Here is a 219,545-nt window from a genome sequence, read left to right as displayed (position 1 = left end):
GAGATCCCCGCTCCCATGCTCGCCAAGGCGGCGGCATCCGTCCCCGACCCGGCGAAGACGACCGGTGGACTGCTGTTCGAGCCGAAGTGGGACGGGTTCCGCGGGCTCATCGCGTGGGATGGCGAGACCGTGGAGATCGAGTCGCGGGGCGCGAAGCCGCTCACCCGCTACTTCCCGGAGCTCGTCGAGGCGATCCCGGAACTCCTCCCCGGCCCGTGCCTGCTCGACGGCGAGATCGTCGTCGCCACCGGCCGCGAGGGCGCGCAGCGGCTCGACTGGGAGGCGCTGAGTCAGCGCATCCACCCCGCGGCGTCACGCGTCGCGAGACTGGCAGCGGAGACCCCCGCGATGTTCATCTCCTTCGATCTGCTCGCCGAGGGCGACGACGACCTGCTGCAGACGCCCTTCCGAGAGCGCCGCGAGCGCCTCGAAGCGCTGATGGCGACGGTCGAGCATCCGCTGCACATCACCCGCACCACCACCGACCGCGACGCGGCCGTCCGATGGCTCGCCGAGTTCGAGGGTGCCGGACTCGACGGCGTCGTCGCGAAGCCGCTGGACCAGCCCTACGCGCCGGGGAAGCGCACGCTCATCAAGGTCAAGCACGCGCGGACCGCCGATGTCGTGGCGCTCGGCTACCGCATCCACAAGTCGGGCAACGGGGTCGGATCGCTGCTGGTCGGGCTGTACGACGCCGACGGGGTGCTGCGCCAGGTCGGCGGGGTCGCCGCGTGGAGCGACAAGCGCCGCGCAGAACTCGTGGACGAGCTCGCTCCCCTCGTCGAGCGCGACGACGACGGCGCGGCCGTGACCGGCGAGAGCGAGCGGTCGCGGTTCAGCGGGTCGAAGGACGTCTCGTTCGTGCGGTTGCGGCCGGAACGCGTTCTCGAGGTGCGCTACGACCAGCTGGAGGGGGCCCGCTTCCGGCACACCGTGCAGTTCGAGCGCTGGCGCCCTGATCGCGACGCGCGCTCGTGCACGTACGACCAGCTCGACACGGTCGCCGGGTACGACCTCGCCGACGTGATCGGCTGACGCGCGGCATCCGGAGCCAGCGCCTCACTCCCCGGTCGGCTCGCCGTTCTCGTCCCAGTTCGCGGCGACCTTCTTGCTCGGCTGCACACGCGGCGGCTCGCCCGGCATCTTCGGGAACTCCGGAGGGAACGGCAGCTCCCCGAGCCCGTCGGCCTTGTCGCGCTCCCACCACTCCAGCAGGGTGTCGATGCGCCCCGGTGACGCCTGCTTGTCCGTCCACGGATCACCGATCTCGTCGAGCCGTTTCGGGATGCTGCGCACGGTGAACTGCGACGGATCCAGATCGTCCAGCTCGTCCCAGTGCACGGGCGTCGACACCGTCGCCTTCGGCAGGGCGCGCGGGCTGTAGGCGCCCGCCATCGTGCGGTCCCGGTTCGCCTGGTTGAAGTCCACGAAGATCCGCTGACCGCGCTCCTCCTTCCACCAGTTCGTGGTCACCTGCTCCGGCATCCGACGCTCGAGCTCACGTCCGGCCGCGATCACCGCGTGCCGCACGTCGAGGAACTCGTGCGTCGACTCGATGGGCGCGAAGACGTGGAGGCCGCGGTTGCCGCTCGTCTTCGCGAACGCCTCCAGACCGGCCTCGCGCAGCACCGTCCGCAGCTCGTGAGCGGCGGTCACGGCGTCCGCGAAGTCCGTGCCCGGCTGGGGATCGAGGTCGATGCGCAACTCGATCGGATTGTCGGGATCGGTCGCGAGCGACGCCCACGGGTGGAAGACGATCGTGTTCATCTGGGCGGCCCACACGATCGCGCTCGGTCGGTTCAGCACGATCTGCGGATGCCGTCGCCCGCTGTTGTACGTCAGCGTGACGGCGTCAACGAAGTCGGGCGTGCCCTTCGGCGGGTTCTTCGAGAAGAAGCCCTCGCTGCCGACGCCGTCGCGGAACCGCTCCAGCGAGACGGGACGGTTGCCGTTGGCCGCGAGGAACGGCACGCTCGCGAGCTGGAAGTACTCGGCCAGTTCCGCCTTGGTGATGCCGACCTCGGGCCACACGACGCGGTTGGGGCTCGACAGCGCGACCTCGCGCTCTCCGTCCGGATCGACGACGGTCAGGGTCACGCGTTCGGAGGCCATGCTCCGACCCTAGGGCGCGAGCGGGACGCGTGGAACCCCCGCGAACGGCGACGTGCGTCGAGCGTCATCCGCCGGATCGCGCGCCGGTCGCCGAGCGTCATCCGCCGGATCGCACGCCGGTCGCCGAGGTCGTGCGTCAGTCGCTCAGGACGTGCCTCAGTCGCCGAGGTCGTGCGTCAGTCGCCGAGGTCGACCGCGAGCACCAGCACCGGCGCGAGAGCCTCGCGGTCGACGGCCAGCGTCGGACCGGCGGGATCGAGGATCACGCCAGCCATCTCCGGGTGGCTGGCGAAGAGCTTGGCCAGCTGCTCGGGGTCGAAGGGCAGCGGGCGGTCGCCGCGTCCGAGTGCCAGCACCTCGAGCGGGTGCGAGAACAGCTGCAGGAACCGCTTGCCGTCGGGCGTCTGCGCCTCCGCGATGCCGGGCTGTCCCGTTCCGGTGCCGTCGTTCACGGCCACCCACATGCGCTTGGTCGCCAGCGCCTGACCGATCTTCGCCGCCGTGTCCTGCTCACGCGGCTGCGCGAGCAGAGACTTGACGGTCATCTCGACGTCTGCCTGCTCGAGCGTCTTCTCGAGGAGCTCGGTGGGGAAGACGACGCGGTGCGGTGCCGAGGCGTTGTCGACGATGAGTCCGGCGAAATCGCCCGCGACGACCTGCTGCAGCACCGAGGTGACCGGCTGGGCCACGGCCGAGGTCGCGGTGGGATCCTTCTCGAGCTGCACCGAGTCGCGCACGGCTCCTGCCGAGCTGAAGGCGAGCATGAACTGGCGGTCGCCATCGCGCACGACGGCGACAGAAAGCGGCTTGCCCTCGCTGATCTGCGCGCGCGCATCGCCGTTCACACGGATGTACAGGTGCGCCTGCAGCGCCTGACGCAGCACGCCGAGGAGCTGCTCGTTCGTGGCACCCTGCTCGACCTGCGCGAGGGCCTCGCGCAGCAGCACGTTGTCCTTCATGCCGGCGACCGTCTCGGTCTGCTCCGGCGGGAGGGCGGGAGCGAGCGGCAGCCGGCGTTCGGCCTGGGCGTCGATGAGGCGCGGGGCGGGTGCTCCCCCGAACGTCGGCTGGACGGGCGTCGTGGAGGCCGACGCCGGAGTCGAGGGAGCGGCTGCGGCGTTCGGATCGGGCAGCGACACCTCGGGCCCGGCCTGAGCGCCGACACCGCGGAAGGCCTGCACCGAGATCCCGACGGCCGGAGGCGCCTCCTCGACGGGAGTCTCCGTCGAGGAGGGAGCTGCCTCCTCGACGCCGGAAGCGGACGACTCGGATGCGGACGACTCGGCTGCGGACGACTCGGATGCGGCAGCCGAATCGGATGCCGCATCGGCGGGGTTCTGCGGATCGCTCGTCGCGGCGTCGCCCGACTGCGACGCGGTGCCGTCGATCTCGTCGGTGGACGCGGTCGCGTCTGCCTCGGTCTGGTCGGCGACGACGTCGTCAGCGGACTTCTTGCGGCGGGAGAACAGGGCCATATCAGCCAGCCTAACCCGCGATCCCGCTAGATCTTCTCGATCGGCGCGACCTTGATCAGCAGCTTCTTCTGCCCGGCGGAGTCGAACCGCACGTGCGCGATCCGCTTCGCACCTTCACCCGTCACGGCATCCACTCGCCCCTCGCCGAAGTCGGAGTGCCGGATGCGGTCGCCCGCCGCCAGTTCGAGGTCGCCGTTGTCGCGCATCTTCGCCGTGACGCGATTCGGGAACTTGTCCATCGCCGTCGACAGGGGCTTCAGCGAGTCGCTGCCGGGCAGCGGCTTCACACCGAAACGGTCGCCCGATCCGCCGAACCCGCCGCCTCCGCGGCGAGCGTTCAACGCCCGGGACTGAGTGCCTCCGCGCGAGTTGACGTCGCCCGGCGACTGCCGCCAGTCGATGAGCCCGGCCGGGATCTCCTGCAGGAACCGGCTCGGCATCGCGACCGACACCTCGCCGAACTGAGCCCGCGTCATGGCGAGCGACAGGTGCAGACGCTTCCGCGCCCTCGTGATGCCCACGTAGAAGAGTCGACGCTCCTCCTGGGGACCGCCCGGCTCACCGGCCGAGATGCGGTGCGGGATGAGGTCCTCCTCGACTCCCGTCACGAAGACCGCGTCGTACTCGAGTCCCTTCGCGGTGTGCATCGTCATGAGCGACACCGTGCCCGACTCGTCGTCGAGGTCGTCGGCATCCGACACGAGAGCCACCTCGGTGAGGAAGTCGACGATCGTGCCCTCCGGGTTGTTGCGCGCGAAGTCCCTCGCGACCGCGACGAACTCATCGAGGTTCTCGACCCGCGCCTCATCCTGGGGGTCGCGGCTCGCGCGCAGCGCGTCGAGGTACCCGCTCTTCGACAGCAGCACGCTGAGGCCGTCGGCGACAGACGTCGGCGGCGGCACCTCCCCCGACGCCGGGAGCATGATCTCGGTCGCTTCGGCGAGCGTCGCATCGAGCTGCGCGATGCCTGCCTGGATCTTCGGGCCCACCCCGAGCTGGCCCGGCACCGACAGCGCCTGCCGGAACGTGATGTCGTGATCCTCGGCGAACCGGGCGATCGCGGTCTCGGTCACGTCGCCGATGCCGCGGCGCGGCTTGTTGAGGATGCGGCGGACCGCCATCTCGTCGGCGGGGTTCGCGACCGCCACGAGATAGGCGAGCGCATCCTTGATCTCGGCGCGCTCGTAGAACTTCGTGCCGCCCATGATCTTGTACGGCACGGCCGAGCGGATGAAGATCTCCTCCAGCGCTCGCGACTGCGAGTTCGTGCGGTAGAACACCGCGATCTCGGAGTAGGGCATGCCGGCGCGGCGCAGCGCCTCGATCTCGTCGGCGACGAACTGGGCCTCGTCGTGCTGCGAGTAGCCCGTGAAGCCGATGATCTTGTCACCGTCGCCCTTGTCGCTCCAGAGCTTCTTGTCCTTGCGGTCGAAGTTGTTGCCGATGACCGAGTTCGCCGCGGAGAGGATGTTCTGCGTCGACCGGTAGTTCTGCTCGAGCAGCACCACCTTGGCTCCGGGGAAGTCGCGCTCGAACTCGCTGATGTTGCGGATGTCGGCGCCGCGGAAGGCGTAGATCGACTGGTCGGAGTCGCCGACCACCGTCAGCGATGCGCCCTCGAGCTCGGGGGTCGTCTCCGGCTCGAAGATCATCATGCCGTTCGAGGCATACGGGTCGGGAGCGTCTCCGGAGACGGGACGCGTCAGCTCGTGGATGAGCGCGTACTGCGCGTGGTTGGTGTCCTGGTACTCGTCGACGAGCACATGACGGAAGCGCCGGCGGTACGTGTCGGCCACCTGGGGGAAGGCGCGGAACAGGTACACGGTCTGGCCGATGAGGTCGTCGAAGTCGAACGCGTTCGCCTTCTGCAGCTGCCGCTGGTAATCGGTGAAGAGCTCGACGAAGATGCGTTCGGCGGGGTCGCTCATGTTCGCCTGGCGCGCGTACGCCTCGGCATCCGACAGCTCGTTCTTGAGCTTCGAGATGCGCCCCTGCACCGACGCGGGGGTCAGACCGTAGGCGTCGGCCTCGTGCTCCTTGACCAGGCGCTTGATGAGGGCGCGCGAGTCGCCCGAGTCGTAGATCGTGAACGACTTCGTGAAGCCGAACTGCTGCGCCTCTCGGCGGAGGATGCGCACGCACGCGGAGTGGAAGGTCGAGATCCACATGCCGCGGGCCGCCTCGCCGACGATCCCCTCGACGCGCTCGCGCATCTCGCCGGCGGCCTTGTTCGTGAACGTGATCGCGAGGATCTGGCTCGGCCACGCCTCGCGCGAGCGCAGCAGCGAGGCGATGCGTCGGGTGAGCACACTGGTCTTGCCCGACCCGGCGCCCGCGACGATGAGCAGCGCGGGGCCGCGGTAGGTGACGGCCTCGAGCTGCTGGGGGTTGAGTCCGGCGAGGAGGTCGTCTTGACCCGGCCCCCCGGTGGAGCGAGGGCCGACGGATCCGGGAACGATGAGGGGGGCTTCGGTCATGGCCTTATGAGTCTAGGCGTCACCACCGACACCGGGAGCCGGGGAGGGGCGGGGTGCCGGAGTGCCCCTCCCCTCCCGTCGCATGACGCTACGCGGAGTGCCGTCGGCGGCGCATGGCTGCCGCGCCGGCGACCAGCAGAGCGATCGCGAGCAGGATGCCGACCGTGGGCGCCTCGGCGCCCGTCGCGGCGAGCGCTCCCCCGGCCGTGATGCGGATGTCCGCCCAGCCCACGAGCTCGCCGGACGCGGTGTAGATCGCGATCCGGTGCGCGCCGAGCGGCGCGTCGGTCGGGATCGTCACGGTGAACGTGCCGGCCGCCGAGGCCGCGCCGCTGGCGAGCAGCACCGGGTCGGAGTACATCCACGCCGCGATGCCCTCGCCCGCGCGTTCGGCGCCGACCGACACCGTGACGCGATCGCCGCGGCTCGCGACGCTCGGGTTCACCGTGACGCCGTTGCGATTGCCATCCGTGAGCGCAGTGCCGGGAAGCGGCGGCGTCTGGCCGGGGTTCGCGCCGGGGTTCCCGCCTCCGGAGTTCCCGCCGCCGGGATTCCCGCCCACGTTCGCGGGGAGCGTGCCGGTGCGCAGAGCCTCGGAGGCGAATCCGTCGGCGAACCACCATACGGGGCGCTGCCCGTTCACGGCGAGCGAGGCCGGCGCGGTGGCGAAGCCCTCGTTGTTGATGTCGGGCATGCCTGCGGGGCGCGCGAAGTGGGCGATACCGGGCTGGGCCGTGCCGTTCAGCGTGATCTGCGCCGAGCGTCCCTGGCATCCGTCGTCGCACACGGCCCAGAGCACGCCGAGCACGCTGTCGTAGTCGAGCGCCATGACCCCGGCGAGCCCCGGCGCGATCTCCGAGACGAGGGTCGCCGACCCGTCGTCGTTCAGCGCGAAGGCATAGACGTGGCCGTTGTCCTCCACCGCGACGAAGAACAGGCCGTCACCTCGACCGGCGTAGTCGGTCGGGTCGTAGGCCGCACCGGTGTTCCGGTCGAAGAGCTTGCCGTCGAGCGCCGAGTCCGGCACCCACTGCACAGCCTCCATGCCGAGGTTCGCACCGACGGCAGGCAGCAGAGACGTGAGGTCCCATTCCTGCTGCGCGACGAGGTCGCCCTGGGCCGCCTCGGGATCGACCTCGAGGATCGTGTTGAGATTCACGCCCTTCGCGCTGTTGTCCCGCTCGGAGGCGACGTAGACAAGCCCGTCGCCGTCGACCGTGATCCCCTCGGTGTCCGGGCCGGCTGCGGCGGGGTTCGCGGCATCCTTCTGGAAGCGCACGCGCTTGCCCGCCTCCCAGCCGGGGATGGTGGCGAAGGAGCCGTCGGCCTGGACGGCGAGCTTGAAGATGCGCCCCTCGCCGTTGTCGACGGCCCAGAGGACGGCGCCGTCCGCCGTCTCCTGCACGTCGAGGCCCGAGCTGTCCTCGAGGAACGTCGGAGCGGAGTCGAGCACACGAACCTCGGGTGAGCCGGGCCACGCTGACACGGCGATCTCGCCGGCGCACGCATTCGCCGCGCCTTTCGTCGCGCGCTCCGTCACTCCGAAGACGCCGGTCGTATCAGGGCAGCGTCCCCACGTGGTCGCGGCGTGGCCCTCACCCCAGCTCGTCGAGTCGACGAGCAGGTCGCCGTCGAACACGCGCACCGCGTCGCCCGCTCCGAGTCCGAAGCCGAGGTCGGCGCCCTCGATCACGAGGTAGCCGCCGGCGACGATCGTCGTGCCGGTGGGGATCGCGTAGGCGTGCGCGTCGTCGTCGTCCTTCACCACGACTCCTGACACGTCGACCGCGGAATCGGTCGGGTTGACGAGCTCGACCCAGTCGCCGGGCGTTCCGCCGTCCGACTCGATCTCGTTGATGCGCACCGGGTTGCCGCACGCGTTGCGCAGACCCTTCGTGGAGGTCGCGATGTCGACGACATCGCCGGTGCCGTCGGGGCAGCGCGCGAGGACGCCTGCGGCGTGCGCGGTGTAGACGTGCTCATCGACCGTGTTGCCGTTCGCGTCGCGCAGGGTCACGGTATCGCCGTTGCCCAGCCCGAAGACGAAGTCCGTCGGCTGGTCGAACACGAGGTACCCCCCGGAGCGAGCACGGTGCCCGCGGCGAGGGGCGTCGCCTCCGCCGCGTGACCCACGGGGTCGTCGTCCATGACGGTCCAGCCCGACAGGTCGACGGGCGTGCTGCCCGTGTTGAGCACCTCGACCCAGTCGGTGGTGTCCCCGTTCGACTTGATCTCGTTGATCACCACGTCGGGGACCACGCAGGAGTTCGGTTCGCCCTGGGTCGCGTACGCGAGGGCGAACACGCCGGCCCCATCCGGGCACCGCGCGAAGGTGGCCGCGGCGGCGTCGCCGTCGATCGCGGCGTGGCCCGTCCACGGCAGAGTGTCGTCGATCATCGCGCCCGCAGCGTCGAACAGGCGGATGCGGTCGGCGCTGCCGATGCCGATCGGCTCGCGGAACGGCGCCTCGACGCCGCCGACCAGGCCGACGGACGCCTCGTCCACGACGAGGAATCCGCCGGCGGCGATCGACGTGCCAGGGAGGAACTGCCAGCGGTGATCGTCGGAGTTGTCGCGGATCTCGTAGCCCGAGATGTCGAGCGCCTCGTCGCCCGGGTTGTAGAACTCCACCCAGTCGGCCGGCTGCGAGTCCACCTCGTTGATCACGAGGGATCCGCCGACCGGCTCCGTCGACGGGAACACGTTCTCGGCGCCCTTGGTGGCCTCGGCCGTGACCGCCCACTCGACGGCGCCGTCGACATCGCGCACGCCCCGGGTCGTCACGGCGTGGCCGGTCCACGAGGTCTCGTCCACGAGCGCGCCGAGCGGGTCGAACAGGCGCACCTGGTCGTCCTTGCCGAGGCCGAAGTCGAACTGCCCGGCGCCCGACCCGGAATCCCGCTGGTCGATCACGAGATAGGCACCGGCCGCGACCACCGCGTCCTGCGGGAACGTGTAGGAGTTCCCGTCGCTGTTGTCCTTGACGACGAAGCCACTGAGATCGACTTCGGTCTCGGCCGTGTTGAAGAATTCGATCCAGTCGCCGGGGATTCCCCCGTCGGACTCGACCTCGTTGATGCGGATGCCGGTTTCGGCGCCCGAGGCGGACAGGGGGACGGCGAGCAGGGCGGCGGCGCCGAGCGCGCCGACCGTGATGATCGCCGCCGCAGAACGCAGGCGGGACATGGGTCTCCTGAAGGGATGCAGACGGGTGTCACCCCACACCACCGAATCCGCCTTGCCGCGCAGCATCCCTCGGGTGCACGGAGGGTGAACGCGGGGTTGCCATTGCGTCCGCGGGGACGGCCGCGCCCCGCGCCGCGTCAGGCGATGCGCGTACCGGGCGGCAGCGTCTTCGCGGGCGTGCGCGTGCGCGCCCACGCTCCCGCGAACAGCCCGCCGGCCAGCACGACCTGCACCCCGAGCCCCACGAACCAGCTGGGCACCGTCGAGTCGATGATCTGCTTCGGGGTCGGATACTGCGTGAACTCGGACTCGGAGTCGCACGGATTCCACCGCTGCTGCGGCGACTGCTGCGCGCTCCGCACGGCGTACTTGATCTGCCCGAACATGTCGATCGGGTACCCCTGGACCGTGTAGTCGGTCGGTGTCGCGTCGGCCAGCACGACGAACGGGTTGGCCGCGAGAGCACCCCACACGAGGTCGAAGCGGGGAACCTCGTAGGTGGCCGTCCCCGTGACCGTCTCGCACTGCGGCTGTCCCGACTCGTCGTAGGCGTACAGCTCCTCCTCCATCTGGGTCCGCACCGCCATCCCGCCGAGGCCGAACGCGATGACCGTTCCGAGCACCAGTCCCGCCACGACGAGGTACGTCGTCGCGACCGAGAACAGCGGGCGGGCGATGAGGCCGCTGAGCGCGACGCCGATCGTCGCGACGATGATGATCTCGGCGATGAGGACGAGCAGGGACACGAGCAGGGTGAGCGGGCTCGCGCCGCCGCCGAGCAGTCCGACGCCGAGGAACGGCACGGCCACGATGAGGAAGGCCCCGCCCGTCCCGACGGCGGCGAGCAGCTTGCCGAGCATGATGTCGCCGGTGGATGCCGCGGTGACCTGCACCGCGGCGAGTGTCGCTGCGTCGCGGTCTCCGTTGATGGCGTTGCCGCTCAGGGTCGGCGAGACGAGCACGACCAGGAGCAGCACCATGTTGACGACGATCGAGTACACGCCTGCACCGACGAAGTCGCCCCACGAGTACACGGCGAAGGCGAGGACGGTGACGCCGATCATGATGACGGCGAAGACGCCCAGCAGCACGTACCAGCCGACGCTGCGCAGCCGCTGGGTCAGCTCGAGGCGGGCGATGATGCCGATGTTCGTGAGGCTCATGCTCCGACCTCCCGGTCCTCGGTGCCGCGAGCGGTGGGCATCCCTGGCGCGTCGCTCGACGGGGACGCGGTCGGGGCGGGCGGGCGTGTCGTCCCCTGATGCAGCTGCAGGAACGTGTGCTCGAGGACACTCTGCGCCGGGGCGTACTCCGCGACCCGCAATCCCGCCGCGACGAGCGCGTGCAGGGCCGACGCCGCCTGATCCTCGTCGGCGAATGCGGTGAGCACGGCTCCCCGGTCGACCCCGACGGACTCGACGGGGATGCCGAGCGCGGACGCGACCTGCCAGGCATGCGACGACTGTCTCGCCGCATCGGACCCGACCAGGCGGATCCGCCACGCGCGTGCGGTGGCCTCGGCCGGGGCGGCGTCGACGACCGTACCCGCGACGAGGAACACCGCGTCGTCCACCACCTCCTCCAGCTCCGACAGGATGTGGCTGGAGATCAGCACGGTGCGGCCGTCGGCCGCAAGCCGCCGGAGCAGCAGGCGCAACTGGATGCGGGCTTCGGGGTCGAGACCCGAGGCCGGCTCGTCGAGCAGGAGCACCTGCGGATCGTGCACGAGAGCTCTGGCGAGGCCGAGCTTCTGCTTCTGGCCTCGCGACAGCACCTTCGCGGGGGAATCGGCGAGGCCGACGAGGTCGACGATCCCGAGCAGCTCCTGCGCTCTCGCGGCCGCGTCGGCGGCCGTCATCCCGTACAGGCGACCGGTCGTCGTGATCGTCTCGCGCGCCGTGAGCGAGGGCCAGGCGCCCAGCGAATCCGGCATCCATCCGAGCAGGCGACGGGCGGCGAGCGGATCGACCGAGGGATCGACCCCCGCGATCCGGATCGTGCCCGCGTCGGGGGCGAGCAGCGAGGCGAGCATGAGCAGCAGCGTCGTCTTGCCTGCACCGTTCGGCCCGACCAGGCCCGTGACCCGCCCTGGCGCCGCTTCGAGGCTCGCGCCGCGGACGGCATGGACGGACCCGAAGGATCGGCTGACGTTGTCGACGACGATTCCGGTCATCGGGCCAGTGTGCCATCGGAAGTGCGCCTCGGCGGGGACGGCCGCCCCCGCGTGTTCGGGTCGCCGGTGAACTTCGGCGACCTCTGTCATGTTCTGCGGCCATCCGGCGGGGCAATGGCCGCAGAGCCTGCCGCTGCCCGCGGAAACGGCGCCGTCGTCCAGGTCCGCGGCACGCGCTGAGCCCCCTCAGTCGCGGAAGAAGGCGACCCCCAGGTCGGGGTGGTCCACGAAGACGCCGTCGACACCGCTGCGGGCGATGACGCCCCACTCGGCCTCGTAGTCGCCGAAGGCGTCCTTTCCGCCCTGACCCCGGAACTCGGCAGCCAGGAAGCGGTTTTCGGGACGGCACGTCCAGGTGAAGACCCTCAGGCCCCTGGCGTGCGCGTCGGCGACGATCGTGTTGCCCCGCGCCAGCAGCATCTTCTTGTCGACGCTGATTCCGTCGACGGATCCGACCAGCTCGTCGAGCCCCTTCGGCTCGAGGGTCGCCTTGTACGTCCGCGCGCGGGTGCCGAGCGCGGCGAACTGGTCGTAGGGGCGTCCGCCCGCCTCGATCAGGTACACGTACGAGGCGGGGATGCCGAGGTCTCGCAGCTCGCCCAGCACAGTGGACTCGAACGACTCGACGATGAGCGGCAGCGCGCCCTCGCCCCAGCCTGCCGACCGCAGCTCCGCGGCGATGAGCGGCGCGAGCGGCATCCCGATGCTCGCGAAGTAGGTGGCGTGCTTCACCTCGAGCACCACGCCGATCTCGCGGCCGTGCTCGATCGAGCCCTCGCGCACGATGTCGAGCACGTCGACGAGCCGCAGGATCGCCTGCGCGCCGTCGAAGCTCGCGCTCGAGAGGCGCACGTCGGGGAGGCGTTCACGGCTGCGCAGCGTCGACAGCTCGTCCCACGTGAAGTCCTCGGTGAACCAACCGGTCAGCGCCTCGCCGTCGACCCGCTTGGTCATCTTGCGGTCGGCGAACTCCGGATGCTGCGCCACGTCCGTCGTGCCGGAGATCTCGTTCTCGTGGCGGACGACGAGCACGCCGTCCTTCGTGGCCACGACGTCGGGCTCGACCGCGTCCACCCCCATCGCGAGCGCGAGCTCGTACGAGGACCGCGTGTGCTCCGGTCGGTAGCCGGGGGCACCGCGATGCCCGATGACGAGGGGGGATTTCCTGGGCACGCTCTCAGCGTAGAACACGCGCGCGACACGCCAGGGCGGGTATCGTGGAGGAAAGCGACCTACAACCCCTTTGGAGTGAGGCCCACCATGAGCAATTTCGCTTTCAACAACCCGGCGTTCCAGCAGCAGGATCCGCGGAACGTCGCGACCTACCCCGGGGCTCCGCAGGGCGCTCAGGGTGCGCAGGCCGCCTCGTTCCAGCACGGGACGATGGATGCCGCCGCGAACGCGCAGCTGGAGGGCATGTACGCCGCTCCGCCGGCCGGCGCCATCGAGACCGACCGCATGTCTGTCGAGGACACGGTGTGGAAGACCGCCGGTCTCTTCGCGATCCTCCTCGTCACGGCGGCCGTCGGCTGGTTCGTGACTCTCGGCGGCGTCAGCGCACCGGTGCAGAACCCGTACGACCAGTTCCAGCCGAACATGCTGCCGTGGATCGTCGGCGCCCTCGGCGGCTTCGTTCTCGCCATGGTGATCTCGTTCACCTCGCGCAAGAAGGTCCGTCCTGCGCTGATCTTCGCGTACGCGGCCTTCGAGGGTCTCTTCATCGGAGGCATCTCGGCGTTCTTCGAGGTCCTGTACCCGGGAATCGTGTTCCAGGCCACGCTCGCCACGGTCTCGGTCGTCGGCGTGACCCTCGCGCTCTTCGCGAGCGGCAAGATCCGCGCGACGAAGAAGGCCACGAAGATCTTCATGATCGCGCTGGTCGGCTACCTCGTCTTCTCGCTCATCAACGTCATCCTGACCTGGACCGGCGTGCTCGGTGAAGGCGCAGCGTTCGGTCTGCTGAGCAAGGTCGAGATCCTCGGCATCCCGCTCGGTGTCATCATCGGCGTCCTCGTCGTGATCATGGCCGCGTACTCGCTGGTGCTCGACTTCGACCAGATCCAGCAGGGCGTGCGCAACGGCGCTCCCCGCAAGTACGGCTGGCTCGGCGCCTTCGGCATCATGGTCACGGTCGTCTGGCTCTACGTCGAGATCCTGCGCATCATCGCGATCGTCCGCGGCAACAACTGACCGCTGCGCTCCACGAAAGGCCCGCTTCCCCAGGGAGGCGGGCCTTTTGCCATATCCGAACCGGAGAGCGCAAGGGGTTGCAGGGATTTCCCAGCAAAGGCACGCTGGTTAACACGAAGCCCCGGCACCCCGGGGCTCCTGATTTATAGGAGCTGACCATGAGTTTTCTCGGCTTTCTTCTTCTCGGCCTCATCGCCGGAGCCATCGCCAAGCTGATCCTTCCGGGTAAGCAGGGTGGCGGCTGGTTCGTGACCCTTCTGCTCGGCGTCGTCGGAGCTCTGCTCGGCGGCTGGCTCGGTTCCGTGATCCTGAACCGCCCGCTCACGGAGTTCTGGGACCTCGGCACGTGGCTCCTCGCCATCGGCGGATCCATCATCGTTCTGCTGATCTACGGCCTCATCGCCGGACGCGGCAGCAAGTCGCGCGCCTGACACCCGCCGCGCACGCGGTGGCGCAGAGAACCCCTTCGGATCGCTCCGAGGGGGTTCTCTCGTGTTCAGGCCCCTGTCGCCTTGGCCTCGAGCAGCGCTCGTTCCCGGTCGTTGCCGGCGAGAGAGGCCGCGGTCGCGAACTCGCTGCGCGCCTCATCGACCCGTCCGAGCCGCAGCAGCAGCTCGGCACGTGTCGCCGGCAGCAGGTGGTAACCGCGCAGGGCTCCGGATGCCGCGAGCTCGTCGATGATGCGGAGGGCCGATGCCGGCCCCGTGGCCATCGCGACGGCCGCCGCCCGGTTGAGCTCGACGACGGGCGACGGCGCTATGCGCCCGAGCGCCTCGTAGAGCACCACGATGCGCTCCCAATCGGTCTCCTCGACCGAGGGCGCGACCGCGTGGCACTCCGCGATCGCGGCCTGCAGCCCGTACGCGCCGCGTCCGGTTCCCCGAGCGTCAGCCGTCGCCAGCGCGGCTCTGCCCCGCGCGATGCGGCCGCGGTCCCAGCGACGGCGATCCTGATCGGCCAGAAGCACGGGGTCGCCGTTCCTGTCGACGCGCGCAGGGAAGCGCGCTGCGGTGAGCTCCATGAGCGCCAGCAGGCTGTGCACCTCGCGCTCCGCGGGCATCAGGGCGGCGAGCACGCGGGTCAGCCGGATGGCCTCGGCGCTGAGCTCCGGACGCATCCAGTCCGCGCCGCTCGACGCCGAGTGCCCCTCGTTGAAGACGAGGTACAGCACGCCGAGGATCGCTCCGAGACGCGCGGCATGCTCTTCCCGAGGCGGCACCTCGAACGGCACGCCGGCTGCCGCGAGGGTCTTCTTCGCCCGCACGATGCGCTGCTGCACGGTGGCTGTCGGCACGAGGAACGCGCGGGCGATCTCCTCGCTCGACAGGCCGCCGACGACGCGCAGGGTGAGGGCCACCTGCGCCTCCCGCGACAGTACGGGGTGGCACGAGATGAAGATCAGCCGCAGCACGTCGTCGTCGACGGCATCCGGGTCCCACGGCGGGGCGTCCGCCGCCTCCGCCTGCTCGCGCTCGAGGTCGTGCGCGATGACCGCGATCCGGTCGTCGAGTCGTTCACGGCGCCGCCAGCCGTCGACCGCCTTGCGCTTCGCGACCGCCGTGAGCCAGGCCGCACCGTTGCGCGGCACCCCTTCACGCGGCCACTGCTGCAGCGCATCCACCACGGCCTCCTGGGCGAGGTCCTCGGCGAGACCGAAGTCGCCGACCAGACGGGTGAGCGTGGCGACGATCTTCACCGACTCGATGCGCCACACCGCGGCGACGGCGCGCTCTGCCGCGTCTCTGTCGTGGGCCGAGCGCGCCGTCTCGCTGTCGTCGGGGACGGTCATGTCACTGCTCGGCGCGCTGCGCCTGCTCCTGCCGCCAGCCCTCTTCCTTCTCGATCCACTCGTTGTCGGCCGGGAAGTCGGAGGCGTCGGTCACGCGACGCACCTCGAGGAACGAACCCTTGCCGAGAGGCGCGCGGCGAGCCCACTCGGCGGCCTCCTCTCGACTCGACACCTCGAGGATCCAGAAGCCGTTGAACAGCTCCTTGGTCTCGCCGTAGGGGCCGTCGGTCACGAGCGGCGTCTCGGTGCTGAAGTCGACGACGAAGCCCTCGGCGGCATCCGTCAGCCCCTCGCCCGCCGCGAGCACGCCCGCCTTCATCATGGACTCGTTGTAGGCGCCCATGGCCGCGATGACCTGCTCGAACGGCATCTCCTTGTACGCCTCGACGGCCTCGTCGGTCGCGCGCATGATCAGCATGTACTTCATGATGTTCTCCTGTTCGGTGGGGCCGGGATTCGACCCTCTCACTGAAGACGTCGAACGGGAACGACGCGGATCGACATCGCTCCGGGATTTTCTCGAACTTTCTCCGCGGCCGTCAGATCAGGGCGTCGACAGCCGTGCGGATGGCATCGGCGGAGGCCCGCAGCAGCCCGAGTTCGCGCTCGTCCATCGGCGTCTCGCCGAGCGGTATCGCCCCCTCTGCGCCCACGACGGACGGCACCGACAGGGCGACGCCCTCGATGCCGTACTCGCCGCCCAGCACGGTCGCGACAGGCAGCACGGCCCGTTCGTCGCGCAGCACCGCCTCGGCGATGCGCGCGCAGCTCACACCGATCGCGAGGTTCGTCGCGCCCTTGCCCTGGATGACCGTGTACGCCGCGTCGCGCACCTCGACGGCGATCCGGTCGAGCTCCTCGGCGGTGAACGGCTCATCGGCCGGCCAGTCGAGAATCGGCACCGAGCCGATGGTCGCGTTCGACCAGAGCGGGAACTCCGTGTCGCCGTGCTCGCCCACGATGTCGGCGTGCACGCTCGACGTGCTCACCTGCGCGCGGTGCGCGAGCCGCCACCGCAGCCGTGAGGTGTCGAGCACCGTGCCCGATCCGAACACGCGGTGCGGCGGGAGACCGGTGACCCGCTGCGCGACGACCGTCATGACGTCGGCAGGGTTCGTGACGATCAGGAACACCGCAGACGGCGCGCGCTCGACGAGCTGCGGCAGCAGGCGCTGGAGGAGGCGGGCGTTCGTGCTCGCGAGCTCCATCCGCGTCTGCCCCGGCTGCTGCTTCGCGCCGGCCGTCACCACGACCACGTCGCTGCCGTCCACCACCGAGAGATCCGACCCTCCGCTCACGGCCGCGGAGGTGAACTGCGTGCCGTGCGCGAGGTCGAGCACCTCGGCATCCACTTTCGCCGTGGCGATGTCGTACAGCGCGACCTCCGCCGCGCTCCCCCGGATCAGCGCCGCGTACGCCACGCTCACCCCCACGCTTCCCGCACCGATCACCGTGAGCTTCGTCCGCGCTGTCGTCATACGGCCATCCTGCCCGAAGACACGAGAACGGGCACGGACCGCATGGCCCGTGCCCGTTCGTCGTCGACGGTGGAGGAGCGTCCTACTCACTCCCACTCGCCCGCTGGCGCGGTCGAGTGCCACCAGCGCTCATCAGACGAGCGGGAGCTCCTTCGTCACTCCCACTCGATGGTCCCCGGCGGCTTCGACGTCACGTCGAGCACGACGCGGTTGACGTCGCGGACGCTGTTCGTGATCCGGTTCGAGATCTTCGACAGCACGTCGTAGGGCAGACGCGTCCAGTCCGCGGTCATGGCGTCCTCGCTGGAGACGGGACGCAGCACGATCGGGTGCCCGTAGGTGCGGCCGTCGCCCTGCACTCCCACGGAGCGCACATCGGCGAGCAGCACGACGGGGCACTGCCAGATGTCCTGGTCGAGCCCGGCCTTCGTGAGCTCCTCACGGGCGATCGCGTCCGCTTCGCGCAGGATCTCGAGGCGGTCCTTCGTGACCTCGCCGATGATGCGGATGCCGAGACCGGGCCCGGGGAAGGGCTGGCGTCCGACGATCGCCTCGGGGATGCCGAGCTCGCGGCCGATCGCGCGCACCTCGTCCTTGAACAGGGCACGCAGCGGCTCGATGAGCTCGAAGTCGAGGTCGTCGGGCAGACCGCCCACGTTGTGGTGCGACTTGATGTTCGCGGTGCCGGCGCCGCCGCCCGACTCGACCACGTCGGGGTACAGCGTGCCCTGCACGAGGAACTTCACCGGGGCGCCGCCCGAGGCCTTGGCCTCGGCGACCAGGTCGAGCTGCACCTTCTCGAACGCGCGGATGAACTCGCGGCCGATGGTCTTGCGCTTCTCCTCGGGGTCGGTCACACCCTCGAGGTGGCCGAGGAATGTGTCGGCCGCGTCGACCGTGATGAGCCGCACGCCGGTGGACTCGACGTAGTCCTTCTCGACCTGCTCCCGCTCGCCCTTGCGCAGCAGACCGTGGTCGACGAACACCGCAGTGAGCTGGTCGCCGATCGCCTTGTGCACGAGGGCCGTGGAGACCGCCGAGTCGACGCCGCCCGACAGGGCGGAGATGACGCGCGCGTCGCCGACCTGCTCGCGGATGCGCTCGACCTGCTCGGCGATGACGTTGTCGGGGTTCCAGTCGGACGCCAGCCCCGCTCCCTTGTGCAGGAAGTTCTCGAGCACGCGCTGGCCGTGGTCGGAGTGCTTGACCTCGGGGTGCCACTGCACGCCGTAGAAGCGGCGCTGCTCGTCGGCGAACGCCGCGACCTTCGTCGCCTCGGTGGTGGCGAGCACCTCGAAGCCCTCGGGGGCCGTGGCGACCTGGTCGCCGTGACTCATCCACACGTTCTGCTCGTTCGGCTGACCGCCGAGCAGCGTGCCGCCGTCACCCGAGATGAGGGCATCCGTGGCGCCGTACTCGCGGAGGCCGGTGTGCGCGACCTCGCCCCCGAGCGTCTGGGCCATGTACTGGAAGCCGTAGCAGATGCCGAGCGTCGGGACGCCGAGCTCGAACACCGCGGGGTCGAGGCGCGGAGCACCCTCCTCGTACACCGACGACGGGCCGCCCGACAGGATGATCGCGACGGGGTTCTTCTCGGCGATCTCGGCGGCGGTCGCGGTGTGCGGCACGATCTCGCTGTAGACACCGGCCTCGCGGACGCGGCGGGCGATCAGCTGCGCGTACTGCGCGCCGAAGTCGACGACGAGCGCTGGGCGCTGCTGGGTCTCGGTCTGTTCGGTCACCGGGCACCTTCCGTGGCAGGGGCGGAGGCCTCGGCGGCCTCCCGAGTGGCGAGGTAGGCCTTGACGTCGCGGGCGACGACGGCCTCCATGAAGAACGAGAGCAGCGGGATGACGCCGCCGAGCGCGAGGAGGATGAACCGCAGGAACGGCCACCGCATCAGGCTCCACATGCGGAAGCATGCGAAGAGGTAGACGACGTAGAACCAACCGTGAGCGACGAGGATGCCGAGCGAGAGGTTGAATCCGTCACCGGTCGACTCGAGGCCCTCAGGACCCTCGACGACCTGAGCGAACCACAGCGGCCCGCCGGAACCGCCCGCGAAGAGCTCGAGGTGGATCGGCGTGTACTTCAGCACCATCTCGGCGACCAGCAGGAGCAGCATGACTCCCGTGATGATCGATGCGATCTGGTAGAACTTCAGCGCACCACGGATCGCCGGAAAGCTGGCGACTTTCGGTTCGGGCATGGCTCCAGTCTAGTCGGCGGCGATCGGCGTCCGATCCGGGCTCAGGGCGCGGGCGGGCGCGCCACGAGCAGCTCTCCGCGACCCTGCACTCTCAGCGCTCCCGCGACGTGCGGCACCACCAGGGTGCTCCCCGCGCCGAGCTCGTCCGAGCCGACGGTGAGCGCACCGCTCGCCACCACCGCGATCGAGAACCCCTGGTCGATCACCGCCTCGCCGTCGACCGGCATCCGCTCGAGTCGGAAGTAGCGATCGGCGTCGGAGGGGAACACGGATCCGGATGCCGGGGCGGCGCCCACGAGCGTGCGCACCTCGTGCGGGGATCGCGCCCCGCGGTTCACCGCGGCGAGCGCGACCTCGAAACCCAGTCCGAGGTGTCCGAGGGCGGGGCCGTCGATCGCGAACCCCTGCCATTCGAGCAGGATCGACAGATCCTCCGGCTGCTGGAGCTCGAGCAGCAGCACGCCCTCCCCGATCGCGTGCAGCTCGCCCGGCGGCACCCAGACGACGTCGCCCGGCACCACGTCGACCGCGTGCAGGAGTGCGAGCAGGGCGTCCACGTCCTGCCTCTCCACGAGGTCGGCCAGCTCGGCGGACCCGACGTCGCGCCGCAGCCCGACGTGCACCGTGCCGCCCTGCAGGATGTACCAGCCCTCGGCCTTGCCGTGCACGCGACCCAGGTGCGAGGCGGCGAAGTCGTCGTGCGGATGCGCGTGCACGGGCAGCCGCTGCCCGGCGTCGAGCAGCTTCACGAGCAGGCGGGTGTCGGCCTCCCAGCGACGGACGTGCTCCTCGCCGAGCCAGCCGACCGGGTCGGCCTCGACGGCATCCCGCAGCAGTCGCCCGTCCGGCAGACGCGTGAGCCCGACCTCACTCTCACCGTTGACGGTGGTGGTCGATCCGATCCAGTCCTCCGGCTCGCGCGGGGCGCTGCCGCTCTCGCCCCGGAACGCGCTGATGCGCGCTCCCCCGAGATAGAAGCGCTCGGCGGGGCGGTTCGACGGGAGGACCATCGGTCGGGGGATCATGCTCTCTTCTGCTCCTGCGTCTGCTCGTGCTCGTGCTCGTGCTCGTGCTCGTGGTCGTGCTGCTGCTTCTGATCGGCGACGACCCCCGCCAGGAAGCCGCCGACGAACGTGTCGCCGAGTCCGATGGTGGTGGGGGTCGCGACATCGAGGTCGAAGGCGGCCACACCGACGGCCCCCGCAAGACGCTGTTCGACCGAGGCGACGACCGCTGCGCCGCCGCTGTGCTGCGGCATCCCGCGCGTCTCGTCGACGTCTCGCGCGGTCAGCGCGTCGCCGACCCGGTACCTCGTCGCGGCCACGACGACCGCGCTCACGAGGGCGGACCGATGACGGTGCGCCGCCTCCCCGACCGCGATGGCCCAGTACCTGGTGTGCACGACCAAGGCCGCCGCGGGGACGATCTCCCGCACGTCGGCGAGCGCCCGCGCGACATCGTCGGCGTCGAGCAGGTCGACGCCGCGTCCCAGATACTCCTGCAGCTCGTCCTCGTTCATGCCGTACACGTCGATGAGCGGCAGCAGCCGCGATCGGACGGTGGCGGCGAACTCACGCGTGTAGAAACCTGCGTCCTCGTAGTAGACGAGCGCCTCCGCCGGCAGCGATGCCATCGCCGTCCTCACCTCGTCGAGCCGCTGTTCGAGCAGGCCGTGGTCCTGCATCGTGTTGAATCCCGAGACGAGGAAGACGCGCGCCCGCGCGAGCTCGTCCGCCAGCGCCGGAGCGATCGCCATCGTGCGGTTCGGCGGATCGTTCGCGAAGATGAGACGGTTCGACGCCGGAGCGACGAGGACGGCGTCGTCGAGCTGCACGCGGGTTCCCGCCGGGTACTGCACGATCAGATGCGGATCCAGGGTGTCCTCCGCCGCGGACGACACGTACGTGATCGCGGGCGGGAGAAGACGGCGCACCGTGTCGTCGATGCTCACCAGATGCTGGATGCTGGGGATGCCGAGCGCGTCCAGCACGAGGCCGGCCCGCACCCCCGTGCCGCCCAGGGTCACGGCGAAGGCGAAGTGGGCGGCGAAGCGCTCGACGATCTCGGACGACGCGACGAACCGCTCAGCCCCCGCGCCCGAAGCGACGAACGCCAGGACCGTGACGAGCAGCGAGCGCTCGTCGACGATCGGCGCCGAGGTGGTGAGCTCGCCGCGTCGCACGCCGTGCTCGCGCGCGAGACGCTCGATCACCTCGGCATCCCACGCGAGCTCGTAGTCGACGGTGCCGCCGAGCCCCAGCACGAGCGTGCCGCCCGCGTCTCCGGCGGACCCGTCGCCCATGAGCAAAGCCGTTTCGTCCACGACGCCGATCCTCCCCCGTCCGCCGCTCAGTACAGCGACGCCTTGCCGTCGGCGCCGAAGAGCTCGATCTTCTCGGCGGCCGTCGCCTTCATGGCCTTGAGCGCCTCCGGCTGGATCGCGTTGGGCTCGCGCAGACGACGGTCGGTGCCGAGCACCTCGCGCATGCGGTCGTGGTACGAGACCTTGATGTCGCTCGAGATGTTGATCTTGTTGACGCCGAGCTCCACCGCGCGCCGCAGCTCGGCATCCGGGTTCGACGATCCGCCGTGCAGCACGAGCGGGATCTTCACGGCCGCCTTGATCTGCTCGAGCAGGTCGTGGCGCAGTTCCGGGTTCTTATCGCTCGGGTACAGGCCGTGCGAGGTGCCGATCGCGATCGCGAGGCTGTCGACGCCGGTCTCCTCGACGAAGCGCACCGCGTCATCCGGGTTGGTGTAGATGATCTCCGCCGCCCCCGACTCGCCGTAGCTGTCGTTCGCGCCGATGGTGCCCAGCTCGCCCTCGACCTGGATGCCGGCGGCGTGCGCGGCCTCGGCGACCTTACGCGTGATCGCCACGTTCCGATCGAACGGCTCGAGCGAGGCGTCGATCATCACCGACGTGAAGCCGGCGTGGATCGCCCGGATGATCTGCTCGTAGCTGCCGCCGTGGTCCCAGTGGATCGCCACCGGCACGCTCGACCGGTGGGCGCGGGAGTGCATCGCGGGGATCAGGTCGGTCGTGATGTGCGACACCTCGTCGGGGTGGATCGCGATGATGACCGGAGCGGCCTTCTCCTCGCTGATGTCCATGACGCCGGTGAACATCGCCCAGTCGCTGATGTTGAAGGCGGGGATGGCGAAGTCGTGCGCGTTCGCGACGTCGAGGATGGATTTGCCGGTGTAGAGCACTTGTGTTTCTCCTGTTTCGTGATGGTCGTGGACAATCGAGCGGGGATCAGCTCTTGACGGACCCGGCCGTGAGTCCGCTGATGAAGTACCGCTGGAAGAAGAGGAAGAGGATCAGCACCGGGATCGACCCGAGCACGCTCATCGCCATGATCTGGTTCCAGTCGTAGGAGTGCTGCCCCATCAGGAGCTGGATGCCGATCGGCACCGTGCGCATGTCGATCGACCGCGTGAGCGTGAGCGCGAAGAGGTACTCGTTCCACGCGATCATGAACGTGTAGATGCCGACCGAGACGATGCCGGGAACCGAGATCGGGACGAGGATGCGCCACAGCGCCGTCATGGATCCGGCGCCGTCGACGCGGACCGCCTCGTCGAGCTCCTTCGGGAGCGTGTTGAAGTACCCGGTCATCATGATGATCGCGTACGGCAGCGTGAACACCATGTAGGTGAGGATCAGGCCCGCGTACGAGTTGTACAGCCCGAGCGCCACCATGAGTCCGAAGTACGGGATGAGGAGCGTGATCGGAGGAACGGCCTGCACGCTGACGATGACCACGTTGAGGATGCGCTTGCCGCGGAACTCGAAGCGGCTGAAGGCATATGCCGCCTGGATCGCCACGAGCAGCGTGAGGATCGTGACGGAGCCGGCGACGACGTAGCTGTTCAGGAAGAACCGCATGGTCTCGGGGTTCGTGAAGATCGCGACGTACGCGTCGAACGAGAACGTGTCGGTGATGAGCCTGGGCGGGAGCTCGAAGATCTGCGTGTTCGACTTGAACGAGCTCGACAGCATCCACAGCACCGGACCGGCGGCGAACACCGCTCCGAGGATCAGCGCGACGATCAGACCGGACTTCGCGAGAAGGTGGGACCTGGTGCGCCGGCGCACGGTGTCGGCGGTGAGAGCCATGATCAGTCCCTCGCTTTCTGGTGACGGACGTAGAAGACGGCGAGCACCATCGACATCAGCAGCACGAGCACCGCGGAGGTGGCGGCGAGCGAGAAGTCGTACTTGGCGAACGCGAGCTTGTAGGTGAAGGTGCTGAGCACCTCGGTGACGTCGATCGGACCGCCGCCCGTCGTCATCCAGATCAGGGCGAACTGCTGCGAGGTCCAGATCAGGTCGAGCAGCACGAGGCTGATGATGATCGGACGCAGCTGCGGGATCGTGACGTTCCAGAAGCGCTGCACGGCATTGGCGCCGTCGACGCGGGCCGCCTCGTGCAGGTCGGCCGGCACGCCCTGGAGCCCCGCCAGCAGGCTGACCATGAAGAACGGATACCCGGCCCAGATGTTGATGAAGATGATGGTGCCGAGCGCGAGCTGCGGGGAGGCCAGCCACTCGATGTCGGTGTTGAGCAGGAAGTTCACGACGCCGTTGGGCGCGAGGAGCATGCGCCAGAGGACCGCGATGACCGCGACCGTGAACAGCCACGGAAGCACGTACAGCGCCCGGAAGATCGAGCGGGAGAACCGGCCGAGCAGCGGGCTGTTGAGCATCATCGCGAAGGCGAGGCCCAGCACGAGGTGCGCGGCGACGCTCGTCACCGTGAAGAGGATCGTGTTGCCCGTGGCCTTCCAGAACCCGGGGTCGGAGAGGATCTCCACGTAGTTCGCGATGCCGACGAACTCCGGCGACTTGTTCAGGATCACGTTGTCCTGGAACGAGTAGCCGATGACCATCACGATCGGGACGATCATGAGGACGAACAGCAGGATGATCGTCGGCGAGAGGAAGCCGTACGACTCGGTGGTCTTGCGCAGCTGCCGCCTGCGCCGCGACGGGGCGACGCCGGTGACGATCACCTCGGTGTCGTCGGACAGTTTCAGGCTCATGGGAACCGGTGCTCCTTGGTTGGTCGGGTGCCGCACCGCCGCAGCGGTGCGGCACCCCGTTCATGCGGGAGTCGGGAGGAGGGTCAGAACTCCTTCAGCCACGACTCCTGCGCCTTCTTCAAGGCGTCGTCGATCGACTGCTGGCCGTCGAAGGCCGACTGCAGCTGCTCGCCGAGCTGACGCATCAGGTCCTCCGCGACAGGCAGACCCGTGAACTCGTTGGCCGGGTAGCCGGCCTGGTAGATCTCGAACGCCTTCGCGAAGAGCTCGTCGTCGTTCACGAAGTCCGGCACCGACTCGGAGTTGCCGGGGAACGCCTTCGCCATGGTCGACAGCTCGGAGTTCGTGTCTTCGTTCATGAGGAACTCCACGAGCTTGAACGCGGCATCCTTGTGCTCGGAGTTCTCGGCGACGCCGATGCCCCAGGATGCGTAGGGGATGCCGCGCTCGCCGTCGTAGCCGTCCTCCGCGGGAATCGCGGAGATCGAGAACTTCAGGTCGGGGTTCGACTCGCGGATCAGGTTGATGTGGGCGAGGGAGTCGATCATCATGCCGACGCGGCCGTTGGTGAACTCCTCGACCTTGTCCTGCTCCTTCATGGTGAACGAGCCGGACGCGATGACCCCGTCGTCCCACAGGCCGCCGATGTAGTCGATCGCCGAGGTGACGTCGTCGTTCGTGAGATCGGGCTGGCCGTCCTTCAGCATGGAGCCGCCGGAGGCCCACACCCACGACATGACGTCGTTCTGCACGCCGTTGGGCGCCTCGAGCGAGAGCGGGAGCACCCACCCGGAGACGTCGCCGCCGAGAGCGGTGACCTTGGCCGCGGCATCCGCGAACTCCGTGCGCGTCGTGGGCGGCGCCGTGACACCGGCGTCGGCGAGGAGGGTGTCGTTCGTGAACATCGGGTAGACGAAGTTGACGACGGGGATCATGTACGTGCTGCCGTCGACCTGGATCTGGCTGGCCAGTTCGCTGTCGTCGTAGTCGTTCTCCTTCATGAGCTCCGTCAGATCGGCGATCACGCCCTGGGACGCGAAGTCGTTGACCCATGCGCCGTCGAGACCGACCACGTCCGGCATGGTGCCGGATGCCGCACCGGCGAAGAGCTGCTCCTTGGTGGAGGCGTACGGTCCACTGACCAGATCGACCGTGATGCCGGGGTTCTCGTCTTCGAACCTGTCGATGAGTGCTCGGAACTCGCCGTCGGGCAGCTCGGGCTCCCACCACTGGGCGAACTCGATCGTGACGTCGCCCCCGTCGGAGCCCTCGTCTCCGCCGCCCGTCGAGCATCCCGCAACGGCGAGAACGGTCACGGCTGCTGTCGCTGCGCCGGCGAGCTTCAGGGTGCGTCGCCCACGTCCTGCTGTGATCATCACTTCTCCTCTTCGAGATCGTGCCGCATCACGCGCGTCAATGCTTGTTCATGCGGTTTTGAGCAATGTTATGCCGTGCTTTGCTGTTGCGCAAGAGTTTCCATCGAGGTTGTACCTGCTTGTTCTTCCCTCACGTCCCGTGATAGCCCGAAATACAGGCGAAGTCGCGTGTGCGGCTTTCTGCCGAAATCTGCCGCTATTTCTGCCGAATGTGCTAGAGATGGGGGCATGGAAGCACGCGCATCCTCGAAACGACGCCTCCCCGCCGGCCGCAAGGCCGACCTCGCCGCCTACGTCGAGCACGAAGGCGAGGTCACGGTGGGCGGGCTCGCCGAGCACTTCGGCGTCTCGATCGACACGATCAGACGAGACCTGGATCAGCTCGACCGCGAGGGCGTCGTGATCCGCACCCATGGCGGCGCCGTGAGCACGGAGGGCCAGCTGAAGGACCGTGCGCTCGACGTGCGTCTGCGGATGCAGACGGAGGAGAAGGAGAAGATCGCACGGCTGGCAGCCGGGCTGATCGACGACGGCGCGGTGGTCATGCTCAACGCCGGCACGACGACCCTCGCGGTCGCCCGGGCGCTGCGGAACCACCGCGACCTGACGATCGCGACGAACAACCTCCGCATCCCGGCGGAGATCTCCCCCTCCGCGTTCCGCGACCTCTACGTCTTCGGCGGCGCAGTGCGGGCGATCACGCAGGCGACCACCGGACCCGTGGCGTTCACGATGACGCCGGGCGGGCCGGAGGTCGACATCCGCTGCGATCTCGCCCTCATCGCCGTCGGCGCGGTCGACGAGGAGGGGTTCTCGACCTCGAACATGGGCGATGCGACGATGATGGCCGAGATGATCCAGCGGGCCGAACGTACCGCGATCCTCGCCGACTCCTCGAAGTTCGGGCGGCGACTCTTCGCCCAGGTCACCACGCTCGACCGCGTCGACTACGTCGTGACCGACGCGCAGCCCGCCCCGGCGTTCGCCACCGCGCTCGCCCAGGCCGAGGTCGAGCTCCTCACCCCCTGATAACGCGGATAGACGACGGAGGCCGCCGGGATCGCTCCCGACGGCCCCCGCCTGCGTCATGCGCGCGCTGTGATCAGAACCACCCGGTGATGAGGTCCCAGATCCAGTCGATGATGCCGCCGATGATGCCGCCGATGCCGCCGGCACGGTTCACGGTGACGGTGGCCGTCGCTGCGTCCCCGTCGGCCTGCGAGACCACGACCGTGTACTTGCCCGGCTGCGTGTTCTTCGGCACCGTCACGGCGGTCGAGAAGGTCCCGTCGGCGGTGACCTGCACGGTGCCGACCTGGACCGGCTTGCCCTTCTTCGGCTCGAGCACGACCGTCAGGGTCTCCCCCGGCTCGAAGTCCGCACCGGTGATGCGCAGCTTCTTGCCCGCGGCGACCTTCGAATCGGTCGTGATCGTGCCGGCGAACTCCTCGGGCTCCTCACCCGAGATCGTGAACGGCACCTGCACGGTCGTGCCGGTCGACGGAACCGTCACGGTGAGCGGCTGCTCGCCGAACACACCGGACGGGACCGTGAACGTGAGCGACGCGCGTCCGGCCTCGTCGGTCGTGTCGACGATCGTCGGATCGATCGCTCCCGCGGCGACCTGGGCGCCGCCGAGCGACAGGGTCACCTCGCCGGGGGCCGCCTCGCCGCCGCTGAACGCCAGAGAGGAGAGCGCGACGGTGACCTGGTCGCCGGCGGTGTAGCCGTCGGCATCCGGAGCACTCACCGTGACACCGACCGCGCGCTGCGCGAGGTCGGGCGTCGCGGTCTTGTTCGCGTCGAACCAGTCGACCATCGACTGCAGGTCGACCTTGCCGGTGTCACGCTTGCCCGTGCCCTCGCGGAAGGTGAAGAAGTTGTCTCCCCCCGCGGCGAGGAACGAGTTCGCGGCGACCGTGTAGCTCGCCGACGGGTCGATCGGCGTGCCGTTCAGCGTGATCGAGGTGATGCGCGATCCCTGCGCCGCGGTCGGGTCGTACGTGTAGACGAGCCCCTCCGAGACGCCCAGCTTGAGGAACGGACGCGCTGCTCCCGCCGGCTGCCACTGCTCCTCGAGCACGCCCTTGAGCTGCGTGCCGGTGAGCGTCAGCGTGACCAGCGTGTTGGCGAACGGCTGCACCGTCGCCGCCTCACGGTACGTGACGTTGCCAGCCGGATCGTTCGCGTTGGACGACGCGTACGTGAGGTTGGCGCGGATCCCGCCCGGGTTCATGAGCGCGATGTCCGCGCCCGTCGACCACTTCTGCACGTCGGCGACGAAGTTGCCGATCGTCGACTCGCCACCGCGGTTCTCCGACCCGTTCGCCTGACGCGCCCGATTGAAGTCGGCGGTGATGTCGCCCACCTTGACGGCGCCGAGCACGTCGGCGTCGGCCTTCGCCTTGGCGACGATCTCGGCGACCTCCGGAACGGCCGGGTACAGCGGCTGCCCGTTGGCGGTGAGCGGCTTGATCTCGTTGGTGATCGAGAGCAGCTCCTTCGTCTTCGGGTCGACCTGGATGTTCATCAGTCCAAGGTTCTCGCCGTACTGACCGGCCGAGATCACGGGGCGACCGTCGATCACGTGGTTGTAGGCGAGGTGGGTGTGCGCCGACACGATCGCGTCCACGTCGCCGTCGACGCCGTAGACGATCTCGCCCAGCGGCGACTCCGGGGTGATGCTCGACAGCTCGACGCTGGCCGCGCCCTCGTGCACGAGCAGGATGACGACGTCCGCCTCACCGTTGGACTCGTCGCCGTCACGCAGGTCGTCGGCGACGGCGTTCACCGAGTCGACGATGCTGCGCACCTCGAGGTCGGCGATCCCTTCCGGCGAGACCAGCGAGTCGAGGTCTTCCGTGACGGCGCCGACGAATCCGACGCGCACGCCGTCGAGCTCCTTGACCCAGGCCGGCGCGAGAGCGGGCTCACCCGTCTCGGTGAGGAACACGTTCGACGAGATGTACTCCCAGTCCGCGCGGTCCTGCACGCGGTCGCGCAGGTCCTCCCAGCCCTGGTCGAACTCGTGGTTGCCCGCCGCGCTGACGTCGAGACCGGCCGCGTTGAGCGCATCGATCGTGGGGTTGTCGTCGTTGATGAAGGACGTGAACGTCGATGCGCCGATCAGGTCGCCGACTCCGGCGAAGATCGTGTTCGGGTTCGCCTCGCGGAACTGCTTGACGGCTCCCGCGACCACCGCGGCACCGGCGGCGGCGCCGTCGGCCTCGATGCGGCCGTGGAAGTCGTTCATCGTGACGACATCGATGCTCACCGGCGGGACCTCTGCGGAGACGCCGACGATGATCGGGTCGTGATCGCTCGACCGGAACGGGGTGCCGGCCTCGGTGGCGCCGAACGCGTAGCCGCGATCGCTCCACTCCGGCGAGTTGATGCTCCAGACACCCGCGCCCGTGATCGAGGCGGCCAGCGACGGCGACGCGAGCACGTGGTCGAGCGAGCCGAGCTCACCGTCGAACGAGTACGTGTGCTGCCCCGGCGCCTTCTCGGGTGCGACGTCGCTCCAGCCCGCGCCGGTGAAGACGTCGATCGGGTCTTCCTTGGCGTAGGCGTTGAAGTCGCCGATCAGCAGGATGTCGCTGCTGCCGGTCTTCTCCTCGATCGTCTCGGTGAAGCCCTTGAGAGAGTTCGCCTGGGCCACCCGGTCGGCGTTGAAGAAGCCCTGGCCGTCGGCCGGCTCCGCTCCGCCGCCCTCGGGGGCCGACTTCGACTTGAAGTGGTTCGCGACGACGGTCACGGTGCGACCGTCGACGTCGAACGCCTGGGCGATCGGCTCGCGGGCGTTGCCCCATACGGTCTCGTCGGTGACGGTGAGGCTGTCGCCGACGGTCGACACGTCATCCTTCTTGTAGATGATGGCGCTCGTGATGAAGTCGGTCGTCGCCGCGTCGTCCAGGGCCGCCGGGGTGCGGACGTAGTCCCACACGTCGTCGCCGAGGGCGTCGTTGAGTCCGTCGACGAGATCGGCGAGTGCGGAGTCGAGCGACCCGCCCAGCTTGATCGAGTTCTCGATCTCCATGAGCGAGACGATCTCGGCGTCGAGGCCGTTGATGGCCGCGACGATCTTCGACTTCTGGATCGCGAACTGCGCGGCGTTCGCCGCACCGCGCGCGTTCGAGTTCTGGCTCTTCAGCGTCGTGAAGTAGTTGAAGACGTTGAACGAGGCGACCTGCACGTCGCCGCCGACCGTCGGCGCCGACTCGACGCGCGGGTTGGTCGCCTCGAAGCCGACCTTGGCCGCCTCGGGCGAGGTGCTGTCGATCGGGACGACCGGCTGCAGACGCCAGTCGTCGAAGCCGTACGACAGCACGTAGCCGTTGTCGCGGAAGTCGACGGTGTCGCCGTTGCGCACCACGAGGTCCTTCGTGAAGTAGGGCTGGTCGTTCGGGTGGCCGTTGTTCGTGACCTGGATGGACCAGCCGTCGTCGAGCAGCAGGCGGTTCGCGCGGTTCGCCGCCGCGATGGCCGCGGCGTCGGCGCCTGGGCGTGCGAGCTCGGTGCTCTTCACGTTCAGGTCGGCGCCGGCGTTCAGCCACAGCGTGCCGAAGTTGTAGAGCTGGTGGCTCGACGCGACGCGGTAGGTGCCGGCGGGCGCGACGAGCATGCTCTCGTACTGCTCACGGTCGGCGCCGACCACGGTGTCGGGCAGCGGCGTGACGGCCGGTAGGCCGACGCCCGCCTGCACGACGGAGATGCCGGCGAGGGATGCCGGGTTGATCTGCGTCTGGCCGAAGTACTCGCTCACGGAGCCCGTGACCGAGACGAGGTCGCCGATCGCGAGCGTCGGGGCGAGAGCGTTCAGGAAGACGAAGACTCCGTCGGACGCCCCCGGCGTCGCGTCGGTCTCGCCGCCCGAGCCCTGCGTCTGGATGACGATGCCCTTGTAGCCGCCGGTGCGGTAGTCGGCCGTCACGACGCCCTCGACCGTCACGGTCTGGCCGTTCAGGGGCGACACGTCGGTCGTGCCCTGCACCTCGGCGATCGACACCTTCGCGGGGTCGGTGCCGGGGTCCTCCGGATCGGTGCCTGGATCGGTGCCACCGGAGTTCTGCGGGGTGATCGTGGCCGAGAGCGTGAAGTCCACGCTGTTGTCGTCGGTGTCGGCGCCGTTCGTGCGGTTCAGCGACTTCACGTCGGTGTTGCCGGCTGGCGCCGGGGCCGCGGCGGTCTCGAACGTGTTCGAGGTGCCGTAGCCGAGCACGTCGATCACGCCGTCGACACCGGTCACGGATCCCGGCGTGAGGGCGACGGCCGCCGTGCCCTTCACGAGCGCGAGGGTGCCGGCGCTTCCGCTCGGGTTGAGGGTGCCCGTCGCGTCGGGTGCGGGCAGTGCCGCGCCGTTCGCGCCGTTGCTGCCGCCCTGCACGAGGTAGTGCCCCCGGGCGGGGATGCTGCCGCTGAGCGGCGCGACGCCGTTGGCGTTGCCCGTGCCGGTGGCCGACCGGTACTGCAGCGAGAGCCCGTCGAGCGCGACCGGAGCGTCGGTCGGGTTGTAGAGCTCGACGAACTTGTTCGTGTACGCGGCCCCTGCGCTGCCGCCGGACAGGTACGCCTCGTTGATGACGACCCCCGTCCCCGCGACGTCGGCGGAGGCGGGCGTCGCGATGAGGGCGCTGGCGCCCAGAGCTGCGACGCAGGTGGCGGCGAGGACGCCGAGACGCCCCCGGCTTCTGCGATCGGACCCGGGAACCTCGCGGTTCGCGGCGTCGGAAGCGGACATCATCGGTGTTGTCTCCTCGGTTTCATCGGGCGACGGCTCTCGTGGAGCCATGACTGCGCACCCTCACAGCCGGCGCACATGATGCGAGCTTAGGAAGGCCCTCCGACATCATCAACGGAGTTTTCCCATTGGTCACCGAGCGCTAACCGAATGGGCGGAGGACACCCCTGACGAAGGTGGAATATCGGAGTGCCGGTCGCTCGGATGCGCGGTCGCGCCTGCGCGGATGCGCGGACCGTCAGTCGGTCTCGGATGCCGCGGAGTCCTCGAACTCCTCGACCTCGCGCTCCCACGCATCCTTCGCCAGGCGATACCAGAGGTAGAAGGCGAAGCCCGCGAAGATCGCCCACTCGGCGGCGTAGAACACGTTGAGCCAGTTGACCGGCGACTGCTCGGCCGGTGCGGGAGACGCGATGTCCGTGAGCCCGGCCGACGCCGTCGACGACGCCAGATAGGGCCGGTACATCTCGAGCCCCTCGACGTCGTGCCACACGCTCAGCAGGGCGGCCGGCGACATGCGGTCGATCCGATGGGGGTCGTCCTCCGGCGGCACAGACGGGCCCTCGTCGGAGATGATCCGCCCCGTGACCTCGACGACCGAGCCGTCGGCGTCCTCGTTCAGGGTGTCGACGGCATCCTCAGCGACATCGCGGTCGGCGCTCCAGCCGATCGCCACCGCGATCGACGTCCTGTCCGCGACGCGCAGCTGGCCGGTCACCCAGTAGCCCGAGACGTCGTCGTTGAACCGGCTCGACACGATCACGAAGTCGTCGGCGACCCAGGAGCCCGACGTCTCGACGCGCTGACCGACGAGCGGCTCCGCGAGGTACCCACCCGGCTCGACCACCTCGGCGAGCGGACGCACGTTCTCCGTCGCTCCCGCGGGCGGCGGATCCGTCTCGATCGCCCGCTCGAGCTGCCACTGGCCGAGCCACGCGAACACGCCGGCGACGATCAGGCACAGCACGAGCATCCCGATCCAGCGCCCGCGGAGCATGACCTCGCGGAGGGTGGGCGGGAACAGAGCGGGGGACGTCACGGTGATGCGCGGGACCTCAGGCCTCGTACGGGGCGAGCACGACCTCGACGCGCTGGAACTCCTTGAGGTCGGAGTACCCGGTGGTCGCCATCGACTTGCGCAGCGCGCCGATGAGGTTCGCGGTGCCGTCGGCGACCGGAGCAGGACCGTAGAGGATCTCCTCGAGCGTGCCGATGCCGCCGACCTCGACGCGGCGACCGCGCGGAAGCTGCGGGTGGTGCGCCTCGGGCCCCCAGTGGAAACCGTGGCCGGGCGCGTCGGTGGCTCGTGCGAGCGCGACGCCGAGCATGACGGCGTCCGCTCCCATGGCGAGCGCCTTCACGATGTCGCCCGACGTGCCGACGCCGCCGTCGGCGATCACGTGCACGTAGCGGCCGCCCGACTCGTCGAGGTAGTCGCGACGCGCGGCGGCGACATCGGAGACGGCCGTCGCCATCGGAGCGTGGATGCCGAGGGTCGCGCGCGTCGTCGACGCCGCTCCCCCGCCGAAGCCGACCAGCACGCCGGCGGCCCCCGTGCGCATGAGGTGCAGCGCGGCGGTGTACGTCGCCGCACCGCCGACGATGACGGGCACGTCGAGATCGTAGATGAACTTCTTCAGGTTCAGCGGCTCGTCGACGCTCGACACGTGCTCGGCCGACACGGTCGTGCCGCGGATGACGAACAGATCGACTCCGGCCGCGGCGACCGTGTCGTAGAACTGCTGGGTGCGCTGCGGTGTCAGCGAACCGGCGACGGTGACGCCGGCCTCGCGGATCTCGGCCAGGCGGCGGGTGATCAGCTCGGGCTTGATCGGCTCCGAGTAGAGCTGCTGCATGCGCACGGTCGCGGAGTCGCCCGCGAGTCCCGCGATCTCGGCGAGCAGCGGCTCGGGGTCCTCGTAGCGGGTCCAGAGCCCCTCGAGGTCGAGGACCCCGAGACCGCCCAGCTGTCCCAGCATGATGGCGGTGCGCGGGCTCACGACGGAGTCCATCGGCGCACCGAGCACGGGGATGTCGAAGCCGAACGCGTCGATCGTCCACGCGGTCGACACGTCCTCCGGGTTGCGTGTGCGCCGCGACGGCACCACCGCGATGTCGTCGAACGTGTATGCGCGGCGCGCGCGCTTGCCTCGGCCGAGCTCGATCTCCATGGTCACCCCACCACACTACCCGGCGCGCACGACGGCCGACGGCGGGGGGGGTGCCGGGGCCGTCACCGCGCTCGCACGACGCGGCGCTCGTCCCACACCGGCTCGTCGGCCTCGTACACCCGACCGTCGGATCCGAACACGAGGAACCGGTCGAACGATCTCGCGAACCACCGGTCGTGCGTCACGGCCAGCACCGTCCCCTCGAACCGGGTCAGGGCGTCTTCCAGCGCCTCGGCCGATTCCAGGTCGAGGTTGTCGGTGGGCTCGTCGAGCAGCAGCAGCGTCGCCCCCGAGAGCTCGAGCAGCAGCACCTGGAACCGTGCCTGCTGCCCGCCGGACAGCGACTCGAACGTCTGCTGCGCCTGCCGCACGAGGCCGTACCGGTCGAGCGCCGAGCTCGCGGCATCCCGCGGCATCCCCGCCCGTCGCTCGTCGCCGCGGTGCAGGATCTCCAGCAGGGTGCGCCCGACGAACTCGGGGTGGGCGTGCGTCTGCGCGAACAGGCCGGGCACGACGCGCGCGCCGAGGACCGCCGCTCCGGTGTGCGCGACCTCCGACAGCTGCTCGGCGGTCGAGGTGACGTGTCCGAGACTCGGGTCGGGGTCGCTGCCGCCGCGCGCGAGCAGCCGCAGGAAGTGCGACTTCCCCGAGCCGTTCGACCCGAGCACGGCGACCCGGTCGCCGTACCAGACCTCGACGTCGAAGGGCTGCATGAGCCCGGTCAGCTCGAGCCGGTCGGCGACGACCGCGCGCTTGCCCGTGCGCGAGCCGCGCAGCCGCATGTCGAAGTCCTGCGCGGGCGGGCGCTCCTGCGGCGGGCCCGCGTCCTCGAACCGGCGGAGACGCGTCTGCGCCGCCTGATACCGCGACGCGAAGCCGTCGTTCGCCGACGCTTTCACCTTCAGCGTCGCGACGAGAACGAGCAGCTTCTCGTGCTGCTCGTCCCATCGCCGCCGCAGCTCGTCGAGGCGATCCATCCGGTCGGTGCGCGCCTGGTGGTAGGTGGCGAACCCCCCGCCGTGCACCCACGCCGTCGCGCCGGCCCCACCCGGTTCGAGCGTGACCAGGCGGTCGACGGCTCGGGCGAGCAGCTCGCGGTCGTGCGACACGAGCAGCACGGTCTTCGGCGTCTGCCGCAGCTGTTCCTCCAGCCAGCGCTTGGTCGGCACGTCGAGGTAGTTGTCCGGCTCGTCGAGCAGCAGCACCTCGTCCGGGCCGCGCAGCAGCGCTTCCAGCGCGAGCCGCTTCTGCTCTCCGCCCGAGAGCGTGGTCAGCTCGCGGTAGCGCGCCCGGTCGTACGGCACGCCGAGAGCGGCCACCGTGCACTGATCCCAGACGGTCTCGTGCTCGTACCCGCCGGCGTCGGCGTACTCGGCGATCGCCGCCGCGTAGGCCATCTGCGTGTCGTGCTCGTCGCGCTCGATCAGCGCGTTCTCGGCCGCCTCGAGCGCCTGCGCTGCGTGCCGGATGCGGGCCGGCGCGACGCGCACGAGCAGGTCGTGCACGGTCTCCCCCGCCTCGCCGTGGCCCACGAACTGGTCCATGACGCCGAGGCCGCCGTCGATGGTCACCACTCCGGCATCCGCCGCCTGATCGCCTCGGATGATCCGCAGCAGCGTGGTCTTGCCCGCCCCGTTGGGCCCGATCAGCGCGCTCGTCGACCCGGAGCCGACGCGGAACGTCACCTCGTCGAGCAGCGGTCTTCCGTCGGGCAGGGTCAGCGAGACCCCTGCGATGTCGATGTATCCCACGGTGCGGGCCGTCCTTCCGCCCGCCTGGCGAGCCGACCAGAATATCAGGCGGCGACGACCCGATAGATCACACGGTGCTCGTGACCACCTGCACCGCCTCGGTGCGGGGCGAGGTCGGCAGGTACATCCGGAACTCCGTACCGACGCCCTCCTTGCTCGTGACGTCCATCGACCCGCCGTGGGCGAGCACGATAGCCCGGGTGATGGTGAGCCCCAGGCCCACACCGGGGACCGCGTTGCGCGTCGCCGTGGATGCGCGGAAGAACCGGGTGAACAGCATCCCCTGCTCGTCTTCGGGGATCCCGAGCCCTGTGTCGCGGACGGCGAGCTCGATGCCCCCCTCGCGCGGACGGACGGAGGCGGTGACCCGACCGCCCGACGGCGTGAACTTGATCGCGTTCGAGAGCAGGTTGTCGAGCGCCTGTCCGATGCGGCCGGGGTCGGCGACCACGCGGACCGGCGTCGAGGGGGTCTCCGCCACGAGCTCGACACCCTCGCGCTGGGCGTGCGGCCGCGAGGACGTCACCGCGGTGCGCACGATCTCGGTGAGGTCGATCTCGGAGCGATCCAACGGGAAGCGCCCGGACTCGACCTGAGCGGTGAAGAGCAGGTCGCCGACGAGCGTCAGCAGGCGCTGCGCGTTGCGTTCGATGATGCCGACGAACTCCTCCTGCTCCTCGGAGAGCGGCTGCCCGGGATCGTTGCGCAGCAGGTCGAGGAACCCGATGATCGCGCTCAACGGTGTCCGCAGCTCGTGCGAGATCATCCCGACGAACTCGTCCTTCATGCGCGCGACCTCGACGGCACGCGTCTCGTCGGTCATCACGAGCAGATACCCCTGGGTCTCGCCCGTGGCGTCCCGACGCGGGCTGACGGTGACGCGGGCGGGCACCACCGTGCCGCCCGCCGTCGTGACGTCGATGTCGCCCTCGATGCTGCGCTCGGCTTCGGCTCGCGCGAACAGTGCTTTGATGCCCGACGGGAGGTCGGCCCCCGCGGCCGCGCACGGGGCGTCACCGACCAGTTGGGTCAGCGCAGACACCGTGAAGAAGCGGTCGATCCGCACGTCGTCCTGCGCTTCCTGCACCGACAGGCCCAGCAGCCGCACCGCTCCGGGATTCCACTCGGTGATGCGTCCGGTCAAGTCGACCGCGACGACCGCCTGCACCGTGATCGACGCCCAGAGACTCTGGAACGAGTCGAGCAGCTGTCGGTACTCCCGCTCCTTCTCCTGCAGCCTCTCGAGCACCACCACGTTCTCGCTGAGGGCCGACGTGCGTTCGGCGACGAGCAGCTCCGCCTGCCGCACCCGGAGGCGCTGCTGGCGGGAGAGCTCGTTCACGACGGCGGCGAGCGCGGAGAAGACGAGCGGCCCGACGACGCCGCGCAGCCACTCGACCGAGCTGCCGGGCGGCTCCGTGATGTACGGCATGAGCAGGGCGAAGGAGGTCAGCGCACCCACCGCGAAGACGTAGCGGATGCCCGGGGCCGCGGCGATCCAGACCACCGGCAGCAGCACGAGGGAGGTGAACACAGAGGTCGGCCCGCCCGTGCCCGCACGGAACAGGCCGAGTCCGATGATGTCGATCATCGGGATGACGAGCACGATCCAGCCGTCGTAGACGCGGCGGACGCTGAGGATGCCGGCGTGCACGGTCGCGAACAGCACGAGCAGCAGCCCGGCGAGGGCGGCGTGGAAGTCGGAGAACGGAAGCTCGGGGTAGAGCCACGTGAACAGGGCGGCGAGCGCGGCCGCGATCGCCGTGGGCGCCTGCTTGATCAGGGGGCTCGGGTTGTCGAAGATGCCGTACCAGCTGTTCTCCGCGCGGCGGAGAGGCGTCGCGTTCACCGCGCGATCCCGCGGAGGATGCCGCGCAGATCGGCTCCGACGATCGGCTTCGGCAGCGCAGCATCCGCCTCCGGGTAGTCCGTCGCGTCGAGCACCGAGCTCACGATGAGGAAGCAGTCGGGGAACCGCGTGCGCACGAGTCGCGCGCACTCGGTGCCCGTGATGCCGGGAAGGAGCAGATCGACGACGGCGACGACGGGCGAGATGCCGTCGAACGCGCTGATCGCGCTCTCGGCATCCGCCGCGGCGAAGACGTCGAATCCCTCCCGGTCGAGGTGGCGGCGCAGGAGTTCCGTCTGGTCGGCGCTGTCCTCGACCACGAGCGCGAGCGGCCGCCCGCTCATCACAGGAGCAGCTCTCGCACGATCACGACGACCACGACGACGGCCAGCGAGAGGAGCGCCTGCCAGACGAGGCGTCGCTCGCGCCGGGCATCCGTCGCGATCTCCTGTTCCTCGTCCGCGCGCGGCAGTGCTTCGCTCATGACTCGACCCGTCCGACCTTCTCGGTCTTGATCCAGGCGGCGTCGGCGCGACGCCACTCCTTGATGTAGGAGTCCACGGTGATGGCGCACAGCAGGGAGCCGTACCCGCAGACGTAGAGCAGGAGGCCGGCGAAGAAGCGTCCGCCGGGAAGCTTCTCGACCACGCGGGCGAGCCAGATCCCGAGCATCGAGATCGGCCCCCACAGATAGAAGCCGATCGCCCAGAGGATGCGCGTCTCGTCGTTCAGCGGCAGTCCGAGGGCGGCGAGCCCGTCCTCGAAGAGGCGCGGGAACAGGGCGATCGCCATGAGGAGCAGGGCCCCGAGCCCGGGGAACATGAGCGCCTCGCGCCACGACTGGCGGCCGATCCGCGGATCGAGCTGCACGGCGAAGAGCATCGAGAACAGGTAGATGCACGCGGCGGAGATCCACATGAAGCGGAACACGAACTCCGCGATGTCGCTGTGCAGGAGCAGCAGGGCGAGCATCCCGGCCGCTGCGAGGATCATGAAGGCCGGCAGGAGCAGGATCGTGAACCAGGCGAGGCCGAACGCGAAGCTGCCGAGGTTGTGCTGATCGCTGGGACGGAACCAGAGCCTCTTGTAGATCGACGTGAGCTGCACGTTCCCTCGCGCCCACCGCAGGCGCTGCTTCCAGAGCGAGTCGATCGTGCGCGGTTCCTCCGCGAGCACGACGGCGTGCGGCTCGAACACCATGCGGCGTCCTTTGAGCTGCCCCTCGAACGTCGTCATGGTGTCTTCGGCGAGCGTGCCGGTGGGGATGCGCCCGCCGATGGCCTCGAGGTTCGCCCGAGAGTGCAGCTGCGCTCCCCCGGCGAGGCACGCGATCGCGCCCCCGACGTTCTGCGTGCGGCGTGCCGACAGCTGCCCGATGACGTACTCGATCGCGATGAACCGGGTGAGGTAGTTGCGGTCGCGACTGCCCTCGGCGATGTACGCGGTGACCGCGCCGACCTTCTCGTCGGCGAGGTGGCGGCTGAGCTTGCGCAGCGAGTCGCGTGCGAAGATCACGTCGGCGTCCATGATGAGCACGGCCTCGGTCCACTCGTCCGCGAGCACGACATCGAGCCCGTGGTTGAGCGTGTGCGCCTTGCCCTGCCCGCCCTGCTCGCGCCGCAGGTGCACCACACGTCCGGGGTGGGCCTCGATCTTGGCCGCCACGACCGCGGGGGTGTCGTCGGTCGAGGCGTCGTCGATCACGAAGACCCGGAGGCGGTCGGCGGGGTATTCGAGCTGCAGGAGCCTCTCGATCGCGGGGCCGAGCACGAGCGCCTCGTTCCACGCGGGGATCAGGACGGCGATGCGCGGATGGTGCGGGGCGGCCTTGCCGTAGTGGTTGCGGAACGCGTGCACGGGCAGCAGCAGGAACTGCAGCCCCGTGTTGATCACGGGCAGCGTCCCGACCAGGACGCACAGGATGAGCACGACGACCAGCGCGGTCTCGGCACCGGTGAGGGCGGGCATCAGAGGCTCCGACCGTCGAGGAGGGCGACGACGCGGTCGTAGCGACCGACGTCCGAGGCCTCGTGGCTGTCGGTCGATGCGACGACGACGGCTCCGGCATCCCGTAGCGCATCGAGCAGCGCGCCGCCCGGGCAGCCCCACTTCTCGTTGACCTCCACGAGCGTGTCCGTCTCGGCTGCGGTGCGGGCCCAGCTGGCGATCCGCTCGGGGCCGAGGTCGTCCTCGACCAGACCGATCTTCGGCAGGATCGAGAAGCAGTGCGCGAGCTGATTGCCCGGGTACCGCGTCATCGAGGCGTTCAGCGCGGTCACCAGCTGGTCGAGGACGTCGTCCGTCGCCCATCCGGCGGCGATCCGCTCGCGCACCGCGGTCGGTCCGAGCGGGCCGTCGTCTCCCGGGAACTGGTGGTCGGCGATGAGGATGCGGTCGATCCCTGGCGGGAGCACGGGGATGTCGAGCTCGCCCGAGACGTCGAGGATCTTCGCCTCCACGCCGGTGAGCACTGTGAGCCCGTCCGGCACCTGCAGCCCTCGCACGGCCGCGAGGTACTCGGGGACCCAGGCGGTGTCCCTGCGCACGTGGTCGACGAGCCGGAGCGTCGTGAGCCCCCGTTCGGCACCCGCCGCGACGTTCTCCTCGAGGGTCGACACGGCGTCGTCGGAGAACGTGGAGTGCACGTGGTGGTCGCCGCGCAGCAGGTCGTGGCTCACAGTTCGTCCTGATGACCGGCGTGCTCGGAGACGAGCACCTCGTCGGCCTCGACGATGATGTCTTCGAGGAAGCGCACCGAGGCGAGTTCGCGGAACGGCACGGATGCCGGGATGTCGACGCCGAGGAACAGATCGGCCACGAGCGAGGGGATGTCGACGCCCGCCGCGATCGTGAGCGGCAGGGCACCGGGGAACCGCGGGTTCACCTCGAGCAGCATCGCGCGCCCGGAACGGTCGCGCCGCAGCTGCACGTTCGCGACGCCGACGAGTCCGATCGCCGATGCGACGGCCGCGGCGGTCTGCTCCAGCTCCTCGTCGTGCACCGTGCGGCCGGCGATGGCGACACCCGAGTCCACGCGAGCGCGGGTGCGCGGTACAGCGGCCACCACGCGGCCCGAGGCATCGGCGATCACGTCGACCGAGTACTCCTCGCCGGGAAGGAACTCCTGCACGATCAGCCCCTCGTCGACCGGCAGCGCTTCGAGCGCCGCGCGGTCGGGGACGAGACGGATGCCGCGGCTCCCCGCCCCCTGACGAGGTTTGGCGAACACCGGGAACTCCCACTCTGCGGCCAGTGCCTCTGGCCCTGCGAGCAGCGTCCGAGGGCTGCGTCCGGTCGATGCGCACCGCTCCGCGAGGACGTACTTGTCGAGCGCGGCGTGCAGCGTGTCCTCCGAGGGCGCGGCGAGCACCGCCGGGGCGAGCTCGGCCCGGCGCCCGGCGAGCGCCACGAGCTCGACGTCCACCGTGGAGATCACGAGGTCGAGCCGATCGTCGCGCACCATCTGAGCGATCGCCGGGACGAAGTCGTCGGCCCGGCCCGGCGGCACGAGCCGTCGCTGCTCCCGTGGGACGAGATAGATGCCGCTGGCCCAGCCGTCCATGTCGGCGGCGAACACCGTGAGGTCGTCACGGCGGAGCAGCGAGCGGATCACGGCGACGCCGGCGGGACCGCCGGCGCCGGTGACGAGGATGCGGGCGGCCATCAGCCCTCCTGCCTGGTGAGCTCGTGGGCGCCGATGAACTCGGCGGTCTCGCGCACGACTTCGAGCGGCTCGACGGCCGCTCCCCCGCCGAAACGCGACCAGTACCGTGCCGTCGCGGTGACGAAGCCGGGGTCGAGGTAGTCGCGCGTCGCGGTCTGCGAGGCGAAGCACGCGAGCAGCTGCAGCTTCTCGCCGAGGTAGTCGTCGATGCGCACGAACCGTGTCGGGCGGAAGTCGATGGTGGCGGACGGGCTCTGGTAGCACGCGACCGTGCCGACCTTGCGGGTCGCGACGAGCGTCGCCTCGCTCACGGCACGGTGGTCCTGGTGACGGTCGTGCTCGGAGTGCGTGTAGACGATGGTCGGCTGGATCTCGTTGACCACTTCCTCGATCAGGCGCACGGTCGTCCCGCCGCCGGAGATCTCGGTGTCGATGAGGTCCTTGAGGAACAGACGGGCGCCGAGCCGATCGGCCGAGGCGAGCGACTCGTGCTGCCGACTGTCGGCGTCGCCTCCGCGCGAGCCGCGCGACAGCGTGAGGATCGTGACCGAGTCGCCGGCGCGGGAGTGCGCGGCGAGGATCCCGCCGACCCCGATCTCGACGTCGTCGGGGTGCGCGCCGATCGCGAGCACGACCTGCTTCGCACGGCTGGCGGTCCGTCGAGCGCGACCCTCCGCGGCGAGACGGGTGACAGCCTCCACGAGCCGCACGTTGTCGAGGGGCTTGGTGAGGAACTCGTCGGCCTGGGCGCGGAGCGCCGAGACGGCGTACTCGACCGAGACGTGGGCGGTCATCACGACGACGGGCACGACGGGGTCACGGCGACGCAGCTCCGCGACGAGTTCGAGGCCGTCGAGCCCCGGCATCTCGATGTCGGTGACGACCACGTCGGGTTCGAACTCGGCGATGCGCTCGACGGCGGTCAGCCCGTCGCCCGCGGTGAGCACGACGCATCCCGCCCGGCGTTCGAGGACGGTCTTGACCAGCAGGGCGACGTCGGGGTCGTCATCGACGACGAGGACGCGGGGTGCATCGTCAGACATATGCGGCTCTCCATGGGGATGTCCCCCTGCCGGCGGGGACCGGCGATGCGCCACCGGAGGCCTTCTCCACCGGAAGCCCGAGGGAAGTCGAGCGAGTACTTGTAAATAGTGGCATACGGCGGAGGTGGGAGCGCTACCGCGTCGCCGCGTCGAACTCCGCTCGCGGAGGGATCAGGATGCCGCTCGTGCAGCGCGCTTCTCCTGCTGGTAGACCCGGATCGCCTCGTACCGCTCCGCGGACCGCGCTCGGCGCTTGTCCGCCTCCTGTTCGCGGTTCTTGGGAGGGGCCGGAGTCACGAGACCGTCGATGAGCTCCCTCGTCGCGCGGGCGATCTCCTCGACCGCACGGTCGAACACCTCCCGGTTGGCCCGGGACGGGGCGTTCGACCCCGAGATCTTGCGCACGAACTGCAGCGCGGCGTCGTGGCACTCGTCGTCGGTGGCGGCCGGTTCGAGGTTGTTCAACGGGACGATGTTGCGGCACATACCGGCACGGTACGCCGCGCCGCGGACATGCGGAAGGGGCGGATGCCGCAGCATCCGCCCCTTCCGCTGAACCGTCGTAGGTGCGCCGCTCAGCGCTTGTAGTTCGGCGCCTCGACGACGATCTGCACGTCGTGCGGGTGCGACTCCTTGAGTCCGGCGGCGGTGATGCGCACGAAGCGTCCGCGCTGCTTGAGCTCCTCGATCGTGCGGGCGCCGACGTAGAACATCGACTGGCGCAGGCCGCCGACCAGCTGGTACGCCACGGCCGAGACCGGGCCGCGGTAGGGCACCTGGCCCTCGATGCCCTCGGGGATCAGCTTGTCGTCGCTCGGCACGTCGGCCTGGAAGTAGCGGTCCTTCGAATACGAGGTCTGCTTGCCGCGGGTCTGCATCGCGCCCAGCGACCCCATGCCGCGGTACTGCTTGAACTGCTTGCCCGACTGGAACACGATCTCACCCGGCGACTCGTCGGTGCCGGCCAGCAGAGAGCCGAGCATCACGGCGTCGGCGCCGGCGACGAGGGCCTTCGCGATGTCGCCCGAGTACTGCAGGCCGCCGTCGGCGATGACCGGGATTCCGGCGGGGCCGGCCGCCAGCGACGCCTCGTACACCGCAGTGACCTGCGGAACGCCGACGCCGGCGACGACGCGCGTGGTGCAGATCGAACCGGGGCCCACGCCGACCTTGACGGCATCCACGCCCGCGTCGACGAGCGCCTGAGCACCCTCGCGGGTCGCGACGTTGCCGCCGATCACGTCGATGTGGGCGAAGCTCTCGTCGGCCTTGAGGCGCTTCACGAGATCGATCACGCCCTGCGACTGGCCGTTGGCGGTGTCCACGACGAGCACGTCGACACCCGCGTCGCGCAGAGCTTCGGCGCGCTCCCACGCGTCGCCGAAGAATCCGATGGCCGCGCCGACGCGCAGACGACCCTGGTCGTCCTTGGTGGCGAGCGGGTACTTCTCACTCTTGTCGAAGTCCTTGATGGTGATGAGTCCGGCGAGCTTGCCGTCTTCGTCGATGAGGGGCAGCTTCTCGACGCGGTGCTTCGCGAACAGCGCGATGACCTCGCCCGCCGCGACGCCGACGCGGGCCGTCACGAGGCCCTCGGAGGTCATGACATCCTTCACGAACGTCGTCTGGCGCTCGAAGCCCGAGACGAAGCGCATGTCGCGGTTGGTGACGATGCCCACGAGACGGCCGTCCTCGTCGACCACGGGCAGGCCGGAGATGCGGTACTTGGCGCACAGCGCGTCGACCTCTTCGACCGTGGCGTCGGCGGTGGTCGTGATCGGGTCGGTGATCATGCCGGACTCGCTGCGCTTCACGCGGTCGACGTGCGCGGCCTGATCGGCGATCGAGAGGTTGCGGTGCAGGATGCCGATGCCGCCCTCGCGCGCCATCGCGATGGCCATGCGCGACTCGGTGACGGTGTCCATGGCGCTGGAGAGCAGCGGAGTGGCGACCGAGATCCGGCGCGTGATCCGCGACGAGGTGTCCGCCTCGCTGGGGATGACGTCGGTGTGCCCCGGGAGGAGCAGCACATCGTCGTAAGTGAGTCCGACGAATCCGAAGGGGTCGTGCTGATCCATGGATGCTCCTCCTGGGCGCTGACTGGCGAGAGTGGTACCAATTCTAAGCGTCGGACGGCTGGAGAAATTCCCGGTGCCGGCGGCGGCGCACGTGATCTCGCCCCCGCGCGGTGGCCATCGGGCGCGCACCTTCGTGATGAGATCGTGCTCACCGTGAGCAGATCGTGCCTTGGTTGAAACAGAGCCGACACATTACGCTCATACCGTCGTACATCAAGGCCGATGAACACCCTGTCTTGGTCTGTGTACTGGACTGGGAGGTTCTGTGAGTCCGACGATCTCGGCGAAGCGAAGCGGAACGCGATGGGTCATCCCCCTTCTCGCGTCGCTCCTCGCCCTTGCATTCCTGTGGCTGCAGCCACCCGCCTCGGCCTCCGCGGAGGAGACCGACGACGGTCAGGAGATCACCGATTTCTACTTCGCCGGCGTGATCACGTTCGATGACCAGCCCGTCGAGGGCGTGGTCATGACGATCGAGGGCAAGGGGTTCGAGGGCGAGACCGAGACCGACGCCGAGGGCAAGTGGCGCCTGTACGTCCCCGAGAAGGAGAAGTACACGCTCACGGTCGACGAGGACACGCTCCCCGACGGGGTGATCGTCGACGCGGCCCAGCTGCCGGAGGGCACGCAGCCCATCGCCGGCACGACCGCGTCGTTCGAAGTCGAGTTCGGCCTCACCGGCACGAAGATCACGAACCTCTTCCTCGGCGAGGGGCAGCGGGTCACCGTCACCTTCATCGACCAGCTCCTCTCCCGCCTCGTCGGCGGGCTCAACTTCGGCCTCCTGCTCGCACTCGCGTCAATGGGTGCGGCCCTGATCTACGGCACCACCCGCCTGTCGAACTTCGCGCACGCCGAGATGGTCACGTGGGGCGGCCTGGTCGCCCTGGTCACCACGAGCTTCTGGCACCTGCCGCTGTGGCTCGGCATCGCGGCGGCGGTGATCGGAGGAGGTCTCTTCGGCTGGGCGATGGATGCCGGGCTGTGGCGTCCGCTGCGACGACGCGGACTCGGCGTCGTGCAGCTCATGATCGTCAGCATCGGACTCTCGCTCGCCCTCCGCTACGTCTTCCAGTACTTCATCGGCGGCGGCACGCGGCAGCTGCCCGGTGCGAGCCCCACGCCGATCCAGTTCGGGCCGATCTCGCTGTCGTACATCGACATGATCGCCATGTCGGTGAGCATCGTGGTGATCCTCGGGGTCGCGTGGTTCCTCACCCGCACCCGCATCGGCAAGGCCACTCGCGCCATCTCAGACAACCCGCAGCTCGCCGCGGCATCCGGAATCGACGTCGACCGCGTGATCCGCATCGTGTGGATCCTCGCGGGCGTGCTCGCGGCGATCTCCGGCATCCTCTGGGCGTACTTCCGCCCCGGCGTGAAGTGGGACATGGGCATGCAGATGCTGCTGCTCATCTTCGCCGCCATCACACTCGGCGGTCTCGGCACCGCCTTCGGCGCCCTCGTCGGATCGCTCATCGTCGGGATCGCGGTCGAGGTCTCGACCCTGTGGATCCCGTCGGACCTCAAGTACGCCAGCGCGCTGGTCGTCCTCATCGTCATCCTCCTGGTGAGGCCGCAGGGTCTGCTCGGACGCAAGGAAAGGTTGGGTTGACGATGGACTTCGGAAGCATCTTCTCCAACACCGCTGTCTACCTGTTCAGCCCGGTCACGATCGCATACGCGCTCGCGGCGACCGGCCTCGCGGTGCACTTCGGCTACGCCGGTCTGCTGAACTTCGGCATGGCGGCGTTCATGGCGGTCGGCGGCTACGGCTACGCGATCTCCGTGCTCTCCTTCGGCCTCCCGTGGTGGGTCGGAATGCTCATCGGGCTCGGCGGCGGAGCGCTGTTCGCGGTGCTCCTCGGCATCCCGACGCTGCGACTGAGAGCCGACTACCTCGCCATCGCGACCATCGCGGCGGGTGAGATCGTGCGTCTGCTGTTCACGACGCAGCTGTTCGACGAGTTCACCAACTCGGCCGACGGCCTCGCCCAATACAACGGCGGGTTCCGCGACGCGAACCCCTTCCCCACCGGAACGTACGGCTTCGGACCGTGGACCTACACGGCGAACGACCTGTGGAACCGCGTGTTCGGCGTGATCGTGCTGGCTCTCGCCGTGCTCGTCGTCTGGGCGCTCATGCGCAGCCCATGGGGCCGCGTGCTCAAGGGCATCCGCGAGGACGAGGACGCCGTGCGGTCGCTCGGCAAGAACGTGTTCGCCTACAAGATGCAGGCCCTGGTGGTCGGCGGCATCATCGGCGCGGCGGGCGGCATCGTGTTCGTCCTCCCCTCCGCCGTGGTGCCGGGCAGCTACACGACCTCGCTCACCTTCTTCCTGTGGACGGTGCTCCTGCTCGGCGGTGCCGCGACGGTCTTCGGGCCGACGCTGGGCGCCATCCTGTTCTGGGTCGTGTTCGCCTTCCTCGCGAACCTGCTCCCGGCCATGGCCAAGGCGGACCTCCTGCCCATGTCCGACAGCCAGGCGTCGACGCTGGTGTTCATCTTCGTCGGCATCGCCCTCATGCTGCTCGTGATCTTCCGCCCGCAGGGCATCCTCGGAGACAAGAGGGAGATGACCTTTGTCAAATGAACTGACCCCCGACGCCGGCGCCGAATCGGCCCCCGCGACGGGAAGCGTCCGACGTCCGAAGACGACCGGCCTCACCAAGGGCCCGGCCGCCCCCGGCGTCGCCAAGGTCGACCCCATCCTCGTGGTGGATGCCGTGCAGCGCCGCTTCGGCGGCCTCACCGCGGTCGACGTCGATCACCTGGAGGTCCCGCGCGGAGCCATCACCGCGCTGATCGGCCCGAACGGCGCCGGCAAGACGACGCTGTTCAACCTGCTCTGCGGGTTCGACAAGCCCAACAGCGGATCGTGGTCGTTCGACGGCAAGAACCTGTCCGGCGTGCCGTCGTTCAAGGTCGCCCGCATGGGCCAGGTGCGCACGTTCCAGCTCACGAAGTCGCTGTCGCTGCTCACGGTGCTCGAGAACATGAAGCTCGGCGCCCCGGGCCAGCGCGGCGAGGGCTTCTGGTCGAGCCTCTTCCCGTTCCTGTGGCGCAAGCAGGACCAGGAGATCGAGCTCAAGGCGCGCGAGCTGCTCACGCGCTTCAAGCTCGACGCCAAGGAGAAGGACTTCGCGGCAGCGCTCTCGGGCGGTCAGCGCAAGCTCCTCGAGATGGCCAGGGCGCTCATGAGCGACCCGACGCTGGTGATGCTCGACGAGCCGATGGCCGGCGTGAACCCGGCGCTCACGCAGTCGCTGCTCGATCACATCCTCGACCTCAAGGAACAGGGCATGACCGTGCTGTTCGTCGAGCACGACATGCACATGGTGCGGCACATCGCCGACTGGGTGGTCGTGATGGCGGAGGGACGCGTCGTCGCCGAGGGGCCGCCCGAGGAGGTCATGGAGGATCCGGCTGTCGTCGACGCGTACCTCGGTGCGCATCAGGACGTCGATCTCGGCGCCGTGACCGGCCGCATCCCGGTACTGGCCGACACCGCCGCCGTGAAGCTGCGGGAACAGATCGAGGCGGAGGCCGATGCGGAACTGGCCGCCGAAGAGGCAGAGGAGGGACGCGCATGAGCGATGCGGCATCCGTGAACGGGAAGGCCCCGGCGCACGATGACGTGGTCGTCGAGCTGAAGGACGTGCACGCGGGCTACCTGCCCGGCGTGAACATCCTCAACGGCGCGAACCTCGTCGCCAGGCAGGGGGAGCTGATCGGCATCATCGGGCCGAACGGCGCCGGGAAGTCGACGCTGCTCAAGGCGATCTTCGGGCTCGTGAACGTGCGAGACGGCGACATCACCGTGAAGGGCGAGAGCATCGTCGGCCTCAAGGCCGACAAGCTCGTCAGACGCGGTGTGGCGTTCGTACCGCAGACGAACAACGTCTTCCCCTCGCTGTCGATCGAGGAGAACCTGCAGATGGGGCTCTACCAGAACCCCAAGGCCTACACCGAGCGGCTGGAGTTCGTCACGGGCATCTTCGCCGAACTCGGCAAGCGCCTCAAGCAGCGAGCCGGATCGCTGTCCGGCGGTGAGCGCCAGATGGTCGCGATGTCACGCGCGCTCATGATGGACCCGTCGGTGCTGCTGCTCGACGAGCCGTCGGCCGGCCTCTCCCCCGTACGTCAGGACGACGCGTTCATCCGCGTCTCCGACATCAACAAGGCAGGCGTCACGACCATCATGGTCGAGCAGAACGCCCGCCGCTGCCTGCAGATCTGCGACCGCGGCTACGTGCTCGACCAGGGCCGCGACGCGTACGAGGGCACCGGACGCGACCTGCTGAACGACCCGAAGGTGATCGGCCTGTACCTCGGCACCCTGGGCACGGACGCCGCCTGACGGCTCAGAGACGAGAGGGGCGGATGTTGCGGCATCCGCCCCTCTCTCGTGCGTGCGCGTCCCGTTCCCTGGTCGTCGAGCGAGCGAGCGGAGCGAAACGCCGCCCCACCCCACGACACGCATGACGAAGGCCCCGGATGCTTCATCCGGGGCCTTCGCGCGATCAGTCAGCGGGCGCTGGCGTGATCAGTTGGTGCGCTCGATGGTGTTCTCGGCGTTGTACTTGTAGATGCCGATCGTGGCGCCCTGCGGGTCGCCGTTCTCGTCGAACGTGACCTCGCCGGAGTAGCCGTCGTAGTCGGCCGTGCCGCCGTCGTTGATGATCTTGGCGCAGTCCGCGAACGTGGTGCACTTCTCACCGTCGCCAGAGCCGCCCGAGATCTCCTGCATCTTGGCCGCGATGTCCGCGCCCTCGGTGGAACCGGCCGCGAGCGAGGCGAGAGCCACGAGCACGACGGCGTCGTAGGCCTCTGCCGCGTAGGTGAAGTCCTTCACCTCGGAGTTGCCCTCACCGGTCCAGTACGTCTGGAGGCGGTCGGTGAAGTCGTCCTCGAGTGCGGGACCGGCCTTGGTGCCCTGAGCGCCCTCGAGCGAGACCGGGATCTCGTCGCCGTAGTCGGAGAGGTTGCCGTCGACCATGTAGAACTTGTCGGCGGAGATTCCGGCGTTCACCAGCAGCGGCGCGATCGTCTTGAACTGGTCGAACGACACGATCGCGACGGCGTCGGGGTTCTGGGCCTTGATCGTCTCGACCTGCGCGTCGAACTGCGCGTCGCCGACGTTGAAGGACGCCTCGGCGACGACCTCGCCACCTGTGCCCTCGAACGTCTCCTTGATCGCGGCGTCGAGGCCGGTGCCGTACGCGTCGTTCTGGTAGATGATGCCCAGCGACTTCGCACCGTCCTCGGCGATCAGGTTGCCGAGGACCTCACCCTGGAGCAGGTCACTCGGGGCGGTGCGGAAGTAGAGGCCGTCGTCGTCCCACGTGGTGAAGTCGGGCGACGTGTTCGAGGCCGAGATCTGCAGGATGCCGGCGCTGACGTTTCCGTCGAGGATGAGCTTCGAGACGCCCGAGGCCGCGGCGCCGACGATCGCGGAGACACCCGCGCTCTGGAGCTTGGTGATCGAGGTCTCGTACGCCTTGGTGTCGGTGTCGCCCTCGTCCTCGGCGGTGAGGTCGATCGTGATGCCGGCGTCTGCGTCGTTGATCTCCTTCACGGCCAGGCCGACGCCCGACTCCATGGGCGGACCGAGGAACGCGAGCGATCCGGTCTGCGGCAGCAGCGAGCCGAGCTTGAGGGTGAGGTCCTGTGCCGGCTTGTCGCCGCCGCCCGAGGACTCCTCCGACGGCGAGCTGCTGCAGCCCGAGATGACCAGCGCCGAGGCGCTGACGAGCGCGACCCCTGCGATGATCTTGGCGCTGCGCGAGCGCGTGAATACGGTCATGATGCTCCCTTGCGTGACTGGCCGTGGACTGTGGACCACGGTCGGATGATCTACACATTAGGTGCAGAACGCTTCCGGGAGGGGTCGGTAGTGTTTCGGTGCGTTAACGATCCGCTCGCGCGCTTCCGCGGCGGACAGCGGGGCCGGTCTGGCGGTCTCGGACCGGCCCGACGGCCGTGCGGCGTCCGCGCCGTGCGGCCAGCAGCAGGTCGATCACGAACACCGTGATCGCGACCCAGACGAGCACGAATCCGATCCAGCGTTCGATGGGCATCGGCTCGCCCAGCACGACGGCGCCGATGAGGAACTGCATCACCGGGGTGATGAACTGGATCATGCCGATCACCGCGAGGTCGATGCGCCGAGCTCCCGCGGCGAACAGCAACAGCGGCACGGCGGTCGCGACTCCGGCGAACGCGAGAAGGACGGCGTGCCAGGCTCCGTTCTGGCCGAAGGAGAGCCCCTCCGGCGTCGTCGCGACGACGACGAGCTGCACGACGGCGATCGGGATCAGCCAGAAAGACTCGAGGGTGAGGCCGCTCACGGCATCCACGGCCGGCCCGATCTTCTTCTTGATGAGGCCGTACAGCCCGAAGGAGGCGGTGAGCGAGAGCGCGATCCAGGGGAAGTGGCCGTACAAGACGATGATCGCGACGACCGCGACCGCCGCGATGCCGATCGCGGTCCACTGCAGGCGTCGGATGCGCTCCTTCAGCACGAACACCCCGAGCAGGACCGTCGTGATCGGGTTGATGAAGTAGCCGAGGCTCGTCTCGATGACATTGTCAGACAGCGTGCCGATGAGGAACACCTGCCAGTTGACGTAGATCAGGAGTCCGGCGAGCGCCGTCCAGCCGAGCAGTCGAGGCTGACGCAGGATCACTCCGAACGCCTGCCACCCGCGCGTCACCGTCAGCAGGATCACGCAGAAGACGAGCGACAGCAGTACCCGCCAGGCGACGACCTCCCACGGACCGGTCGGTGCCAGCAGCAGGAAGTACAGCGGCAGCACTCCCCAGAGGAGATACGCGCCGCCTGCGAACGCGATCCCCGCCGTCTGGCTGGATCGCGGGGCGGTGGTCGTCGAGGTCACCGCACAACCCTAGTCCCGGCCGAGCGGGCCGCCTGCTCGGTGCTCGACCGCCCTACGAGAATGGCAGGATTCGGACGCGCTGTGGCCGAATGCAGGAAGAGCCCGGATGCATGATGCATCCGGGCCCTTCCGAGAGACGCTGTCTCAGCGGACGACGACCGCGAGGACGTCGCGAGCCGACAGGACGAGGAACTCGTCTGCGCCGAACTTCACCTCGGTGCCGCCGTACTTGCTGTAGAGCACGCGGTCGCCGACGGCGACGTCGAGCGGAACGCGGTTGCCGTTGTCGTCGATGCGGCCGGGGCCGACCGCCACGACCTCGCCCTCCTGGGGCTTCTCCTTGGCGGTGTCGGGGATGACCAGGCCACTCGCGGTGGTCTGCTCGGCCTCGACCTGCTTGATGACGATGCGGTCCTCGAGCGGCTTGATGGAAACCGACACGGTCTACCTCTTCTTTCTTGACGCTGACACGAAAGACTTGTTCGCACTCTCAACCCGAGAGTGCTAACTGCAAGTGTAGGCGGTCGGCTGGCACTCATGCAATGCGAGTGCCAGCGACGGCCGCCTGCCCGTGTCGGTCGCCCGCCTAAGCTGAGGGCGTGGAGATGTCGGAGTTGCGTGCACTGCTCACCCCGGAAGGGCTCGGGCTCCTCGACGATCTGGGCGACGTCGACCAGGCGGCCGACGTCGCGCGGACGGTCTCGCGCCTGCGGGCGGCCGGCCACTCCCCCGATCTCGTCTCGGCCGTCGTCGGCCAGGCGCGGCTGCGCGCCAAGGCGCACGCCAAGTTCGGCGACTTCGCCGACCGGATGCTGTTCACGCGCGCCGGGCTGGAGCAGGCGACGCGCCTCGGCGTCGCCGCGCGGCACGCGCAGCGACTGCGTCGCGCGGCGATGACGTCCGTGGCCGACCTCGGCTGCGGCATCGGCGGCGACGCGCTCGCGTTCGCCGGCGCGGGCCTCGACGTCCAGGCCGTGGACGCCGACGAGGTCACCGCCGCGATCGCCGCCTACAATCTCGCCCCCTTCGGCGAGTCCGCGCGCGTGCAGCACGGAACAGCGGAGGCGAACCTGCCGCAGGCGGCCGACGGACTCGCCGTCTGGATGGATCCCGCCCGGCGCACCTCCGGCCACAGCGAGACCAGGCGGGTGACCGCCGACGACTACTCGCCCTCGCTCGACTGGGCGTTCGCGGTCGCGGCCGAGCGCCCCACCGGCATCAAGCTCGGCCCCGGCCACGACCGCGACGCGCTGCCCGCCGACGCCGAGGCGCAGTGGGTCAGCGCCGACGGCAGCGTGGTGGAGCTCGTGCTCTGGACCGGCGCCCTCGCTCGCGAGAGCGTGCGCCGCGCCGCGCTCGTCATCCGCGGCGAGCGCTCGCGCGAGCTGACCGCCGGAGCGGATGCCGAGGACGCCCCCGAACGCGAGCTCGGCGCGTTCCTGCACGAGCCGGACGGCGCCGTCATCCGCGCCCGCCTGATCGGCGACGTCGCGCGGAGCCTCGAGGCCGGGATGCTCGATCAGCGCATCGCCTACCTGACCTCCGACGCCGCCCTGACCAGCCCGTTCGTGCAGTCGTTCCGGGTGCGCGAGACGATGCCCGCGAATCCCAAGGCGATCAGCGCCGTCCTCCGCGCGCACGGCATCGGCACCGTCGAGATCAAGAAGCGCGGCATGGACGTCGACCCGGCCGCCTTCCGCAAGAAGCTCACGCTGCGCGGAGACGCCTCGGCGACGCTGATCCTCACGCGCATCGGCGACCACCGCCGCGCGATCCTCGCCGACCGCGTACCCCTTGCGGAGTAGTCAGCCGTCCCCCTCCGCGGGGATCTCGACGAGGATCGGATCCCCGTACTCGCCGCCGAGCTCGATCGACACGCCCTCCGCGTCGGCGGGCACCCCCTGCTCGATGGTCAGATACGGATTCATCCAGTTCGTGAACCGCACGTGCAGCGACCACGTCTCGGTGGTGCCGTCGGCGGCCGTCTCGACGCTCAGCACCCGGATGTCGGCGGCGCTGTCCTGCGACGCCTGACACGCGCCGGCCTCATCAGCGGCGTCGACGATCATGCAGCGCAGCATCCCGCCGCTCTGCGTGCCGTCGGCGGGCTTCTCGGCGATCCAGACCGGCCGGTCGTGGAAGTACCCCACGACCGACAGGCCGGGGAGGTACCCCTGGTCGACGAGCTCTTCCGCACGCTCGCGGTCCTGGCCGTCGAACTGGTCGAGCATCGAGTCCTGCGGCCGCCACCGCTGCACCCACGCCAGCGGCTCGCCCGTGGTGGCACGGGCGAGCACCGCCGACACCGACGCGCCGTACGCGTCCGCGGGATCGTCGGGATCGTCGACGGGTACCGACAGCGACACGCTCAGCGCCATGTCGTCGACGCCGTCGGTCGGCCGGCACTGCTCCGCAGAGGCCTCTCCGACGTCGAGGACCACGCACGTCTCGTCGGCGCCGTCGCGGGTCGCGTACCAGACGACCGCATCGTCGTCCTCGGTGACGAGGCGTACGGAGCCGTCGTCGTACTTCCCCTCGGCCTGCAGCTCGAGGCGTCGCTCCTGCTGTCCCGCGGTGAGCGCCGACTCCGCACCCCTGGCACCGAACAGGGCCCACCCTGCGGCCACCCCGATGAGAAGCAGTGCAGCGGATGCCGCGACCGCCGCCTTCGCATGGGAGCGCACAGCCGCGCCGAGACCCGAGAGCACGGGGGCATCCGTTCCGCGCGACTCCTCGGGGCGGTTCGAGGAGGGACTGGGGATGTCGCCCGCGGAGTCCCGGGTGTCGCGCGCGGCAGATGTCGTCTCGGGGGCGCGCGTGCCGGAGCCGGGCGTCTCGGATTCGCCGGTGTCTGAGGCGCTCGGTTCCGAGGCGCGCGTGCCGGAGCCGGCGGTCTCGGGGTCGGGCGTCGTCTGAGAGCGAGGACTCTCGGGTGCGAGCGCGGCTTTCCGCAGCGACTCCAGCTCGGCCAGTCGCCGCGCATCGGCATCCGTCAGCCCGCCTCCGCGGCGGTAGGCCCGCGCGAGAAGGGCTCGCCGCTCCGACTCGTCATCCGGACGCATCGTCGGCGCCTTTCGAGATCGTGAGGTACTGGCGGCCCATGCCGAGGTGGTACTCGTATCTGGTCGTGGATCCGTCGTCCGCGACGCGGTCCAGCACCAGCGCGAGTCCCTCCGGTGCGCTCCAGAGCCCGTCCACGCACGCCTGAAGCGGATCGGGCTGCGACCCGTCGTAGATCAGGCAGGCGCGCTGGGTGTTCTTCTCCGTGGCGAACCAGACGGGAACCTCGCCGTCGTACCCGACCACCGTGAGGGAGCGCTCATCGAATCCGGAGTCGCCGAGCCGCACGGCGATCTCCGCCTCGACCGGCGACGCGAACTGCACACCGCTGGACTGCGAGGAGGTGATGTAGTTGTAGGAGATGACGGCGGGGTCGCCGCCGGCGGCGAGGTACATCTGCGCGTCCACGACGTTCTGCAGCTCGCCCTCTCCGGGCGACGTGATCGACGCGTACAGCCCCTGTGCGCGCACCTGTTCCTCCGTCGAGCACACCGGCGCGGAGCTCTGCCCGTCGGCGAGCACGAGACAGAAGTTCTCGCCGCCCTTCTGCGTGGCGAACCAGATCACCACGCCCTCCTCCTCACGAAGAGCGCGCAGCGACCCGGGGTCGTAGACGCCGGTCGCCACGAGTTCGCTCTGCCACTGCTGCTGCTCCGCCGTGAGGGCGATCGGCTCGGGGCCCCCGTCGGCGAACACGAGCCAGCCGATGAGCACCCCGAGGCAGACGAGCGCCGCGACCGAGGCCGCGACGACCGGCCAGCGACGGCGCAGCGCGCTCCGGACGGTGTCGGGGCGCGTCGGACGGTCGGATGCCGGTGCGACGGCGTCGCGCGGCGGCGCCGTCCCGTCGGGCTCGGTGCGGAGATCGTCGGGCGGCGTGGTGCGCAGCGGCACCGCGTCGATGAGGGGCTCAGGGCCGACGTCCCGTTCGCTCGCTGCCTCCGCCTCGGGCTGAGCCACCGGGGCCCGCGTGTCCTCGAGATGTCGAAGGCGGTCGGCGTCGGCATCGGTGAGCCCGCCGCCGCGACCGTAGGCGCGTGCCTGCAGGGCGCGCAGCTCCTCGATCTCGTCGGCGTGCAGCATCCGCTATCCGAGCCGCTCGAACTGCATGCCCGCCCAGACCAGCCACGCGAGGCTGTAGACCGTGGCGGCGAGGCCCAGCACGAGCGCCCACCGGGCGATCGCGCGGCTCTCGACGGGACGACGCAGCGACATGATCGCGGCGATCACCGCGACCACGGCGATCGGGATGCCCCACCCCACGAAGAACGACGCCCCCAGCGCGACGATCGCCGCCGTGAGCGCCCACGGCGCGAGGCGGGTGTCGTCGGCAGGTGCGGTGCCCGTCGACGGCTGCCAGTCGTCGTGTCGGGGGTCATCGGCGATCGGACCCGTCGCGACCACAGGTTCCACGGTCACCGGTCCGGTGGGCAGCTTCGCGTAGCCGTCGCGGCGCGCTCCCGGCAGCCGGGCCGAACCCGCCGGACGCTCGACCTCGCCACTCGGCCCCTCGACCGTCGTGCGCGGGACGGGCCGTTCACCCGACGTCCCGTCCGAGGGCCCGCTGCGGGGCGGCAGGGAGGCGTCGGTCATGACGGCACCGGCACGCGCTCGGCCACCTGGATCTCGGTGACGGGCAGTGTCGAGTCCGCACCGAAGGCGAGCGTCGACGGACGACGACCCGACGAGATCAGCTCCGCGGCGAGCGCTGCGATCATGGCTCCGTTGTCGGTGCACAGCGACAGCGGGGGGATGCGCACCGTCACGCCTGCGGCCTCGGCGCGCGCCAGCGCGACCTCGCGCAGCCGTCGGTTGGCGATCACGCCGCCGCCGAGCAGCAGTCGCGGGACCCCGAGGTCGGCGCAGGCCGCGAGGGCCTTCGTGACGAGCACGTCGACGACTGCTTCCCGGAAGCTCGCCGCGACATCCGCGACGGGAACCGCGGTGCCCTCGGCCTCGCACCGTTCGACCCACCGCGCGACCGCGGTCTTCAGCCCGGAGAACGAGAAGTCGTAGCGGTGCTTCGCCATGTCGGACGCCCGCGAGAGCCCGCGCGGGAAGCGGATCGCGTCGGGGTCGCCGTCCACGGCCGCCCGGTCGATCTCCGGACCGCCGGGGTACGGGAGCGACAGGAGTCGGGCGACCTTGTCGAACGCCTCCCCCGCGGCGTCGTCCATGGTCTCGCCCAGCATCTCGACATCGGTCGTGAGGTCGCGCACGTGCAGGAGCGAGGTGTGCCCGCCCGAGACGAGCAGCGCGACGGTCGGGTACTCGAGCGGCTCGGACTCCGGGGTGAGGATGTCGGCGGCGATGTGCCCGACGAGGTGGTTCACGGCGTACAGCGGCTTGTCGAGCGACACCGCCAGCCCCTTGGCCGCGCCGACCCCGACCATCAGCGCACCCGCGAGCCCCGGACCGCTCGTCACAGCGACGGCGTCGAGGTCGTGCAGCGAGACCCCGGCCTCGGCGAGGGCCGCATCGATCGACGGCTGCAGCGCCTCGAGGTGCGCCCGCGCGGCGACCTCCGGCACGACGCCGCCGTAGCGGGCGTGCTCGTCCATGCTCGACGCGATCGTGTTCGACAGCAGCGACCGACCGCGGACGATCCCGATCCCGGTCTCATCGCAGCTGGTCTCGATGCCCAGCACCAGGGGCTCGGTCATGCGGTGGCCTCCTCTGCGGCATCCGTCGCCGCGCCTCGCGCGTGCTGCAGCACGAGACGCATCACGATCGCGTCCACGTCGTCCGGCTGGTAGTAGCGGGGACGCCGGCCGATCTCCTCGAACCCCTCGGAGCGGTAGAGACCCTCGGCACGGGGGTTGTCGGCGCGGACTTCGAGGAACACCTCGCGAGCTCCCCGTCCGGCCGCCGCGTCGAGCAGAGCCCGCAGCAGTGCCCGACCTCGGCCGGCGCCCCGGTGCTCGGCGTCGAACGCGATGGTCTGGATGTCGGCGTCGGCCGAGCCGCGCAGCGCCCGCACCCCGCCGTACCCGATCACCGAGCCCTCATGCTCGTCGACCAGATAGCGTCCGTTCGGACTCGACAGCTCGAGCGCCATGGCCTCCGAGCTCCACGCGTCGGTCGGGAACGAGCGGTGCTCTATCGCCATGATGGCGTCCAGGTCGTCGGCCGTCGCCGCGCGCAGGGTCACAGCCCGACCTTCTTCGGCGCGCCGGGCATCGTGACATCGGGATGGCGCATGTACAGCGGCTCGTCCCCCGCGAGAGCGCGTCCGGCGCGCAGAGCCCGCGCCCCGACCACGGCGAGGTCGGCGGCCGACAGCGTCGCGACCTCGATCGCGCGTAGCCCGTCGAGCACGGAGTCGAGTTCGACGCGCCGCACCAGAACGGTGTCGGCGACGATGTGCGGGATGCGGTCGGCATCCGTCCCGTCGAAGACCGTCACGGCCACCTCGCGGCGCCGCGCGTCGGTCACGATCGCGAAGGGGCCGGTCACGGCATCCGTCTCGATCGATCGCAGGGCGGGGGCGAAGTGACTCGGGATGGGTACGACCGGGATGCCGCGGCCGAGCGCGAACGTGCGCGCGGCGGCGATGCCGATGCGGAGACCCGTGAAGGGCCCTGGCCCCATGCCCGCGACGACGTGGGTGACCCGAGCGGCGCCCGCGTCGTCGATCGCGCGGTGCAGCAGGTCGCCGATGACCTCGGCGTGGCCGAGCGGATCGGCGGTCGCCGCCTCGCAGCGGACGCCGTCGTCGCCGACGATGGCGACGGTGGTGCCCAGGGAGGTGTCGACGGCGAGGATCACCCCTCCAGGGTAGTCGCCCCTCCGTCGACGGTCCCTGAGCGCGACGCACGGGTGATCGTCACGTGTCGCGGGGCGTCGGCATCGAGCTCCGACGGATCGAGATCGTCTTCGCCGTCAGCGCCGACCGGCCGCTGGAGCTCGATGTCCCACCAGACGTCCGCGAGTTCCTCGGCCATTCCCCGACCCCACTCGATGACGACGACGGAGCGGGCGAGGTCCAGGTCGAGGTCCTCCAGCTCCGCGGCCGAGCCGAGCCGGTAGGCGTCGACGTGCACGAGCGGCGTGCGACCGGCGAGGGACGGATGCGTGCGCGCGATGACGAAGGTCGGGCTCTGCACCGGCCCTCGCACCCCGAGACCCTCGGCGAGCCCCCGGGTGAACGTCGTCTTGCCCGCGCCCAGTGGGCCGGTGAGGATCAGCAGGTCACCGGCCTCGAGCTTCTCGCCGATGCGGTGGCCGAGCTGCTCCATCTCGTCGGAGGTCTCGATGTCATGGCGTCCGAGGAGCGCCCGATCGATGCTCACGACGACCTCCGCGCCACGCGCGCGCCGATGCGGGTGACGATCTCGTAGTTGATGGTGGATGCCGCGTTCGCCCACTCCGCAGCCGACGGCACCCCCAGGGTCGGATCGCCGAACAGCACGACCTCGTCGCCGATCGACACCGCCGCGTCGCCGACGTCGACGACGAACTGGTCCATCGCGATGCGGCCGACGTTCGTGTAGCGGCGTCCGTTGATCGACACCGGTAGGCGACCCGATGCGTGCCGCGGCACCCCGTCGGCGTACCCGAGGGGAACGAGCACGAGGGTCGTGTCGTGCGGGGCCCTGTGATCGTAGCCGTAGGAGACTCCGGCTCCCGCCGGTACCCGTCGGACGGCCGCGACCGCGCCGCGCAGCGTCATCGCGGGGCGGAGGCCGAGCTCCGCCGACGACCGGTCCTCGAAGGGCGAGAGCCCGTAGATGCCGACCCCGACGCGCACGGCATCGAGTCGCATCTCGGGCAGGTCGATGGCCGCCGCCGTCGCGGCGATGTGACGGATCTCGGGATGGATGCCGAACGACGCGGCGAGGGCGACGCCCTCCTCGAAGCGCGCGAGTGCTTCCCGGTCGTCCTGCGGGGAGGTGTTGGAGAGGTGGCTGAACAGCCCGACGATGCGCAGTCGCCCGATGCGCTCGAGCCGCGCGGCCTCGGCGAGCACGCGGCGCCAGTCGGCCGGGGCGATACCGTTGCGCGAGAGGCCCGTCTCGAACTTCAGGTGCACGCCGACCGGACGGTCGACGCTCGCCGCCGAGGCTGCGGCCTCGAGCTGGTCGAACGAGGAGATGCCGAGTTCGATGCCATGCTCGGCCGCGTGCTCGAACCGCTCCCCCGGCGCGTGCAGCCACGCCATGATGGGGGCCGTGATGCCCTGGCGCCGCAGTTCCAGCGCCTCGGGGATCTCGGCCACGCCGAGACGCGTCGCCCCGCCGGCGAGGGCGGCGACGGCGGCGGCCGCCGCACCGTGCCCGTAGGCGTTGGCCTTGACGACCGCGATGACGTGCACCCCCGTGAGGCGGCGGAAGTGCCGGACGTTGTCGCTGATGGCATCCAGGTCGATCCTGGCCTCGCGGAACGGTGCGCTCACAGGGGGTCTCCTTCCGCGACGACGAACGCCGCGGCGAGTCCCGCGTCGTGGCTGAGGGTCAGGTGCAGACGGCTGATGCCGCGCTCGGCGACGACCTCGGCCGTGGTACCGGAGAGCACGAAGTGAGGGCGCCCGGATTCCTCCGAGGCGATCTCGATCTCGATCCAGTGCACCCCGTCCGACCCGCCCAGCGTCTTGATCAGCGCCTCCTTCGCGGCGTAGCGCGCGGCCAGCGATGGCAGGCGCAGAGGGCGCTCGGCGGGGGCGAACAGCCGCTCGCGCAGCCGCGGAGTGCGCTCGAGAGTGCGCTCGAACCGCGGGATGTCGACGAGGTCGATGCCGGTCCCGATGATCACCTGTTCAGCCTAGTCGCGAGCCGCCGCGGCGCCGCCCGCCTGGCCGACGTTCTCCGTGCGGCCGGCCGGCCGGACGGGCAGGTCCAGCCGGCCGGATCAGAGGTCGTCAGCCGGTCGCGCGCTGCGGGCTACTCGACCGTGACGGACTTCGCGAGGTTGCGGGGCTGGTCGACGTCGAGCCCCTTCGCGGTGGCGAGAGCCATCGCGAAGATCTGCAGCGGCACGACGGCGAGCAGCGGCTCGAACATCGGACCGGCGAGCGGGATGCGGATGACCTCGTCGGCGAACGGCAGCACGGCGGCGTCGCCCTCTTCGGCCACCACGATGACCCGGGCACCGCGAGCGCGGATCTCCTGGATGTTCGACACGACCTTGGAGTGCACCAGGGCGGAGTGCCGCGGCGACGGCACGAGCACGAACACGGGCTGCCCCGGCTCGATCAGCGCGATCGGCCCGTGCTTGAGCTCGCCGGCGGCGAAGCCCTCGGCGTGGATGTAGGAGATCTCCTTGAGCTTGAGCGCACCCTCGAGCGCGATCGGGTAGCCGACGTGGCGACCGAGGAACAGCACCGAGCGGGTGTCGGCCATCCAGCCGGCCAGCTGCGAGACGTGGTCGTTCTCGGTCTCGAGCACCTTTGTGATCTTCTCCGGCAGGGCGGCGAGCTCCGCGACGTCGACCGACGCATCGGTGACCGAACCGCGGACACGACCCATGTGCAGCCCGAGCAGCAGCAGAGCGGTGATCTGCGCGGAGAACGCCTTGGTCGAGGCGACGGCCACCTCGGGACCGGCGTGCGTGTAGACCACCGCGTCCGACTCCCGAGGGATCGTCGCGCCCTGGGTGTTGCAGACCGACAGCGTGCGGGCGCCCCGCTCGCGCGCGTACTTCACGGCCATGAGCGTGTCCATGGTCTCGCCCGACTGGCTGATCGACACGACGAGCGTGTCGTCGCCGATCACCGGGTCGCGGTACCGGAACTCGTGCGCGAGCTCCACGTCGACCGGCACGCGCGCCCACTGCTCGATCGCGTACTTGCCGACAAGTGCGGCGTACGAGGCGGTGCCGCATGCGGTGATGATCACGCGGCTGACGCTCGTGAACAGGTCGTCGAGTCCGTCGAGCTCCGGGATGACCACCTGATCGCCCTGGATACGGCCGCGGATGGTGTTCGCGACGGCCTCGGGCTGCTCGGCGACCTCCTTGGCCATGAAGCTCGACCATCCGCCCTTCTCGGCGGCTGCGGCATCCCACGATACGTCGAAGGGCTCCGCCTCGACCGGCGTTCCGGCGAAGTCGGTGACGGTCACGGCATCCGGCGTGATCGAGACGATCTGGTCCTGGCCGATCGCGAGTGCCCTGCGGGTGTGCTCGACGAACGCGGCGACGTCGGAGCCGAGGAAGTTCTCGCCCTCGCCGAGGCCGATCACGAGCGGCGAGTTGCGCCGAGCGCCGACGACGAGTCCGGGGTGGTCCTGGTGCATCGCGAGGAGGGTGAACGCGCCCTCGAGGCGGTTCACCACGGCGCGGAAGGCGAGCTGCAGGTCGCCGCCGTTGCCGCGGTACTCGCGGCCGAGCAGGGCCGCGGCCACCTCGGTGTCTGTCTCGCTGCGGAACGACACCCCGTCGGCCGCGAGCTCGTCGCGTAGGGTCGCGAAGTTCTCGATGATCCCGTTGTGGATGAGGGCGAGGCGGTCGTCGTCCGCGAGGTGCGGGTGGGCGTTGACGTCGGTCGGGCCGCCGTGGGTCGCCCAGCGGGTGTGACCGATGCCGGTGCTGCCGTCGGGCAGGGCGGCGTCGGCGAGCGAGTCGCGCAGCGCCGACAGCTTGCCGGCCTTCTTGCGCATGCCCAGCGAACCGCCCTCATCGATGACGGCGACGCCGGCCGAGTCGTAGCCGCGGTACTCGAGGCGGGCGAGGCCGGCGAGAAGGATGTCCTGGCTGGGCCGCGGGCCCACGTATCCGACGATTCCACACATGAGGTACAGAGTAAGCGCCCCATTTTGCGAAGGTTCCGAACGAACCCGCGCCCCGCGGACGCCGACGCCGACGGCGACGCCGACGATCAGAGCTTGCGAAGGAGCACGCTCTCGACGCTGTGGTCCGCACCCTTGTTCAGCACGAGGCGCGCTCGGTGCTTGGTCGGCATGACGTTCTCGACGAGGTTCGGCATGTTGATCTCGTTCCAGTAGCCCAGAGCCGTCGTGATCGCCTCGTCATCGGTGAGGTGCGCGAAGACGTTGAAGTACGACGAGGGGTTCAAGAACGCTCCCTGGCGCAGGGCGAGGAAGCGGTCCACGTACCACTTCTCGATGTGCGAGGTGTCGGCGTCCACGAAGATCGAGAAGTCGAACAGGTCGCTCACGGCGACGTCGTTCGGGGCGGGCGGCGGCTGCAGCACGTTGAGCCCCTCCACGATGACGACGTCCGGGCGGCGCACGACGACGTGGGCGTCCGGCACGATGTCGTATCGCATGTGCGAGTAGAACGGCGCACGGACCTCCGCAGCGCCGCTCTTCACCTCGGTGAGGAACTCGATGAGCGAGCGGCGATCGTACGACTCCGGGAAGCCCTTGCGCTCCATGAGACCGCGCCGCTCGAGCTCGGCGTTGGGATAGAGGAAGCCGTCCGTGGTCACGAGTTCGACCCGCGGCGTCCCCGGCCATCGGCTCATGAGCTCGCGCAGCAGGCGCGCGATCGTCGATTTGCCCACCGCGACCGATCCCGCGACGCCGACGACGAACGGCGTGGTCGAGTCGTCCTCCTGCAGGAAGTCGCTCGTCGCGGCGCCCAGGCGCTTGGTGGCCGTGGCGTAGAGGCTGAGCAGGCGGCTCAGCGGCAGGTACACCTCGCTGACCTCGGTGAGGTCGAGACGGTCGCCGATGCCGCGGAGCTCGACGACTTCGGTCTCGGTGAGCGGCTGATCGAGGCCTGCGGCGAGTCTGGCCCACTCCTGGCGCCCGATCTCGCGGTACGGAGACAGCGGAAGCGCGGGGTCGACGGTGGTCACCGCACCATCGTATCGGGGCGCGGGTAGTCTCTTCCCGTGCGCCTGGGAGTCCTCGACATCGGATCCAACACCGTCCACATGCTGGCGGCCGACGTGCGCGCGGGCGGACGCCCGCTCGCGACGACCAGCGACCGGACGGCGCTGCGCCTCATGCGCTATCTCACCGACGACGGAGCGATCTCCGACGACGGTGTCCGAGCGCTCGTGGACGCGGTGCGCCGCGCCCGCCGCGTCGCCGAGGAGGAGCGCGTCGACGAACTGCTCGCGACCGCCACGAGCGCGGTGCGGGACGCGACGAACGGCGCCGAGGTGATCGCCCGCATCGAGGACGCGCTGGATCAGCCGCTGCAGGTCCTCGACGGCGAGACCGAGGCCGAGCTGACCTTCCTCGCCGTACGTCGCTGGTTCGGGTGGTCGGCCGGCCAGATCCTGCTGCTCGACATCGGCGGCGGGTCGCTCGAGATCGCCGCGGGCGGGGAGGAACTGCCGGATGCCGCGGCATCCGTCCCGCTGGGGGCGGGCCGCATGACCGTGCAGTTCCTGCCGAGCGATCCGCCGGGCGAGGACGATGTCGAACGTCTGCGCACGCATGCCGCAGCGACGGTGGATGCCGTGCTCCCCCGGTTCGCGGCGCTGCCCCGCCCCGACCACGTGGTCGGATCATCGAAGGCGATCCGCTCGCTCGCGAAGCTCGTCGGCTACCCGGTCCCCGGGTGGTCGGGGTCGGAGCGGATGCTGCTCCCCCGCGCCGCGCTCGGCTCGTGGATCCCCCGGCTCGCGCGCCTTCCCGCGTCCGCCCGCCAGGAACTGCCGGGCATCACCGCGGATCGCACCTTCCAGATCGTCGCGGCGGCCGTGGCGCTGCACGCGGCGATGTCGGCGCTCGACGTCGACGAGCTCGAGGTGTCGCCGTGGGCGCTCCGCGAAGGCGTGCTGCTGCGATACATCGAGCAGCTGGGCCAGGGCCGGCCCTGACCCAACTGCTCTGACCTGAGGTCAGAGTGCGAGGCGTTCGCGCACCACGTCAGCGAGACGATCGGCGTAGGACTGCGCCGATTCGGCGTCGGCTGCTTCGACCATGACGCGCACGAGAGGCTCGGTGCCCGACTTGCGCAGCAGGACGCGTCCGGTGTCGCCGAGCTCGGCCTCGACCTCGCGGATCGCCGCCTGCACGACGTCGTCGGATCCCACGGCGTCCTTGTCGACGTCGCGCACGTTGATGAGCACCTGCGGGTACACGGTCATGACGCTCGCCAGCTCCGCAATGGACTTGTTCTGGCGGGCCATCTCGGCCACGAGGTGCAGACCGGTGAGCAGCCCGTCGCCCGTCGTCGCGAACGCGCTCATGATGACGTGCCCGGACTGTTCGCCGCCGAGCGCGTAGCCGCCCTCGTTCATGTCCTCGAGCACATAGCGGTCACCCACCGCCGTCTGGCGGACGGTGATGCCGTGCTCGCGCATGGCGAGGTGCAGACCGAGGTTGCTCATGACCGTCGCGACGAGGGTGTCGTCGGTCAGGTGACCGCGCTCCTTCATCGACACGGCGAGGATCGCCATGATCTGATCGCCGTCGACGACGTTGCCCTGCGCGTCGACGGCGAGGCAGCGATCGGCGTCTCCGTCGTGCGCGATGCCGATGTCGGCTCCGAGCCGGACGACGGCCTCTGCCAGGTTGTCGAGGTGGGTCGAACCGACGCCGTCGTTGATGTTCCAGCCGTCGGGGTCGGCGCCGATGACGGTGACCTCGGCTCCGGCGTCGCGGAACGTCTCCGGCGAGACGCCGGAGGCCGCGCCGTGGGCGCAGTCGAGCACGACCTTGATCCCGTTCAGGCGGTTCGGCAGCGACCCGAGCAGGTGCACGACGTAACGGTCCTCGGCGTCGGAGAATCGGATGATCCGGCCGACGCCGGCGCCGGTCGGGCGCAGCATCTCGCCGGCCATCGCCGCCTCGATGCGCTGCTCGACCTCGTCGGGCAGCTTGCGTCCGCCGCGGGCGAAGATCTTGATGCCGTTGTCGGGCGCGGCGTTGTGCGACGCCGAGATCATCACACCGAAATCGGCGTCACGATCGGCGACGAGGAACGCGAGCGCGGGGGTCGGGATGACTCCGGCCTCGAGCACGTCGACACCGGAGGACGCGAGACCCGCGGACACCGCAGCCTCGAGGAAGTGACCGGAGACCCGAGGGTCGCGGGCGACCACCGCCGTGAGTCGCTTGCCTTCGGCTTTGCGAGCCTCCGCAGTACGGCCCTGGCCCAGGACGACAGCAGTCGCCTGGGCCAGGGTGAGCGCCAGGTCGGCGGTGAGGATGCCGTTGGCAAGTCCTCGCACGCCGTCCGTGCCAAAGATCGGCATCGGAGCAGTGGACCTTAACGCTTGGAGTACTGAGGCGCCTTACGGGCCTTCTTGAGTCCGGCCTTCTTGCGCTCCTTGACGCGAGCGTCGCGCGACAGGAAGCCGGCCTTCTTCAGGGTCGGACGGTTGTTCTCGACGTCGATGCCGTTGAGGGCACGAGCGATGCCGAGACGCAGCGCGCCGGCCTGCCCCGAGGGGCCACCACCGGAGATGCGCGCGATGACGTCGTAGCCGCCCGCGAGGTTGAGGACCGTGAACGGGTCGTTGATCAGCTGCTGGTGCAGCTTGTTCGGGAAGTAGTCCTCGAGCGTACGACCGTTGACCGTGATCGTTCCCGAACCGGGGACGAGGCGCACGCGGGCGATGGCCTGCTTGCGACGGCCGACAGCGGCACCCGGGACGCTGAGCACGGGGCGGGGGGCCGCCTCGACAGCGTCGCTCTCGGGGGTCGAGGTCGAGAAGTTCTGGAGGTTTTCGGTGGAGTCCTGGATGTCAGCCACGAGTATGTCCTTAGTCTGTACGGCGCTTACTGGGCGACCTGGTCGAGGGTGTACGGCTGGGGCTGCTGCGCGGCGTGCGGGTGCTCGCCACCCGTGTACACCTTGAGCTTCGACAGCTGCTGACGGCCGAGGCTGTTCTTGGGGAGCATGCCACGGATGGCCTTCTCCACAGCGCGGACCGGGTTCTTCTCGAGCAGCTCGGCGTAGTTGACGGCCTTGAGACCACCCGGGTAGCCCGAGTGACGGTAGGCGATCTTCTTCTGGAGCTTCTGACCGGTGAGCGCGACCTTGTCGGCGTTCACGATGATGACGAAGTCACCCGAGTCGATGTGGTTGGCGAAGGTCGGCTTGTGCTTGCCGCGCAGGAGCGCTGCGGCGTGCGAGGCCAGGCGGCCGAGAACGACGTCGGTGGCGTCGATGACGACCCAGTCGCGCTGGACTTCGCCAGCCTTGGGAGTGAAAGTGCGCGTCACGATAGTGCTGCTTTCTTGTTCGAACGGAGAGGTTCGTGAATCCCACTCCGGGGTGGTTCGACCTGTCGCGCGATGCGCAGGAGGGGGAACACGCCAGTGGAGGGCTCACGTTCGCGGCACCCGGCAGTCGAGTACCAAAGAGACAGCTTACGTCATCCGGGCCGTTCCCCCAAACCGAGCATCAGGCGATGACGGTGCGCTCCCCCGGCACGAGCACGCGCAGACGGTCGTCGCGTCCCGCATGCGCGAACATCCCGACGAGCCGCTCGGTGGTCTCGGAGAAGTGGAACCACCCCTCGGTGTGGACGGGGACCACGAGCGCATCGCCGAGCACCTCGGACGCCTCGAGCGCGGTCCTGGCGTTGAGGGTGAGGTCGGCGTCGCCGAAGCGTCCGACGTTCGCGGCTCCGGCGAACAGGACGGCCACGTCGATCAGGGGAAAGCGCGACACGACCTCGCGCACGACGTCGACCGAGGCGTTGTCGCCCGACACGTACACGGTCGGCCAGCCCTCGGATTCGAGCACGAAACCCGTCACGGTGCCCGATTGCGCCTCGGCTCCCTCCGGGCCGTGCAGCGCGGGGACGGCGGTGACGGCGACGGATGCCACGTCACGGCGCTCCCAGGGTGCGAGGCCGGTGACGTGCGGGATGCGGTCAGCGGACTCCGGCGTCCCCAGCACGAGGTCGGCGGTCGCCAGCACGTCACGCCCGGCGCCGTCGAGGTTGTCGGGATGTTGGTCGTGCGAGAGCAGGACGACGTCGATGTCTCCGAGCGCGGAGGCGGGGACGGCCGGACCCGTGAGCTTGTAGAGCGTGGTGCCGCCCGGGTACTCCCCCGGCGCGTCGAACGTGGGGTCCGTGAGGATCGAGAGCCCGGCGTAGGAGAAGTGCAGGGTCGGGCCGCCCACGAGCAGCGCGGAGATCGTCATCCGACCAGTCTCCGGTATCCGCTCGTCGGGGTCCAGGCGCGCGCCGGCACAGCGGGCGGTCAGTCGAGACGCGCCGTGACGAGGATCGGGCGGTGGTCGCTCGATCCCTGCGGGAGCGTGGTCACGCGCTCGATCTCGAAGCCGGCGGAGGTCGCGAAGTCGTAGTGCCCGCGGAACACGCGGTACCGGGTGTAGGTGTGGTCGTCGCTCAGGCTGAGCGCGTAGCCCTGCTCGCGCACCGCGTGGCCGAGGTTCTCCTTGAACACCGGGTAGTTGTAGTCCCCCACCATGAGCTGCGGCAGGCCCTCGCCGAGGGTCGCGAGCTCGGTGAGCGCGGCGCGGATCTGGTGCCGCCGCAGCGAGTTCAAGGCGGTCAGCGGCGCGGCGTGGAACGACGCGGCGATGAACTCGCGGCCCGCGTCGATGTCGCGCAGACGAGCGCCGAGCACCCGTTCGTGCGCGGGCTTCGCGATGCGGTCGTGCAGCGACTTCTTCAGCTCGATCGTGCGGATGCCCTGCAGCCGGAACGCGCTCTCGCGGTAGAACATCGCGAGTCCGAGCCGGTTGCCCTGCGTGGCGTCGGCGAGAGCCAGATCGCCGATCCGCTCCGGCAGGTGCACGACGTCGCACTCCTGCAGGCACAGGATGTCGGGGTCGTGGGCCGCGGCGATCGCCGCGAGCTCACCGGCAGCGCGGTGCTTGCGCAGGTTGTACGAGATGACCTTCATGACCCCGGCAACGTTACCGTCCGCGGCTGTGCCCCGGCTCCGTTCACTCGTCGTATCCCCAGCGGATGCCCAGCACGCCAGGGCCGAACCCGTGCTTCGCGACGTGGACCGCCCCGTGCGCGACCGACCGCATCGCCGTCACGTACTCGTCGGACGTCTCGCAGTACTCCTCACACCAGGTCGGAGGGGCATCCGGATGGAACCGCACCCAGATCAGCGTCTCGCGCGCCGAGCGCGAGGTCGCGTGCCAGACGGACTGGCGCGGCGGATAGCCCGCAGGGAACCTCTCGGTGAACTCGAAGAGCGTCGTCGCGCCGGTCGTGATCGGTTCATCGAGCGCGATGACGACACCGGAGAGCAGACCGCCGGGATGCAGGTACTCGCGGTCCACGCGACCGCCGGTCACCCCGGAGATCTCCGACATCACGTCGGTCTCGACGGGCGCGACGTCGATCACCGGGATCTCGGCGATGACCCCCTTGGTCGCCTGCACGAGTGAGCGCATCGTGACGCTCTCGACCGCACCGTCCCGGCCGACGAACGCCGTCACCTGCGTGGACAGGTCGCGGAGCTCGTCCTGCGCGGGCGCGCGCAGCGCGGCCAGAGTCTCAGCGGTCTCTCGCAACTCGCGCGCCTCGTCGAACGGCAGGCGCGGCGGCGCAAGCGGTCCCAGCCGCGCAGACGGGCGGAGGAGGCTCGTCAGCTGCCCGCGGTTCATGCCGAGGTGGTCCTCCAGTGCCTCGACGACGCTCAGCGACTGCGCACCCTCGGGCTGGCGCGCTCCCGACCGCCAGTAGCTGAGAGTGGCCATCGACACCGGATTGCCGTCGTCGACGAGTCGGCGCTGGAGACGCGCGAGTGTGACGCCGCGTTCTGAGATCGCTGACCGAAGGGCAGCCGCGAAAGCGCCAGCCTGGTCGACGTTGCGTTCTGTCACAGTCCCCTCGCCGCCGTGTGAAGAAGCGTCTCGTAGCCTCAGTGTACGGCTCCGCAGAATCCACCCCTCGGCTGCGGCAGTCGCCGTCGCGGACCCGGATGGGACGTGCGCTTCCGCGACGGCATCCGCGTCGTGGTCGCCCCCTGGGGTAGCGGGCGACCACGAAGCGGCCACCGCTCACGTCAGTCGGCGGGGCCGCGTGCGGCCGCTGCCCTCGCGGTCCTCCGAGGGGTCGGTCGGGGCACGGCTTCACCGGGATGCAGCGCCTCGCGCACGGCTTGACGCTCCCGCCGGGAGCGCGGCGAATCGATCAGGCCCAGAACGATCCCCACGAGGATGAGGACGAGCGCCGTCACGAGCACCGGATCGACATCGATGACAGTCCACTCCGCCCAGGCGGCGCCGGTCGCGAAGATCACCCCGCCCGCGCCCAGCGTGCTGAGGCCCAGCTGCAGACGCACCAGCGCGCGATTGCCCGAGAGCAGGGGCGCGACGAACTCGGGGGCGACCGCCCTGACCTCGCCTGTCGCGACCCATCGCGTCAGCGCGACCTCCCGCGCCGCCTGGAGCACCACACCGCCTGTCCAGGCCACGATGCCGAGGGCCGCGCAGAGCGCGATGGCCGCACCGCTGCCGAGGCTCAGCACGTCGATGCCGTTCTCGATCGGCTCGTCCCAGTACACGGGGTCGCAGGTGCGACACTGCTGTCGCATGTAGACGGAGAGCATGAAGGCGCCGAGCGACACGAGCGTCGCGACCGTGAGGACGGCGGCGATCCGAGCGATGATACGGGAGGACGGCACGACGAGCCAGCGAGGGAGCACGGCCCGTGGCGCGGCCTCCCGGCGGCGCCGGTCGGCGTCTTCCGCCCGCGGCACCTGCGCCTTCCACCGCGCCTGCAGGGCGGCGACCCGCGGCGCATCGCGGCGCATGAGGCGTCCGCCGACGCCGACCACGAGCGAGGCGGCGAGCGCGAGCACCGCGACGACTCCCAGAGCGCCCCACATCAGGGGGTCCTCGCGGAACTCGTCCGTGAACGCCACCATCAGCGCGAACAGACCTCCGATGCCGACGATCGACCAGAAGACCGCGAGCCCCGTGCGTCGCAGGTACTGCCCCGGCGAGGTCACGAGCTCCGCGCGGATGCGCTGCGGGGGCACGGCCGACGGGTTCTCCTCCCCGAGCCTCTCGACGAGCCGCAGCGCAGCCGCGCGCTCGGCGACGAGCACGAAGGGCACGCTCACCGCGAGGACGGCGGCGATGAGCAGGATCACGCCCATGCAGGCGCGGAGGAGCGGGTCGAGATCGATCTGCGAGTACAGCGTCGACAGGGCCTCCTCTCCCACGATCCCGCACACGAGGAGGGCGAGGAACGCGTACAGGAGACCGACGATCAGCCCGACGCCGGTGTCGAGCAGCGCCCGCCAGAAGGCCCACCCCGGAGAGCGCACCTCGACGAAGACGGCATCCGACTCCCTCATCATTCCTCCCCGACCCGACGCCGCGCCCTGGTCTGCTCGGCGCGTGTCGACAGCAGCTCATCGGCGGGATACCCGACCTCGGTGAGCGTGAGACCACGGGCCGCGAGCACCTTGAACTCGCTCGTGCGGGTGAGCGCGTCGCGGAGCACGACGAGATCGTCGATCCCGAGCCGCCCCTCGCCGACCGCCGCGCACGCACCCACGAGGGCACGGACCATGCTGTGGCAGAAGGCATCAGCCTTGACCTCAGCGACGAGCACCCCCTCGTCGTCTCTCGACCAGCGGTAGTCGAGCAGGGTGCGGATGGTCGTGGCCTCCTCGCGCGGCTTGCAGTAGGCCGCGAAGTCGTGGAGTCCGATGAGGGTGCGGGCCGCGGCATCCATCGCCCGGCCATCCAGCGCGCCGCGATGCGTCGTCGTGTCGAGCCGGCGGAGCGGGTCGTATCCCGAGGCCTCATCGGCGAGCCGGTAGCGGTATCGGCGCCAGACGGCCGAGAAGCGCGCGTCGAAGCCCTCGGGGGCGAGCGACGAGCGCGTGACCGTCACATCGGGGTAGGCGCCGAGGACCCCGCGCAGGCGACCGGCGAGGGAACCGGCAGGATCGAGCGCGGCGCGGCCGTGGCGCGATTCGACACGGGACCACTGCTCGTCGTCGAGGTCGACGTGCGCCACCTGTCCGGCGGCGTGCACCCCGGCATCCGTCCTCCCCGCCACGACGAACTGCACGTCCGAGCCGACGATGCGGGCCAGCGCCGCCTCGAGCGTGCCCTGCACGGTGCGGAGGGCGGGCTGTTTCGCCCACCCGCGGAAGTGGGTGCCGTCGTAGGCGATGTCGAGCCGGATGCGCACCCGTCAAGCCTACGGCCGTCGGGTCAGATGCCCCCGTCGATCGAGCGGATGAGGTCACCGGGCTCGTCTGGCACCATCACCTCGGTGTCACGGTTCAGGCTCTCGCCGCGGAAGAACCGCTTCGACCGCGGGAACAGGTACCAGAGGAACATCAGCACGAGTCCGAACGCCAGCGAGCCGATGCCGATCACGAACGTGCCGCCGATGCCGAAGAGGACCGTGTAGCCGTAGTCGACGTCCCACATGTCGATCGCCGACTGCACGAACGCGTAGGTGAGCATGAGTCCGCCGAGGAGCGGGAAGAGTCCCTTGAAGAAGAACTCGCGCGCGGAGTTCCGGAGCTCCTTCCGGAAGTACCAGACGCACGCGAACCCGGTGATCGCGTAGTAGAAGGCGATCGCGAGCCCGAGCGACAGGATCGAGTCCTGCAGGATGTTGTCGCTGATCAGCGTCATGCCGACGTAGTAGACCGAGGCGACGACACCCATCACGATGGTCGAGAACGAGGGCGTCTTGTACGTGGGGTGCACGTCCTTGAACTTCGCGGGAAGGGCGCGGTACACGCCCATCGCCAGAGTGCCGCGGGCGGTCGGCAGGATCGTCGTCTGCGTGGACGAGATCGCGGAGATGATCACCGAGACCACCAGCACCCAGCCGAACGGGCCGAGCAGGCCGTCCTTGATCGCGAGGAAGAAGTCGTCGGCGTTCGCCTCGTTGCCGAGGCCCGTGCCGTCCTCCCCCAGGCCCGCGTACATCATCGCGGCGATCGTGACGGCGACGTACGTGAACAGCAGGATGATCGTGGTCAGCAGGGCGGCGCGGCCGGGAATGCGCTTCGGGTCCTTCGTCTCCTCGTTCAGCGCCAGGCAGGTGTCCCATCCCCAGTAGATGAAGAGCGCGAGCAGGATCGCCTCGATGAACCCGGAGTAGTCCGTGAAGGCGAAGGGGTTCAACCAGGCGATGTCGAACGGCGTCGGATTCGGAGCGGTACCGGCGAAGAACTGCCAGAGCGCCGCGACGATGAAGATCGCGAGGGCGAGGTACTGGATCGCCAGCAGGATGTTCTGGATGCGCTCGCCGATCTCGACGCCTCGCCAGCTCACCCACGTCATGGACGCGATGAAGAACACGGCCACGAGGATGATGCGCCAGTCGTTGTTCTCGAGGTCGAAGCCGATCAGCGACCAGAAGTAGACAGAGGCGATCTGGGCGAGGTTGGCGAGCACGACCATGCCGGCGACCGCCACGCCCCAGCCGCCCATCCAGCCCACCCAGGGGCCGAACGCCTTGGTGCCCCACGTGAAGGTGGTGCCACAGTCGGGCACCGCGTTGTTCAGCTCGCGATACGCGAAGGCGATGAGCAGCATCGGGATGAACGCGATGATGAACGCGATCGGGGCCTGGGCGCCGACGGCGAGCACGACGAATCCGAGGGTCGCGACGAGCGAGTACACGGGGGCGGTGGAGGCCAGACCGATGACGGTCGATCCCCAGAGCCCCAGCGAGCCGCTGGCGAGCCCCTTGCCGTCGGGGCGTTCGAGGTGGATGGGCGTCGTTGCTGACATGTTCAGAAGATACGGCTTCAACGCATATCGCGTCAATCGTTTTCTTGCACCGAGGGATTTCGCGGCAGAGGCGGCGTGGAAACGACGGAATCCGTCGCGTCAGTCGCGGTCGAGCATTCCGTCCGCGTGGTCGGCGACCCACGCGACCAGGGGCAGCATGCGCTGCATGAGATCGCGTCCGAGCGGAGTGAGGCTGTACTCGACGTGGGGCGGCACCGTGGGGAACGATTCGCGATGCACGAGCCCGTCGTCGGCGAGAGTGCGCAGGGTCGACGCGAGCATCTTCTCGCTGATGCCGCCGACCTCGCGGCGCAGCTCTCCCCAGCGTCGGGTGCCGTCGGACAGGCTCGACAGCACGAGCACGCCCCACTTGCTCATGACGTGGTCGAGGATCACGCGCGTGCTGCATCCCGGTTCGAAGACCTGTGGGATGGACTCGCGGATCTGCGCATAACTCACCGTCATGTAGGTACCTTACTTCAAAGTGGGTACCCCCGATCCGGAATGTTCGAGGATGGGCGACGGGTTGAGCGAGATGTCAGCAACGAAAGGACACCCCATGACCATCCTCGTCACCGGCGCCACCGGCCAGCTCGGCCGCCTCGTCGTTCAGAGCCTGCTCGAGCGCGGCGCCGACCCGCAGTCGATCGTCGCGGGCGCACGCGACACCGCGAAGGCCGCCGACCTGGGCGTGCGCGTCGCCCAGCTCGACTACACGGACCCCCGCTCGATCGCCGCAGCACTCGACGGCGTCGACTCGGTGCTCCTCATCTCGGGCTCTGAGGTCGGCCAGCGCGTCCCGCAGCACCGGGCGGTCATCGACGCCGCGAAGGATGCCGGTGTGTCGAAGTTCGTCTACACGAGCGCTCCGAAGGCGACGACGAGCGACCTCGTCCTCGCACCCGAGCACAAGGCGACGGAGGAGGCGATCGCCGAAGCCGGCCTCCCGGCCGTGATCCTCCGCAACAACTGGTACACCGAGAACTACGCGGCCGATCTCGCACGCGCGGCCGACACGGGCGTCGTCGCCGCCGGCGCCGGCGACGGGCGCGTCGCGTCGGCGAGCCGCAAAGACTTCGCGGATGCCGCAGCGGCCGTGCTCCTCGAAGACGGTCACATCGGCCAGATCTACGAGCTCGGCGGAGACGTCGCGTGGACCTACGACGATCTCGCCGCGGCCATCGCGGAGATCTCCGGTCGCGAGGTCGAGTACCGACGCCTCACCCGGGACGAGCAGGCGGAGGCGCTGCGCGCGGCCGGCCTCGATGAGGGGACCGTCGGCTTCGTCGTCGCGCTGGACGCCGGCATCGCCGGGGGCGCCCTCGCCGACACCGACGGGACGCTGGCCCGGCTGATCGGCCGCCCGACGACGCCGCTCGTCGACGGTCTCCGCGCGACCGTCTGAGCGGGAGGGAGGGCGCCGGACGAGCCGGCGCCCTCCCCTCCGTCACAGCACCCGGGGTCTCAGGCGAGGTTCTCCCGCGAGTGCACGTAGGCGACCGTGAGGGCGATGGACGAGAGCGAGACCCCTTCCGCCTCCAGCACCTCGCCGACAGCGGCTCGCACTGCGTGCAGGGTCTCGTGCGCACCGGGCAGGAAGTCGATGCCGAGGGTGGCCTCGACACGCACGCCCGGCCCCTCGGAGGACACCGCGACGACCGGTTCGGCGCCGTCTCGCAGTCCCAACGCGGCAGCGCCCGCGCCGACGATGTTCGACACGAGGGATCCGGAACGGTAGAGGTCGCGGACGCCGGGGGTCGCGCGCACCGCGGCGTCGATGCGCTCCGCCAGCATCGGGGTGACGTCGGTCATGACCGCCCCTCCGTCCAGTTCTCGACCCTCTGGATGTCCCGGACGGTCACATCGATCGACGCCACATGCAGGTCGGTGTGTCTCCGCACGCGATCGGCGACCTCCGTCCGCAGCTGCGACACCGCCTCGGGGATGGGCTCGCCGTAGAGCATGCTCACCTCGATGCCGATGACCACGGGCGTGCCGACGGTCGTCACGTCGCCGTCGAGCGCTGTGCGCCCCACCAGGACGCCGGGGACCGCATTCTCCGCCGAGCGGATGAGCCCGCGCACGGCGCCCTCGGTGATGCCGAAGTCGACGCCGGGCTCCTGCCCGTCGAGAGGGACGCGGCGGCCGGCCCGAGCATCCAGAGCGATGCCGCTCAGGATGCGGTCGACCCAGCTGTCCTCGACCGGCGGCATCGCCGCAGCGTCCGCGTCGATGAGCTGCCCGCCGAGCCCCTGCAGCCGCGCGAGCGCGTCGAGGGCGAGCTGACAGCCGGGCGATCCCTCGATGGAGGGGTCGCGCGGAGTCCTGCCCGCCTCGAGATAATCGGCGAGCTCGTCGAGCGTGTGCCCGTCGAGGTCGCCCGGTTCGAGTCCGAGCCGGCGCACCTCGGGCGCTCCCTGATCGTCGCTCATCGCCACTCCTCCATTCGAACGATCATGTACTTCCTCGCGCGCGAGAGAAGGCCGCGCGCCGTCGACACCGGGATGTCGAGCTCCTCGGCGATCTCGTCGTACGAGTAGCCGCCCATCTCACGGAGCACCCAGCACTCCCGCTGCCCGGCCGGCAGCTCCTGCAGCGCCGCCCCCAGTGCGGCGATGCCGGCCCGGGCCTCGACCACGTGGTCGGGCCCGGCGTGGAACGGCGCCGGCTGCTCGATCTCGTCGACGTCGACCGTCGGACGGAGTGCGCGGATGCGGTCGACCGCCTTCCGGCTCACGATCCGCATCAGCCAGCTCTTGACCTTCCCGGGGTCCTCGAGCTCGGAGAACCGCTGCCACGCCGTGACGAAGGTCTCCTGCACGATGTCGTCGACATCGGCCGAGGCGTTCAGCATCCGCTGCGTGTACGCGCGCATCATCGGCGTGTACCGCCGGACGAGTACGGCGAAGGCAGCGACATCCCCGTCGATCGCTCGACCTGCGACGATCCGATCGTCGGCGAGTTCGAGAGCTCCGCGAAAAGGGCCCGTCGCCATGTGTCCATCCCCTCGTTCGTTCCCCCAGTGGGGATTCGGAGCAGAATGCGCAACGGATCGGCCTTCACCCGATCGCCTGCGCTGCCCATCGTGAATCCCTTCCCGCCTTTCGGCGGAGTCCCTGCCTCAGCACCGCGAACGCGCTGAGGGTCGTCGTCCCCACGACAACCCTCAGCACGGGTCGCAGTGTCGCGACATCTGTAAGACGCACCCCACCCCCGAAACGTCACAAAGTTCTCGAGAGTTCTCGAAAGTTGCACTTTCAGGGAGATGGTGCATACTTGCACTCTATGGATGAGAGTGCAGAATCGACCCGCGAGCAGCGCAAGCGCGAAACCGCTCGCGCCCTCACCGACGCCGCCCGACGACTGACCGTCGAGCACGGATTCGCCGGGTTCACGGTCGAGCAGCTCTGCACCGAGGCGGGGGTCTCGCGCCGCACGTTCTTCAACTACTTCGAGAGCAAGGAGAACGCGGTGTTCGGCGTCACCGCGGTCGATCCGCGTCAGGAGGCTCTCGAGAGAGCGTTCGTCGGCGCCGACGGCGATCTGCTCGACGACTTCCTCCGCCTCACGGTGGATCGTTTCGCACTGCTGAACCCCCTGGACGACGCACCGGCGATGTTCGCGGTGATCGAGCAGGAGCCGCGCCTGCTCAAGGCCGCGTTCGAGCAGCTCGCCAAGAACGAGCGGCGCGACATGGACCTCATCCTCGAGCGCACCGGCGACTCGGAGGGCGCCGCGCTGCAGGCCGAGGTCATGGTCCACACCGTCGGAGCCCTCGTGCGTCTGAGCATGGATCAGCTGCTGCACCATCAGTCCACCGAGCCGTTCGGCGACCTCATCGCCCGCCGTCTCGACACCGCCCGCACCGTCTTCGCACAGAAAGCCGACTGATGTCCGCCACCGCCACCGCCACCAAGGACGCGCCGTTCCTGCTCACCAAGCGGCGCATCTGGATCATCTTCAGCGCCCTCATCGCGGGCATGCTGCTCGCCAGCCTCGACCAGACGATCGTGTCCACGGCGATGCCGACGATCGTCGGGCAGCTGGGCGGCGTCGACCACCAGGTCTGGATCACGACCGCGTACCTGCTCGCCACCACGATCGTGATGCCGATATACGGCAAGTTCGGCGACGTGCTCGGGCGACGCAACCTCTTCCTCGTCGCCATCGCCCTCTTCACCCTCGCGTCGGTGGGGTGCGCGTTCGCCACGGACTTCTGGATGTTCGTCGTGTTCCGCGCGCTGCAGGGTCTCGGCGGCGGCGGCTTGATGATCCTCTCGCAGGCGATCATCGCGGACATCGTGCCCGCCAACGAGCGCGGCAAGTACATGGGACCGCTCGGCGCGGTGTTCGGGCTGTCGGCCGTCGCCGGCCCTCTGCTCGGCGGGTTCTTCGTGGACCACCTCACCTGGCAGTGGGCGTTCTACATCAACATCCCTGTGGGCGTCGCGGCGTTCATCATCGCCGTCGTCGCGCTACAGCTGCCGAGCAAGAAGGCGGAGAAGCCGATCGACGTCTTCGGCGTCATCTTCCTGTCGATCGCCACCACCTGCCTGATCTTCTTCACCGATTTCGGCGGCGACGCCGAGTTCGGCTGGGACTCCGCCGCGACCTGGGCCTGGGGTGCCGGGCTCGTGGTCGCCGCCGCGGCGTTCATCGTCACCGAGTCGCGCGTGCAGGACCCGATCATCCCGCTGAGCCTGTTCCGCAACCCGATCTTCGTGAACGCGACGGCGATCGGCCTCGTGCTCGGCATCGGCATGTTCGCGGCGATCGGCTTCGTCCCCACCTTCCTGCAGATGTCGTCCGGCACGTCGGCGGCGGCATCCGGGCTGCTGATGATCCCGATGATGGTCGGGCTCATGGGCACGTCGATCTTCTCGGGGATCGCGATCTCCAAGACCGGGAAGTACAAGGTCTACCCGATCGTCGGGACGATCATCACGGGACTCGCGATGGTGGCGTTCACGACGCTCTCGGCGTCGACCCCGATCTGGCTGATCTGCGTGTTCCTGTTCTTCTTCGGCGCAGGACTCGGTCTCATCATGCAGGTCGTGGTGCTCGTCGTGCAGAACGCCGTGCCCGCCGGCGAGATCGGCACGGCGACGAGCACGAACAACTACTTCCGCGAGGTGGGGGCGTCCCTCGGCACCGCGGTCTTCGGAACGCTCTTCACGACGCGGCTCACCGAGAATCTGCTGGGCGTCTTCGGCGGAGCCGGCGCCTCGCCCGAGGAGGCCGCGCAGGCCGCGTCGACCATCGACCCCGCGACCCTCAGCGCCCTCCCCGACGAGGTGCGCGACGGCATCGTCACGGCGTATGCGGATGCTCTCGCGCCGGTCTTCTGGTACCTCGTGCCGTTCATCGCGGTGGCGCTCCTGCTCTCGCTCCTCCTGAAGCAGATCCCGCTCTCCGATCAGGCCGGGCTCGTCGCGCGCGGCGAGGCGATCAGCGGCGAGGAGGCGGAACGCCTCGAGGCCGAGCAGCGAGGACTCTCCGGGTCATCCACCCGCACCGACGGCGGGGATACCAGCGGCCGGTGAGGACGCAGAAGGGCCCGGGACTCCTCGGAGCCCCGGGCCCTTCTGTCATCCGGTCGCCTGTCAGGGCAAGTCGGCCACGTCGACCTCGTCGTCGTCGCCGGAGGTCTGCCCCTCCCCGGGCGTCGCCTCGTCGGGCTCCGGATCACGGTCGTTCGTCACGAAGTCGGCGTCCACGCCGGTCGCGTCGATCTCGGCCTCGTCACCTGGTGGCATCTGAGGGTCTGACATGATCACTCCGATCTCTGCTGCGGACAGGAACTCCAGTCTCGTCCCGACAGAGGATCCGGGCGACCCCTTGACAGCCGGTCAGAGGATGCCGGTGAGCACGCCGCCGTCCGCTCGCAGCGCTGCACCGTTGGTGGCGGATGCGACGGGGCTCGCGAGGTACGTCACGAGGTTCGCGATCTCGCCGGGATCGATGAAGCGCTTCAGCAGGGTGGTGCGGTTCTGACCGATGATCGCCTCGCGCATCTCGCTCTCGGACGAGCCGCTGGCCTGGGCGATCGCCTCGACCGAGGCGGCGACGCCCTCGGAGTAGGTCGGGCCGCCGAGCACCGTGTTGACGGTGACGGCGGTGCCGCGCGTGAGCTTCGCAAGGCCGTTGGCGAGCGCGAGCATCGCCGCCTTCGTCACCCCGTAGTGCACCATGTCGGCCGGCACGTTCACGCCGGACTCGCTGCTGATGAACACGATGCGTCCCCACCCCCGCCGCAGCATCCCGTCCAGCAGCGCGCGCGACAGGCGGACGCCGCTCATCAGGTTCACCTCCAGGTACCGAAACCACTCCTCGTCGTCGATGGCTGCGAACTCGGCGAGGCCGAACAGTCCGACGTTGTTGACGAGGATGTCGACATCTCCGAGATCGTCGATCAGACGCGCGACCGCCTCCGCATCGGCGAAGTCCGCCGCGAGCCCCGACACCGTCGCACCGGGACACTCGTCCCGGAGACGCTGCACGGCCCCGTCGAGTCGTCCTGCGTCGCGCCCGTTGAGCACCACCTCCGCTCCCTCCGCCGCGAGGGCTGTCGCGACGGCGAAGCCGATCCCCTGGCTCGATCCGCTGATGAACGCCCTCTTGCCCTGCAGTCGCAGATCCATCTCATTCCCTTCCGGACGCGTTCGCGCCGTGATGACGTGCTTGAGCAAGTGACGCTACGCGCCTTTACTTGCTCAAGCAAGTCATCAGCGCCTACGCTGTCACCATGACCGACCCGCAGAGATCCGCGCTGACTCCCGACGAACTCGCGATCTGGGCGCCACTGGCATCGATGCTGGAGCGTCTGCCAGCCGCGCTCGACGCGCAGCTGCAGCGCGACAGCGGGCTGACGCACTTCGAGCAGGGCATCCTGCAGGCGCTCGATCTGGCACCCGAGCGCACTCTGCGCCTGAGCACGATCGCCGCCTATGCGAGCTGCACCCTGTCACGGCTGTCCCGTGCGGTCTCCCGTCTCGAGAAGAAGGGATGGGTGCAGCGCCGGGTCGATCCGACAGACGGACGCTTCACGCTCGGAGTGCTCACGGATGCCGGTCATCGCGCGGTCGTCGCCTCCACGCCCGGCCACCAGGCGCTCGTGCGCGAGCTCGTCTTCGATGCGCTGACGGCCGCGCAGACGCGTCAGCTCGGCGAGATCAGCCGCCGCATCGCGACCGCCGTCGGCCCCGGCGAGCCGTGGAGCCCACCGCCTGCCGCCTGACGTCCGCGGCCTGCCCTCCGAGCGTTCATTCGTGCTCGGGCAGCACGGGCGTCGACCATCCGGGATCCCGTCCGACCTGGGTCGCCCGCGAGAGCGACGCCGACCCGAAGCGCTCGTGCACCGCGTCGACCACCGTGTCGAGCCGCTGCCCTCCCTCGTCGTCGAACGGGAGTTCCGCCGGTGCGTGGTCTGCACTGGCGAGCTGAGAGAGCGAGATGCCGATGAGCGTGATGCCCCGCTGCGAGATCTCCGCGTGCGCCGCGACGAGGAGTCCGCGGGCCAATGCCAGCAGCACCGACGTCCGGCCCGTCGGCGTGCGCAGAGTCCTCGACCGCGTCGCCTTCGCGAAATCGCCGTACCGCAGGCGGAGCACCACTGTGCGGCAGACGCGATCCCGCTCGCGCAGCCGCCTCGCGAGACCGTCGACGATCTGCGTCAGGATGACGTCGAGCTCCTCCTCCGACCGGGGACGTGAACCCAGGGCCCGCTGGGAGCCGATCGATGCCCGCCGGCGTGCCGTGTCGACCGGCCTCGGGTCGCGCAGCCGCGCCAGTGCATGCAGGTGCGCCCCGCTCGCCTTTCCGAGCAGCCGCTCGGCCGTCGCCTCCTCGAGCTCGGCGAGCTCGCCGACCGTGTGGATGCCGAGACCGTGGAGCTTCTCGGCGGTCGCTGCTCCGACACCCCAGAGTCGCTCGACCGGGAGCGGGAGGAGGAACGCATGCTCCCGCTCCGGTTCCACGATCAGCAGACCGTCGGGTTTGCTCACGGCACTCGCGACCTTGGCGAGGAACTTCGTGCGGGCGACCCCGACCGAGATCGCGAGGCCCACCTCGGCTCGCACGCGCTCGCGCAGACGCACCGCGACCTGCTCCGGGCTGCCTGCGAGGCGGCGGAGACCGCCCACCTCGAGGAACGCCTCGTCGATCGAGATGCCCTCGACGAGAGGAGTGGTGTCGCGGAAGATCGCGAAGACGTCGCGGCTCGCCCGGGAGTAGACGTCCATCCGAGGCGGCACGACGACGGCCTCCGGGCACAGCTCGCGAGCCTGACGCCCGCCCATCGCCGTCCGGACACCGCGGGCCTTGGCCTCGTAGCTCGCCGCCAGCACGACCCCGCCGCCGACGATCACCGGTCGCCCGCGGAGCGCGGGCGCGTCACGCTGCTCGACCGAGGCGTAGAACGCGTCCAGGTCGGCGTGCAGCACCGTCGCCTCATCGCGCATCACGCCTCCCTTCGGCATCCGATCGGGAGAATCGTCGCACCGACCCCCGACATCCGCGCGCCGAGGAGATGCAGACGTGGCCGCCCCGATCGAGATCGGGGCGGCCACGACGACGGTCCTGCCGCTACTGCCGGCGCAGACGGCGTCGCACGAGCAGCACCGCGCCGAGCCCGAGAGCCGCGAGGGCGACCCAGATGGTCACGAGCGGCAGCTCACCACCGGTCTGCGCGAGGCCGTCGGTCGCTGCGCCCTGAGCGGCGGTCACCGTCACGGCCGCTTGCACCTGCGAGCCGTCGGGGAGGATCACGACGAGCGTATGCGCGCCCGCCGAGACGGATGCCGGGATCCGCACGGTGGTCGCGAACCCACCCGCAGCCGAGACGGTCACCGCGCCCAGGCTCACGGGCGTCGAGTGGAGCTCCAGCCGCAGCTGGGCGCCCGCGGCGAAGCCGGTGCCCGAGACACGGAGCGACCCGCCTGCCGCGACCGTCTGCGAGCCGAGCACGACCGTCGGATTCTCCGTCTCGGGCTCGCTCGCGGCGATCGTCACCGCGGCGCTCGTCGCCTGCGCCGGCAGGTGACCGTCGAGCGAGCCGCCGACCCGGACGGAGAGCGCGCGCCCGGCCAGCGCGGCCGGGATCGTGAACTCCGCGGACGTGGCGCCGTCGACGGCCTCGCCGTCGACCAGCCACTGGTAGGTGAACGCAGTGCCCGTCGTCCACTCCCCCGGCTGCGCGGTGACCGTCGCTCCGACCGTCGCGGCTCCGGCGATCGACGGCGTGCCGACGACGAGGTCACCCGGCTCAGCGGCGGCCAGGCAAGCCTCGCCGCAGACCAGGAACTCGGCCTGCAGTCCCTTGTGGTCGCTGGTCCACAGCGTCTGCGGGGTGAAGATCTCCTCGTCCGAGACCGGCAGCGCACGCGCGCCACGCACGATGTCGCCCTTCGGTCCGACGATCCTCGTGCTCTCCAGCGTCAGACGCTCGTCCGGCGCGAAGAAGATGTAGTCGATCCGGTCGCGCTCGTCGGCCTCGGGAGCCCAGGCCAGTTGGGAGACGCTGACGTTCGGCGTGTCAGCGGGCCATGTGAACCCGGGGTGGGTGACGGGATCGGGATACTGCGCCCGGTACGCGTCGACGAGACCGCCGTCGCGCAGGATGCTGGTGGTCTGCCACGGCGCGACGACGCCGTTGTGGTCATAGAGGTTCGCGGTCGCCTCGGTCCAATCGAGCGCCGACGGCTCGTTCATGTCGGCGCCCATCATGGTGAGGCGTCCTGCCGCACGCTCGCTCGCCATGTCCGCGGTCAGTGCGCTCGCGGCGGCGGGGCGGCCGGAGGCCTCGTTGGCTGCGAGGATCTGCGGAACGTCGGTCACCGGAGCGCTGAGCTTGTTCCAGCCGCGCCACTCGGCCGGGAAGCCGGCGGCGAGCACGTCGCCCGCGTAGCCGCGGGGCAGGTACGTCGCGTAGTACCGGTACTCGAGGTGGCCGCCGTAGGCGGCGATCTGCGTGTCGCCGACCTGGACGATCGCCTTCATCCATCCGCCCTGAGTGCCGGGTACGGTCACGACGCCCGCGTCGACGATCGGGTAGCGCGAGATGACTCCGGCGCTGCCGCCCGTCGAGTGATAGTCGAATCCGAGATCGCGCGCGATGGCCGCGGCGCCGCTCTGGGCCTCCTCCACGAAGATCAGGTCGGCGCCGATCTCGGTGAGCATCGTCGCGTCGGTGGTCTTGCCCCACAGGTTGAGCTGCACGACCGACAGCGCGATCGGCTTCGTCGGGTCGACGGCGGGACCCTCGTAGGGCGCCTCGGCGACCGTGAATGCGACGGGCTCGCTCACCCGCGTGTAGCCGTCGTCGTAGAGGTACTCGACGCGGTAGTCGCCCGCCGGGAGCGGGTTGCCCGATCGGTCCTTCGCCGGCAGCTGCACCGAGCCGGACGTGCCGGGCGCGTACGCCCACGCCATGCCGCAGGCGTCGCACGGCTCCGGCTTGGATACCGGGTAGATCGCGACCCAGTTCTTCGCACTCGGTCGGTCGGTCGTGAAGGCGACGGAGAGCGTGCCGCCCGGCGCCACCTCGGTCGTCGAGAGGGTCATCTCGGATGCCGCAGCGGCCGCGGCCGGAGCAGCGCCCATCATCGGTGAGGCCATGAGCACGCCTGCGGCGAGGACTGCCGCGAGCAAGAGGATGCGCCGGCCTCGGCGCGATCCGGGGGCGGGAGACGAGGACATGTCTGCGATGTTCCTTCCAGAGACGCGATCGGCATCCCATCGGGAGCCGGCGGAAGGCTCGGATGACCTCCCTCGACGCGAGAGAACCGTCGCGAGGTGACCGACCGGTGAACGCGAGGGGACCGGACGAGGACATGCGCGCAGGTGGAGCCGAAGTCGAGCGCCCACGATGCGCACCTGTTCAGAACCGGAAGGGGATGGTGCGGCCGGCGCTGCGCGCAACGCCCCGGATACGCCAAAAGCCCCGGATCATCCGGGGCTTTCGATCTGTAGCAGGAGCGGGGCTTGAACCCGCGACCTCACGATTATGAGTCCGATTCTGTGCGCCAGCAGGTGCTCGTTTGCCGCCGTTCGCCGCATGATTCCGCGGAGAACATGCTTCTTGGTCGCAGTTGGTCGGCACCGGTTTCAGCGGACCCACCGGCACCACACCGGCACCAATTCGAGCGAGCGTCAGCCGCATCCCTTCACTGCAGACACCATCGCTCGCGCGCGGGCACAACTCACGCACTCTTCTTGTATGTGCTCTGAAACACTGCGTCCGACAGCCACCGTCGGAAGCCCTCGTTGTCGCTGAACTGCTTGAACAGCTCGGTGTCATCCCGAAGGACGGCCATCATCACTCGACCCAGCGCCCGGTCGTGCTCAACGCGGGCGTTGGCTGGGTCGTTGTTCTTCTGGGCATTCTGGTAGGCCTCGTCCTCCGCAACCTTGCGCGGGATCTCCTCGGTGATAAGCCGCTGCACCCGGTCGGCGTCTGTCCACTCGATGTTGCCGAACTGGTCATTGAAGGTCTGCAGGATGTTGGAAAGTCGTTCCAACTCTGGGTCCGTCACATGCCCACCACCGGCGGCCGGCACCGGGGCGAGCTCGCCCTCGTCGTCGGTGAGCGCGATCCTCATCGACTCTCGCTTCTCGACTCGGTAGGACTCCATGTCGATCGTCTCGAGGATGCCTGCGGACAGGTCGTCCTCACGCGGCGCCGGCAGCTTCGGGATCAGGTGGTCGAGGAAGATCGATAGCTTCTCCCACCCCGGGTTGCCGAACGGTAGCACCGTGGAGAGGAAGTTGTACGTACGGGTGAACGCCTTGGCCAGGCCCTTGAAGGTGACCTGGTCGTCTTCATCGGGCATCTCGATGTACTCGGCGACGCAAGCGTCGAGCAGCGGGTCGAGTTGGTCGCGTTCAACACCGGCGAGGTAGAGCTCGGCGAACTTGTCGACGGTCTCCGGCAGGTAGATGCCGTAGCTGTTCAGCTCGTTGACCAGGTCGTGGAGCTTGTTCGGGTCGGTCTCCTGGCTGAGCACCGTGGTCCGGTAGTACGGCGCGAACGCGCGCTCGATGTCCTCAGCGGTGTTCGCGAAGTCGAGCACGAACGCGTCGTGCTTCGCAGGGTGCGCGCGGTTGAGGCGTGAGAGCGTCTGCACCGCTTTGACGCTCGAGAGGGTCTTGTCGACGTACATGGTGTGCAGCAGCGGCTCGTCGTAGCCGGTCTGGAATTTGTCGGCACAGACGAGGATCCGGTATGGGTCCGCTCGGATCTGGTCGGCGATGTCCTTGCTGGGGAAGCCGTTGAGGCTGGCCTCGGTGACCTCGATGCCCTTGTACTCGTGCTCGCCGGAGAACGCGACGATCGCCTTATAGGGGCTCTTGCGCTCGGCGAGGTAGGCGCTGATGGCGTGGAAGTACTCGATGCAGCGCGGGATCGTGCTGGTCACGACCATCGCCCGGGCTTGGCCGCCGATCTTGTGCTTGGCGATGACCTGGCTGTGGAAGTGGTCGACCATGATCTCGGCCTTGAGACGGATGGCGTGCTCGTTGCCCTCGACGAAGGCGCGGAGCTTCTTCGAGGCGCGCTTGGTGTCGAACTCGGGGTCGTCCTCGATGGTCTTCATCAACTTGTAGTAGCTGGGGACCGGAGTGAAGTTCTCCAGGACGTCGATGATGAACCGCTCTTGCGTGGCCTGCTTCATCGTGTAGCTGTGGAAGGGCCGGTAGCCGGTGCCACCCTCGTGCGGGAACGGTTCTCCGAACATCTGCAGCGTCTTGTTCTTCGGAGTTGCCGTGAACGCGAAGTAGCTCGCGTTCGGCAGCATCTTCTTGGACTCGATGATCCGGTTGATCGTGTCCTCGACGGTCTCGTCGTCCTCTGCCGCTCCGCCGGCGGCGAGCGCCATCGAGACCGCCGCCGCGGCCTTGCCGCCCTGGCTGGAGTGGGCCTCGTCGATGACGATGGCGAAGGTGCGGTCGCGGTGATCCTTGCCGATGTCGTCGAGGATGTAGGGGAACTTCTGCACCGTGGTGATGATGATCTTGCGCCCGGCCTCGATGGCCTTGCGGAGGTCCCCGGAGCGGTCGGCGTGGACGACTGTGGAGCCGACCTGCATGAAGGACTTGATGGTCTCCTTCAGCTGACTGTCGAGGATGACCCGGTCCGTCACGACGATGACGGACCCGAAGGCGTTGGCCCCGTCGTGCTTGGCCTCTGTGAGCTGATGCGCCAGCCAGGCGATCGAGTTCGACTTGCCGCTCCCCGCCGAGTGTTGGATCAGATAGCGCCGGCCCGCACCATGCCGTTTGACATCAGCGAGGAGCTTCCGCACGACGTCGAGCTGGTGGTAGCGCGGGAAGATCTGGCTGGACGACTTCTTGCCCGTCCGCGGGTTCTTCGTCGTGACGATCTGGGCGTAGTTCTCGACAATGTTGGCAAGGCTGCGCGGGGCGAGAATCTGCCGCCAGAGGTAATCGGTCTTGAGGCCGTCAGGGTTGGGCGGGTTGCCGGCTCCGTCGTTCCAGCCCTTGTCGAACGGCAGGAACCACGACTGTTTGCCCTTGAGGTGGGTGCAGAACCGAACCTGCTGGTCGTCGAGAGCGAAGTGGGCGATGCAGCGCCCGAACTGGAACAGCAACTCCCGCGGATCGCGATCGCGCTTGTACTGCTCGACGGCGTCGTCGAAGGTCTGCTTGGTGATGTTGTTCTTCAGCTCGAACGTGAAAACCGGCAGACCGTTGACGAACGCGACGAGATCCAGCGACAGACCGGTGTCGGTCACGCTGTAGTGCACCTGGCGAGTGACGGTGAAGCCGTTCGCCGCGAACAGCTCGGCCGCCTTGGCGTTGCCCGGCGTCGGAGTCGGATAGAACAAGTCGACGTGGTGCTGGCGATGATCGACACCCTTGCGCAGCACATGGACTACGCCGTTGCGCGTGATCTCGCCCTGCAGCCGGGAGAGGAACTCGTGCCGAGTTGCCGTCGCCTCACGCAGCGACAGCGCCTCGGCCAGATCCGGCTGCGTTGCCTGGATGAACGCAGTGAGTTGGCGCAGATCGATCGCGTACGCCGGCTCGTAGTCGGACGTCGAGCCCTGCTCCCAGCCGCCCTCGACCATCTGGCGGACGATCAACGCCTCAAGGCTCTCCTCGTTCAATCGCATCGCTCAGACCTCGCTCATCTCCGCTACCTCGTCGATGTCCAGTTCGTCCATGTCACCGCTGAGGTCGACGGCCTCCATGCCTGCTGAGGGCTCCGGCAGCGACGCCGCCAGCTCACGAACGTCGACCTGCCCGGTGACGACGTCGGAAACTAGTCGGGTGCGGAATTCCTGGAGCAGCTCGATCTCTCGGTTCACCCGAACGACGGTCTGCTCCGTCTCGCGCGCGCGAGCCGACAACTCTCGGAGAACAATCGCTTGTTCTTCAAGTGGGGGAAGCGGCACTCGGTAAGACTTCAGATCAGCGAGCGTCAGAGCGCCTTTCGTCCCGCCGGAACCATCACTGAGCCGCCGGAGCTCGTCGTAACCGGCAGCCAGCGCGAACGCCAGGTACTCGGCGCTGGCACGTCGCGGATCCGGCGTAAGGAACGCGAGATGCTGATTGATCGTGGCCCCGATCCGCAACACCGTCGCCATTCCCCGTGTCTTTCCCTGGCCAGTGATGCCGATGAGGACGCTGCCGGCCGGCACCATCGGTAGATGACACTCGGCAAGTGCGCGCGACGTCACGAACTGGTCCGCAGAATCGACTACAGAGCGATTGACAACGGAGCTGTTTAGCCAAGGCACGTCGCCGTTCCAATACGCCGGCTCGGAGCGAGAAGGCGTCGAGCCGTTGCCGAGGCGACCTAGTCGCCCCAGCGGCCATGGCTGCCACCTTGAGGCACCCAGGCACTCTCGGACGACAGCCCTTTGGCGCTCGCCGAGGAGGGCAATCAGGCGGCGCTTGGCGGCGATGGCCTTGTCGATGCGGGCGTTGGCGTGGGCGAGGTACTTGACGATGGCTGCCTGCTCGTCGACCGGCGGGACCAGACACGGCATGCGTTTCACATCTGCCCAGCCGAGCTGCTGCCGCAGCCCACTGCCCATCCCGTAGATGCGCTTCGTCGAGTCGATGGCCGCGAGGTAGTGGTAGGCGTAGTCAGTGGTCCACGGGTGCTTGGAACGGAGGCCGATATACGCGGAGGTGATGATGCCGCGGTCACGCACCCGTCCGACACGGATGCTTCTCTGGTCGTTCTGAAGGTCCGTCGGGCGGATGACGATGTCCCCCGGCTCGAGGATCTGATAGCCCTCGTAGGAGTCAGGGACGAGGCCACGCTGCTTCTCGACCGGCTTTACAATCACGCGCCCGTAGCTGAGGGACAGCACCTGAGATTCAGCGAGCCCCGTGTTGCGTGCCTTGTTCTCGGCGATGACCGCGATTCCAGGCACGGCCTGCCAGTGCGCTGGAACTGCCGTCGACCAGAACTCAACTGGTCGGGTCGCCTTGTACTTCGGAAGACCGGTGAACATCACGCCTCATCCTGCGCAACAGCAAGCAGGTCATCGGGGTTCCAGACCTGCTTGGCGAGCGCGCGGTAGAGGTTCCCGCGCTCGACCACGTCAGCTGCCTTGAACTCGTCGTACGCCTTGAACGGGAGCCCGCTCGACTTGGTGAAGGCGAGGAATCCGGGGTTCTTCTCGTAACTCAGCGAGTTGAGGCTGGCAGCGAGGAGGTTCTGGCTGAAGTAGTGCGGAAGCTTCTTGTCGTACGGGTCGTCGTTGTAGCTGGCGTTGAACTGCTTGGGCAGCAGGAGCAGGTCGCCGATCCGGTTGCGGTGGCGTGCGAAGTCGGCCTCGTGGCTGAACTCGTCGGTGTGACGCTCGGGGTGGTCGGCCCAGATGTGCTCGACCTCGTGCTTCACTCCGGTGCCGTTGGTGAGCTCAATGTAGTTCGACGCCTGGCCCGAGGCGACGGTGATGTAGTCGGTGATCCGAGCCAGGATCTTGTGGAGCTGACCGCGGTTCTGCTGGTGGACGTAGAGATCGTCGTTGCTGTCGAACGTCTCGGGAATGCTGCTGAGATGTTTGTGCAGGGCCTTGGCGAGGTCGGGCACCTCGAGGCCGCGGATGTCGCGCATGACGTTGAACATGGCGTACTGCATGGTCGAGTAGTCGGTGGCCCGGAAGTTCCAAATCCGCCAAGCCAGCAGGATGTCGGCGAAGCGCCCGACGAGCTCGAATTTGCGCTCGATCGTCGCCTGGTCGTCGGTGACGCGGAGGGGCGCGAGGAGCAGTTGGTCCTGGAGCGTGAACCGGTGATCCGCGTTGTAGCGGATGAACCGCAACGGGCTGGCCGGGTCGAAGGCGCCTTGCGTAGCATCGATGATTCGCTCGTACTGGCGGCTGTAGAAGTCGAAGTCGACCGTCACGAAGTCGTAGTAGGCCTGGCGGCTGGTCAGGCCGACGCGCTCGTGGTCGCCGCGCAACCATCGGTGGAACTCTGTGCCGATGCGGTCCCAGTCTTCGGGGCGGGCATCCTTCTTGCGCTCGCGGATCTTGGTGGAGTACTGGCTTCGCAGCCAGGTCTTGAGGAAGTCGGAGCTCGCTTCATCCGCCTTCTCCTCGAGCTCTCGCAGCCGCTTGCGCCACAGCTCATTCGCCTTGGTGCGGGGGGCGCCGTCGTCGATGTTGGCGAGCAGGTAGCCCTTGAGCATGTCGGCCGGAGTGAGCTTGAGCCCACGGTCGTTCATGGTCTCGAAGATCGCGTACGCGTCGTCATCGGCGTACGCGGTGATCTGGACGAGCTGGACGCGATCCTTGAGCCAGTCGATGAAGAACGGCAGCGCCGCCTCGCGAAGCTCGGCGGGGAAGAGCCCGTCCAGCTCCTCGTAGCGTGCGACGAGGGTATGGACGGACTCGGGGTCGTCGGGCTTGGGGTCGTAGTTGCCATCCTCGAAGAGAGCGCTCATGCAGTCGTTGCGGTCGGCGACGTCGAGGTTGAAGGACTTTTCGCCGAACTTCTCGGAGAAGATCAGCGGGTCGACGTCGACCTTGTCGGGTCGGTCCTGCTGCAGCCGGCGCAGGAACGTCAGCAGCAGGGTCAGGCTGGTCAGGCGTTGCTGGCCGTCGACCACGAACGGCTCGCTGCCCTTCTGCGAGATGATGATCGAGCCGAGGTAGTAACCCGGGTACTTGGCGACGTCCTTGCGCGCATGGTCCGGCTCGTAGAGGTCGAGGAACTTCGTGGTGAGGTCGGCGACGAGCTCCGCCATCTGCTTCGACTCCCACTTGTATTCACGCTGGTAGTAGTCGATGGAGTACTTCTGGTTCGCCAGGACCCCGGCCACGGTCTTGGCGACACCGTCGATGCTGCGCTCTACGTCGCTCACTGCGCTCCTCCCGCGATCTCGGAGATGAGGTCATCGGTCTCGGCTTCGAGAGCACGGATGTCGGCCTGGATCTCGGCGAGCGTCCGCATCGGCGCCGGCTTGTAGAAGTGACGTGTGAAGGAGATCTCGTAGCCGATCTTGGTCTTCGTCTCGTCGATCCAGGCGTCGGGTGCGTAGGGAAGCACCTCGCGGCGGAAGAAGGCCTCGATGCCGTCGGCGTACTCACCCGCCGGCTCGTTCAGAGGCACCTGCTCGGAGTCACGAAGCTCGGTGTCGGGTTCGTACTGGACGACGCGCGTCTTGCCGTCGATCACGGCCTCGAACAGGCCGTGGAGGGGATCTGGCTGGGCGGAGTACGGCAGGACCTTCTTGATGATGGCCGGCGCGTTCTTGTCGCGCTTTCCCTCCTCCTTCAACTTCTTGATCTCCGCGGCCTTGTACACACGGCCTTCGTCGGCGCCCACGACCCGCAGCGGCCGCTCGACCACGATCTTGGAATAGCCGAAGTCGCGATTGTCGAAGATCTTGGAGTGGTCCGGGTCGTCGGCCTGGTCGAAGGCAAGGAACGTCTTAAGCACGCGGTCGCTGTCGGCGGGACTGAGTTCGACGGCCTTCTCGCCGAGGTTCTTGCGCAACGGGGTGAACCACTCGGTGGCATCGATGAGCTGCACCTTGCCCTTGCGACGCTCCTCCTTGCGGTTGCTCAGCACCCACACGTACGTCGCGATGCCGGTGTTGTAGAACATCTTGAGCGGCAACGCGACGATCGCCTCGAGCCAGTCGTTCTCGATGACCCAGCGCCGGATGTTGCTCTCGCCTTGGCCAGCGTCACCGGTGAAGAGCGACGAGCCGTTATGGACTTCCGCGATGCGACTCCCGAGGGCGGTGTTGTGCTTCATCTTTGAGATGAGGTTGGCGAGGAACATCATCTGGCCGTCGCTGCTACGTGTCACGAGCGAGTACTCGGGGTCGCCGGCGTGCTCGACCACGAACCGCGGGTCTCGGATGTTCTTGGCGCCGCCCATGCGTTCCTGGTCGGTCTTCCAGCTCTTGCCGTAGGGCGGGTTGGAGAGCATGAAGTCGAACTCGCGGCTCGCGAAGGCATCGTTCGAGAGGGTTGACCATTCCGGCCCGCCGACGATGTTGTCAGCTGCCTCACCTTCTCCCTTGAGGATCAGGTCGGCCTTGGCGATGGCGTAGGTCTCGGCGTTGATCTCTTGACCGAACAGGTGGGTCTTGACTTTGTGGCCTCGTTGTGAGGTCAGCTGCTGGAGCGTCTCCTCCGCGACGGTCAGCATGCCGCCGGTGCCCATGGCGCCGTCGTAGAGCAGGTAGCTGCCGGACTGGATCTGGTCGGCGATCGGCTCGAACATCAGCCGCGTCATCAGCCGAACTGCGTCGCGAGGAGTCCAGTGCTCTCCGGCTTCTTCGTTGTTCTCCTCGTTGAAGCGGCGGACCAGTTCCTCGAAGACGGTGCCCATGCCGTGGTTGTCCAGCCCGCGGGGGGAGAGGTCGAGGCTGGGGTCGAGGAACTTCTCGATCAGGGTCCCGAGAGCGTCAGCCTTGGTCAGCCTCGGGATCTGGTGGCGGAACTCGAAGTTGTCGAGGATCTCCTGCACGTTCGGTGAGAAGCCGTCGAGGTAGGCCTCGAAGTCGAGCTTTAGCCGCGCGGCGCTACTGATCGAGCGCAGGTCCCGCAGCGTGAAGCCGGAAGTGTTGTAGAAGTCCTGGCCGGCGGCCTGGCGCAGCGCGGCGTCCTTGTTGACGATCCCCGCCGCGGTGAGCGCCTTGTTGGTCTCGACGATGTTGTCCCGGGTCGGCTCGAGCACGCTGTCGAGGCGGCGGAGCACAGTGAACGGGAGGATGACATCGCGATACTTGCCGCGCACGTAGAGATCGCGCAAGACATCGTCAGCAATAGCCCAAATGAGGGAAACGATACGGGCGTAGCTAGATTGATTCACTTCTCACCGGGCGATCTTGGAACGAGGACTTGGACGACCTGGCGCGGGTGCGGCCGCCCGCGAGGAGCGCGCGGACCGCAGCGCAGCGAGGACCGCACGCACCGCAGTGGGTTGCCGCACCCGCCGGCCGGAGGCCGGCCTTGAACGAGTAAAGAAAGTTCTCACAGCTCGCCGGTCACGTGTTGGATCGCTCGGCTGGTCGCGCGGGCCTTCTCCGTAGACGCGAGCCACGGGCGGAACTTCGGATCCGACTCCGCAGCAGCCATGGCACGGTCGAGAGCCTCGGTGATCCCGCGAAGATCTTCGAAGCCGAGCGCGCGAATCCCGTACCTCAGCGCATCGAGGTCGGGCTCCGGCGACAACAGCGCCTCGAGTGCGGCGACCGTCTTCGGGGTGTACCGCTTCGCGAACGACTGCGTGATGGCGCCCTGCGCGGCCGCGAGCTCGCCGATCGGCGGCTTCGGCTGGTGGAACTTGTGTGTGTACGCGTTGAACAAGCTCCGGTAGTCACGCGTTGCCCGATCGGCGGCCTCCGAGGCGGCAGACATCTCGAGGAACGACGCGTCGTGGTTGCGCGGCTCCGCTCCCCCGACCTTGGCCGTGTCCATCGCCTCAACCGCTGCGGCGGCTCGCTCCTGGAGCCGCTGCAGCACGCGGCGCACCGGCTCGGGCACGACCCCCCAGGCAGAGGGGAACGTCTGCTCCGCGCCCGATGCTCCGTCCATCCGTTCAGCTTACTCAGCACGACGATCTACTGGCCAGCGAGACATCTGGAAGGCATGTGAGAAAAAGGTTGACAATGTGAGCAGTACGCGTCATGCTGAATGAGTGAGCAAATAGCTCACCAATTGAGAGGAACTAGTCATGGCACTTCAGGCAGGGATCCCGGTCAGCTTCGAGGCGTACTTCCCGCGCGGGGCGTACATGGTGGGGGAGGTCGAGGCGGTCGTGAAGTGGTCGGACGACGGCCAGCGGCAGGGGCAGGACCTCGACAAGAACTCGGGCCACCCGCTCTGGCAGGTGCGCGTGATCGACGCCGACCCCGAGGCTCGCAAGGGCCAGAACGAGGTCACGGTCAAGATCGCGAGCGTCACGGAGCCGACGGCACCGCCGGAGGCCAACGGTCTCCCGTTCCGTCCGGTGTTCTTCGACGGGCTCACGGTCACGCCGTACGTCAAGGAGACCGGCGGGCGTCCGCGCGTCGCGTTCTCGCTCCGTGCGCGCGACATGAAGCCCGCGGGCAAGCCGCGCGGGGGTGAGTGATGACCTGGACTTGGCATCTTGAGCGCGAGTACTGGGCGAGCGAAATCCCACTGCTCCTTCGTCGCGGGTGGTGGTTCTTCGTGCTGCTCGTCATCCTGGCGAGCTTCGGCTCGATCCCGGGCACGGGGCATGTCATCGACTGGCTGCTACTCGGGGTGCTGGCACTGATCGTCGTCCGGCGCGTGCGAGCTGCTCGCGACCTCAGCTCACTCCCTCTTCGTAAGTGGCAGCGCCGCGTGGAGAAGTGGATGATCGCGGCTTGGCCCGCCCTCGCCAAGAACCTCGGGCTCGCGGTCAAGGATCTCCGGGGAACGCTCGTTCTTGCCGGCGTAGGACATGCCGCCTGGAACGGACAGGCATGCATGTTGCCAGTAGCGTTGCCCGCCGGTCTGGCCCGTGAGGATCTTGTCGCGGCGACGCCTCGGATCGCTCAGGCGTTCAACGCCGTGCGGGTGACCGTCGTCGGCCACCAGCTTGGAGCGCTTGCGCTCCGCATCGATTACGTCGACTCACTGGCGCAGCCGTTCAGCTTCCCGCTCGGCATCCCGTGGGACGGCGCGACGGTGCCGATGGGGATCGCCGACGGCGGGGCAGAGTGGCGACTCCCGCTCGGTCCGCACACGCTCGTGGCGGGCTCCTCGGGCAGCGGTAAGGCCTCCTTGGTCTGGGGCCTGCTGCTGGGGCTCGCTGAGCCGATCCACTCCGGCCTCGTTGAGGTGTGGGGCATCGACCGCAAGGGCGGCATGGAGCTGGCCATGGGTCGCGACCTGCTCACGCGGTTCGCCGCGGACGCGGCGCATTCGGTGCAGCTGCTCGAGGAAGCCATCGTGGCGATGCAGGAGCGTGCGCGATCACTCGCCGGCATCACCCGGCAGCAGCGCGCGACCGTCGAGAGCCCGACCGTGATCGTCCTGATCGACGAGCTGGCCGCGCTCACGGCATACGAGACGGATCGGGAGCTGCTGCGGCGGGCGAACGCGGCGATCGCCACGCTGGCCTCGCAGGGGCGGGCTGTCGGCTTCATCGTGTTCGCGTGCCTGCAGGACCCCCGCAAGGAGACGCTGCTTCCGCCCCCTCTACGAAGATGCCGGTTGGACTGTGCTCCCGGAAATCCTCGACGGGATCCGCCACGGCACGCGCCTTCTCGCGTGCCACTACCCCTACGCGGGCGACACCACTGGCGCAGAGCGACACAGTTCGCACCGCCCCGGCAACACCGGGATTCCGCTCATCCACGGCCACACGCACGAGCACGAATTCGGCCCGCATGGCTCGCACGAGTTTCACGTCGGCGTGGACGCATTCGGCTTCGCTCCGGTCGAGTTCGAACTGATCGACGCATGGCTCGAGGACCTCCGCCGCGAGGAGGAAGCGATCGCGGAACTCATCCGACGGCGCTCTGCCGTAGGCGACAGCACACCGCTCGATGAGCTGGCTCACAAGCTTGGCGTCCACCTCGACCAGGGTTGAGCGTCCCGCCTTCCACCATGGCGTCGCGCCTTGTCGGCTGGCGCAGGATGGAAAGCACGTCCAGGTGCATCGCTGAGGACGAAGTAGCCAAGCCCCGGGCTCGACCCGGCACAAAACCGGCACAACCTCCCGCTGACACGGACCCGAACGTCCCCGGATACGACAAAACCCCCGGAAAACCGGGGGTTTAGATCTGTAGCAGGAGCGGGGCTTGAACCCGCGACCTCACGATTATGAGTCGTGCGCTCTCACCAACTGAGCTACCCTGCCGCACGGCATCCGCACTGCAGATGCGAATACTGCGAGCCCCGAGTCAGGATTGAACTGACGACCCCTTCCTTACCATGGAAGTGCTCTGCCACTGAGCTATCGGGGCGTGCTGCCCCTCGCGGGGCAACCACACGAGAATACCATCACTGTGGCGTCCTCATGAAATCGAGGCGGGTCAGTACGAGTACCGACCCGCGTTCTCACGGAGCCACGGGAGCGGATCGATCGTGGAGCCGTTGATGATGATCTCGAAGTGCAGGTGGGCGCCGTAGGAGCGGCCGGTGTTGCCGGTGTGGCCGACGACGTCGCCGACCTTCACGGTCTGGCCGGGCTTGACCTGCAGCGAGCCGTACTGCATGTGCGAGTAGTGGCTCGTGACGACCTGACCGTCGATGACGTGGTCGATGTAGACAGTCACGCCGTAGGCGCCGCCCTGCTCGGTCGCGATGCGCACCACGCCGTCTGCGACGGCCTGGATCGGAGCACCCTCACCCGGCACGAAGTCGATGCCCTCGTGCAGTCGGCCCCAGCGCATGCCGTATCCGGAGCTCATGCCCACGCCGACCTTGAACGGCCACTGGATCGCAGCCTCGGGGTCGTTCGTGAAGACCTCGTTGGAGTAGTTGATGCCCTCTTCCGAGGCGACCTCGATCAGGGACATCGTGGAGAAGCTGTCGGAGCGGGCCAGCGTGTCGTTCTGCACATCGGAGGACGTGACGAACGCCTGGATCTCGTCGCTCTTGCCACCGGTGGCGCCAGCGCCCGATGCGGCGACGAGCGACGTGGCCGACAGCGGCTGGCCACCCTGCACGGCCGCGACAGCCTCTGCCGGAAGAGTCAGGCCGACGGCCAGGAGCCCAGCGAGGCTCATCACGCCGACGGTCGCACCGACGGCGAGGAACTTGCGAACGGGCGGACGGCGGCGAGCCACGTGGGTGGTAACCGGCGCCTCGTCGGCCGGAGCCGTCTCAGGCTCTGCTGCAACCGGCCCCTCGGCGGATGCCGTGGGAGTCGGGCCGGTCGCGACGGTGCGGAAGACACGGGACGCGGTCGTGAACGGGTCGGCGTCGGCGTCAACGTCAGCCGCGTCGGGAGCCTGCTCTGCGGCAGCCTGCTCTGCGATGACCTCGTCGGCGGGCGCCTGCTCTGCGGGCGCCTGCTCTGCGACGACGGGGGCGTCCTCGACCTCGCCGGTCTCGGCAGGGGCGGACGCGTCGGTCTCGGCGACCTCGAGGTCGCCGGACTCGGACGCCGCGGTCGCGGCGGCGACGGCGGTCGCGGCGACGAACACCTCGGCGGTCGTCAGTCGTTCACGGGCGGCGCGGCGGGACAGCGGTGCGGCGGAGACGGAGGAGGTGTCTTCGGAGTCGGCTGCCTGTACCTCTGCCGCGGTGGCCACGACGGGCTCGGTGCGGAGTCGGCTGGACCGGCGCGTGGGCGCAGAGGCAGCCTGGGGGTTCTCGAAGGGCAAAGCGAATTCTCTCGGGTTAGACGTCACGCAGGGGGGCGTTCGGGCTCTCATCGTTCGGGGCGACGAAAGTAACGATCGGATAAACCCTAGCCCGATGAGGCTGGGAATGCCATGAATCGCTCACGTTTCTTCTCCGATGATCTCATGAATGCGGTCGTGAACCGCAGTTCCCCCCGCGACGAGCAGGGGTCTCGGCGTGTCGGCGCCGGTGCGTGACACGCGACCGCCGGCCTCGGCGACGAGCAGTGCGCCCGCCGCGAGATCCCAAGGCTTGAGGCCGCGCTCGAAGTACCCGTCGAGACGCCCGGCCGCGACGTAGGAGAGGTCGAGCGCCGCGGACCCGGAGCGGCGCAGGTCGCGCGCCATGGTCATGACGCGCCGCACCGTCGCGAGGTCGCCGTCATGGGTCGAGGGGTCGTATCCGAAGCCTGTGCCGAGCAGCGCCCCCGCCGGGGTCGACTCGTTGACCGACAGCCGCTGGTCGCCGAGCCGCGCCCCGTCGCCGCGAGCCGCGGTGAAGAGCTCGTCGGCGGCGGGCGAGTAGACGGCCCCGGCGAGCGCCTCCCAAGAGTCCGGAAGGGTACTGCCCTGCACAGCGGCGATGCTCACCGCGTACATCGGGATGCCGTAGGCGTAGTTCACGGTTCCGTCGATGGGGTCCACGACCCAGGTGACGCCCGTCTCCCCCGGCGTCGGCTCCGTCTCCTCGCCGAGGAATCCGTCGCCGGGTCGCGCCGAGCGCAGCCGATCCCGGATGAGCGCCTCGACCTCGCGGTCGGCTTCGGTGACGATGTCGGCGATCGACGACTTCGTCGCCGCGAGACGAACACCCTCCGCACGGCGACGGCGAGCCAGGTCTCCCGCTTCCCGCGCGATCTCGGCCGCGAGGTCGCGCAGTTCGAGATCGACGCTCACTGCGGCGGCATCGGCGGAGCAGGCGGGTACGCACCGGGTGCGTCGGGCGCGGGCGGAACCGGCGGCACCCCGGGGGCCTGGGCGGTCGGCGCAGGCGGAACAGGCGAGGGCGGAGCAGGCGCGGGCGGCGGAGGCGTGGGCGAGTGCGTCGGTGCACCGGCCTCCGGCGCGGGCGGGTAGCTCGCGACCGGGAAGGGCTGCGGAGCCGCGACCGCGAGCGGAGCCTGCGGGGGCGGAGGCATCACCGACGGGTGCCCCGTGTAGTAGGCGTTCCAATCAGGCGAGCCGTCGGGCAGGACAGGAAGCGGCGTCACACCATCGGCGTAGGTCGGCCAGGCGGGCGCCGAGGTGAGCGGCTGCGGCGCACGCGCCTTCTTCGGTGCGAACAGCGCGTTGAGCAGCGGGATCAGCGTGGTGCCGACCGCCGCGAGGATCGTCAGCGCGACGACGATGCGCCAGTACAGCTCGCCGTAGTCGAACGTGTGCGGGAACGTGAGGAAGAACATCAGCATCCCGACGAGCGCCCCGAGGAACACCAGAGTCGCGATGTAGATGATGCGCGTGAAGGTCGTGCGGTGGCGCTGCGCCGCCGGCGTGAAGAGGCGGACGTGCAGCAGCGCGAGCTGCAGGATGCCGACCACCAGCAGCAGCTGGAAGAAGCGCTCCGCTCCGGTGAAGTAGGCGTCGTCTTCGGGGAGCCAGATCTTGACCGCCCCGACCAGGAGCGCGACGATCCAGGTCACCATGCTGGCCAGCGCGAGCCAGTCAGGGCGGTTCGGCGCGAGGCTCGCCTCGAGGATCGCGATGCCCGCGAACCCGGCGAGCAGCAGGATCGTGAGGAACGCGCGGCCGATCAGTCCGTCCTGGTCCCCGACCAGCACCCAGATGACGCACACGAGCGCGGCGGCGATCAGAGCGCCGATCGCGATCCAGATCGCTCCCCGGATGAGGAGGGACAGGTTCTTCTTCTCGGCCAGCGGCTGCGGCGGCTGGGCGATCTCCGGCTGGGACATCGCGTTCCTCTCGTTGTGCGGCGTTGCGTTCATCCTTGCACGTGGCCCGTCCGATCCGCGGCGGCGGAGCAGGGCGCGTGAGGAATCGCGCGGAACGCGGTTCCGTGCAGAAGAGGTCAGCGTGCGGAGCGCGACGACGCCGCGGCGAAAGCGGCGATGCGCGCCTGTGCATCGGGCGTGGCCATCGCGGCGCCGATCGACCGCGCCTCCTCGCTGAGCTGCTCGGCGAAGGTGCGCTCCGGCTGCGACCGGACCAGACGCTTGGCCTGCCCGTACGCCTCCGCTGCTCCGGCCAGCCAGAAGCGCGCGATCTCCTCGGCACGGGAGCGCACGAGCTCGGCTTCGCCCGCGGCATCCTCTGCCCGCACCACCTCGGCGGCGAGCCCCCAGTCGGCGGCCTCCTCGGCCGTGAGCAGGCGGTCCTGCAGCACGAGCTGCAGGGCTCGGCGCTGGCCGACGGCCCGCGCGAGCTGCGCCGACACCGACAGATCGGGGGTCAGCCCGATGTTCGCGTACAGGCTGCCGAGGCGCGACCGAGATCCGACCACGGCGTAATCGCTGCTGAGCAGGATGCCGAGGCCGCCGCCCGCCGTGGTGCCGTGCGCCGCGACCACCACGGGCACCGCGGACTCGGTGAGCGAGCGGATGCCGCTGTTGATGACCTCGGCGAGAGCCGTGATGTCGGTGCCGGCGCCCGACGTCGTCGCCATCTCGATGACGTCGCCGCCCGCGCAGAACGACGGTCCTGCCGCGTCGATGAGGATCGCCCTGACGTCGTCTCGCGCGACGGCCTCCGCTGTGGCGTCGCGCCAGGCGTGGGCCAGTTCGGCGTTGAAGGCGTTCAGCCGCTCCGGGCGGTTGAGGGTGAGCCGTGCCAGCCCCTCGTCGACGGTGGAAAGGATGACATCGCTCATGGCTTCTCCTTCGAGCACAGGACGTATGCCTCCAGGCTAACCGCGATCAGGAATCGGCCCACACGCGGGACGTGAACGCCTCCATGCGGCGACGGGTGCCGTCGAGGCGGAAGTCCACCTGGCCGGCGGCGCGGATCTCGTTCGGCGCGAGCGGGTGCGCGAGTCGCACGTTGTCGTGGCACGAGAGGTCGGCGCAGATGTACGTGCCGACGGAGTCGCCTCGAGCGCCGGCTTCACCCGTGCGTCGAGCAGAGAACAGGGCGACCTGGTTCCCCGGCTGCATCGTGTGGCAGATGTTGCACATGCCGGAGCGTGCGCGGCCGGGCTCGGAGACGCGCAGCACGATGCCGGCGATGGACCCTTCGTGCTGCACGAGCACGTATCCGCGGCGTCCCGCGCCCGGGTCGCGCCAGGCGAAGAAGTCGAGGTAGTCCCAGTCGATGAGGAGGAAGTCGTGCGGCATCTCCATGACGCGCAGTTCATCGGGATCGGCGTTGACGAAGGACGCACGGACGTCTGCCTCGGTGAGCGCTCGCATCCGCCCAGTCTAGGCAGACCGCCGGGTGGAGGCTCCGTGCACGCGGTCGAGTTCCGCCTGGCGGAGAAGGCGCAGCAGGGCCCTCGGCGGGTGCGGTCGCTCGAGGAGCGACGGCCGCTCGACTGCGGCGACCCCCGCGACCGTCGCCCGCACGGATCGCCCGTCGTGCCGCACGAGATTCATGGTGCACAGCGCCTCCACGTCGGCCCGTAGACGAGCGGTGCCGAACGGCCGGCGCGCCCTCCTTGCCTCGATCAACGCGCGCTCCCCCAGCGGCTCCGCGGCATGCAGCTCGGCATCCACGATCAGCGCGAGCAGCGCTCGCAGCCGAGGCGCGAGGTCGGCACCGCGGCGGTCGCCGCGGACGAGCTCCTCGTCGATGCTGAGGTCGAGCAGGGCGCGTCGCTGCAGGCGCGTCTCGCCCGAGGGCCAGTCGGCCGGACGTTCGTCGAGTGGGGGATGCATGATCGCGGTCATACCTCTGAGACGCCGTCCACGGCGATTCATTACGCCGGTGCGCGGAGAAGACGCGGGGAAGCGAGGAGAGGAAGCCGTCGGCATCCTCCCGATCAGCGCGATGCGCGCTGCATCGCCTGGTCTGCCTCCGAGACGATGTCCCTCATGGCGGCGGCCGCGCCGTCGGCGTCGCCGCTCGCGACCGCGAAGGCGACGTCGCGGTGCCACTGCACGGCGTTCTGATCGGCGACGTGCGGCATCAGGTCATGCTCGGTGCGCCCCCGGAGCACGGCCTCGACCGTGTCGCCGAGTGCGGCGAGCATCGCGTTTCCCGATGCTTCCAGCAGCAGTCGGTGGAAGCGCACGTCGGCCGCGAGGTAGCGCTCACGGTCGGCCTCGTGATCCTCCTGCCCCATCTCGACGACCAGAGAGACGAGGTCGACCTTCTGCGCTGCTGTCGCACCGCCGGCGGCGAGGCGCGCGGCGAGAGGTTCGATCGCCGCGCGGAGTTGGCTGAGCTCACGCAGCTGTTCATCGCGCCCCGGGCCGTCGAGACGCCACGCGATGACCTCGGGAGCGTAGACGTTCCAGTCGGCGCGCGGTCTCACCTCGACCCCCGACTTGCGACGCACCCACACGAGCCCGAACGACTCGAGTACGCGCACCGCCTCGCGCGCGGCCGACCGGGACACCCCACGCCGTTCGGCGATCTCGACCGTCAGCATCCGCGAGCCCGGCGCCTGCGCGCCGTCGACGATGGCTCGACCGAGCTCGTCGACGAGGGAATCGTGCAGCGGACTGCCGTTGCGCGGAGCGGTCATAGATCGAGTATGCCCGGCGATTCTGCGTCACGCAGCACATCAGACCCCGCGAACGCAAATCATGACCATCATGATCGGAAAACGTGCTTATTATGTACGACGTAAAGCCGTTCGCCCGGATCAAGGAAGCTCATGGCACCCACCCCGTACCTCAGCACGCTCGCGGCCGCCGTCTCCGACGCCGCCCCGGCGGATCGTCCAGCCGGTCAACTCATCGTCGCCGCCGTCCTCGGCATCGCGGTCATCGTCATCCTCATCACGTGGGTGAAGCTGCACCCGTTCCTCTCGCTCACCATCGGCGCCCTCGCCACCGGCGCGATCGCCGGCATGGACATCGGCGCCTCGGTGACGAGCTTCTCCACCGGCTTCGGCTCGACCATGGGCGGCGTCGGCATCCTCATCGCCCTCGGCGCGATCTACGGCAAGCTGCTCGCCGACTCCGGCGGCGCCGACCGCATCGTCGACACGCTCGTGTCCCGCGCGAGCGCCCGATCGCTGCCCTGGGTCATGGGCCTGATCGGCGCCGTGATCGGTCTGCCCATGTTCTTCGAGGTCGGCCTCGTGCTGCTGGTGCCCGTCATCATCCTCGTCGCCCGCCGCTCGGGTCAGTCCCTCATGCGCATCGCCATCCCCACGCTCGCGGGCCTCTCCGCGATGCACGGACTGGTGCCGCCGCACCCCGGCCCCCTCGCCGCCATCGACGCTCTCGGCGCGAACCTCGGTCTGACCCTCGCCTTCGGCGTGATCGTCGCGATCCCCGCCGTGATCATCTCCGGACCGCTGTTCGCGCGGTTCGCCGCCCGCTGGGTCGACGTCCCGGTCCCCGAGCTGTTCGTCTCGGCCGAGGACGCCGGCGACGAGCCGGCCCGCCGCCCGTCGTTCGGCGCCACGCTCACCAGCATCCTGCTTCCGGTGTTCCTCATGCTCGCCAAGGCGATCGCCGACATCACGGCCGCCGGCTCCGACGCACCCTGGAAGGTCGCCCTCGACTTCCTCGGCACCCCTGTCATCGCGCTTCTGATCGCGGTGATCGCCGGCTTCTTCATCCTCGGCCGCGGCGCAGGGTTCACCCGCGACAGGGTCAACGACATCGTCGGCTCGTCGCTGGGTCCGATCGCCGGCATCCTGCTCATCGTGGGCGCCGGCGGCGGATTCAAGCAGGTGCTGGTCGACACCGGCATCGGCGAGGTCATCGCCCAGTTCGTCTCCGGCTCCTCGGTGTCGGTGCTCGTCCTCGCGTGGCTCGTCGCCGTCGTGATCCGCATCGCGACGGGTTCGGCGACGGTCGCGACGATCACCGCGGCCGGCATCCTGCAGCCGCTCACCGAGACGCTCGACTCCCCGATGGTCGCGCTGCTCGTGCTGGCCATCGGCTCGGGCTCGGTGTTCCTCTCGCACGTCAACGACGCCGGGTTCTGGCTGATCAAGGAGTACTTCGGTCTCAGCATCCCGCAGACGCTCAAGTCGTGGACCGTGCTCGAGTGCCTCATCTCGGTGACCGGCCTCGCCGGCACCCTTCTGCTGAGCCTGGTGGTGTGACCGTGATGATGACCTCGCAGGCCCCCGTCCTCGTGTTCATGGGCGTCGCCGGCACCGGCAAGTCCACGGTCGCCGCCATGCTCTCCGGCCGCCTCGGCTGGACGTTCGAGGAGGGCGACGACCTGCACCCCGAAGCGAACGTGAAGAAGATGGCGTCCGGCCATCCGCTCACCGACGAAGACCGCTGGCCGTGGCTCGACCGCATCGCGGAGTGGATCGACGAGCGCATCGCCGCCGGTGAGCCGGGCATCATCACGTGCTCGGCGCTCAAGCGCAGCTATCGCGACGTGCTGCGTCGCGACGCGGTGACCTTCGTGCACTTCGCCGGCGACCGCGAGCTGATCCTGGAGCGAATGCTACGCCGTCAGGGTCACTTCATGCCGACGACGCTCCTCGACTCGCAGTTCGCCACACTGGAGCCGCTGGGCGCCGATGAGAAGGCGATCGAGGTGTCGATCGACGAGACGCCCCAGCAGCAGACCGCCGAGATCGCGACCCGTCTGCGGCTGCTCGCCGACTACTGACCCGGCCGGTCCGGCGGGCGCTCAGCGATAGAGCAGGTCGGATGCCACGGCATCCGACCACTCCGGCACGGCGAGGGCGTCGGGCGCATCCCAGGCACCGGAGACGATCTGCGCGAACGCGCCCCGGACGCCGAAGAGCTTCTCGAGCGGCGACCAGTCGGACTCGCCGGGCATCGGCACGAGCGAGCGCTCCTCCAGCGCTCCGGGGTGCAGCTCGGCGAGCAGCGACAGGAGCCGCACGCCGGTGCGCACCGGGCGCAGCGCATCGGGGTCGGTCACGTGCAGGATCACGCCCTCGCACGCCTCTCCTGCATGATCTCGCACGAGCGGCGTGAAGCCGTACGGCACCGCCGCGAGCCCAGGCAGACCGGCCGTCGCGATCGCCTTCGCGTACGCCTCGCCGTCGATGAACGGCGCCGCGATCACGCGGAACGGGACGGCGGTGCTCCGCCCCTCCGCGACGTTGACCCCCTCGGCCAGGCAGGTTCCGGGGTAGAGCAGAGCGGTCGCGGCCGAGGGCAGGTTCGGCGACGGCGGCATCCAGGTGAGCTCCTGCCGCCCGAGGGCAGACCGCGCGCGGTTCCAGCCCGCGGCCTCGACGACGTGCAGCTCGACGTCGATACCCCGCGTGCGCACCCAGTGCCTGGCGAGCTCGCCGATCGTCAGCCCGTGGCGGATGGGCATGGTCCAGCGTCCGACCAGCGACCGGGCGCCCTCATCGAGCATCGGCCCCTCGGCCTGGTCGAGACGCCCGCCGATCGGATTCGGTCGGTCGAGGACGACGACCGCGACCCCGCTGTCGGCGCACGCCTCGAGCACGTGACTGAGTGTCCAGATGTACGTGTAGAACCGGGCCCCGACGTCGGGGAGGTCGACGAGCAGCACGTCGATGCGGCCGAGGTCGTCGGCCGACGGACGCACCTGGTCGCCGTAGAGGCTGCGCACCGGCACGCCGATCACGGGGTCGGTGTCGTCGCCGACCAGCTCGCCCTCCCTCGCCCGCCCGCTGAGTCCGTGCTCCGGCCCGAAGAGCAGATCGAGCGTCCACCCCGCCTCGACCAGGGACTCGCGTCCCCGCCGGAGGTCGCTCGCCAGCGCGAGGTCGTTCGTCAGCATCCCGAGCCGACGGCCGGCGAGACGGGTGGTGAGGGCCGCGGGGAGGTCGCGCGCGATGAGGCGGTCGATGCCGAGGAGCATGATCAGTCGATTCTGTGGTCGGTGACGGCGTTGAAGGTGCGCTGCAGGTTGTCGGAGATCGTGTCGTACTCGGCCTGCGCGATGCGCGTGAAGAGGAAGTCGAGCACGGCGAGCTGCGCGATGCGACTCGCCATCGCACCGGAGCGGAAGGTCGACTCGGACACGGCGGTCACCAGCACGCGGTCGCAGACCTGTGCGAGCGGCGAGCGCGGATTGTTCGTGATGGCGATGGTGGCGGCTCCTGCGTGCGCGGCGGTCTGCGCCGACTGCACGATCTCGAGCGTCCGACCGGAGTGCGAGATCGCGATGGCGACGTCGCGCCCGTCGAGCAGGGCGGCCCCGGTGAGCGCGAGGTGCAGGTCGGTGCGGGCCTGAGCCCAGAACCCCGCGCGGTGCAGCTTCTGTTCGAGGTCGAGGGCGGCCAGGCCGCTGGACGCGGTGCCGTAGATGTCGATGCGTCGGGCGCCGCGGATCGCGGCGACGCAGCGTTCCAGCTCGTCGATGTCGAGCTGGCGGGCAGTGCGCTCGATGGCGGCGGCCTCGGAGAAGGCGATCTTGCGCACGGTGGTGACCGCGTCGTCGTCGCGGTCGACGTCTCCCCCGGAGACCTGGAAGCGTTCGCGCTCGGAGTCGCTGCGACTGAGCTCTGCGGCGAGCGCCATGCGCATCTCGGGGTAACCGGCGAAGCCGATGCTGTTCGTGAACCGCGCGACGCTGGCGACGGAGGTCGTGCACGCTCCGGCGAGCTGCGTGATGGACGCGTCGACGACGACCTGGGGTTGGGCGAGCACGTACTCGGCGACCCGGCGCTCGGTGGGGGTGAGCGCCGACAGGCGCTGGTGGATCGCGGTCACGACGCTGTTGGACACGTGAACATGATGACAGAGCCGTACCGGTTTTGGTAAAGATTTTCAGAAGGCTCTTGCATTCCTGAAAGTAATTCCCCAGAGTGTCTAGTGCGCGCCTCACTCCCCCGAGGCCGCAGCACGACAGAGCAGTCGCACGGCCCCCGCATCACCACCCCGACGCGGAGACGGACGCCTCTCCGTCGCACAGCAGAGCAAGCCGCCCCCATCGGCTCTCACCACCGAGAGGAACCCCATGCGACACCCATCGACACGCATCGCGCTCACCGCCGGCATCCTCGTCACAGGTCTCGCCGTGGCCGGCTGCGCACCGGCAGCCTCCAGCGGAGAGGCTGACGGCGGCGAGAACGTCACCCTGAAGATCTGGTCGTGGCAGGCGTCGTCCTCCCCGAAGTGGGAAGCCGTCTTCGACAAGTACGAGGAGTCGCACCCCGGTGTGACGATCGAGTTCGAGGGCTTCCAGCCGACCGAGTACAACCAGATCCTCGCCACCGGCCTGGAGGGCAGCGACGGACCCGACATCGCGATGCTCCGCGCCTACGGCGGCATCCAGTCGGCGATCCAGTCCGAGCAGCTCGTGCCGATCGACGACATCGTCGACGGGCTCGACCAGTTCGACCCCACCGTGCTCCGCGCGGCACAGGGCAAGGACGACGGCGCGACCTACGGCGTCCCGTTCGCCTACCAGACCATGCAGATGTTCTACAACAAGACCATGTTCGACGAGATGGGTCTCGAAGAGCCGAAGGACTGGGACGAGTTCATCGACCTGCAGGAGACGCTGCTCGAAGAGGGCGTCACCCCGATGGCCCTCGGCGCCCGCGAGGACTGGGTGCTGCCGATGTTCCACGACATCGTCGGATCGGCTCAGTACGGCGGAGCCGAGTTCGAGGAGAAGGTGCTCGCGGGCGACGTCGACTTCACCGACCCCGCCTACGTCTCGTCCCTGCAGACCGTGAAGGACATGCAGAAGTACCTCGACAAGAACGTCAATGCCATCGCGGTGGCGGATGCCGTGCTGCAGTTCACGTCGGGTCAGGCCGCGCAGTGGCCGGGCGGCTCGTTCGACCTCCCGACCTTCCAGAGCTCCGCACCCGACACCGAGTGGGGCGTGTACGAGGTGCCGCCGGCACCCGGCAGCGCGCTCGACCACGCGGTCACGCCCGGCTACGCCGACGGCAGCTTCGGCATCAACGCCGCCAGCGAGAAGCAGGATGCCGCGGCAGAGCTGCTGAACTGGATGACCACGACCGAGTTCGGCCAGCTCGTCGCCGACGAGGTCGACCAGTTCTCGGCGCTGCCCGGCGTGAAGTACTCCGACCCGCTCATGCAGGAGATGAACGAGCAGTACACCGCGAACCCCGCTCCGTACCTGCTCCTCGTCGACTTCCGCTACGGCGACCCCACGGGCACCGCGGTCCTCGGCCCGGACATCCAGGCGATGTTCCTCGGTGACAAGACACCCGAGCAGCTCGGCACCGACCTGCAGTCCGGCGTCTCCACCTGGTTCACCCCCGGTTCCTGATCCGCACCGAGGGGGCGCCGGCGACGGCGCCCCCTCTCGGAGCGAAAGACTCGACATGGCTCTGACCATCCCCCTCCGGCGCACGACGCCGAACCGCCGCAGCCGCACCGGCATCGCCCTCACCACACCGACCGCACTGCTCTTCGTGCTTCCCGCGGCCGCGCTGTTCGCGGTGCTGATCCTGTACCCGATGCTCGCGGCGCTCAGCTACTCCCTGTTCGACTGGCAGGGCACCAGACAGGGCGGCTTCGCCGGCTTCGGCAACTACATCACGCTGCTCACGACCGAGCCGTACGCGTCCGAGCTGTGGAACGCGTTCGGCCACAACCTGCTGCTGTTCGTCGGTGCGCTGGTCTTCCAGAACTCCCTCGGCCTCGGCATCGCGACCCTGCTGCACCGCCGCAAGCGCACCAAGCGCTTCTTCCAGACGATCTTCGCGCTGCCGTACCTCGTCAGCCCGATGGTGATCGGATACCTGTGGTCGCTCATGCTGTCGCCGCTGTTCGGTCCGGTGAACGCGATCCTCCGCGGTGTCGGCCTCGAGAGCCTCGCGCTCCCCTGGCTCGGCGACCCGCAGCTGGCGATCTGGGTCATCGTGCTCGTCAGCGCGTGGCAGTGGATCGGCTTCCCGATCCTCCTCTACGGGGCGGCGCTCGGCGGCATCCCGGAGGAGATCGAAGAGGCCGCATCTCTCGACGGTGCGACAGCCGGCAAACGGTTCCGCTACATCACCCTCCCGATGCTCACGCCCACGATCGGCATCATCACCGTGCTGACGTTCATCGGCAGCATGGAGGCGATGGCGATCCCGTTCGCTCTCGCCGGCTCCAACGGCGCACCCGCCGGGTCGACCGACGTGATGATGCTGCTCTTCTACCGCACCGCGTTCGAGTCGGGCAACCCGAACTCCATCGGCGTCTCGTCGGCGCTCGCGACCGTGCTCTTCCTCTTCATCATGGTGATCTCCGTGATCATCACCTCGACCATGCGTCGGGCCGAACGAAAGCTGTTCTGATGAGCCTCGTCACCGAATCGCGCACCGAGCCGAGCACCGAGGCGATCGTCTCACGGCGCCCCGATGCCCGCCGTCGGCGCAGCAGCCGCACCTCCGACACCCCGCTGCTCGGACGCATCTTCGCGAACGTCTTCCTCTGGGGCTACGCGCTCGTCGCCATCGGGCCGCTGCTCCTCATGGTCAACAACTCGCTGCGCACCCAGCAGCAGATCGCGACCGAGCCGCTGGGCCTCCCCCTGCAGCCGACGTTCACGAGCTTCCAGAACGCCTGGATCACGGCATCCTTCGACACGTACTTCATCAACTCGATCACGGTGACGGTCGGATCGGTGATCGTCACGACCGTGGTGTCGGTGCTCGCCGCGTACGCGTTCGCCCGCGCTCGCGCGAAGTTCTTCCGCGGCATCGAGGCGGTGTTCCTCTCCGGGCTGATGCTGCCGGTGCACCTCGCGATCCTGCCGCTGTTCTACCTGCTCGACTCGCTGCGCATGACGAGCAACGTGTTCAGCCTGATCCTCGTGTACGGCGCCCTCGGCATCCCGTTCACGACGTTCGTGCTGACGGTGTTCTTCCGGGCGCTGCCGATCGAGCTCGAGGAGGCCGCGCGCATCGACGGCGCCGGTCCCTTCCGCACGTTCCTGCAGATCCTCCTGCCACTCGTGCGTCCTGCGCTCGCGACGGTGATCGTGTTCCGGTTCGTGCCGGTGTGGAACGACTTCTTCTACCCGCTGATCCTGCTGCGCGATCGCGGGTCGTACACGCTGCCGGTGGGCCTCACCCGCTTCTTCGGCGAGTACTCGACCGACTGGCCGCAGCTGTTCGCTGGCCTGACGATCGCGACGATCCCGCTCGTGGTGCTGTTCCTGCTGGCGACGAAGCAGATCATCAACGGCCTGACCTCCGGCATGAGCAAGTGACGCAGCGGTGGTGAACGCAGCGCCCGGATCGGCGTGGGCCTCGCTCACCTCGGCCGGCGGCATCGAGGAGGTCGTGGTCGCCGGGACCCCCGCGCACGACGACCCCACTCGCCTGACGGACGGGCACCTGTTCGACCTCGCCTCGGTGACGAAGATCTTCACCACCGTCACGGCCCTGCGACTGGTCGACGACGGATCGCTCGATCTCGACGCACCGGTCGCGTCGGTGACGGCGGTGGGGTCGGGGCGCGACGCCGAGACGATCACGCTGCGCCACCTGCTCACGCACACCTCGGGGCTCCCCGCCGAGGGGCGGCTCTGGCGCACCGGGATGCGCGGCGAGCAGCTGCGTGAGGCGGTGCTCGGTTCAGCACTACTGACCCGCCCCGGCGAGACCCACCGGTACTCGGACGTGGGGTTCATCGCGATCGGCGAGCTGCTGGAGCGGGTCTCCGGGCGCCGGCTCGACGAGCTCGTGCGTGAGACCGCCGCTCTGATCGGAGCGGAGTCCCTGACCTGGACACCCGGCGTCGAGCGTGCGGTCGCGACCGAGGTGCAACCCCACCGGGGTCTCGTGCGCGGAGAGGTGCACGACGAGCTCGCGGCCGCCCTCGAACGCCCCGCCGGGCATGCCGGGCTCTTCGGAACAGTGCACGACGTGGCAGCACTGGCCCGCGTCGTGCGCGACGACGGCATGGGCGCGGAGAGTCACGTCCTGTCCCCCGGATCCGCACGGCTGCTGAGAGAACCCGTCGTGCAGGCGGAGGGATTCGAGCAGGCGGTCGGCCTGCGGGTCCGCGATGCACTGTGGATGGGGACGGCGGATGCCGTCGGCCACACCGGCTTCACCGGCACCGCCTTCGCGGTCTCCCCTCGCACGGGCGACTACGGAGTCCTCCTGCTCAACCGCGTACACCCCACACGGGAGGATGCCGACGCGAGCGCCGCGCGTCGTTCGTTCTTCGCGTTCCTGGCGGCCTGACGAACGAGAAGGGCGGGAACCGTCATCCGGTCCCCGCCCTTCGCCGTTCGCGGAGCGCTCAGTTCTTGAAGGCGTCCTTGACGTTCTCGCCGGCCTTCTTGGCGTCGGCCTTGACCTGGTCGGCCTTGCCCTCGGCCTCGAGCTTGTCGTTGTCGGTCAGCTTGCCGACGGTCTCCTTCGCCTTGCCGGCGATGTCCTGAGCGGCGTTCTTGATCTTGTCGTCGAGTCCCATGATGCTTCCCTTCGTGGTGGTGGATCCTGACGGCGAGATGGTCTCTCACCGTCTTATCGTCGGCCTGTGAGCATCCGACGATAAGTCTGTGAATGCGTGGATTCAGCTCCGCGCCCTCTCCAGCGCCCTGCGGACCTTCTTGGCCGTCTTCTCGGCGGCCTTGCGACGGCGCTTGCGCTCCTTCGGGTCGTTCCAGATCCGCACGAGCTGGTGCCTGACGCTCTCGCGGTTCTTGATCTCGGGCCGGGAGGCACGCGACCCGAGCGCGAAGGCGAGGAAGGCGACGAGGCCGATGACGATGATGCGGTTGCGCATGATGCTCCTCTGCTCGGTGGATGGTCGGGTCAGGACAGGCGGCGCTGATCGTGGGCGAGCCGCGCGCGGAGTCCGGTGTGGATCGACACGTAGGTGGCTGTCTCGCGTCCGGTGAGGGTGGCGAGGTTGGTCAGCAGTCGGTCGAGGTGGTCGACGAGGTCGCGGGGGTCGGTGTTCTGCCGCGGCGTGACCGCGACGTGCAGCACCGGCTCACGATGGATGTCGTTCGCGGTGACGCTCGTCGACAGGATCTCGTCGCGGTTCGCGAGGGAGTTCTTGACGGCATCCGACACGAAGGACTCCGTGACCGTCACCCGCCCCAGCGGGTTCTGCGACCCCGAGGAGCGCAGAGCGGTCTTCGAACGGCGACCCGCCACGCTGGTGAGCGCGAGGATCAGCAGCACGATGACGACGACGATGGCGGCCACGGCTCCGATCGCGACCCAGGAGACGCTGCCCCCGGCGATGGTCGTCGCGGCGATCGCCTGATCCAGCCAGGACTCGGAGTTCTTGCCGGCCTCGCTCCAGATCTCGCTCGCGGTGGGCCAGCTCATGATCGTGATGCCCACGGCGCCGAGCGCCAGGAACAGGAGACCGATGATGAACAGCAGGATGCGGTTCAGGGCGCGATTCGTGTTGTTCACAGCTCGTCATCCTCCTGGGTCGGGCGGTCGATGCGCACGCGGGTGCGGACGCTGCGGGTGAGACGGTAGGTCTCGATCTCGGCCTCGGCGGCCGACTGCACGGCGGCCTTGTCGACGGGGATGCCGACGCCCGGCCGCACGGTGACGTCGACGCTGCGGTGTCCGACGCCGACGGTGACGTCATCGCGGGCGAGCCCGGTCTCCTCGGCGAGGTGCTGGGCGAGAGCGCTCGCGATCACGCCGTTGTCGACGACCACGGCGCGGTCGCCCGCGTCGATGGTGTGGCGGGAGAGTCTGCCCGGCGTCACGGCCAGCCAGATGAAGATCAGCCCGATGATCGCGAGCACGACGCTGAGGGCGATGACGAGGCCCGCGGGCTGGGCCGTCGGCAGTCCGACGAGCCACCCCGCCGCCGCGGCCGGACCGAGCAGGAGCGCGGGCTGGGCCAGGAGGCTCAGCACGATCTCGAGACCGATGTAGGCCAGGGCGAGGATGAGGAGGATGACCGCGACGAACATCGCGACGGTGCGCGGTGAGTGGGTCTCGCGTCGTACGACGCGACGCAGTGCCGGGCTGGTCATCGCACTCGTCTCCTTTCGGGGATGGTCGCTCCGGTGATGGTCAGCGCGATCCGGCTGACCTCGCGCCCGAAGATGCCGGTGAGGCGGTGCTGCAGCTGTTCCTGCAGCTCTCTGGCGCGGTCGAGGACGGGGGTGGTCTGGGAGATCGCGACGGTGTCGTCGAGATCGGGGACGGGAAGCGGGCTGGAGATGCGGAGGGCGATCCCCGTGCCTCGCTCGATGGCGTCGGCCTTCACGTCACTGCGGGAGACGCCGATCAGCGACGCGGAGGCCTGCTCCACGACGGTGCGATAGACGCGTTCCCGCACGGTGACGCGGCCGGGAAGGGCCTCCCCGCCGGTGGCGGGCCCCGAAGGGCCGCCACCGGCGATGACGTTCTGGTCGACGCGCATCAGGAGGTTCGCCGCCCCGTGAAGACGTCGGCGAGACTGCGGACGTCGAGCTTGCCGGACACGATGCGCCCCACGAGCGCTCCGATCCCGGCCAGGACGGCCACGAGGAGGAATCCCCAGAAGCCGAACTGGAGGGCGGCGAGCGCCAGGAGGGCACCGATCAGGGCGCCAGTGGTGGTGGGGCTCATGAGACGCGCGACTCCTCGTTCTCAGCGTTGTCGTCGCCCGGCACGTGCACGTCGTTGACCTCGACGTTGACCTCGACGACCTCGAGACCGACGAGGCGCGTGATCGCACCCGCGACGGCGGCGCGGACGTTGTTCGCGACCTCCTGGATGGGGGCGGGGTACTCGACGACGATGGTGATGTCGGCGGCGGCCTGGGTCTCCCCGACCTCGACCTTCACGCCCTGCGCGAGGTCGGTCGCGTTGATGACGTCGCGGATGGCGCCGAACGCGCGGGCTCCGCCGCCACCGAGCGCGTACACGCCGGGGATCTCACGCGCCGCGATACCGGCGACCTTCGCGACGACGCCGTCGGCGATCGTCGTGCTGCCTGCGGCGTTCACGTCGGCGGGGACTCGCGACGTCGAGAACGACGACGAGCGGTCGACGCGCGGCGCGGGCGTGGCCGCGGCGGTGGTGTCAGCCAGCTCCTTCTCGGCGGGGCTGGTGGAGGTGTTCTTCTGGTCCTGCGTTGCCATGACGAGTCCTATCTGTATCGACGGCCGGCCGATCCCTGAGGGGTGTCGCCGGGAGCGTGTGTGTCGCTCATACATAGGACGCACGAGGTGCGCGATTCGTCACGAAAAAGTTCGAGAAAGGGCGAAGAAGTTTCGGGAGGGAGGAGAAGAGAGCGCTGACGGGGTGCGGGGATCGCCGCGCACCCCGTCAGGACATCACTCTCGGGATGCCGCGGCGCTTCGCCGGCGGGACCTCGTCATGAGCACGGTGCCGCCCGCCACGAGGAGTGCCAGCGCCGTGAGGATCGTCGCGACGGGGAACTCGGTACCGGTGGAAGCGAGGGAACCCGTCTGTGCGGAACCGGCGGCTCCGGGCGCTGCGGCGCCGCCGCTGCCGGTACCGCCGGGAGGCGTGCCGGGATCGGACGGGTCGACAGGATCGACAGGATCCACCGGATCGACAGGCTCCACCGGGTCGACAGGCTCCGCGGCGACCGCGGCGGGCGCGCTCTCCACCGCTGCGGCGTCGAGCACGGTGACGACCCAGGTCTCTCCGGCTGCACGAGCCGTGGAGTCGAGTGCCGCGGGTTCGGAGGCCGGAACCGTGTAGCCCGCCTCGGCCGCGCCCCCTGCCCAGATCGTGTCGACGAGTGTGCCGCTTCCGGCGACGATCTCCTCGGGCGTGCCCGTGCCGCGGTAGATCGCATACTGGCGCGCTTCTGCGGCATCGCCGGCGCGCCACGTCAACCGGGCGCCGTCGAGGGCCAGGTCGGTCGGGGCGGCGACCGAGCCATCCGACAGCCACGGCTTGGCGGGAACCAGCGTGGGGTGCGCGAACGCCTCGCTGCGGAGCAGGTCGATCGCGGTGTTCTTCGCCTGGTGCTTCGGCTGCTGGTCGGCGGGCAGCGCCGCGATGTCGCTCGGCTTCATGTCGTTGTAGCTGAAGAGCACGCTGCCGTCGATCCCGTCGAGCTTCTGATCGAAGCGGATCTGGTTGGCAACCTCTTCGGGATTCATCCACGCGGCTTCCCACCCGCCGTTGTTCACGTGCTTGTAGAGGGCGTGACCGACGTAGATCTGCGTGCGGCTGCCCTCTGCGACGTCGCTCCACCATCGAGCGAGCTCGCCGTACGGGGCGGCGGCCTGGTCGAAGCTCCAGTAGATCTGGGGCGTGAGGTAGTCGACCAGTTCGTCCTGCACCCACGCCCTGGTGTCGGCGAACACCGCGTTGCTGTAGGTCTGCGATGATCCGGTCGGCGTGTTCGAGCCGGCGGGGTTCAGCGCCCTGTGCTCCCAGATGCCGAACGGGCTGATCCCGAGCTGCACGGCCGTGCCGGCATCCGCGTTGTGCGCGTCGATGACGTCGCCGACCTGGGTGATGAGACGGGTAATGTTGTCGCGACGCCACGCCTCGATGCCCTCCGTGCTGTCGGCGTAACCCGCCGTCAGCCCGAACTCCTCGAACGTCGGCCGGTCCTCGCCGGCCGAACCGAAGAACACGTTCACGCCGTCGACCGTGATGCGGTACGGGTAGAAGTAGTCGTCGAAGTGGATCGCGTCGACGTCGTAGTTCTCGACGATCTCGGCGACCGAGTCGGCGACGAACGCGGGCACCTCGGGCTGGCCGGGGTCGAGGAACAGCTTCTCTTCGAACGACAGCACCCAGTCGGGATGCTGGACGGCGAAGTTGTCGTCGGCGAGGATGCCGGCCTCGTTGAGCGCCTTGATGTACTCGGGGACGGTGAGAGCCTTGACCTCGTCGGCGGTGAGGCCGAGCGCGGAGAGGATGGCGGGCGCGGTCATCTTCGTGTTCGTCACCCGGTACGGGTTGAGCCAGGCGTGGAACTCCATGCCGCGCGCGTGGGTCGCGTCGACCATGCGCTGCAGCGGGTCGTAGCCCGGGTCGGCACCCTGGGCGCCGGTGAGGAACTCCGACCACGGGTTGAGGGTCGACGGGTAGTACGCGTCGAGCAGCGGCCTGACCTGGAAGATCACGGCGTTCATGTTCCACGCGGTGAAGTCGTCGAGCACCGTCGCGTACTTCGCGTCGAAGTCGGCGGCGTCGGTCGGCTTGCCGAAGTTGAGGTTGCCGATCGTGCCGACCCACGCGCTCGAGAAACGGCGGTTCTCTGGCTCGAGGCTCGTCGGGATCGTGACCTGCTCCCCCGAACCGGGGTACGTCTCCACGGGCGTCGCGCTGTACCCGTACGTGCCGTCGGCGTTCTTGACGTACGCGGTCAGCGCCTCCTCGTCGACGGCCGCTCCCGCGGCGGCGGCGGGCGCGGTCAGCGCGAGCACTGCCGCTGCAGCGATCGCGATGGGTCTTCTCTTCATCGAGTCCTCCTCGGTCGTCCTGGAAATCATTTCCATAGGCGCAACAGATCGTGAAAGTTACTATCACTCTGACACATGCCGGTCCGGATGACCAGGGACAGATGGAGCAGTGGGCTGAAGAAGCAGAAGACCCCGACCGGATGTCTCCGGTCGGGGTCTTCGCGCCGTACGTGTTTCGGTGGGGTGTTCGTATAACTGCACAAACTGCCAGATCACGCGGACATTTGCACCGCCAGCGAGAGCCGATCCTCTGCAAGTGCCAAGTTAATCCTCTGGATCAGTCGAATGCCGCGCGCGGCCACGAGTTCCCGCGACGTGCCGACACTTTAGGTACGAGACGTATTGCCCGTTCTCGTCTCGAGCCTCCGCAATGCCGCAACGGCACCACGGAGATTACGCGACGGTCAGGCTGCGGGGATCGGCTGGATCCGCCACCCTCGGACGGAGCGGCCCGGCACGAAGTCCCACTCCTGCGAACAGGTGCGGCACATGATTGTCACGTCGTGTTCCCGGAAGCCTGGAACGTTGTCGTGTTCCTCGAGGATCTTGCCCTTGCCGCAGGGGCATAGGAACTCGTAGCGCTCGACATCCCCGCCACCCGCGCCCCAGCCACCGTGGTCAGACCGATCCCTGTCCACGAGCTCTGTGCGGATCCCGTTTGACAGGGACGAAGACCTCGCCCAATCGAGTATGGCTTCGCGAGCCATGTCGAAGAAGTCGTCGTCCGCGCCGACTCGGTGCAGGATAGTCAGCAGCCCCTCGGGCTCACGGGCAACGCCGTGGTCGCCATCTCGCACCCCTGCGGCATAGTCGCCGGCGAGACGCTCGCGCGAACCCTGGGCGCCGCGCTCGCCTGCAGGATCAGCCTGCGCGACCAGCCATTCGTGGAAGGCGCTCGTGACGGGCTCGGCGTGCTCGTCGACACCATCCCATCGGCCGGGCGTCTCGCCGGTGGCGCGGTACCGCTGCAGCGCCTGCTGGAGGAACAGGTATCCCGGCGGGCGGTGGTGGTGAGCACGGACCGCGTCGCGGGTTGAACCCGATGTACGACGCATTCGCCGTGCATATTCGACCTGCTCGGGTACCAGTCCGAAGTCGGCGTTGAGGGAGTACTCGCCGGGGTTGCTTTCCGTGATGGGGATCCCCACTACCGCCGCCGCCCAGATCGCCCGCCCGTTCGCGATGTAGGAGTGGTCGCCGAGGTGCTCGCCGAGGAACTCCTCCACGGTGTGCTTCAGGTTGTAGCTGTACGCCTCCTCCTGCGGTTCAACCGTGGGAGTGAACGCGCGCAGCACCTCGGCGGTCAGGACCAGCTCGATGTAGTCGTGCTCCGTCGCCGACGACAGCGAGCGATCTTCTGTGGCGAATAGTCCGTTGTCGCCCAGGTGAGTGATTCGTTCGTCGCTCTCCACTTCTCTGCCTTCGCTGTCGGTTTCCCAGATCGGCTCGGACAGCACGGGGTGCTGTGCCAGCACACGGATCACGTCTCGGGCACAGATGCGCTCACCGAGAATGCCCTGCGCGAGCGGGTGCTCCATCGCGCGGAGCGACTCGGTGTACTTCATGCCGGAGAACTTGCTCCAGGCTCGAGCGTCTCGTTCAACCTCGCGTGAGCGCGCGGGCGTGGTCGGGCTGTTGTTCATCTCAATCTCCACCGATGCCATCGCTTGCGTCCCACGTCCACAGAGCCGGCATCTATGAAGAGAGTCTCAACAAGTGGGCACTGCATCTGGATCCGCCACGGTTGTCCTTCGAGGCCAAAATCACGTGGGGATCCTGACTCGGAGATGAGCGGTCCAGACCGCTCGGGGCCAAGTATACCGTTCACCCCGGTGTCTATCGCCCACGGCAACGTCGGACCAGTGGAACAGGAGGCGCGACACGGTGCCGTGCATGGACGCTATGGTGTGAGCGACCCGCTACCCGTGAGGAGAATCATGGCAAAGCCCGTGCAGTTGGACTCGTTCGCCTGGCCGACGCAGTCCGCCGCATTGGACGCGTTCCGCGCCATCCTGCGCAACTCCGGGTATGGCGTCGGTGACCGAGTTAGCGACCCCGTCCACGATCTAATGCTTCGCGAAGTGCTTGAGCGCCACCCCGATGTCGATGAGAAGGTGGGTGCTGGTGTCGACCACTTCTTCATCGGCCGCACTCAGGATGCGTCCGGGGCGTTCGTCAGCCGGGACGCCATCGGCATCTGGATCCACCGTGTCGACGGGACGACCATCGACTTCAGTTACCAGACTGCGGTGAAAGGGCGCTCGGCCCGCAGCGACGCGAAGGAGGCAATGCGGATCGCAGTGCGCGACACGCGCCTCGCCTACCGGGACGCCCAGTACGCGTCCGGGGTGCCTGTGACCAGCGATATCTCTGGTGCGGTCATCGCCGACAAGGAGGACGCGCACGTCGTCTACCTAGCCCCTGAGTGGGGACAGCTGACATACCAGTTCGCCCTGTCGGAAGGCGGGTGGGCGGCAGTCACGGTGACCGCCGGAGGAGGGACGTCCGCGCAGGTCGGAGGGGCATTCTCTGACCCCGCCGTGGAAGCACGGTGGGTCGCGTTCCATGCACGCCACGCGACGATGGCGCTGGCCACCGCATCCGAGAACGCTCGCCGCCCCCGCGCGGACGAGTCAAGCTGGACCCCGTGATCCCGCGACGATGAGCTCCTCACTGAAATCCGCATGGCCGACGGTCTTCCTCGACCAATGGGTATGGATTCGGTTCGCAGCCGCCGCGAAAGGCCGTCCTCGTGATCCGGATGACGTCCGCGCGTACGAGGCCGCACTTCGCGCCCGGGAGGCGGGCGTGGTGTTCCCGTTGTCCGCGACCCGGTACGAGGAGACCGGTCGTATCCGCGATCCGCAGCAGCGTCAGGATCTCGCCGATGTGGTCGCCCCGCTCAGCGAGCTTCGTGCGCTGCGTACGCAGTCCGATCTGATCGCCCAGCAGATCCTTGTTGCCCTGCACGAGACACTGAAGCGCCCCACGTTCCGCCCCTCCGCGATCCAGACATTGGGGGTCGGCGCTCACTGGGCATTCACGGGCAGGAACGCGTTCTTCAAGCCTGTCGCGCCGGGCGACCGCGTGGTGGACGTGGACGGGGCATGGCTGCGGCAGGTGGCGCAGTTCTCCGAGTACATGCTGTTCGCCGGTCCCAGCGATGCGGCGTTGCCGGGGCTGTTGAAGTACGGCTACGCGGACCCGCGCGACCTGGAAGCGTCTCCGACCAGCCGCTTGGAGCGCGAGCGAGCTCTTGCCGCACAGCTGGGGGTGTCCCCGCAACCGTCGGCAACGCTGCTCCGTTTCCTCCAAGTTCGCGAGCTCTGGAGCGACCATCGTGCGATTTTGGCGCGGCTGGCCGCCGACTACCGGCTGTCGTTCTCCACGATCCTGCCGCCCCCTGATGTGAAAGCACCGTTCAGCGCCACGGTCGCCGACTTCATCGACCGTGTGCCCACTCCCCTGCTCGCCGCCCAGATGAAGCACGACATCATCCGTCAGCACCGGCCGTGGACGTGGAACATGCTCCGCGACATCGAGGCGATGAGCGTGGCGATCCCGTACTGCGACGCGGTGATGATGGACAAGGACGCGGTGCACCTCGCCGCCAAAGTGCGCGCCCCCGAACGCCACGACACGACGATGATCACTCAGATGAGCGAGCTCGTCGATGTGCTCCCTGACCTGGAAGCCCGTGTCTCCGCCGACGCGGGCGAGCCCCCAGGGTGGAACATGCTCGGACCATACGAACCGTTCCACATGACGCAGCCACGGGCACTACGTGTCGATGAAGTGCCCGCCGAGGTGGAGATGCGGCTCGTGCTCGATGACGGTCAGGTGCTGCAGCGTCCCGTCGTCCCTGACACGGGGACGACGGGAACCTAGCGGCTACTGCACTTCGGTGTCGACATCGACGGACGCCGTCACCGGCACCACGACGGGAAGCGGTGAGAGGACATCGAATTCGTTGAGCACGAGGTCGTACAGTGCTTTCCCGGAGCGGGAGCGCATGGTGACGATGAGGGTGAACTCGATGTCTTCCGTGTCACGAGTGATGCGTCCACCTTCGCGGCTGAGGTGGTTGATGTCGATCTGCGGGTGGTCCATCGACGATGCACGAAGCCGGTCCGTGGAATGCCAGATCGTCTCCCATTTCCCGAGCTCGCGCAGGTCCCCCTCGAACCGTCGCGTCGTCTTCGGCGGCCGCGACTGGGCGGCGGACGGCAACGACCACCCTTCCCGCACCCGCGCGGCAATGTCTGTGCCATCGGTGCGGACGTTCACCACATGCGAACGGGTCGTGCCGTCATCAGTGTCGAACGCCATGGTCCGCTTGTCCCTGTGAGGGCGGAACCTGGCCTCGAGCCCCGCGTTGGTGTACTCCCCCGCCTCGGTCGCGTCCGTCGCGGTGGAGTACGCGACCGTCCAGCTGAGGTCGATGTCCCCTCCCGGGAACGCGGCCGGGAACGGGAGCGGGAATGCCCGCACTTCGGTGCGGCCAAGGATGCCGTGGTACAGGATCGTCGCCTCATTTGGATCGCAGGACAACAGGGTGGCGGCGTCTCCGGCCAGGCGTCCGTGACCGGCACGGGTCTGGTCGTGGTCCTCCCCGAGCTCGGCGAGATGCACGGCCAACGCGCGCAGTGTGGGGGCGTCCGCTCGGCCACCGAGCTCACGGCTCAAGCGCGCCATCAGGTTCGTCACCAGCGGCGTCGAATAGCTTGTTCCGTGATCGTCGTGGACGATAGAACCGTCAGGGCGGATCCGCCCGAACGGCTGCGCGGGGGTACCGCCGTAGCTGACGACCGCGGGTTGGATCCGATTGCCTGATCGGCCCGGTCCGCTCGCGGAGTAGTCTGTCGCGGCCCAGGTCGCGGACGAGTCCGGTGAATCGCACGCACCGACAGTGAGCCCGTTGACCATGTCGCCGGGCACCTGCACACGCCCCAGTTCCGGGCTAGTGCTGTTGCCGTTGTTCCCGGCCGCTGTCACGAACAGGATGCCCCGGTCATAGGCGATCTTGTCCAACACCGCCGTCCAACGGTGTGGTTCGTCATCGTCGACGGGTACCTTCGGGCCGAGGCTGAGGTTCACGATCTTCGCGTCTGTCGTCTCGACGATGTCCCGGATCTGGGCGAGGATCCACGGGTACTCGGCGGCGTCCTGCGGAACGGGTGTGGGCATGACCTGGTAGTGGGCGACGTGCGCGGCCGGCTGCCCGAAGGTTCCGTGAGAACCGACATCGCCGTAGAGGACCGCGCCGGTGACGGCAGCGCCGTGCAACGCGTACCCGCCCATCAGCCCGCGTCCGGTGAGGTCGGTCGCTTCGACGAGGTCACGGAACACGTGGCCGGTGTGGTCAACTCCACCGTCGAAGACCAGCACCTTCGGCAGTCCGGACACGTCGTGCGTCAGGCTGATCTCCCCGGCGGTGTCACCGTTGGCGCCGTCAGTGAACATCTCCATGACCGGTGCCGGAGTGAGCGACCGGAGCGGATTGAACTCGGAGACCGCCTCCACCGCATCGGCCGGCAGTTTCAGGGAGAGGAAAGTGAGCCCGTCGACGACATCAGCATCGCCGGAGACCGCCCCGCCGAGAGACTCCACCAGTGAGGTGAACTTCTTCAGCGTCGCCGCGGACGCGCGGACACGTCGCTCCACCGTCGATTCGTCCGGGTCCGGGTGCAGAACCGCCTCGAACGGCTGAATGCCGGCAGCGGCCGTCCCTCGTTCTCTCGCACGGGAGACCTTGATTTCGTTGAACTGCCGCAGCTCCTCTGCCGCTTTCGCGAGTCCCGGTTCGCTCGCCCCGTGCAACAGCTTGATCATGTCGGCGACCCCACCGGCGTCCGCGGACAGCAGATAGGACTTCGACAGCGACGTCGACTGTCCGGTCACCTCGGTGATTTTCACCCCGTCACGGACGACGCGTGAGCCGAGCGGGCGGAGCTTCAACTTCTTCACCAGCTGCTGCGGGAACCACGAGTTGGCGAGGTAGTTCGCCCACACTTCCGCTTCGATGACCACGCGTTCCGCGCGTAGCTCCGGGCTGATGTTTTCGATGTCGTTGATGACCTGCTGTAGCTGCGGCTGAAGAATCACCCGCGCTTCATCCAGCGTCTTCGGATGGTACTTGTTGGGCCGGCGCGGCGGGCGGTCCGTCGAAAAGGACAGATCCTCTCCGTTGACGAGCACTCTCCGGTCGTTCTGCTGTTCAGGCATGATTCCCCCTGTTATTGTCCGCGCAGGTCGTTGCCGATGGTCACGTGGCTGACGCCCAACCAGTCCGCGGTCCTGCGCTGTGTCCACCCCATTGCGTGGGCCGCACGCGCGAGCCCTGCACGCACATCCGCAGATTGAGTAGCCCGACGACGAGCGTCCGTCGTGATGGCAGCGAGGAGCTCCTCGGAGGCCGCGCTCGTGCGGCCTCCCAGCACGATGCGGCGTGTGGCCGTCTTCACCCACACGTCGAGTGTCGACAGCGTCTCCCCCTCGAAGGACAGCGCCATCGCTTCCCGCGTCGCGGCTGCCACCGCCAGTCGATCCAACACATCATGGGCGTCCAGGAACCGTCGACGCTCTTCCGGTCCGGGCGCGCAGAACGCGATCTCCGCGTCGAATCGGCGGAAGATCGCGTTATCGAGCAGTTCCGGGTGATTGGTTGCCGCGATGAGAAGCCTGCCCGCAGGCCACGCATCCAGCTGTTGCAGGACGACGTTGACGACTCGCTTCATCTCACCCAGGTCCTGCTGGTCCCCGCGGGATTTCGCGATGGCGTCGAACTCGTCCAGAAACAACACCGCGCCTGCTTCATGAGCGGAGTCGACCAGCTCCTGGAAGTTGCTCCCCGTCTTCCCCATCAGGCTGGAGATCAGGGTGGCGAAGTTGACGGTTATCAGGGGGACCTGCAGGCGCGCGGCAACGTGCGCGGCGGTGACCGTCTTCCCGACGCCGGGAGGACCGGTGAACAGCACCGTCCGGGAGGGGGTGAGGCCGAACCCGCTCAGTTCCGCGGCGGATGCATGCTCGGAGATGAGGAGCTCGACCTGTGCGGACAGTTCCGGGGCGAGGACGACATCCGGTGCGTCCTCGATAATCCGCGCCCATGCCCCGTCTATGGCAGGAGCCGGAGCGGTACCGCGAAGCGGTGACACGGCGGCCGGGCCGGGAAGCGCGAGCGCCTCCACGAGCGCCTCTTTGAAGAGGACCGTGTGATGCACCCCGGCCGGAAGGCGCCGGGACGCACGACGGGCAAGGACGCGTGCTCCGTCACTGTCACCGGTGATTCCTGCTCGTGCGAGATCGATGTACGCCTGCTCGAGGGGGGAAAGTTCAGATCTTGGCACGCCTCACTTTACCATGCGGAACCCAGGAAGGACAACGTTTCTAGGGGTCTTGGTAAGCCGGAAGCGATCTTGCTACTCTTCCTTACCAGCCCCGGTGTCGCGCCACAGCGCACGGACTGTGAACGTCGCTTCGCTGGTGGCCTTCGTCACGAGCGGGATGCTCGCCTCCCCGCCCAGAGACACCCCGAAGGTGAGTTCGAGTTCATCGGGCGACGCGGCCGTGATGCTGGCCTTCACCGATGTCATCACGTCATCGCACAGCTTCGCGATGGCCTGCCCGACCTCTCGGACGTTGTCCGCGGTCGTCGAGACGAACCCGTCGACTCCACCACGCAGAGGCGACTCCGCGGGCTGCGCAACCTCAATGGTGAACAGAGGGCGACCACCTTCATCGGTGATGATGTGCTGAGACACGGATGCTCCCTTCCATCCCCTGACAGTAGCGCGCAGGTCTGACGTTCGCGACGCCATGGAACCACTCGCCTTAGCGGGCGCGAGGTCGTGTTGCGGCCAGCGGTTGGCGGTTCCGATACGAGATACTGCGCTGAGTCGCGTGAGATGAGGGCCAGGCCCTGACTTACCGAAGCGCTCGCTCAGCCGTTATTGGCCTTGAGGGCTTTCTTCTCACCGCCCTGGCTGATGCCCTTGGCCGTTAATGTGCGCAGCCCCAGTCATGCACGCGCTGTTTTCAGCGGGCCCACGGATGAGGTCCCTTGTCGGCGGTGCGTCAAGGATGCCGCAACGATCTCCTGGTAGGAATGGGCGCGCAAGGTGGATCAAGACCGCGAACAAACTAACGCCCACACATGGAGGACAACCTTTTGTCAATACAGGTCGTGAATATCGGCGATGGCGCGTGCACCGTCCTTCGAACGTTCCGCGAGACGATGCTCATCGACTGTGGGGCGCATGACGATAAAACTGGCACGCGCTCTGCAGACCGTCTCGCCTCGGTCCTCGGATCAGCGCCTCAGGGTTTGAACGCCATCGTAGTGTCCCACTTTGATGCTGACCATTGGCGCGGCCTTGCGGAGCTACCTCAACGGATCGCGCCCGTTGGCCCGATCCGCCTGATCTATCCGCGCCTTCCGGACTCCGCCAGGCCTGTGGCACCGATGATCGCCGCACTTCTCTCAGTCATGGACGGGGCAGCGCCTCACGTCAACGCGTTGAAGCTCCGAGACGAATGGAAGCGTGTCGCGAGCCAGGTCCGCTCATACGCATATCGGCGCGGCAACCGCTTTCATGCCGTGGGGAAGACTTGGACAGTCCATTGGCCGCCGACCGAAGTCAGTGGCACCTGGAGCACACTCTTCGAGCGCGTGCGTAGGGAGGTCGCCGAGGCGGCCGAGAAGTGGCCCGACCTGCGGCGGGCGCTTCGTGACGCGTTCGCCGCCGTGGAAGAGACGCCGCTCGAGGTCGACGATGACTTTGATGACTTCGAGGGACGGTTGACCGACATTCCGGAGGAAGCCGATGGGGAAAGCGACGCCTGGGCGGGATCGCGGGTGACGAAGGACACGATCCCCGAGGCTAACGAAGCTGAGCCGACGTTCAGTGCGGCGCCGGACGAGTTGCGCGACAAAATGCCGGGGCTGTATCGCGACCTGCAGCGGCTCAACAATTCATTGAGCTTGGTTATCAGCGACGACGAACACGAGCTTCTCGCGATGGGTGACGTCGAGGGCTGGGGGCTGCGTCGGCTGCTGCTGACGAATGACTTCTCGAATCGAGGCTTCCACACGATCCTCGCGCCCCATCACGGGACTGTCGCCCCCAAGCCCGCTGAAGCCCCTCTCTTCCCCTTCTCTGGAACGACGGTCGCTCAAACAGGCGCGGAGCGTGAGAAGGGCAGAGAGGCTTGGCTTCATCGCGCAACTTTCCGAGTCCACTCTACGTACCTGGACGGCGACTACGTTACTCATCCGCGATTCTCGACCTGAGCCGCTACCGGTCCACCGGATGCCGTTCCGTGGCGGAACGACTTCGCCGGTTCGACCGTCGTGGCTTGGATGGCGGGCGTCTCCAATCTGGGAGGCGTCCTGTCGGCGGATCGTCGGATCGAAGATTGATGTGAACCGACATGGCGGAATCCTGCAATACGGACATGACCCCCGATAACGAGGTGATGGAGCGCTCAGTCGGCGAGCCAGCGCTCTTCGAGCTCCTGTACGCGCGCCATGCGACGTCCGTGTACCGCTATGCCGCGCAACGCCTGGGCGACCACGTCGCGGAAGACGTGATGGCAGAAACCTTTCTCGTCGCGTTCGAACGACGCTCTTCATATGACGTCACCGTGCATGATGCACGGCCCTGGCTACTCGGGATAGCGACGCGGCTGATGCGTAAACACGTGCGGGTGGAGGCTGTCGCATGGAAAGGCGCCGCCGCCGACCTCGCCGCGTCGATTGCGCCGGACTTCATCGAGCTGGCCGGCGCCCGTATCGATGCTCCGCGTCTCGCACGTCGATTGGCGAAGGCTCTTCGGCGTCTATCTGCGGCGGATCGGGACACGTTGCTGCTGTACGCCTGGGCTGATCTCGACTACACGTCAATAGCGGTCACCACACGCGTTCCCATCGGCACCGTGCGCTCACGCCTGAATCGGACGCGGCGGCAACTGCGCCGCGCAGCCGGCATTGGCACCATCGAACAGGAGACGGATCATGGACGAGCTGACGTTGCTCCGCAGCACTCGTGACAGGACGCGGGAGCCAAGCCAAGCGGCACGCGAACGAGGTCTCACCGAACTCCGGGTGCGCATCGACGGGGAGACCGCAGTGGCTCTGTTCGAGCCGCTCGGAGTCGACACCACGTTCACACCCGTTCGCACCCGCCGCCGACGCACCCTCGCTTGGGCAGGGTTCTCGACGGTCGGTGCGATGAGCGTCATCGCCGCCCTCGTCGCCACCAACGTGTTGGGGGTCGGTGGCTGGAACAGCGGAGCTGCACCCGCGGCCGCGAGCATCCTCGAGTCCGCGGCGGTGGCCTCCATCAAAGCCAGCGACCCCACCGTGAATGCCGGGCAGTACCTGCTTGTCAGTACCGACGGCGCGTTCGGCCTCGTGGGCACCCTCGCCGAAGATGCGGACAAGATCGAGGCCAATGGTGGGAACATCATGCCCGCCGACGATGTGTCGAGCCTGGAGAGCTATCACGACGAGCTTTACGTCCCCGCCAGCCGTGAGGACGATTGGGTGTGGATCCAGTGCGCGCGGACGCCATTGCAGACCTTTGGGCCGCGCTCTGAACAGCTCGCGGCGGAACATGCTGAACGAGACACGAGCGTTATTCGGTACCTCCCAGGGGGTAAGACGCTTCGGGGTGATGACTGGGGCGGTTATCAAACCCGCACCGAGACAACGGCCGACTACGACGCACTGCCCCGCGACCCGCACCAACTCCTTGAGCGGATTCATGAGTTCAACGGGAACACCGGGCAGTCCCGTGACGGTCAGGCGCTCGAATGGATCGCTGTCACCCTTCGTTCAGGCACCGCGCCCGCCGACGTGCGTGCCGCACTGTACCGAGCAGCAGCGGACATCCCGGGAGTCGATATAACGGAAAACCAGGCCACGCTCAACGGGACCACGGGGATCGCCATTGGACGCGTCGAGACGGCGAGCAATACCGACAGGACATCATCATCGACCCTGAGACTGGCCAGTTCATCGGTGAACGGATGGTCACCCTCGATGGGTATGCCAGCTTCCCCCGGGCACCGCGATTGCGTGGACGGCCGTGACCACATCAATCGCTACATCCGTTCCGACGGATGCCAGCAGCTGCAACACCGAATGAAAGCGAGAGGACACCATGCACAGTCACCCGGTCGATCCATCAACCCTGGTTCTACCTCCAACCTTTTCCGTCGACATCAGCCTTGTCTCCGACACAGCTAGCCTGAGGCCGGCAGACGAACGCGTGTGACGTCACGGGCTTGAGGCTCCTAAGTGGCCCGTGCTTCGGCCGCAAACACAGAATCTCAGACAGCCCCGTCCGTCCATCTGCCGGTTGCGTCTTGCCTCATTTACGCTCGCCCAATGACATTCGATCCAGACACGTGGGACGACATCTTGGCTAAGGCGGCGAGGAACGTCGAGGCCGCTGACAGAAGATTTCGCGCGTCGCGTGAGGGAATGCCCGTCGACACCGTCGTCTACGAGCTCGGGATCTTTGGACCGTTGGTGGACCTCGACGATGACAACCTGCGCGCATACGCGGAAGCCGTCTCCGCCGGTCGGCCATACCCGCTGTACATCTCTTAGCCCGCAGCTACTCGTAGCTGCGGTGCACGTGCCAACCGTCCTCCGCCTTGAACACATCGAAGACGAGCGACTGACCGTCTTCGTCGGTGCCCTGGAAGCGCCAACCGTAAAGCCCGGTGCTCTCCTCGCGGGGCACAGTCCAGACGGAATGGCGAAGGCGAGTAGGGGTGTCCGTGACCGTCCAGCGGCGGCCCGCGACGACCATCCTCGCGGGAATGTCGTTGACCATCCATAGGGTCGCAGGGAGGTGAGTGGTCGCGGATCTCATTGTTCGAGGATAGAACATAGATTCGAATGTTGCTAGCCTGTTCATGGCCGGAGAAAGGATGCCGGCATGGGGTCGAGCAAGAGGTTGGCGGCACATTACGACATGCGCGCCCAACATCAGGAGATCCTGCGCGCGGCTCGCTCGGGACCCTTGCAGTCACTCACCGACCGCGAGCTGGCGTTGCGCGAGTACCCTCTGACGATCTATCCACGGCCGCACCGACCCGTTCGGGCCTGGGTGCGGTTCGGGCCGAAGTCGGTACTCGTCGACGCGATACTCGTCCGCTCCACCCCACTGGCCGTCGGCATCGAGTTCCGCGCCGAAGACCAGACATTCCGCTGTTGGGTGTGGGGCAACACCGTTCAGGACGCGGCTGGCGACTAGGGTCGACTTTCGTCAGTTGGCCCGGTATACCTGACCATATGAAGTGGAAGCCGCGACCTCTGCAAGTGCTCGACTTGGCCACGGACATCACCCTGCCGGACCAGCGCGTCGCGGTGGTCGGCGACATCCACGGCAACTTCCGGTGGCTGGACATCGTCGCGAGGGCCGTCCGAACGCTCGCACCAGACGTGAGCACCATTCTGCAGCTCGGCGACTGGGCGATGGAGCCCGACACGACCGACGAGGCTCTCGACGGAACAGGTATCGAGCGCATCTACGTGGTTTTGGGCAACCACGAGAGCTGGAACCAGATCACCCCACTGCTCGATGCCCACCCTGGCGCCGCCATACGGGTCTCGAAGATCACGTGGTTGTTGCCGAGACCTGGCCGTCTGACCATCGGCGGACGCAGCGTGCTCTCGCTGCCCGGAGCAGTGTCTGTCGATAAGGCATGGCGGCAGGAGGGCGTCAGCTGGTTCAAGGACGAAGAGATCACCAGTGAGCACGTGAAGGCGGCCATCGCCGGCGGTCCTGCCGACCTCATGCTCACCCACGAGCCGCCAGCCGGCACCCCGGTGCGCGCGGTCCAAGAGATCCTGCGCACCAACCCTTTCGGATTCCCGGACGACGCCCTCAGGGACTCCGCCAACTCCCGCGCGCGAGTGGCGAAGGTGTGGAACATTGTCTACCCGGAGCTCCTGATTCACGGGCACTTGCATGCGCCCGGCGGTGGACAGACCGAGTACGGGCTCCGTGTGGCAAGCCTCGGTCAGGACGGGCAACAGGGCAACCTCGGGATCCTCGACATGCGCACGCTGCGCATCGAGACGCCATCGCTCCGCCAGATCCGGGAAGCAGCAGGGCGATGACCGACAAGAACCCGTGGGCCGAAGTCATCGGACCTTGCTACACGCGCACCTCCTTGGCGCGCGCTCTCGGGTGGATCGAACCAGAGGTAGCGACGGCCGCCACGTCGCTCACCGTGCTCGAGCTCCTCACCGAGGACGACGTCCTGCTCTACCCCGCCTGTCAGGTATGGGACGGCCATGTGGTGCCGGGCCTCACCGAAGTGCTCCAAGTCCTGAGCACTGGAACCGCTTCGCGATGGACCTGGGCGCAGTGGCTGAACACGCGACCCGACGACGGACACGGCGGAGACGAGCCGAGTGCCATCGAGCGACTGCGCGAAGACGACCTGGATGGTGTGCTGCTCGAAGCTCGCCATGACGCGTGGGCGTGGAGCAGCTGACACGAGCGCCGTCCGTCATCCACATCAACACCGAAGACCGCATCGACGCATGTCAGACGGTGAAGAATCTGTCGACGACGGCGGTCGCGACGGCTTGTGCGGTGAGATCCGACGCGGCCTATCAGTTCGGACCCATGCGAGGCGAATACACTCTCGCCATGGAACCCTCTCAGGCCTTCGACAAGGATGCCTGGAACGCTTACGCCCGACGGGCCACACGGCGCCGCGTCGCGGGGACCATCCTCATCACCATCGCCGTAGTCCTTGTGCTGCTCTACGCGGGACGCGTGGCGTGGCTGTTCGTGATGGCGGACGAGGGCGACGTGCCCTCAGCGTCGGTCGTTCCCCTCCCCGCGGGAGCCGAGATACTCGGCACGACCGAGGGCTGCGGAAGTGGCGGGTGCACGCTGAACCTCACCGTGCGTCCGCCCGTCGGGCAATCCGCTGAAGGCCTCGCCGCCGAAATGGGCACGACACCACAGCTGCTGGTGCCCGGGAACACTTGGAACCCGCGCACAGTGTCGGTGTTCGCGACTCCGTCGGGAGGCCTCCTGAACATCAGCCTCGACTACTCATCCGACGAATGGGTGCCGTAGGACGCACGCTTCGTTCGGCCCGACTCCTCACCCCCCTCAGGGCTGCTTCTCTTCCCGAAACGACCCTTTCGGTCTTGCTGGGATCGACATCACCGGCCCAAAGTGTTACTGGCTGGTCGCGCTCCTGGAAGATCCGCAGGCAATGGGGTGCGCCTCATGCCACTTCATACCGACATAGGGTCATTGAACCCGAGGACGGGAACGACGGAGAGGAACCCCGCGCCATCGAACGACTGCGCGAAGGCGACCTCGATGGTGTACTGCTCGAAGCTCGTCATGACGCGTGGGCGTGGAGCAGCTGACGGGCTTCACGTCATCGCTCCGACCGCACGCGCGATGCGATCTGAACACCCGTCGAACGACTGCTCGACACATCTCGGAACAGCATCCGATGGTCCCTCAATAGCGTCGGAGTATCAGGGCGCGCGACAGACGCGTGCCCGAATTGCCGGCGTCCGCGCCGAGGACGGATTGCCTTCATGTCTACCCCTAAGCCTGCTCTCCGGCACCGACCGCACCTTCACCCTCTCGGGAAGCCGCCGGCAGCGCCCCTGCTGCTCGCAGCTGCAGCGGAAGCGGCCGGCACCTTCGTACTCGTGTTCGGTGTCATCGGAGCAGCAACGTTCTCGGCGTCGTTCGCGAAGTCGGACATCGCCGTGAACGTCGGGTTCCTCGGAGTGGCGTTCGCGCTCGGTCTCAGCGTCCTCGTCGGTGCCATAGCGTGGGGGCCTGTGTCGGGCGGCCACTTCAACCCGGCGGTCACGCTGGGACTTGCTGCCGCAGGATTCTTCTCTTGGCGCCGCGTGCCTGTGTATATCGCGGCGCAGATCGTCGGCGGACTAGCCGCGTCGACGGCGCTGGTTCTTGTCGCCGCCGGTACCGGCCCGGCATTCCTTGCCGACGCGCGGGAGGGCGGCTTCGCGTCGACAGGGTGGGGACCGCTCTCACCCAGCGGCGCCTCGTGGGAAGCCTCGTTCCTTATCGAGACGGTGACGACGGCCGTTCTCATGGCGGTCGTCCTCGCCGTCTCCACTCGACGCACGGATGCGACACTCGCGCCGCTGGCGATTGGGTTCACCCTGACAGTCGTGGCGCTCGTCGCGATCCCGATCTCGAACGGCTCGTTCAACCCCGCGCGTTCGATAGCCACGGCCATCTACGGAGGCCCTGTTGCGCTCGAGCAGCTGTGGCTCTCGCTCGCCGCGCCGGCACTCGGAGCAGTATTCGTCGGCCTCGCAGTAACGGCAGTTCGCCGTCTCGCGCCGCGCGCGAGAAGAAGCTCATACGTGTGACCAGGCCGCTACCTTCCACGCGAGTGCCTGGCGATCTCAGGCAGCGGCGTCGATGACCTTCTTCTCGCGGTGGCTTCGCACGACGGTAAGCACGACCGGTGTGGCGTACTGGACGACCTTCAGCGCACCGTTCGCGATCTGGAGGCGGCGCTGCGCAGCAGCGTCGGCGGCCATCTTCAGACCGATCTGAATACCGCGTCCGACCCCGGCGGCAACGCCGCGATTGAATGCGAGGCCGTAGACAGGACTTCCCATGTGTGTGCTCCCCAGGTTGAGTGGTGCTGACGAGCATAGTGACGCGCGGGGCGCTACGTAGCCGTGAAAATACTGGGACTTCAGATCGGCGGCGGTTGGACGGCAGGCGCATCGTCGTTCACCGGTGGCAGCGGCCTCCGAGCGGCGCGCACCCCCGCCTTATACGCATGCATCTCTCGTCGCGCGAACCGAACACTAACGAACCACTCGCGGATTGTTCGCCCCAGCCTGCGGCGTCGAACGTCGTCGACGAGCATCAGCCACCCCACTCGAGCTGCCCGAACTCGCTGAACGGTCTTGCTGTCAGAGGGGTCCGACACGAGCAACCATCGTTGCACCTGCACGTCCGGGCTGGAGCGCGGCTCCGCCAACTCGTCAACATGGTCTTTCAACACCTCAACGATGACGTTGCGGCGTTGTTCCGGGTATGCCCATTCCCGCGTGAGCCGCTGCGCACGAGCGAGCGTCAGCTCGTACTCCGTGTGCGCCGCGGGTTCCATACGCCCGGCCGACGACACCGGAAGGAGTCGCTCCGCGGTGTGACCCAGCTTTCGGAGAAATCCCTCAAGCTCGCCTCGCTGACGTTGCGCGCGGGGCGACGTCACGCGGCTGCTCCACAGTCGGACAGCTTCGCCGTAACGACGGGCAAAGTCTGAGCGGTCTGGTCGATCTTGACGTCCGGCGACCGATAGCGCTGAGACGGCGAGGGCGAACTCGTCCCCGACGGATCGGTCGAGCTGAAAATCACGGTTCGAATGCGCCTCGCGGCTGGCGTCACGTGCGATGACCAGTCCGACCAAAGCCAGGATCACCGACAACAACGATGCGACGACCTGCAGCCAGGTTGCGAAGGCATTATCCACAGTCGAACAGTACCGCCGGCCCTCGCATCATCCGTGTCCGGGATATAGAAGAGGTGCACCCGGATCCCGGGTGCACCTCTTGTGCTGCGACGCTTCTTACTTCTGGATGAAGGCCAGCAGGTCGGGGTTGATCACGTCGGCGTGCGTGGTCAGCATGCCGTGCGGGTAGCCGGCGTAGAGCTTCAGCTCGGAGTTCTGGAGGAGCTCGTGCTGCAGGAGCGCGGCAGCCTTGTAGGGGACGACCTGGTCGTCGTCGCCCTGCATGACGAGGACGGGCACCGTGATGGCCTTGAGGTCCTCGGTCTGGTCGGTCTCAGAGAAGGCCTTGATGCCTTCGTAGTGGGCGAGCGCGCTACCGGTCATGCCCTGACGCCACCAGTTGGCCACAACCGGCTCGGAGACCTCGACGCCGTCACGGTTGAAGCCGTAGAACGGGCCGGAGGCGACAGCCTGGAAGAACTCGGCGCGGTTCGCGGCGAGAGCCGAGCGGAAGCCGTCGAGAACCTCGATGGGGGTGCCCTCAGGGTTGCTGTCAGACTTCAGCATGATGGGAGGAACCGACGACACGAGGACGGCCTTGGCAACGCGGCCCTGGGGCTGGCCGTACTTGGCGACGTAGCGGGCGACCTGGCCGCCACCGGTGGAGTGTCCGATGTGGATGGCGTTCTTCAGGTCGAGGTGCTCGACGACAGCGTTCACGTCGCTGGCGTAGTGGTCCATGTCGTGGCCAGTGCTGATCTGCGAGGAGCGGCCGTGGCCGCGGCGGTCGCTGGCGACCACGCGGTACCCCTTGGACAGGAAGAACAGCATCTGCGCGTCCCAGTCGTCCGACGACAGCGGCCAGCCGTGGTGGAAGACGATGGGCTGAGCATCCTTGTTGCCCCAGTCCTTGAAGTAGATCTCTGCGCCGTCTTCAGTGGTGATGTATCCCATGATGAATCCTTTGTCGTGTCGTCGAACGAGCAAGCCCGCGCGACTGGTGGGTAGTTTGCGCCTCGACGATGTGGCGACTGCATTCAAAGTAACTTTCGGCCGGGCCAGATACCTCCGACAAATGCCGACTCTCGTTCCTACGTCCAGCCGACACCCGATAAGCGGTGGTCAAAGTTGATCTCGACGTTGTGCGAAAGAGGGATACGGATCTGGCAGATAGGTGATGTGATCGATGCGTCTCCGCTGTATGTGAGGCGCCCCCGTCCAAGACGCGGGCGAACGCGTGGTCACGTTCAAGGTGAGCGTTGAAGGCTGAGATCCTTCAGGATCGACGTCATCAGATCTTCGGTCGAAACGTCGCCAGCACGTGTGTTTCCTTGTGCCAAGCGAGCGGTAGCCACTCGTCGTACCAGACGCGGATCTTGTCCTCGCCGAACTCCCTCCTTGTTCATGGATTGGTTTCGGGCGACGTTGTGAGGCTACTCATTCACGAGCGGGATGAGCATGTCGGGAATGGGAACTGGCCGGCTTCCGAGGCTGACAGTCATTCCGCCGAGGGCCGCCGAGATCGAGCCTGCATGCAAGGAGCCGACTCGGCCAATGGGGGTGCCGTATGAGTAAGACGACGGCCGCCACTCGGGCGCCTGACGACACGTGCTCTAACTCGATGCCGACACCTATCGCATCGAGTGCTTCACGAGAGCTGGCCATCGGGCTCGATTCAGCGGTCCGAGCTCTTGCTCCGCGCGAGCGACGCCGTTCGGTTAGGTCGGCCGCAAGTCGTTCATTACCCGCAGCGAACGAGATGACATCGGCGTCGGCCCGGTCGCCCGCCACCGGACGGTCCAAAACCTACCGAAAGTCGGGGATCGCGTCACGAAGACCGTCGTACAGGAGTTCCCATGACAGCTGCGTCTGCTCGGCGCGTTCACGGTAACGAGTCGTTCCTCCGGCCCGGCACCGCGCGCTCGGAGGCCGTGCACGGACTTCTCGTACTCCGTCACGCTATGCGCTAGCTCGTGCAGCAGGGCCGCGGCGAACAGAGGAACGGATCATGACCTCATCGGCGCTCGCGATGATTGGAGGTTCGGGTAGACGACTGATCGATGATCAGGCCACCGTGTTCGCAGCGTCGACGATGAAACGTGCGACATCGCCAGGATGCGTATGCATGACGAGGTGCGGACCCGGCAGTTCGAGCACCTCGAGAGCCGAGGCTCGTTCGAGGCCGAAACGAACGACGTCAGGGTTCACGATGTGATCGGCGGTGGCGACGATACCCCAGGTGGGGCGGGAGCGCCAGGCCGCGTGTGTGGCTCTCTCCTCGAGCACTGCAGCGTCCAGCGGGCGCTGGGTGAGGGCAAAGACCGCGGCTTCATCGGCTGGGATGCCGAGGGCTGCGAAGAACGGAAACTCATCGATGGCGATTGACACCTCGCGTCGAGATATGCCTTCAACCGTGGCATAGGGGCGGTAGTCCAAGAAGTTCGCGGCGTCCGGCGCCGGAAAACGCTGCCACAGCTCGTCTGCGCTCTCGTCCACATCGAGCACAAAACCGGCAGCCAAGACCAGCCCGCGAACGTTCTCGGCGATCCCCGCGACAGAGGCGACGGTCGCGCCGTAGGAGTGGCCGACGAGGAGGACGGGGCCATCGATGTCCTCAACGAACGCCCGCACGTACGTGGCATCCGCCGCGAGACTCCGGTTCGAGATGGCAGGAACGCGCACCTCAATGCCCGCTCCCATAATCCGCATCGCTACCGGAGACCAACTCGCCCCATCAGAGAACGCACCGTGCACCATCACGACGGTCGGCTTCTCGCGCATCATCACTCCCTCAATCCCCGAGATCTGCGGTTCGAATTCAACGCTAGGGCCGGGGATCACGCTCCCGCTCCTACGTGTTGTCGTTACTTGACTGGACGGGTGTCGTAAGCCGCGTTCGTGTCGAGGAACGCGCGGACAACGTCGTTGAACTCCTTCGGATTCTCCAGGAACGGGAAGTGGGAGCTGGCCACATCCTGCGGGAAGATGTGCACGAGCGCTCCAGGAATACGTGAGGCGACGTAACGCTGTGACTCTGGGGAGACGTGGCTGCCCTCGCAACCCAGGACGAGAGTGGGCTTGGCAATGGTCGGAAGTAGTTCCCGCCAGTCCTGCGCGCCGTGGTCGAACAGTAGTGGCGCGGCGACGCGACGCGGCGTCTGAGCGACCTCCGATGACACGAAGGACCAGAGGTCGTCGTTGACGGGCCCGGTAAACATGCTCCGCACGAAGGCGCGCACCGTTGCTTCCCCATCAGCATCGTCAGCGATGGCATTGGCGAGCGCGCCAAGCCCGTCTGGCGGCAGGATGCAGCCCGCGGACTGCTGCTCTTGCGCACTCATCCACAGCTGCGCGACGACCGTCGTCGGTTGGTCCACCATCACGAGGCTTCGTATTCTGCTATCTCCGAAGAGTTCGAGGTAGGACCAGATGACGGAGACGCCCATCGACCAGCCGAGTAGGTCGGCGGTCTGGATGTCGAGGCCGTCGAGGATGTCTCTGAGGTCGGCCGCGAGACGGGCGATACGGTGCCCGCGCCAGGGCTTCTCCGACCTCCCATGTCCACGCATGTCATAGGTGATGACCCGGCGCTCTGCGAGTCCTTCACGCTGGTGCCGGAACATCTCCTGCGATTGCGACCACCCGTGCAGCATCAGAAGCGGGACGCCGTCGCCGCCCGTGTCGTACAGCTCGAGCGTCACACCGTCGCTGGTCTGAACTTGCCGGCTTTGAGCCCTCATTGGATGTGACCTGCGTTCTCCCAGTACGACGCGAGTTTCAAGCCGAGGTGCAGGGCGCTGCGTTTCATTCCGTCATCCATGGCGTCTTTCACCACTTGCGGCATGTTTTCCAATCGGTAATAGAGCGTCGTGCGGTGGATATGCAGTTCCTCGCACACGACTTTGATCTGGTGTGCATGATCGAGAAGCGTCTCGATGGTCTGGCGGCGCAACGGGTCTGCGTCGTGGAACAAGGAGTATGCGGCTGGTGAGTACCACTGCAGCCGGTTCGGATCCGAGACGACATCGGCAATGAGCAGCCAGGGGCCGACGTCCTCGGCGCGCAGGCTCTTGCCAAGATCAGGCAGGAGCTCGGCGACTGCCGCCGTCGCGACCGCCCGCTCAGCGACGGGCCGCACGTCGATGTCCGTCTCCGTGAGATGAGCGGATCCGATTGCACGCAGGAGCACCCCGGCGCGCGCGGCCTCGGCCGCGATGAGGTCATCTGTTCGCACGTTCTCGTTCACACGCTCCAGGAACAGCAGGGCCGCTCCGATCTCGCCCATGAACATGAGGGTGGCTTTGGCCACGCTCTCCAGGGCCCGTCCGAGCGACGCGCGCTGGACTACGGAGGTGTCATGCCCGACGGACACGGCACGAACGACCGTTGCCGAGCTGCGAGACACCCCATGAGTGCGGACAGCGGTGCTCAGCGCATCCCGTCTGGCGACCGGATCCTGAGCGAGAAGTCCACGGATGACCATTTCGCGCGTGGATCGCGCGGGTGTCGCATCCTGCTCTGCGGCGAGGTAGTCACGCGCGATGTCCACTGCCGCGTCCACGGCGCGGAACTGCGCGGATGTCAGCGGCGGGAGCCCGCCTGTGATGAGCCACATGACTCCGAGCAGCGCGTCATCGGAGCGAATCGGCACGGCCAGACGTTCGCGTGCACCGAACTGGTCGAGGTTCACGGTCTGCGGCCGCCTGGCGGAGGACAGATGAATGCTCTCCAAGTACGCGCGCTCGCGCGGAGGAGTTGCGCGCCCAAGGAGCGCGCGAGCACGGAGTTCATCGATCTCCTCCCCCTGTGCGCTCGAGACCATGGGCCGGTACTGCGCGTCGTTGATGACCACCGAACGGCCGAGGCCTTCCGCAAGATCGTCCGCGAGTGTCTGTAGGTTCATACGCGTCGAACCCTTGCGACGGCGGGACTAGCGCTCTGACGATGCATGATGATTCCTTTCTCGGGCCACAACCCCGCCGCGGCTTCACCGTAGGAATGCCACATCGCCGGCGAAGAGGTGCACCCCACGACTCGGCGACGGCCTCAACCGTAGGCAGGGATGGGAGCTTTCGCATCCCCTCTCCGACATATCCACATCACCTGGACGCGAAACGTCGCATCGGGATAATGGGGAGATGCACGACCGACACTCCGGCTACGCCGTTGCGTCAGACCGCGCCTTCCTGGCCGGTTCTCCCACCGCGGCCAGCGCCCCCCTGCGCGGACGCGACGACATCACGTCGTCCCTCATCGCGTCCATCAATCGGTCCCTCACGGGCGCGCCCACTCCTGCGCTCATCCGCGGGCGCGCCGGCATGGGAAAGACTCGACTTCTCGCGGAGATTCTCGCGTTCGCCGAGGAACAGGGATGGTCCACCCTCACCGTCACCCCGGATGTTGACTCCGGCGCAGTCCCCCTGGGAGCGCTCACCGAGGCGATGTTGCGTGGCACCCCACCGCTGGTGACGGAGGTGGAGCTGCGACCGGTCCTCGGCACGGGGGAAGCGCAGTACTGGATCACACGCCTCCTGACCGACAGAGTGGAGTCGGCGGCGACGACCACTGGCGGCGTGGTTGTCGTCGTCGACGACCTGCAGTGGCTGGATGCCGCGTCGGTGGGGATTCTGTTGAGGTCGGCGGCCGCGCTGGCGGATCAGCCAGTCGCGTGGGTGCTTACCAGCCGGTCCGGGCAGTTCCGGACAGCGCACGCGCGAGTCGCCGAGTATGTCGAGCGCACCGGCACGGTCGTTGATCTAGAGCCTGTCGCGGCCGACGCTGCGCTCGAGATCGCCTCCGACCTCGCTGGCGCGGCCCTCGGACCCAAGCTCGAAGCCGCTCTCGAACGAACCTCGCACATCCCGCTCCTCGTCGTCGAACTCGTACGGGGCCTCCAAGAGGAGGCGCTCCTCGAGGCTCATGACGGTGTCGTGGATGCTATCGGCACCACTGTTCCCGCGAGGTTCGGGGCGGCGTCACGACAGCGCGTCGCTCATCTGTCTGACGACGCTTTGACATTCGCCCAGGTGGCGAGCTTGTTCGGCAGGAGGTTCCGCCTCTCCGACGTCTTGACCGCGACCGGCGCCACCGCTGTGACCTCGATGCCCGTGGTGCGGGAACTGCTGGGCGCTGACTTCTTGACAGAAGACGGGACGACGCTCGCCTTCGTCCACGACACGATCCGAGAAGCCGTCGAGGCGACAATCCCCGCATCCGTCCGCAAGGTCATGCTGCGGGAAGTGGCCCACCTCCGTCTCGCTTTCGGCGAGCCGGCCTCCGCTGTCGCCACTGCAGTTGTGGAGGCGGCGGAACCCGGCGACCAGCAATCGTTCGCTCTGATCCGTGACGCCGCGCAGCAATTGGCAGCATCCGACACCTCACAGGCCGCCGACCTCGCGGCGGCCGCACTGCACCTCGCTAACAACATCCCTGCGTTGGCGGAGGCCAGCACCGAGCTTTTGCCGTACCTGTGGGCCGACGGACGCCATACCGAGGCGGACAACGCGACGCAGGCCCTCACGCCCTATCTCTCACCAGAGTCCCGCGCGCGCGTCCTTCTCGGTGCTGCCCGTCGCCAGACCGAGTCCTCCTTCGACCAAGCCATCGTGACCTGTGATGAGGCGCTCGCGCTGGGAAACATCGAGCGCTCGACACGAGCCGATCTCCTCGCTGTGCGCGCGCTGAACTGCGCGAACAAGGCCGACTTCGTCGAACTGACTCGCACACTTGTGCTCGCGCGCGAGGTCGCCGACCCCGACGTCGACCACGAAGCGCTGGCCACGGTCGACGCGACAGAATCCGTGTACGCCTTCAACAGCAACCGGTTCGATGACGCGGTCGCCCTCATGCAGGCTGCGTCGAAGCGCGCTGCTCTCGCCGGGCTCGATCCCGCGCGATGGGTGCCGGAAGGGCTGTGGGACGCGTTCCTCCACAACTCGAAGGGCGACGTCACCCACGCCCTCGAACTGGTGGACGAGGGGCTGCGCTCCGCGCTCGCGTCCAAAGCCGTCGTCGCCGAGGCCTACTGGATGATGGTTCGCGCCCGCGTCCTGCATGATCTCGGCCGACTGGACGAGGCGAAGCTGCAAGCCGAGTCGGTGCTCTCTCTTGCTAGCGAACTCGGACTCGGTGACTTCGCGAATGCGACCGCTGGCATCGTCCTGTTCCGGATTGCGCTCCGCACCGGCGACACAGCCCTGCGTCAGCAGTCAGAGCCCATCGTCGTGGCTCTGGCGTCCGGCGGTGGTGTCGTGCGGGCGGGCCAATGGATGCTCGTCCTGCGAGCTCTGAACGACGGCAATGTGGACGACGCGGTGGCGCACAGTGCGCTGGCGCGGGAGTCGCTTCACGACCCCATCCCTGCGATGACCACCCCCTCCGACTTCGCGGATGACCTTCTCCTCATGGAAGTGGCGATCCGGTCCGATGATGATGGACTCGCTCGGGAGGTCATCACGCGAGCCCGCGCCCGGTACGACCGCAATCCCGACAGCGCATACTGCCGGGCCATCCTTCAGGCCGCTGAAGGCTGCCACGCTCGTGACGCGGACCTCCTGACTGAGGCCGCGACAACCCTTCGGCAGTTGGACAGACCGCTCATCCTCGCTCTGGTCCTCGAATTCGTCGGGGCCGCGCAAACCAACGCGGAACCGGCCGTGTCGGCGCTTGACGAGGCGCTCGTGATCTACGAGAACGCGGGAGCGCATCGCGACGTCAACCGGGTACTGCAGTCTCTCCGGCATCGCGGAGTGCGCCGGCGCGCGCACTCGCAAGGCGATCCGCAGATGCTCTCACCGCGTGAGCAGCAAGTGCTTGAGCGCGTAGCGGCCGGAGCGACAACTCAGCAGATCGCGGACGCGCTGTTCATGTCGCCCCATACGGTCGTCTCGCACATTCGCCATATCTACGCGAAGTCAGGCGTCAACTCTAGGAAGGCTCTGCGCGAGTGGCATGGAAAGCGCCTAGCGCGCTCTCAGGCACAGCTCACGCGTGAATCTGGTTCCATGCGCTGATCTGCGCGCCCGCGAGGCGGAAGCTCGCGAACCCCATCACCTCGACCGTCGACGTACCGGGCAGCCGCAGCCGCAGTCGCTGTTCGGTCAGCACCGTGTCGCCGCAGACCGCGACGGACTGGAGGTCGGTGGTCCACTGGTCGAAGTTCTCGTGCAGATCGGCAATCATCCGCGTGACGGCGGGGCGTCCCCACACGCTCTTGCTCGCAGACGGCCGATAGACGACGTCCTCCGCGAGGAACGGGTGCAGCTCGGTGTGTGCCCGGTCGTTGAGGAGCGCGACGAAGTCCCGCACTATGAGCTCGCGTTCGAGTTGTTGAATTCCGGTGAGTGCCTCGCGGCCGATGGCGTCCATGGTGTCTCCGTTCAGGTCGTGTGGCACTCACGGTAGGACCGGTGGAGACCGAGCCCATCCGACGTCCGTTCAGTCCCCTATGGACAGTTCGTGCAGGGTTGCCGCGCACGCCGGAACGGGCATCGAGCGTCGCATGCACTCTCGTCACGTGTCGGAGCAGAATGGCCCCATCCGCCGTCAGGATGGAGCGGATGAAAAACCGTGGGAGGAAGTAGGCGGGCTATGAACAGTGCTGAAACGGGTCCGACGCAGGCGCCGGGTGCCTCACTCACCGCGAACGCGGTCTTCCTGGTCGTGACCATCGCATCCAACGGCATTGACACCGTGCGCGATGTCCTCGGCGATCTCTCCGATGCAATGAAAGCCATAACGTTCCGATTCCCGGACGCCGCGCTGACGTGCACGGTCGGCATCGGCAACGACGTATGGGCGCCGCTGATGAAGAGCACTCCACCAGCTCAGCTTCGTCCCTTCACGCCCGTCGCCGGCGCGGTACACACGGCCCCCGCCACCGAGGGCGACCTCCTCTTCCACATCAGAGCCGAGCGCGCCGATGTTTGCTTCTTCTTCGAGAAGCGGCTACTCAACGACCTCGGCACCGCGGTGCACGTCGTCGATGAGACCGTCGGCTTCCGCTCCTTCGACCGCCGTGATCTGCTGGGCTTCGTCGATGGGACAGCGAACCCGGTCGGGCCGGAGATCGATGCCGCCGTCCTCGTCGGCGACGAAGACCCCGAGCATGCCGGCGGCACCTACGTCGTCACCCAGAAGTACGTCCACGCGATGGCCGAGTGGGATTCGCTGCCCGTCGACACGCAAGAGAGGATCCTCGGGCGAACAAAGGTCGACGGCATCGAACTCGACGACGCCCCCGCGGGTCAACAGTCACACAAGTCCTTGGCCACCATCGAGGATGAGCAGGGCGTCGAGCACGACATCATCCGCGACAACATGCCCTTCGGCAGTCCAGGTGCTGATGAGTTCGGCACCTACTTCGTCGGTTACAGCCGCGACCTTTGGGTCATCCAGCAGATGCTCGAGCGGATGTTTATCGGAGAGCCGGCGGGGATGCACGACCGGCTGCTGGACTTCTCGACCGCGCTGACCGGTTCGGTGTTCTTCGCGCCGTCCGCCCCGGAGCTCGACGCGCTCGGCGCTGAATGAGCATCGCTCTCTGGCGACAGCTATTCGCTCTCCGTCCGGCGACACGTCAGTGGCCCGGAGCACTGCAAGCTGCGGCCGCCATCACGGTTCCCCCGCTGCTCGGGCTCTTCGTCGGCGAACCGCGCTGGGGATCGGTCGCGTCCATCGGTGCTCTCATCGTCCTGCACCTCCCGGACCGGTCACGCAGAGAACGCGCTGTTGCACTGCCCATCATCGCCGCCGCACTGCTCCTGGCCGCGGGCATCGGCGCCCTTCTGGGCACCGCGCTGATCCCCGGCCTCATCGCCATGTCGGTCATCGCCATCGGTGGGTCATTCCTCGCGCAGGCTTTCTCGGTCGGTCCGCCGGGTGCGTTGTTCCTCGTCCTCATCACGGGCTCCGCTGGACAGCTCGTCGCCCCCATAGCCAAGGGCGGAGCCGGGATGAGCTATCTCGAGGTCATCGCCTCGCTCGCCGGCGGTGCGTTTGTCGGCTACCTCGTCGTGGTGCTGCCCCTCGTGGTGCCGACCATCCGGGCCAGTGACCAGGTCATCTTCGCGCGACGCACGCCCTGGCGCTTTGCAGTCCCCGTAACGGTGCGCGTGGTCATCGCTCGCATCGCCGTTGCCGCAGTGCTCGCTGTACCGGTCAGCGCGTTCCTCGGCCTGCACCACGCGGCATGGGTGATGCTGGCGTGCCTCGGAATCCTGCAGAAAGACGCCGACGTCCACTCCGCGGCCCTGCGCGGCGTACAGCGGCTCATCGGCACGGGCCTCGCCATCCTCCTCGTCGCCGTCCTCGCGGTCATCGAGCCCCAAGGGTTCGCGCGCATCGCATGGGCCGCCGGGCTGATCTTCGCCTTCGAGCTCCTCCTACGCCGGAACCTCACGTGGGCTCTCGCCGCCGTCACACCGATGGCGGTTCTCCTCGCCTCCGCGGGAGGACAGTCCATCAGCGAAGTCGCGGACGAGCGCGTGGTGGACACGGTCGCTGGCGCGGCGATTGCGGGTGCCGTCCTTCTCGCGGCCGTAGCAGTCGAGAGAAGGCGCAGCAGGGTCGGCTCGACACATGTCGGATGACCTTCGAACGCTCGGCCTACGGAGGCCCTGTCGCGCGCGAGCACAGTGAGAGTACGCACAGAAAGGGCCACCATGCCAGAGATCCTGCATCCAGGAGAACGCGCACCGCACTTCTCTCTCCGGGTGACCGCCGACCAGTCGCTGAGCGCAGACGAGCTCCTCGGCAGCCCAGTGGTCCTCGCGTTCTACCCCGCGGACTGGAGTCCCGTCTGCGGCGACCAGCTGTCGGTCATCAACGAGGCGCTGCCGCTGATCCGCGCCCGGGGCGCTCAGGTCGTCGCCGTGTCCGTCGACAACGTCTGGTCGCATGAGGCGTTCTCCTCGGCTCACTCACTGCACTTCCCGCTGCTCAGCGACTTCGAGCCGAAGGGTGCGGTCGCACGCCTCTTCGGCGCATACGACGACACCGTCGGCGAAGCCCGCAGAGCCCTCTTCGTCATCGACTCCGCCGGCGTCATCGCCTGGAGCTACCTCGCGCCTGTCGCCGTCAACCCCGGCGTCGACGGCGTGCTCGATGCGCTCGACACTCTCACCCACCACTGAAAGGAGAGGACTATGTCATCACTTCGCATCCCCGTTTCCCCACACGACCACACCTCTGGCCCCGCCGACGCGGAAGTGGTCCTCGTCGAGTACGGCGACTACCAGTGCCCCTACTGCGGCGCTGCCTATCCCGTGGTCAAGGAGCTGCTCGCAGCCTACGAAGGGCAGGTGCGCTTCGTTTTCCGGAACTTCCCGCTCGCCGAGGTTCACGCCGAAGCGGTCGACGCCGCCTTCGTCGCCGAGTTCGCCGCCGAGCACGGCAAGTTCTGGGAGGCGCACGACCTGCTGTTCGAACACCAGCAGCAGCTGGGCCCCGACCTCTATGCGACGATCTGTGAGCGTCTCGACCTGCCGCTGGACGAACTCCGAGCCGCTGTGGCTGAGGAACGATACCTCGCTCGGATCCGCGCCGACGAGGAGGGCGGCATCCGCAGCGGTGTGAACGGGACTCCCACCTTCTTCCTCAACGGCCACCGACTCGATAGCGGAACCGAGGGCCTCGCCGAGGCTCTAGCAGGAGTGATCCAGCGCTCCCTCTGAGCCTTAGCGACTGTGCGGGGCCGCCGGGATCTACCCGGCGGCCCTTCACTGTTCAGCGGGCGATGCGGCGCATCCTCAGCGCGGCGGCCACCGTCACGATTCCCACGAGGACGACGAATACCAGGAGCACGGTGATCTGCGGCAGCACCGTCGATGCTCCGCCGATGGCGAGGACCGGGATGGCCAGGCCGCAATAGGCGACGAGGAACATCGCGGCGAGCGTCTCGCCCCGGCGTCCCGGTTCCGCGATCTCGGATGCCGTGGCCAGCGCACACTTGAACAGGGCGCCGACGCCCGCACCGCCAATGATCCCGCCTAGGAGAAACAGCGCCAGCGAAGGTGCGACAGCCCCACCGGCGATGGCCAGCAGTCCGAGTCCGCAAGCGACGGTGGCGAGCATCAGCTGCGTACGGCGAGCCACCCGGGCGAGAAGAACCTGAGCAGCGGCGGCGGACCCGAAGACGAGGAAGACCGTGATGCCGGCCATCAGGTGCCCGTGCTCGTCGAAGATGCCGACGAGGATCGACGGCGCGAGAGACGTGAACAGCCCGAACAGCGCGAAGCCGGCGAAGGCCGCGGAGGCTGCCGCGACGAAGTTGCCGCGGGATGCCGCGGGGACCGCGACCTTCTGCGGACGATACGCGCGCCGAGTTGGGGTGACGGTCTCTGGGACGAGAGCGACCGCGATGGCCAGAAGGATGAGGACGACCGCGAACACGGTGTGCGGAAGGTGCAGAGGGTCGGGCAGGAAGTCCGCGAACAGCCCACCGATGAGCGGACCGAGCGCGAGGCCCCCAAGGTTCGCGCCGCCGGCGACGGATGCCGCGACGATGGCGTTCTCACCCGGCCGAACGCGAGCCCTCAGCTCACCGAGGTGCGCGGTCGCCGTCGCGGTGAGGACACCGATACTCACGCCGTTGACGACGCGGGCGACCAGCAGACCCGGCACGTCGGTGAACACCATGAACAGCACCGCAGAGAGCGCGGAGATGAGGATGGCGATGACGAGCATCCGTCGCCTGCCCATCCAGTCGCTGACGTGACCGAGCAGGAAGAGGCTCGCGACGACGCCGACCGCGTAGGCCGCGAACACGACGGTGACGACGGAGACGGGGAACCCGTCGAGCTGCTGATAGAGCGGGTACAGCGGTGTGGGGACGGTGGAGTACGCCATCACCAGAAGGAACGCGACCGCCACCACCCAGAACGGTGTGGTTCGGTGCGCGGTGTCGGAGTGTGTGGAGGCCATCGCCTGCAGCTTTCTCTCTCTCGGTGCGTGCTGATGCAAGGACGGCGCCGGAGGGGGTGCCCCTCCGGCGCCGTCTACCGCCTCGAGCCCGACGTCGAGACGGCGGCTCTGCTCATCGCAGAGGGGTGATGCCCTGCGAGCCGCGTGGGAAGGTCGCGAGGACGGCGGGGTCGATGTTGAGGTGAGCCGAGACGAGCTGCGGCGGGACGTGGGACAGCCAGTTGGCGAGGGAGATCTCCTCGTACTTGTCGGTGCGGAAGACCTCGAGGAACTGCAGCACGTCGTCGCCGGTGTTCTCGATGTAATGGCCGAAGTTCTTGCGCACCACGCCCACGTCGCCCGGACGGAAATCGGTCGTGTTCGCGTGCGGTCCCGTGTTGAACACCGTCATCCGGGCGGAGCCGCGGAGGTAATACTGCCACTCGTCGGCGTTCGGGTGCCAGTGCAATTCCCGCATCGAGCCGGGCTCGACAGTGACGAGCGCCGCGGCGACCGTAGACGAGTACTTGTAGTTGGTCGAGTCGGCGATCTGGATCGACCCACCCGTGTTCTCATACAGAGGCTTCGAGCGGGACAGGCGGAAGATGACCGGCTCCATCCCCCACTCGACACCGGCAGCGGCCTGGTCGACCTCGAGTGCCGGGGGCTCGTCGCCGGGGAAGATCCAGAGATTGTGCAGCGGGATGTCGGAGAAGACCTCCTGCGCGACGCCGAAGTTCTTCGCGAGCACCTCCGGCGGGGTGTGCGCGAACCAGTCAGTGAGAAGCAGCGTGTTCGACTCGGACTGGTCGCCGTCGTCGAAGGCGAGGACGAACTCCGCACCGTCCGGGCCGAGCCCCTGCAGGGAGTGCGGGGTGCCGGCAGGGAAGAACCACAGGTCGCCCTCCTCCACGTCCTCGACGGCCGGCAGACCCGAGCGGCTGAGCGTCGTCACGCGCGCCTTGCCGCGGGTCATGACCGCCCACTCGGCGGTCTGGTGCCAGTGCAGCTCCCGGATGCCGCCGGGCTCGAGGTACATGTTGACGCCTGCGATCTCGTCGGAGATGTGGAAGTCCTGCTTCGTGAGCTCGCGTGCCCAGCCGCCTCGCTGCACCCGCCGCGGCGAGATGTTGAACGAGGACCAGAAGAACGGCTGCGTGCTGATGTCCGTGGCAGGCGCATGCATCTGGTTCGGGAACTGGGACTCGATGGCCTCGTTCTGCGGACCGGTCATGGTGTTGCTCTGCGGACGGTCGGCGATGTTGACCTCGCCCTCCTGGGGCAGGTCGGGGTTGCCGAGGGTGGGAACCTCGTGCCCCACCGGGACGTTCTCGGACGAATCCATGTCGTGCTCCTTCGTGATGATTCCGAACGGTACTCAGGAGTCTGACGACATTCCGCTGCGCGAAACAGAGATAGCTGACGAACTCACACTCGACACTCGTCGGACGGCCACGGGACGGTCGACCGATTGGCTGAGACGGTCGCCTAGGAGGTTTCATGTCGTCGACCAAGACCGCTCCCGCTCATCCATTTCCCCTACTCGAGACGGTGTGGGCGTCGGTGTCCCTCGCATTCGTATCCGGGCTCCTTGACGCGTGGACGTTCGGGCAGCTCGGGACGTTCGCAACAGTGCAGTCCGGCAACCTCATTTCCCTCGGGTATTTCGCCGCGGACGGCAATCTCGGCCGTGCCCTCCTCGCCGCGAGCTCCGTCCTCGTCTTTGCGCTCGGCGCCTTCGTCTGCAGCATCCTGATTCTCGTGCTCGCGCGGCATGGGAAGTCGTACTCGGCCCCTATCCTCCTTGGCGAGATCGCGGTCGTCCTGGTTCTCGCCGTGCTCAGCGTGAGCCGCGTCATCGAACCGATATGGATCGCCTGGGCCATCAGCTTCCTTGCCGGCGTGCAGGGCAACGCATTCCACCGCGAGACGGGCATGCTCTACGGCAACATCGCCGTCACCTCCGTCATCCAGATGGCCGCCAGCCTTCTCGGGCGAGCAGTTGGCAGGTGTATCGCCGACGACGGTGAAAGCCACCTTCGGCCGGCCGGCGCGTACCTCTCGGTGCTCGTGGCGTTCGCTGCTGGCGGCGGACTCGGATTCAGCCTGAACCTGATTTGGGAAGGCCTATCCCTAGCCCTGGCCGGGGTCGTGCTCACCGGGTTGTGGATTGCTGCCGTCCACACCCGATGGAACGTTGACCCCGCGCAGAATGCGCCGACACCGTAGCGATGCCGAAGGCTCCGAAGCGGGCGGCTACGCTGATCTGCATGCTGCTCAACGTCATGGCGCTGAACGGGCGGCGAGGGCCCGGCGGAATGAATCCGATATGACGACGGCCGTTGCCCCGTTGCTCATTCTGATGTGCGGCCTGTCGTTCTCCGGAAAGAGCACCCTCGCCCTTGAACTGCGCTCACGCCTCGACGTGGAGGTACTTAGCCTCGACGTCATCAACGCCGAGCGCGGCCTCTACGGCGGGCAGGGCATATCGGGCGAAGAATGGCAGAAGACGCATCAGATTGCCCAAGCACGCGCTTTGCACACACTCACAGGCGGTCGCAGCGTCATCATCGATGACACCGCCTCTCGCCGTTTCCTGCGTGACGCCTGGCGCGAGATCGCGATCCGGGCCGCGGCCCAATTCCGGATCATCTGCTTGGACATCGACCCGCTCACCCAACAGGATCGGCTGCATGCAAACCGCGCCACTCCTTCCCGCCACGATGTCGTGGACCGGGTGATCGCCGAGCACCGAGCGAGCTTCGAACCCCCGCTGGACGAGAACGCGATCCGCGTCGATGCTCGGAACGCGCACGAGCCGGACACCATCAACGCGCTGGTTCACGCCCTGGATACTCACGCGGACCCCCAGGCGTAAGACAGCGCCAGCCCGGCGGCCGCGGCGAGAAGGGCCGCCGCGAGCATCCCGCCTGCGTAGACGACAGCAAGACCATGACGACGACGTCCAAACAGTTCGGCGGCTTGCACGCTCGCGGTACTGAACGTCGTGTATCCACCCAGAAAGCCCGCGCCGAGGACGAGCGCCCACGACGACGAGAGGCTGTGGGCCTCCGCAAAGCCGGTTACCAGGCCCAGCGCGAATGATCCGCTGACGTTGATGACGACGGTGCCCCAGGGAAACGGGCCACCCAGACGACGGGTGATGCGCGTATCGAGGGCGTACCGGGCGACCGCGCCAGCACCGCCGGCGAGGGATGCGAGGAAGGCGATGAGCGTGGTCATGCGTGAGCCTTGCGGCGTGTGAGGCGCTCAGCGGCGAAGGCGCCAGCGATGCCGAGTACCGCGGTGGGAATCGCGTAGAGAACTCCGAGCAGCAGATGATTCGAGAGAATCAGCCCGTCTGAGCCGACAGCGAACGTGCTGTACGTCGTGTAGCCGCCAAGGAGGCCGGTTCCCAGTAAGAGCCGTAGCTGCCCTGAACGTGGTCCGCTCGTCAGACCGTAAAGTGCCCCCGAAAGCACTGCACCGGTTATGTTGACGATGAATGTTGGCCAGGGGAAGGCGGCGTCACTCACCCACCACTGCCCGAGACCGATTCTGATGCCGGCACCGGCAGCCCCACCAATGAACACGAGGACGTACGGCGCAGCCTTCGCTTTCGGACGCATGGTTACCTCCTTCGTCCTCGAAAGTATGGGCGTGACGCGAAGAACACTCGCGACGGTTGTCGAACGTCGTGTCGACACGCGTACTGACCGCATCGTGTCGATTCAGGACTCGACAACCGTCTGACTCGCGCCTAGGTGAGCAAACCTACGTTGGTGTCACCGAGACCAATGAAAGTGGGCCGACATGTCCTCGCACCTGGGTGAGAATCACCGCAACACACTTCGTCAGATCACCGGCCACCCGACGAGTAGCAACGTCGAGTGGCACGACGTCCTGTCCCTTCTTCGGGCTGTTGGGGACGTCACCGTCGAGCACAACAGCAAAGTCAAAATCACGGTCGGTACCGAGACCATTGTCGTCTCGCCGCCGCGGCAGAAGACCATCGATGAGGATCTGCTTGTAGAGCTCCGCCACCTTCTCCGCGCCGCCGACTACGCACCCGCCGGCGCTTGACCAGGATCGAACATCATGAAGACTTCCACATCTCCCGCTGCCAACCTGACCGGCTCCGTCGACCAGCGCCTCTGGCAGCTTTCAGCCACACCCAAGTCCGCGCAGACGGCTGTCTGGCTTCGCCGGCAGCTCGATTCCGCGCTCGAGGCGTGGGCGAAAGACCGCACGGCCCTCGACATCGACCGCGAAGGCCGCGCCGACTTCTGACCGGTGTCGACCACTTGTTGGTCACGTCTGCGAGGATGACGCCGTGAGCATACTGAAGCGCCTGTTCGCGAAGAGTGAGCCGAAGACCCAGGCCGTGACACAGAGTCCGGCGACGTCCCGGGCAGAGATTACCGTCTTCGTCGAGTACCGGAGCACCGTGCCTGACCTCGTTCAGCTCGCCGGCACGATGACCGGGGCTCGCGAGTCCATCACGCGGCTCGTCGAGCGCCTCGACCCTGACGACAACGGGTATCTCGAACTCGATGGGGTCATTCAACGCGAGCCCGACAATCCCGTCGACACGAACGCAGTCATCGTTCTCGTCGAAGGCGAATGGGTCGGCTACCTCCCCGGGTATGTCGCGAAGGATGTAGACCTCTCGACGAGCGGCGCCCAGCCGGTCCGTGTGCAGATCTTCACTCAGTTGCTCGAAAAGGGCCTCCGTGTTGAAGCGTGGGCATGGCTGGGCACAGGGACACCGAAGTGGCAGTGGTCTGAATCGAAGCGTCCGCCACTGTCGCGGACAGCGAAGAACGTTGCCCAGCACCGGGGCAGGGACCAGATGGTGAAGGAAGCCCTGGCCGAAGGAGGGACTCGCGCGGCCCAGTTCAAGGCCGGGATGGTCGACGGACTCCACTACCTCCAAGCCGTCGAGCCGATCAAGCAGCTGAAGCGGGACGGCCGCCTCGAGGAAGCACTGGCTCTGTGCTACACAGCGATCCAGGGCGCTGAAAACTCCGCCCGGCGGGAGAAGACCTCACCACCGCCGTTCTATACGGAACAGGCCGCCATCATCCACCGCAAGCTCAAGCAGCGCGATGAAGAGATCGCCGTGCTGCAGCGGTACGTGGACGCCTGCCCCCCGAAGTACAAGGACAGCGGTATCAAGGCACGCTTGGACAAGCTCGCCGCGTCGAAGGAGAACTCATGAGAGCTGTCGCCTCAGTGCCGCGTCGATCTTTCTGACGGGAAGGGTTGCGCAGCCGCCACCTGTCGGCGACTGCGCTGTACAGTCGGACCGATTGGGGATGGCGAACATGCGGACAACAGCGAACTTTCAGGTGCTGAGAAGCGCGGTCATCGCGGCATCAGATGCAAACAAATGGAAGAAGGCGCTTCTCGAGTGGGACGTGACGTCCCTCGAAGAGCACCCATCCAGCGATGGCGTGTGCGTATGCGGGCAAACGGGCCTGCTGTGGATGTACACGATCACGAACGAAGTCAACGGCGCGGAGCTGTACCCGATTGGCAGCTCCTGCGTGAACCACTTCGGGCGGACCGACCTCAACCGTCGAGTCGACGTGCTTCACAAGCTCGCCCTTGTGCAGGCCACCGCTAACGCCGGCAAGCGTGTAGAGATGACGACCGAGTACTTTTCTCGAGCGGCATTGAAGTTCCTCTTCGAGGAAGGCGTGTTCACGCCCGACAGCTACAACGGCCATGACGGTGAGAACGACCTCGAGTTCCTGCTCAAGATGTTTGGGAAGCGTGACAAGAGCACCATCAACTCGAAGCAGAGCTACAAGCTCCGCAAGCTGGTGGAGAACAAGATCATTCCGTTCGTCCTCGCCGACCCTCGGATCGTCTGAGACGGTCGGGATTTCTGTCACATCTCCACCGACATCCCCGGCAGCACACTTAGCCGCACCGCTGGAACGCATTCAGCTCCGTCCGACCTTGTTCGGCGATCCACTCGAGGATCTCCGGGGTCGCGCCGGGGTCACCCACGTTCGGTACGCGCCCCAGCATGTGGGCGACCCTCCCGACGTTCTGGGCCATAAGGCACCAACGACGGGGAGGCGAATCCACCGCCAATCCTCCGGCCAAGTTCACGGACGCCTAGTAATACTCCAGCGAGTTGCGCTCATCCTCTGACAGCTCGGCAGGCTCTCGGTCGGCGAACGCGGAGAACGGGGCAGAAAAAGCCTCCGTGCACCCTGTATGCGCGGCGCGGCAGTGTCGCTGCTTCAGATGCGGGACTCCGCAAGGATGTCGGCGACGGACGTACCCAAGACGTCGGCAAGCCCGCTGAGTGTCGCCATACGAGGATTGGACGGTCCAGCCTCACCCTTTCGACCCGTCGAACGCCCCGCTTCGATGAGCTGCAGCTGGTTCTTCGTTATGCCAGCCTGGTACGCCAAAGACTCCTGAGACAGGCCCCTTGCGTGCCTCAGATCCTGCAACACCGAACCCAGTTGCTTGGCCTTCTTGTCGTCCCACATCGCTATCCAGAGTGTGGAACAGACCCGCAGAATCACACCCTATGCGCATGGCCCGTTTCACATGGCCCAGCGTACGCGTAGTACGCCTTGGTTGGGCGCTGCTCTGCGTGGCGTTAGGCAACTGCGAAGGTCCTGGTATATACGTCCTGCTTTACATGGAGTACGCTCCGTTGAAATCGCTTCGTTGACATCGGAGAGCCATGACCGAACCCGCCTACACTCCCGACCTCCCCGCCTGCGACTGGGCGCGGATCCGCGAGTTCACAGTCGCCGTCACCAACGATGTGGCACCGAAGGTCCCCTACGCTTTCGAGTCCGTCATCAACGCCGTCGCTCATCACGTCGACTGGTGCGCCAACATCGCAGGCTTCCCGCTGGACCGGGACACGCTATTCAGACGGGACGTCATCGCGTACGCGGTCGACAACATGCCGACATCGTCTCCCTCTACGCGAGGTAGACGACGATCCTTGATGTTCCGCGTCGGCGAACAGCTCGGAATCATCGAAGCTCTACGTCCAGTGCCGCCACTGCGCGCCGCTGAGCCGTCGCAGCCATACAGCGCGGCACAGATCCTCGAGCTGAGCGCGTGGGCCGAGTATCAGAACTCCGCAGATCGACGTCACTCCGCTCTCGCATTGATAGCCCTCGGTCTGGGTGCAGGCCTGCCAACGCGGGATCTCTGCGCCGTACGCGCCAGCGACATCTCCACCCGCGGCACGAGTGTCCAGGTGGGCGGCGGACACCCGCGGACGGTGCCCATTGGCGAGAACTGGGCGCCCGTGCTGGCAGAACTCGCTGATAGCAGCACAGGCCGCACGGCGCGACTGTTCCGCCCCGGCGCACGGTGGCACAGCAACATTGTCACAGTATTCGTGGACCGGGCGGGCGATGCAATCGTCCGACCGACGACCCAACGCATGCGAGCGACATGGATCGTAGAGCAGCTCACAAGGGGAGCACCTATGCACCAATTGCTGCACGCGGCAGGCGTCTCCTCCATGGACGCGCTTGTCAGGTACGAGAAGTTCCTACCGTCGGTCGCGCCGTAGCGCCCCACACCGCAGGTGCAATCATGAGCTCCACATTCGGCGACACAACTGCCCGGATCGATGGTGGGAGGCTTGACTCAAGAGATTTCCGGGTAAGCGTTGCGCAAACGCTCCATCAGCACTCTGAATTCTTCGTCTTCCGTCTCGACGAGCACATAGCTTTGAGAGCGCAGGTATGCCGCGGTCGCCAACTTCATGACGCCAGCTTGCCTCGAAGGGGGCAACGAATCGAAGCTGACGGAGGCAATCGACTCCCCAATCGTCTCCAGGAGCTCTTCGAGATCGAGCAGAGGGATCCAGACGAGTCCAACCAAGACTCGCGACAGGCGACCGCGAAGCCAACCGATAGCCTCCGCATACTCGCCTTGCGTGAGGTGGACTCGGGCAAGATGATTCCGCAGGCGGATCATGCTGTCATGCTGAAGCCTTGCCGCCCGAGTTCGAGCCTTCTCTTCCATCGTTTTCGCCGGCCGCCATTCCGCCCCGGCGCGCCCGAACTGCGCTGGGTCTACGAGGAAGTCGCGAGGTGCAGGAATCACGAGATCAAAGGTAGTGCCTACGTACAGCGCGTGTCGCTGTCGTTTTTAAAAAGACACATAGCGCATGCTGTGCACATGAATGAGACAAAGCCGTCTTTTGTTCATCGGGCATACCTCGACGCCTACCGCCCTCGCCTACCTCTCCAGATCTGGGATTGGATGCGACCGTTCGTCCTAGAGCTCGTTCGTAGCTCACTCCATGACCCCCGTCGGGTGAACGTGGAGCGTGCACTCAGCGCTCTCACTGGATACCTCGACTGGGCGAAGGGTGCGGGACTCGTCACCTCGCCAGAGCAGGCTCAGAGCAGAGGCCTCATCGATCTTTACATGTCGCAGCGGGCTGGCTCCGTTGCTCCGCGCTATGCCGCCATGGAGCGGACGCTCCTGCTGGGCCTGTTCGACATCCACGACGCCCCCGTGATGTTCCGGGGCATAAACGTCATGTCGGAAGCGCCGTACTCGGCCGCGGAGATTCGACTCATCCGTGCGTGGGCTTCCTATCAATCGACGTCTCAGAAAACTCGGAACTGCGCGGCCATCGCATCGTTCGGTCTGGGATGCGGACTGACGGCGAAAGAGATGTTGGGGGTTCAGGGCTCGCACATCGTGGAACTACCCGATGGGGAGATGGGCATCGTCGTGCGCAAGGGGAAGGAACGCGTCGTCCCGGCGCTCATCACGTGGTCGCCTTGGCTCCGCAGCGTGAGAGAGGCAACCGACGACGACGAGTTTGCCATCGCGCCAGGAAGCGTGATGCGTGACGGACGCACGATGCACAACCTCCGACATGTCATGCAAGGCGAGATCAACCCCGTCCCACTGCGACTCCGCAACACCTGGCTAGTGAGTCACCTTGACGCCCGCACGCCGGTCGATGTCATTGCCCGCGCCTCAGGCGCCCTTTCAACAGGGTTCCCAAGCCGATTAGAAGCCTACGTTCGCGCATACAGCGCTGCCGAAGAACTCGAGTTCCTCCGGGGAGCTCATGCAGAACACCAACCGAAGGTCTCCGCGCGTGCGTGACAAGACAATTCGCCACGACCCGACGGCGCGCGGTCCCATACCTGTCCTCACCATCAGGCAGGCGGCCGCCGTCATAGACGAATCCCACCTCGTGGAACTCGTCGAGCTCTGGGAGACGCAGGATCGAACACACCCGGGAGGACGCCCGCCCTACCTGAACATCCGGGCGACCCTGATCCTTTGGCTCGTCATCGCTGCCGAGCAACAGCCCATGCACATACGTCGACTCGAAGACATTCTTCGCTGGCGTCTCACTCCCAAGACAGCTGCATTGCTCGGCATAGGCTACGAGCCTCTCGCGTCCATCGAAGCCCCGTATGAGCGAGCACGAGTCGCCACCCTCCGCATCATCAAGCTATTCGACGCGTACTGGCTCCCCACACGGCACCGCTGCCTCACCCTTGCGGAGTACAAGGACGCGCTCGCCTACCGGGAGACGAATTACGAGAAGCTCGATGCCAAGGCCCGACGAGCAAGGATCTTCTTCAACGAGCTACTGGAAGCGACCTACAAGATGATCCCGAGAAGGTACCGGCCGGCTCAGATGACCATCGGTATCGACGCCACCCGACTTCGTGTTCACGCTCGTGGCATCGCCAAAACACGACTCGCGAGGAGACTCCCTCACGAAAAAGTCTCAATCGAGCCAGACCACGGATTCTACGTTCGAGGCTCGAAGAATCAGCCCGTCGAGGACCATAAGCCCGCGAAGATCCGCGAGTACGCACTAGAGGCCGAGTTCGCAGTGATGACCTCGAACGACCCGGCCGTGCCCGATGCGGTCCCGTTCCTCATCGTCGCTTACGACCAGCATCGCCCCGGCGTCGGTCCGGCCGTGTCCGCGCGGCGTCTCGTCGAGTCATTGGAAGAGCGCGGACACACCATCGATCACTTCGTCACCGACCAGGCCTACATCCCCGGAGGAAAACCCGAGGAACTCCAGGACCACCTCCGAGAGCGAGGAATCAAGCTGGTCATGAACTACCCGGGGAAAGAGTACGCGTTGGGCATCCAAGCGCATGCTCATGGCGCCATCATGGTGGAAGGCAACTGGTATTGCCCGAGCATGGCGCAACACCCGGACCTCATCAACGCCACCATGAACTATCGACGAGGGAACAAGGCAGACGACGAGAACGAGCATCTCACCAACGTCGACCGGAAGGAACGTCAGCGTCTGCGGAAACTTCGCTGGAAGACACTTATCAACCAGCGGACACCTTTCCTGCTTCGGGACCACGATGGCACTGACGCGCGTGGGAAGACTCCGAAGATGTGTCCCGCAGCGGGCGTATCACCCACCGTCTCGTGCGACCTCAAACCGAACCCTCACGCCCACCGGCCTGACCGCGTTCTTCTGCCCATCCTGAACCAACCGCAAGCCCCCGGCAAGCTATGCACGAACAAGGTCAGCGTGACCTTCGATCTCCGCGACGAGGGTAAGTACGGGCAGTACTACCAGTACGGCACCGACGAGTGGGAGAGGTACTACGGGTACGTGCGCGCTCAGTCCGAGTCCGCCAACAACTATGTGAAGAACGACTCGACCTTCGCTTTGTACGCGCCCGGGCGGCGACGCATGCGCGGCCCGGCGGCGCAGGCATTCCTGCAGGTCATGACCGTCGCCGCTGCCAACCTCCAACGGATCCGTGACTTCCTCCTCGAACGAGATGAGCGGGCGGGAGAGATCGAAGACGGCATCACACCGCCGGCCGCGCGCAGCCATCGCAGTCGAAAGACGACAGCGAAGGCTCGCCTGTACTTGCGCGACCGCCGAAACCGGCGTGAGGCGACCGAAGAGCTACGCACATAAAGGTGCAGGGCAGTCCCACTTCACATCACCATCGCGCTACCGAAGGATTTCGCATGCGTTTGAGTGGTACTGCGGCATCAGCCAGCACCATCTAGCGCGGCCGAAGTCGCGGCGCATAGGCCACTGACGAACAGGGAACGAGAAACGCCCCCGAGGTCGGGGGCGTTTCTCGTTCTCTTGAGAGTTTCCTGAATAAATTTTCCGAGATGTACCAACACCCCTCGGTGGCGAGTGAGGGATTCGAACCCCCGAATGCAGTGCAGTCTGATTTACAGTCAGATCCCTTTGGCCGCTTGGGTAACTCGCCATTGCACACCCGTCCGACTTCGACAGCCAACCGGGGGCACGAGTCATAATCATACCCGGATGCGGCGGGCCGGAGAAATCGAGCGGTCAGCTGCCGTGCACGCCCTTCTCCCCCTCGCGCAGCGACTCGGGCGTGCGCAGCAGACCGCCCTCGGCGCGCACGGTCGCCGCGGCGACATCCATGGCCCGCTCGAGCAGTGCGAGCCATCCCGCCCGGTCGGTCGGCGTGCCGTCGACCAGGCCCGCCGACACGGCGGCGAGGGTGGCATCGCCGGCGCCGACGGTGTCGACGACCCGCCCCGGCAACGACGAAATCGGGGCATGCACGGCCCCGGCATCCGATTCCAGCGTCGCGCCGTCGGCACCGGCCGTGGCGAGGACCGCGCTGACGCCGAACTCGCGCAGGCGCTCGCGCAGCGCGTCGAGGTCGCCGTCGTAGAGCAGCGCCGCGTCGTCGGCGCCGACCTTCACGATCTCGGCATCCGCGGCCAGCCGCTCGAAGCCGCGGACGAACTCGGCGCGGTCGCTGAGCATGCCCGACCGGGGGTTCGGATCGATCGCCAGACGCGCGCCGCCGACGGCATCCGCCAACGCGTCGACCTCGGCGGGCACGTCGAAGGGGAAGCAGCTCACCGCGACCAGCGCGGCATCGGCGATCGCGCTGCGTGCATCGTCGGAGTAGCGGATGCTGCGCCGCTGCGCCGCCTCGTTGAACAGGTACACGGGCTCGCCGTTGGCCGCCCGCTGCACGATCGCACGCGACGACCCGAGGGGTGCCTCGCTCTCGATCAGACGCACGTCGTGGTCGCCGAGGTATTCGCGGATGTGCGCACCCGCCTCGTCGTCGCCCACCATGGCGATCAGCGTCGTCGGCACGCCCAGACGCCGCAGACCGACAGCAACGTTCAGGGCCGCGCCGCCGACCAGTTCGCGGACGCCACCGGCATCCCGGATCTCGTCGATGAGGGCGTCGCCGATGACGACGGCGGTCGGCGCGGGGGAATCAGTGCTCATTCAGCCGAGATTACCGGTCGCGCAGCCGTCAGCTCGCGGCATGTCAGTGTCGCCGGTGTCCGACCAGGGGCGGTACGGTGAGCGCATGAACCGACGACTCGCCGCCAGCGCGGCTGCCCTGGTGCTCCTCGTCGCGCTCACCGGCTGCGGGGCGGACACGTCCGGCGGATCCGACGCGAAACCCTCGCCGTCCGCATCCAGCGCGTCGCCCGACGAGACCGCCTCCCCCACCCCCACTCCGACGCCCACGGGCGACGCCGTCGAGCTGCCGACCGACTGCCGCGCCATCCTCTCCGAGGACGTGCTGTCGCAGCTCGGCGAGACGCCGCTGAACGACGCCGCATTCGGCCCGTCGGGCGTCGGCGAAGACGGCACCCTCACCTGCATCTGGCGCGACCCGCGCGCCGACACCACGGGCCTCGTGACCACCATCTCCCGCATGAACCGCGGGCCGGCACTCGACATGCTCAACGCACTCGTCGCGAACGAGGGCTTCTCGTGCTTCACCCCCGACGGCGGCACGCGCTGCGAGAAGACCTGGCCGGACCCGCAGTACCCCGTGACCGACGGTCGCACGCTGTTCTGGCGCGACGACATCCTCATCGACACGACCTACTCCAACCTCGCCCCCACCGGCTACACGTCGAGCATCATCGCGCACCTCTTCGATTGACTCCGCCGCACACACGAAGAAGGCCCCGGGCGGATGCCCGGGGCCTTCTCAGTCAGTCAGTACCTCAGTTGTAGGTACCGGGGGTGATGTCGTCCGTCGAGAACGCGTCGAAGTCGACGTAGCCGAAGTCGCCGTCGGCGTACGCACCGTCGGATGCGAAGATCCGGTTCGGGTAGCGCTCGCTCTTGGCTTCCTCGGTGGCCTCGACCGTGACGTCGCGGTACTTCGAGAGACCGGTTCCGGCGGGGATGAGCTTACCGATGATGACGTTCTCCTTGAGACCGACCAGCGGGTCGCGCTTGCCCTCCATGGCGGCCTGCGTGAGAACGCGGGTCGTCTCCTGGAAGGACGCGGCCGACAGCCACGACTCGGTCGCGAGCGACGCCTTCGTGATACCCATCAGCTCCGGACGACCGGACGCGGGGCGCTTGCCCTCTGCCACGGCCTCGCGGTTGATCGACTGGTAGCGCTTGAGGTCGACCATCTCACCCGGCAGCAGGGTCGTGTCGGCGTGATCGACGACGGTGACCTTGCGGAGCATCTGGCGGACGATGACCTCGATGTGCTTGTCGTGGATCGGCACACCCTGCGAGCGGTAGACGCCCTGGACGCCGCCGACGAGGTAACGCTGCACCTCGCGAGCACCCATGACGCGCATGACCTCCTTGGGGTCGAGCGTGCCGACCTGCAGGGGCTGACCGACCGTGACGTGCTGCCCGTCCTCGACGAGGAGGGTCGCACGCTTCAGCACCGGGTAGACGACGGGCTCGTCGCCGTTGTCGGGCGTCAGGATGACCTTCTTGGCCTTGTCGGTCTCGTCGATCGTGATGCGACCGTCGGCCTCCGCGATCGGCGACGCACCCTTGGGGGTACGGGCCTCGAAGAGCTCCTGGACACGCGGCAGACCCTGGGTGATGTCATCCGCCGACGCCGAACCACCGGTGTGGAACGTACGCATCGTCAGCTGGGTACCGGGCTCACCGATCGACTGGGCCGCGATGATGCCGACGGCCTCGCCGATGTCGACGGTCTTGCCCGTCGCCAGCGAACGGCCGTAGCACTGCGCGCAGACACCGACGGCGGAGTCGCAGGTCAGCACCGAGCGCACCTTGATGGTCTCGACACCCGCCTCGACCAGCTTGTCGATGAGCACGTCGCCCACGTCGTCACCGGCAGCGGCGAGGACCTCGCCCTTGCTGTCGACGACGTCGGACGCCAGGGTGCGAGCGAACACCGAGTTCTCGACGTTCGCGTCGCGCACCAGCTCGCCCGCGGCGTTCGGAGCGGCGATCGGGAGCTCGAGGCCCTTCGACGTGCCGCAGTCCTCTTCGCGGATGATGACGTCCTGCGAGACGTCCACCAGACGACGGGTCAGGTAACCCGAGTCGGCGGTACGCAGAGCGGTGTCGGCGAGACCCTTACGGGTACCGTGCGTCGCGATGAAGTACTCCGCGACCGACAGACCCTCGCGGTACGAGGAGATGATCGGACGGGGGATGATCTCACCCTTGGGGTTGTTCACGAGACCGCGCATACCGGCGATGTTCCGGATCTGCAGCCAGTTACCACGAGCACCCGACGACACCATGCGGTTGATGGTGTTGTCCTGCGGGAAGTGCGCCTTCATCGCAGCCTGGACCTCGTCGGTCGCCTCGGTCCAGATCTTGATGAGCTCCTGACGACGCTCGGCGTCGGTCGTGAGGCCCTTCTCGTACTGCGACTGGACCTTCGCGGCCTGCTTCTCGTAGCCGGCGACGATCTCCGCCTTGTTCGGCGGGGTGAGGATGTCGCTCAGGGCGACGGTCACACCCGAGCGCGTGGCCCAGTAGAAACCGGCGTCCTTGATGCGGTCCAGCGTCGCCGCCGTCTCGACCTTGGGGTACTCCTCGGCCAGCTTGTTGACGATCTGCGACAGCTTGCCCTTGTCGGCCTGCTCGCGGACGAAGGGGTAGCCCTTCGGCAGCGCGTCGTTGAAGATCGCCTGTCCGAGCGAAGCGTCGACCAGACCGTGCTTGTCGTAGCCCTCGGGAGCCTCGCCCTCGAGGAAGGTCAGACCCGGGATGCGGATGCGGACCTTCGCCTGCAGGTCGAGCGTGCCCTCGTCGTACGCCAGCTGCGCCTCGCCGACCGAACCGAACGCACGGCCCTCGCCGGACGCACCCTCCTTGACCGTGGTCAGGTGGTGCAGACCGATGATCATGTCCTGCGAAGGCAGGGTGACCGGACGGCCGTCGGACGGCTTCAGGATGTTGTTCGACGCGAGCATCAGCACGCGGGCCTCGGCCTGAGCCTCGACCGACAGCGGCAGGTGCACGGCCATCTGGTCACCGTCGAAGTCGGCGTTGAACGCCGCGCAGACGAGCGGGTGCAGCTGGATGGCCTTGCCCTCGACGAGCTGCGGCTCGAACGCCTGGATGCCGAGACGGTGCAGCGTGGGCGCACGGTTAAGCAGCACGGGGCGCTCGCGGATGATCTCCTCGAGCACGTCCCAGACCTCGGGACGGGTGCGCTCGACGGCGCGCTTCGCAGCCTTGATGTTCTGCGAGTGACCGAGGTCGATCAGACGCTTGATGACGAACGGCTTGAAGAGCTCGAGAGCCATCTGCTTGGGCAGACCGCACTGGTGCAGCTTCAGCTGCGGGCCGACGACGATGACCGAACGGCCCGAGTAGTCGACGCGCTTGCCGAGCAGGTTCTGACGGAAACGACCCTGCTTACCCTTCAGCATGTCGCTGAGGGACTTCAGGGCGCGGTTGCCGGTACCGGTGACGGGACGACCGCGGCGGCCGTTGTCGAACAGCGCGTCGACGGCCTCCTGCAGCATCCGCTTCTCGTTGTTGACGATGATCTCGGGGGCGCCGAGGTCGATCAGACGACGAAGACGGTTGTTGCGGTTGATCACACGACGGTAGAGGTCGTTCAGGTCGGAGGTCGCGAAGCGGCCACCGTCGAGCTGCACCATCGGACGCAGCTCCGGCGGGATCACCGGCACGACGTCGAGGACCATGGCGGCCGGGCTCATGCCGGTCTCCAGGAACGAGTTGACGACCTTGAGGCGCTTGATCGCACGGATCTTGCGCTGGCCCTTGCCCTCGGAGATCTGCAGGTGCAGGCTCTCCGCCTCGGCGGCCAGGTCGAACGACTGCAGACGACGCTGGATCGACTCCGCGCCCATGTAGGCCTCGAAGTACTGACCGAAGCGGTCCTGCAGCTCGTGGAAGACGTCGTCCTCGGGGCGGAGTGCGCCGACCTCGAGCGTGCGGAAGTCCTCCCACACGCGCTCGAGCTTGGCGATCGCCTCGTCGGCACCCTTGCGGATGAGCGACATCTCCTTCTCGGCGGCGTCCTTGACCTTCTTCTTCTGGTCGGCCTTGGCACCCTCCGCCTCGAGAGCGGCGAGCTCCTCCTCCAGCTTGGCCAGGCGCTCCGCGATCTTCGAGTCGCGACGGTCGCCGAGCGTCTTCAGCTCGAGACGGATGTTGTTCTCCTGCGTGCCCAGGTCGCGGTGACGAGCTTCCTCGTCGACCGAGATGACCATGTAGGCGGCGAAGTAGATGACCTTCTCGAGGTCCTTCGGCGCCATGTCGAGCAGGTAGCCGAGGCGCGAGGGCACGCCCTTGAAGTACCAGATGTGGGTGACGGGTGCGGCGAGCTCGATGTGGCCCATGCGCTCACGACGGACGGAGGACTTGGTGACCTCCACGCCGCAGCGCTCGCAGACGATGCCCTTGAAGCGGACGCGCTTGTACTTGCCACAGGCGCACTCCCAGTCGCGGGAGGGGCCGAAGATCTGCTCCCCGAAGAGGCCGTCCTTCTCCGGCTTCAGGGTGCGGTAGTTGATGGTCTCAGGCTTCTTGACCTCGCCGTACGACCACGCGCGGATGTGGTCAGCGGTGGCCAGGCCGATGCGAAGCTCATCGAAGGTTGTTGCGTCGAGCACTAGTTCTCCTGTGTCGGAATTCTTTTGAGAAATCGGGCTTCGGCGGGCTCAGCGGCGATGCGGCGCTGAGCCCGTCGAGGCGTTTAGATCTCGTCGATCGAGGCGGCCTCGAAGCGGCTGGAGATGTTGATTCCGAGCTCTTCCGCTGCGCGGAAGGCCTCGTCGTCGGTGTCGCGGAGGTTGACAGCCGTGCCGTCGGCCGAGAGGACCTCGACGTTCAGGCAGAGGGACTGCATCTCCTTCATGAGCACCTTGAAGGACTCGGGGATGCCGGGCTCCTGGATGTTCTCGCCCTTGACGATCGCCTCGTACACCTTGACGCGGCCGAGGATGTCGTCGGACTTGATCGTGAGGAGCTCCTGGAGCGCGTATGCCGCGCCGTAGGCCTCGAGGGCCCACACCTCCATCTCACCGAAGCGCTGACCACCGAACTGCGCCTTACCACCGAGCGGCTGCTGGGTGATCATCGAGTACGGGCCGGTCGAACGCGCGTGGATCTTGTCGTCGACCAGGTGGTGCAGCTTCAGGATGTACATGTAGCCCACCGAGATCGGCGCAGGGAACGGCTCGCCGGAGCGACCGTCGAACAGCTGCGTCTTTCCGCTCGAGTCGATCAGGCGCACACCGTCGCGCGTCGGAAGCGTCGAGTCGAGGAGACCGGAGATCTCCTCCTCGCTCGCACCGTCGAACACCGGCGTGGCGACCTTCGTGCCTGGTGCGGCCTCCAGCGCCTGCTCGGGCAGCTTGACGGCCCACTCGGGGGTGCCCTCGACCTTCCAGCCCTGCTTCGCGATCCACCCGAGGTGGGTCTCGAGGACCTGGCCGAAGTTCATTCGACCGGGGATGCCGAGCGGGTTGAGGACGATGTCGACCGGGGTTCCGTCGGCGAGGAACGGCATGTCCTCGATCGGCAGGATCTTCGCGATGACACCCTTGTTGCCGTGACGGCCGGCGAGCTTGTCACCCTCGGTGATCTTGCGCTTCTGGGCGATGTAGACCACGACGCGGCGGTTCACGCCGGAGCCGAGCTCGTCGTCGCCGTCCTCGGCGTTGAACTCCTTGACGGCGATGATCGTGCCCTGCTCACCGTGGGGCACCTTCAGGGAGGTGTCACGGACCTCGCGGCTCTTCTCGTTGAAGATCGCGCGGAGCAGGCGCTCCTCGGCCGACAGCTCGGTCTCGCCCTTAGGCGTGACCTTGCCGACGAGGATGTCGCCGGGGCGGACCTCGGCGCCGATGCGGATGATGCCGCGCTCGTCGAGGTCCTTCAGGAGTTCGGGGCTGACGTTGGGGAGGTCACGGGTGATCTCCTCCTTGCCGAGCTTCGTGTCGCGGGCGTCGACCTCGTACTCCTCGATGTGGATCGAGGAGAGGGTGTCGTCCTTCACCAGGTCCTGGCTGAGGATGATGGCGTCCTCGAAGTTGTAGCCCTCCCACGTCATGAACGCGACGAGGAGGTTCTTCCCGAGTGCCAGCTCGCCGTTCTCGGTGGCGGGGCCATCGGCGATGACCTCTCCGACCTCGACGCGCTCACCGGCGCTGACGACGACCTTCTGGTTGTACGACGTGCCCTGGTTCGAGCGGTCGAACTTGCGCAGGTGGTACTCCTGCGTGCCGCCCTCGTCGAGCATGACGACGACGCGGTCCGCGGAGACCTCGGAGACGACACCGGCCTTCTCGGCGGTGAGCACGTCACCGGCGTCGATGGCGGTGTAGCCCTCCATACCGGTTCCGACGAGCGGCGAGTCGCTGCGCAGCAGCGGCACGGCCTGACGCTGCATGTTGGCGCCCATGAGCGCGCGCTGTGCGTCGTCGTGCTCGAGGAACGGCACGAGCGAGGTCGCGACCGACACCATCTGGCGCGGCGAGACGTCGATGTAGCCGATCTCCTCCGGCAGGAAGAGGTCGACCTCACCGCTGCCGCCCTTCGGGCGTGCGAGCACGTGGCTCTCGCGGAAGCGACCCTTCGCATCGAGCGGCGCGTTGGCCTGCGCGATGTTGAAGTCGACCTCCTCGGATGCCGTGAGGTAGTCGATCTGCTCGGTCACGACACCGTCGACGACCTTGCGGTACGGGGTCTCGATGAAACCGAACGAGTTGATGCGCGCGAACGTCGCGAGAGCACCGATCAGACCGATGTTCGGGCCTTCAGGGGTCTCGATCGGGCACATGCGGCCGTAGTGCGACGGGTGGACGTCACGGACCTCGACGCCGGCGCGGTCACGGCTCAGACCACCGGGGCCGAGAGCCGAGAGACGGCGCTTGTTGGTCAGACCCGCGAGCGGGTTGTTCTGGTCCATGAACTGCGACAGCTGCGACGTTCCGAAGAACTCCTTGATCGCGGCGACGACGGGGCGCACGTTGATCAGGGTCTGCGGCGTGATCGCCTCGATGTCCTGCGTGGTCATGCGCTCGCGGACGACGCGCTCCATGCGGGACAGACCGGTGCGGACCTGGTTCTGGATCAGCTCGCCGACCGCGCGGATGCGACGGTTGCCGAAGTTGTCGATGTCGTCGGTCGCGATGCGGATCTCGGCCTGCTTGCCCGAGCGGATGCCGTCGAACGACTCGACACCGGCGTGGATGCGGACCAGGTACTTGATCGTCGCGACGATGTCCTCGACCGTGAGCACCGAGTCGGTGAGCGGGGCGTCGAGACCGAGCTTGTGGTTGATCTTGTACCGGCCGACCTTCGCCAGGTCGTAGCGCTTCGGGTTGAAGTAGAAGTTGTCGAGGAGCGCGCGGGCGGCCTCGGCGGCCACCTGCTCGCCCGGACGCAGCTTGCGGTAGATGTCGCGCAGTGCGTCTTCCTTGGTGACGATGGTGTCCTTCGCCAGGGTCTCCTCGATCGAGGGGAAGCCGGCGAACTCGGCGAGGATCTCCTCGCTCGACATGCCCAGGGCCTTGAGGAAGACGGTGACCGACTGCTTGCGCTTGCGGTCGATGCGGACGCCGACCTGGTCGCGCTTGTCGATCTCGAACTCGAGCCATGCACCGCGGCTCGGGATCACGCGCGCCGACACGATGTCCTTGTCGGACGTCTTGTCGGGGGTCTTGTCGAAGTAGACACCGGGCGAGCGCACGAGCTGCGACACGACGACGCGCTCGGAGCCGTTGATGATGAACGTGCCCTTGTCGGTCTGCAGCGGGAAGTCGCCCATGAAGACCGTCTGGGTCTTGATCTCACCGGTGAGGTGGTTCATGAACTCGGCCTCGACGTACAGCGGGGCGGCGTAGGTCTTGCCGCGCTCCTTGCACTCCTCGATCGAGTACTTCTCGGGCTCGAGGTACGGGTTCGTGAACGAGAGCTGCATCGTCTCGCCGAGGTCCTCGATCGGGGAGATCTCCTCGAAGATCTCCCCGAGTCCGGAGACCTCGTTGACGTCGGTGCGACCGGCCTGCTTGGCCTCTTCGACACGCGCCTTCCAGGCGTCGTTGCCGACGAGCCAACCGAAGGACTCGGTCTGCAGGGCGAGAAGGTCGGGGACCGTCAGCGTGTCGGAGATCTTGGCGAACGAGAGGCGGGATGCTCCGCGTCCGTTCTTGGTGGTGGTGGATGTGGATGCGTTGCGAGCAGCAGCCAAGGGAATAACCTCCGTGAGCCCCGCAGGGCTTCTCGATTCCTTTGTCGTCAGGTGGAGTTGCGCGCTCAGAAGCTCAACGGATGCCGACCACCATATGAGGGCACGGAGAAGCGAGCGCAACTACCAACTATAGACGCGATTGTGCGACATGGCAAGCTCAATCCTTGACCAATTCCGGATGCTGCGGTAAAAGCATCCGGAACCGGTCGAGGACGGCCGCCGTCAGGACGCGATGTTCAGCTCGTTGCCCGGGATCGAGGCGAGCAGGCGCCGCGTGTACGGGTCCCGAGGGTTCGTGAAGATCTCCTCCGAGGAGGCGGCCTCCACGAGCACCCCGTCCTTCATCACGCACACGTAATCGCTGATCAGGCGGACCACCGCGAGGTCGTGCGAGATGAACAGGTAGCTCAGGCCGTACTCGCGCTGCAGGTCGCCGAGCAGCGTGAGGATCTGGTCCTGCACCAGCACGTCGAGAGCCGACACCGGCTCGTCGCACACGATCAGGTCGGGCGACAGGGCGAGCGCCCTGGCGATCGCCACGCGCTGGCGCTGGCCGCCGGACAGCTCTGACGGGTAGCGCGTGAGCATCGACTGCGGCAGCGCCACGTCGTCGAGCAGCTGCCGCACGCGCGTGCGACGATCCGCTCCGCTCCCCCGCCGGTAGAAGTCCAGCGGCTCGGAGATGAGCCGCTCGATCGTGAACATCGGATTGAGACTCGAGTACGGGTCCTGGAAGATCGGCTGCACGCGTTGACGGAAGTCCTTCGTCTCCGCCTTGCTGAGCGACGACACGTCCTTGCCCTCGAAGCGGATGAGACCGCTCGTCGGCTCGATGATCTTCAGCAGCATCCGCGCGGTCGTGGTCTTGCCCGACCCGGACTCCCCCACGATCGCCACCGTCTCGCCGCGCGGGATGGCGAGCGACACGTCGTTCACCGCGACGAAGTCGTCCTTCTGCCCGCGCACCGGGTACACCTTGGTGAGGTTCTCGATCTCGACGATGTTGTCGGCGGGGCGCTGCGCGCCCGCATCCTCACCCGGCTCGCGATCGTCTGCGGCGCGCTCGGCGACCTGGAACGCCTCAGGGCGCAGTCGCGCGGCGGCGACGGACGGCGCCGCCTTCACGAGCGACTGCGTGTACGGATGCTGCGGAGCCTCGAGGATCTGTCTGGCCGGCCCCTGCTCCACCACGCGACCGCGGTGCATCACGACGACGCGCTCCGCGCGCTCCGCCGCCAGGCCGAGGTCGTGCGTGATGAGCAGCACTGCGGTGCCGAGCTCGCGGGTCATCGCACCGATCTGGTCGAGGATCGTCTGCTGCACGGTGACATCCAGCGCACTCGTCGGCTCGTCGGCGATGAGCAGACGCGGCTTGCAGGCCAGGCCGATCGCGATGAGCGCGCGCTGGCGCATGCCGCCCGAGAACTCGTGCGGGTACTGCTTGGCGCGGCGCTCGGGGTCCGGCAGGCCGGCGGCGCTCAACGCCTCGACCACCTTCTCCTGCACGTTCTGCCGCGTGGCGAGGCCGTGTGCGAGCAGCGTCTCGGCGACCTGCGTGCCGATCTTCGCCACCGGGTTGAGGTTCGACATAGGGTCCTGCGGGACCATGCCGATGTCGCGGCCCCTGATCGTGCGCAGCTCGTTCTCCGACGCGTGCGCGATCTCGCGTCCGTCGAGGCGGATGCTGCCGGCGGCCACGCGGCCTCCGCCTGCGAGCAGGCCGATGATCGCCATGGCCGTCGTGGACTTCCCCGACCCCGACTCACCGACGATCGCGACGGTCTCGCCGGGTGCGATCTCGAGGTCCACCCCCTCGACGGCGTGCACGACGCCGTCCATGGTGGCGAAGTCGACGGCGAGGCCCTCGACCGACAGCAGCGGAGCGCTCGGCATCCGATCCTCCTTGTTCTGTTCCATGATGCCGTGGTCGTTCATCGCGCCCTCGTCCTCGGGTCCATGGCCTCGCGCAGCGCTTCACCGAACAGGGTGAAGCCGAGCGCGGTGACCGCGATGCAGATACCGGGGAGGAACGCCAGCCACGGCGCGATCGCCAGCTCGTTCTGGGCGTAGGTCAGCATCCGCCCCCATTCGGCCGTCTCCGGGCGCCCGCCGCCGAGGCCGAGGAACGACAGCGCTGCGGCGTCGATCACGGCGGTGGCGAGCGTCAGCGTGCCCTGCACGATCACCGGGCCGATCGCATTGGGCAGCACGTGCGACATCGTGATGCGACCACGGCCGAGACCCAGGGTCTGCGCCGAGAGCACGTAGTCGCTCGACCGCTGCTGCAGCATCGAGGCACGCAGCAGGCGGGCGAAGATCGGCACCTGAGAGGCTCCGATCGCGATCATCACCGCGAACGGCGTCTGCCCGAGGATCGCCGCGATCGACACCGCGAGCAGCAGGTTCGGCACCGAGAGGATGATGTCGACGACGCGCATGATGACCGTGTCGACCCAGCCGCCGAACGTGCCGGCGATGAGCCCGAGCAGCATGCCGCCGATGAGACCGAGGGCCGTCGAGATCACGCCGACGAGCAGCGAGGCCTGGGCACCCCAGATGAGCTTCGACAGCACGTCGCCGCCGAAGCGGTCGAGCCCGAGCGGGAACTCCGGCAGCTCGCCCGGTCCGGGGATGTACGTCGGGGTGATGTTCTTCGCTCCGGGCAGCGCCGTCTCCGGGTACGGAGCCAGCAGCGGGGCGAGGGCCGCGACGAGGACGAACGCCAGCACGATGGCCGCGCCGATCCACGCCGTCGGGTTGCGACGCAGGCGACGGAAGACGTCGCGCCAGAATCCGCCGGGGCCTTCCTTGAGGCCGGCCTGCGCGACGGCGACGGTGTCGACGACCTCGCCGCCGGCGGCCGAGGGGCCCTGGGCGGGCGGGAGCGAGATGCTCATGACACCGCCTCCTCTCCGTGGGTGTTCAGGTGGGTCACGCCGGTCATCACTGCACCCGCACTCTCGGATCGATCAGGCTGTACGACACGTCGACCGCGAGGTTTATCAGCGCGTAGGCGATGGCGATGAAGATGATGAACCCCTGCAGCACCGGGAAGTCCCTCGTGAAGATCGCCCTCGCCAGGAACGAGCCGATGCCCGGGAAGGCGAAGACGGTCTCTGTGAGCACGGCTCCCGAGATGAGCAGCCCCGTCTGCAGGCCGATGGTGGTGACCACGGGCAACATGGCGTTGCGGAGGATGAACCGATTGCGGAGGGTCGTCGATCCGACGCCCTTCGCACGTCCGGTGCGCACGAAGTCGGCGTTCTGCACCTCGAGCACGCTGGCCCTCGTGATGCGCACGATGATCGCGAGCGGGATGGTCCCCAGCGCGAGCGCCGGGAGGATCAGGTGCAGGATGGCGTCCCACGAGGCGTCGAACTCGCCGGTGATGAGGCCGTCCCACACGTAGAACCCCGTCACGTGGGTCGCGTCTATGCGGGGGTCCTGCCGGCCGTCGGACGGCAGCCAGCCGAGTTGCACCGCGAACACGTACTTGAGGATGAACGCGAGGAAGAACACCGGGATGGTGATGCCGATGAGGCTCAGCACGACCGACGCATGGTCGGTGAACCTGCCGTGGCGGCGGGCGGCCCAGTATCCGAGCGGGATGCCGACGCCCACCGCGAAGATGAGCGCCATGACGCTCAGCTCGATCGTCGCGGGAAAGCGCCGGAAGAACTCCTCCATCACCGGGCGGTTCGTCTGGATCGAGGTGCCGAAGTCGCCCTGCAGCAGGCGGGACGCCCACACGAAGTACTGCTCGAGGATGGGGCGGTCGAACCCGTAGAGCTCGTTGATCCTGGCGACCGCCTCGGGTGTCGCCTTCTCGCCGAGGAGCGCGACGGCCGGGCCGCCGGGGAGGGCCCTGACCCAGGCGAACAGCAGGATGCTGAGGCCGATCAGGGTGGGGATGAGGAACAGCAGTCGCCTGCCGATGGTGCGCAGCAAAGAGGTCTCCTAACCGGTGGTCGTCGAGCGAGCGGAGCGAGACGAAACGCAGGTTCCGCACGGGTCCCTGCGTTTCGTCTCGTCGCTTCGCTCCTCGCTCGACGACCTGTTGGCGTCAGCCTGTTACTTGGTGAGGACGATGTCCGTGAAGACCTCGTCGTTTACCGGGCTGGCCGGGTAGCTCTTCACGCGCGAGTCGAACGCGAGAGTGGGCGCCGGGTGCGCGAGCGGCACACCGGGGATGAACTGCGCCACCATCTCGTTGATGTCCTCGTACAGGGCCGTCTGGTCCTCGAGGCTCGGGACGCCGCGCGCCTCGTCGAGCTTCTGGAACAGCTCGGGGTTGTCGAAGCCCCACTCCGCGCTCTGCTGACCGAAGAACACGCCGACGAAGTTGTCGGTGTCGTTGTAGTCGCCGGTCCAGCCGAGCAGGTGGATGCCGTGGTCCGAGGTGCCGGTGATGCGGTCGAGGTACTCGCCCCACTCCTGCGACACCGGGGTGGTCTCCACGCCGACGTCGGCGAGCTGCGACGAGAGCACGGTGAAGATCTGCTCGGGGTCCGGCATGTACGGACGCGAGACGTTGACCGGGTAGTCGAACTCGAGCTTCAGCGGGTTCGCCTCGGTGTAGCCGGCCTCGGCGAGCAGGGACTTGGCCTTCTCGGGATCGAAGTCGTACGTCGTGACGTCGGGGTTGTAGCCGTTGACGGTGTCGGGCACGAACTCGATCGCCTTCTCGGTGCCCTCGGGCAGCACCTGGCTGATCAGGGCGTCCTTGTCGATGGCGTAGGAGAGCGCCTCGCGGACCTTCGGGTCCTGCAGCTCGGGGATGGCCTGGTTGAACGCCAGGTAGAGGATGGTGAAGGGCGGACGCGAGACCATCGTGAAGCCCTTGTCCTCGAGGGCCTTCGTGTCGGCGGGGCCGACGAGGTCGTAGCCGTCGATCGAGCCAGACTCGAGGGCCTGACGGCGGGCCGTCGGGTCGTCGATGGTGCGGAAGATGATCTCGTCGACCTGACCAGCCTCACCCCAGTAGTCGCCGTAGGCCTTGAGCGTGACCTGCTCGCCCGGAGACCACTCCTCGAACTGGAAGGGTCCGGTGCCGACCGGGTGGCCCATGGCGTACTCGGACAGCACGGGCGCCTCGGCGGTGCCGCTCACGTCGTCGGCGCCGAACTCCGACATCGCGGAGGGGCTCTGCATGCCGAACGCGGGGAGCGAGAGCGAGGCGACGAAGCCGGCGAACGGCTTGTTGAGGTCGATCGTGACCGAGTAGTCGCCGTCGGGCGTGCACGACTTGTACACGGCGTTCGTGGGGTCGGACGCGTAGCCCTTGAAGAGCTTGTTGTAGTAGTAGCCCAGCGCCTCGGAGGCGGCGAGACCGGTCCAGTTGTACCAGCGGTCGAAGTTCGCGCACACGGCCTCGGCGTTGAACGGAGTGCCGTCGTGGAAGGTCACACCCTCCTTGAGGGTGAACGTGTGGCTCATGCCGTCTTCCGACGACTCCCACTTCTCGGCCAGGAGCGGAGCCGGGTCGGCCGTGCCGGGCTCGGTGCCGACGAGTCCCTCGAAGATCTGACGCGAGACGCGGAAGGTCTCGCCGTCCTGCGCGAACGCGGGGTCGAGGCTCGCCGGGTCGGACGACGCCGCGAACACGAACGTGCCGTCGACGTCGCTGGACGCTCCGCCGTCGCCGTCGCCGCGCTGGCTGGCGACGCATCCTGAGAGGACCAGCGCCGCGAGCGCTGCTCCGGAGACGGCGATGAGACCTCGCCGGCGTGTGATCGAGTGGTGCATGTGGAGAATGACCTTCCCTGTGGGGCGCTGCTTTGCGCGATCGGGGAGTGTTCGCCCCGGCTCACGGTGATTCCTACGAAGCTACCCAGCCGATCCACAGATGCCAATCACCGGTTTATCTCAATCGGGTATCGGCTGGCGGCGCGAGCTGCTCAGCGCCCGGAGGCGCGGCGACGAGGGGCGGCGGCCTCGTGCGTGAGCTGGAGGGGGATGACGACGGGCTCACCGCGGTGCTGCACGACGCGCACGAACAGGATGTCGACGAGCGCGAGCTGCGCGATGCGACTCGACATCGCGGCCATGCGGAATGGGGACTCCTGGGCGTAGGTGAGCAGCACGACGTCTGCCGCGAGGGCCAGCGCCGAGTCGGACACGCTCGTGATCGCCACGGTCAGGGCGCCCGCGTCTCGGGCCACCTCGACACCGCGCACGACTTCCTGCGTCTCTCCCCCGTGCGAGATCGCGACGACGACGTCGTCGACCGTCCGGATCGACGCGGCAGTGAGAGACAGGTGCGGGTCGGACGAGTGGGCGGCCGAGCATCCGATGCGCGAGAGCTTCTGCTGCAGGTCCTGCGCCGTCAGGGAGGACGACGCCTGACCCAGGATCTCGATGTGCCTGGCGTCGACGACGGCCCGCGCCGCCCGGTCGAGGGCCACGGCATCCAGGCCGCGCGCGGTCTTCTCGATCGCGTCGATCTCCTGCGCGGCGAGCTTCGCCGCGATCGCCGCGGGCTCGTCGTCTCGGTCGATCGCCGTCGTGTCGAGACCGAACCGCGCCTGCTGCGCCTGCGCGAGCGTCACCGTGCGGGCGACCGCGACGCGCAGCTCGCGGTAGCCGCTGAAACCCAGCGACTGCGCGAACCGCGCGACGGTCGACAGCGAGGTGCTGCACAGCCGGGCGAGGTCGTTGATGGCGAGGTCGACGACGAGCGTGGGATCGCCGAGTATCGTCTCCGCGACCCGTGCCTCTGCAGCACTCAGTCGGGGAACGGATCGGCGCACCAGCGCGAGAACGTCAGCGTCCACAGTGCCATCCTGCCTCAGACCGGGCGTTCTGCCACGTCCGATGACGAAATGAGCGGAATGGATGCTGCGCCCAACCGCGCCCGCGCGACCTCGGCGCCGACCCTGCTGGCCGCTCCGACCTCGACGACGGGCAGCGGCAACGCCGCTTCGGGGACGAGCCCGACGTTCACGACGACCGCCGCGGGGTCTCGCCGCGCTGCCCGCTCCACGAGCTCGCGCTGGGCGGGATCGGCGTCTGGTCGATCGATCAGCAGCACGGTGAGACCGTCGGCGGAGACAGCCGCGTCGAGCGCGGCATCCTGCTCCTCGACGGACGTCCGCGCCACGTCGAGACGCACCCGGTGGCCGTCACCGGCCAGTGCGGCCGCGACGTAGCCCGCGGCGCTGTCGACCGCGAGCGAGGAGCGACGCCGCGCGTCGACCACGGCGAGCTCCCGTGCGTCGGCCTCGGCACCTGTGACCGCCCTGCCGACGATTCCCGCGCCGTCGAAGGCGCCGGAGGGGTGCGCCGCGGCATCCCGCGCCTGCAGCGTCTGCGCGAGGCGCGCCACCCGTCGTGCGGCCTCTTCGACGCGCTCGCGAGACAGCGACCCGTCACGCAGTGCGGCGACGATGCCGTCGCGAGCCGCGTGGAAGTCGCGCTCGTCCTGGTCGGAGGCCGCAGCCTCTCCGGGGTTCGTGGGGTTTCCGATGCAGAGCAGGTCGGCGCCGGCCGCGAGGGCACGCGCCGCTCCCCCGCCGAGACCCACGGTCTCGCGGATGGCCGCCATGTCGAGAGCATCGGTGATGATGACGCCGTCGAAGCCCCAGTCGCGCAGCATCCCGAGCACGCGCGGGTTGAGCGTGGCCGGTTCAGCACCCCACGCGGGGACGACGATATGCGCGGTCATGATGCTGTCGACACCTGCCTCGATCGCGGCACGGAACGGCGCGAGGTGCACGCGCTCGAACTCGTCGAGGTCGAGCGCGATCTCGGGGAGCGAGTGGTGGGAGTCGAGGTGCGTGTCGCCGTGACCGGGGAAGTGCTTGACGCACGCGGCCGCACCGCCGGACTGGATGCCGTCGACCTCGGCCACGACGTGCCGCGAGACGAGCGCCTCGTCGCTGCCGAAAGAGCGCACCCCGATGACGGGGTTCCGCGGGTCGGTGTTGACGTCGGCCACGGGACCGAGCACGACGTTGCCGCCGATCGCGGCGACGCGCCTGGCGAGTTCCGCACCGGTCGCCCTCGTCGCCTCGACGTCGTCGACGCGACCGAGCTGGGCGGCTCCGGGCAGGGTCGACCCCGTCGCCGACTCGAGACGCGTGACGCTGCCGCCCTCCTCGTCGATGCCGATCAGCGCGGCAGGGTTCGCCGCGAGGATCGCGTCGCTCAGGTCGGCGAGCCCTTCGCCGACGTTCTGGCCGAAGTACACGACCCCGGCGAGGCCGTCGCGGAGCTCGGCGAGCAGCCACTCCGGCGCCTCGGTTCCGAAGAACCCGGGCCAGAGCACGCCGTTCGCGAGGCGTTCGAAGTCGTCGGTCATCCCTTCACCGCTCCCGCGACCATGCCCGCCGACAGGCGGCGCTGCACGATGACGAAGAAGATCATGACGGGGACGGTGATGATCGTCGACGCGGCCATGATGCTGCCCCAGTCGTTGGCGTAGAGGCCGAAGAACGACTTCAGTCCGATCGACACCGTGTACTGGTCGGTCTGCGCGCCGAGGATCGTCATCGCGAAGATGAACTCGTTCCACGCGGTGATGAAGCTGAAGATGCTGGTCGCGACGAGACCCGGCATCACGAGCGGCAGCAGGATCGAGCGGAACATGCGCCACCAGCTCGCGCCGTCGATGTACGCGGCCTCCTCGAGCTCGACGGGCACCGCGGCGACGAAGCCGCGCAGCATCCAGATGCCGAACGCGAGCGAGAGCGCCACGTACACCACCATGAGACCGAGGATGCTGTTGAGCAGCCCGAGGCTCTTGACCTGCAGGAACAGCGGGATCACGAGCGCCTCGAGCGGCACCATCTGCACCACGAGGATCATCATGAGGATCGTCGTGCGGAACTTGAACTTGAACCGTGCGACCGCGACGGCGGCGAGCAGACACACGAGCGCGCTCACGAGCACGGTCACGAGGGCCACGATCGCCGAGTTCCGGAGGAAGGTTCCGAATCCGCCCTCGGTGAGGACGAACGCGAAGTTGTCGAACGTGAACTCCTGCGGGAGGAGGGACTGCCCACCCGACGACGCCTTCTTGTCGAAGGCGCTGGAGACCATCCAGTAGACGGGGAACAGGGTGAAGATCAGGACGGCGGCGACGCCGATCCCGACGCCGATGCGCGAGCGGAGCCTGGGACGCGGGTTCACAGCTCGTCCTCCTTCATGAGCGACCGGATGTAGACGATCGTGATGCCGATGAGCACGAGCGTGAGCAGCACGGCGAGCGCCGCACCGAAGCCGTAGCGGTTCTGCCCGAACGACTCCACGTACGACCAGACGCCGAGGTTCAGCACCTGCCTGTTGCCTCCCCCACCGCCCGGCATGAGGTAGACCTGCGCGAACACTTTGAAGTCCCAGATTGTCGACAGGATGATGACGACCGAGAAGACGGGCTTGAGGGTCGGGAAGATGATCTTCCAGAAGCGCGTCCACGCGTTCGCGCCGTCGAGGGCCGCCGCTTCGAGCATCTCCTTCGAGACGCCGAGCAGACCCGCGAGCACGGTGATCGCGACGAACGGGAAGCCGTGGTGCACGACGTTCAGCAGCACGATCGCGTAGAACGACCACTGGTTGGTGAACCAGTTCACCGGGTCGTCCATCAGACCGAGGTCGCGCAGGACCGTGTTGAAGATGCCGCGGTCGGCGTCGAAGATGAAGGTCCAGACGTAGGTGCCGGTGACGGCGGGCATGGCCCACGCGACCATGATGCAGCTGGAGACGATGGTGCGCCAGACCGGACCGAGGCGCGCGAGCAGCAGGGCCACGAGCGTGCCGACGGCGACCGTGACGAACACGGCGACGGCTGCGAAGCCGACGGTGTTCGGCAGCACCACCGTCCACAGGGTCGGATTGGTGAGCGCCTCGACGTAGTTCCCGAGGCCGATCCAGTTGCTCTCCCCCGTGTTGATCTCGCGCAGACCGTAGTCCTGCAGCGAGTAGATGACCACCTGGACGAGCGGCCAGAGCATGAGCACCGCGAGGATGATCAGCCCGGGAGCGAGAAGGAGCCAGGGGCGAGCCGTGATCAGCGAGAGGCCTCGCTTCTTCGGCCGGCCGCCGGCCACGGGGGCGGAGCTGGACTCCGCCTCCGTGACCGGCAGTGGCGCGTGCACCATCGACATGGGGTGATATTGCCTAACTGTCTTACTGGTTGAGCAGCTCGGTCATCTCCGCAGCGGCATCCTTCGTCGCCGTGGCGACGTCCTTCTGCCCGCTGAGGATGGCCTGGATCATGGCGTTGGTCGTCTTCTTGGCCTGGACGGCGCCGAAGTTCGGGGTCACCGGCACGGACGCGCCGCCCTCGACCATCTGCTCCGCGAACGGAGCGACGAGCGGGTCGGTCGAGGCGAGGGCCTCTTCCATCGCCGACTGGACGCCGGGGAAGTAACCGGTCTCGTTCGCCCACTTCTCGGCGAACTCGCCCGTGGTCATGAGCTTGACGAACTGCCACGCGAGGTCGGCGTTCTTCGTCGTGTTGAACACCGAGAGGTGCGAGCCGCCGAGCACGGACGGAGCGATGCCGCCGTCCTCACCGGGGATCACGGCCGCGCCGATCTTGCCGTCGAGGTCGGGGTTGGCCTCGATGAGGGCTTTGGGGGTCCACGAGCCGGAGAGCATCATGGCGACGTTGCCCTGCGTGAAGGCGTCGCGGAGGTCGGTCTCCTTCCACGTGGTCGCACCCGCCGAGGAGAAGCCGTGCTCGGTCGCGAGTCCGGTGTAGAACTCGATGCCGGCCTGCGCCTCCTTGCTGTCGAGCTCGCTGGTCCACTCGCCGCCGTCCTGCGTGGCGACCTCGCCGCCGGCGCCCCAGACCCAGGGGTAGACCTGGAACTCGGCGTCACCGGGAACCGGGAACGGCAGCATGTCGGGCTTGGCCGCCTTGATGGCGTCACCCGCGGCGACGATGTCGTCCCACGTCTTCGGAGCCTCGAGGCCGAGCTCCTCGAACACGTCGGTGCGGTAGACGATCGAACGGACGCCCGCGTACCAGGGCATGCCGTACAGCTCGTCGTCGTAGGTGCCGGCGACCGCGAGGCCCTCGACGAGGTCGTCGCGCAGGCCCTTCTCGGCATCGACGTACTCGTCGAGCGGCTCGAGTGCGCCCGCGTCGGCGAACTCGGCCGTCCAGGTGGTGCCGGTCTCAGCGATGTCGGGAGTGGTCCCGCCGGCGATCGAGGTCACGAACCGGTCGTGGGCGTCGGCCCACTGGATCTCCTCGATCTTGACGGTCGCGCCGGTCTCGTCCTCGAAGGCCTTCGAGACCTCGTCGTAGAAGGCGCTGGAGTCGGGGTTGGTGCCCTTCATGATCCAGACGGTGAGCTCCTGGCCTTCGCCGTCGACCGCTCCGCCGTTGTCGTCACCGGCTCCGCCGGCGCAGGCCGCCAGGCCCAGGGTGGCCACGGCGCCGAGCGCCACGACCGGAAGGATGCGCTTGTGCATCAGGGATCTCCTCTTTGAACGTCCTGGCGGCATCGGGTGCTGCCTACCACGTAGGAAAAAGTATTCACGACTAACTAATTACCTGCAAGTTATTCTCGGAAACGTCATGCACCCGTAACATCGGGCTTCGTCAGGCTCGCCGGGTAGGCTCTGCCGCATGCCAGGCGCCCTCGACGACACGAGAAGATCGACCGTTGCACGCCATGCAACCCTGCCGACGCCCACGGCACTCTCATCCTTCCTGAAGATCCTGGGCATCTCGCTCAGCGTGCTTCTGGTATCGGCGATCGCCGTCGGCGGGTTTGTGGCGGCCGACATCCTCAACCGCACCGGCGACGGCGCCGTCGCTCTCGAGGACGGCGCCGACGCCGCTCCGCCCGCGCTCGGGGCGTATCCCGACGACCAGGCGTTCAGCATCCTCGTCGTCGGCACCGACGAATGCGGCGAGATCACCACCCAGCTGCTCGGCGAGCGGTGCGAGGAGGCGGACGGGGGCATCCGCAACGACGTCAACCTGCTGGTGCACGTCTCAGCAGCACCCCGCAACGTCACCGTCGTGTCGTTCCCCCGCGACCTCATGGTGCGCGTCCCCGAATGCACACGGGAGGACGGATCGACCGCCTCGTCGATGTCGAAGGCACCCCTGAACTCCCTGTTCGACCACGCCGGCGTCTCCTGCATCGCGAAGACGATCACCGACCTGAGCGACGTCCCGATCGAGTTCGCCGCGAAGATCAGCTTCGACGGGGTGATCGAGATCACGGACGCGATCGGCGGCGTCGAGGTGTGCGTCGCCGGCGAGGGGATCCGCGACCGGCAGGCCGGCATCGATCTGCCGGTCGGCATCCACACGGTCTCCGGTGCTGACGCGCTCGCGTTCATCCGCACGCGGCACGGTGTCGGCGACGAGAGCGATCTCGCCCGCATCTCGAATCAGCAGCAGTACATGTCGCGGCTCGCGAAGAAGATCCTCAGCGCCGAGACCCTCACCGATCCGGCGACCGTGCTGCGGCTCGCCAACACGGTCGCCGACAACATCGTCCCGAGTCAGTCGCTGAACAACCCGCTGACGCTCAGCCAGCTCGCTCTCGCCCTCAAGGACGTGCGGTTCTCGGACTTCGTCTTCGTGCAGTACCCCAACCTCGACGACCCCGACAACCCCGGCGTGAAGGTGATCCCCGACGAGTCGGCCGCCGCTCCGCTCTGGGCGGCGCTCGCGGCGGGCGAGGCGGTCTCGCTGTCCGGCGACGTGGCGACGAACTCCGGGGTCGAGCTCGCCGAACCGGCTCCGACCGAGGGGGCGCCGACCGAGGAAGAGCCGGCCACGCCCGCCCCGACCGAGGCTCCGCGGGCGACGCTGCCGCCGGAGATCTCGGGGCAGAGCGTCGATCAGGAGACCTGCTCGAACGGCAACCAGTCCCGCTGACCTCCGTCGCACGAGCGCGTAGTCTCGGAGCATGGGCAGGACGAGAGCGCGCGACACCGAGCACCCGCAGGCCCGTCTCGACCACGGCGGCATCGCCCGCATCATCCCCTCCGACTTCACGAGCGGGTTCGAACTCATCGTCGACGACACCCCGCAGTCGCACGTCGACCTCGACGATCCCACTCACCTGCACTTCGAGTACATCGTGCGGATGGGGGCGGTCATCGACCAGTTGCCCGAGGGCCCTCTCACCGCCGTGCACCTCGGCGCGGGCGCGCTGACGATCCCGCGCTACGTCGCCGCCACTCGACCGGGGTCAAGGCAGCAGGTGATCGAGCTCGAGGCGCCGCTCGCGTCCCTCGTCCGCGAGCACCTCCCTCTCCCCCGCGACGCCGCGATCCGGGTGCGCATCGGCGACGCGAGGGAAGGCGTCGGCCGTCTGCCCGCCGCTCTGCACGGGTCGTGCGATCTCGTCGTCTCCGACGTCTACTCCGGCGCGCAGACACCCGCCCACCTCACGAGCGTCGAGTTCTACCGCGAACTGCGCGCCCTTCTCGCGCCGACGGGGGTGCTCCTCGTGAACGTCGCCGACGGGCCGGGTCTCGCCTTCGCGCGCCGGCAGGTCGCGACGATCTCCGAGGTGCTGCCGGAGATCGGCATCCTCGCCGACACCCAGGTGCTCAAGGGGCGCCGCTTCGGCAACCTCGTGATCGCGGCGTCCGCCTCCCCCCTCCCGACGGAGTGGCTGCCGCGCCTGCTCGCCGCCGGTCCGCATCCGGCGAAGATCGCTCAGGGCGCCGAGGTCGCGGCCTTCATCCAGGGCGCACGCGTCGTGACGGACGCGGATGCCGTGGCCTCGCCGCGTCCGGACGCCTCGCTCTTCCTGCGCTGAGCATCGACCTCGCGATCGGATGCGACGACTCGGGGCGTGCCGCCCCGGCTGGGGCGCCGACGGAGGGCACACTGGTCGGGGGATGCTGCGAGAGGAGAGCAATGAGTTTCATCCGTGGATACGACCACGAGAGTCTTCGCGAACTGGTCGATCTCGATGAATGCGCGGCACGCCTGGAGGAGATCTCCGACCAGCGCAGCCTTCCCGCTCTGCTGGAGCGGGTGTGGCTGCTGAAGGTGCTGAACCGCCTCGATGATGCGCTCGCCGTCGCCGACGAGACCGTGCGTCAGGCCCGCATGGCCGGCACACGCAAAGACGTGCTGCGCGCCCGCGTGCTGCACGCGACCGTGCTGCAGCATCGCCGAGCCCACGCCGCCGCCGAGCAGGAGCTGGCGACGTGCGCGACCGAGGCGGAGGGACAGCGGTGGTTGTCGATCGCGGCGTTCGCGTACCACCACCACGGGCGCAACGCCTACGAGGCCGGCGACTACGACACGGCGCGCGAGAGTTTCAAGCAGTCGCTCTTCCTGCGTCGCGAGGCCGGCGCCGACGACCGCGAGCTCGAGACCGTGCTGCTCGCGATCGAGGCGGCCGAGCGCCGTCGCTCGTCGGAGCTGCTCGCGGGCTGACCCCGGTCGGCCTTCGGCGGGAAGATGCCGTGCGGCGGCGTCCGCGTGCGGATGCCGCCGCGATGTCGGCGGTATGGCTTAGCCTGAGCGCATGGCGGAACTTGACCGGGTGCGCGTCTGGGGCGAAGCACTCATCTCGATGCATCTCGACGACAGCTGGTCGTTCGGGTTCGACCATGCGAAACGTCGTGCGGGCCAGTGCGACTACTCGAACAAGCGCATCACGGTATCGCGATACCTGGCGGCCCGGTTCGACGACGACGAGATCCATCAGGTGCTGCTGCACGAGGTCGCCCATGCTCTCGCCGGTCACGCCGCCGCGCACGGCCCCGTCTGGAAGCGCGTGGCGCGCGATCTCGGCTACGTCGGCGGCACCACGCACCACGGCGAGACCGCCGTGGAACTCGCACCGTGGGTGGGACGGTGCCCTGCCGGGCACGTGACGTACCGGCACCGCCGCCCGTCGCGCGCGACCTCGTGCGCCCGGTGCTCCCGCACGTTCGACGCCCGGCACCTCTTCTCGTGGACCCGGCGCGAGATCACCGCGGACACGCGCCTCGCGGCGCAGATGTCGCGCTGAACCGGGAGCAGATCGCCGCTTCAGTCGCGACGCAGCTCGGGGTCCTCGTCGGCGACGTCGTCGCCCGAGACATCCGTCGCACCAGGTTCGTGTGCGTCATCGTCACCGTGCGCGGCCGGCGTGGGATCGCCGCCGGGTGACTGGTCGTCGACCTCGCGCTCTGCGGCCGCCCGCGCCGTCGACCGGCGACGCAGCACCGCGGCGACCGCACGCCATCCCACGAGAAGCAGACCGAGGACGAGCGTCGCGACGATGATGAATGCGAGCTGCGCCGTGTCGCCCGAGACGACGCGCAGGAGCATACCGCCGACGACCGTGATCACCCAGACCACGGCGCCCCACGTCAACGACCACGGGCGCCGAGGGCGACCGGGCAGCAGTGCCGCCACGAGATGCCCGAGCAGCAGCGCCACGAGGAACGGCCAGGCCGTGACGAGGAAGCCCGCGGCATCCTCCTGATGACTCGCTCGCCCGATCACGGCGAAGACGAGCACGAACACGGCGTCGAGGATGAAGGCGGGGACGAACCTCATGCCCCGACCCTACGGCCAGGTCGGCTGATCGGTCGCGAGACTCACGCGAAGGCGACGAACACCCCGTCGCGGAGCACCGGGACCGCGTCGATCGCGTCGAGCTCGGCGGCGTCCGTCGCCGTGGTCGGCGTCAGTCCCGCCGCCCTCATGCGGTCGGTGGCGGGCACGCCGTCGGCGATCTCGCGCGCCGACCCGCTCGCACTCAGCATGTGACGCAGCGCGCGGCGGAGAGCGCGGAAGCCCTCGGCCGCGACCGCGGCATCCGGGGCGGTGTGGTCGATGCCGAGATCGGTGAGAGCGGCGATCACCGCACCTGCTCCGAGGTGGTCCTCCACGGCGAAGCGGAGGCCTCCCGTGCTGTCGAGCTCGCCCGCCGCGATCACGGCGACCGAGGTGCGCGCCTGGCGTCGCTCCTGCTCGACGGCGATCACCCGCGCGACAGCGCCCGCGTTGCGCACGCTGCCGAGGAGCACCGTCGCCCCCTCCGCCGCAGCGGCCACAGCGGCGCCGTTGCGCGACCACTCCCCCGCGTCGGTGAGAGACACGGTGGCGCCGGCGGCGACGGCATCCGCCACCGTCGACGAGAAGCGCAGCACGTCGACCACCACGACGACGTCGGCTGCAGCCAGCCGTCCGAGGCCCTCGACGCCCCAGTCGAGGCGCACCTGATACGTGGACTGGTCGAAGGGAGTCGGCATCCGTCCAGCCTAGAGCGCGACGTCACCCTCGCCCTCAGGCAGAGGGCGAGGGCGACAGAAGATGACGCTCAGTCGGCGGCGAGCGCCTCGACCGGGGCCACCCGGGTCGCGAGCCTGGTCGGTGCGGCAGCCGCGACGAGGGTCAGCACGGCCGTCGCGACGACGATGATGACGATCGGGAGCCACGGCACGTGCGGCGCGACCAGCCCTGCCGGGGCGAAGTCGGGGTACGTCGGCACCGAGCCCAGCAGGGACTGCGCGGCGATCCAGCCGTAGACCACGCCGAGCACGAGCCCGGTGAGGGTCGCGGCGACCGTGATGTGCGTCGCCTCGAGCAGCACCATGCGGCGAACCTGGCGGTTGGAGAGCCCGATCGACCGCAACAGGCCCAGTTCCCGGCGGCGCTGCACGACGCCGATCGTCAGCAGGTTCACGAGGCCGACCGCGGCGATCACGGCCGACACCGCGACGAGCACCATCATGACGCCGGCGAAGGCGTCGAACGGGGCGAAGAACTCAGGCGGCATGTCTCCGCCCGACTGGCCGATCATCATCTGCTTGACCGACTCCAGGGCGACGGCGAACATCGTGACGAGGGTCACGCCCATGACCACGCCGATGGCCATGCGCGACGACCGCTCGGGATACCGGAGGGCGTTCTCGGCGGCGAGCCGGGCGGTGGCGCTCGACCCGAACATCCGGCCGACCAGTCGCAGCACGGGCGGCATGAACAGCACGGAGCCGGTCGCAAGGCCGGTGAACGAGAGGACTCCGCCGAAGAACGCCACGACGACGCCGAGTGGGTGCAGCAACCCCAGACCGACACCGGCGGCCAGCAGAAGGGCACCCGTGACGAGCAGGATCCAGACGCCGATGTGACGGCTCGGACGCGAGACCTCGTCGTGCGAGCGCTCGACGGACCCGCCGATCGCCTGCAGCGGCGTGACGGTGAGCACCCGACGCGACCCTGCCCAGGCAGCCGCCCACGTCGTGAGCGCGACGCCGACGACGGGAAGGGCCATGAAGGGCTGTGCCAGCGTGAAGTCCTGGGGCGTGGTCCCGATCAGCTGGGATCCGATCTGCACGCCCAGCGCGGCGAGGCCGACGCCGGCGACGAGCCCGATGGCCGCGCCGATCACGCCGACGATGAGGCCCTGCCTGCCGACCTCCGAGCGCTGCGACCGCGCCGATGCTCCGATCAGGCGCATGAGGGCGATCTGACGCGTGCGCCCCGCGATGATCGTCGAGAACGTGTTGGCGGTGACGATCGCCGCGACGTACATCGCGACGCCCGTGAGCAGGACGGAGAGGATGCCGACGACGAGGGCGAGGCTGTCGCTGTCGCCGATGAACGGGTCGGCCTGCAGCACGGCGCCGAGGTAGGCGGTCGTCTCGACGAGCACGACGCCGAACCCCGCCGACAGCGCGGCGACGAGGACGCTCGCACCCATGCCGCGGTCGCGGAGCCAGGCGAGGCGCGGTCCGGTGGCCGCCGTCTCGGGGACGATGGTGTGCGTGAGCGGCTCGGCCACGGCGGTCATGCGGTCACCTCGGCGGCGAGCATGTAGGCCGAGATCTCCTCGGCGCTCTGGCGGGGGTGGTCGGCGACGATGCGTCCGTCTCCGAGGAAGAGCACGCGGTCCGCGTAGCTCGCCGCGATCGCGTCGTGAGTAACCATCGCGATGGACTGTCCGTGCTCCCGACTCGCGGCGGCGAGCAGCCGGAGCACCTCGCGGCCCGTCTGCGAGTCGAGGTTCCCGGTGGGTTCGTCGGCGAAGACGAGGTCGGGCGCGGTGGCGAGAGCCCGGGCGATGGCCACGCGCTGCTGCTGCCCGCCCGACAACTGGTGCGGGCGGTGATCGAGGCGGGGGCCGAGTCCGAGCGTCTCGACGAGGCCGTCGATGCGCGCCTTCTCGATCGCGCTCGGGCGGCGGCCGTCGAGCTCGAACGGCAGCAGGATGTTCCCCCTGGCCGTGAGGGTCGGCACGAGGTTGAACGCCTGGAAGATGAAGCCGACGCGACGGCGACGGAGGACCGTGAGGTCGAGGTCGCCGAGACCGGTGATCTCTGTGTCGCCGATCCAGACGCGTCCGTCGGTCGGGGTGTCGAGCCCGGCCATGATGTGCATGAGGGTGGACTTGCCTGATCCGGACGGACCCATGATCGCGGTGAACTGGCCGCGGCGGATTCCGACGCTGACGTCGTCGAGGGCGTGGACCGTGCCCTCTCCCGAGCCGTACGTCTTCTTGAGGTGCTGGACGCGGGCTGCGAGCCCGAGGTCGGTGGTCGTGATCTCCATGCTTCCGACGCTATTTCCGTTGCCGTTCCCGGCGCGTCGCCCTGGCGGCGCATCCTCGTACATCCGGAGGATGATCCGTGAGCAGCCGAGCCGCCCCTGTGTGCACGAGCCAGGGTCAGGCCAGGCCGTGCTCGAATGCGAACACGACGAGCTGCACTCGGTCGCGCAGCGCGAGCTTGGTGAGGATGCGGCTGATGTGCGTCTTCACCGTCGCCTCGCTGAGGTACTCGCGCGCCGCGATCTCGGAATTCGAGAGGCCGCGTGCGGCGAGGGCGAAGATCTCCTGCTCGCGGTCGGTCAGGGCGGCGAACTGCGGAGGCACCGGCTTGGGCGCCTCGGCGAAGTGCTCGAACAGCTCGCGGGTCGCGGAAGCCGCGATCACGCTCGATCCGGAGTGCACGGTGCGGATCGCGGCGAGCAGGAACTCGGGGTCGGCGTCCTTGAGCAGGAAGCCGCTCGCTCCCTGGCGGATCGCCCGGGCCGCAGCCTCATCGAGGTCGAAGGTGGTGAGCATGACGATGCGCGGCGGGTCGGGCTGGGCGAGGATCTCGGCCGTCGCGGTGAGGCCGTCCATGACCGGCATCCTGATGTCCATCAGCACGACGTCCGGGCGCACCGAGCGGACCAGCTCGATGGCCTCCTGCCCGTTGCCCGCCTCTCCGACCACGTCGAGGTCGGGCTGCGAGGCGATGAGCATACGGATACCTGCGCGAAACAGCGCCTGGTCATCGACGAGTACGACCCTGATCATGCACCTTCTCCGATCGGGAGCACCGCGCGCACGACGAACTGCGCGCCCTCCCGCTCCGCCTGAAGGCTACCGCCCACCAGCTGTGCGCGCTCGCGCATGCCGATGAGACCGTGTCCGCCGCTCGGCTGCGACGGCCCCGACGCGACCGTGTTGCGCACCTGGATCTCGACCCGGTCCGGCAGCCAGGCGAGATGCACGTCGACGGCGCCGTCGCCATGACGGATGCTGTTCGTGAGCGCCTCCTGCAGGATGCGGTAGACCGCGAGCTGGATGGCCCCCGGCGGCTCCCCCGGCGGCGTGGGGTCGACCGTGATGCGGGGCTCTATTCCCGCCTGGCGCACCTGCGCGAACAGGGTCTCGAGGTCGGCGAGCGTCGGCTGCGGCCCGTCGCCCTGCCGATGGCGCAGCTGCGTGAGCAGCAGACGCACGTCGCTGAGCGCTCCGCGCGCGGTCTGCGCGATCGTGACGAGTGCCTCCGTGGCCATCTCGGGCTTGACCGCCGCGGCGTACCGCGCTCCGTCGGCCTGGGCGATGACGACGGCGAGCGAGTGCGCGACGACGTCGTGCATGTCGCGTGCGATGCGCACACGCTCCTGCTCCTCGGCGGCGAGGGATTCGGCCTGCAGCTGAGCCGAGCGGGTGCGGCGAGCGCGCAGCACCACGCGCCACAGCAGACCGCAGACCCAGGCGAACCCGAGAGCGAGGATCGACAGGATCAGCAGCAGAGTGCCCGTCGAGATCGCGTTCCACCCGCTGGCGGCGTTGAGCACGAGCCCGTTGACCACCACGATGTAGATCGTGGCGATGAACCCGCCCACGATGACCGACCCGAATCCCCACCAGAGCACGGTGCGGGATCCCCACGCCGACGTGGCGTACAGCACCATGAGGATCGCGACGTCGACGGGCAGCGGACCGAACCCCGCCAGCATCTGCAGGATCGCCCCGGCCCAGGCGGCCATCAACGCGAGGGCGGGTGACAGCCGACCGATCGAGACGCCGCCGAACAGGAGGATGCTCGAGACGACCAGGGCCGCGACGGCGGGTGCAGCGAGCTCGCTCGGGTTCGGCGCGTAGAACACGACCGAGATCGGCGTGAACACGATGAACAGCAACGCTGCGCCCACGATGTCGAGGGTCAGCGCTGTGCGCGAGAGCGAGCGGATCACCCTCCCACGCTACGCGGGCCAGGATGCCGACGGCATCCGCCTGCAGATGTATCCGCCGCAGCGCCGCCGCTCAGGCGCGCGCGATGATCTCGCCGTGCGGCGCGAGGTACCAGCCGTCGCCGTCGGCAGCCCAGCGCTTCCACGCCTCGCTGATCTCGTCGAGGTCGTCCGGCGTGGCCATGCCGGACGCGACGAGCTGCCGCGCGAGGGCGGACTCGCGGATGCGATCGGCCCACATCCCGCCCCACCACGCTCGCTCTTCGGGAGTCGCGTAGCACCAGGTGGATGCCGTCGCCTCGACGTCCTCGAAGCCCGCGGCGCGCGCCCAGGAGAGCAGTCGCCGTCCGGCATCCGGTTCCCCGCCGTTGGCGCGTGCGGCGCGTCGGTACAGGTCGAGCCACCGCTCGAGCTCGGGCAGCACGGGGAACGACAGGAAGCCCGCGTAGTCGGCGTCGCGGGCGGCGACGACGCCGCCCGGTACCGCGACGCGGCGCATCTCGCGGAGCGCCTGCACCGGGTCGCCCACGTGCTGCAGCACCTGGTGCGCGTGCACGACGTCGAAGGAGTCGTCGGCGAAGCTCAGGCCGTGCACGTCTTCGACGGAGAAGTCGAGGTTCGTCAGACCGCGCTCGGCCGCCAGCTCCCGCGAGAGCGACAGCGCGGCCTCGTCGATCTCGGTCGCGGTCACGTGCGCGACCACCGATGCGAAGTCGACCGTGATGCTGCCCGGTCCTGCGCCCACGTCGAGCAGCCGGATGCCGTCGTGCAGATGCGGGCGGAGGTACGCCGCCGAATTCGCGATGTCGCGGACGGTGTGCGAGCGGAGAACGGACTCGTGGTGCCCGTGCGTGTAGGTGGCCATGCTCCAGTGTGTCAGGGCGCCGGGTCGCCGACCGACGACATGTCGCCCCCGAGAGCCCGCCGCACGGTATCGACCGCTGCCCGCAGCTCGAGGCCGGACGTCTCGACGACCACGACGCCGGGATCCTCGCGCGGTTCGACGGCGCCATCGACGATCAGGGCCGCGATCTCGGCATCCGTCGCCTCGGCGACATCGTCGCCCGCCAGCCGCGGGCCGCGAGCGGCGCGGCGCTCCCCGGCACGGGTTCGGCGTGTCGGTTCATCAGCACCGAGACGCACGATCACCACCTCGGCGTGCGGGAACGTCAGGCGCACCGCGTCCGGCGTGATCACCTGAGGCGCGACGACGACGAACTCGTGCGCCTGCACCTCGGCGAATGCCTCGTGCAGGGCCGCGACACCGGCGAGCGCGAGGCCGTGATCGTGATCGTGATCGTCGACGTTGGCCGTGAACGCGAGCTGCGCGGCATCCGCGAACCCGGTCACCAGGCCGGCGGACCACCGCTCCGAGACCAGACGCCATCCGACCGTCGAGGCGCCGGCGAGGCGCGGGCCGGTGAGCCAGACGACCCGGCCGGCTGCCGTCGACACGGGGCGAAGGGCCCGCGTCGCAGCGCCTGCAGCCGACCCGGGCTGACTCCCGACCCGGTCGATCACGGCATCCGCGACCGCCCCGGCGGCGAGGCGATCGGTGGCGAGCCTGATCCAGTCGGTGTGGGCGTGCGTCGATTCCGTCGTTCCGGCCTGAAGCGCTCGGCCGACCTGTCCGTCATCCCACCCCCGCGCCGCGAGGCGTGCGCGGCGCACCGACTCCTCGGCATCCAACCAGATCGACGTCGCCGGATACCCGTGCGAGGGCGGCGGCGTGCGCGTCTCCGCGACGCCGGACACGACGAGGAGGTCCACGCCGACCGCCTCATGCGCACGAGCGATGTGCTGCAGCACGCGTTCCTTCAGGTGCCAGCGGTCCGGATCGCCGCCGGGTGCGGGATAGCACATGCCGAGCTGGTCGATGTCGACGTAGCCGGTCGGCGTCCCCTCGTCTCCGAGCCGACGCGCGACCTCCCAGGCGACCGTGCTCTTACCGACGCCGGGGCCGCCCGCGAGCCTGAGGATCCTCACACAGCCACCCTACGCATCGCGCTGCGTGCGGCCTCCGCGGGCAGCTGGGGCGCGCTCAGCGCAGCTCGGCGACCGCCCGGCGGATAGCTTCGCGATCGGGCTTGCCCGATGTGAGAAGCTGCAACTCGTCGACGAGGATGAGCCGCGCCGGACGCGCGTGCTTGCCGAGCTGCTCCGCGACGGCATCCCTGGCGTGCGCGAGCTGCTCGGCCTCACTGCGGCGCAGTGCTTCGCCTCGTGCCGCGACGATGACCGACGCCTCTCCCCACCGATCGTCATCGACTCCGACGACGACCGCTCCGCTCAGCCCAGGCACACTGCGGACGATCCGCTCGACGCGATCGAGGGAGACGTTGATCCCGCCCGACACGATCACGTTGTCTGCGCGGCCGTGCACCCGCACAATGCCGTCCTCGACGAGGCCCAGGTCGCCGGTGCGATACCAGCGGATGCCGTGCTCGTCGCGCACGAAGTTCCTGGCCGTCAGTGCGCCGTCGCCGATGTAGCCGTCGGCGAGCATGGGTCCGGCGATGCGCAGCTCGCCGTCGACCGCGCGCACGAGGGCGCCGTCGAGCGGGACGCCGTCGTAGACGCATCCGCCGCTCGTCTCGGTCGATCCGTACGTGCGCACGAGTCGCACGCCCAGGTCGTCCGCCCGATCGCGCAGCGGCTCCGGAAGTGCCTGACCGCCCACGAGCACGGCACGATACGCCCGCAGTGCTGCCCGCACCGGAGCATCGTCGGCCGCGTCGAGCAGGGTCGACAGCTGGGCGGGGACGAGCGACGTGTACAGCTCGGGCACCGCCCCTCCCGCCGCAGGACGCAGCATCGACAGCGTGGCCTCGGCGAAGGACTCCGGGGAGAACCGGCCTGACAGAGCGACCGGCTCGGTGCCCGCGAGGTACGACCGCACGAGCACCTGCAGTCCGGCGACATAGCCGGCGGGGAGCGCCAGCAGCCAGCGTCCGGCGCCCAGACGCACAGCCGTCGCCTCGGCGCTCGCCCGCAGCGCCTCCCCGCTCAGGGCGACGCGCTTCGGGATGCCGCTCGACCCCGACGTCGCGATCACGACGGCGGTGCCCTGCGGCACCCAGTCCGGCGCGTCGGCGAGCATGCCGAAGCCCAGAGCCGGTCCGCCGTCGAGCGCACGGGCCAGGGCGTCCCGCAGCTGCGCCGGATCGTCGGCATCCACCGGGATCAGCGCGACCATGACCGTGCCCTCAGCGCCTCAGTAGTGCCAGGGGAACGATGACCAGTCGGCGTCGCGCTTCTCGAGGAACGAGTCGCGGCCCTCGACGGCCTCATCGGTGCCGTAGGCGAGACGCGTGGCCTCACCGGCGAAGACCTGCTGCCCGACGAGCCCGTCGTCGACCGCGTTGAACGCGAACTTCAGCATGCGGATCGCGGTGGGCGACTTGGTCAGCACGGTGCGCGCCATCGCCAGCGCCTCGCGCTCGAGGTCGTCGTGCGGGACGACCCTGTTGACGGCTCCTGCCTCGTACGCCCGCTGCGCCGAGTACTCCTCGGCGAGGAAGAACACCTCGCGTGCGAACTTCTGCCCGGTCTGTCGCGCCATGTAGGCGGAGCCGTACCCGGCGTCGAAGCTGCCGACGTCGGCATCCGTCTGCTTGAAGCGCGCCTGCTCGGCGGAGGCGATGGTGAGGTCGCAGACGACGTGGAGGGAGTGGCCTCCACCGGCCGCCCACCCGGGGACGACGGCGATGACGACCTTCGGCATGAAGCGGATCAGCCGCTGCACCTCGAGGATGTGCAGGCGTCCGGCGCGCGCGGGGTCGTGCACGACCTCCTCGTCGTCGGAGTACTTGTACCCGTCCCGTCCGCGGATGCGCTGGTCGCCGCCCGAGCAGAACGCCCAGCCGCCGTCCTTCGGGCTCGGCCCGTTGCCGGTGAGCAGCACGGCGCCGATCCGCGGATCCTGACGGGCGATGTCGAGCGCGCGATACAGCTCGTCTACCGTGTGCGGACGGAACGCGTTGCGCACCTCGGGGCGGTTGAAGGCGATGCGGGCGACGCCGCCGTCGTGCGTGACGTGGGCGGTGATGTCGGTGTAGTCCTCGGCGCCGGGCGCGAGCACCCATTCGTCGGGGTCGAACAGGTCGGAGACGAATGCGCTGGTCACGGCATCCAGCCTATTCCCGCGCGCACGCCGCTCACGAGCGGCGAGCGCGCATCGCCTTGATCCAGCCGTCGATCGCGTCCCACAGGCCGCTGCCGACGATCACCACGCCGAGGATGACGGAGAGGACGTTCATGACCCCGCCCTGCTCGGCGGCTCGCGCGTCGGCCTCCGCCAGCCCCGCGGCATGCTCGACTGCCAGATACTCCAGGAACCCCGGGTTCACGAGCTGGTCGGAGAGGAGCAGGTACAGGGCGAACACGACGAAGGCGACCGCGAGCAGGGTGTTCACCACGGCGGCGCCGGTCGTCCAGCGCCTCGCACGGTACACCGCGACAGCGAGCACGAGTTCGCCCACCATCAGAGCGAGCAGCACGCCCATGCCGACCGGCCAGAGCGCCGGATCGAGGATCGGCACCGGCACGCCGTCGTCACGGACGAAACCGCGCAGTACATCCCACAGGATCGCGCCGGCGGCCGCGACGAGGAAGACGACGGCGGCGATCAGGTCGGCGCGTCGCGGCCCCGGGTCCGACGGGTCGGGCAGGCGATCGGGGTTCCACGACCAGCGAGGGGCGGTGGCGGTGCGCTCCAGGATCGCGAACACGAGGGTCGTCCAGAACCCGACGTGCACGATCGACAGCACGATCACGGTCGCCACCGCGCCCACGGTCTCGCCGAAGGTCGCGAACTCGAAGACCTTTCCGAGGGCGACGCCCGCTGCCGCGAAGGTGGGCACGATCCAGAGCAGCACCTTCAGCAGGCGCCACCACGCGAGATAGTACTTCGGCCCGATGAGCTGCAGCGGTCGATCGGCGTAGCCGGCCGCGAGGACGCCGGGGTCGCCGAGTTCGACGATCACGGCGCGCTCGGCGCTCTGCGGGTCTTCGCCCTGCTCCCGTCGGGCTTCGACGGCATCGGCGATGGATGCTTCGAGCTCGGCCCGCACATCGTCCTGCACTTCGGGCGGCAGGCTGCGGACGGTCGCGCTGATGTAGCGCTCGGTGAGGGTGGCAGTGCTGGTGGTAGGCATGTCAGTTCTCCTCTGCGGTGAGAGAGGCGATGGCGGTCGTGAGTGCGCGCCATTCGTCTGTGAGTGTGTCGGCGAGCCGGACGCCGGCCTCGGAGGTGCGGTAGAACTTGCGCGGCCGAGCCTCGTCGGTGTTCCACTCGCTGGTCAGGTACCCCTGCTTCTCGAGACGACGCAGCAGCGGGTAGAGCGTGTTCGCATCGGTGGCGAACCCGCGGGCGTCGAGCTGCTCGAGCAGGCCGTAGCCGTATCCCGCTGTGCGAAGCAGCTGCAGGCAGGCCAGCACCACGGTGCCGCGCCGCAGCTCCTGCAGGTGGGTGTCGAGCGTCTCGTTCATGTCGATCACATTACTGTGTGACGCACACTATTGTCAATGACACTTACATGGGTGGCGCGCGCCCCACTCCGGCGACTCGATAGCGTGGAGCCATGCCCTTCACCCTGCGCCGCGTGGATCCGATCGACACCGCGACGGTGGACGCCTGGTGGGGTGCCTACGCCGCCGCGGAACGCGCCGACCGCGGTGTCGACGCCGTCGTCTGGGCTCTCGAGGAGTCACGCGCCGAGCTCCAGCAGAAGTCCGCCACGGTCGACCGACGCGCGTACCTCGTCTGCGACGGCGACTCACTCGTCGGGTCCGCCAGCCTCGCGCTCCCCCTCAAGGACAACACGCACCTGGCACGTCTCCAGGTCAGCGTTCCCCTCGCGCATCGCCGTCGGGAAGTCGGATCCCGCGCACTCGGATTGCTCGAAGATGAAGCCGTCGCAGCCGGACGGACCACCGTCCATGCCGCTGCGGCGTGGCCTCACTCCCTCGGCATCGACGGCGCGGGATCACCGGGCCGCGAGTTCGCTCGCCACCACGGCTACACGCTCGCGCTCGGCGACGTCATGAGCCGCCTCGATCTGCCCACCGACCGCTCCGCGCTTCGCCCCCTGGAGGATGCCGTCGCGGCAGCCACCCCGACATACGGGATTCGGAGTTGGACGGGGCGCGTCCCCGAGGACGTCATCGACCGCTGGGCGATCCTCGACGCGTCGCTCGACACCGAGGCGCCCGTCGGCGACAAGCACATCGAGGAGCAGGCGCCGGACTCCGCGAGCATCCGCGAGAGCGATGACTTGATCGAGCGTCAACGACGTCTCTCGTTCGGCACGATCGCGCTCGCTCCCGATGGTTCCGCCGCCGCATACTCCCAGCTCGTGGTCTCGACCGATGACGGCAACGCCTACCAGTGGGGCACGCTCGTGCGGACCCCGCACCGGGGCCGCCGACTGGGCCTCGCCGTGAAGCTCGCGAACCTGCGGATGCTGGAGACCCAGGCGCCCGAGGTGACGGCGGTCTACACCTTCAACGCGGAGTCGAACACGCACATGCTCGCGGTCAACACCGCGCTCGGGTTCCATCCCGCGGAGCGCCTCGGCGAACTGCAGAAGCTGCTGGGCTGAGCGCCCGACCCACGACAGCCGATACCTCGCACGAGCGCTGCCGCAGAGCAGAATGGGCACATGATCCCGCCGCTCGCAGACCTGCTCGACTCCGCCCGGGTCGTCGCCCTCCCGATGCACACCCGCTTCCGCGGAGTCGACACCCGGGAGGCGCTGCTGTTCGAGGGCCCGGAGGGATGGGCGGAGTTCTCGCCGTTCGTCGAGTACGACGACGCGGAGGCGGCCACCTGGCTGACGGCGGCGATCGACTTCGCGTGGCGCCCCCAGCCCGCAGCGGTGCGCGACAGCATCCGTGTGAATGCGACCGTGCCCGCCATCGAGGCGGCTCGCGTGTCGGAGGTGCTCGACCGCTTCGTGGGATGCCGCACCGCCAAGGTCAAAGTCGCCGATCCCGGCCAGTCGCTCGCCGACGACGTCGCCCGGGTCCGTGCCGTGCGCGAGACGATGGGCCCCGAGGGTCGCATCCGCGTCGATGCGAACGGCCTCTGGAACGTCGACGAGGCGGAGCATGCCGTGCACGCCCTGGCCGAGTACGACCTCGAGTACGTCGAACAGCCGTGCCGGACCGTGCCGGAGCTCGCCGAGCTCCGGCAGCGCGTGAAGTACATGGGAATCCCCGTCGCGGCCGACGAGAGCGTGCGCAAGTCATCCGACCCGCTGGCTGTGGCGCGCGCCGAAGCCGCCGACCTGCTGGTCGTCAAAGCCCAGCCGCTCGGCGGCATCACCCACGCGCTGCAGATCGTCACGGCGGCAGGGCTCCCCGTGGTCGTGTCGAGCGCCCTCGACACTGCGATCGGCCTCTCGCAGGGCGCAGCGCTCGCCGCCGCCCTTCCGACGCTGGACTACGACTGCGGGCTCGGCACGGCATCCCTCTTCCTCGATGACGTCGCCGACCGCCGCCCGGTCGACGGCGCGATCCCGGCGGGACGAGTCATTCCCGACGCTGCGGCGCTCGACCGTCTCGCGGCCCCCGCCGACCGCAGCGACTGGTGGCTCGACCGCCTGCGCCGCTGCCACGGGGTGCTCGCCGACTGACCCCTGCTGCTGTGCCGGTCGGATTACGGAGGCAGGTCGAGTCGCGCTGATCCGGCACACGTCGGCTCCGGCACCCGGTGCGCAGCGCGGATGACGACGATCAGGCGAGCAGGAGCTGCACGAGACGACCGAGTTCCTCGCTGCCGGAGTGTCGCAGCTGCTCGGCGTCGTGACCGGCCATCGCGCCGCGCACGGTCATCCCCTCCCAGATGATCATGAGCATGCGTGCCGCCGCGTCGGCGGGGATGCGCAGTTCGAGCGAGCTCGCATCGACGATGCCCGACACGATCGTGGCGATGCTCGACACCATCTCACGCTCCTGAGCGAGGTAGGCCGCTCCGAACTGCGCGTCACGCAGAGCGCGGATGCGGATCTCGCTCATGAGCATGACGCCCGGGCGGTCATCGCTCCCCGCATCCATGAGCTGCTGCACAAGCTCGACGGGATCACAGCCCTCCACGAGTCCCCCGTCGGCGGCGATCTCGTCGACCCGGGCGCGGACGGCGTCCACGCGCTGCTCGGCGACGCGGCCGGCGAGCATGAGGAACAGCTCGTCCTTCGATTCGAAGTTCGAGTAGAAGGCGCCGCGGGTGAAGCCGGCGCGCTCGCACACGGTCTCCACCGACGCGCCTTCGAGCCCGACCTCCGCGAACACCTGCGCGGCGGCGTCGAGCAGGCGGGCGCGGGTGTTCTCCCTGCTCCGAGTGGCGGTCGTCGTCATCGAATCCTCCTGACCCCTCATTCTCACACCTCGTCCACAGACTTCTGCCTCCGGCTCACTTTACGATACAACTATGTATTGGATACAGATGTGTATCCAACCCGCATCCTCGGAGGAGCCCCGTGTCCACACTCCTGTCCTCGCTCGGCCGTTGGTCGTACCGGCACCCCTGGCGCGTCCTCGTGTCGTGGCTGCTCGTACTGGGGCTCGCCGGTGCCGGCGCCCTCGTGCTCGGCGCAGGGACCGATAACACCTTCTCGATCCCCGGGACCGAGTCGCAGGCCGGGCTCGAGCAGCTGAACCGCTCGTTCCCCCAGGTGAGCGGCACGAGCGCGCAGATCATCGTCGTCGCGGCAGACGGCGACTCGATCGTCGACGATCCGTATCGGACCGACATCGAGGACACCGTCGACGAGCTCGCCGACCTCGACGACTCGGTGCTCTCCGCGACCTCGCCCTTCGACGAGAACGTCAACGGCATGGTCAACGACGACGAGACCGCCGGCATCATCCGGCTCCAGTTCGACGGCCAGTCCAGCGACGTCGACGACCAGACGAAGGACGACCTCCGCGCCGTGGTCGCCGACCTCTCCGACGAGCTCCCCTCCGGCTCGCAGACCGCGCTCGGCGGCGACCTGTTCGCGACGTCGATCCCCGGAGTCACGCTGACCGAGGCGGTCGGCCTGCTGATCGCGTTGCTCGTGCTGATCGTCACGTTCCGCTCGTTCGTCGTCGCCGGCCTCCCGCTGCTCACCGCCGTGCTCGGCGTGGGCATCTCGATGGCGGGCATCTTCGCCGCCACCGCGTTCGCCACGGTGTCGTCGACCACCCCTCTGCTGGCCCTCATGCTCGGACTCGCCGTCGGGATCGACTACGCCCTGTTCATCATGGCCAGGCACCAGGACCAGGTGAGAGCGGGCACCGACCCCGAGGAGTCGGCCTCGCGCGCCGTGGGCACGGCAGGCTCGGCCGTGGTGTTCGCGGGGGTCACGGTGCTCATCGCGCTGATCGGGCTCGGCTTCGCCGGCATCCCGTTCCTGACCACCATGGGCATCGCCGCATCGGTCGCCGTCGCGATCGCCGTGGCCATCGCCGTGACGCTGACGCCCGCTCTGCTCGGCTTCATGAAGGGACGCGTCGTCGGACGACCGCGCCGGGCCCCGAAGGCGAAGAAGGGGCGGACCGCTCCCGCCGTCCGCCGCGGCTTCAGCGATCGCTGGGTCTCGGGTGTCACGAAGCGGCCGATCCTCGTGTCTCTCGCCGTCGTGATCGGCCTGGGAATCGTCGCCGTCCCCGCGCTCAGCCTCAACCTCGCTCTCCCGAACGCGGGCGTGCTGCCGAAGGACTCCGAAGCCCGGCAGAGCTACGATCTCACCGCCTCGGAGTTCGGCGCCGGATTCAACGGTCCGCTGATCCTCACCGGCACGATCGTCACGAGCACCGATCCGCTCGCCCTCATGCAGGACCTCGGCGACGAGGTCGCGGCGATCGACGGCGTGAAGGAGGTCGCCCTCGCCACCCCGAACGAAACCGCCGACACCGGCATCGTGCAGATCGTGCCGGAGACGGCTCCCGACGACCCGGCGACCGCAGACCTCGTGCGAGAGCTCCGCGCGCACCACGACGAGTGGATGGACGAATACGGGATCGACCTCAAGGTCACCGGGTTCACTGCTGTCGGCATCGACATCTCCGATCAGCTCGGTCACGCCCTGCTGCCGTTCGGCCTCTTCGTGATCGGCCTCTCGCTGATCCTCCTCACGATCGTCTTCCGCTCGCTGTGGGTGCCGGTGACGGCCGCCGCCGGATACCTGCTGTCGATCGTCGCCGGTTTCGGCGTCGTCGGCGCCGTGTTCGAGTGGGGCTGGTTCGCCGACGCCCTGCACGTCGCGAAGGTCGGCCCGATCATCAGCTTCATGCCGATCATCCTCATGGGCGTGCTCTTCGGCCTCGCGATGGACTATCAGGTGTTCCTCGTCTCGCGCATGCGCGAGGACTACGTGCACGACCCGGACGCCAAGAGCCCCGACCGCGCCACCCGACGCGCAGCGGCCCTCCGCGCGGTCCGCAGCGGGTTCACCGGCTCGGCGAAGGTCGTCACCGCCGCAGGTCTCATCATGTTCGCGGTGTTCGTCGCGTTCGTGCCGGAGGGAGACTCCTCACTCAAGCCGATCGCGCTGGGCCTCGCGGCCGGCATCGCGATCGACGCCTTCCTCGTGCGGATGACGCTGATCCCCGCGCTCATGGCGATCCTCGGCGAGCGCGCCTGGCAGATCCCGGCCTGGCTCGAACGCATCCTGCCGAGCGTCGACATCGAGGGCGAGGCGGTCGAGCGCGAGCGTCACCTGGCCGACTGGCCCGGCGACGACTCGGTCGTGGCCGCCGACGACCTCACGATCTCGGATGCCGGCATCCGCGCCCTTCGTCTGCGGGTTCCGCCGCGCGGGTCGGCCGTCGTGACCGGATCGTCGACCGGCGCACTGCGGGTGCTCGCGCTCGCCCTCGCCGGACGCATCACGCCCGACGGCGGTCGCCTCCGCGTCGCCGGTCACCTGCTGCCGGGACGAGCGGCCTGGGTGCGCGCGCACGTCGGCGCAGTGATCGTCTCGGATGCCGGTGACACGGCATCCGAGCTCTCCGAGGCCCTGCGCGGGCGCCCGTCGCTCCTGGTGATCGACGGCGTCGACCGGCTCACCCCGTCCGAGCGCGATCAGCTCGCCGCGCGTCTGCGCGACACCGATCAGGCGCTCGCCGTGGTGCTCACGACTCGCTCCCCCGACGCCGCCCTCGCCGTGCTCGAATCGGCCGGACGCAGCGCGCCCGCCCCGACCGATCTCGACGCCGCCGCTCACTCCTCCACCACGACCGAGGTGCACGCATGACCCGCTCGCTCATACCCCACCGCTCCCTCACCTGGCTGACCATCCTCGGCATCCTGCTGCTGCCCGCCGTGATCGGCGGCATCCTCGTCGCCGCACTGCAGAGCCCGACCGAGCGCCTCGACTCGATGACCGCCGCGATCGTGAACCTCGACGAGCCGGTCGAAATCGACGGGCAGGTCACCCCGCTCGGCCGGCAGCTGGCGTCAGGACTCGTCGGAGGATCCGACGACCTCGATTCGAACCTCACCTGGGTGATCTCGAACGAGGAGGACGCCGCAGACGGCCTGGCCGACGGCACCTATCAGGCCGTGATCACGATCCCCGAGGACTTCTCGGCCGCCGCGACCTCCGCCGGACAGGCGATCTCCAATGGCGGTGGCACCGCCGAGCAGGCCACCATCCGTGTCACCACGCCCGACGACGGGCTCGTCGCCGATAATCTCATCACCAGTCAGATCGCGAACGTCGCCGCGTCGAGCATGGGCACCATGCTCTCGGAGGCCACGACCGACAACATCCTCGTCGGGTTCACCACCATCGGCGACCAGATCGGCGAGGCCGCAGACGGCGCCGACCAGCTCGCCACAGGAGCACGGGACGCCGCGACCGGCGCCGCCGCGATCCCCGACGGCGCGACCCAGCTCGCCTCCGGTGCCTCGCAGCTCGGATCAGGCGCGACGACCCTCGCCGCAGGGCTCGATACGCTCACGACGAAGACCCGCGAGGCTGCGGCGGGCGCCTCGACCATCGGACAGGGCCTGACGGCCGGCGCTCAGCAGCTGCAGGCGCAGGGTCTGATCCCGTCCGACCTCAGCGGCAACGCCGCGAGCGTGGCCACGGGTGTGCGGGAGCTCGCCAACCAGTGCGACCCTCTGCTTTCTGGCGCCGATCACTGCAACACCCTGACACGCCTCGCGCTGCAGGCGGAAGGCACCTCTGCCGGTCTCACACAGGTGAACACGCAGGGAACGTCGACGCTGGCTACTCAGCTGAGCCAGGCAGGTGCGGGTGCCTCGCAGCTCGCGAGCGGTCTCACACAGCTCGCCAACGAGGGCCTCGCGCAGTCAGCCACCGGTGCGCGCACGCTCGCGACGGGAGCAGAGCAGCTGTCGACCGGCGCGACCGATCTCGCGACCGGCGCGACCGAGCTCACCACGGGACTCGACAGCCTCGCCACCGGCACCGGTGACCTCGCGGGCGGGCTGCGCACGGCCGCCGAGTCCCTGCCGTCGTTCAGCGACGCCGAGTCGACGTCGCTCGCCTCGGTGATCGCCGACCCGGTGGCCGCCGAGGGAGCGGGTGACACGATCTTCGGGCCGACGGCGATCCCGCTGCTGACCGCCGTCGTGCTGTGGTTCGGAGCACTGGCTTCCTTCCTGGTGCTGCGCCCGCACACTGCCCGCACACTGACCTCGCGCCGCACATCGGCGGGGCTCGCGCTCCGCGCCTTCGCACCGGCGGCGGCGATCGGCGCCGGGCAGGGTGTGCTCGTCTCGCTGATCGTGCAGATCGTCGCCGGATACGACGCCGCGACGTGGTGGGCGTTCGCCGGTATGGCCGTGCTGGCAGGGGTCGCCTTCGCCGCGGTGAATCAGGCGCTCGTGGCGGTCTTCGGCGGGGTGGGCCGGTGGGTCTCCGCTCTGGTCGGCGTCCTCGCCATCGCGACGGGACTCGTGTCGACGGTGCCCGGGTGGCTGGCGGCGATCGGGGCCGCGCTGCCCACGGCATCCGCGTTCTCCGCTCTGATCTCCGCGAACGGGGCAGCCGCAGCCGCGCTCGTCGTGTGGGCGGTGCTCGCCCTGGTCGCGACGACGCTTGCGGTCACGCTCCGTCGCACGACGTCGGTGAAGGCGGCTCTCGCGACCGTCTGATCGTCGTGTGACGCTCCATCGACGGCGTGTGACGCAACGGAGGCGGTGTGCCTCCGTACGATCGGGGCATGCGTCGACCGTTCATGGACACCCCGGATCAGCTCGCGTCACTCGACGGGCAGCAGTACCTCGTGCTGCGGCCGACGGGTCCCGTGGCCGAGCTGTACAAGCGGGAGCAGGATGCCGCGCTGCACCGCGCCGACGTCCCGCACCCGCACACCGGCCATGTGACTCTGCGCGGGTTCTTCGAACCGGAGCGACGGGAGGAGCTCGCTGCACTCGTACGCGACTGGGCGGCCGTGCAGGCGCCGATCGAGGTCACGGTCGAGGCCGTCGACGTCTTCCCCGCGCCCTGGCAGATCGTGATCCTGCGGCTCGCGCGCAGCGCCTCTCTGGTCTCGGCCTACGCGAGTCTCACCAGCGCGCTGGAGGCGACCGACATCCGGAGGCTCGGCGAGTTGAGCCTCGAGGACTGGACGTTCCACCTGTCGGTCCTCTACGGCAAGACCCTCTCACCCGAGGAGTGGCAAGCCCTCGCGACGGCATCCGCGCGGGAGCTGGCAGACCGGCCGTCCGAGACGATCCACGAGGTCGAACTCGTCTCGTATGACGGCGGGGTCGAGCTCGCCGAGGTCATCCGCCTCGGCGGCTGATGCCTCTGCGGCTGGTCAGGGAAGCCGGATCAGCTCAGGCCGGAGTAGGCGTGCAAGCCCTTGAAGAAGACGTTGACGATCGTGAAGTTGAAGATCACGGCCGAGAATCCGACGATCGACAGCCACGCCGACGGGTTGCCGCGCCACCCGCGAGTCGCCCTGGCGTGGATGTAACCGGCGTAGAGCACCCAGATCACGAACGTCCAGGTCTCCTTGACGTCGAAGCCCCAGAAGCGGCTCCAGGCGTAGTACGCCCAGATCGATCCGGCGATGAGGGTGAAGGTCCAGAGGATGAAGCCGATGATCGTGAACCGGTAGGCCATGCTCTCGAGGCGCTCCGAGCCGGGGAACGTGCGCAGGAATCCGGGACCGGTCTTCTCCGCACCCTCCGAGATCAGGCGCTCGCGACGCGACTGCATGAGCTGGATCACCGACAGGGCGAACGACAGCGCGAAGAACGCCGTGCCCAGGGAGGCCACGAACACGTGGATGACGAGCCACACGCTCTTCAGCGGGTCCATGAGGGGCGAGACCTCGACATAGAAGTTCGTCGCGGCGAGACCCAGCAGGATCACGACCAGACCGGTCATGAACGTTCCGAGGAAGCGCAGGTCGACGCGGGTCAGCACGACGAGGAAGACCGCGACGATCAGCAGGGTGCCCATCATCGCGAACTCGTACAGGTTCGCCCACGGCACGCGCCCGGCAGCGAAGCCGCGCGTGAGGGTGGCGGCAAGGTGGAAGACGAACGCGAGCACCGTGAGCGAGGTCCCGATGCGCGCCATGACGAAGCGCGGGGGCGCTGACGCGGAATCGGATGCCGCGGCGCCGCCCTTCGCCGCTGCACGACCCCGCGCTCCGGCGGACGCGCCGACGAGCTCGAACTCCCGCACGCTCGCCGCGTCGGCGGAGAGCTGCGAGCGTCGCGCGAGATCGAAGGCGTAGGCCACGAAGGCCGCCGCGTAGATCGCGATCGCCGTCCACAGGAGGACGGGAGAGATCACTTCGAGATCGAGCATGATGTCAGTCTACTTTCGGGGTGTCGGAAGCGGGCCGGTCATCGGGTCCGGTCGTCGAGGGGGCGGCGCTGTCGGAGACGTCACCGGGATCGCTCGTTGAGCGAGCGGAGCGAGACGAAACGCGCTGCTCGTCGTGGGACACCTCCGCCTCGGCATCCCCGTCGGCATCCGCCTCCGCCTCCGGAATCGCGGTCGTGACGCCCGCCGCGTCGAGCAGTCGTGCGTGTCCTGCGACGAGGTCGTCGACCGCGGCCGCCAGCGTCGGATCCTCGCCGCGAGCGAGTCCGGCGTACTCCAGCGAGACTCCCCCATCGACCGGCGTCGCCTTGACCCACACCCGGCGGCGCGGCACGAACAGCGCGAGCATCAGACCGCCGAGCGCGAGGAGCGCGAAGCCGAGCACCCACGGCCCAGAGGCATCACGGTGGATCTGCAGCGACGCGAAGCGCTTGACCGACTGCGACGCGTCCGTCGCTCCCGCGGGTGACTCGTCGTCGAAGGTGACGGTGCCGAGGCCGTTCGGCAGATCGGCGGTCTCTCCGGGCGCGAGCTCGATCGAGTCCAGATCGGTGCCGCGGCCGGTGACCTTCGTCATGCCCTCGGTGTCGAGCACGTACACCGATCGCGGGACGCCGTCGTTGATGCCGAGGTCGCCCGAGTAGACGTCGAGCGTCAGCGTCGGGTTGGTGAGGTCGGGATAGCCGGAGACGAACGCCCCGGTGTCGAGCACACCGGTGGTCGGGTAGAAGAATCCGACGAGACCGATCTGCTCGGCGAGTCCGTCGGGGATCTTGATGACGCCGAGCGAGGTCATGTTGTTGTCCTGCGGCAGGAAGGGCGTGCTGTTCGTGAAGACGACGTCGCCGTCGGCGTTGCGCACCGTGATGGTCGGCGCGTAGCCGTTGCCGAGCAGGAAGACGTTGTCGTCTGCCACGGCGAGCGGCTCGTTCACCTTCACGGCGCCGGTGCGCTCCTCGCCGTTCTCCAGCACGGTCACGTTGGCCGAGAAGTCGCCGGCCTGACCGGACCCTGCTTCACCGAACGGCTGATAGGTCACGTCGAACGAGTCCAGGCGCATCGAGTACGGCGCGAGGGCCCCATCGCTCACGAACCGGCCGCGGTTCATCGAGTCGTAGTCGAGCAGCGTGTTCGCGAACGTCTCACCCTCGACGAGCACGCGCTGCCCGGTGTATGCGAAGCCGCCGCCCACGCCGATCGTGATGAGCACGCCCACCAGGGCGAGGTGGAACAGCAGGTTGCCCGTCTCGCGCCAGTACCCTCGCTCGGCTGACACCGACGACGACCTCTTGTCGTCGTACCGTTCGACGCGGTAGCCGAGGGCCTTGAGCTGCTTCTGCGCGACGTCGATGGTCGCGGACGCGTCGGCCGCGGCGTCCGTCGAGGTGCGCTCGACCGTGCGGAAGTCCGCCAGCCGCTTCAGTCGCGCCGGTGTGCGAGGGGGCCGGGCGCGCAGCGCCTTCGCGTGATGCTTGATGCGCGGGATCACGCAGCCGACCAGAGACGTGAACAGCAGCAGGTAGATCGCCGAGAACCACGGCGACAGGTACACGTCGAACATCTTCAGCCCATCGAGAATGGGGAAGAGGTCGGGGTTGTCGCGCTGCCACTGCGTGACGCCGTTCGGGTCGGCCATGCGCTGCGGGAAGATCGATCCGGGGATCGCGGCGATCGCCAGCACCAGCAGCAGGATGAGCGCCGTGCGCATCGAGGTCAGCTGACGCCAGCCCCAGCGTAGCCAGCCCACGAACCCCAGGCGGGGCTGCGTGATCGACTCCTCGCCGTCGATGTGATCGGACGGACGGAGCGGATCGCTGCTGGTGTCGCGGGACGTGGTCTTCACGGATTCCTTCCGTCGCGGCGTCTTCTGGTCAGAGCGGGAGGAAGACACTGCTCATCACCGCCTGGAGTCGGGACATGATGTCGGTCCACAGTCCGGTCACCATCAGCACGCCGAGCAGGATCAGCAGCACGCCGCCGATGATGTTCACGAGGCGGATGTGGCGCCGCAGGAAGCCGATGGTCTTCGTCGCCCACCCGAACCCGAGGGCGACGAGCAGGAACGGGATGCCGAGGCCCAGCGAGTACGCGAGGCCGAGGAAGCCCGCGCGCACCGGATCTCCGGCATTGAAGGAGAGTGCGAAGATCGCCGTCAGCGTGGGGCCGAGGCACGGCGCCCACCCGATACCCAGCGCGATGCCGAGCAGCGGTGCGCCGATCACGCCGTACTTCGAGTCGACATGGAAGCGGAGCTCCCGCTGCGCGAATCCGAAGAGGCCGAGGAACACGAGACCCATGAGGATGACGACGGCGCCGAGGATGCGGGTGACGAGATCGCCCCAGCGGATCAGGAAGACGTTCGCCACCCCGCCGATCGAGGTGAGCGCGACGAAGACGACGCTGAAGCCGAGGATGAACAGCAGCACACCCAGGACGAGGCGGCCGCGCCCGGGAGCGACCTGCTGCGCACCGTTCGCCGGGCGCGGCGACACCGCGCCGCCGAGGAACCCCAGGTAACCGGGGACGAGCGGGAGCACGCAGGGCGACAGGAACGAGATGAGCCCCGCGAGCATGGCCACGGGGATCGCCAACCAGAGTGCGCCCGAGTTGATGATGACTTCGGGGTTCACGGCGCACCCGCCGGGGTCACGAGTCCTCCGCCAGAGCGTCCTTGACGAGCGTCGAGAGGATGGAGGTGCTGTCGATCGGACCGATGATCTTCGCCGCGACCCTGCCCTGCTTGTCGAGCACGAGCGTGGTCGGGGTGGCCTGGATCGGCACGACCTCGGCGAAGGCGAGCTTGGCCTCGGCGGTGTCGACGTCGATGAGGCTCGGGTAGGTCACTCCGAACTCCGCCGAGAACGCCCTGGCGGTGTCTGCCTGGTCGCGGGTGTTGATGCCGACGAACGCGACGCCGTCACCGCCCTGCTCCTGCCAGACGGTCTCGAGGTCCTTCGCCTCGAGGCGGCACGGGGCGCAGCCCGCGTACCAGAAGTTGACGACCGTGACCTTGCCGGCGATGTCGGCGCTGTCGAAGTCCTCGCCGTCCTCCGTGACGCCGCCGAAGGCGACGGGCTCGCCGCGCTCGGCGACGGGGATCTCGACGATCGCACCGTCGGCGGCCACGTAGCCGGTGTTGTCTCCGCTGAGGAAGGAGTCGCTGACCGCATCGGGAGCGCAGGCGCTCAGACCGATGGCGAGTACCGCGGCGAGCGCGACTCCGACCGCACGGCGAGAGGACCGGATGCGGGAGGGGCGGCCGCTGCGGATCGGACGAACCGTCGAGGCGAGTGGCACGATTCCCAGTTTACGCGCGGGTTCCTATGCGTAGGCCGGACGATGGGGATGCTCCAGAGCCGCGCGCACGTCGTCGACGGCGGGGCGGAAGATCGCTGGCTCACGCGTCGACGGTGAGCCGGGGGCTGATCGACCGCGAGACGCACGGATAGATCGTCGATGAATCCTCGTCGACGGTGAGGGAGTCGCGATGCTCGGGTTTCCCGTCGAGAATGCTCAGTGCGCACGAACCGCAGATGCCGCGCAGGCAGGAACCTTGCACGTCGACCCCGGAGTCTCTCAGAGCGTCGAGCATGGACCGCTGCGCCGGGACCGTCACGGCGATCCGCGATCGGCTGCAGACGACCGTGAACTCCGCGTTCGGCCGATGCTCCCGCGGCTTGGGCTCGAAACGCTCGACATGGATGCTGCTGCCGCTGGGCAGATCCGCATCGAGCGCGGTGAGCGCATCGATGAAGCCCTGCGGGCCGCAGGCATGGATCGCCGTGCCCGGAGCGACCTCGGACACGAGGCGCGCGAGGTCGACCCGGCCGTCCTCACCACTGGCGTGGATGACGATCCGGTCGCCGAGCGCGTCGAGATCCGCAGCGAAGGCGACGTCGTCGGGTCGTCGCACGAGGTACACCATCCGCCAGTCAGCGCCTTCGGCCGCGAGATGCCGCGCCATCGCGAGGATGGGCGTGATGCCGATTCCTGCGGCGACGAGCAGGTACGACGACGCCTCCGCGAGGGCGAACAGGTTGCGGGGCGGTCGCACCCACACCCGGCTCCCCACGCGGAGGAACGAGTGGATGTAGTGCGAGCTCCCCCGTGACGACGGCTCGCGCAGCACGGCGATCCGATAGCCGGTGATGTCGGCGGGATCCCCGCACAGCGAGTACTGACGTTCGTGACGCGTGATCAGCTGCACGTCCACGTGCGCGCCCGGCGCCCACGGCGGCAGCGCCGCACCATCGGGCGCTTCGAGGCGCACGCTCACGATCGAGGGGGTCTCGCGGACGATCTCGCTGACGACGAGGGGCATCATCCCTTCGCGAGAGCGCATTCAGTACAGCACCTTGTACGCACCGGCCATCGCGCCGTCGATCGTGTCCCCGACCGAGGGATCGTAGCCGGAGGTGCTCGCCCAGATCTGCCCGGATGTCGGCACCTCCTCGGCGAGGTCCTGCGTCTCGGGATCCCAGAGGCCCGCCCGCAGCAGGGCGCGTCCGCAGTGCAGGTACACCTGCTCCGTGCGCACGACGATGGCGAGGTCGGGAACGGAGTGGTCCTGCTCGAGCATCGCCAGCAGGGACGGGTCGTCGGTCACGGTCGCGGTGCCGTTGATGCGCAGAGTCTCGGTCATCCCCGGGACGAAGCACAGCAGTCCCACGTGGCCGTTGTCGAGGATGTTCGTCATCGAGTCGGCGATCTTGTTGCCGAGCCGGTCCGGGATGACGAGCGTCTGCCGGTCGAGGGCGCGCACGAAGCCGGGATAGTCACCCCGCGGCGAGCAGTCGCAGTTGCCTGCGGCATCCGACGTCGACAGACAGCAGAACGGCGAGTGCGCGAGGAACGTCAGGCAGTTGTCGTCGAGATGGTCGATGATCTTCTGCACCGTGGGAGGTTCGACATCGCCCAGGGTCGCGCGCATGCCGCTGAGGTCGACGGGGCGGAACTCTCGAACATCCATCACTCCACGCTAGGTGCGGAGTCCGACGACGTCTGCGTCGTTTCGACACAGGCATCGGGACGGCGACTATGCCCCGGGCACAGTCGCCGGCGACCCCGCCCGCGTCGTGCACCTCACAGACGGGCCAGGACGTCGTCGACGCCGGCACGGAAGCGGGGGCACGTCGCGATGTCGTGGGACCGGCACCGCATCGCGTGCTCGGTCATCTCGCGCGAGCGCCGCATCTCCTCCATGCGCCGATCGAGGTCGGCGAGGTGCTGTTCGAGCACCTCGTGACGACCGCGGGCACCGTCGTCGAGGAGGATCGCGATCTGCTCGAGTGACATTCCCGCTGCCTTGCTGCGCTGGATCACGGCCACCCGCACGACGTCGTCCTCGCCGTAGCGGCGGCGCCCTGCGGCATCCCTCGTCGGGCGGAGAAGACCGACGGACTCCCAGTGACGCAGCACGTTCGTCGGCAGATCGAAGCGGCTCGCGACGTCGCCGACGGACCACGGATGCTCGCGACTTGACTTCATGTCAACATGAAGTCACACACTGGGCGGGAAAGCAACTCCCCCGAGAGGACACCCATGTACGACGCGATCGTGATCGGCGCCGGCCCCGCCGGGCTCCAGGCCGCCCTGACCCTCGGCCGGATGCACCGGTCGACCCTGCTGCTCGACTCCGGCGAGTACCGCAACGGCACCGTGCAGCACATGCACAACGTCATCGCGAACGACGGCACCCCGCCCGCCGAGTTCCGCGCGACGGCCCGCGCGCAACTGGCGGAGTACGCGGACGTCGAGATCCGCGACGTGGCCGTGCAGCGCGTCGCCGGTATCGCGGGCGACTTCGTGGTGTCGCTGCCGGGCGGCGCCTCGGCATCCGCCCGCACGGTGATCCTCGCGACGGGCATCGCCGACGACCTGCCCCCGGTCGAGGGGTTGGACGCCCTCTGGGGGCGCGGGGCGTTCTCCTGCCCGTTCTGCGACGGCCACGAGCACGCGGGCAGGCCCATCGCGGTGCTCGGAGCCGCCGCGAGGGCCGAGCACCTCATCGGCATGCTCGGACGCTTCGTCGGCGTGATCACCGCTGTGCCCGTCGGCGAGCCGTACACCGACGAAGAGGTCGCGTCGCTCGAAGCCCGCGGGGCGCGCGTGAGTCGCACGCCCGTGGACTCCGTGGGCCGCGCGGGCGATGACGTCGTCGTGCGCACCGCGGATGCCGAGCACGAGGTCGCGGGGATCTTCGTCGCCTCCGCTTCGATGCGTCAGCGCGCCCCGTTCGCCGCACAGCTCGGGCTCGGGATGCTGGAGTCCGGCGCGATCGGGATCGACGAGTTCGGACGCACGTCCGTGCCCGGGATCTTCGCCGCGGGTGACATCGCGCACCGCGCATCGCTGCCGGGTCCGATGGCCGCCGTCATGATGGCGGCGACCGCCGGGCAGCTCGCCGCAGTCGGCGTCATCCAGGATCTGATGGCGTCGCAAGCCTGACCCGTTCCGTCTCGTCGCTGCGCTGCGCCAGACCGTCAGACGGCGCCGACGTCGACCGCGCCGCCCGTCGCGGCGGGCTCGGCATACGCGACCTCGCGCCACACATCGCCGACGAGTTCGAACGACGTGACGCTCGAGAGCGCGCAGCGCCGGGTGCGCGGGTCGTGCCGCAGCGGCAGTCCCGCGACGCGCAGATGGGTGATCCAGATCGGCGCCTGGTGCGAGACCATCACGAGGTCTCCCCCGTGGGAGGCGTTCCAGGCCTCGGCCATGAGTCCCGTCATCCGCTCGGCGATCGAGGCGTACGGCTCGCCCCAGCTCGGCAGCGACGGCTGTCGCAGATGCCACCAGTTCAGCGGGTTGAGCAGAGACCGCTTCATCTGCGTGCCCTCGAAGACGTTGGTCGGCTCGATCAGCCGCACGTCGATCTCGGGCACGAGGTCGAAGCGCTCTGCGAACGGCTCGGCCGACTCCTGGGTGCGCTCCAACGGCGAGCAGAACAGTCCGCTCAGGGGGCGGTCGAGCCCGGCGACGTACTCGGCGGCGGCGCTCGCCATCTTCCGCCCTGCGCGGCTCAGGTGGTAGTCGGGCAGGCGCCCATACAGCACCCGCGCGGGGTTGTGCACCTCGCCGTGTCGGACCAGGTGCAGTCGCGAGGCCGGCACGTCAGGCCTTGTTGTAGCGCGACTCGCCGAAGCCCAGGATCAGGTAGCCGATGTACGGGAAGACGAAGAGCAGGAAGAACGAGAACAGCCCGCCCTTGCCGAACCGCTCGCCGAGCTTGATGGCGACGATGATGCCGAAGACGAACCCGACGACGGGGATGAGATAGAGCAGCGCGAACCATCCGGACATCCCGGCGATCCTGACGAGGAAGACCACGTTCACGATCGGGATGATCGCGAGGATGCCGGGGTACCCCGCCTTGGTGAACACCTTCCAGAGGCCGATGACGACGAGGATGTAGAAGACGAGGGCGATGAGGCCCGTGGTTCCCGAGAAGATCGATGCGTACAGGTCGGAGATGCCGTTGCGGTCCATGGTGCGCCTTTCTGTCGTGGCGATCCTACTGACCGATATGCAGCGGGCCGGGGAGGCGATGCCCGCCCACGTAGAATGGGCGGGTTCACCATCTCCCAGATCAGGAGGAATCCTCCGTGCTTCGCACTCACTCCGCCGGCTCCCTGCGAGCCGAGCACATCGGCCAGACCGTCACCCTCACCGGGTGGGTGGATCGCCGTCGTGATCACGGAGGAGTCGCGTTCATCGATCTGCGGGACGCATCGGGCATCGCCCAGGTCGTGATCCGCGACGAGGAGATCGCGCACCCGCTGCGCAACGAGTTCGTGCTCAAGGTCACGGGCGAGGTGTCCCGCCGCCCCGACGGCAACGAGAACCCGAACCTCCCGACCGGTGAGATCGAGGTCATCGCCACCGACGTCGTGGTCCTCAACGAGTCCGCTCCCCTGCCGTTCCAGGTGTCGACGGCGCTCGCCGAGACCGAGAACGTCGGCGAGGAGGCCCGCCTCAAGTACCGCTATCTCGACCTGCGGCGCCCCGCCGCGGCATCCGCTCTGCGCCTGCGTTCCGACGTGTACAAGGCGATCCGCGACGTGCTGCACGCCGAGGACTTCACCGAGGTCGAGACCCCGACCCTGACGCGCTCGACGCCGGAGGGCGCCCGCGACTTCGTCGTGCCGGCGCGCCTGCACCCCGGCAGCTGGTACGCGCTGCCGCAGTCGCCGCAGCTGTTCAAGCAGCTGCTCATGGTCGGCGGCGTGGAGAAGTACTTCCAGATCGCCCGCTGCTACCGCGACGAGGACTTCCGCGCTGACCGTCAGCCGGAGTTCACGCAGCTCGACATCGAGATGAGCTTCGTCGAGCAGGAAGACGTCATCGCGCTCATGGAGCGCCTCGTCGTCGCGATGTGGAAGACGATCGGCGTCGAGGTGCAGACCCCGCTGCCGCGCATGACCTACGCCGAGGCGATGTCGAAGTACGGCTCCGACAAGCCCGACCTGCGCTTCGGTCTCGAGCTCGTCGAGGCGACCGAGTACTTCGCAGACACCCCGTTCCGCGTGTTCCAGGCCGAGTACGTCGGCGCTGTGCGCATGCCCGGCGGCGCGAGCCAGCCGCGCAAGCAGCTCGACGCCTGGCAGGACTGGGCCAAGCAGCGCGGCGCCCGCGGCCTCGCGTACGTGCTCTTCAACGAGGACGGCACGCTCGGCGGCCCCGCTGCGAAGAACCTGTCCGAGGCCGAGCAGGCGGGCCTCGCCGAGTTCGTCGGCGCCGAGCCGGGGGACTGCGTGTTCTTCGCCGCCGGCGCCACGAAGGAGAGCCGGGCGCTGCTTGGCGCCGCCCGCGTCGAGATCGGTCGCCGCCTCGGGTACCTGAACCCCGACGAGTTCGCGTTCACGTGGGTCGTCGACGCCCCGATGTTCGAGCCGGCGGCGGATGCCGTGGCCTCGGGCGACGTCGCGGTCGGCGCCGGTGCCTGGACCGCCGTGCACCACGCCTTCACGGGTCCGAAGCCGGAGTTCGAGGACACCTTCGACACCGACCCTGGATCCGCCCTCGCCTACGCGTACGACATCGTGTGCAACGGCTCGGAGCTCGGCGGCGGGTCCATCCGCATCCACCGCGAAGACATCCAGAAGCGGGTCTTCGAGGTCATGGGCCTCAGCGACGAGTTGGCCGAGGAGCAGTTCGGCTTCCTGCTGGACGCCTTCAAGTTCGGCGCCCCGCCGCACGGCGGCATCGCCCTCGGCATGGACCGCGTGCTGCAGCACCTGTCGAAGACGGAGTCGATCCGCGAGGTCATCGCCTTCCCGAAGTCGGGCAACGGCTTCGACCCGCTCACGGCCGCTCCCGCGCCCATCACGGCCGAGCAGCGCGCCGAGGCCGGCGTGGACTTCGAGCCGGAGGACGACGAGGCCTGACCTCGGCATCCTCCGCCGGCTCGGTCTTCGCTCTCCCCTCTCCCCTCTCCCCTGGCACTCGGTGCCGGGATTCCTCGCGGATTCCGGCACCGGGTGCCAACTCGTTCCGGGTCCCCGCCAGCGCGGATCCGGATCAGCGCAGCGACGCCATCGCGGGGACGATGTTCTCGTTCCACACATCGACGCCGAGCTTCGCGATGAGCGCGACGACCACGAGCAGGAACACGACGCGGATGAACATCGCGCCGCGCGAGATCGCCATCCGCGATCCGAGATAGCTCCCAGCGACGTTCGCGATCGCCAGGATGCCGCCGAGCAGCCACAGCACGGCACCGTGCGGGATGAACAGCAGCAGCGCTCCGGTGTTCGTCGCGAGGTTCACGATCTTGGCCTTCGCGCTCGCCTGCAGGAAGTCGTAGCCGAGCAGCGCGACGAGCGAGATCACGAGGAACGTGCCCGTCCCTGGGCCGATGAGCCCGTCATAGAACCCGATCACGAGCCCCGCCAGCCCCGCCATGATGTGGTGCCTGTGCCCGGAGAACCGCAGCTTCGTGGCCGCCCCCATCTGCGGGCGGAACGCCGTGAACAGCGCGACCGCGAGCAGCGCGACGACGATGATGGGCTTGAACGCCGCTGCCGGCAGCACAGTGGCGACGGCCGCGCCGCCGAAGGATCCGGCGAGCGCGATCAGCGCCATCGGCAGCGCCGTGCGGATGTCCGGTTTCGCGCGTCGGTAGTACGTCACGCTGCTCGTCGCGGTGCCGAACACCGAGGCGAGCTTGTTCGTCGCGAGAGCCTGGATCGGCGAGATCCCCGGGATCAGCAGGAGCGCCGGGAGCTGCAGCAGTCCCCCGCCTCCGACGACGGCATCGATCCACCCGGCGGCGAAGGCCGCGACGACGATGAGGATCAGCGTGCCCCAGGTGAGCTGCTCCAGCCCGAGCACACTGCCGATGTCCATCCCTCCAGGATGTCAGACCGGGTGACCACGCCGGCGATGCCACCCGCAGCGAATGGCACCGCATCCGGCGCCCTGCACTTCTGCGCACTGCTGTCCGCACGGCGGGCCGCGCCGCTCCGGATCGGCCATGAACCGGACACCGTTCGTTCACCCGCCTCCGCATGATCGGCAACGTGGGAGCCGTAGTTTGCTCTCGCAACCCGAACACCGGCACGCAGCGCCGGACACCGAGAGGACACCCATGTCTCGCATCACCCGCCGCGCCCGCATCGGCGCCGGCCTCGCCCTGGTCACCACGGCCGCCCTCGCCCTGACCGCCTGCTCCGGTGCAGCCGACGCCGCGGGCTCCGGCTCGGGCGAAGGTTCCGTCGACGCCGCGACCGCCACGTCCGTCGAGGACTTCGGCACCTTCGCCGACCTCGAGGAGGCCGCGAAGGCCGAGGGACAGCTCAACGTCATCGCCCTGCCCCGCGACTGGGCGAACTACGGCGAGATCATCGACCTGTTCATGGAGAAGTACCCGGAGATCACGGTCAACGAGGCGTCACCCGACGTCTCCAGCGCCGAGGAGATCCAGGCCGCCGAGACCAACAAGGGGCTCGACACCGCTCCCGACGTATTCGATCTCGGGCTGACCGTCGCCCTGCAGAACACCGACCACTTCGCCCCCTACAAGGTGCAGACCTGGGATGACATCCCCGAGGAGCTGAAGGAGCCCACCGGTCTCTTCGTCGGTGATTACGGCGGCTACATGTCGATCGGCTACGACTCGTCGAAGTTCCCCGCACCCGACTCGCTCGACGACCTGCTGGGCGCCGACTACAAGGGTGCCGTGGCGATCAACGGAGACCCGACGCAGGCCGGTGCGGCGTTCGCCGCCGTGGGCCTCGCGACCGTGCAGTCCGACGGCACGCTCGACGACTACCAGCCGGGCATCGACTTCTTCTCCGAGCTGCAGAAGGCGGGCAACCTGCTCAAGGTGGACGTGACCACCGCGACGATCGCGAGCGGCGAGACCCCCGTCGTCTTCGACTGGGACTACCTGAACGCGACGCACGTCGCCGACAACAAGGACTGGAAGGTCGTCGTGTTCGACGGCACCGGCTACGCCGGTTACTACAACCAGGCCGTGAACGTCGACGCTCCGCACCCGGCCGCCGCTCGCCTGTGGCAGGAGTTCCTCTACAGCGACGAGGTGCAGAACCTGTGGCTCGGCGGCGGTGCCCGCCCGGCTCGCATGGATGCCATGACCGAAGCGGGCACGATCGACACCGACCTCGCCGCCGCCCTCCCCGAGGTCCCGGACGAGACGGTCGTCCCGACCGAGGAGCAGTCGACGAACGCCGGAACCCTGCTCGGCGAGAAGTGGGCAGCGGCGGTCCAGTGACCACTGCCATCGCAGCGGGGGCGGATGCCACGGCATCCGCCCCCGTCCCCTCCGCTCCGCACGGCGCGGGGCCGGCGACATCGTCGCGGGCCCCGCGCTCGGCGCCGTCCGCGGCCTGGCTGGGACTCGTCCCGTTCGCCGCGTACGTGCTCCTGTTCCTGACGGTGCCCACCGTGCTCGCGATCGGCTCCGGCTTCTTCACGAAAGACGGCGAGTTCACCTGGACGAACGTCTCGGCACTCGCCGACCCCGTCGTCCTGACGACCTTCGCGAACTCCGCGTGGCTGTCCCTGCTCACCGCCGTGGTCGGCGCGGTCGTCGGTGCGCTCGTCTGCTACGCCCTGCTCGGCATGGATCCCGAAGGCGTCGTGCGCTCGACGGTGGATGCCGCGGCCGGCGTGCTCGCGCAGTTCGGCGGTGTCATGCTCGCGTTCGCCTTCATCGCGACGATCGGCATCCAGGGGGTGCTGAAGCTCTTCCTGCAGGACACGTTCGGCATCAACATCTACGAGAACGGCACCTGGCTGTACGAACTGCCCGGCCTGATCCTCCCGTACATCTACTTCCAGATCCCGCTCATGGTCATCACGTTCATGCCGGCGCTCGCGGCGCTGAAGCCGCAGTGGTCCGAGGCGAACCTCACCCTGGGCGGCACGCGAGCCAGCTTCTGGCTGCGCATCGGCATCCCGGTACTCGCTCCCTCGTTCCTCGCGAGCCTGCTGCTGCTGTTCGCGAACGCCTTCTCGTCCTATGCCACCGCCGCCGCGCTCGCCAGCCAGGGCTCGCAGATCGTGCCGCTGCAGATCCGCACGGCGCTCACGAGCGAGACCGTGCTGGGTCGTGAGAACCTCGCCGGCGCCCTCGCGCTCGGTATGATCCTCGTCGTCGGAGTCGTGATGGCCCTGTACTCGCTCATCCAGCGTCGGGCAGCGAGGTGGCAGTCATGAACCGCCTCGCCCCCTCCCCCGTGACGCGCTGGGTCATCGGCATCCTGGTGGGCGCGTTCTTCGCGATCCCGCTCGTCTCGACGTTCCTGTACACCCTGCGCCAGACCGACGGTTCCCTCGGCTTCGAGCGGTGGGCCGCGCTGTTCGACCCGGCGAAGTCCGCGGCGATCCGTCCGATCTGGATGGGTCTGGGCAATTCGCTCGTGCTGGCGCTCGTGACCGTGGCGATCGTTCTGCTGCTCCTCGCGCCGACGATGATCCTCGTCAATCTGCGTTTCGGGCGTGTGCGGCCGGCGTTCGAGTTCGCGGTGCTGCTGCCGATCTCGATCCCCGCGATCGTGCTCGTGGTCGGCCTCGCCCCGATCTATCTGCAGATCGGCCGTTCGCTCGGCACCGGCACCTGGACGCTCGCCTTCGCGTACGGCATCACCGTGCTGCCGTACGCGTACCGGTCGATCCAGGCGTCGATCGACGCCGCCGACCTGCGCACGCTCGCCGAGGCCGCCCGCTCCCTCGGGGCGAGTTGGCCGACCGTCGTGCTGAAGGTCCTCGCGCCGAACCTCCGTCAGGGTCTGCTCGCGGCATCCCTCATCTCGATCGCCGTCGTGCTCGGCGAGTTCACGATCGCCTCGCTGCTCAACCGCCAGGTGTTCCAGACCGCGATGGTGGTCGTGCAGAAGCAGGACCCGTATGCGCCGGCGATCTTCACCCTCCTGGCGCTGGCTTTCGTCTTCGTCCTGCTCCTCCTCATCGGCCGCGTCGCGCGCGGCAATCGAAAGGCCCTGTCATGACCCTCCCTCAGACCGCCGACAACATCCTGCTCGCCGAAGCAGGTGAGGGCACCCGCGTGCAGCTGCAGCGCATCGTCAAGAGCTACGGCAGCAACACCGTGCTGCACGGCGTCGATCTCGACATCGCCCCCGGAGAGTTCGTCTCGCTGCTCGGGCCATCGGGATGCGGCAAGACCACCCTGCTGCGCGTGCTCGCCGGACTCGAAGGGCTCGATAGCGGCGCCGTGCTCCTCGACGGCGGCGACGTGTCGCGCGTTCCGACGAACAAGCGCGACATCGGGATGGTCTTCCAGTCGTACTCGCTGTTCCCGCACCTGCGCGTCGTCGACAACACCGCGTTCGGTCTGCGGCGCCGCGGCATCGGCAAGAGCGAGGCCGCGACGCGAGCCCTCGATGCGCTCGCGCTGGTGGGTCTCGGCGACTTCGCCGACCGATTCCCGCACCAGCTCTCGGGCGGCCAGCAGCAGCGCGTCGCGCTCGCCAGGGCGCTCGTCACCGAGCCCAAGGTCCTGCTGCTCGACGAGCCGCTGTCGGCGCTCGACGCGAAGGTGCGGGTGCAGCTGCGCGACGAGATCCGCCGCATTCAGCTGCGCCTCGGCATCACCACGGTCTTCGTGACGCACGACCAGGAGGAGGCCCTCGCCGTCTCCGACCGGATCGCCGTGATGAACGCGGGTACGATCGAGCAGATCGGGTCGCCCGAGGAGCTGTACACGACGCCGTCGACGGCGGGCGTGGCCGCGTTCGTGGGTCTGTCGAGCGTCGTCTCGGGCGTCGCCGAGGGCGATCACGTCGTGGTGTGGGGACAGCGGCTTCCGCTGCAGGCGCCGGCGGACGGCCCGGTCGACGTCTACCTGCGCCCGGAGAACGTGCACTTCGCGTCGGAGGCGGATGCTGCGACCGACGCCCTCGTGCAGGAGAGCACGTTCCTCGGCAGCATGCGCCGCACGCTCGTGCGCACGGAGTCGGGCGAGCTCGTGCGGCTGCAGCACGCTCCCGGCATCCATCCCGCCTACGGTGATCGCGTGCGCATCGCAGTGGCTCCCGAGCCGGTGGCGGTGCACCCGCGGGGCTGAGCCGCACGCCGCGTTCGCTTTTCCCTTCCGCTCCTGGCCCACCACCTTGGCGGCGAAGCCCGCAGCGCGCGCCGAAGCCCACCAGAACAGCGCCCGCGCTGGTGGGTTTTCGGCGCGCATGGTGGGTCTGGGCACGACTATGACGCCTCACGACGGGCTTGGAGGCGGGAAGCACGCCAGGGGCAGCGCACGCGGGGTGCAGAGCCCCGCGAGGCGGTCAGAGGACGCGCGAGAGGAAGTCCTGCGTCCGTGAATGCTGCGGATTCGCGAGCACCTCGCGCGGGTCGCCCTCCTCGACGATGTGGCCGCCGTCCATGAAGATGAGGCGCGAGCCCACCTCCCGGGCGAAGCCCATCTCGTGCGTCACGACGAGCATCGTCATGCCCTCGTCGGCGAGCGACCGCATGACCTGCAGCACCTCGCCCACCAGTTCGGGGTCGAGCGCCGAGGTCGGCTCGTCGAACAGCATCATGTCAGGGTTCATGCACAGGGCACGCGCGATCGCGACGCGTTGCTGCTGTCCGCCCGACAGGTGTCCGGGGAACGCCTTCGCCTTCTCGGCGAGCCCGACCCGGCCGAGCATCTCGTGCGCGATCCGCTCCGACTCGGCCTTGTTGCGCTTCTTCACGCGGCGCTGCGCGATCGTCAGGTTGTCGAGCACGCTCAGATGCGGGAACAGGTTGAAGCTCTGGAAGACCATCCCGATGCGGGTGCGCACCCGGTCGATGTCGACATCGGGATCGGTGATGTCGATGCCCTCGATGAAGATCTTGCCGTCGGTCGGCGCCTCGAGCAGGTTCACGGAACGCAGCAGCGTCGACTTGCCCGAGCCCGACGGGCCGATCACGCAGACGACTTCGCCCGCCGTGACCGTGAGGTCGATGCCCTTGAGCACCTCGTTGTCCCCGAAGGTCTTGACGAGTCCCTGGACGTCGATCGCCGGAGCGTGGACGTCGATCAGATCGGTGGTCATCGCTGCCTCGCCATCCGCCGCTCGAGATACGCGGTGAAACGCGTGAGCGGGATCGTCACGATCAGATACAGGATCGCCGCCATGATCAACGGCGTCGCGTTCGAGTTCTGGGTCGTCGCGTCACGCGCGAAGGTCGTCAGCTCCTTGGACCAGATGAACGAACCAGCGATGAAGAGCAGCGACGTGTCCTTGAGCAGCAGCACGAACTCGTTCGTCAGCGGCGGGATGATGATGCGGAAGCCCTGTGGCACGACGATCCAGAAGGTCGTCTTCAGGGGCGACATGCCCAGGGAGCGGGCCGCCTCGGTCTGCCCCTTCGGTACGGCCTGGAGTCCGGCGCGGATCGTCTCAGCCATGTATGCGGAGGCGACCAGGATCAATCCGATGAGGCCGAGCACGACGGGACCACCGAGCTCCTGCCCTCGGATGCCCGTGGCGATCGGCACGATGAAGGCGACGCCGAAGATCGTGAGGATCGCGGGAAGGCCACGGAACAGCTCGATCCAGGCCGTCGCGATCCAGCGGAACGGGCCGATGCTCGACAGCTTCAGCAGAGCGAGGAAGATGCCGAGCAGCAGCCCTCCGGCGAAGGCCACCACCGTGAACCAGACGGTGTTCACGAGGGCGGTGGTGATGATCCCGGGGAACATCTTCGCCGCGACCTCGGGGTTGAAGAAGAGCGGACCGATCTTCGCCCAGTTGGTCGAGACCGCAGCCCAGATGACGATCGCGATCAGCACCGCGTAGACGATGTACCGGTACAGCTTCTGCTTCGTGGTGCGCCTCAACGCCATTGTCAAGGTCCTCCCGATCCCTTGCCTACCGTCGGATCAGTTCGCGGTGAAGTAGGTGTCGTAGATCTTCTGGTAGTCGCCGCTGTCGCGGAGCTCCTTGAGAGCACCGTTGACCGCGTCGAGCAGCTCGGCCTTCTCGCCCTTCGCGAAGGCGAAGCCGTAGGACTCGTCGGTGTTGTACTCCTCGACGATCTCGTAGGCGCTGTCGGCCTTCTCGTGCTCGAGGTTCACCGGCTGGTCCTGCAGGATGGCATCGATCTGACCAGCCTGCATCGCGGGCCACAGCTCGCCGTCCGACGGGTACTGCACGATCTGGGCGCCGGTCGCGTTGGCGTTCGCGTAGGCCTCACCGGTGGTGCCCTGCTGGACGCCGACGTTCTTGCCGTCGAGGTCCTTGATCGACTCGATGCCGGAGTCGGTGCGCACGAGCAGCGACTGCAGCGAGTCGTAGTAGGGGTCGGAGAAGTCGATGTTCGCCTTGCGCTCGTCGGTGATGGTCATCGCCGACGCGCCGATATCGCACGTGCCTGCGGCCAGCGTGGTGCCCGACTGCAGGGCGTCGAAGCCCACGTCCTGCACCGAGAGCTTGAGGTCGAGCTTCTTGGCGATCGCGTCGAGCAGGTCGATGTCGAATCCGGTGTAGCCGGTGCCGTTGTCGCCGCCCTCGAACTCGAACGGCGGGTAGGGGATGTCGGAGCAGACCGTGAGCGTGCCGGCGTCGACGAGTCCGTACTCGTTGTCCGCATCGGAATCGCCGCCGCCGGAGCCACCCGCTCCGCCTGCGCAGCCCGCGAGAGCGAGGGTGGCGGTCGCCGCGAGAGCGATCCCGGCGATGATGTTGCGACGCTGCATGTCAGCTCCTGAGGGGACGAGGGTCGAATGCCCACGGACGGGTAGGAGAACATCTAAACACGGGCGACGTCGCCCGACGGAACGGCGAGGGCCCTCTGCGCATTACGTTTGTGTTGCAAACGGCGCGGACGCCGTCGGCGTCAGATCTCGAAGTCGACGGCGACGCGTCCGGCCACCACGGAGCGGACGTACGCGACGACCTCCTCGTGCGCGGGGTGCACCTGGTATTCCTCGAGCGCCGCGATCGACTCGAAGTCTGCGACGAGGGTGACGTCCCAGTTGGCATCGGGGTAGGCGACGTTCGCACCGGCCGAGATCGACAGCAGCTGGGGCACCACCCCGTCGAGTGCCAGGAGGCGGCGGGCGACCTCCGCGGCCTGCTCGGCGCGCACTCCGGAGTCTTCGGCGGCGAGCTTCCAGCTCACGACGTGGCGGATGGTCATCGGGTCTCCTTCGAAGGGTTCTCGACGTCACGGACGACGGCGGCCTCGAGCGCCTCGCGCAGACGGTCGGCCGACAGCCGCCAGTGCGCGTGCAGCTCGCCGTCGATCAGCACGACGGGGATCTTCTCCCACCACAGCTCGTACAGCGCGGGATCACCCTCGATCGACGCCTCGACGATCTCGATGCGTTCGGCCGCGGCATCCGGCAGCTCGGCGACGACGCTGTCGACGATCTCCGAGGCGACGTCGCAGAGATGGCAGTCGGGCTTGCCGATCAGCGTCAGCGTGGTCACGCCGACGGCACCTCGACCTCGCGGCCCTGTGCGATCCACTCGCCCGTGCCGCCTTCGACGTTGGTCGCGTCGTACCCGCGGGCTTCGAGCGCCTCGACGACGCGCGCGGACCGCCCGCCGGCCTGGCAGATGACGTCGAACGACTCCGCCGGAAGCTCCTCCAGGCGATTGCCGATCTCCGACATCGGGATGTTGACGGCGCCGGGCACATGCCCTGCGGCGAACTCGTGCGCCTCGCGCACATCGATGAGCGGGGTGTTCGACCGCTCGGAGAGCTCGGTGACGGTGATCGACTTCATGATTACTCCTCGACGTCGGGGCGGAACCGGGGACGGAGACACGAAGCGCCCGTCCGGAGACAGGCGCTCAGTGTCTGGCCGCTTACTTCTTGTTGCGGCGCTGGTGGCGAGTCTTGCGAAGCAGCTTGCGGTGCTTCTTCTTCGCCATGCGCTTGCGGCGCTTCTTGATGACAGAACCCACGGAAACCTCACTACGTCAGGGGCTGGGCGTCGCATGGTCGCGGACACCCGGGTACGGGCATGGAAAAAAATGCCTCGGAGCAGTCTAGCAAATCGAACGGCCTGCTCCGTCACCGGAGCGGATCGGACGGTTCGGCGCGCTCAACCGACGTCGGAGATCGGACGCTGGAGAGCGTCGGCGACGGCGGATTCCGGTACGCGGAAACTGCGCCCGAAGCGGATGGCGGGCAGCTCCCCCGCATGCACCATCCGATACACGGTCATCTTCGACACGCGCATCAGTTCGGCGACCTCGGCCACCGTCAGGAACCGGACATCAGGCACTTCGGGCATCCCACGTACCCCTTTCTCGATGTGCACACTCTATGGGCTGGCTGGGACGCGTGTAAACCCGTGTGACTCGTGTGATCAGCGATCCCCGCCGAGGGTGGCGAACGCGCGCACCGGGAACGTGCCGAATCCGCGCACGGCGGGCGGGGCCGCGGTGAACCGCGCGCCGCGCGGGGGAACCTCGGCGAGGTTGGTCAGGTGCTCGACCACGTGCACACCCCGGGCCAGGAGGATGCTGTGCGCCGGCCGCTCCCCTCCACTCTCCGTGTCGTCGATGTTGAGCGAGTCGATGCCGACGAGGGCGACGCCCGCATCGACGAGGTGACGCGCGCCCTCCTCGGTGATGAAGGGAGCTCCCCGACCGTATGCGGGGGTGCCGAAGTGTCGACTCCACCCGGTGTCCAGCAGCACGGCGGTCCCCGCGAGGTCGCGGTCGGCCAGGGTGGCCGCGCCGATGCCCCGCCGCTCCGTCGCCCAGGCGTCATGCAGGTGGAAGACCTCGGCCGGCAGGTCGACGAGGGTGTCGAGGCGGAGCGCGGCGAGGTCGCCGCCTTCCGGATAGCGGTGGAAGGGGGCGTCGAGGTAGGTGCCCGTGTTGCCGATCATCGTGATGATGTCCATCGCGAACTCGGTGCCGGGCGCGTACTTCTGCCGCGAGTCCTCGCGGGTGAGATGCGGGGTGATGATCGGGGCGGGCAGGCCGGGATAGGTCACCAGCCCCGCCTCGATCGGATGACTGAGGTCGATGATCCGGCGTTCCGTCGCCGCCGCGGTCTCCACACCCCTGGACCCCCGATGCGGCTCCTCGACGAGCCGTAGGTCGCGCAGCTGGACGTCTTGCACGAGCGCGAGCCCGAGGTGACGGACGAGCAGGTTCGCGATCTCCGCCTGACCGAGGTCGGCCGACGGGATGTCGAGCCGGAACCCCTCGCCGCTCATGCCCCCGCCGTTCGCGAAGGTGAGGGAGAAGTCGAAGTGGGCCCGGTGCTCGACAGGTCGCGTCATGTCCACATCATCGCGCACGGGGCGAGACGACGCGCATCGGTCGAGAACGCGCGCACCAGGCAGGAGAGCCCGTCTCAGCGGAGACATAGCCGCCGTCCCGGAACCGTCCAGCCACCCCTGCCACTCTGATCACACGGCCCGGACAGGCACCTTTCCGGCCCACGCGGGTCGGGGGCCCGCGGTTCCGCCCCCGACGACCTGCCCCCCCCCCCCGCCGCCGGGGGCGGAGGGCGTCACACCGCTGC

At 68.4% G+C, this 219,545-nt stretch carries 210 protein-coding genes and 3 tRNA genes; 63 read left to right on the top strand and 150 right to left on the bottom strand.

The genetic code is table 11. From position 1 onward, the window contains the following. Positions 1-1,035 (top strand): ATP-dependent DNA ligase (locus RAC69_RS09290; RefSeq protein WP_375086571.1); only part of this gene is annotated, 1,035 nt, incomplete at its 5' end. A gap of 24 nt (positions 1,036-1,059) precedes the next feature. On the opposite strand, the gene ligD is transcribed toward RAC69_RS09290, so the two are convergent. The 8 genes from ligD to RAC69_RS09250 form a co-directional block, all read right to left on the bottom strand. Beyond that, positions 1,060-2,112 (bottom strand): non-homologous end-joining DNA ligase, encoded by a 1,053-nt coding sequence (ligD, locus tag RAC69_RS09285; RefSeq protein ID WP_375086570.1) that lies wholly within the window; start codon positions 2,110-2,112, stop codon positions 1,060-1,062. Between the two features lie 176 nt (positions 2,113-2,288). Next, positions 2,289-3,587 (bottom strand): SseB family protein, encoded by a 1,299-nt coding sequence (locus RAC69_RS09280; protein ID WP_375086569.1) that lies wholly within the window; start codon positions 3,585-3,587, stop codon positions 2,289-2,291. 26 nt (positions 3,588-3,613) lie between these two features. Then, positions 3,614-6,064, bottom strand: coding sequence for an ATP-dependent helicase (locus tag RAC69_RS09275; protein WP_375086568.1), 2,451 nt, complete (start codon positions 6,062-6,064; stop codon positions 3,614-3,616). 88 nt (positions 6,065-6,152) lie between these two features. Continuing rightward, a complete protein-coding gene (locus RAC69_RS09270; protein ID WP_375086567.1) occupies positions 6,153-8,132 on the bottom strand; it encodes a lamin tail domain-containing protein in 1,980 nt (659 codons plus the stop codon). Beyond that, entirely contained in the window at positions 8,078-9,250 is a 1,173-nt protein-coding gene (locus tag RAC69_RS09265; protein ID WP_375086566.1) for a lamin tail domain-containing protein, read from the bottom strand. Before RAC69_RS09265 ends, RAC69_RS09270 begins: the two co-directional genes overlap by 55 nt. A 137-nt stretch (positions 9,251-9,387) precedes the next feature. Continuing rightward, entirely contained in the window at positions 9,388-10,413 is a 1,026-nt protein-coding gene (locus tag RAC69_RS09260) for an ABC transporter permease (protein WP_375086565.1), read from the bottom strand. Then, on the bottom strand, positions 10,410-11,423 hold the full coding sequence (locus RAC69_RS09255; protein WP_375086564.1) for an ABC transporter ATP-binding protein: 1,014 nt from the start codon (positions 11,421-11,423) through the stop codon (positions 10,410-10,412). The genes RAC69_RS09260 and RAC69_RS09255 overlap by 4 nt, the downstream gene beginning before the upstream one ends. 186 nt (positions 11,424-11,609) lie before the next feature. Beyond that, positions 11,610-12,596 (bottom strand): glycerophosphodiester phosphodiesterase family protein, encoded by a 987-nt coding sequence (locus RAC69_RS09250; protein WP_375086563.1) that lies wholly within the window; start codon positions 12,594-12,596, stop codon positions 11,610-11,612. Between the two features lie 87 nt (positions 12,597-12,683). Between RAC69_RS09250 and RAC69_RS09245 the strand changes: the two genes are divergently transcribed. Then, positions 12,684-13,613, top strand: a complete 930-nt coding sequence (locus RAC69_RS09245; RefSeq protein WP_341935210.1) for a Bax inhibitor-1/YccA family protein — start codon at positions 12,684-12,686, stop codon at positions 13,611-13,613. A 158-nt stretch (positions 13,614-13,771) separates the two neighbouring features. Continuing rightward, complete coding sequence (locus RAC69_RS09240) at positions 13,772-14,044, top strand: GlsB/YeaQ/YmgE family stress response membrane protein (RefSeq protein ID WP_341935211.1); 273 nt, start codon at positions 13,772-13,774, stop codon at positions 14,042-14,044. A 65-nt stretch (positions 14,045-14,109) separates the two neighbouring features. Here RAC69_RS09240 and RAC69_RS09235 read toward each other — a convergent pair whose 3' ends face one another. The 11 genes from RAC69_RS09235 to RAC69_RS09185 all read right to left on the bottom strand — a co-directional run bounded on the left by RAC69_RS09235 (position 14,110) and on the right by RAC69_RS09185 (position 25,514). Beyond that, positions 14,110-15,402, bottom strand: coding sequence for an RNA polymerase sigma factor (locus tag RAC69_RS09235; RefSeq protein WP_375086562.1), 1,293 nt, complete (start codon positions 15,400-15,402; stop codon positions 14,110-14,112). 1 nt (position 15,403) lies between these two features. Then, a complete protein-coding gene (locus RAC69_RS09230; protein ID WP_375086561.1) occupies positions 15,404-15,829 on the bottom strand; it encodes a YciI family protein in 426 nt (141 codons plus the stop codon). Between the two features lie 112 nt (positions 15,830-15,941). Further along, positions 15,942-16,880 carry an L-lactate dehydrogenase gene (locus RAC69_RS09225; RefSeq protein ID WP_375086560.1) on the bottom strand — a complete coding sequence of 313 codons (939 nt, stop codon included), beginning with the start codon at positions 16,878-16,880 and terminating at the stop codon, positions 15,942-15,944. A gap of 155 nt (positions 16,881-17,035) precedes the next feature. After that, positions 17,036-18,622 (bottom strand): glutamine-hydrolyzing GMP synthase, encoded by a 1,587-nt coding sequence (gene guaA / locus RAC69_RS09220; protein WP_375086559.1) that lies wholly within the window; start codon positions 18,620-18,622, stop codon positions 17,036-17,038. Beyond that, positions 18,619-19,089, bottom strand: coding sequence for a DUF3817 domain-containing protein (locus tag RAC69_RS09215; protein ID WP_096714278.1), 471 nt, complete (start codon positions 19,087-19,089; stop codon positions 18,619-18,621). Before RAC69_RS09215 ends, guaA begins: the two co-directional genes overlap by 4 nt. Before the next feature lie 41 nt (positions 19,090-19,130). Then, positions 19,131-20,114, bottom strand: coding sequence for a class I mannose-6-phosphate isomerase (locus tag RAC69_RS09210; RefSeq protein WP_375086558.1), 984 nt, complete (start codon positions 20,112-20,114; stop codon positions 19,131-19,133). Then, positions 20,111-21,412 carry an ADP-dependent glucokinase/phosphofructokinase gene (locus RAC69_RS09205; protein WP_375086557.1) on the bottom strand — a complete coding sequence of 434 codons (1,302 nt, stop codon included), beginning with the start codon at positions 21,410-21,412 and terminating at the stop codon, positions 20,111-20,113. Before RAC69_RS09205 ends, RAC69_RS09210 begins: the two co-directional genes overlap by 4 nt. 26 nt (positions 21,413-21,438) lie before the next feature. Beyond that, complete coding sequence (locus tag RAC69_RS09200; RefSeq protein ID WP_375086556.1) at positions 21,439-22,302, bottom strand: ketose-bisphosphate aldolase; 864 nt, start codon at positions 22,300-22,302, stop codon at positions 21,439-21,441. Positions 22,303-22,348: 46 nt separating this feature from the next. After that, positions 22,349-23,212, bottom strand: coding sequence for a carbohydrate ABC transporter permease (locus tag RAC69_RS09195; RefSeq protein ID WP_341935222.1), 864 nt, complete (start codon positions 23,210-23,212; stop codon positions 22,349-22,351). Between the two features lie 2 nt (positions 23,213-23,214). Beyond that, positions 23,215-24,138: a carbohydrate ABC transporter permease gene (locus tag RAC69_RS09190; RefSeq protein ID WP_375086555.1), complete on the bottom strand. Its 924-nt coding sequence runs from the start codon at positions 24,136-24,138 to the stop codon at positions 23,215-23,217. An 83-nt stretch (positions 24,139-24,221) separates the two neighbouring features. After that, entirely contained in the window at positions 24,222-25,514 is a 1,293-nt protein-coding gene (locus tag RAC69_RS09185; RefSeq protein WP_375086554.1) for an ABC transporter substrate-binding protein, read from the bottom strand. Positions 25,515-25,742: 228 nt separating this feature from the next. On the opposite strand from RAC69_RS09185, the gene RAC69_RS09180 reads away from it, so the two are divergent. Continuing rightward, positions 25,743-26,543: a DeoR/GlpR family DNA-binding transcription regulator gene (locus RAC69_RS09180; protein ID WP_375086553.1), complete on the top strand. Its 801-nt coding sequence runs from the start codon at positions 25,743-25,745 to the stop codon at positions 26,541-26,543. 73 nt (positions 26,544-26,616) lie between these two features. Here the strand turns inward: RAC69_RS09180 and RAC69_RS09175 are convergent, their stop codons facing one another. From RAC69_RS09175 to guaB, 13 genes are all read right to left on the bottom strand, one after another. Then, a complete protein-coding gene (locus tag RAC69_RS09175; RefSeq protein WP_375086552.1) occupies positions 26,617-31,257 on the bottom strand; it encodes an ExeM/NucH family extracellular endonuclease in 4,641 nt (1,546 codons plus the stop codon). 235 nt (positions 31,258-31,492) lie between these two features. After that, positions 31,493-32,251 carry an SURF1 family protein gene (locus RAC69_RS09170; RefSeq protein ID WP_375086574.1) on the bottom strand — a complete coding sequence of 253 codons (759 nt, stop codon included), beginning with the start codon at positions 32,249-32,251 and terminating at the stop codon, positions 31,493-31,495. Positions 32,252-32,309: 58 nt separating this feature from the next. Beyond that, complete coding sequence (locus tag RAC69_RS09165) at positions 32,310-33,425, bottom strand: GuaB3 family IMP dehydrogenase-related protein (protein WP_341936161.1); 1,116 nt, start codon at positions 33,423-33,425, stop codon at positions 32,310-32,312. Positions 33,426-33,487: 62 nt separating this feature from the next. Further along, positions 33,488-35,176 (bottom strand): ABC-F family ATP-binding cassette domain-containing protein, encoded by a 1,689-nt coding sequence (locus tag RAC69_RS09160; protein ID WP_375086551.1) that lies wholly within the window; start codon positions 35,174-35,176, stop codon positions 33,488-33,490. 67 nt (positions 35,177-35,243) lie between these two features. After that, the gene (locus RAC69_RS09155) at positions 35,244-37,025 is read right to left on the bottom strand and encodes a sensor histidine kinase (protein WP_375086550.1); all 1,782 of its coding nucleotides are present in this window, start codon (positions 37,023-37,025) and stop codon (positions 35,244-35,246) included. Then, on the bottom strand, positions 37,022-37,369 hold the full coding sequence (locus RAC69_RS09150) for a response regulator (protein ID WP_341935229.1): 348 nt from the start codon (positions 37,367-37,369) through the stop codon (positions 37,022-37,024). Before RAC69_RS09150 ends, RAC69_RS09155 begins: the two co-directional genes overlap by 4 nt. After that, positions 37,369-37,509, bottom strand: a complete 141-nt coding sequence (locus RAC69_RS09145) for a hypothetical protein (protein WP_341935230.1) — start codon at positions 37,507-37,509, stop codon at positions 37,369-37,371. Before RAC69_RS09145 ends, RAC69_RS09150 begins: the two co-directional genes overlap by 1 nt. After that, complete coding sequence (locus RAC69_RS09140; protein WP_375086549.1) at positions 37,506-38,993, bottom strand: glycosyltransferase; 1,488 nt, start codon at positions 38,991-38,993, stop codon at positions 37,506-37,508. The genes RAC69_RS09145 and RAC69_RS09140 overlap by 4 nt, the downstream gene beginning before the upstream one ends. Further along, positions 38,993-39,703 carry a PHP domain-containing protein gene (locus RAC69_RS09135; RefSeq protein WP_375086548.1) on the bottom strand — a complete coding sequence of 237 codons (711 nt, stop codon included), beginning with the start codon at positions 39,701-39,703 and terminating at the stop codon, positions 38,993-38,995. Before RAC69_RS09135 ends, RAC69_RS09140 begins: the two co-directional genes overlap by 1 nt. Then, complete coding sequence (locus RAC69_RS09130) at positions 39,700-40,689, bottom strand: ATP-grasp domain-containing protein (protein ID WP_375086547.1); 990 nt, start codon at positions 40,687-40,689, stop codon at positions 39,700-39,702. The genes RAC69_RS09135 and RAC69_RS09130 overlap by 4 nt, the downstream gene beginning before the upstream one ends. Next, positions 40,689-41,732, bottom strand: coding sequence for a response regulator (locus RAC69_RS09125; protein WP_375086546.1), 1,044 nt, complete (start codon positions 41,730-41,732; stop codon positions 40,689-40,691). The genes RAC69_RS09130 and RAC69_RS09125 overlap by 1 nt, the downstream gene beginning before the upstream one ends. A 171-nt stretch (positions 41,733-41,903) precedes the next feature. After that, positions 41,904-42,218 carry a DUF2277 domain-containing protein gene (locus RAC69_RS09120; protein WP_096714296.1) on the bottom strand — a complete coding sequence of 105 codons (315 nt, stop codon included), beginning with the start codon at positions 42,216-42,218 and terminating at the stop codon, positions 41,904-41,906. Between the two features lie 89 nt (positions 42,219-42,307). Then, positions 42,308-43,810, bottom strand: a complete 1,503-nt coding sequence (guaB, locus tag RAC69_RS09115) for an IMP dehydrogenase (RefSeq protein ID WP_375086545.1) — start codon at positions 43,808-43,810, stop codon at positions 42,308-42,310. A 265-nt stretch (positions 43,811-44,075) separates the two neighbouring features. Here guaB and RAC69_RS09110 point away from each other — a divergent pair, with 265 nt between their 5' ends. The 4 genes from RAC69_RS09110 to RAC69_RS09095 are packed head-to-tail and all read left to right on the top strand — an operon-like array spanning position 44,076 to position 48,172. Then, complete coding sequence (locus tag RAC69_RS09110) at positions 44,076-45,425, top strand: branched-chain amino acid ABC transporter permease (protein WP_341935237.1); 1,350 nt, start codon at positions 44,076-44,078, stop codon at positions 45,423-45,425. A 2-nt stretch (positions 45,426-45,427) separates the two neighbouring features. Beyond that, entirely contained in the window at positions 45,428-46,405 is a 978-nt protein-coding gene (locus RAC69_RS09105) for a branched-chain amino acid ABC transporter permease (RefSeq protein WP_096714299.1), read from the top strand. Continuing rightward, complete coding sequence (locus RAC69_RS09100) at positions 46,395-47,405, top strand: ABC transporter ATP-binding protein (protein WP_375086544.1); 1,011 nt, start codon at positions 46,395-46,397, stop codon at positions 47,403-47,405. The genes RAC69_RS09105 and RAC69_RS09100 overlap by 11 nt, the downstream gene beginning before the upstream one ends. Next, the gene (locus tag RAC69_RS09095; RefSeq protein ID WP_375086543.1) at positions 47,402-48,172 is read left to right on the top strand and encodes an ABC transporter ATP-binding protein; all 771 of its coding nucleotides are present in this window, start codon (positions 47,402-47,404) and stop codon (positions 48,170-48,172) included. The genes RAC69_RS09100 and RAC69_RS09095 overlap by 4 nt, the downstream gene beginning before the upstream one ends. Positions 48,173-48,358: 186 nt before the next feature. On the opposite strand, the gene RAC69_RS09090 is transcribed toward RAC69_RS09095, so the two are convergent. The 3 genes from RAC69_RS09090 to groES form a co-directional block, all read right to left on the bottom strand. Then, positions 48,359-49,618 (bottom strand): ABC transporter substrate-binding protein, encoded by a 1,260-nt coding sequence (locus RAC69_RS09090; protein WP_375086542.1) that lies wholly within the window; start codon positions 49,616-49,618, stop codon positions 48,359-48,361. Between the two features lie 103 nt (positions 49,619-49,721). Then, positions 49,722-50,711 (bottom strand): EamA family transporter RarD, encoded by a 990-nt coding sequence (gene rarD, locus RAC69_RS09085; protein ID WP_375086541.1) that lies wholly within the window; start codon positions 50,709-50,711, stop codon positions 49,722-49,724. 144 nt (positions 50,712-50,855) lie between these two features. Continuing rightward, positions 50,856-51,152, bottom strand: coding sequence for a co-chaperone GroES (gene groES, locus RAC69_RS09080; protein WP_017203655.1), 297 nt, complete (start codon positions 51,150-51,152; stop codon positions 50,856-50,858). A 158-nt stretch (positions 51,153-51,310) separates the two neighbouring features. Between groES and RAC69_RS09075 the strand changes: the two genes are divergently transcribed. Beyond that, positions 51,311-52,516 carry an SAM-dependent methyltransferase gene (locus RAC69_RS09075; protein ID WP_375086540.1) on the top strand — a complete coding sequence of 402 codons (1,206 nt, stop codon included), beginning with the start codon at positions 51,311-51,313 and terminating at the stop codon, positions 52,514-52,516. Here the strand turns inward: RAC69_RS09075 and RAC69_RS09070 are convergent, their stop codons facing one another. From RAC69_RS09070 to coaA, 11 genes are all read right to left on the bottom strand, one after another. Further along, entirely contained in the window at positions 52,517-53,773 is a 1,257-nt protein-coding gene (locus tag RAC69_RS09070) for a hypothetical protein (protein ID WP_375086539.1), read from the bottom strand. After that, positions 53,760-54,854: a hypothetical protein gene (locus RAC69_RS09065; RefSeq protein WP_375086538.1), complete on the bottom strand. Its 1,095-nt coding sequence runs from the start codon at positions 54,852-54,854 to the stop codon at positions 53,760-53,762. The genes RAC69_RS09070 and RAC69_RS09065 overlap by 14 nt, the downstream gene beginning before the upstream one ends. A gap of 3 nt (positions 54,855-54,857) precedes the next feature. Then, positions 54,858-55,364: a hypothetical protein gene (locus tag RAC69_RS09060; protein WP_375086537.1), complete on the bottom strand. Its 507-nt coding sequence runs from the start codon at positions 55,362-55,364 to the stop codon at positions 54,858-54,860. After that, positions 55,361-56,434 (bottom strand): tRNA (adenosine(37)-N6)-threonylcarbamoyltransferase complex transferase subunit TsaD, encoded by a 1,074-nt coding sequence (tsaD, locus tag RAC69_RS09055; protein ID WP_375086536.1) that lies wholly within the window; start codon positions 56,432-56,434, stop codon positions 55,361-55,363. The genes RAC69_RS09060 and tsaD overlap by 4 nt, the downstream gene beginning before the upstream one ends. Then, positions 56,431-56,922: a ribosomal protein S18-alanine N-acetyltransferase gene (rimI, locus tag RAC69_RS09050; RefSeq protein ID WP_375086535.1), complete on the bottom strand. Its 492-nt coding sequence runs from the start codon at positions 56,920-56,922 to the stop codon at positions 56,431-56,433. The genes tsaD and rimI overlap by 4 nt, the downstream gene beginning before the upstream one ends. Further along, entirely contained in the window at positions 56,919-57,539 is a 621-nt protein-coding gene (gene tsaB / locus RAC69_RS09045) for a tRNA (adenosine(37)-N6)-threonylcarbamoyltransferase complex dimerization subunit type 1 TsaB (protein WP_375086534.1), read from the bottom strand. Before tsaB ends, rimI begins: the two co-directional genes overlap by 4 nt. Beyond that, on the bottom strand, positions 57,536-58,063 hold the full coding sequence (gene tsaE / locus RAC69_RS09040; protein ID WP_375086533.1) for a tRNA (adenosine(37)-N6)-threonylcarbamoyltransferase complex ATPase subunit type 1 TsaE: 528 nt from the start codon (positions 58,061-58,063) through the stop codon (positions 57,536-57,538). The genes tsaB and tsaE overlap by 4 nt, the downstream gene beginning before the upstream one ends. Further along, positions 58,060-59,166, bottom strand: coding sequence for an alanine racemase (gene alr, locus RAC69_RS09035; RefSeq protein ID WP_375086532.1), 1,107 nt, complete (start codon positions 59,164-59,166; stop codon positions 58,060-58,062). The genes tsaE and alr overlap by 4 nt, the downstream gene beginning before the upstream one ends. Beyond that, a complete protein-coding gene (locus RAC69_RS09030; RefSeq protein WP_375086531.1) occupies positions 59,163-59,522 on the bottom strand; it encodes a holo-ACP synthase in 360 nt (119 codons plus the stop codon). Before RAC69_RS09030 ends, alr begins: the two co-directional genes overlap by 4 nt. Positions 59,523-59,650: 128 nt before the next feature. Beyond that, positions 59,651-61,498: a glutamine--fructose-6-phosphate transaminase (isomerizing) gene (gene glmS, locus RAC69_RS09025; protein WP_375086530.1), complete on the bottom strand. Its 1,848-nt coding sequence runs from the start codon at positions 61,496-61,498 to the stop codon at positions 59,651-59,653. 86 nt (positions 61,499-61,584) lie between these two features. Next, positions 61,585-62,529 (bottom strand): type I pantothenate kinase, encoded by a 945-nt coding sequence (coaA, locus tag RAC69_RS09020; protein WP_375086529.1) that lies wholly within the window; start codon positions 62,527-62,529, stop codon positions 61,585-61,587. A gap of 36 nt (positions 62,530-62,565) precedes the next feature. On the opposite strand from coaA, the gene RAC69_RS09015 reads away from it, so the two are divergent. Next, positions 62,566-63,504, top strand: a complete 939-nt coding sequence (locus RAC69_RS09015; protein WP_375086528.1) for a Ppx/GppA phosphatase family protein — start codon at positions 62,566-62,568, stop codon at positions 63,502-63,504. Positions 63,505-63,525: 21 nt separating this feature from the next. Here RAC69_RS09015 and glmM read toward each other — a convergent pair whose 3' ends face one another. From glmM to RAC69_RS08965, 10 genes are all read right to left on the bottom strand, one after another. Then, complete coding sequence (glmM, locus tag RAC69_RS09010) at positions 63,526-64,884, bottom strand: phosphoglucosamine mutase (RefSeq protein ID WP_375086527.1); 1,359 nt, start codon at positions 64,882-64,884, stop codon at positions 63,526-63,528. Between the two features lie 14 nt (positions 64,885-64,898). Beyond that, complete coding sequence (gene rpsI / locus RAC69_RS09005) at positions 64,899-65,384, bottom strand: 30S ribosomal protein S9 (protein ID WP_096714316.1); 486 nt, start codon at positions 65,382-65,384, stop codon at positions 64,899-64,901. A 26-nt stretch (positions 65,385-65,410) separates the two neighbouring features. Next, on the bottom strand, positions 65,411-65,857 hold the full coding sequence (gene rplM, locus RAC69_RS09000; protein ID WP_096714317.1) for a 50S ribosomal protein L13: 447 nt from the start codon (positions 65,855-65,857) through the stop codon (positions 65,411-65,413). 181 nt (positions 65,858-66,038) lie between these two features. Beyond that, complete coding sequence (locus RAC69_RS08995) at positions 66,039-66,788, bottom strand: MBL fold metallo-hydrolase (RefSeq protein WP_341935255.1); 750 nt, start codon at positions 66,786-66,788, stop codon at positions 66,039-66,041. Between the two features lie 59 nt (positions 66,789-66,847). After that, positions 66,848-67,516, bottom strand: coding sequence for an endonuclease/exonuclease/phosphatase family protein (locus RAC69_RS08990; RefSeq protein WP_341935256.1), 669 nt, complete (start codon positions 67,514-67,516; stop codon positions 66,848-66,850). 43 nt (positions 67,517-67,559) lie between these two features. Further along, entirely contained in the window at positions 67,560-68,453 is an 894-nt protein-coding gene (locus tag RAC69_RS08985) for a hypothetical protein (protein ID WP_375086526.1), read from the bottom strand. 182 nt (positions 68,454-68,635) lie between these two features. Then, positions 68,636-69,934: a hypothetical protein gene (locus tag RAC69_RS08980; RefSeq protein ID WP_375086525.1), complete on the bottom strand. Its 1,299-nt coding sequence runs from the start codon at positions 69,932-69,934 to the stop codon at positions 68,636-68,638. Further along, on the bottom strand, positions 69,934-70,782 hold the full coding sequence (gene truA, locus RAC69_RS08975; protein WP_375086524.1) for a tRNA pseudouridine(38-40) synthase TruA: 849 nt from the start codon (positions 70,780-70,782) through the stop codon (positions 69,934-69,936). The genes RAC69_RS08980 and truA overlap by 1 nt, the downstream gene beginning before the upstream one ends. A gap of 23 nt (positions 70,783-70,805) precedes the next feature. Next, positions 70,806-72,347 carry an APC family permease gene (locus RAC69_RS08970; RefSeq protein WP_375086523.1) on the bottom strand — a complete coding sequence of 514 codons (1,542 nt, stop codon included), beginning with the start codon at positions 72,345-72,347 and terminating at the stop codon, positions 70,806-70,808. 99 nt (positions 72,348-72,446) lie between these two features. Beyond that, complete coding sequence (locus tag RAC69_RS08965; protein ID WP_096714321.1) at positions 72,447-72,812, bottom strand: helix-turn-helix domain-containing protein; 366 nt, start codon at positions 72,810-72,812, stop codon at positions 72,447-72,449. Positions 72,813-72,906: 94 nt separating this feature from the next. Between RAC69_RS08965 and RAC69_RS08960 the strand changes: the two genes are divergently transcribed. After that, a complete protein-coding gene (locus RAC69_RS08960) occupies positions 72,907-73,752 on the top strand; it encodes an SDR family oxidoreductase (RefSeq protein ID WP_375086522.1) in 846 nt (281 codons plus the stop codon). A 59-nt stretch (positions 73,753-73,811) separates the two neighbouring features. On the opposite strand, the gene RAC69_RS08955 is transcribed toward RAC69_RS08960, so the two are convergent. Genes RAC69_RS08955 through RAC69_RS08945 form a run of 3 tightly spaced genes read right to left on the bottom strand, consistent with a single transcriptional unit; the run spans position 73,812 to position 75,342 of the window. After that, entirely contained in the window at positions 73,812-74,159 is a 348-nt protein-coding gene (locus RAC69_RS08955) for a hypothetical protein (protein WP_375086521.1), read from the bottom strand. Then, complete coding sequence (locus RAC69_RS08950; RefSeq protein WP_375086520.1) at positions 74,156-74,779, bottom strand: Asp23/Gls24 family envelope stress response protein; 624 nt, start codon at positions 74,777-74,779, stop codon at positions 74,156-74,158. The genes RAC69_RS08955 and RAC69_RS08950 overlap by 4 nt, the downstream gene beginning before the upstream one ends. Further along, positions 74,776-75,342, bottom strand: a complete 567-nt coding sequence (locus RAC69_RS08945) for an RNA polymerase sigma factor (RefSeq protein ID WP_375086519.1) — start codon at positions 75,340-75,342, stop codon at positions 74,776-74,778. The genes RAC69_RS08950 and RAC69_RS08945 overlap by 4 nt, the downstream gene beginning before the upstream one ends. A 290-nt stretch (positions 75,343-75,632) precedes the next feature. Here RAC69_RS08945 and RAC69_RS08940 point away from each other — a divergent pair, with 290 nt between their 5' ends. Together RAC69_RS08940 and RAC69_RS08935 are read left to right on the top strand one after the other, a co-directional pair. Then, a complete protein-coding gene (locus RAC69_RS08940; protein WP_375086518.1) occupies positions 75,633-76,238 on the top strand; it encodes a TetR/AcrR family transcriptional regulator in 606 nt (201 codons plus the stop codon). Continuing rightward, on the top strand, positions 76,238-77,890 hold the full coding sequence (locus RAC69_RS08935; protein WP_375086517.1) for an MDR family MFS transporter: 1,653 nt from the start codon (positions 76,238-76,240) through the stop codon (positions 77,888-77,890). Before RAC69_RS08940 ends, RAC69_RS08935 begins: the two co-directional genes overlap by 1 nt. Before the next feature lie 60 nt (positions 77,891-77,950). Here RAC69_RS08935 and RAC69_RS08930 read toward each other — a convergent pair whose 3' ends face one another. Then, positions 77,951-78,118 (bottom strand): hypothetical protein, encoded by a 168-nt coding sequence (locus RAC69_RS08930; protein ID WP_251586343.1) that lies wholly within the window; start codon positions 78,116-78,118, stop codon positions 77,951-77,953. A gap of 78 nt (positions 78,119-78,196) precedes the next feature. After that, positions 78,197-78,988 (bottom strand): SDR family NAD(P)-dependent oxidoreductase, encoded by a 792-nt coding sequence (locus RAC69_RS08925; protein ID WP_375086516.1) that lies wholly within the window; start codon positions 78,986-78,988, stop codon positions 78,197-78,199. A gap of 104 nt (positions 78,989-79,092) precedes the next feature. Here RAC69_RS08925 and RAC69_RS08920 point away from each other — a divergent pair, with 104 nt between their 5' ends. Next, on the top strand, positions 79,093-79,584 hold the full coding sequence (locus RAC69_RS08920) for a MarR family winged helix-turn-helix transcriptional regulator (RefSeq protein ID WP_341935271.1): 492 nt from the start codon (positions 79,093-79,095) through the stop codon (positions 79,582-79,584). Positions 79,585-79,609: 25 nt separating this feature from the next. Here RAC69_RS08920 and dinB read toward each other — a convergent pair whose 3' ends face one another. The 7 genes from dinB to RAC69_RS08885 form a co-directional block, all read right to left on the bottom strand. After that, entirely contained in the window at positions 79,610-80,806 is a 1,197-nt protein-coding gene (gene dinB / locus RAC69_RS08915) for a DNA polymerase IV (protein WP_375086515.1), read from the bottom strand. A 124-nt stretch (positions 80,807-80,930) separates the two neighbouring features. After that, a complete protein-coding gene (locus RAC69_RS08910; protein ID WP_375086514.1) occupies positions 80,931-83,042 on the bottom strand; it encodes an endonuclease/exonuclease/phosphatase family protein in 2,112 nt (703 codons plus the stop codon). A 503-nt stretch (positions 83,043-83,545) separates the two neighbouring features. Continuing rightward, on the bottom strand, positions 83,546-86,476 hold the full coding sequence (locus RAC69_RS08905; protein ID WP_375086513.1) for a type I restriction endonuclease subunit R: 2,931 nt from the start codon (positions 86,474-86,476) through the stop codon (positions 83,546-83,548). A 3-nt stretch (positions 86,477-86,479) separates the two neighbouring features. Then, positions 86,480-87,829: a restriction endonuclease subunit S gene (locus tag RAC69_RS08900; RefSeq protein ID WP_375086573.1), complete on the bottom strand. Its 1,350-nt coding sequence runs from the start codon at positions 87,827-87,829 to the stop codon at positions 86,480-86,482. Then, on the bottom strand, positions 87,829-89,688 hold the full coding sequence (locus tag RAC69_RS08895) for a DUF262 domain-containing protein (protein ID WP_375086512.1): 1,860 nt from the start codon (positions 89,686-89,688) through the stop codon (positions 87,829-87,831). The genes RAC69_RS08900 and RAC69_RS08895 overlap by 1 nt, the downstream gene beginning before the upstream one ends. After that, positions 89,685-91,652, bottom strand: coding sequence for an N-6 DNA methylase (locus RAC69_RS08890; protein ID WP_375086511.1), 1,968 nt, complete (start codon positions 91,650-91,652; stop codon positions 89,685-89,687). The genes RAC69_RS08895 and RAC69_RS08890 overlap by 4 nt, the downstream gene beginning before the upstream one ends. A 161-nt stretch (positions 91,653-91,813) precedes the next feature. Next, positions 91,814-92,377 (bottom strand): hypothetical protein, encoded by a 564-nt coding sequence (locus RAC69_RS08885; protein WP_375086510.1) that lies wholly within the window; start codon positions 92,375-92,377, stop codon positions 91,814-91,816. A gap of 139 nt (positions 92,378-92,516) precedes the next feature. Here RAC69_RS08885 and RAC69_RS08880 point away from each other — a divergent pair, with 139 nt between their 5' ends. Beyond that, positions 92,517-92,915, top strand: a complete 399-nt coding sequence (locus tag RAC69_RS08880) for a plasmid replication, integration and excision activator (RefSeq protein WP_375086509.1) — start codon at positions 92,517-92,519, stop codon at positions 92,913-92,915. Beyond that, a complete protein-coding gene (locus tag RAC69_RS08875) occupies positions 92,915-94,345 on the top strand; it encodes an FtsK/SpoIIIE domain-containing protein (protein ID WP_375086508.1) in 1,431 nt (476 codons plus the stop codon). The genes RAC69_RS08880 and RAC69_RS08875 overlap by 1 nt, the downstream gene beginning before the upstream one ends. Before the next feature lie 236 nt (positions 94,346-94,581). Here the strand turns inward: RAC69_RS08875 and RAC69_RS08870 are convergent. From RAC69_RS08870 to RAC69_RS08830, 9 genes are all read right to left on the bottom strand, one after another. Further along, positions 94,582-94,655, bottom strand: a tRNA-Met gene (locus tag RAC69_RS08870). Positions 94,656-94,689: 34 nt separating this feature from the next. Continuing rightward, positions 94,690-94,761 (bottom strand) — tRNA-Thr (locus RAC69_RS08865). A gap of 69 nt (positions 94,762-94,830) precedes the next feature. After that, positions 94,831-96,126, bottom strand: coding sequence for a peptidoglycan DD-metalloendopeptidase family protein (locus RAC69_RS08860; RefSeq protein WP_375086507.1), 1,296 nt, complete (start codon positions 96,124-96,126; stop codon positions 94,831-94,833). 120 nt (positions 96,127-96,246) lie between these two features. Then, positions 96,247-97,041: an inositol monophosphatase family protein gene (locus tag RAC69_RS08855; protein ID WP_375086506.1), complete on the bottom strand. Its 795-nt coding sequence runs from the start codon at positions 97,039-97,041 to the stop codon at positions 96,247-96,249. Continuing rightward, positions 97,038-98,054, bottom strand: a complete 1,017-nt coding sequence (locus tag RAC69_RS08850) for a hypothetical protein (RefSeq protein WP_375086505.1) — start codon at positions 98,052-98,054, stop codon at positions 97,038-97,040. The genes RAC69_RS08855 and RAC69_RS08850 overlap by 4 nt, the downstream gene beginning before the upstream one ends. Positions 98,055-98,170: 116 nt before the next feature. Beyond that, positions 98,171-98,968, bottom strand: a complete 798-nt coding sequence (locus tag RAC69_RS08845; RefSeq protein WP_375086504.1) for an enoyl-CoA hydratase/isomerase family protein — start codon at positions 98,966-98,968, stop codon at positions 98,171-98,173. Positions 98,969-99,014: 46 nt separating this feature from the next. Then, positions 99,015-99,506 carry an FBP domain-containing protein gene (locus tag RAC69_RS08840; RefSeq protein WP_375086503.1) on the bottom strand — a complete coding sequence of 164 codons (492 nt, stop codon included), beginning with the start codon at positions 99,504-99,506 and terminating at the stop codon, positions 99,015-99,017. 9 nt (positions 99,507-99,515) lie between these two features. Continuing rightward, a complete protein-coding gene (locus RAC69_RS08835; protein ID WP_375086502.1) occupies positions 99,516-99,971 on the bottom strand; it encodes a hypothetical protein in 456 nt (151 codons plus the stop codon). Between the two features lie 104 nt (positions 99,972-100,075). Beyond that, positions 100,076-100,783 carry a FadR/GntR family transcriptional regulator gene (locus tag RAC69_RS08830; protein ID WP_375086501.1) on the bottom strand — a complete coding sequence of 236 codons (708 nt, stop codon included), beginning with the start codon at positions 100,781-100,783 and terminating at the stop codon, positions 100,076-100,078. A gap of 132 nt (positions 100,784-100,915) precedes the next feature. Between RAC69_RS08830 and RAC69_RS08825 the strand changes: the two genes are divergently transcribed. Together RAC69_RS08825 and RAC69_RS08820 are read left to right on the top strand one after the other, a co-directional pair. Further along, positions 100,916-102,322, top strand: coding sequence for a GntP family permease (locus RAC69_RS08825; RefSeq protein WP_375086500.1), 1,407 nt, complete (start codon positions 100,916-100,918; stop codon positions 102,320-102,322). Between the two features lie 5 nt (positions 102,323-102,327). Then, positions 102,328-102,846, top strand: a complete 519-nt coding sequence (locus RAC69_RS08820) for a gluconokinase (RefSeq protein WP_341936164.1) — start codon at positions 102,328-102,330, stop codon at positions 102,844-102,846. A 21-nt stretch (positions 102,847-102,867) separates the two neighbouring features. Here the strand turns inward: RAC69_RS08820 and RAC69_RS08815 are convergent, their stop codons facing one another. After that, complete coding sequence (locus RAC69_RS08815; protein WP_375086499.1) at positions 102,868-104,043, bottom strand: exo-beta-N-acetylmuramidase NamZ domain-containing protein; 1,176 nt, start codon at positions 104,041-104,043, stop codon at positions 102,868-102,870. A 2-nt stretch (positions 104,044-104,045) separates the two neighbouring features. Further along, positions 104,046-104,912, bottom strand: coding sequence for a MurR/RpiR family transcriptional regulator (locus RAC69_RS08810; RefSeq protein ID WP_341935282.1), 867 nt, complete (start codon positions 104,910-104,912; stop codon positions 104,046-104,048). A 232-nt stretch (positions 104,913-105,144) separates the two neighbouring features. Here RAC69_RS08810 and RAC69_RS08805 point away from each other — a divergent pair, with 232 nt between their 5' ends. The 4 genes from RAC69_RS08805 to RAC69_RS08790 are packed head-to-tail and all read left to right on the top strand — an operon-like array spanning position 105,145 to position 109,348. Continuing rightward, positions 105,145-106,434: an ABC transporter substrate-binding protein gene (locus tag RAC69_RS08805; RefSeq protein ID WP_375086498.1), complete on the top strand. Its 1,290-nt coding sequence runs from the start codon at positions 105,145-105,147 to the stop codon at positions 106,432-106,434. Between the two features lie 55 nt (positions 106,435-106,489). Continuing rightward, on the top strand, positions 106,490-107,449 hold the full coding sequence (locus tag RAC69_RS08800) for a sugar ABC transporter permease (protein WP_341935284.1): 960 nt from the start codon (positions 106,490-106,492) through the stop codon (positions 107,447-107,449). Then, on the top strand, positions 107,449-108,366 hold the full coding sequence (locus RAC69_RS08795) for a carbohydrate ABC transporter permease (protein ID WP_375086497.1): 918 nt from the start codon (positions 107,449-107,451) through the stop codon (positions 108,364-108,366). The genes RAC69_RS08800 and RAC69_RS08795 overlap by 1 nt, the downstream gene beginning before the upstream one ends. Positions 108,367-108,376: 10 nt before the next feature. Further along, entirely contained in the window at positions 108,377-109,348 is a 972-nt protein-coding gene (locus RAC69_RS08790; protein ID WP_375086496.1) for a serine hydrolase domain-containing protein, read from the top strand. A gap of 58 nt (positions 109,349-109,406) precedes the next feature. On the opposite strand, the gene RAC69_RS08785 is transcribed toward RAC69_RS08790, so the two are convergent. The 9 genes from RAC69_RS08785 to RAC69_RS08745 form a co-directional block, all read right to left on the bottom strand. Beyond that, positions 109,407-109,580 (bottom strand): CsbD family protein, encoded by a 174-nt coding sequence (locus RAC69_RS08785; RefSeq protein WP_144876933.1) that lies wholly within the window; start codon positions 109,578-109,580, stop codon positions 109,407-109,409. A gap of 102 nt (positions 109,581-109,682) precedes the next feature. Next, complete coding sequence (locus RAC69_RS08780) at positions 109,683-109,895, bottom strand: hypothetical protein (RefSeq protein ID WP_375086495.1); 213 nt, start codon at positions 109,893-109,895, stop codon at positions 109,683-109,685. 29 nt (positions 109,896-109,924) lie between these two features. Next, positions 109,925-110,539: a hypothetical protein gene (locus RAC69_RS08775; RefSeq protein ID WP_375086494.1), complete on the bottom strand. Its 615-nt coding sequence runs from the start codon at positions 110,537-110,539 to the stop codon at positions 109,925-109,927. After that, positions 110,536-111,120: a DUF6286 domain-containing protein gene (locus RAC69_RS08770; RefSeq protein ID WP_375086493.1), complete on the bottom strand. Its 585-nt coding sequence runs from the start codon at positions 111,118-111,120 to the stop codon at positions 110,536-110,538. The genes RAC69_RS08775 and RAC69_RS08770 overlap by 4 nt, the downstream gene beginning before the upstream one ends. Continuing rightward, complete coding sequence (locus RAC69_RS08765; RefSeq protein WP_375086492.1) at positions 111,117-111,512, bottom strand: hypothetical protein; 396 nt, start codon at positions 111,510-111,512, stop codon at positions 111,117-111,119. The genes RAC69_RS08770 and RAC69_RS08765 overlap by 4 nt, the downstream gene beginning before the upstream one ends. Continuing rightward, positions 111,512-111,700, bottom strand: coding sequence for a DUF2273 domain-containing protein (locus RAC69_RS08760; RefSeq protein WP_341935290.1), 189 nt, complete (start codon positions 111,698-111,700; stop codon positions 111,512-111,514). Before RAC69_RS08760 ends, RAC69_RS08765 begins: the two co-directional genes overlap by 1 nt. Further along, on the bottom strand, positions 111,697-112,215 hold the full coding sequence (locus RAC69_RS08755; RefSeq protein ID WP_341935291.1) for an Asp23/Gls24 family envelope stress response protein: 519 nt from the start codon (positions 112,213-112,215) through the stop codon (positions 111,697-111,699). Before RAC69_RS08755 ends, RAC69_RS08760 begins: the two co-directional genes overlap by 4 nt. Before the next feature lie 195 nt (positions 112,216-112,410). Further along, positions 112,411-114,528, bottom strand: a complete 2,118-nt coding sequence (locus RAC69_RS08750) for a glycoside hydrolase family 10 protein (RefSeq protein ID WP_375086491.1) — start codon at positions 114,526-114,528, stop codon at positions 112,411-112,413. Positions 114,529-114,932: 404 nt separating this feature from the next. Further along, entirely contained in the window at positions 114,933-116,093 is a 1,161-nt protein-coding gene (locus tag RAC69_RS08745) for a hypothetical protein (RefSeq protein ID WP_375086490.1), read from the bottom strand. Positions 116,094-116,465: 372 nt separating this feature from the next. Here RAC69_RS08745 and RAC69_RS08740 point away from each other — a divergent pair, with 372 nt between their 5' ends. Both RAC69_RS08740 and RAC69_RS08735 read left to right on the top strand, forming a co-directional pair. Continuing rightward, positions 116,466-117,179: a DCL family protein gene (locus RAC69_RS08740; protein WP_375086489.1), complete on the top strand. Its 714-nt coding sequence runs from the start codon at positions 116,466-116,468 to the stop codon at positions 117,177-117,179. Between the two features lie 10 nt (positions 117,180-117,189). Continuing rightward, positions 117,190-118,416 carry a hypothetical protein gene (locus tag RAC69_RS08735; RefSeq protein ID WP_375086488.1) on the top strand — a complete coding sequence of 409 codons (1,227 nt, stop codon included), beginning with the start codon at positions 117,190-117,192 and terminating at the stop codon, positions 118,414-118,416. Positions 118,417-118,419: 3 nt separating this feature from the next. Here the strand turns inward: RAC69_RS08735 and RAC69_RS08730 are convergent, their stop codons facing one another. The 3 genes from RAC69_RS08730 to RAC69_RS08720 form a co-directional block, all read right to left on the bottom strand. Then, positions 118,420-120,753, bottom strand: a complete 2,334-nt coding sequence (locus RAC69_RS08730) for a S8 family peptidase (RefSeq protein ID WP_375086487.1) — start codon at positions 120,751-120,753, stop codon at positions 118,420-118,422. Between the two features lie 11 nt (positions 120,754-120,764). Next, a complete protein-coding gene (locus tag RAC69_RS08725; RefSeq protein ID WP_375086486.1) occupies positions 120,765-121,718 on the bottom strand; it encodes an AAA family ATPase in 954 nt (317 codons plus the stop codon). 231 nt (positions 121,719-121,949) lie between these two features. After that, complete coding sequence (locus RAC69_RS08720) at positions 121,950-122,291, bottom strand: CU044_2847 family protein (RefSeq protein WP_375086485.1); 342 nt, start codon at positions 122,289-122,291, stop codon at positions 121,950-121,952. Between the two features lie 392 nt (positions 122,292-122,683). Here RAC69_RS08720 and RAC69_RS08715 point away from each other — a divergent pair, with 392 nt between their 5' ends. The 4 genes from RAC69_RS08715 to RAC69_RS08700 all read left to right on the top strand — a co-directional run bounded on the left by RAC69_RS08715 (position 122,684) and on the right by RAC69_RS08700 (position 126,145). Next, positions 122,684-123,820 (top strand): MBL fold metallo-hydrolase, encoded by a 1,137-nt coding sequence (locus RAC69_RS08715; protein WP_375086484.1) that lies wholly within the window; start codon positions 122,684-122,686, stop codon positions 123,818-123,820. Positions 123,821-123,984: 164 nt separating this feature from the next. Beyond that, on the top strand, positions 123,985-124,578 hold the full coding sequence (locus tag RAC69_RS08710) for an RNA polymerase sigma factor (RefSeq protein ID WP_375086483.1): 594 nt from the start codon (positions 123,985-123,987) through the stop codon (positions 124,576-124,578). Continuing rightward, positions 124,544-125,779 carry a hypothetical protein gene (locus RAC69_RS08705; protein ID WP_375086482.1) on the top strand — a complete coding sequence of 412 codons (1,236 nt, stop codon included), beginning with the start codon at positions 124,544-124,546 and terminating at the stop codon, positions 125,777-125,779. The genes RAC69_RS08710 and RAC69_RS08705 overlap by 35 nt, the downstream gene beginning before the upstream one ends. A 141-nt stretch (positions 125,780-125,920) precedes the next feature. Beyond that, positions 125,921-126,145: a hypothetical protein gene (locus RAC69_RS08700; protein ID WP_375086481.1), complete on the top strand. Its 225-nt coding sequence runs from the start codon at positions 125,921-125,923 to the stop codon at positions 126,143-126,145. A gap of 7 nt (positions 126,146-126,152) precedes the next feature. Here the strand turns inward: RAC69_RS08700 and RAC69_RS08695 are convergent, their stop codons facing one another. After that, positions 126,153-126,374, bottom strand: a complete 222-nt coding sequence (locus RAC69_RS08695) for a hypothetical protein (RefSeq protein ID WP_375086480.1) — start codon at positions 126,372-126,374, stop codon at positions 126,153-126,155. A 105-nt stretch (positions 126,375-126,479) separates the two neighbouring features. On the opposite strand from RAC69_RS08695, the gene RAC69_RS08690 reads away from it, so the two are divergent. From RAC69_RS08690 to RAC69_RS08670, 5 genes are all read left to right on the top strand, one after another. Next, positions 126,480-126,797 carry a hypothetical protein gene (locus RAC69_RS08690; RefSeq protein WP_375086479.1) on the top strand — a complete coding sequence of 106 codons (318 nt, stop codon included), beginning with the start codon at positions 126,480-126,482 and terminating at the stop codon, positions 126,795-126,797. 38 nt (positions 126,798-126,835) lie between these two features. Further along, positions 126,836-127,666: a metallophosphoesterase gene (locus tag RAC69_RS08685; protein ID WP_375086478.1), complete on the top strand. Its 831-nt coding sequence runs from the start codon at positions 126,836-126,838 to the stop codon at positions 127,664-127,666. Beyond that, entirely contained in the window at positions 127,663-128,046 is a 384-nt protein-coding gene (locus RAC69_RS08680; protein ID WP_375086477.1) for a hypothetical protein, read from the top strand. The genes RAC69_RS08685 and RAC69_RS08680 overlap by 4 nt, the downstream gene beginning before the upstream one ends. Positions 128,047-128,204: 158 nt before the next feature. Further along, positions 128,205-128,642 carry a hypothetical protein gene (locus RAC69_RS08675; protein WP_375086476.1) on the top strand — a complete coding sequence of 146 codons (438 nt, stop codon included), beginning with the start codon at positions 128,205-128,207 and terminating at the stop codon, positions 128,640-128,642. A 479-nt stretch (positions 128,643-129,121) separates the two neighbouring features. Continuing rightward, positions 129,122-129,934 carry an aquaporin gene (locus RAC69_RS08670; RefSeq protein WP_375086475.1) on the top strand — a complete coding sequence of 271 codons (813 nt, stop codon included), beginning with the start codon at positions 129,122-129,124 and terminating at the stop codon, positions 129,932-129,934. Between the two features lie 36 nt (positions 129,935-129,970). Here the strand turns inward: RAC69_RS08670 and RAC69_RS08665 are convergent, their stop codons facing one another. The 6 genes from RAC69_RS08665 to RAC69_RS08640 all read right to left on the bottom strand — a co-directional run bounded on the left by RAC69_RS08665 (position 129,971) and on the right by RAC69_RS08640 (position 135,934). Further along, the gene (locus RAC69_RS08665; RefSeq protein ID WP_375086474.1) at positions 129,971-130,189 is read right to left on the bottom strand and encodes a hypothetical protein; all 219 of its coding nucleotides are present in this window, start codon (positions 130,187-130,189) and stop codon (positions 129,971-129,973) included. A gap of 80 nt (positions 130,190-130,269) precedes the next feature. Further along, positions 130,270-131,052, bottom strand: coding sequence for a hypothetical protein (locus tag RAC69_RS08660; protein WP_375086473.1), 783 nt, complete (start codon positions 131,050-131,052; stop codon positions 130,270-130,272). Positions 131,053-131,148: 96 nt separating this feature from the next. Beyond that, positions 131,149-131,985, bottom strand: coding sequence for an alpha/beta fold hydrolase (locus tag RAC69_RS08655; protein ID WP_375086472.1), 837 nt, complete (start codon positions 131,983-131,985; stop codon positions 131,149-131,151). A gap of 1,110 nt (positions 131,986-133,095) precedes the next feature. Continuing rightward, on the bottom strand, positions 133,096-133,872 hold the full coding sequence (locus RAC69_RS08650) for an alpha/beta fold hydrolase (RefSeq protein WP_375086471.1): 777 nt from the start codon (positions 133,870-133,872) through the stop codon (positions 133,096-133,098). 23 nt (positions 133,873-133,895) lie between these two features. Continuing rightward, entirely contained in the window at positions 133,896-134,732 is an 837-nt protein-coding gene (locus RAC69_RS08645) for an alpha/beta fold hydrolase (protein WP_375086470.1), read from the bottom strand. A gap of 35 nt (positions 134,733-134,767) precedes the next feature. Next, a complete protein-coding gene (locus RAC69_RS08640) occupies positions 134,768-135,934 on the bottom strand; it encodes a helix-turn-helix domain-containing protein (protein ID WP_375086469.1) in 1,167 nt (388 codons plus the stop codon). A gap of 235 nt (positions 135,935-136,169) precedes the next feature. On the opposite strand from RAC69_RS08640, the gene RAC69_RS08635 reads away from it, so the two are divergent. After that, positions 136,170-139,043, top strand: coding sequence for a LuxR C-terminal-related transcriptional regulator (locus RAC69_RS08635; protein WP_375086468.1), 2,874 nt, complete (start codon positions 136,170-136,172; stop codon positions 139,041-139,043). On the opposite strand, the gene RAC69_RS08630 is transcribed toward RAC69_RS08635, so the two are convergent. Next, entirely contained in the window at positions 139,015-139,398 is a 384-nt protein-coding gene (locus RAC69_RS08630) for a nuclear transport factor 2 family protein (RefSeq protein WP_058630789.1), read from the bottom strand. The genes RAC69_RS08635 and RAC69_RS08630 overlap by 29 nt on opposite strands. A gap of 222 nt (positions 139,399-139,620) precedes the next feature. On the opposite strand from RAC69_RS08630, the gene RAC69_RS08625 reads away from it, so the two are divergent. The 4 genes from RAC69_RS08625 (at position 139,621) to RAC69_RS08610 (ending at position 142,703) form a co-directional block, all read left to right on the top strand. Continuing rightward, complete coding sequence (locus RAC69_RS08625; RefSeq protein ID WP_375086572.1) at positions 139,621-140,562, top strand: Dyp-type peroxidase; 942 nt, start codon at positions 139,621-139,623, stop codon at positions 140,560-140,562. Further along, positions 140,559-141,620 (top strand): FUSC family protein, encoded by a 1,062-nt coding sequence (locus tag RAC69_RS08620; protein ID WP_375086467.1) that lies wholly within the window; start codon positions 140,559-140,561, stop codon positions 141,618-141,620. The genes RAC69_RS08625 and RAC69_RS08620 overlap by 4 nt, the downstream gene beginning before the upstream one ends. 72 nt (positions 141,621-141,692) lie before the next feature. Further along, the gene (locus tag RAC69_RS08615; RefSeq protein ID WP_375086466.1) at positions 141,693-142,163 is read left to right on the top strand and encodes a redoxin domain-containing protein; all 471 of its coding nucleotides are present in this window, start codon (positions 141,693-141,695) and stop codon (positions 142,161-142,163) included. Positions 142,164-142,175: 12 nt separating this feature from the next. After that, a complete protein-coding gene (locus RAC69_RS08610; RefSeq protein ID WP_375086465.1) occupies positions 142,176-142,703 on the top strand; it encodes a DsbA family protein in 528 nt (175 codons plus the stop codon). Between the two features lie 52 nt (positions 142,704-142,755). On the opposite strand, the gene RAC69_RS08605 is transcribed toward RAC69_RS08610, so the two are convergent. Further along, positions 142,756-143,952, bottom strand: coding sequence for an MFS transporter (locus RAC69_RS08605; RefSeq protein WP_375086464.1), 1,197 nt, complete (start codon positions 143,950-143,952; stop codon positions 142,756-142,758). Between the two features lie 112 nt (positions 143,953-144,064). Continuing rightward, positions 144,065-145,276 carry a cupin domain-containing protein gene (locus RAC69_RS08600; protein WP_375086463.1) on the bottom strand — a complete coding sequence of 404 codons (1,212 nt, stop codon included), beginning with the start codon at positions 145,274-145,276 and terminating at the stop codon, positions 144,065-144,067. 155 nt (positions 145,277-145,431) lie between these two features. Here RAC69_RS08600 and RAC69_RS08595 point away from each other — a divergent pair, with 155 nt between their 5' ends. Further along, positions 145,432-146,160 carry a YoaK family protein gene (locus RAC69_RS08595; RefSeq protein ID WP_375086462.1) on the top strand — a complete coding sequence of 243 codons (729 nt, stop codon included), beginning with the start codon at positions 145,432-145,434 and terminating at the stop codon, positions 146,158-146,160. A gap of 100 nt (positions 146,161-146,260) precedes the next feature. Further along, a complete protein-coding gene (locus RAC69_RS08590) occupies positions 146,261-146,809 on the top strand; it encodes an AAA family ATPase (RefSeq protein ID WP_375086461.1) in 549 nt (182 codons plus the stop codon). Here RAC69_RS08590 and RAC69_RS08585 read toward each other — a convergent pair. Then, positions 146,788-147,174: a fluoride efflux transporter FluC gene (locus tag RAC69_RS08585; RefSeq protein ID WP_375086460.1), complete on the bottom strand. Its 387-nt coding sequence runs from the start codon at positions 147,172-147,174 to the stop codon at positions 146,788-146,790. The two genes, RAC69_RS08590 and RAC69_RS08585, sit on opposite strands and share 22 nt — an antisense overlap. Continuing rightward, a complete protein-coding gene (locus tag RAC69_RS08580) occupies positions 147,171-147,560 on the bottom strand; it encodes a fluoride efflux transporter FluC (RefSeq protein ID WP_375086459.1) in 390 nt (129 codons plus the stop codon). Before RAC69_RS08580 ends, RAC69_RS08585 begins: the two co-directional genes overlap by 4 nt. A gap of 184 nt (positions 147,561-147,744) precedes the next feature. Between RAC69_RS08580 and RAC69_RS08575 the strand changes: the two genes are divergently transcribed. From RAC69_RS08575 to RAC69_RS08560, 4 genes are all read left to right on the top strand, one after another. Continuing rightward, a complete protein-coding gene (locus tag RAC69_RS08575) occupies positions 147,745-148,014 on the top strand; it encodes a hypothetical protein (protein WP_375086458.1) in 270 nt (89 codons plus the stop codon). Positions 148,015-148,029: 15 nt separating this feature from the next. Next, positions 148,030-148,221, top strand: a complete 192-nt coding sequence (locus tag RAC69_RS08570) for a hypothetical protein (protein WP_375086457.1) — start codon at positions 148,030-148,032, stop codon at positions 148,219-148,221. A 43-nt stretch (positions 148,222-148,264) separates the two neighbouring features. Continuing rightward, a complete protein-coding gene (locus RAC69_RS08565) occupies positions 148,265-149,152 on the top strand; it encodes an HIRAN domain-containing protein (protein WP_375086456.1) in 888 nt (295 codons plus the stop codon). A gap of 97 nt (positions 149,153-149,249) precedes the next feature. After that, positions 149,250-149,810, top strand: coding sequence for a hypothetical protein (locus RAC69_RS08560; protein WP_375086455.1), 561 nt, complete (start codon positions 149,250-149,252; stop codon positions 149,808-149,810). Between the two features lie 378 nt (positions 149,811-150,188). Here the strand turns inward: RAC69_RS08560 and RAC69_RS08555 are convergent, their stop codons facing one another. Beyond that, positions 150,189-150,443 (bottom strand): helix-turn-helix domain-containing protein, encoded by a 255-nt coding sequence (locus tag RAC69_RS08555; RefSeq protein WP_375086454.1) that lies wholly within the window; start codon positions 150,441-150,443, stop codon positions 150,189-150,191. Between the two features lie 200 nt (positions 150,444-150,643). Here RAC69_RS08555 and RAC69_RS08550 point away from each other — a divergent pair, with 200 nt between their 5' ends. Further along, entirely contained in the window at positions 150,644-151,495 is an 852-nt protein-coding gene (locus RAC69_RS08550; RefSeq protein ID WP_375086453.1) for a hypothetical protein, read from the top strand. A 77-nt stretch (positions 151,496-151,572) separates the two neighbouring features. On the opposite strand, the gene RAC69_RS08545 is transcribed toward RAC69_RS08550, so the two are convergent. Beyond that, on the bottom strand, positions 151,573-152,034 hold the full coding sequence (locus RAC69_RS08545) for a hypothetical protein (RefSeq protein WP_375086452.1): 462 nt from the start codon (positions 152,032-152,034) through the stop codon (positions 151,573-151,575). A 75-nt stretch (positions 152,035-152,109) separates the two neighbouring features. Between RAC69_RS08545 and RAC69_RS08540 the strand changes: the two genes are divergently transcribed. Beyond that, a complete protein-coding gene (locus tag RAC69_RS08540) occupies positions 152,110-153,057 on the top strand; it encodes a hypothetical protein (RefSeq protein ID WP_375086451.1) in 948 nt (315 codons plus the stop codon). After that, positions 153,050-154,870 carry a hypothetical protein gene (locus RAC69_RS08535; RefSeq protein ID WP_375086450.1) on the top strand — a complete coding sequence of 607 codons (1,821 nt, stop codon included), beginning with the start codon at positions 153,050-153,052 and terminating at the stop codon, positions 154,868-154,870. The genes RAC69_RS08540 and RAC69_RS08535 overlap by 8 nt, the downstream gene beginning before the upstream one ends. A gap of 225 nt (positions 154,871-155,095) precedes the next feature. Here RAC69_RS08535 and RAC69_RS08530 read toward each other — a convergent pair. Beyond that, a tRNA-Tyr gene (locus RAC69_RS08530) sits at positions 155,096-155,177 on the bottom strand. Between the two features lie 86 nt (positions 155,178-155,263). After that, positions 155,264-156,190, bottom strand: a complete 927-nt coding sequence (locus RAC69_RS08525; RefSeq protein ID WP_375086449.1) for a carbohydrate kinase family protein — start codon at positions 156,188-156,190, stop codon at positions 155,264-155,266. Between the two features lie 85 nt (positions 156,191-156,275). On the opposite strand from RAC69_RS08525, the gene RAC69_RS08520 reads away from it, so the two are divergent. Then, complete coding sequence (locus RAC69_RS08520; protein ID WP_375086448.1) at positions 156,276-156,863, top strand: hypothetical protein; 588 nt, start codon at positions 156,276-156,278, stop codon at positions 156,861-156,863. Between the two features lie 64 nt (positions 156,864-156,927). On the opposite strand, the gene rpoC is transcribed toward RAC69_RS08520, so the two are convergent. The 11 genes from rpoC to RAC69_RS08465 form a co-directional block, all read right to left on the bottom strand. After that, a complete protein-coding gene (gene rpoC, locus RAC69_RS08515) occupies positions 156,928-160,803 on the bottom strand; it encodes a DNA-directed RNA polymerase subunit beta' (RefSeq protein ID WP_341935362.1) in 3,876 nt (1,291 codons plus the stop codon). Between the two features lie 83 nt (positions 160,804-160,886). After that, positions 160,887-164,387 (bottom strand): DNA-directed RNA polymerase subunit beta, encoded by a 3,501-nt coding sequence (locus RAC69_RS08510; protein WP_375086447.1) that lies wholly within the window; start codon positions 164,385-164,387, stop codon positions 160,887-160,889. A 222-nt stretch (positions 164,388-164,609) separates the two neighbouring features. Further along, positions 164,610-166,322 carry an ABC transporter ATP-binding protein gene (locus tag RAC69_RS08505; protein ID WP_375086446.1) on the bottom strand — a complete coding sequence of 571 codons (1,713 nt, stop codon included), beginning with the start codon at positions 166,320-166,322 and terminating at the stop codon, positions 164,610-164,612. Next, entirely contained in the window at positions 166,319-167,284 is a 966-nt protein-coding gene (locus RAC69_RS08500; protein ID WP_341935365.1) for an ABC transporter permease, read from the bottom strand. Before RAC69_RS08500 ends, RAC69_RS08505 begins: the two co-directional genes overlap by 4 nt. Before the next feature lie 46 nt (positions 167,285-167,330). After that, on the bottom strand, positions 167,331-168,335 hold the full coding sequence (locus RAC69_RS08495; RefSeq protein ID WP_341935366.1) for an ABC transporter permease: 1,005 nt from the start codon (positions 168,333-168,335) through the stop codon (positions 167,331-167,333). Between the two features lie 123 nt (positions 168,336-168,458). Continuing rightward, complete coding sequence (locus RAC69_RS08490; protein WP_375086445.1) at positions 168,459-170,132, bottom strand: ABC transporter substrate-binding protein; 1,674 nt, start codon at positions 170,130-170,132, stop codon at positions 168,459-168,461. Positions 170,133-170,284: 152 nt separating this feature from the next. After that, positions 170,285-171,160 (bottom strand): MurR/RpiR family transcriptional regulator, encoded by an 876-nt coding sequence (locus RAC69_RS08485; protein ID WP_375086444.1) that lies wholly within the window; start codon positions 171,158-171,160, stop codon positions 170,285-170,287. A gap of 14 nt (positions 171,161-171,174) precedes the next feature. Further along, entirely contained in the window at positions 171,175-172,686 is a 1,512-nt protein-coding gene (locus RAC69_RS08480) for a glycoside hydrolase family 3 protein (RefSeq protein ID WP_375086443.1), read from the bottom strand. After that, on the bottom strand, positions 172,683-173,516 hold the full coding sequence (locus RAC69_RS08475) for a carbohydrate ABC transporter permease (protein ID WP_341935370.1): 834 nt from the start codon (positions 173,514-173,516) through the stop codon (positions 172,683-172,685). The genes RAC69_RS08480 and RAC69_RS08475 overlap by 4 nt, the downstream gene beginning before the upstream one ends. Then, entirely contained in the window at positions 173,513-174,490 is a 978-nt protein-coding gene (locus RAC69_RS08470; RefSeq protein WP_341935371.1) for a sugar ABC transporter permease, read from the bottom strand. Before RAC69_RS08470 ends, RAC69_RS08475 begins: the two co-directional genes overlap by 4 nt. 22 nt (positions 174,491-174,512) lie before the next feature. Further along, a complete protein-coding gene (locus RAC69_RS08465) occupies positions 174,513-175,808 on the bottom strand; it encodes a sugar ABC transporter substrate-binding protein (protein ID WP_375086442.1) in 1,296 nt (431 codons plus the stop codon). A gap of 157 nt (positions 175,809-175,965) precedes the next feature. On the opposite strand from RAC69_RS08465, the gene RAC69_RS08460 reads away from it, so the two are divergent. The 4 genes from RAC69_RS08460 (at position 175,966) to RAC69_RS08445 (ending at position 179,335) form a co-directional block, all read left to right on the top strand. After that, positions 175,966-177,234, top strand: coding sequence for an LCP family protein (locus RAC69_RS08460; protein WP_375086441.1), 1,269 nt, complete (start codon positions 175,966-175,968; stop codon positions 177,232-177,234). Between the two features lie 31 nt (positions 177,235-177,265). Beyond that, complete coding sequence (locus RAC69_RS08455; protein ID WP_375086440.1) at positions 177,266-178,126, top strand: spermidine synthase; 861 nt, start codon at positions 177,266-177,268, stop codon at positions 178,124-178,126. Between the two features lie 101 nt (positions 178,127-178,227). Further along, the gene (locus RAC69_RS08450) at positions 178,228-178,755 is read left to right on the top strand and encodes a hypothetical protein (RefSeq protein WP_251589082.1); all 528 of its coding nucleotides are present in this window, start codon (positions 178,228-178,230) and stop codon (positions 178,753-178,755) included. A 91-nt stretch (positions 178,756-178,846) separates the two neighbouring features. Then, a complete protein-coding gene (locus RAC69_RS08445; protein ID WP_375086439.1) occupies positions 178,847-179,335 on the top strand; it encodes a SprT-like domain-containing protein in 489 nt (162 codons plus the stop codon). 20 nt (positions 179,336-179,355) lie between these two features. Here RAC69_RS08445 and RAC69_RS08440 read toward each other — a convergent pair whose 3' ends face one another. The 12 genes from RAC69_RS08440 to RAC69_RS08385 all read right to left on the bottom strand — a co-directional run bounded on the left by RAC69_RS08440 (position 179,356) and on the right by RAC69_RS08385 (position 190,272). Continuing rightward, positions 179,356-179,868 (bottom strand): DUF3054 domain-containing protein, encoded by a 513-nt coding sequence (locus RAC69_RS08440; protein ID WP_375086438.1) that lies wholly within the window; start codon positions 179,866-179,868, stop codon positions 179,356-179,358. 41 nt (positions 179,869-179,909) lie between these two features. Next, positions 179,910-180,566 (bottom strand): 2-phosphosulfolactate phosphatase, encoded by a 657-nt coding sequence (locus RAC69_RS08435; RefSeq protein WP_375086437.1) that lies wholly within the window; start codon positions 180,564-180,566, stop codon positions 179,910-179,912. 68 nt (positions 180,567-180,634) lie between these two features. After that, positions 180,635-182,107, bottom strand: coding sequence for an FtsX-like permease family protein (locus RAC69_RS08430; protein WP_375086436.1), 1,473 nt, complete (start codon positions 182,105-182,107; stop codon positions 180,635-180,637). Continuing rightward, positions 182,104-182,865 (bottom strand): ABC transporter ATP-binding protein, encoded by a 762-nt coding sequence (locus RAC69_RS08425; RefSeq protein ID WP_341935378.1) that lies wholly within the window; start codon positions 182,863-182,865, stop codon positions 182,104-182,106. Before RAC69_RS08425 ends, RAC69_RS08430 begins: the two co-directional genes overlap by 4 nt. A 115-nt stretch (positions 182,866-182,980) precedes the next feature. Continuing rightward, positions 182,981-183,616 carry a response regulator gene (locus tag RAC69_RS08420; protein ID WP_375086435.1) on the bottom strand — a complete coding sequence of 212 codons (636 nt, stop codon included), beginning with the start codon at positions 183,614-183,616 and terminating at the stop codon, positions 182,981-182,983. After that, a complete protein-coding gene (locus tag RAC69_RS08415; protein ID WP_375086434.1) occupies positions 183,613-184,785 on the bottom strand; it encodes a sensor histidine kinase in 1,173 nt (390 codons plus the stop codon). Before RAC69_RS08415 ends, RAC69_RS08420 begins: the two co-directional genes overlap by 4 nt. 70 nt (positions 184,786-184,855) lie before the next feature. Next, positions 184,856-185,647, bottom strand: coding sequence for a class I SAM-dependent methyltransferase (locus RAC69_RS08410; protein WP_375086433.1), 792 nt, complete (start codon positions 185,645-185,647; stop codon positions 184,856-184,858). An 11-nt stretch (positions 185,648-185,658) separates the two neighbouring features. Continuing rightward, positions 185,659-186,768, bottom strand: a complete 1,110-nt coding sequence (locus RAC69_RS08405) for an AAA family ATPase (RefSeq protein WP_375086432.1) — start codon at positions 186,766-186,768, stop codon at positions 185,659-185,661. Between the two features lie 55 nt (positions 186,769-186,823). Further along, complete coding sequence (locus tag RAC69_RS08400) at positions 186,824-187,978, bottom strand: AMP-binding protein (protein ID WP_375086431.1); 1,155 nt, start codon at positions 187,976-187,978, stop codon at positions 186,824-186,826. 18 nt (positions 187,979-187,996) lie between these two features. After that, positions 187,997-188,908 (bottom strand): 1,4-dihydroxy-2-naphthoyl-CoA synthase, encoded by a 912-nt coding sequence (locus RAC69_RS08395; protein WP_375086430.1) that lies wholly within the window; start codon positions 188,906-188,908, stop codon positions 187,997-187,999. Between the two features lie 31 nt (positions 188,909-188,939). Beyond that, on the bottom strand, positions 188,940-189,938 hold the full coding sequence (locus tag RAC69_RS08390; protein ID WP_375086429.1) for a permease prefix domain 1-containing protein: 999 nt from the start codon (positions 189,936-189,938) through the stop codon (positions 188,940-188,942). Position 189,939: 1 nt separating this feature from the next. Beyond that, positions 189,940-190,272 carry a PadR family transcriptional regulator gene (locus tag RAC69_RS08385; RefSeq protein WP_341935386.1) on the bottom strand — a complete coding sequence of 111 codons (333 nt, stop codon included), beginning with the start codon at positions 190,270-190,272 and terminating at the stop codon, positions 189,940-189,942. A 92-nt stretch (positions 190,273-190,364) separates the two neighbouring features. On the opposite strand from RAC69_RS08385, the gene RAC69_RS08380 reads away from it, so the two are divergent. Together RAC69_RS08380 and RAC69_RS08375 are read left to right on the top strand one after the other, a co-directional pair. Next, positions 190,365-191,384, top strand: a complete 1,020-nt coding sequence (locus RAC69_RS08380) for a PE-PGRS family protein (protein ID WP_375086428.1) — start codon at positions 190,365-190,367, stop codon at positions 191,382-191,384. Between the two features lie 60 nt (positions 191,385-191,444). Beyond that, a complete protein-coding gene (locus RAC69_RS08375) occupies positions 191,445-192,419 on the top strand; it encodes an o-succinylbenzoate synthase (RefSeq protein ID WP_375086427.1) in 975 nt (324 codons plus the stop codon). A gap of 100 nt (positions 192,420-192,519) precedes the next feature. On the opposite strand, the gene RAC69_RS08370 is transcribed toward RAC69_RS08375, so the two are convergent. After that, a complete protein-coding gene (locus tag RAC69_RS08370) occupies positions 192,520-193,140 on the bottom strand; it encodes a TetR/AcrR family transcriptional regulator (RefSeq protein ID WP_341935388.1) in 621 nt (206 codons plus the stop codon). Between the two features lie 122 nt (positions 193,141-193,262). Here RAC69_RS08370 and RAC69_RS08365 point away from each other — a divergent pair, with 122 nt between their 5' ends. From RAC69_RS08365 to RAC69_RS08355, 3 genes are all read left to right on the top strand, one after another. Beyond that, positions 193,263-196,022, top strand: a complete 2,760-nt coding sequence (locus RAC69_RS08365; RefSeq protein ID WP_375086426.1) for an MMPL family transporter — start codon at positions 193,263-193,265, stop codon at positions 196,020-196,022. Beyond that, complete coding sequence (locus RAC69_RS08360; protein ID WP_375086425.1) at positions 196,019-197,893, top strand: YhgE/Pip domain-containing protein; 1,875 nt, start codon at positions 196,019-196,021, stop codon at positions 197,891-197,893. Before RAC69_RS08365 ends, RAC69_RS08360 begins: the two co-directional genes overlap by 4 nt. A 68-nt stretch (positions 197,894-197,961) precedes the next feature. After that, complete coding sequence (locus tag RAC69_RS08355; RefSeq protein ID WP_375086424.1) at positions 197,962-198,546, top strand: 2'-5' RNA ligase family protein; 585 nt, start codon at positions 197,962-197,964, stop codon at positions 198,544-198,546. A 29-nt stretch (positions 198,547-198,575) separates the two neighbouring features. Here the strand turns inward: RAC69_RS08355 and ccsB are convergent, their stop codons facing one another. The 7 genes from ccsB to RAC69_RS08320 all read right to left on the bottom strand — a co-directional run bounded on the left by ccsB (position 198,576) and on the right by RAC69_RS08320 (position 205,070). Continuing rightward, positions 198,576-199,565: a c-type cytochrome biogenesis protein CcsB gene (gene ccsB, locus RAC69_RS08350; protein ID WP_341935392.1), complete on the bottom strand. Its 990-nt coding sequence runs from the start codon at positions 199,563-199,565 to the stop codon at positions 198,576-198,578. Between the two features lie 4 nt (positions 199,566-199,569). Beyond that, entirely contained in the window at positions 199,570-201,426 is a 1,857-nt protein-coding gene (locus RAC69_RS08345) for a cytochrome c biogenesis protein ResB (RefSeq protein ID WP_375086423.1), read from the bottom strand. Between the two features lie 28 nt (positions 201,427-201,454). Beyond that, positions 201,455-202,213, bottom strand: coding sequence for a cytochrome c biogenesis CcdA family protein (locus RAC69_RS08340; protein WP_375086422.1), 759 nt, complete (start codon positions 202,211-202,213; stop codon positions 201,455-201,457). A 16-nt stretch (positions 202,214-202,229) separates the two neighbouring features. After that, positions 202,230-202,880: a TlpA family protein disulfide reductase gene (locus tag RAC69_RS08335; RefSeq protein ID WP_375086421.1), complete on the bottom strand. Its 651-nt coding sequence runs from the start codon at positions 202,878-202,880 to the stop codon at positions 202,230-202,232. Between the two features lie 100 nt (positions 202,881-202,980). Next, on the bottom strand, positions 202,981-203,904 hold the full coding sequence (locus RAC69_RS08330) for a PDR/VanB family oxidoreductase (RefSeq protein ID WP_375086420.1): 924 nt from the start codon (positions 203,902-203,904) through the stop codon (positions 202,981-202,983). 21 nt (positions 203,905-203,925) lie between these two features. Continuing rightward, positions 203,926-204,552 carry an MSMEG_1061 family FMN-dependent PPOX-type flavoprotein gene (locus RAC69_RS08325; protein WP_375086419.1) on the bottom strand — a complete coding sequence of 209 codons (627 nt, stop codon included), beginning with the start codon at positions 204,550-204,552 and terminating at the stop codon, positions 203,926-203,928. Positions 204,553-204,665: 113 nt separating this feature from the next. Next, positions 204,666-205,070 carry a MerR family transcriptional regulator gene (locus RAC69_RS08320; RefSeq protein WP_375086418.1) on the bottom strand — a complete coding sequence of 135 codons (405 nt, stop codon included), beginning with the start codon at positions 205,068-205,070 and terminating at the stop codon, positions 204,666-204,668. 54 nt (positions 205,071-205,124) lie between these two features. On the opposite strand from RAC69_RS08320, the gene RAC69_RS08315 reads away from it, so the two are divergent. Next, positions 205,125-206,030 carry an NAD(P)/FAD-dependent oxidoreductase gene (locus RAC69_RS08315; RefSeq protein ID WP_375086417.1) on the top strand — a complete coding sequence of 302 codons (906 nt, stop codon included), beginning with the start codon at positions 205,125-205,127 and terminating at the stop codon, positions 206,028-206,030. 35 nt (positions 206,031-206,065) lie between these two features. On the opposite strand, the gene RAC69_RS08310 is transcribed toward RAC69_RS08315, so the two are convergent. Together RAC69_RS08310 and RAC69_RS08305 are read right to left on the bottom strand one after the other, a co-directional pair. Next, a complete protein-coding gene (locus RAC69_RS08310) occupies positions 206,066-206,695 on the bottom strand; it encodes a histidine phosphatase family protein (protein ID WP_375086416.1) in 630 nt (209 codons plus the stop codon). Between the two features lies 1 nt (position 206,696). Beyond that, positions 206,697-207,071: a DUF5684 domain-containing protein gene (locus RAC69_RS08305; protein WP_375086415.1), complete on the bottom strand. Its 375-nt coding sequence runs from the start codon at positions 207,069-207,071 to the stop codon at positions 206,697-206,699. A 116-nt stretch (positions 207,072-207,187) separates the two neighbouring features. On the opposite strand from RAC69_RS08305, the gene aspS reads away from it, so the two are divergent. Continuing rightward, positions 207,188-208,969, top strand: a complete 1,782-nt coding sequence (aspS, locus tag RAC69_RS08300; RefSeq protein WP_375086414.1) for an aspartate--tRNA ligase — start codon at positions 207,188-207,190, stop codon at positions 208,967-208,969. Positions 208,970-209,102: 133 nt separating this feature from the next. Here aspS and RAC69_RS08295 read toward each other — a convergent pair whose 3' ends face one another. Beyond that, positions 209,103-209,930 (bottom strand): sulfite exporter TauE/SafE family protein, encoded by an 828-nt coding sequence (locus RAC69_RS08295; RefSeq protein WP_375086413.1) that lies wholly within the window; start codon positions 209,928-209,930, stop codon positions 209,103-209,105. A gap of 241 nt (positions 209,931-210,171) precedes the next feature. Between RAC69_RS08295 and RAC69_RS08290 the strand changes: the two genes are divergently transcribed. From RAC69_RS08290 to RAC69_RS08275, 4 genes are read left to right on the top strand one after another with little or no spacing between them, the layout of a single operon-like run. Next, entirely contained in the window at positions 210,172-211,317 is a 1,146-nt protein-coding gene (locus tag RAC69_RS08290) for an ABC transporter substrate-binding protein (protein ID WP_375086412.1), read from the top strand. Further along, positions 211,314-212,264, top strand: coding sequence for an ABC transporter permease (locus RAC69_RS08285; protein ID WP_375086411.1), 951 nt, complete (start codon positions 211,314-211,316; stop codon positions 212,262-212,264). Before RAC69_RS08290 ends, RAC69_RS08285 begins: the two co-directional genes overlap by 4 nt. Beyond that, positions 212,261-213,055 (top strand): ABC transporter permease, encoded by a 795-nt coding sequence (locus tag RAC69_RS08280; RefSeq protein WP_375086410.1) that lies wholly within the window; start codon positions 212,261-212,263, stop codon positions 213,053-213,055. The genes RAC69_RS08285 and RAC69_RS08280 overlap by 4 nt, the downstream gene beginning before the upstream one ends. Beyond that, positions 213,052-214,131: an ABC transporter ATP-binding protein gene (locus RAC69_RS08275; protein WP_375086409.1), complete on the top strand. Its 1,080-nt coding sequence runs from the start codon at positions 213,052-213,054 to the stop codon at positions 214,129-214,131. The genes RAC69_RS08280 and RAC69_RS08275 overlap by 4 nt, the downstream gene beginning before the upstream one ends. Positions 214,132-214,348: 217 nt before the next feature. On the opposite strand, the gene RAC69_RS08270 is transcribed toward RAC69_RS08275, so the two are convergent. From RAC69_RS08270 to RAC69_RS08230, 9 genes are all read right to left on the bottom strand, one after another. Then, on the bottom strand, positions 214,349-215,104 hold the full coding sequence (locus RAC69_RS08270; protein ID WP_375086408.1) for an amino acid ABC transporter ATP-binding protein: 756 nt from the start codon (positions 215,102-215,104) through the stop codon (positions 214,349-214,351). Then, entirely contained in the window at positions 215,101-215,898 is a 798-nt protein-coding gene (locus tag RAC69_RS08265; RefSeq protein WP_375086407.1) for an amino acid ABC transporter permease, read from the bottom strand. The genes RAC69_RS08270 and RAC69_RS08265 overlap by 4 nt, the downstream gene beginning before the upstream one ends. 36 nt (positions 215,899-215,934) lie before the next feature. Next, on the bottom strand, positions 215,935-216,750 hold the full coding sequence (locus RAC69_RS08260) for a basic amino acid ABC transporter substrate-binding protein (protein ID WP_375086406.1): 816 nt from the start codon (positions 216,748-216,750) through the stop codon (positions 215,935-215,937). A gap of 140 nt (positions 216,751-216,890) precedes the next feature. Next, entirely contained in the window at positions 216,891-217,193 is a 303-nt protein-coding gene (locus RAC69_RS08255; protein ID WP_375086405.1) for a Dabb family protein, read from the bottom strand. After that, positions 217,190-217,486: a glutaredoxin family protein gene (locus RAC69_RS08250; RefSeq protein ID WP_375086404.1), complete on the bottom strand. Its 297-nt coding sequence runs from the start codon at positions 217,484-217,486 to the stop codon at positions 217,190-217,192. The genes RAC69_RS08255 and RAC69_RS08250 overlap by 4 nt, the downstream gene beginning before the upstream one ends. Next, entirely contained in the window at positions 217,483-217,785 is a 303-nt protein-coding gene (locus RAC69_RS08245) for a rhodanese-like domain-containing protein (protein WP_375086403.1), read from the bottom strand. The genes RAC69_RS08250 and RAC69_RS08245 overlap by 4 nt, the downstream gene beginning before the upstream one ends. A gap of 82 nt (positions 217,786-217,867) precedes the next feature. Continuing rightward, complete coding sequence (locus tag RAC69_RS08240; RefSeq protein WP_003792170.1) at positions 217,868-217,966, bottom strand: 30S ribosomal protein bS22; 99 nt, start codon at positions 217,964-217,966, stop codon at positions 217,868-217,870. A 140-nt stretch (positions 217,967-218,106) separates the two neighbouring features. After that, positions 218,107-218,298, bottom strand: coding sequence for a helix-turn-helix domain-containing protein (locus tag RAC69_RS08235; protein WP_096713387.1), 192 nt, complete (start codon positions 218,296-218,298; stop codon positions 218,107-218,109). A 75-nt stretch (positions 218,299-218,373) separates the two neighbouring features. Further along, positions 218,374-219,300 (bottom strand): cyclase family protein, encoded by a 927-nt coding sequence (locus RAC69_RS08230; RefSeq protein ID WP_375086402.1) that lies wholly within the window; start codon positions 219,298-219,300, stop codon positions 218,374-218,376. Between the last annotated feature and the right edge of the window lie 245 nt (positions 219,301-219,545).

Origin of the sequence: Microbacterium sp. LS_15, assembly GCF_041954735.1 — a bacterium.
In the GTDB taxonomy this organism is placed as follows: domain Bacteria; phylum Actinomycetota; class Actinomycetes; order Actinomycetales; family Microbacteriaceae; genus Microbacterium.
The sequence above is the reverse complement of the archived record's forward strand: the minus strand, read 5'-3'. Positions and strand labels throughout refer to the sequence as shown.

Coding starts and splice junctions, on each gene's coding strand:
- ligD (WP_375086570.1), bottom strand. CDS start 2,112: ATGGCCTCCGAACGCGTGACCCTGACCGTCGTCGATCCGGACGGAGAG.
- RAC69_RS09280 (WP_375086569.1), bottom strand. CDS start 3,587: ATGGCCCTGTTCTCCCGCCGCAAGAAGTCCGCTGACGACGTCGTCGCC.
- RAC69_RS09275 (WP_375086568.1), bottom strand. CDS start 6,064: ATGACCGAAGCCCCCCTCATCGTTCCCGGATCCGTCGGCCCTCGCTCC.
- RAC69_RS09265 (WP_375086566.1), bottom strand. CDS start 9,250: ATGTCCCGCCTGCGTTCTGCGGCGGCGATCATCACGGTCGGCGCGCTC.
- RAC69_RS09260 (WP_375086565.1), bottom strand. CDS start 10,413: ATGAGCCTCACGAACATCGGCATCATCGCCCGCCTCGAGCTGACCCAG.
- RAC69_RS09255 (WP_375086564.1), bottom strand. CDS start 11,423: ATGACCGGAATCGTCGTCGACAACGTCAGCCGATCCTTCGGGTCCGTC.
- RAC69_RS09245 (WP_341935210.1), top strand. CDS start 12,684: ATGAGCAATTTCGCTTTCAACAACCCGGCGTTCCAGCAGCAGGATCCG.
- RAC69_RS09240 (WP_341935211.1), top strand. CDS start 13,772: ATGAGTTTTCTCGGCTTTCTTCTTCTCGGCCTCATCGCCGGAGCCATC.
- RAC69_RS09235 (WP_375086562.1), bottom strand. CDS start 15,402: ATGACCGTCCCCGACGACAGCGAGACGGCGCGCTCGGCCCACGACAGA.
- RAC69_RS09230 (WP_375086561.1), bottom strand. CDS start 15,829: ATGAAGTACATGCTGATCATGCGCGCGACCGACGAGGCCGTCGAGGCG.
- RAC69_RS09225 (WP_375086560.1), bottom strand. CDS start 16,880: ATGACGACAGCGCGGACGAAGCTCACGGTGATCGGTGCGGGAAGCGTG.
- RAC69_RS09215 (WP_096714278.1), bottom strand. CDS start 19,089: ATGCCCGAACCGAAAGTCGCCAGCTTTCCGGCGATCCGTGGTGCGCTG.
- RAC69_RS09210 (WP_375086558.1), bottom strand. CDS start 20,114: ATGATCCCCCGACCGATGGTCCTCCCGTCGAACCGCCCCGCCGAGCGC.
- RAC69_RS09195 (WP_341935222.1), bottom strand. CDS start 23,212: ATGGCTCTCACCGCCGACACCGTGCGCCGGCGCACCAGGTCCCACCTT.
- RAC69_RS09190 (WP_375086555.1), bottom strand. CDS start 24,138: ATGAGCCTGAAACTGTCCGACGACACCGAGGTGATCGTCACCGGCGTC.
- RAC69_RS09185 (WP_375086554.1), bottom strand. CDS start 25,514: ATGATCACAGCAGGACGTGGGCGACGCACCCTGAAGCTCGCCGGCGCA.
- RAC69_RS09180 (WP_375086553.1), top strand. CDS start 25,743: ATGGAAGCACGCGCATCCTCGAAACGACGCCTCCCCGCCGGCCGCAAG.
- RAC69_RS09175 (WP_375086552.1), bottom strand. CDS start 31,257: ATGATGTCCGCTTCCGACGCCGCGAACCGCGAGGTTCCCGGGTCCGAT.
- RAC69_RS09170 (WP_375086574.1), bottom strand. CDS start 32,251: ATGCTCCGCGGGCGCTGGATCGGGATGCTCGTGCTGTGCCTGATCGTC.
- RAC69_RS09165 (WP_341936161.1), bottom strand. CDS start 33,425: ATGGAGATCGAGCTCGGCCGAGGCAAGCGCGCGCGCCGCGCATACACG.
- RAC69_RS09150 (WP_341935229.1), bottom strand. CDS start 37,369: ATGAGCGGGCGGCCGCTCGCGCTCGTGGTCGAGGACAGCGCCGACCAG.
- RAC69_RS09145 (WP_341935230.1), bottom strand. CDS start 37,509: ATGAGCGAAGCACTGCCGCGCGCGGACGAGGAACAGGAGATCGCGACG.
- RAC69_RS09140 (WP_375086549.1), bottom strand. CDS start 38,993: ATGCCCGCCCTCACCGGTGCCGAGACCGCGCTGGTCGTCGTGCTCATC.
- RAC69_RS09130 (WP_375086547.1), bottom strand. CDS start 40,689: ATGGCCGCCCGCATCCTCGTCACCGGCGCCGGCGGTCCCGCCGGCGTC.
- RAC69_RS09125 (WP_375086546.1), bottom strand. CDS start 41,732: ATGTCTGACGATGCACCCCGCGTCCTCGTCGTCGATGACGACCCCGAC.
- RAC69_RS09120 (WP_096714296.1), bottom strand. CDS start 42,218: ATGTGCCGCAACATCGTCCCGTTGAACAACCTCGAACCGGCCGCCACC.
- guaB (WP_375086545.1), bottom strand. CDS start 43,810: ATGGATCAGCACGACCCCTTCGGATTCGTCGGACTCACTTACGACGAT.
- RAC69_RS09105 (WP_096714299.1), top strand. CDS start 45,428: ATGGACTTCGGAAGCATCTTCTCCAACACCGCTGTCTACCTGTTCAGC.
- RAC69_RS09095 (WP_375086543.1), top strand. CDS start 47,402: ATGAGCGATGCGGCATCCGTGAACGGGAAGGCCCCGGCGCACGATGAC.
- RAC69_RS09090 (WP_375086542.1), bottom strand. CDS start 49,618: ATGACCGTATTCACGCGCTCGCGCAGCGCCAAGATCATCGCAGGGGTC.
- RAC69_RS09070 (WP_375086539.1), bottom strand. CDS start 53,773: ATGCGTCCGGATGACGAGTCGGAGCGGCGAGCCCTTCTCGCGCGGGCC.
- RAC69_RS09065 (WP_375086538.1), bottom strand. CDS start 54,854: ATGCTGCACGCCGACGAGATCGAGGAGCTGCGCGCCCTGCAGGCACGC.
- RAC69_RS09060 (WP_375086537.1), bottom strand. CDS start 55,364: ATGACCGACGCCTCCCTGCCGCCCCGCAGCGGGCCCTCGGACGGGACG.
- tsaD (WP_375086536.1), bottom strand. CDS start 56,434: ATGACCGAGCCCCTGGTGCTGGGCATCGAGACCAGCTGCGATGAGACC.
- glmS (WP_375086530.1), bottom strand. CDS start 61,498: ATGTGTGGAATCGTCGGATACGTGGGCCCGCGGCCCAGCCAGGACATC.
- glmM (WP_375086527.1), bottom strand. CDS start 64,884: ATGCCGATCTTTGGCACGGACGGCGTGCGAGGACTTGCCAACGGCATC.
- RAC69_RS08995 (WP_341935255.1), bottom strand. CDS start 66,788: ATGACGATCTCCGCGCTGCTCGTGGGCGGCCCGACCCTGCACTTCTCC.
- RAC69_RS08990 (WP_341935256.1), bottom strand. CDS start 67,516: ATGAAGGTCATCTCGTACAACCTGCGCAAGCACCGCGCTGCCGGTGAG.
- RAC69_RS08980 (WP_375086525.1), bottom strand. CDS start 69,934: ATGAGGGAGTCGGATGCCGTCTTCGTCGAGGTGCGCTCTCCGGGGTGG.
- RAC69_RS08970 (WP_375086523.1), bottom strand. CDS start 72,347: ATGTCAGCAACGACGCCCATCCACCTCGAACGCCCCGACGGCAAGGGG.
- RAC69_RS08965 (WP_096714321.1), bottom strand. CDS start 72,812: ATGACGGTGAGTTATGCGCAGATCCGCGAGTCCATCCCACAGGTCTTC.
- RAC69_RS08960 (WP_375086522.1), top strand. CDS start 72,907: ATGACCATCCTCGTCACCGGCGCCACCGGCCAGCTCGGCCGCCTCGTC.
- RAC69_RS08955 (WP_375086521.1), bottom strand. CDS start 74,159: ATGACCGACGTCACCCCGATGCTGGCGGAGCGCATCGACGCCGCGGTG.
- RAC69_RS08950 (WP_375086520.1), bottom strand. CDS start 74,779: ATGAGCGACGATCAGGGAGCGCCCGAGGTGCGCCGGCTCGGACTCGAA.
- RAC69_RS08945 (WP_375086519.1), bottom strand. CDS start 75,342: ATGGCGACGGGCCCTTTTCGCGGAGCTCTCGAACTCGCCGACGATCGG.
- RAC69_RS08940 (WP_375086518.1), top strand. CDS start 75,633: ATGGATGAGAGTGCAGAATCGACCCGCGAGCAGCGCAAGCGCGAAACC.
- RAC69_RS08935 (WP_375086517.1), top strand. CDS start 76,238: ATGTCCGCCACCGCCACCGCCACCAAGGACGCGCCGTTCCTGCTCACC.
- RAC69_RS08930 (WP_251586343.1), bottom strand. CDS start 78,118: ATGTCAGACCCTCAGATGCCACCAGGTGACGAGGCCGAGATCGACGCG.
- RAC69_RS08925 (WP_375086516.1), bottom strand. CDS start 78,988: ATGGATCTGCGACTGCAGGGCAAGAGGGCGTTCATCAGCGGATCGAGC.
- RAC69_RS08920 (WP_341935271.1), top strand. CDS start 79,093: ATGACCGACCCGCAGAGATCCGCGCTGACTCCCGACGAACTCGCGATC.
- dinB (WP_375086515.1), bottom strand. CDS start 80,806: ATGCGCGATGAGGCGACGGTGCTGCACGCCGACCTGGACGCGTTCTAC.
- RAC69_RS08910 (WP_375086514.1), bottom strand. CDS start 83,042: ATGTCCTCGTCTCCCGCCCCCGGATCGCGCCGAGGCCGGCGCATCCTC.
- RAC69_RS08905 (WP_375086513.1), bottom strand. CDS start 86,476: ATGCGATTGAACGAGGAGAGCCTTGAGGCGTTGATCGTCCGCCAGATG.
- RAC69_RS08900 (WP_375086573.1), bottom strand. CDS start 87,829: ATGTTCACCGGTCTTCCGAAGTACAAGGCGACCCGACCAGTTGAGTTC.
- RAC69_RS08885 (WP_375086510.1), bottom strand. CDS start 92,377: ATGGACGGAGCATCGGGCGCGGAGCAGACGTTCCCCTCTGCCTGGGGG.
- RAC69_RS08880 (WP_375086509.1), top strand. CDS start 92,517: ATGGCACTTCAGGCAGGGATCCCGGTCAGCTTCGAGGCGTACTTCCCG.
- RAC69_RS08875 (WP_375086508.1), top strand. CDS start 92,915: ATGACCTGGACTTGGCATCTTGAGCGCGAGTACTGGGCGAGCGAAATC.
- RAC69_RS08850 (WP_375086505.1), bottom strand. CDS start 98,054: ATGTCCCAGCCGGAGATCGCCCAGCCGCCGCAGCCGCTGGCCGAGAAG.
- RAC69_RS08845 (WP_375086504.1), bottom strand. CDS start 98,968: ATGAGCGATGTCATCCTTTCCACCGTCGACGAGGGGCTGGCACGGCTC.
- RAC69_RS08840 (WP_375086503.1), bottom strand. CDS start 99,506: ATGCGAGCGCTCACCGAGGCAGACGTCCGTGCGTCCTTCGTCAACGCC.
- RAC69_RS08835 (WP_375086502.1), bottom strand. CDS start 99,971: ATGCATCCCCCACTCGACGAACGTCCGGCCGACTGGCCCTCGGGCGAG.
- RAC69_RS08830 (WP_375086501.1), bottom strand. CDS start 100,783: ATGACCGCTCCGCGCAACGGCAGTCCGCTGCACGATTCCCTCGTCGAC.
- RAC69_RS08825 (WP_375086500.1), top strand. CDS start 100,916: ATGGCACCCACCCCGTACCTCAGCACGCTCGCGGCCGCCGTCTCCGAC.
- RAC69_RS08820 (WP_341936164.1), top strand. CDS start 102,328: ATGATGACCTCGCAGGCCCCCGTCCTCGTGTTCATGGGCGTCGCCGGC.
- RAC69_RS08815 (WP_375086499.1), bottom strand. CDS start 104,043: ATGCTCCTCGGCATCGACCGCCTCATCGCGCGCGACCTCCCCGCGGCC.
- RAC69_RS08805 (WP_375086498.1), top strand. CDS start 105,145: ATGCGACACCCATCGACACGCATCGCGCTCACCGCCGGCATCCTCGTC.
- RAC69_RS08800 (WP_341935284.1), top strand. CDS start 106,490: ATGGCTCTGACCATCCCCCTCCGGCGCACGACGCCGAACCGCCGCAGC.
- RAC69_RS08795 (WP_375086497.1), top strand. CDS start 107,449: ATGAGCCTCGTCACCGAATCGCGCACCGAGCCGAGCACCGAGGCGATC.
- RAC69_RS08785 (WP_144876933.1), bottom strand. CDS start 109,580: ATGGGACTCGACGACAAGATCAAGAACGCCGCTCAGGACATCGCCGGC.
- RAC69_RS08780 (WP_375086495.1), bottom strand. CDS start 109,895: ATGCGCAACCGCATCATCGTCATCGGCCTCGTCGCCTTCCTCGCCTTC.
- RAC69_RS08770 (WP_375086493.1), bottom strand. CDS start 111,120: ATGACCAGCCCGGCACTGCGTCGCGTCGTACGACGCGAGACCCACTCA.
- RAC69_RS08765 (WP_375086492.1), bottom strand. CDS start 111,512: ATGCGCGTCGACCAGAACGTCATCGCCGGTGGCGGCCCTTCGGGGCCC.
- RAC69_RS08760 (WP_341935290.1), bottom strand. CDS start 111,700: ATGAGCCCCACCACCACTGGCGCCCTGATCGGTGCCCTCCTGGCGCTC.
- RAC69_RS08755 (WP_341935291.1), bottom strand. CDS start 112,215: ATGGCAACGCAGGACCAGAAGAACACCTCCACCAGCCCCGCCGAGAAG.
- RAC69_RS08750 (WP_375086491.1), bottom strand. CDS start 114,528: ATGAAGAGAAGACCCATCGCGATCGCTGCAGCGGCAGTGCTCGCGCTG.
- RAC69_RS08745 (WP_375086490.1), bottom strand. CDS start 116,093: ATGAAGTACACCGAGTCGCTCCGCGCGATGGAGCACCCGCTCGCGCAG.
- RAC69_RS08740 (WP_375086489.1), top strand. CDS start 116,466: ATGGCAAAGCCCGTGCAGTTGGACTCGTTCGCCTGGCCGACGCAGTCC.
- RAC69_RS08735 (WP_375086488.1), top strand. CDS start 117,190: ATGAGCTCCTCACTGAAATCCGCATGGCCGACGGTCTTCCTCGACCAA.
- RAC69_RS08730 (WP_375086487.1), bottom strand. CDS start 120,753: ATGCCTGAACAGCAGAACGACCGGAGAGTGCTCGTCAACGGAGAGGAT.
- RAC69_RS08715 (WP_375086484.1), top strand. CDS start 122,684: ATGGAGGACAACCTTTTGTCAATACAGGTCGTGAATATCGGCGATGGC.
- RAC69_RS08710 (WP_375086483.1), top strand. CDS start 123,985: ATGACCCCCGATAACGAGGTGATGGAGCGCTCAGTCGGCGAGCCAGCG.
- RAC69_RS08705 (WP_375086482.1), top strand. CDS start 124,544: ATGGACGAGCTGACGTTGCTCCGCAGCACTCGTGACAGGACGCGGGAG.
- RAC69_RS08700 (WP_375086481.1), top strand. CDS start 125,921: ATGACATTCGATCCAGACACGTGGGACGACATCTTGGCTAAGGCGGCG.
- RAC69_RS08695 (WP_375086480.1), bottom strand. CDS start 126,374: ATGGTCAACGACATTCCCGCGAGGATGGTCGTCGCGGGCCGCCGCTGG.
- RAC69_RS08690 (WP_375086479.1), top strand. CDS start 126,480: ATGGGGTCGAGCAAGAGGTTGGCGGCACATTACGACATGCGCGCCCAA.
- RAC69_RS08685 (WP_375086478.1), top strand. CDS start 126,836: ATGAAGTGGAAGCCGCGACCTCTGCAAGTGCTCGACTTGGCCACGGAC.
- RAC69_RS08680 (WP_375086477.1), top strand. CDS start 127,663: ATGACCGACAAGAACCCGTGGGCCGAAGTCATCGGACCTTGCTACACG.
- RAC69_RS08675 (WP_375086476.1), top strand. CDS start 128,205: ATGGAACCCTCTCAGGCCTTCGACAAGGATGCCTGGAACGCTTACGCC.
- RAC69_RS08670 (WP_375086475.1), top strand. CDS start 129,122: ATGTCTACCCCTAAGCCTGCTCTCCGGCACCGACCGCACCTTCACCCT.
- RAC69_RS08665 (WP_375086474.1), bottom strand. CDS start 130,189: ATGGGAAGTCCTGTCTACGGCCTCGCATTCAATCGCGGCGTTGCCGCC.
- RAC69_RS08655 (WP_375086472.1), bottom strand. CDS start 131,985: ATGGGATACATCACCACTGAAGACGGCGCAGAGATCTACTTCAAGGAC.
- RAC69_RS08640 (WP_375086469.1), bottom strand. CDS start 135,934: ATGAACCTACAGACACTCGCGGACGATCTTGCGGAAGGCCTCGGCCGT.
- RAC69_RS08635 (WP_375086468.1), top strand. CDS start 136,170: ATGCACGACCGACACTCCGGCTACGCCGTTGCGTCAGACCGCGCCTTC.
- RAC69_RS08630 (WP_058630789.1), bottom strand. CDS start 139,398: ATGGACGCCATCGGCCGCGAGGCACTCACCGGAATTCAACAACTCGAA.
- RAC69_RS08625 (WP_375086572.1), top strand. CDS start 139,621: ATGAACAGTGCTGAAACGGGTCCGACGCAGGCGCCGGGTGCCTCACTC.
- RAC69_RS08620 (WP_375086467.1), top strand. CDS start 140,559: ATGAGCATCGCTCTCTGGCGACAGCTATTCGCTCTCCGTCCGGCGACA.
- RAC69_RS08615 (WP_375086466.1), top strand. CDS start 141,693: ATGCCAGAGATCCTGCATCCAGGAGAACGCGCACCGCACTTCTCTCTC.
- RAC69_RS08610 (WP_375086465.1), top strand. CDS start 142,176: ATGTCATCACTTCGCATCCCCGTTTCCCCACACGACCACACCTCTGGC.
- RAC69_RS08605 (WP_375086464.1), bottom strand. CDS start 143,952: ATGGCCTCCACACACTCCGACACCGCGCACCGAACCACACCGTTCTGG.
- RAC69_RS08600 (WP_375086463.1), bottom strand. CDS start 145,276: ATGGATTCGTCCGAGAACGTCCCGGTGGGGCACGAGGTTCCCACCCTC.
- RAC69_RS08595 (WP_375086462.1), top strand. CDS start 145,432: ATGTCGTCGACCAAGACCGCTCCCGCTCATCCATTTCCCCTACTCGAG.
- RAC69_RS08590 (WP_375086461.1), top strand. CDS start 146,261: ATGACGACGGCCGTTGCCCCGTTGCTCATTCTGATGTGCGGCCTGTCG.
- RAC69_RS08585 (WP_375086460.1), bottom strand. CDS start 147,174: ATGACCACGCTCATCGCCTTCCTCGCATCCCTCGCCGGCGGTGCTGGC.
- RAC69_RS08580 (WP_375086459.1), bottom strand. CDS start 147,560: ATGCGTCCGAAAGCGAAGGCTGCGCCGTACGTCCTCGTGTTCATTGGT.
- RAC69_RS08575 (WP_375086458.1), top strand. CDS start 147,745: ATGTCCTCGCACCTGGGTGAGAATCACCGCAACACACTTCGTCAGATC.
- RAC69_RS08570 (WP_375086457.1), top strand. CDS start 148,030: ATGAAGACTTCCACATCTCCCGCTGCCAACCTGACCGGCTCCGTCGAC.
- RAC69_RS08560 (WP_375086455.1), top strand. CDS start 149,250: ATGGCGAACATGCGGACAACAGCGAACTTTCAGGTGCTGAGAAGCGCG.
- RAC69_RS08555 (WP_375086454.1), bottom strand. CDS start 150,443: ATGTGGGACGACAAGAAGGCCAAGCAACTGGGTTCGGTGTTGCAGGAT.
- RAC69_RS08550 (WP_375086453.1), top strand. CDS start 150,644: ATGACCGAACCCGCCTACACTCCCGACCTCCCCGCCTGCGACTGGGCG.
- RAC69_RS08540 (WP_375086451.1), top strand. CDS start 152,110: ATGAATGAGACAAAGCCGTCTTTTGTTCATCGGGCATACCTCGACGCC.
- RAC69_RS08525 (WP_375086449.1), bottom strand. CDS start 156,190: ATGAGCACTGATTCCCCCGCGCCGACCGCCGTCGTCATCGGCGACGCC.
- RAC69_RS08520 (WP_375086448.1), top strand. CDS start 156,276: ATGAACCGACGACTCGCCGCCAGCGCGGCTGCCCTGGTGCTCCTCGTC.
- RAC69_RS08505 (WP_375086446.1), bottom strand. CDS start 166,322: ATGAACGACCACGGCATCATGGAACAGAACAAGGAGGATCGGATGCCG.
- RAC69_RS08500 (WP_341935365.1), bottom strand. CDS start 167,284: ATGAGCATCTCGCTCCCGCCCGCCCAGGGCCCCTCGGCCGCCGGCGGC.
- RAC69_RS08490 (WP_375086445.1), bottom strand. CDS start 170,132: ATGCACCACTCGATCACACGCCGGCGAGGTCTCATCGCCGTCTCCGGA.
- RAC69_RS08480 (WP_375086443.1), bottom strand. CDS start 172,686: ATGACCGACGACTTCGAACGCCTCGCGAACGGCGTGCTCTGGCCCGGG.
- RAC69_RS08470 (WP_341935371.1), bottom strand. CDS start 174,490: ATGTCGATGGTGCACGCGCCACTGCCGGTCACGGAGGCGGAGTCCAGC.
- RAC69_RS08465 (WP_375086442.1), bottom strand. CDS start 175,808: ATGCACAAGCGCATCCTTCCGGTCGTGGCGCTCGGCGCCGTGGCCACC.
- RAC69_RS08460 (WP_375086441.1), top strand. CDS start 175,966: ATGCCAGGCGCCCTCGACGACACGAGAAGATCGACCGTTGCACGCCAT.
- RAC69_RS08455 (WP_375086440.1), top strand. CDS start 177,266: ATGGGCAGGACGAGAGCGCGCGACACCGAGCACCCGCAGGCCCGTCTC.
- RAC69_RS08450 (WP_251589082.1), top strand. CDS start 178,228: ATGAGTTTCATCCGTGGATACGACCACGAGAGTCTTCGCGAACTGGTC.
- RAC69_RS08445 (WP_375086439.1), top strand. CDS start 178,847: ATGGCGGAACTTGACCGGGTGCGCGTCTGGGGCGAAGCACTCATCTCG.
- RAC69_RS08440 (WP_375086438.1), bottom strand. CDS start 179,868: ATGAGGTTCGTCCCCGCCTTCATCCTCGACGCCGTGTTCGTGCTCGTC.
- RAC69_RS08435 (WP_375086437.1), bottom strand. CDS start 180,566: ATGCCGACTCCCTTCGACCAGTCCACGTATCAGGTGCGCCTCGACTGG.
- RAC69_RS08430 (WP_375086436.1), bottom strand. CDS start 182,107: ATGACCGCCGTGGCCGAGCCGCTCACGCACACCATCGTCCCCGAGACG.
- RAC69_RS08425 (WP_341935378.1), bottom strand. CDS start 182,865: ATGGAGATCACGACCACCGACCTCGGGCTCGCAGCCCGCGTCCAGCAC.
- RAC69_RS08420 (WP_375086435.1), bottom strand. CDS start 183,616: ATGATCAGGGTCGTACTCGTCGATGACCAGGCGCTGTTTCGCGCAGGT.
- RAC69_RS08410 (WP_375086433.1), bottom strand. CDS start 185,647: ATGGCCACCTACACGCACGGGCACCACGAGTCCGTTCTCCGCTCGCAC.
- RAC69_RS08400 (WP_375086431.1), bottom strand. CDS start 187,978: ATGGTCGCGCTGATCCCGGTGGATGCCGACGATCCGGCGCAGCTGCGG.
- RAC69_RS08390 (WP_375086429.1), bottom strand. CDS start 189,938: ATGCCTACCACCAGCACTGCCACCCTCACCGAGCGCTACATCAGCGCG.
- RAC69_RS08385 (WP_341935386.1), bottom strand. CDS start 190,272: ATGAACGAGACGCTCGACACCCACCTGCAGGAGCTGCGGCGCGGCACC.
- RAC69_RS08380 (WP_375086428.1), top strand. CDS start 190,365: ATGCCCTTCACCCTGCGCCGCGTGGATCCGATCGACACCGCGACGGTG.
- RAC69_RS08375 (WP_375086427.1), top strand. CDS start 191,445: ATGATCCCGCCGCTCGCAGACCTGCTCGACTCCGCCCGGGTCGTCGCC.
- RAC69_RS08370 (WP_341935388.1), bottom strand. CDS start 193,140: ATGACGACGACCGCCACTCGGAGCAGGGAGAACACCCGCGCCCGCCTG.
- RAC69_RS08360 (WP_375086425.1), top strand. CDS start 196,019: ATGACCCGCTCGCTCATACCCCACCGCTCCCTCACCTGGCTGACCATC.
- RAC69_RS08355 (WP_375086424.1), top strand. CDS start 197,962: ATGCGTCGACCGTTCATGGACACCCCGGATCAGCTCGCGTCACTCGAC.
- ccsB (WP_341935392.1), bottom strand. CDS start 199,565: ATGCTCGATCTCGAAGTGATCTCTCCCGTCCTCCTGTGGACGGCGATC.
- RAC69_RS08330 (WP_375086420.1), bottom strand. CDS start 203,904: ATGCCCCTCGTCGTCAGCGAGATCGTCCGCGAGACCCCCTCGATCGTG.
- RAC69_RS08325 (WP_375086419.1), bottom strand. CDS start 204,552: ATGGATGTTCGAGAGTTCCGCCCCGTCGACCTCAGCGGCATGCGCGCG.
- RAC69_RS08320 (WP_375086418.1), bottom strand. CDS start 205,070: ATGAAGTCAAGTCGCGAGCATCCGTGGTCCGTCGGCGACGTCGCGAGC.
- RAC69_RS08315 (WP_375086417.1), top strand. CDS start 205,125: ATGTACGACGCGATCGTGATCGGCGCCGGCCCCGCCGGGCTCCAGGCC.
- RAC69_RS08305 (WP_375086415.1), bottom strand. CDS start 207,071: ATGGACCGCAACGGCATCTCCGACCTGTACGCATCGATCTTCTCGGGA.
- RAC69_RS08295 (WP_375086413.1), bottom strand. CDS start 209,930: ATGGACATCGGCAGTGTGCTCGGGCTGGAGCAGCTCACCTGGGGCACG.
- RAC69_RS08290 (WP_375086412.1), top strand. CDS start 210,172: ATGTCTCGCATCACCCGCCGCGCCCGCATCGGCGCCGGCCTCGCCCTG.
- RAC69_RS08280 (WP_375086410.1), top strand. CDS start 212,261: ATGAACCGCCTCGCCCCCTCCCCCGTGACGCGCTGGGTCATCGGCATC.
- RAC69_RS08275 (WP_375086409.1), top strand. CDS start 213,052: ATGACCCTCCCTCAGACCGCCGACAACATCCTGCTCGCCGAAGCAGGT.
- RAC69_RS08270 (WP_375086408.1), bottom strand. CDS start 215,104: ATGACCACCGATCTGATCGACGTCCACGCTCCGGCGATCGACGTCCAG.
- RAC69_RS08265 (WP_375086407.1), bottom strand. CDS start 215,898: ATGGCGTTGAGGCGCACCACGAAGCAGAAGCTGTACCGGTACATCGTC.
- RAC69_RS08260 (WP_375086406.1), bottom strand. CDS start 216,750: ATGCAGCGTCGCAACATCATCGCCGGGATCGCTCTCGCGGCGACCGCC.
- RAC69_RS08255 (WP_375086405.1), bottom strand. CDS start 217,193: ATGACCATCCGCCACGTCGTGAGCTGGAAGCTCGCCGCCGAAGACTCC.
- RAC69_RS08245 (WP_375086403.1), bottom strand. CDS start 217,785: ATGAAGTCGATCACCGTCACCGAGCTCTCCGAGCGGTCGAACACCCCG.
- RAC69_RS08235 (WP_096713387.1), bottom strand. CDS start 218,298: ATGCCCGAAGTGCCTGATGTCCGGTTCCTGACGGTGGCCGAGGTCGCC.
- RAC69_RS08230 (WP_375086402.1), bottom strand. CDS start 219,300: ATGACGCGACCTGTCGAGCACCGGGCCCACTTCGACTTCTCCCTCACC.